This window comes from Nocardiopsis sp. iso_25 (genome assembly GCF_056173305.1).
The window spans coordinates 115,344-341,160 of the sequence record NZ_CM149667.1; the positions used below are offsets into that span (position 1 = coordinate 115,344).

The following is a 225,817-nucleotide window of genomic DNA, read 5'->3' on the forward strand; positions in this document are numbered from 1 at the left end:
GAGGCGCTGGCCGACGCCTCCCTGACGCTGCGCACCAAGTACGGCCAGGAACTCGCCTCGGCCAGGGTGAGCCGGGCTCTCGTCCTGCTCCTGGCCTACACCGGCATGCGGTGGAGCGAGGCCGCCGCGCTGCGCGTGGGGCGGGTGGACCTGGACCGGCGGCGGGTCCGGGTCGTCGTGACCTTCGCCGAGGTGGACGGCAGGCTCGTCGAACAGCCTCCGAAGAACGGCAGGTTCCGGACCGTGCCCGTTCCCCGGTCCCTCGTCCCCGAACTGCGGTCCTTCGTGGAGGGCCGTCCGGTTGACGCGCTGGTCTTCACCACCAGGCGGGGCGCCCCGCTGCGCATCCGGAACTGGCGCAACCGTGAGTTCGCCCTGGCGGTGAGGGCGGCCGGACTCGACGGGATGGGGCTGACCCCCCACAAGCTCCGGCACACCGCCGCGTCCCTCGCCATCGCGGCCGGTGCGGACGTCAAGGTCGTGCAGGCCATGCTCGGCCACAAGACGGCGACGATGACCCTGGACCGGTACGGGCACCTGTTCCCCGACCGTCTGGACGAGGTGGCCGACGCGATGGACGCCGCCCGTCTGCGGGTCCTCGCCGCCTGACCGGTGAACGGCGAAGGCCGGTGGCTACCCGGGCCGTGTGCGATGAATGTGCTACGGGCCCGGACCACCGGCCTTCGCCGTGTTCCGTGGAAGGCTCCCACCTGGGGAAACTCCCCGATTCTGCGGAGGGTGTGGGATTTGAACCCACGAAGTCCCGTCAAGGACTTGGTGCTTTTCAAGAGCACTGCACTCGGCCGCTATGCGAACCCTCCCCGCGGAGAGCGAATCTCCGCCACGTCATGGTAGCCCACACCCCTCCGCCCGCGCGGCCCGCCCGGGGACACGTTCGCGTCCACCGGTCCCCGGGGGGTGGCGCACATAGGTTACTCGAAAGTAACATGAGCGCCATGGCACACATGAACCCCGAGACGGCGGATGCGGTCAAGGTCGGCTTCCTGGCCGCGGTCCCCTTCGTCCGGACCCTCGGCCTGACCTTCACCGAGCTGGACCACGGGCGCGCCGTCATGCGCCTGCCCGACAACGCCGACCACCACAACCACGTCGGCGGCCCCCACGCGGGCGCCATGTTCACCCTGGCCGAGTCCGCCTCCGGCGCCATCATCATCGGCACCTTCGGCGACCAGCTCGACCGCGCCGTACCCCTGCCGACCACCTCCACGATCGACTTCCTGAAGATCGCGATGGGCGACCTGACCGCCGAGGCCGTCCTGGGCCGCCCGCGCGAGGAGATCATCGCCGAGCTGGACGAGGGCAGGCGCCCCGAGTTCCCCATCAACGTCGAGCTGCGCACCGAGGACGGCACCGTCACCGGTCGCATGAGCATCACCTGGACCCTGCGCCCCAACCGCAAGTAGCGCCACTGGAGCCACAACCGTCACGTTCCCGGCCGGGCCCGCTCGCGCTCAGCGCCCGGCCGGAACCCGCGCCGGTGTCGGCCCCGTCCGATTCCCGGGCCCCGCCCTCCGCGAGCCGTGCCCGGTCAGCGCCTCGCAGCTCCTTCTCCCAGGTCGGAACCCGCGCACGGTTCCCTTCAAGGGGAGGCGGGCTGTCGGTGCCACTGGGTACGTTGTCGGCAACGACAGCGCTACGAGGAGGCCTCACCGTGAAACTTCGAGTGGACCGCGACGCGTTCGCCGAGGCGGTCGCCTGGACGGCCCGGGCCCTCCCCACACGGCCCGCCGTCCCGGTGCTCTCGGGTATCCGCATGGAGCTCTCCCCGGACGGCGCCTCCCTGCACCTGTCGGGGTTCGACTACGAGGTCTCCACCCGCGCCTCGGTGGACGTCCTCTCCGAGGAGTCCGGCGCCGCCCTCGTCCCCGGCCGCCTCCTGGCCGAGATCGTGCGCAACCTGCCCTCCGGTTCGGTGCACATCGACAGCGACGGCCCCAAGCTGCGCATCGTCGGCGGCGCCGCGCGCTTCACCCTCATCACCATGCCGCTGGAGGACTACCCCACCCTGCCCGGCATGCCCGGACGCATCGGCTCCGTCGCCGCGGACGCCTTCGCGGCGGCCGTGCGCCAGGTGGCCCCGGCGGCCAGCCGCGACGACACCCTGCCCATGCTCACCGGCGCCTACCTCGACTTCAGCGGCGACACCCTGAGCCTGGTCGCCACCGACCGCTACCGCATCGCCGTGCGCGAACTGTGGTGGAGCCCCGAGGACCAGGGCCTGGACGCGGCCGCCCTGGTGCCCGCGCGCACGCTGAGCGACACCGTGCGCGGTCTGCTCACCAAGTCCAACGTGGACATCGCCCTGTCCACGGCCAGCGGCGGCGAGGGCGTCAGCCTCTCCCCGGGCGAGGGCATGATCGGCTTCGAGAACGGCGAGCGCCGCACCACCACCCGGCTGATCGACAGCGATTTCGTCAAGTACGCCGCCTGGTTCCCCAAGGAGTTCTCCGCGCGCGCCGAGGTGGCCGTGACGCCCCTGGCGGAGGCGGTCAAGCGCGTGGCGCTGGTCGCCGACCGCAACACCCCGCTGCGGCTGGCCTTCTCCGAGGGTGAGGTCGTGCTGGAGGCGGGGTCGGGAGAGGACGCCCAGGCCGTGGAGGCGATCGAGGTCGGCTACGAGGGCGAGCCCCTGCGGCTGGCCTTCCGTCCCGACTACCTCATGGACGGGCTGGCGGGCGTGGAGACCGACACCGCCCACCTCAACTTCACCGAGCCGACCAAACCCGCCGTGTTCACCGACGTGCCGGTCAAGGAGGGGGAGAGCCCCACCTTCCGCTACCTGGTTCAGCCTTTGCGGGTGTCCTGATAAGAGGTTATGGACCCATTCTCAACCGGGCCGCCACCTTATCCACAGAGTTATCCACAGGAGGCCGTTCTTCCTGTGGATAACCCCGGGTAATCGCCCCCAGGAGCACCCGAACCGCCCCGATTGAACTCTCGCATTTCCCCTCTGACATGCGAGAACAACAATCGGGGCGGTTCTGTGCACAGCCTGTGGACAACTTCGCGGAGAGAGGCCTACTCGCTCTCGTTCAGCGCGGACGAACCACCGCTCCCCACCGGCGTGTCCAGCCCCAGTTCGGCCTGGCGCCCCCGCCGGTAGCCCGCCCGGTACCCCGCGGCGCTGTGCGTGCGCTCGGGCCGGTGCTTGCGCAGCTGCGGGAACTGCTTCTGGAACTCCTCGCTCACCCGGTGCACGTCGTTGAGCAGCACCAGTTCCGCGCCGCGGGAGGCGTCCACACTCTCCCCCGGCCCGCCCGATCCGCCCGGCGAGGCCATCTCCTGCAACCGCGCGCGGAACTCGCGGATGCGCTCGGCCACCGCCTGCCCGTAGGCGCGCACGAACGACCGGTAGTAGCGCTTGCGCTCGGTCTCCAGCTCCGAGCGCGTGTAATTGCGCAGCTCCCGGATATCGGCCACGTGCGACGAGCTCATGAACTTCGCGGAGGCCTCCATCTGCATGGAGATCGACGGCAGCAGCATCCGCAGCGCGTCCAGCGCGCTCACCGTGCCCACGAGGATCATGACGCGCTCGGTGTTCTCGGAGTTGTTGCCCCGTACCGCGGACTGGCACCCGTAGGCGGCGGAGATGTCGGCCAGCGCGCGCACCCGTGCCTTGCCGTGGCCCCCCACCCCCGAGACGGTGTAGTCCATGCGGCTGATCGCGTCCGGCGCCTCGCCCCTCTCTACGCGGGCCTCGGCCTCCGCGATCGCGTGGCGGGTCATCAGCTCGGCGGCCTTGGCGGTGAACGCCTGGCTCTCGGCATCAGTAACCGCGGGGTCCTCCGCCATGCGGAGGAGCCCGCGGACCCGCTCGACCATCTTCTGACGAGCAGATTCAGTCATCGGCGCCCGGTTGTCTCCCCTAGGTGAGTATCTGCCTTCCACCATCGGCGGAAGATACCGAGCCTAGGCGTTCTTGTTGCCGACCACCATCGCGATGAGACCAACGGTGATCCAGATCGCCGCCGCGACGAACAGTCCGCCGAACAGACCGCCGATGATCGAGCCGGTGAAGATGCTGACCAGGGCGTACCCCGCGCCGCCGATCCCGGCGGGCACGGCCGCGTACCGGAACGGGTAGGTGGCGGCGTAGCGCTTGCCCCGGCGGTCGGCCTTGCTGCTCATCACGCCGCCCACGCCGCCGATCAGCGAGAAGAAGATCACCGCCGCGGTCAGACCGGAGGCGATCGCGCCCAGGCCCGAGCCCAGGTTGAGGAGGAAGAAGAGGGCACCGCCGGCGGCGCCCCCCAGCACCGAGGTGGTCCAGGGCCAGATCATCGTCGCCGAGGCGACGGGAGTGAATGCGTTACCGCGCTCCAGCGTCATGTCCACTGCTCCAGTCGAATAGCGTGACGACCGCTCTGCGCCGGGCCGTCCCCTTCAGCATGCGGGGCCGGAGTCCGGAGCGCATCAGGGATCCGCCCCTGACATTCCCCCGAGACCGCCCTCCGGCGCCCCGCCCGGATTCCGGTCCGGCCCGGAGGAGCGGGTGCGCGGAAGGCCCCTGCGCAGGGTCCAACGCTCAACCGGTCGCGGAAGTGCCCGGACCGCGGCCGTTCTCCGGGAAGGCCGAGACCAGGTTCGCGTGCAGGCGCGGCCACGCGGCGCGGAACGGCGGCAGCAGCGGGAGCGAGTCGGCGGAGTCCACCGGCACCCAGCGCACCTCCTTGCTCTCGGAGTTGCCCGGCCGGAACGGCGCTAGCGTCGGCAGGCTCGCCATGAACGTGTCGTAGCGCCACACGGTCAGGTCCTCCTCGTGGACGCCGAGGAGGTCGTACCCGTCCAGGTCGCCCTCGACCTCCTCCTCGAACTCGCGCACGGCGGCCTCCAGGGGTGTCTCGTCCCGGTTGCGGGCGCCCCCGGGGATGCCCCAGGTGCCGCCCATGTGGGTCCAGCCCGCCCGGTGCTGGAGCAGTACGTGGCCCGCTCCGGCGGCGTCGGTGGCGTACAGCAGCAGCCCGGCCGCGCCGTAGATCCCCCACCTGCGGGTTCCGTCCGGCAGGTTCACCCAGCCGTTTCCGTCGCCCTCCAGCATCACGTCCTCCAACTTCGCGCCCTCCGGGACCGCCGGTGCCGTCCGATCGGCACGCTCCCTAGCAACCTATGGCCCGACACCGGGCTCGCGCAGCCCTCCTCCCGGTGTACGTGCCCGGTGCCACAGGGAGTTCCCGGCCGAGGGTGTGCGCACGCGGGACGTCGTGACCGTCCGGGCGTGTCGTGCTCCCCCGAAGGGCCGCCGGTCCGGGGGAGTTCGGTACGCGGACGGGGAGGAAGAACGCAAGAGGCACGAAAGGCTTCGCAAGGGAACACGCGTCGCGTCCGCGACGCGGGCTTCCCGGCGGACGGGAACAAACGCGGGCCTCCCGGGGCCGGGGATTTTCCGGATTTCGGCGATGAGGGGAACGTTCGGTTTGTTCCCGCCGTTCTCCGGAAAGCCGGAGACGAAGCGGGAGCGGCCCGACGGAGGGTGTCCTCCCTGGTCGAAGCGCACCCGCGGACGGCGGGCGCGTGGCGCGCGGCGGCCGTCGCACACCAGGTGAACGGACTCTGACCGTCCGCAACCGGCCAATCGCTGGCCCCGGCGGATCCCGGTGGCCGATGATGACGCGGTCCCCGAACCGCTGTCGCCGCACCGGTTTCAGTGCTGAAAGAAGACTGAAAGCGCAGTGGAAGAGGATCTCTCTAGTGTGGAACACGTTCGACGCGTTCGTACCCGCGAGAGGACGGCTCGCGGGTCCGACACAGTGCGACGTTCGTTGGACACATGCCACCCGTGGTGTGCTTTGAGGCGGAACCCGCCACGGGTGGCCAGTCCGCCGGAAGGCGGGGTCCCTTGATGCTTCGTAGACGTAGGGCTACCTTGCGGCTCTACGCGAGTGCCGTGAGAAGAGGAGTCCGAGTGCCGAAGATGCTGACCGTGGACGAGGAGTTCGAGGCGATCGTCGCCGACGTCGCTCCCGAGGCGAAGGCGGTCCCCTACCAGGAGCCGAGCCCGGTGAACCCCCTCCCTGCTGAAGGGAACCCTGAGAAGGCCGTGCCCGCGGAGGCCGCGCCTGCCGAGGAGAAGCCCGCTCAGGAGAAGTAACTCCTTTTCGGCGCAGTCCAACAGTGACTCCGAGTACCGGTGTGGAGGGGGGTACTCGGAGTCATTGGTATGCCCGTATTCCCTATTTCATGCTAATGGCCCTTGCTAGGGTTGCTGCTTGTGGAATTCGGTGTGCTCGGCCCCATCACGGTCTGGGCGGACGGCCGACCTGTTCAGGTCGGTGGTCCGCGCCAGCTCTGCGTGCTGGGGGCGCTGCTGGTCCATCTGGGTCGTGAGGTCACCATCGACCAGCTCATCGGCTACCTCTGGAGCGATGCCCCACCACGTACCGCTCGATCCGTGATCCAGGTGCAGATCTCCCATCTGCGCAGGACCTTTCCGGCCAGCATCTCCACGACCTCCGGTGGCTACACCCTCCAGGTCGACCCGGACTCCGTCGACCTGCACCGCTTCCGGAAGCTCCGCGACAGAGCCGCCACAGCTGAGCCCAAGGCGGCCGTCGAACTACTGGAACAGGCGCTGGAGTGCTGGCGCGGTACCCCTTTCTCCGGAGTCGGCTCGGAGTACCTGGACTACTCCGTCGTCGCCCCCCTGCGTGAGGAGCGTTGGTCCTGCGTTGTCGCCTGGGCCACTCGCGCCTTGGGACTGGGCAGGCACTCGGACGTGGTCACACGGCTGACGTCCCTGGCCAGTGAGGAACCCTTCGGGGAGCGCCTGCACCATCTGCTCATCACGGCCCTGTGGCGTGACAACGAACGGGCCAGGGCGCTCTCCGTCTATGAGGAGTTTCGCACCAGGCTTGCCGACGAACTGGGTGTCGATCCCGGACCGGAACTGGTCGCCCTGCACACCCGGATCCTTCAGGAGGACCTTCCCGAGGACGGGGCGGAGGATCAGTCCGAAGAGGAGACCGGAGAACGCTTCGTAGTACGCAACGACCTTCCCAGGGACCTGCCCGACTTCACCGGTCGCCATGAACCGTTGCGTCAGCTGGACGAGGCGGCCCGTGCCGGAGAGGACCGTGCCCAGGTCTGTGTCATCACGGGCAGCGGCGGTGAGGGGAAGACGACCACCGCGGTCCACTTCGGTTACGAGGCGGCCAAGCGCTACCCCGACGGGCTGCTGTTCATCGACCTGTACGGGTACACAACGGACCGGGAGCCGCTGGACGCCGCCTCCGCCCTCGGTGCCCTGCTCCGCGCGGTGGGCATCGAATCCGAGGCCGTCCCCGAGTCCCTCGACGAGCGTTCCGCGCTGTGGAGAGCCACGCTCATGGGACGCAGGGTCCTGGTGATCCTCGACAATGCGTTGAGCTATGCCCAGGTCAGCCCGCTTCTGCTGTCCTCCCCGGGGTCGATGACCCTCATCACGACCCGCAATGAACTCTCCGGCCTCAGCGGCGCCCGCTTCTTCTCCCTCGGGGTGTTCGACGAACATTCCTCCCTGGAACTACTCGGGCGTGTCCTGGGTGACGAACGCGTACAGCGAGAACTGGGGCCGGCGCGTGAGATCATCCGGATCTGCGGCGGGCTCCCCCTCGCCCTGCGCGTGGTGGCCGGCCGTATGCTCAGCCGACCCAAGTGGTCGTTCGGGCACGTCGCCCGCCGACTCGGCGAACAGAACCGGAAGTTCCACGAGCTCCAGGTCGAAGGCCAGAGCGTCGAAGCGGCCATCGACCTGTCCTTCCAGAGCCTCAACCGGAATCAGAGCCGTACGTTCCTCCTGCTGGGCCTGATGATCGGCAACACGATCGATCTCGGCGGCGCGGCCGCCCTCCTGGACATGTCCGTGGAGGACGCCGACGACATCCTCCAGGAGCTGGTCGGGGTGTGCCTGTTGGAGGAGCCCCAGGGGGACGTGTACCGCCTGCACGACCTGATCGGCGCCTTCTCACGGGACCGAGCGGCCACGGCGCTACCCGGCAAGGAGATCGACGCCGCCAGGCTCCGCCTGGCAGAGCAGTACATGGCGACCGCCCAGCGGGCCGCTGACCTCCTGGCCCCGCGCGCACACGACGATGTCGAGGTGAACCCCGTTTACCGCATCGAGTTGTCTGGACGGGAGGACGCGGAGAAGTGGTTCACCCTCCACCAGGAGAACCTGTCGGACACGATCGAGTACTTCGCCTCGCAGGACAACGGCGAGTACGCCTGGCGGATGGCCGACGCGGTGTGGCGCTTCTACGCCCTCCACGGCCAGATGGGTCTGTTGATCAGTTCTCATCAGCGAGTACTCCAGATCAGTGACAAGCAGGGAAACCGGCGTGGGCGCGCGGTGACCCTCATCGGGCTGGGTATCGCATACTGCCTCTCAGGACGCTTCGAGGAGTCCCTCGGGCTTCTCACCGAGGCCCGGGACCTGCTCACAGCCCTCGGTGACAGCAGAGGGATCATCCGAGCGCTGGCCAACCTGGGTGTGGTCTACGAGCGTGTCGGACACCTCGCCGACGCTGCTGAGGCATTCGAGGGAGTGCTCGACCATGCGATCCAGTTGGGGGACGCCCGTCTGGAGGCGTTGCAGTGGGGCAACCTCGCCCTTGTGAAGCAGGCACTCGGGGAATACGCGGAGGCGTTGCACTGTGCTGGGCAGGCCGCGGCGAAAGTCGTCGGTGAGGACCAGAACGAAGCCAGGATCCAGGCGAAGCGCGTCATGGGAGAGGCCCGTACCGGCCTGGGAGAGCTGGAGGCCGCCTTCTCGGATCTGAACGAGGCGCTGGGGCTGTCCGTGCACCTGCATCTGGTGGGCAACCAGATCTATGTGCACAACGCCCTGGGCATAGCCCACCGGGCAGCGGAGGCCTGGGACGAGGCCGTCGAGTCCCACACCGAGGCTCTCGCGCTCGCGGAGAGGTCGGGTCACCGCAGCGGCGACGCCGAGATCCGCGTCGACCTGGGGATGACCTACGCGGCCGCCGGACGCCACGGTGAGGCCCTGGACGAGCTGGAGAGGGCCCACGCCGTCGCGGTCGAGCGCAGCGAACGCTTCATGGTCGCCCGTGCCGCGCTCGCCCTCGGACGCCTGCCCGCACCGGTCATGGCCGCGGACCGGGCGCGGGGGTTCCTCAGCGAGGCCGAGGAGATCTTCACCGAGCTGGGGCTGGCCGAGGCGGAGCAGGCCAGGAAGGCCCTGGAGGACCACCCGCCCGCGTCGCTCGGCTGACGGTCGCGGTCAGTCCCGGCCGACGGCTCCCCTCGCGCCGCGGCGGGGACCGGCCCCTGCCCCCGGACCCGAACGGCGCCGCGGCGGTCCCAGCCAGCGCGGGCCCAGGGTTCCGCGCCGCATGGTCCACAGGCACAGCGTGGCTGGCAGGACGCGCACCGGCCGGGGGACGTACGGGTACACCGCGCGGGTCGTCCGCAGGATCCGGTCGAAGCGGCGCTGGCGCGCCCGCGACCACGGGATCGCGAACCGCTCGCGCAGCTCGGGCGGGAGCAGCCCGCCGGTGAGCAGGAGCTGGACCCGCATCAGCGGGCGCAGGGGCGCGCTCGCCGGGTGGAACAGCTGACCGGTGATGGCGCGGGCCTCCTCGCCCACCTCCAGCCGGGCCAGGGCGCCGTCCCAGTAGGCGGCGAACTCCTCGGGGGAGGCCGGCCACCTCTCCTCGGGCAGGCCCAGGGCGGTGGCGAACGCCGACGCCTCGCGCAGGTGCAGGGCGCGCTCCTCCTCGCCGAGTTCACCGAACACCATCGCGTGCAGCCGCGAGGCGGTCTGGAACAGGGTGGCGGCCACCCACAGCAGGAGGTCGTCGTCCAGGGCCCGGTACCCGGGGCCGTTCACCTTGCGGTGCAGTGCCCTCACGATGGCGTGCAGGCGCTTCCTCTCCTCCTCGGTGCCGTAGACCGTGCCGTACACGAAGTAGAGGGTGCCGAGCAGCCGGTTGAACGGCCGAGAGGAGAAGTCGCTGTGGTCGTGCACCCCGCGGGCGACGCTGGGGTGGGCGATCTGGAGCAGGACGGCGTACCCCGCGCCGCCGAGGACGCAGGCCTCCGCGCTGATCCGTCGCAGAGGTGATCGGTCGGACGGTCTGCCCATGCCTGGGATCGTACGGCACCCCGCCCGCGCGTGCGGGAGGGCCGCGCCCCCGCGGGCGCACCCGCGGTGACGGGGCGGTCCGGGCGTGTGCGGGGCCCGGGGACGGGAGAGAAAGGGGAGTAGTTGACCGGCTCGACGGCGGGCTTCCCGCCCGGGGCCCGAGGACGGTCGGGAGGGGACCCGTCCACGGGGGTGCCTCCGTGGGCCGGGACGCGGCTCACGGCCCCAGGGCGCGGAACACCTCCGGCCGGGTCAGCGCGTCGGTGTTGTCCGCGAACTGGTCGACCGCGCCCACCGGCGGCCGCGCGGCCAGTCCGGGGTCGGTGACCTGCGCCAGCAGGGCACGGGTGAACCGGGCCGCGTCCAGCACCGGCCAGGGGCGCCCGTGGAACGGTCGGGGCCGGATGTCCAGGGCGGCGGCGAGGCCGGTCCGGTTCTGCCGGTCGGCCACCAGGGAGGACGCCTCGGCGAGGGCCGCGGCGTCCGCGTCCAGCGCCCGCGCCAGGAGCGGGGTCAGCTCCGAGACCCCGGGCAGGCGGGCGAAGGCGCTTCCCAGCCACTTGGAGTAGGGCGGGTAGCGGCGCTCCAGCAGCAGCGCCAGGCGCATGAGGTCGCGGACCACCCGGGCCGCGACCACCCGCGCGCCCAGGCGGTCGCCCACCTCCGCGCAGCGGCCGACGAACGCCTCCTCCTGGGACACGCGCCGCCACTGGCAGGCCAGCACGTACCGCCACACGTCGTCCGGGTACCAGGACAGGCGCTCCCTGGCCCGTGTGACCGCGCCGACGCCGTCGTGGAAGACGGCTCCGCCCACCACCTCTGCCAGCCGCTGGGTGGGCGTGGCGAGCCAGTCGGCGGCCCCCACCCCCTCTCCCGGGTCGAAGCCGAGCCGGTCCCGCAGCCAGTCGCCGGATCCGCTGACCTCCACCAGGTGGCGGCCGTCGGGCGCGTCGGCGTCGGGCCGCCAGGTCTGGGGAGGGCCGTCGTTCGGGCCGAACCGGACCGGCCAGCCGCGCACCCGCTCGGGCAGGCCCCCGGCGAGCAGCGCCAGCACGCGGTCGCGCTCATCGGGTTCGTCCACGAAGACCTGGAGCCGCGGGCCCCACCCGTGGTCGGTGGAGCGCTCGGTGTCCAGTCCGAGGACCTCGGAACCGGCGCCGAGCAGCGCGGCGGCGTGCGCGACCGGCCGGGGCCCGCGGGCGAGCAGGGGTGCGACCGCGTCCGTGTACAGGGCCCGGGACAGTTCCAGGCCGGGGAGGAAGACCGGGGGCATGCCCGAGAGCCTAGGTCCGGCCTCCGTAGGCGGCCACGCGTTTTCCGGCGCGGGAGCCGGTCCTTCCCGGTCCTTCCCGCGCCGCAGTCGGGCCGTCGCGGGGACGCTGCCGGACGGCCAACGGATCGCCGTCGGACCACGCCGGAGCAGGGGTAAGGAGAATCTATCTCTCTGGTTAGTTCTGGTCCGGCAGGCGGTTCGGGTGCTCGGTGGACCACAACGTTTTACGACAGACCGGGGATCGCTACTGTAAGGTGTCTTTCCAGTTCGCGGCGCAAATGACGGAGGAAGTGCCGTCAGTACCAGTGCCGGAATGCGCCCGACCGGCCGAGTCGCCGGTTCGGTGGTACGCCGTCCCCGCGCGCAACAGGGGTATTGACGTGTAGTGACAGGGTCTTTACGGTCTACCGACAACAGGTGGAAGGAAATTCCGGGGACGCCCGGAATGGCCGGGACAACACTGTCCGGTGTCCTCGGGGGAAATATCCGAGCCCCCACGGACGCACTCCACTTCCTGGGCCGGAAACGGTCCGGGTCACCCCGCTACGAACCCCCCGCACCGCGCCGCGAGGCCGGACGGGATCGTGACCCGAAGAGAAGGGCCCCGTTCAATGAAGACCCTCAGCAGGATCCGCTCCGCCTCCGCCGTCGCCGCGGCCACCGCTCTGATCTTCACCCTCATGCCCGCCAGTGCGGCCAGCGCGCACGGCTACGTCTCGGCGCCCATGAGCCGCCAGGCGCAGTGCGCCGCGGGCATGGTCCAGTGCGGCGGCATCCAGTGGGAGCCGCAGAGCGTGGAGGGCCCCAAGGGCCTGATGAGCTGTTCCGGTGGCAACTCCCGGTTCTCCGAGCTCGACGACGACAACCACGGCTGGCACGTCACCCAGGTCGGCACCTCGCTGAACTTCACCTGGACCCTGACCGTCACGCACGCCACCGCCAACTGGGAGTACTTCATCGGCGGTCAGCGCATCGCCAACTTCGACGACGGCGGGGCGCGGCCCGACTCGACCGTCCAGCACAACGTGGACCTGTCCGGCTACAACGGCCGCCACACGATCCTGGCCCGCTGGAACGTCGCCGACACCGGCAACGCCTTCTACGCCTGCGTGGACGTGAACATCCGCTAGCGGCCCGACGCCTCCCCCGGCCCGGTTCCCCGCACCCGGGCCGGGGTCGCGTCGTTCCCGGCCCACAAGGCCCCCTGTCCGCCCCCGGACACGACGAAGGCCGGTCCCGTAGGACCGGCCTTCGTGCTGGTCGGGGTGGGCCCCGCCCCACCTCCGGAACGGGGCCCACCCGTAGTGCTCCGCCGTGTTCCGCGGCCGTAGGTTCGGGCGAGCCCGGATCACCGACGACCCGGCCGGAGACGAGGAGACCCGAGTGACCGCGTCCGACCCCTCTGCCCGACACCGTCCGCGCGGACCGCGGCGGTGGGCGATCACGGCACTGACCGCCGTCCTCGTCATCGTCACCGTCGGCGCGGCCGCCGTCGCTCCGCGCCCCTACGAGCTCGGCGCGGAGTCCGACGGGGACGCGGAGCTGGTCGAGCGCGTGCGCGGGGGGATCGCCGACACCACGGGGTACCACGGCCTGTCGGTCGCGCTCGTGGAGACGGACGGGGACGGGGGACTGCGCGTGCGCACGGCGGGGCTGGGCAGCACCGGGGCCGACCGGGAACCGGTGGGGGAGCACACCCGGTTCGGGTCCGCGTCGGTCGCCAAGGTGCTGCCCGGCATGCTGCTCGCCGACATGGTGGACCGCGGTGAACTCGTTCCGCACGCCCGGGTCGGTGATCTCCTGGAAGGCGTCGACTTCGCCGATCCAGTACTCGCCGACGTCACTGTGGAGGAGCTGGCGACACACACCGCGGGCCTCTCCAGGGAGGAGACCAGCCTGCTCCAGACGTTGTGGCAGTTCGCGGCCAAACGTCACCCGGACCCGCCCGGGTCGGTCGAGGAGTTCCTGCGGACCGTGGCGGAGGACGTGCGGGTCGATCCCGCACTGCGAGGCGGCAACCACTACTCCAACACCGGGATCGACCTGCTCGGGCACGCCCTGGCGGCGCACGCCGGGACCAGTTACGCCCAGCTCGTCCGGGAACGGATCCTCGACCCGTTGGGGATGGAGGACAGCGCGATCCGGACCACCGGTGACGGCGCCCCCTTTCAGGTGCACAACGCCGATCTCGGGCGTCCCCTCGTTCCGGAGGGCTCGGAGGCCTCCGGCCCGTCGGGAGGGCTGGTCACGACCGCGGGCGACCTCGGCCTGCTCCTGGCGTCGGTGATGGAGGGCACCGCCCCGGGGGCCGGGGCCGTGCGTCCCGTGGCGCCGGGGGACGTCGAGCGCCGCGAACAGGGCCTCGGCTGGTACGTGGAGACGCTGGGAGGGGTGCCGATCACCGGCCACGGCGGCAACGCCACGACCAACGGCCACACGGCGTGGATCGGTTACACCGGTGACCGGGGAGCCGTGGTCCTGTCCAACACGCACCGGTTCAGCGAGGACATCGGCATCCGCCTGCTCGGCGTCGACGAACCGAGCCCCGACAACGCGGCGGGCGAGAGGATCTACGCGACCGCGACGGTCCTGCTGGCTCTCACCCCCGGTCTCCTCGCCCTGGGGTTCGCCTCACGGCGGCGCCCCGGCCGCTGGTGGCGCCGTCCCACCGACCGCCTGGGACTGGTGTCCCACTGGATCGGCGGCGCCGCGGCGCTCACGTACGCGTTCCTCGCCGGATTCTGGCATCTGGTGACCCCGTGGGCGTGGGTCGCGGGTGTGCTCCTCCTGGCCGCCGCCGTCCCGGTGGGGGCGTACCGGTGGCCGCGGCTCCCGACCGCGAGGGGCGTCCGGCCGTGGGTCCGGTGGTCGCTGGCGGCTCCCGTCACCGCGGGGAGCGCGGTCCTCCTGGTCCTGCTGGCCTCGGTCTAGCGGAGGCCGGGGCGGCGGTCGGCCCGGCCGGCCCGGGCCGTGGGGACAGGGGGCCGAAGGCGCCCACCGCGTGGACCCGGGCTATCGCCTCTGACGCACCGGTGGCGCACGGAAGCCGACAAGCCGACGGTTCCGGCCGTGCGCTCTGAGGGGGAGGAGCGGCAGGGGGAAGCCCCGGACCCGCGAAAACGAAGAACGGGTGCCCACCTGTGTGGACACCCGTTCCTTTGTCGGGGTGGCGGGATTTGAACCCACGACCTCTTCGTCCCGAACGAAGCGCGCTGCCAAGCTGCGCTACACCCCGAAGCAACGTCCACAAGTCTAGCGGACTCCCGGGAGTGCTCGCGCACGGTTTTCGGCCGGAGCGCCGAGGAGGGTCAGGAGGAGGCCACGAGGTCCAGCAGGGAGGCCTCCGGGCGGCAGCAGAACCGCACCGGGGCGTACGGGGAGGTGCCCAGACCGCCGGACACGTGCAGCCACGCGTCCCCGTACTCGTGCAGCCCCCAGGCGCGCTTGCGGTCGATCCCGCAGTTGGTGACCAGGGTCCCGTAGAACGGCAGGCACAGCTGGCCGCCGTGCGTGTGCCCGGCCAGGAGCAGCTGGTAGCCGTCGGCCGCGAACCGGTCCAGGTTGGACGGCTCCGGCGAGTGCAGCACGCCCAGGCGCAGGGCCGCCGACGGGTCGGCCGGTCCGGCGACCTCCTCGTACCTGTCCAGCTTGATGTGCGAGTCGTGCACCCCGGCCAGGGCGACGTCGAGCCCGCCCGCCTTCAGCTCACCCCTGCGGTTGTTCAGGTCCAGCCACCCGGCCGCGGTCATGGCCCCGCCCAGGTCGCGCCAGGGCAGGTCCGGCGTCCGGCGCTTGTTGTAGTCGGTCTTGCTGGTCCGCCACAGGTAGCGGGCCGGGTTCTTCGGCTGCGGCGAGAACAGGTCGTTGGACCCGTACACGAACGCGCCCGGCCGGTCCAGCAGCGGCCCCAGGGCCTTCGTGAACGGCCCCACCGCGTCCGGGTGCGCCAGCGAGTCGCCCGTGTTGACCACGAGGTCCGGCTCGTAGGCCTCCAGCCCCCGGATCCACTCGATGAGCATCCTCCGGTCGGGTGTCAGGTGCGCGTCGGACAGGTGCAGGATCCGCAGCCGCGGGCTGCCGGGGGGCAGCAGGGGCAGCTCGTAGCGGCGCAGCCGGAACCAGTTGCGCTCGATGACCGAGGCGTAGACCAGTCCCGCCGCTCCGACGGCGCCCGTGATCGCGGCCGCGCGCCCCACCCGGCGCAGGATTCGTCTGTTGTCGGCGCCCATCGCCCTCCTTCGTCGTCACAGAGATCGTCGCAGATCCACGGAGCACGTGTGTGCGGATCCTCGCCGAGGGCCGCCGGACCGATGTGAGCTGCGCCCGCACGGCGTCCGCGCGCGCAAACCGTTGGTGGCCCCGTGACGCCCCGCCGTAGGATCGGCTCATGTCCGAACTCAAAGCCCGTCTCAAGAACGACCTGACCACCGCCATCAAGGCGCGTGACAAGGTGCGCACCGGCACCCTGCGCATGGTCCTGGCCGCCATCTCCACCGAGGAGGCCGCCGGCAGCACCTCGCGCTCCCTCGGCGACGACGAGATCACCCGTCTGCTCACCCGGGAGGCCAAGAAGCGCCGTGAGGCCGCCGAGGCGTTCGACAAGGGCGAACGGCCCGAGCAGGCCGCGGCCGAGCGGGCCGAGAGCGAGGTCATCTCCGACTACCTGCCCAAGCAGCTCACCGACGAGGAGCTGTCGTCTCTGGTGGCCGAGGCCGTCACCGAGACCGGCGCCGACAGCCCCCGCGCTATGGGCCAGGTCATGAAGGTCGTCAACCCCAAGATCGCCGGTCGGGCCGAGGGCGCCCGCGTGGCCGCCGAGGTCAAGCGCCAGCTGGCCGGATGACCTGACCCGGCCGGGCCCGGCCGGGTCAGGCCCGGGCGGACCGTACCCGGCCCGTTCCCGCGGGGTTCGGCCCGACCGTTTCCCACCCGGGAACGGCGGGGAACGCGAAGGGGCGGCGGTGCGTGCACCGCCGCCCCTCTCACGTGTCAGGCCTCAGCCGTCATCCCGGCCGGGGGAGTTCGACGCGGGCGCGACCGGGAACCAGTCCTCGTCCTCCTCAGGCCCGCTGGCGGTTCCGCCGCCGCTGCTGAGGAACACGTTGACGGTGGCCCCCTCCGGCAGCCGCGTCCCCGGGTCCGGGTTGACCGCGGCCACGGTCCCCTCGGGCTCGGGGGAGCGGACCCGGGTCGAGGACACGTTCACCGTGTAGCCCGCGGCCTCCAGGACGTTCACCGCCTCCGGCTCGGACTGGCCGATCACGTCCGGCACGCCGCCGTCGTCACTGGCCGGGCTGGCGTCCTCCTCCGAGCGCGGGGCCGACGTCGAGCCGAACTGCGACGGCGGCGACGGAAGCTGCTCGACGTCCAGGCCCTCGTGGGCGCCGCGCATGGTCTCCTGCCAGATCGGGCCGGGGATCGTCCCCCCGTACACCACCCCGTAGTACCGGTCGCCGATGGTGACGTTGCGCAGCGGGTACTGCTGCGGGCCGCGCGGGTCGCCGACGAAGACCGCGCCGGCCATCTGCGGGGTGAACCCGGCGAACCAGGCCGCGGCCGAGCCGTCGGTGGTACCGGTCTTGCCCGCCGCCGGACGGCCGATGCCCAGGGAGGCGGCGGTGCCGCCGTTGAAGGGCTGCTCCAGCAGGTAGCTGACCCCGTCGGCCACCTCCTCGTCGATCACCTGCTCGCACTCGGGCTCGATCTCGATCGTCTCGTGCGCGTGCTGGTCGATGATCTTGGTGATGGCCTGCGGCTCGCACAGGATCCCGCCCGAGGCGAAGACCGAGTAGGCGTTGGCCACCCGCAGGGGGGAGACCTCCTCGCTGCCCAGGGTGAAGCTGCTGTTGGCCAGCGTCCGCTCGTTCTCGGTGAACAGCGTGCCGTCCGCGCGCCGCAGCCCCAGGTCCTCGGCCATCTCCATCACGTCGCAGATGCCCGCCCGCGCCTGGAGCTGCGCGAAGTAGGTGTTGGACGAGGCCCTCGTCCCGGTCATCATGTTGTGCGTGGTGTTGGAGTTGGTGTCGCCGGCGTTGCTGGGCGACCAGGGGCTCAGGGTGCCGCCGTTGCAGCTGCGCTGCCCGGAGACGGTCACGGTGGTCGGTGAGTTGAACGAGGTGCCGAACGGCATACCCTCGGCCAGCGCCGCCGCCAGGGTGAAGGCCTTGAACGTGGAACCCGCCTGGAAGCCGCTGCTGCCGCCCCGGTCCGCGTCGGTGGCGAAGTTGATGGAGGTCTCGCCGAGCTTGCTCTCGTCGGGCCCGTAGTTGCGGCTCTGCACCATGCCCAGGATGTGGCCGGTGCCCGGCTGGATGACCACCTCGGCGGCCACCTTGCGGGACTCGTTCTCGCGCGGGACCCACTCGTCCACGGCCTCCTGCGCCGACACCTGGGTCTGCGGGTCGAGCGTGGTGTGGATCTGGAGTCCGGCGGTGCGCAGCCAGCGCGCCCGCTCGGTCTCGTTCTGGCCGAAGCGCTCGTCCTTCTCGATCTCCTGGACGACGTAGTCGCAGAAGAACGGCTGGTCGCTGGGCACGCAGCCGTTGGGCGGGGTGGAGATCTCCACCTCCATCGGGACCTGCTTGGCCTCCTCGGCCTCCGCCTCGGTGATGGCGCCGGTGGCCACCATGCGGTCGAGCACGACGTTGCGGCGGTCGGTGGTCTGCTCGGGGAAGAAACGGGGGTTGTAGAGGTAGGGGTAGCGGACCAGGCCCGCGATGGTGGCGGCCTGGTGCAGCTCCAGGTCGCTGGCGGGCACCTGGAAGAAGTGCTGCGCGGCGGACTCGACCCCGTAGGCGCCGTCGCTGAAGTAGGCGATGTTGAGGTAGCCCTCGAGGATCTCGTCCTTGGTCATCCGCTGTTCCAGGGCGACGGCGTAGCGCAGCTCCCGGATCTTGCGGGCGATCGTCGTCTCGGAGGCCTCCTCCAGCTCCTCCTGGGTGGTGGCCGCCTCGATCTGGACGTTCTTGACGTACTGCTGGGTGATCGAGGACGCGCCCTGGGTGTCGCCGTTGAGCGTGCGGATCGCGGCGCGCAGCGTGCCCGACACGTCCATGCCGCCGTGCTCGTAGAAGTGGGAGTCCTCGATGGCGAGGATCGCGTCGATCATGACCGGCGAGATGTCCTCGATCTCGACGAGCTCGCGGTTCTGGTCGAAGATCTCCGCGATGACGCCGCCCTCGCTGTCATAGATCGTCGATCTCTGAGGAGGCGGCGGAGTCTCCAGATTGCTGGGCATCTCCAGGAAGCCGCTGGCCACGTTGCGCGCCGTGATGCCCAGCCCGCCGACGGCGGGGAGCGCGAGCGCGGCGACGAGGAGCCCAGCGACGACGCCGACGCCGACCAGTTGGCTGATTCTTTGAAGCAATGTCCCCTGACCCACCCCATCAGACTAGGTGACCACGTACGTGCGAAGTGGTCCGATGTGGAACGGATAGTGCGCGAACGCGCGGAAATGACCCGCGTACCGCGGGCTGTGCCCCCATGACATCTTTTCATGCCTATCGCCGGCCGGGCACTGACCGGTTCGGCGGCGCGGCACGCCCACCCCGTCCGGTGCGCAGAGCCACCGGGCCCCCACGCAATGGCCCGAGCGGGCCATATTGGTGAGACGTGAAGGGGGTCCATCGGGTTCTGTTGGCGCGGCGAACGAATCCGTAACTTCTAGGCAACAGGGGTGGGCGTCGACCACCGCACCCCACGCGGCAGCGGGAGCCCACGGTCCCTCCGGCCGGGGCACACGCGTGCCCCGGGTCCGGATCCGCTGGCGCGGGGACCGGGTGCGCACAGGGGAGTAGAGGCATGTGGACCGACCAGTGGACGACCAGGGCGCTGTGCCGGCGGGTGGACCCCGACGCGCTGTTCGTCCAGGGCGCGGCGCAGCACCGCGCCAAACTCATCTGCCAGGAGTGCCCGGTACGCACCGACTGCCTGACCGACGCCCTCGACAACCGGGTCGAGTTCGGCGTCTGGGGCGGCATGACCGAACGCGAGCGCCGTGCCCTGCTGCGCAAGCACCCCGGCGTCACCAGCTGGGGCCCGCTCCTGGAGGAGGCCCGCAGGGAGGGTGACGTCGACCTCGCCAGCTACGCCGCCGAGCACGCCGAGGGCACCTCGGCGGCCTGAGTTCCGGCAACGCCCTACCGGCCCCGGCCCGCCAGCTCCTCGCCGACGTCGCGCAGCCCCGCCAGGTCGTGCACGTCCTCCGGCATGGCGGCCACCTCGGCCACGCGCACACCGCCGTGCTCCGCCAGCAGGGCGTCCCTCAGCCGTACCTCGCGCCTGCGCGTGCGCACCCTCTCCGCGTGCAGCCGCAGGGCCGCCGAGGCCGGTGTCCGCGTGCCCGAACGCTCCAGCGCCTCCGCCGCTGCGACCGCCTCGTGCGCATCCAGGGTTCCGCCCGCCCCCTCCGGCAGCGGATGCGTCCGGTTGACCACTAGTCCGGCCAACGGCATGGCGTCGGTGGCCAGCCGCTCCACGAAGTAGGCCGCCTCGCGCATCGCGTCCGTGTCCGGCACGGCCACCACCACGAAGGCCGTCCCCGGCGCCTGGAGCAACCGGTAGGTGCGCTCGGCGCGCTTCTGGAAACCGCCGAACACCGTGTCGAACGCGGCGACGAAGGACCGCAGGTCGTCGAGGAGCTGGGCGCCCACGACCTTGCTGACCGCCGAGGTCACCAGGTTGAACCCGGCGCCGATCAGCCGGAAGGCCCCCGTGCTGGCAGGGGCGCTCAGGAAACGGATCAGGCGTCCGTCCAGGAAGCGGCCGAGCCTCTTGGGCGCGTCCAGGAAGTCCAGCGCGGACCGGCTGGGCGGGGTGTCCACCACGATCAGGTCCCAGTCCCCCGACTGGCGCAGCTGGCCCAGCTTCTCCATGGCCATGTACTCCTGCGTGCCCGAGAAGCTCGTGGAGAGGGTCTGGTAGAAGGGGTTGGCCAGGATCTGCCGGGCGCGCTCGGGGTCCGCGTGCTCCCTGACGACCTCGTCGAAGGTCCGCTTCATGTCGAGCATCATGGCGTGCAGGCTGCCGCCCGACCCCTCCGGCAGCGGGACCGGCCGCGGCGTGTCGTCCAGCGACTCCAGCCCCAGGGACTGGGCCAGCCGCCGCGCCGGGTCCACGGTGATCACCACGGCCCGCCGCCCGCGCTCGGCGGCGCGCAGCCCCAGCGCCGCGGCCGTCGTGGTCTTGCCGACCCCGCCCGCGCCGCAGCACACGATGATCCGCGTGCCGGGGTCGTCCACGAGGGCGTCCACGTCCAGGCGCCCGGCCTCCACCGCCGCGCTCACAGCCGCACCCCCTGCTCGACCAGCCGCCGCGCCAGGGAGTCCAGCGCGGCGCGGTCCACACCGCCCTCCAGCAGCGGCAGCTCCAGCAGCGGGCGGTCCAGATCCTCCAGGTCCGAACGCATCCGGCGCTCCAGCCGCACGCGCAGGGCGTGGGCGCGCAGTTCCGCGGCCAGCGACGCCGCGAGTTCCCGCGCGTCCTCCAGACGCGCCTCCTTCAGCCCGGCGGCCAGCGCGTCCAGGTCGGTCTCCCCCTCCGCCGCGGCGGCCAGGTCGGCCTCGTCCAGCAGCGGCCGCCGCACCATGTTCACCAGCACCGCGCCGACGTTGAGCCCCAGCCCGCCGACCTCGGCGATCCCGTCCCGGGTCTCCTGGACGGGCATCTCCTCCAGCAGGGACACGAAGTGCACCCGGGTCTGCCCCGAGCGGATGACCTCCATGACCCGGTCGGCGTGGTTGCGGATCGGCCCCACGCGGGCCAGCCCCGCCACCTCGGAGTTCACGTTGAGGAACTGGGCGATCCGTCCGGTGGGCGGTGCGTCCATCACCACCGCGTCGTAGTGGAAGGGGGCCGTCGGCGCGCTCTCGGCGGACCTGCGGCGGCCGCCCCGGCGGCGCCGCACCGCCTCGGTGGCCTTGCCGGTGAGCAGGACGTCGCGCAGCCCGGGGGCGATGGTGGTGGCGAAGTCCACGGCGCCCAGCCGGTTCAGCGCCTGGCCCGCCCGGCGCATCCCGTAGAACATCTCCAGGTACTCCAGCAGCGCCGCCTCGGCGTCGGCCGCCAGCACGCTCACGCTGCCGCCGCCGGGCGCGGCCATCATCTCCCGCTCCTCGTAGGGCAGCGGCGGGCTGCCGAGGAGGGTGGCGACGCCCTGGCGGCCCTCCACCTCGACCAGGAGCACCCTCGCGCCGCCGGAGGCCAGCGCCAGCGCCAGCGCGGCGGCGGCCGTGGTCTTGCCGGTCCCGCCCTTGCCGGTGACGATGTGCAGTCGTGCTCCCGCGCAGGCCTCCCCCGGAGGCTTCGGTCCGTGCTCGCTCTCGCTCACTCCAGGCAGTCTATGCGGGCGTTCCAAGCGGGGCCGGGAGCGGTGCCGCGGTGGGCACGCGGGGGCACGCGGATGAGTAAGGTGGCGGCGTTGACGTGCGGCGCCCCGCTGTGGGGCGGTCCGCCGGTGAGAGAGCAAGGGTGAGGGACGCATGAGCAAGTGGGAGTACCAGACGGTGGCGCTGCTGTCGCACGCCACCAAGCAGATCCTGGACAACTGGGGCGCCGACGGCTGGGAGCTCGTCTCCGTCGTGCCCGCTCCGCTGCCGGAGGGCACCGACCCCCGCAACCAGCAGTACGTCGCGTACATGAAGCGGGAGCTGTGATGGCCACCCCCGAGGAGCGGATCGCCGAGCTGGGCCTGACCCTGCCCGAGGTGGCCGCGCCGGTCGCGTCGTACACGCCCGCGGTGCGCAGCGGCGACCACGTCTACGTGTCCGGCCAGCTGCCGTTCGTGGACGGGAAGCTCCCCGCCACGGGCAAGGTCGGCGCCGAGGTCACCCCGGAGACGGCCAAGGAGCTGGCCGCGCGGTGCGCGCTGAACGCGGTGGCCGCGGTGCGCGCCGAGATCGGCGAGCTGTCCGGCGTGGTCCGCGTGGTCAAGGTGGGCGGCTTCGTGGCCAGCACCCCCGACTTCACGGGACAGCCCGGTGTGGTGAACGGGGCCAGCGACCTGCTGGCCGAGGTCTTCGGCGAGGCCGGTGTGCACGCGCGCGCCGCCGTGGGCGTGGCCGCCCTGCCGTTGGACGCACCGGTCGAGGTTGAGATGATCGTCGAGGTCCGCTGAGCGGGTCGCCCTCTTCCGGGGCGGCGGCCCCCGTCTCGCGGCGCTCTGTCCCCGAGGAGGAGGGTACGCCGATGCGCGACGTCCCGGCAGGCGACGGCACCGGGCGAGGGGACGCGGCGCCGGACGGCTCCGCGCCCGGCGGCGCCGTCGCTCCCCGCCCGGCCGCCACGGTCATGCTCCTGCGCCCCCGCGGCGGCGTCCGGGACGGGGGCGCGGACGGCCCCGTGGAGGTCCTGCTCATGCGCAGGGTCCGCTCCATGGGGTTCGCCCCGGGCGCCTACGTCTTCCCCGGCGGCGGGGTGGACGCGCGCGACGCCGACGGCGACCTTCCCTGGACCGGCCCCGGCCCCGAGGAGTGGGCGCGCACGCTGGGCACCGACGTGCGCACGGCCCGGGCGCTGGTGTGCGCCGCGGTCCGCGAGACCTTCGAGGAGACCGGCGTCCTGCTGGCCGGCGAACCCGGGCGCGCGGGCGAGGACGCCGTCACGCTCGACACCGCCTCCGAGGATTGGGAGCGGGACCGGCTGGGGCTGATCGACCGCTCCCGCTCCTTCACCGAGGTCCTGACCCGGCGCGGCCTCGTGCTCCGCTCGGAGTGGCTGCGCGCGTGGTCGCGCTGGATCACCCCGAGGGCCGAGCCGCGCCGCTACGACACCTGGTTCTTCACGGCCGAGCTCCCCCCGGGGCAGGCCTCGCGCGACGTCGGCGGCGAGGCCGACCTCACCCGGTGGACCGACCCCGCCGCCGTCCACGGCGAGTGGGAGGCGGGCCGGATGCCGATGCTGCCGCCCACGGTCGTGAACTGCGCCGAACTCGCGGACTGCCGGACCCTCCGGGGAGTACGGGAGGCCCGACGGGATATCGTCCCCATTGAGCCGGTTGTCCGGGAGGTCGGCGGCCAGTTGCGCGTCGTGGCGCCGAACGGGGTGGACTACCCCCTCCCGAGGCCCGACGCGACCCCCTGAGGGGCCGCCGGGCGGCGGGGCCGCGCGTGCCGGACTCACCGGCCGCTCCCCGGTCCGGTTCGGCGAGCGAAGCGAGGTGCGATGAGGATCGACGGTTCCGGGACACTGCGCGCCAGCTGCGTGCTGTGCCCCAATCCCGGCCCGATGACGCTGGAGGGCACCAACACCTGGATCCTGCGGGAGCCGGGCGCGCGCGGGGTCGTGGTGGTCGACCCCGGCCCCCACGACGAACGCCACCTTGAGCGCGTGGCGCGGACCGTGCAGGAGCAGGGCGCCCAGGTGCTGATGGCCGTGGTGACCCACCGCCACCCCGACCACGGGGAGGGCGCCCGGTACTTCTCGGAGCTGACCGGAGCCCCCGTGCACGCGGTCGACCCGGGGACCAGGGTCGGCGGACGCGGCCTGTCCGACGGAGAGGTCCTGGAGGCCGACGGCCTGCGGGTGCGGGTGATCGCCACCCCCGGTCACACCGAGGACTCCGTCTGCCTCATGGTGGAGGCCGACAACACCATCCTGACCGGCGACACGGTCCTGGGCCACGGCACCACGGTGATCGACGGCGACGACGGGCTGGGCCCCTACATGGAGTCGCTGTACCGGCTGCGCTCCCTGGTGCGCGAGCACGACGTGCGCACCCTGCTGCCCGGCCACGGCCCGATCATCACGGCCCCGTCGGCGGTGCTGGACTCCTACGTCGACCACCGCGAGTCGCGCCTCGGACAGGTCTTGGACGCGGTGCGCGCGGGGGCGACCGGGGTCGAGCAGATCGTCGACCGCGTCTACCCCGACGTCACCGAGCAGATCCGGTTCGCGGCCGCCTCGTCGGTGCGCGCCCAGCTGCGCTACCTCTCGGCGCGCGGCGAACTGCCCGAGGGCGTCGAGGCCTAGACGGCGAGCGCTCCCCCGAGCCTGGGGCCGGGGCGCTACGGCCCCCGTACTCCGGGGCGCCGGGCGCGGACGGATCCGGACACGGCTGTGGCCGCCCACCCCGCGGGGGAGCGGCCACACAGCGTTCAGGCCCGGGGAACCCCGGCACGGGGCGCGAACGTCGGCGCCCCCGGGAGTTCCCGCCCGAGGAACAAGACCTAGCGGGCGCGGCGGCGCATCCGCTCGACGTCGAGCAGGACGACGGCCTTGGCCTCGATCCGCAGCCAGCCGCGCAGGGCGAACTCGGCGAGGGCCTTGTTGACCGTCTCACGGGAGGCGCCGACCAGCTGGGCGAGCTCCTCCTGGGTGAGGTCGTGGTGGACGTGCAGTCCGTCCTCGCCCTCCTTGCCGAACTTGTCGGCCAGCTCCAGCAGCGCCTTGGCGACGCGGCCGGGCACGTCGGTGAAGACGAGGTCGGCCATCACGTCGTTGGTCCGGCGCAGGCGGGCGGCCAGCGCCTTGAGCAGCTGGAGCGACACCTGCGGGCGGCTGGACAGGAACGGGCGCAGGTCGTCGTGGCCCAGCCCCGCGAGCACCGAGTCGGTGACCGCGACGGCGCTCGCGGTGCGCGGGCGCGGGTCGAACAGCGACAGCTCGCCGAACATCTCGCTGGGGCCGAGCACCCCGAGCAGGTTCTCGCGGCCGTCCACGGCCGTGCGGGTCAGCTTCACCTTCCCGCTGAGGATGACGTACAGGCGGTCGCCCTCGTCACCCTCGCTGAACAGGGTCTGGCCGCGGCCGAGACGCACCTCGTTCACCGAGGAGCGGAGTGCGGCCGTGTCCTCCTCGTCCAGCGCCTCGAACAGAGGGGCCTTCCGCAGCACCTCGTTGATCTCGTCCACCACACGTCCTCCTAAAACCTGACCGCCAACAGTGTGACGTATATCGCACCCGGGTGTGAAACCAGGTCGTGATCCCGGCTTGTCCGCCGAGAGACAACTGCCCACAACAGCCGACGTCAGCCCCTGCGATCCTAGCCGTCATCAGTTCTGTACCAGGGCTGTCCGCGCCGCGCCACCGGACATTGGTTACATAGCTCCGTTCGTCGGCGGCGGCGCGGCCCCGCTTCCGGCCGCCGCGCGGACACGGAGACCGGGCCGGGGACCGCCCCGTTACCGGGACGCCTACCCTGTGATGATGCCCCGTGACACACCAGACGCGACCGAGCCGACGACCACGCCCACCGGTGAGAGCCGGCTCGCGCTGGTCCGCCGCGCCCGCAGGATGTACCGGGAGCTCATCGAGCTGTACCCGGACGCCCACTGCGAACTGAACTTCACGACCCCCCTGGAACTGCTGGTCGCGACGATCCTGTCCGCCCAGTGCACGGACAAGCGGGTCAACCAGGTCACCCCCGCCCTTTTCGCCCGTTACCCCGACGCGGAGGGCTACGCCTCGGCGCGGCGGGAGGAGTTGGAGGAGATGATCCGCTCGACCGGCTTCTTCCGGGCCAAGGCCAACAGCCTCATAGGACTCGGGCAGGAACTGTGTGAACGGCACGGTGGAGAGGTTCCGAGGAAACTCTCCGACCTGGTCAAACTACCCGGTGTAGGGCGAAAGACCGCAAACGTACTGCTCGGTAACGCCTTCGATGTGCCCGGTATCACCGTTGACACCCATTTCGGGCGGCTCGTCCGTCGTTTCGGGTGGACCGACGAGGAGGACCCGGTCAAGGTCGAGCACGAGATCGGCGCGCTCTTCCCGCGCCGGGACTGGACGATGCTCTCCCACCGCGTCATCTGGCACGGCCGCCGCGTCTGCCACTCCCGCAAGCCCGCGTGCGGGGCCTGCGGCCTGGCCCGCCTGTGCCCCTCCTTCGGCGAGGGGCCCACGGACACCGCCACCGCGACCAAGCTGCTGCGGATGCGCTCCTTCTCCTGAGCCCCCCGAGGCCGCCGGGGTGCGCGGGGCGCCGACCCGGTGCCGGGCGACCCCTCCGGGCGCCCGGTCGCGCGCCGGACGCCCGGGGCGGCCGGGCGGGCATCGGGAGCAGGCGCCGGGGGTTTGTACCCTGAGCACGTGAGTGTGCGCACATCGGCCCCGTCGCGGGCATCCCGGTCCGCGGCGCCCCGCATGACGGCGGTACCCCCGCCCGCCGGCGCCGGGGGAGGTCCGACGACGTGATGACTCCCCGGAAACGACGCGCTCCCTCGCGCGGCGCTCCTCCGGGCCCGGTCCCCGCGGCCCCGCGAGGAGCCCGGCGCACGGCCCCTCCGACCCACCGACGGCGCGACGACTCCCGGAACAGGTTCCCCGCATGAACTCGATCCCGCTCTGGCTGGCCGCGCTCGCGGACGCCGCCGAGACGATGACCGTGCCGCCGCCCATGCGGCCGCCCGCCGAGGGAGGGCGCGAGTCCGCCGTCCTCATCCTCTTCGGAGAGGGCCCCAGGGGCCCCGACCTCCTCCTCATCCAGCGCAGCGAGGGCCTGCGCCGCCACGCCGGACAGCCCGCCTTCCCCGGCGGCCGGATCGAGCCCTCCGACGCCTCCCCGGAGGCCGCGGCGCTGCGCGAGGCCGCCGAGGAGACCGGGCTCCTCCCCGAGGGGGTCGACGTCGTCGGCCGCCTCCCCGAGCTGTACCTGAGCTTCAGCGACTTCCGGGTGGCGCCCGTCCTGGGCTGGTGGCGCGAGCCCAGCGAGGTGCGGCCGACCGACCTGGGCGAGGTCGCCGCGGTCTCCCGCGTACCCGTCGCCGACCTCGCCGATCCGGCCAACCGGGTCAAGGTGCGCTACGGGGCCGGGCCGCGCTGGGGGCCCGGCTTCCGGGTGGAGGGAATGCTCGTGTGGGGCTTCACCGGCGCGGTGATCGACAGCCTGCTCGCCCTGGGCGGTTGGGAACTTCCCTGGCGCGACGAGGGTCTCACCGATGTGTTCGAAGCAACCCCGCAGGGCCTGCGGCCGGTCGGTTAGCGCTCACTCTTGGAGGGCAATGTGCTCGACGTGATCCTGCTCGTCCTGCTGCTGCTGTTCGCGGTGACGGGGTACCGACAGGGTTTCATCGTCGGTGTCTTCAGCTTCGCGGGCTTCGTCGGCGGGGGCGTCCTCGCCGCCCTGACGGCCCCGCAGCCCATCCAGGCGTGGGTGGAGGACCCCGGCAGGCAGGCGCTGCTGGCGATCGCCGTGGTGTTCCTGTCCGCGGCGCTCGGCCAGTTCCTGCTCTCCTACCTGGGCACCTTCGTCCGCAACAAGGTGACGTGGGACTCGGCGCGGGTCCTGGACGCCATCGGCGGCGCCCTGATCAGCGGCCTGTCGGTGCTGCTCGTGGCCTGGTTCATCGGCAGCACGGTCGCCAACTCGGCGCTGCCCTTCGTCGCGGGACAGGTCAGGGACTCGCGCATCCTCCACTCGGTGGACACGCTGATGCCCGAGGCCGCCCACAGCGGGTTCTCCACGTTCCGCCGGATCGTGGACCAGAGCGCCTTCCCGCAGGTGTTCAGCGGCCTGGGCACCGGTGAGCTCGCCGAGGTGGCGCCGCCGGACCCGGACGTGCTCACCACACCGGAGCTGATCGAGTCGAGCCGCAGCGTGGTGAAGGTGCTGGGCACCGCGCCCTCCTGCCAGCGCCGCGTGGAGGGCACCGGCTTCGCCTACGCGGAGGACCGGATCATGACCAACGCGCACGTGGTCGCCGGGGTCACCGACGACCTGCGGGTGGTCACCCGGGAGGGCTACCAGCTCGACGCCACGCTGGTGCTCTTCGACGCCCAGCAGGACTTGGCGGTGCTGCACGTGCCGGGCCTGGACCTGGAGCCGCTGGAGTTCGACCACGAGGCCCCGCAGGGCGGTGACGCGGTCGTGGCGGGCTTCCCGCGCAACAGCGGCTTCACGGCCGTCCCGGCGCGCGTCCGCGCCCGCCAGACGGCGCAGGGGCCGGACTTCTACCACTCCCAGCAGGTGAGCCGGGAGATCTACCAGGTGCGCGCCGTGGTGCGCCCGGGCAACTCCGGCGGCCCGCTGCTGTCGCCGGACGGCACCGTGTACGGGGTGGTCTTCGCCGCCGCCACGAACGAGCCCGAGACGGGCTACGTGCTCACCGCCGACGAGGTCGCGGAGAACGCCCGGAGCGGCCTGGAGAACAACGAGCAGGTCTCCTCCCAGGCCTGCGACTGACCGCGCGGCTCCGCCGTCCACAGGCCGGGTCCGGGGCTTCCGGGGGCGTGCGGGAGGCGGTTGACTGGATGTACAGGGGGCCCGGAGGCACGGTCGGCACCGTGCTGCCCGCCTTCGCTCCGGGCCCCGCGCCCCACGGCCGCTCCAGGCCCCACGGCCGCCCAGGGGCCCGCGGGCGCGTCGGCGCAGGCCTCGCGGTCACCAAGGACCCACCGTGCGTCGGTCGGCCCCGTGACGCACCGAGGGCGCCTCCCCGCGGGGAGGCGCCCTCGTGAGCGTTCGGGTACCGGCCCGGCCGACCCTAGTTGGAACTCGGGTCGGGCGAGTGCTCCGTGGCCAGCGGCCAGCTCATCCGCACCACGGTCCCCCGGTCGCTGGGGTCGATCTTCACCTCGTCGGCCAGGCCCGTGATGACCGCCAGGCCCAGCCCCGGGGAGAACCCGGAGATCCCGCCGGGAGGCGTGTCCTCACCGTCCAGGAAGAGCCCGTCGAGCAGGGACGGGTTGGCGGGCTCCTCCGTGTCCTTGGCGGGGGCACGGTCGGAGACGACGACCTCGAAACGTTGCGTCGCGCTCCCGTTGGCGCGCAGGATGCTGCTCGTGGCGTCGGTGCGGGACTCCGACGCCGGATCAGGCCCGCTGCCGTCGATCAGCTGGAGCAGGATCGGCTGTGTGGGGCAGTGCAGCTTGTGCGCCGCCACCGCCCGGGAACACGCCTCACCGACCGCCAGCCTGATCTCGTCGATCGCTGAGGCGGCGATACCCGCCCGCCGCGCCACGGTGGCGGCCATGAGCCGCGCCGTGCGCACGTGAGCGGGGAGCGCGCTGATCGTGAGCGTGATGGTTGCCATCGCTCGCTCGGGGCTACTTCGCGGAACGCTTGTCGATGGCTTCCTGCACCGAGTCGTGGATACCGAAGACCTTGGTCAGACCGGTGATCCGGAAGATCTTCAGGATGCGCTCCTGGGTGCAGACCAGGTCGAGGGTCCCGTCGTGGGCCCGGACGCGCTTGAGCCCGCCCACGAGCACACCGAGGCCCGTCGAGTCCAGGAACTCCACCTTCTCCATGTTGACCACGAGGTGGAAGTTGCCCTTGTTGACCAGGTCGATCAGCAGCTCGCGGAGCCGGGGCGCGGTATAGACATCGATCTCACCCTCAACGACGACGATCTCGGTGTCGCCCTCGGTGTAATGATCAAGCTTCAAGTCCACTAGTCCTCCAGCGCCGAACCGCGAAAAACGCGAATGATCTCTGCCGGGCGTTACCCCACCAGCACGCATTCAACCACGCGTGTCGAGTGCGTCTTCCTGTGATGCACAGAAAAACCGTGACACCGCGCCACTGTTCCCCCGGATGTCACACTGAAACCAATGTCCCAGTGCTCCACCCTTGGGTAGGAGGCGCCTGCGGGCCTCGAACGCGTACCAGTGAGGAGGGGTCTCGGATGAGCCGACCGGAGCCCGTGCTTCCCGGTGTGTGGCGTGACGATACCCGGTACCCACAGGTGACCCACATCGAGCACGTGGCCCGCAACGACGGGGTGAGCGGGGACTGGCCGGTGTGGACCGCGCCCCACCTGGTCGAACGGCTCGCCGACAGGGGGATCACGGGACCGTGGTCCCACCAGGCCGAAGCCGCCGACCTCGCACGTTCGGGCCGTGATGTGATCATAGCCACGGGCACCGCCTCGGGAAAGTCACTGGCCTTCCTCCTACCCGCTGTGGACGCGGTTGACGCGGGCGGAACCGTGCTCTACCTCTCCCCGACCAAGGCGCTCGCCCAGGATCAGCTGCGGTGGATAACGGACCTCTCCCTGCCGGGGATGCGGACAGCCGTCTATGACGGCGACACCTCGTCGGAGGAGCGCTCCTGGGTGCGCGAGCACGGCAACTACGTGCTCACCAACCCGGACATGCTGCACCACGGCATCCTGCCCCGGCACGGGGCGTGGGCGCGCTTCCTACGTCGGCTGCGCTACGTGGTGATCGACGAGGCGCACCGATACCGGGGGGTTTTCGGTTCGCACGTCGCGCAGATCCTGCGTCGGCTGCGCCGCGTGTGCGCCCGCTACCGGTCGCGTCCGGTGTTCGTGCTCGCCTCGGCCACCTCCGGCAGCCCCGCCGAGAGCGCCACCCGGCTGACCGGTGTGCCCGTCACGGCGGTCAGCCGGGACGGTTCCCCGCGTCCGGGGATGTCCGTGGCGCTGGTGGAGCCGGAGCTGACCGACCTGACCGGCGAGCACGGGGCGCCGATCCGCAGGACGGCGCCCTCGCAGGCCGCCGAGATGCTCGCCGACCTGGTACGCGACGGTGTGCGCACCCTGGTGTTCGTCCGCTCCCGGCAGGGCGCGGAGGTGGTCGCGCTGACCACCCAGCGCCTGCTGTCCGAGCGCGGCGACCACGCCCTGGCCGGGAGGGTGGCCGCCTACAGGGGCGGATACCTGGCCTCGGAGCGCCGTGAGCTGGAGGAGGCCCTGCGCTCGGGGGAGATCCTCGGCCTGGCCAGCACCAACGCCCTGGAACTGGGGGTGGACATCAGCGGCCTGGACGCGGTGCTCATCGCCGGGTGGCCGGGGACCCTCGCGTCGCTGTGGCAGCAGGCGGGCCGCGCCGGGCGGCGCGGGGAGGACGCGCTCGCGGTGTTCATCGCCCGCGACGACCCTTTGGACACCTACCTGGCGCACCACCCTGAGGCCATTTTCGGCCGGTCCGTAGAAGCGACCGTCCTCGATCCGGAAAACCCGCACATCCTGGGGCCGCACCTGTGCGCGGCCGCCCAGGAACTGCCGATCACCAAGGACGACTTCGACCTCTTCGGGGCGACGACCGAGGAGCGGCTCGCCGAACTCGTCGAGCGCCGCCTGCTGCGGAGGCGTCCACGGGGCTGGTTCTGGACGAGCAATGAACGTGCCAGTGACCTGGCCGATATCCGCGGGTCGGGCGGGCCGCCCGTGCAGATCGTCGACACCGGCAGCGGCCAGCTGCTCGGCGAGGTGGACGAGCCCGCCGCCCACGGCACCGTCCACCCCGGCGCGGTCTACCTGCACCAGGGGGACACGTACCTGGTCGACGACCTCGACCTCGACGAGGGAGTCGCCCTGGTCCACCCTGCGGAGCCGCCCTACAGCACGTGGGCGCGCGACACCACCGACATCACGGTCCGTTCGGTGCTGCGCCAGGAGGAGTGGCCGGGCGGGGCCACCGTGTACTTCGGTGAGGTGCAGGTGGTGCGCCAGGTGGTCGGGTTCCTGCGCAGGGACGTGCGCACCGGTTCGGTCCTGGGGGAGCAGTCGCTGGACCTGCCCGAGCGCACCCTCGACACCCGCGCGGTGTGGTGGACGCTGCCCGCCGAGGGAGAGGAGCGGCTGCGCCGGGAGGACGTGGGGCTGCTGGGCGCCGCCCACGCCGCCGAGCACGCCGCGATCGGACTGCTGCCGCTGCTGGCGACCTGCGACCGCTGGGACATCGGCGGGGTGTCCACCTCGATGCACGCTGACACCGGTCGGCTGACGGTGTTCGTCTACGACGGGTACGAGGGCGGCGCGGGCTTCGCCGAACGGGGGTACGCGGCGGCGCGCGAGTGGCTGTCCGCGACCCGCGCGGCCATCGCCGACTGCGAGTGCGACCAGGGCTGCCCGTCGTGCATCCAGTCGCCCAAGTGCGGTAACGGCAACGAGCCGTTGAGCAAGGCCGGTGCGCTGCGCCTGCTCGACGAGGTGCTCGCGGGCGGCGGGGGCTGAGGGAGAGATCCGGTGCCGTCCACAGCCTGTGGACGGAACGCGGAGGCGCGGAGGAAGTTATCCACAGGCTGGGGAGGGGACTTTCGCGTCGGCTCCGGCCCGCCGAACCTGGAGGAAGAGGGCCGGACCAGTCGGCCCCCGCCAGGAAGGCCGCCATGTCCGCTCCCGTACCAGCTCCTGCTCCCACGCTCGCTGCCGCGCGCACGTCCGCTCCCGTACCCTCGCCCGCCACAGCGCCGCCCCCGTCGGACGCCGGGATGACGACCTCCGAATACGCCTTCTGCACCATCGCGGCGGTCGCCTTCGCCGGGGTCCTCTACGCCGTGCTCACCAGCGGTGCGGTCGAGGACGTCCTCACCGATCTCGTGGTCAATGCGCTCGGCTCGGGTTTTTGACCGGGGCTCGGCCACCGCGGAGGCGGCGATGGTGCTGCCCTCCCTGCTGCTCGTCCTGGCCGTGGCCCTCGGTGCGGTCCAGGCCGCGTCGGCCCAGCTCTCCTGTGCCGACGCGGCGCGCGTGGGCGCCCGGGCGCTGGCCCGCGGCGAACCCCACGACCGGGCCCGCTCCCTGGCGTTGACCGCGGCTCCCGACGGGGCGGACGTGCACCTGTCCGAGGGCGGGGGCATGGCCCGCGTCACCGTACGGGCCCGGCTCCTGTTCGGCCCGGGGATCTCCCTGCCGGTGGATGGCAGCGCCGCCGTCCCCCTCGAACCCGGGAGCTGATCCCGGTGCGCTCCGACTCCGGTTCCGCCACCGTCTGGTGGGTCGCCCTGGGGGCGCTGCTCTGGTTCGTCACCCTCGCCGTCCTCACGACCTCCGCGGCGCGGCTCGACCGCGACCGCGCCACCACCGCGGCCGATCTGGCCGCGCTCGCCGCCGCCGCCGAGGCCGTCCACGGAACAGAACGGGCCTGCGCGCGGGCCCGCGACACCGCCGAGGCCAACCGCGCCTCCCTCGAATCCTGCGTTCTCACCGGCTCCACCGTCGAGGTGGTGGTCGCGCTCCCCTCGTCTTTCATCGAACGGCCCGTCCGGGCTCGCTCCCTGGCCGGACCGGCCGCCGTCTCCTCCGAGGAAGTGGAATGAGTCCTGCCCCCGTCTCCGTGCTGATGTGCGCTCTCCTGCTGGGTGCCCCCGCCCAGCCCGGGGGCGCACCGCCCTGCCCCGCCTCGCCCGTGCCGCAGAGCACAGATCCCGTCGCTGCCGACCGCTCCGGTGTTTCCATCGCTCCCGAGAACTCCGCGCACGCCCATGGTTCCGCCGGTCTCGTCCACGCCGTCGGACCCCGAGAAAGCGCGGGCACCACCGGTGCGGAGGATCCGGTCCACTCCATCGGGCCCACCGATGCCGCGCGCTCCGGCGACGCCCTTAGCTCCGACGCACCCGTCGGCTCCGGAACCCCCGCGGACTCCGGCCGAACGGCTCCTCCCGCCGACCCTGAGCGGTGCGCCGAACCGTCGCCGGCCCCCGCCTCCCCGGAACCCTCCCGCCCCGCGCGGGAGAGTCCACGCGACGCGACGGACGCGCCCTCGCCCGTCAGCGAAACGGTGGTGTACCGCACGGCCGCGGCGCCGACCACGACCGGTACGGCGTTGCGGATCGTCGGCAACGTCTCGACCGGAATCCTGGCGGTGCTGTGCGTCGTGGTGTTGGTGCTGCGCCTGTCCGTCGGCTGGCCCCGCTTCCCCGTCCCCTATGAGGGCCAGCGGCGGCGCGGCTCCGGGGACGGGCAACCCTGACCGCCACCGCGCCACCGTGACACCGTGCACACGACCTGGCCCGGGGCCTCAACCGCCCAGGGTCCGGGAGAGCAGCTCGGCGGCCATCGGCACGATGCCGATCAGCACGAACGCGGGCAGGAAGCACAGACCCAGGGGCGCCACCACCAGCACACCCAGCCGCTCCACCCGGGCTGTCCCCCGGGCCCGCAGGGTCCGGCGCAGGTCGACCGCGTGCCGGTCCAGGAGGTCGGCCACCGGTGCCCCGGTGTCGGCTGCCCGGGCCAGGTCGCGCCCCACCGGGACGAGGGGCTCGGGCAGCACCGGGCGCCGCCACGCCTCGGCGGGGGCGGCGCCCAGACGCAGCTGCTCGGCCACCGCTGCCAGTTCCTCCCCCAGCCCTCCCCGCGTCGCCCGGGACACCGCAGTGAGGCAGGCGGGCACCGTCGCCCCGGCGCGGATCCCCGAGGCGAGCAGACCGATCACCACGGGCAGGTCGGCGGTCACCGGCAGCCGTCGCGAACGGGAGCCGGCGCTCCCACGGGCGCGTACCCACAGGGCGGCGCACACCCCGGCCACGACGACGCCCCCGGCCGCGCCGAACAGGGCCACCGCGACGGTCAGCGCGAACGCCCCCGCCAGCGTCGGCCCCAGCAGCCGGACCGGCAGCCCCGGCCCGGCCGGAGCACGGGAGGGCGGACGCAGTTCGCGCGCCGTTCCCCCGGCCAGCAGTACCCACACACATGCGGCTCCCAGGGCCGCGGCGGCCGTCAGGAACATCCGTCCTCCCTCTTCCTTCTCTCTCGTGCTCCACAGCGGCCGGAGCGATGCCGACCGTGTCCAGCCGTTTCTCTCCCCCGGGCCCGGCTCGACGGCCGGTGCCCCAGGCCCTGGTCCCGAACCCCGGACCAGTCCCCGGACCGAGGCGCCCGAAGGGGCCTCCGGGCAGTTCCTCGACCAAGCCCTCGGGTCTGCCGTCCGGGCGTCCGACCCAGGTCTTCGGACCGGAGCCGTCGGCAGGCGCCCGGACCAGACCTCCGGCCGAGGCACCCGGACGGGCCTCCGGTCAGGTCCCCGTGCCGCGGTCCGCCGCCCGAGTCCCGCCGCCCGAGTCCCCCGGCCCGGATCCGGTCAGGGAAAGGCGGTCGCCGAGCGCACCATGCGCAGCGTCCACCAGGCCCCGAGAACGTCCAGGGCCACCCCGCCCACCAGGCAGGCCAACCCCAGCGGCGTGGTGAACAGGAACACCAGCGGCGATCCGCCCAACCCCGAGGCCATCAGCAGTCCGACGGCGGGCAGGGCGGCCAGCACGATCGCGGTGGTGCGCGGACCGGTGGTGCGCGCGGCGGCCTCCGTGCGCTGCTCCTCCTGCTCGGTGAGGTTCGCGGCCAGCGCGTCCACCACCTCGGCCAGACCCGCTCCGGTGTCCGCGGCCACCTCCCAGCACACCGCCAGGTAGGCCAGGGCCCACAGGTCCGGTTCGCGCTCCGCCTCGCGGCGCAACGACTCCGCGTCGGTCAGGGCGCCCACCAGCGGACCCGCCTCGGCTGCGGAGATCCGCAGGGCCTCCTCCGGCGGTTGCCCGGCGCGCAGTTCGGCGGCCAGCACCCGGCACAGCACCACCACCGCGGCGCGGCGCCGCGGGCCCTCACCGGTACGGGCCGCCAGCGCCCGCCAGTCCACGGACCACGACACCGGGCGCCGGGGCCTGGGGAGGAGGAAAGCCAACCGGCTGCGCCGCGTACCGGGGACCAGGCACAGCAGCACCAGGCCCCCCGAACAGGCCACCACCGCGGTCACCACCGGCGCCACCCCCCGCCCAGGCGGGCGGCCACCTCGCCCACCCCCGCGTGCTCCCGGCGGCTGCCGTCGGGGCCGAAGGACACCGCCGGCACCGCGTCCACCAGCCCGTCCGAACCGCGTCTGAGCACCCGCAGTTCGGCCAGGCGCCGCCCGCCGGAGTCCCGGACCAGGTGCACGACCATGACCCGGGTGGCGGCCAGCTGGCTGTGCACGGCGGCCCGGTCCAGCCCGGCCGCGCACCCCAGCGCCTCCACCCGCGCGGGCACGTCGCCCGCGCCGTTGGCGTGCAGGGTCCCCGAACCACCTTCGTGCCCGGTGTTCAGAGCGCCCAGCAGGGACACGATCTCCGGCCCGCGCGCCTCGCCGACCACCAGCCGGTCCGGGCGCATCCGCAGAGCCTGCCGCACCAGGACCTCCAGCGACACCTCGCCGCTGCCCTCGATGTTGGGCGGTCTGGTCTGGAGCCGGACCACGTGCGGATGCTCGGGCCGCAGCTCGGGGGAGTCCTCGGCCAGGACGATCCGCTCCCCCGGGTCCACCAGGGAGAGCAGGCACGACAGCAGGGTGGTCTTGCCAGTGCCGGTGCCCCCGCTGACCAGGAACGGCACCCGCGAGGCCACCAGGGACCGCAGCAGCTCGGCCCCGCACGGGGTGACCGTTCCCCGTTCGGTCAACCGCTCCAGGGTGAACACCCGCCGGGGCGGCAGCCGCAGCGACACGCACGCCCCGGCGGGCGCCACCGGCGGCAGCACCGCGTGCAGCCGCGCACCGTTGGGAAGCCGGGCGTCCACGTAGGGCACGGCCGCGTCCAACCGTCTCCCCGCCTGCGCCGCCAGCCGCTGGGCCAGTCGGCGCACCGCGTCCGCCGACTCGAAGCGCACCCCGGCGCGGCGCAGGCCCCCGCCGTCGTCTACCCAGACCTCGTCGGGGCCGTTGACGAGGATGTCGGTGACTCCGGATGTCATGAGCTCCTCCAGCGGCCCCGCCCCGGACAGGTCGGCGGCCAGACGGCGGGTCATGGACAGCACCTCGGTGTCGCCCAGCAGACCTCCCTCGGCGCGCAGCGCCGCCGCGACGCTCGACGGGCTCACCGGCACACCGGACGCCACCAGGCGGTTGCGCACGGCCTCCACCAGGGGGCTCACCGGAGCTTCTCCGCGGCGGGCAGGCCCGCCACGACACGGTCGGCGAACCGGGCCAGGGGCGAGCGGGGATGGCGGGCGGGCACGTCCCCCGCGGCGAGCGACCGGGCCAGCCCCGGCTCGGACGGCAGGTCCGCGCCCAGGTCCACCTTCAGGGTCCTGGACACCACGTCCGCGCTCAGTTCGCCCCGGGCACCGCGCACCACCAGACGCACGGCCCGCGTCTCCTCACGCAGCCGGGCGACCGTCCTGGTCGCCGCCACCACCGAGGGCACGTCCGCCGGGACGACCACGAGCACCAGGTCGGACCGGTTCAGGAACACGGTGGTGGCCGGGTCGAAGGAGCGCGGCAGGTCGGCCACCACCAGGTCGGTTCCGTCCCTGGCCGAGGACAGCACCGCGCGCACGGCACCCACCGGAAGGGGGCCGGTCGGCTCCCTTCCGCGCGTCCAGGTCAGCACCGACACCCGTGAGGTCCCCGGCAGTCCGGCGCGCAGGTCGCGCCAGCGCACCCGTCCGCGCCTGCGCAGCAGGTCTCCCCAGCCGGTCCACCGCTCGGGACCGGGGGAGGGGCTCCGGTCGCACCCGAGGTAGACGTCGGAGCCGCATCCGAACGGGTCGGCGTCCAGCAGGGCGGTGGAGCGTCCGGCGCGCTCACCGGCCAGGGCGATGGCCACCGCGAGCAGACTGGCCCCGGCACCGCCCCGGCCGCCGACCACCGACACCGTGGGCGCCGGAGCCCGGCCGGGGGAGGACGCCCTCGCGAGCAGGTCGACCAGCAGTGCCTCGTCCCGGGGCAGCAGGAGCACGCGTGCTTCCCGCGCCCCCCGAGGGGGACCCTCCCCGGCGGCGTCCGGGGCCGGACCCTCCACGGGAACGCCCGGCCGGTCCCCGGCCACGCGCGTGCCCGGGACCGGGTGCTCCGCGGCGAGGCCCGGCCGATACGCCTCCGCGGGAGTGCCCGGCGAGGAGCGCTCCGCGGGAGTGCCCGGCCGGTACGCCGCCTCCGGACCGCCCGGAGGGGAGCCCTCGGCGGGGGCGCCCGGCGGGTACCGCTCCGGAGGAACGCGCGGCCGGGGCACCGCGGCGACCGGTGACGCGTCCCCCGACGGGTTCCCGTCGGCGGCGGCCTCCCGGGGGTCCCGTGTCACGACCACGTGGCGGCCCGGCGGAGGGTCGGCGGACCGCAGGAGCGCGCGCAGGTCGGCGCCGACCACGACGAGCGGGGCGCGCGGCCACAGGCTCAGTGCCCGGTCGAGCGTGTGGGCGACGGCGACCTCGGTGGAGGCGGCGGTGGCCAGCCTGAGGAGGTCGTCGAGGAGGAGGGGGTCGGCGGTCGCGAGCAGGGGCCGGTGCTGGACGTCCATGGGACCTCCCGGGTCGAGGGCTTTCCTCGACCTTCGCCGACCGGGCACGGCGGCGAAAGCCCCGATTCGAAGCTGTGGACAACGTCGGCGGGGCGGGTCCGTGCGGGGAGGCCGGGCGTCGCACAGGCGGGCGATCAGGTTCGTCGGAGAGCCGGACCAGCCGGTGCCGGGTCCGTTCGCGGTCCGGTTCACCTGACGGGCGGGATGCGTATACGGGGGCGGATACGCACCCCTGCCCGACAGGCGGGACGAGCGGACGCGGGGACTCGCCTCCACAGGGGGAGAAGGCCGCCACGCGGGGTCCGGTCCCGGGGGGTAGGACCGGGTCCGCTCTCTGGTGAGGGTCTGCGGAGAGACGTGCTCTCGCGACCACCGGAAGGCACACGGACGTCATTCGGCGAAGAGGGATACCACCGGAACGCGAAATGGGGCGCGTACGGCGGAGGCGTGAAGCGGCCGACCCTCTTGGGAACGACGGGACAGACGTTACCACGCAGAGTTCCGTATCGGTTCTGGAATCAAGGGCAAAAATTCGGGTCAACCGCCTTTTCGGCGTCGGAACATCGGCGTAGAAAGAAAGCAGTCGGTGGCTGAGAACCACCCCGACACGACAACCGGGAACCCACGCGCCACTTGGCCCCGTGAGGCCCGTCTAGATCGGACAGGACGATGTCCTGCCTGGTCAGACTAGGGAAATGTACGCCTGCTAACCCGGCGGAACGTGTCGGAGGCGGCGCCCCGGAAGACAGGACGGGGCGCCGTTCGTCGTGTGTGCGCGCAAGGGCCGTGCGACCCCCGTTCCCTTGCGGAACCGGCAAGCGTGATCGAACCGATACTTTTCCTGAACCTACCGGTCGGTAAATAAACGATTAGTGTTCAACCTTTCGGACACGCACAGTTGTCGGCCGTCAAAAGTTGTTGCCCTTTCCCGGCTTCTCCGTGCGCCCCGCGTACCGCCGAGGCGTCCGGCCCGCCCGCGTGCCCCGCACACCCGCCCGCTCCCGGGCGTCCGGCCCGGGAGCGGGGAAACGGGGGCCGGAGTCCCGCGCTCAGCCGCGCTTGAGGGCCTCACAAGTGGCCAGTGAGTCCTGCGCCCCCGCGCGGACCGCGCGGCAGCAGTACGCCACCCACCCGGCGACGCCCTCCGGAGTGCCGCCCATGTACCCGCGCAGCGCCGGCCCGTACTCGTCCCGCAGCGTCCGGTGCCCGAGCTCCGAGGGCACCAGCGACTTGGGGTCCAGGCCCCGCTCCACCAGCGTCAACCGCTCGGCCGCGCGCGCCACCAGGCCGTCGCCCCACCCGAACGGCCGGACCGCCATCAGCTCCCCGTGCACCAGGGCCGACATCACCAGCGCGGGGACCGACGTGCGCACGCCCAGCAGCGAGTACAGCCCCTCCAGCCGGGCCATCGCCGTCTCCGGAGCCGGGGCCGGCCCCAGCCCCAGGGGGTCCTCGACGCGTTCCCCGGCCGTGCGGGGGCGCCCCAGCGCGTCCGCGGACACCGCGTCCGCCGCGGCCAGCGTGTGCAGCCGGGCCAAGGCCTGGCGCGGCGCCCTCGGCCAGGTGTCCACCAGGCTCCCCAGCTCTCCGGACACCCGAAGCGCGCCCTTGACGCGCGTGTCGTACACGTGCCCCTCGCGGATCTCCTCCATCGAGACCTCGGCGCCCTCCAGCGCCGCCGATGCGACCGCGCCGCGCAGCGCGGACTCCATGGACACGTCGCTGCTGCGGCGGCGCAGCACGCGGTGCCCCAACAGGCGGTCGACCAGGGTCCGTGTCTCGGCGACCGCGTCGGCCACACCGGGCAGTTCGGCGATCCGGGCCAGCGGGTCGGACGCGGGGGAAGAAGTCGGTTCGCTCACGGAGAACAACACTACGCGCCGGTAACACGGGAGGCCCACACCGGCGGGCCGGGTCGGCGGCCGCGCCGGCGGCAACGCGCGAACCTGCCCCTGCGACCGCTCGTCGCGGCGGGGCGACCGTTCGCCGCCCGTTCGTCGCGCGCCCGGCCTTCCCCGCCGCTGGACGCCACCCCGGCTGTTCACGGGGTGTCGCACCACATGATTAATTGGGTGTGAACCAGCCTACGTAAGGAGAATCACAGTGGCCGACAGCACTCCCGCGAGCCAGGAGACACTGTCCAACCTTCTCCACGAGACGCGCAGCTTCCCTCCCCCGGAGGCGCTCGCCGCCGACGCCAACGTCAAGGCCGACGCCTACGCCAGGGCCGAAGAGGACCGTCTCGGCTTCTGGGAGGAGCAGGCCCGCAGGCTCCAGTGGGAACAGCCCTGGGACACCGCCCTGGAGTGGAACCCGCCCTTCGCCAAGTGGTTCGTCGGGGGGAAGATCAACGCCTCCGTCAACTGCGTGGACCGCCACGTGGCCAACGGCCTCGGCGACCGGGTCGCCTACCACTGGGAGGGCGAGCCCGGCGACACCCGCACCATCACCTACGCCGAGCTCAAGGACCTGGTCTCCCAGGCGGCCAACGCCATGACCGGACTCGGCGTGCGCAAGGGCGACCGCGTCGCCATCTACATGCCGATGATCCCCGAGACCGTCGTGGCCATGCTCGCCTGCGCCCGGCTCGGCGCCGTCCACATGGTCGTGTTCGGCGGCTTCTCCGTGGACGCCCTGGGCCAGCGCCTCGACGACAGCCAGGCCAAGCTCGTGGTCACCGCCGACGGCGGCTACCGCCGCGGCAAGGCCAGCGCCCTCAAGCCCGCCGTGGACGCCGCCGTCGCCGACCGCCCAGCGGTCGAGAACGTCCTCGTCGTCCGCCGCACCGGCCAGGACGTCGAGTGGACCGACCGCGACGTGTGGTGGCACGACGCCGTGGAGTCCCAGAGCACCGAGCACACGCCCGAGGCGCACGACGCCGAGGACCCGCTGTACATCATGTACACCAGCGGCACCACGGCCAAGCCCAAGGGCATCCTGCACACCACCGGCGGGTACCTCACCCAGGTCGCCTACACCCACTGGGCGGTCTTCGACCTCAAGCCCGAGACCGACGTCTACTGGTGCGCCGCCGACATCGGCTGGGTCACCGGCCACTCCTACATCGTCTACGGCCCGCTCGCCAACGCGGCCACCACCGTCCTGTACGAGGGCACCCCGGACACCCCGCACAAGGGCCGCTTCTGGGAGATCATCGAGAAGTACAAGGTCACCATCGCCTACATGGCCCCCACGGCGATCCGCACCTTCATGAAGTGGGGGGACGACATCCCCGCCAAGTTCGACCTGTCCAGCCTGCGCGTCATCGGCTCGGTGGGCGAGCCCATCAACCCCGAGGCCTACGTCTGGTACCGCAAGAACATCGGCGGCGACCGCACCCCGGTCGTGGACACCTGGTGGCAGACCGAGACCGGTGCCGTCATGGTCAGCCCCCTGCCGGGCGTGACCTCCGGCAAGCCCGGCGCGGCCATGGGGGCCATCCCCGGCATCGTCGCCGACGTCGTGGACGAGCAGGGCGAGTCCGTCCCCGACGGTGAGGGCGGCTTCATCGTCATCCGCGAGCCGTGGCCGTCCATGCTCCGCGGGATCTGGGGCGACCCCCAGCGCTACAAGGACACCTACTGGTCGCGCTTCGAGGGCCTGTACTTCCCCGGTGACGGCGCCAAGAAGGACGCGGACGGCGACCTGTGGCTGCTGGGCCGCGTGGACGACGTCATGCTCGTCTCCGGCCACAACATCTCCACCACCGAGGTCGAGTCGGCGCTGGTCTCCCACCCGCGCGTGGCGGAGGCCGCGGTCGTCGGAGCCACCGACAAGGTCACCGGCCAGGCCATCGTCGGCTTCGTGATCCTGCGCGGCGGCGAGGAGGAGGTCCCCGAGGACCTGGTCCAGGAGCTGCGCAACCACGTCGGCACCTCGCTCGGCCCGATCGCCAAGCCCGCCCGCCTCCTGGCGGTGCCCGAGCTGCCCAAGACCCGCTCGGGCAAGATCATGCGGCGCCTGCTGCGCGACATCGCCGAGAACCGGGCCGTCGGCGACACCTCCACGCTCACCGACTCCTCGATCATGGAGGTCATCGCCAAGCAACTGCCCTCCGCCAAGCGGGAGGACTGAGCCGAGGGCCCCGCGCGGGCCCCTCGTCCAGCGGTGAACGGCGCCCCGGACCGGGGCGCCGTTCGCTGTCCCCCCCTTCTCCCCCGCGCCCTCCGGTCCGCGGACCCGTGGCCGCCGCGCCCGCCGCCCGTGCGACCGAAGGCGGCGGCGCCGTTGTGCGTGCCGTGAGAGACGTCCGAGACGGGGTATGTGCGAGGATGCGGAGGATCATCCGTGCGTTCGGACCGAGAGAAGGGAACCTCCACGATGGCGGAGAAGCCGGGTACCGGTGAACCTGGCGCCACCAGGGACACCGACCGTTCGATCAGCGAACTGGTCTCAGACGCCACGGGCAACATCTCCCGTCTGGTCAGCCTGGAGATCAAGCTGGCCAAGCTGGAGGCCAAGGCCGACGCGGCCAAGATCGGCAAGGGCGTCGCCGGTTTCGCCGTGGTCGGGGTCCTCGCCCACATCTTCGTCATCCTCCTCTCGGTGACCGGGGCCTTCGTCCTGTACGAGGTCGCCGGGCTCCCCGGCTGGGCCAGCTTCGGCATCGTCACCCTCGTCTACCTGCTGCTCGCCGCGGCCGTCGGGCTGTACGCGATCGCCACCCTGCGCAAGCGGGAGGGCCTCCAGCGCACCGCGCTGACCACCTCGCGCTTCGCGGGCATCCTGCGCGGCGACATCCGCCCGCCCTCGAACGCCGTCGAGACCGCCGAGGCGTCCGCTCCCGCGACCCGGTAGGCCCGCGCGTTGTTGGACGACTCGGCCGCCTACGTCGACGGCCCCTGGACCCACAGGACCGTCAGCGCGGCGGGGGCCCGGTTCCACGTCGCCGAGGCCGGTGACGGGCCTCTGGTGCTCCTCCTCCACGGCTTCCCCCAGTTCTGGTGGGCCTGGCGCGCCCAACTGACCGCGCTCGCCGACGCCGGTTACCGCGCGGTCGCCGCGGACCTGCGCGGCTACGGCGCCAGCGACAAGACCCCGCGCGGCTACGACCTCGTCACCCTCGCCCAGGACGCCGCCGGACTGGTCCGCGCCCTCGGCTCGCGGGACGCGGCCGTGGTCGGGCACGGCCTGGGCGGCCTCGTCGCCTGGACGATGACCGCCTACCACCCCGGCACCGTGCGCGCCCTGGCCGCGGTGTCGTCGCCGCACCCGCTGCGCGCGGCCCGCGTCCTGGCCTCCGGCGGTCCCGGCGTCAGCCACATGCTCCGGGCGCAACTGCCGATCCTCCCCGAGCACCGGCTCCTGAGCGACGGGTGCGAACGCGTGGGCGACCTGCTCCGGGCGTGGTCGGGCCCCGGCTGGCCCGACACCGAGGCCGAGGAGCACTACCGCCGCGCCTTCGCCATCCCCAAGGTCTCCCACTGCTCCCTGGAGAGCCACCGCTGGATCTTCCGGTCGCGCTGGCGCACGGACGGACTCCGCTACAACGCGCGGATGCGCCGTGCTCCCGTACGCGTCCCCGTCCTCCAGCTCCACGGGTCCCTGGACCCGGTGTGCCCGCCCGGACCGGCACGCGCCTCACGGGGCCTGGTGGCGGGGGCCTACCGTTGGAGGCAGGTCCACGGCGCGGGACACTTCCCGCACGAGGAACGGCCGGAGGAGGTCTCCCGCGCGCTCGTCGAGTGGCTCGCGGAGGTCTCGGCGGGAAGGCGGACGGAGTCCTCGCAGGCGAGGGGGAACGGCGGTGGGGAACTGATGGCGACGGAGACCGCGGACGGGCACCGGGAGTCCGGGGGCCGCGGAGGCGGGCGGGACCGCAACGAGACCGGCCAGGCGCAGAACCAGCGCCCCCGGGACCGGTACGGGCGCCCGATGCCGCACGGGAGCAGGGGCGAGGTGGAGCGGGTACCCGACGACGCCGAGTTCTCCGCGGAGGAAGGCCTGGAGGAGGCCCAGCGGCTGCTCGACGGCGGATACGCTTTCACCGCCCACGAAGTCCTCGAAGCAGTGTGGAAGTCCGCGCCCGAACCCGAGCGGGAGCTGTGGCGCGGCCTCGCCCAGACGGCGGTGGGGGTCACCCACGCGCAGCGCGGCAACATGATCGGCGCGGCACGACTGCTGAGGCGGGGCGCGGACCGCGTGGAGCCGTTCGGACCGGAAGCCCCCCACGGGGTTGACGTGTCGGGGGTGGCGGCGTTCGCCCGCGCCCTGGCCGACGACCTCGACGCCGGGCGCGCCCGTTCGGGTGACGGGATCGACCCTTCGGGGATGCGTCTGCTCGGCGGGTAGCCGCCGAACAACCCGTCCTCCGGCCGGCGCGGCCGGAGGACGGGCGGGCGCAGGCGCACCCGCCCGCGACTTCCGCCGCGGACCGGCGGCGGGCCCCTCGGAGGGCCCCGTGGCACCAGCGCCTCCTGTGAACAGTGAGGTCCGTGTGGCCTGCGGGGCCCATTCCCTTTTTGTGGGCTTATGCGCGCTTTAGCGTTAACATCGCATTACAGCATTATGAGATGTTATATAAGCTGCATATCACCGAAAAAGACATTTATCCTTTTCCTGAGATCACCGGAAGATCACATCTTCGGATTTTCTTGAGGAATGGCGGGCTCGGCTCTCACCTTTCTTTGTCGCCGTGCGTAGACTCCCCGGATCACCGCCCGTGAACACGCGGCACGGGCGGTACGCACCACAACCAAAGGTGGCACCGCTTCGACCCCGCCAAGCGTGCCGTCGAGCCAGCTCAGGCTCCTTCCGGACGGCGGTACGTCCACGACCGAGAGGACCGGCGCCCACAGGGCGAGCCGTTCCGCGCGTTCTCCCGTGGACGGGGCCGAAAAGGTCGTGCCCGTCTCAAGGAGGACGGATTGTCTGGGCTCAACCTCGCCGCTGAAGGCGGCATGGCCCTATCACTGGCAGGCACCGACTTCACCCTCGTCATCATCGTCATGGTGGTGGCCCTTCTGGCACTCGCCGTCGCGGGCGTGCTGGTACGTGAGGTCCTCGCCGCAGGGCAGGGCACAGAGCGAATGCGCGGCATCGCGCTCGCGGTGCAGGAAGGAGCGGCGGCCTACCTCAAACGGCAGTTCCGCACCCTCGCGGTCTTCGTCGTCCTCATCCCGCTCCTGCTGCTCCTGCTCCCCGCCGACTCGTGGGCCATCGCGATCGGCCGGTCGGTCTTCTTCGCCCTCGGCGCCCTGCTGTCGGCGGCGACCGGCTTCATCGGCATGTGGCTCGCCGTGCGCGGCAACGTCCGGGTCGCCGCGGCCGCCCGCGGAGGTGACGACGCCTCCAACCGCACCGCCATGCGCATCGCCTTCCGCACCGGCGGCGTGGCGGGCATGATCACCGTCGGCCTCGGCCTGTTCGGGGCGGCCGTCGTCGTCCTCCTCTACCGGGGCGACGCCCCCATCGTCCTGGAGGGCTTCGGCTTCGGCGCGGCGCTCCTCGCCATGTTCATGCGCGTGGGCGGCGGCATCTTCACCAAGGCCGCCGACGTCGGCGCCGACCTCGTCGGCAAGGTCGAGCAGGGCATCCCCGAGGACGACCCCCGCAACGCGGCCACCATCGCCGACAACGTCGGCGACAACGTGGGCGACTGCGCCGGCATGGCCGCGGACCTGTTCGAGTCCTACGCGGTCGTGCTCGTCGCCTCGCTGATCCTCGGCCGCGTCGCCTTCGGCACCGAGGGACTCGTCTTCCCGCTCCTCGTCCCCATGATCGGCGTGCTCACCGCCATCGTCGGCATCTTCCTGGTCGCCCCCCGCGCCAGGGACAAGACGGCGATGTCGGCGATCAACCGCGGGTTCTTCATCTCCGCGGCGATCTCCGCCGTGCTCGTCGTCGGCACCGCCTTCTGGTACCTGCCCTCCAGCTTCGACCAGCTCTCCGGAGTCAGCCCGCAGGTCCTGGCCGAGATCGAGGAGGCCGGGACCAACCCGGACCCGAGGATCCTCGCGGTCGCGGCGGTCCTCATCGGCCTCGTGCTCGCCGCCGCCATCCAACTGCTCACCGGCTACTTCACCGAGACCGACCGGCGCCCCGTCCGCGAGATCGGCGACAGCTCCGAGACCGGCGCGGCGACCGTCATCCTCTCCGGCATCTCCGTCGGCCTGGAGTCGGCCGTCTACTCCGCCCTCCTCATCGCCGGAGCCGTCTACGCCGCCTTCCTGCTCGGAGGCGGCTCCATCACCCTGAGCCTGTTCGCCGTCGCCCTCGCCGGAACCGGCCTGCTCACCACCGTCGGCATCATCGTGGCGATGGACACCTTCGGTCCCGTCTCCGACAACGCCCAGGGCATCGCGGAGATGTCCGGCGACGTGGAGGGCCCGGGCGCGGAGATCCTCACCGGGCTCGACGCCGTCGGCAACACCACCAAGGCCATCACCAAGGGCATCGCGATCGCGACCGCGGTCCTGGCCGCGACCGCGCTCTTCGGCGCCTTCCGCACCTCCGTGCAGGCGCAGCTCGGCGACGCCGACGAGGCCTTCTCGCTCTCACTGGACCAGCCCGACGTGCTCGTCGGCGTCATCATCGGCGCCAGCGTGGTGTTCTTCTTCTCCGGACTCGCCATCATGGCGGTCGGCCGGGCGGCGGGCCGCGTGGTCATGGAGGTGCGCGACCAGTTCCGCACCCGCCCGGGGATCATGGACGGCACGGAGAAGCCCGAGTACGCGCGCGTGGTCGACATCTGCACCAAGGACTCGCTGCGGGAGCTGGTCACCCCGGGCCTGCTGGCCGTCCTCGCGCCGATCGCGGTCGGCTTCGCCCTCGGCTACGCCCCGCTGGGCGCGTTCCTGGGCGGCGCCATCGCCGCGGGTGTGCTCATGGCCGTCTTCCTCTCCAACTCGGGCGGCGCCTGGGACAACGCCAAGAAGCTCGTCGAGGACGGCCACCACGGCGGCAAGGGCTCGGAGGCCCACGCCGCCACGGTCATCGGCGACACGGTCGGCGACCCCTTCAAGGACACCGCGGGCCCCGCCATCAACCCCCTGCTCAAGGTGATGAACCTCGTCGCCCTGATCGTGGCGCCCAGCGTGGTGATCTACGCCGACAACATCGTCCTGCGGGCGGGGATCGCGGTGGCGGCCGTCGCCGTGCTCGTCGGCGCGATCCTGTGGTCCAAGCGCCGCGGGGGAGGCACCGAGACCGACCTCGCCGAGACCGGCGGCCGGTCCGCGCCCAAGGGCGCCCCGGAGACCGGCGGAGGAGCCGCGCCGGAGGGCGGGATCTCCGCGGCCGGGGACGGCGGTGTCGGAGAGGACACCGCCGACGGCGCCGACGACCGCAAGGAGGAGGCCCGCGCCGGAGAGGGGAAGTAGGAGGAAGCACCGACCTCCGCGGCCGCCCGGGTATCCCCCGGGCGGCCGCGCCCGTGTTCGGGCGGGGCCTAACCTGGGAACACAGCCGAGCGAGCGAAGGGGTGGTTCCCGGTGTCCGGGATGAAGGGACTGTTCGTCATCGTGGGTGTCATGGTGGCGTTCATCGCGGCCCTCTCCGTCGTCGCGACGGCGGTGTCCCCGTGAGCGGCGTGCGGCGGCTGCTGCTGATGCGGCACGCCCAGGCCGAGAACGGCTTCGAGGACTTCGAACGCGGTCTCACCGACCGGGGCCGGAGCCAGGCCGAGGCGGTCGGCCGTCTGCTCGCCGAGCGGGGGTACGTGCCCGACCACGTCATCTGCTCCGCGGCCAGGCGGACACGGCAGACGCTGGACGGTGTGCTCGGGGCCATGGAACCGGGGGTCCGCCCGGAGGTGGACTACTCCGAGGCGGCGTACTCGGCGGGGGTGGACACGCTCCTGGAGCTGGTGAACCAGGTGGATCCCGACGCGGGGACGGTCCTGGTCGTCGCACACAACCCGACGGTGGCCCAGCTGGCCGGTGCCTTCCTGGGGAGCCCGGCCGCCTACCCGCCGGCCACGGTCGCGGCCGTCGAGCTGGAGGTGGAGTGGCTCTACGCGGCCCCGGGAACCGGTTCCGGCACACTGCTGAACTAGTGTGACCCAGGACACGCAGGCTTCGAGTTGCCAGACCCCCGGGCCGCGGGTAATGTACTCCGAGTCGCCTCCGAACGGCCCAAAGCCGAGAGGGGTTGCGACACCCTTCCGAGCGAAACGAACGCGATTCCGCGGGCGTGCCGGATACCCCTTCTTCCTCCGAATCACCGTTCCGAGCACTGCTTCGGTGCGGGTAAGCTCGGAGGCGCTTCCAAGGAAACACGGAAGCGAAACAGGAAACGGGCTTTACCCCGATCAGAAACACCACAAACCGCCGATTTGGCGGGGCGCGGAACACCTGATAAAGTAAAGACACAACAAAGCGGAAACGCACAACGCCTTCGGCGGAAAAGCTCACAGCAGCTTGTACGCGAAGAGCGGTTGTTTCTTGAGAACTCAACAGCGCGTGTTTGATTTTCTTTAAGCCATGTTTGTTTTGGCCCCGTCACACAGAACCATTCCGGTTCGTGTGCGGAGGTTCCTTTGATTAGCCGGGGTAACCCGGTTGGTCAGGATTACTTCTAGGTTTACCCGCCCAGGCCTCACGGCCGGGTCGGGTTGAGTGACCTTTATGGAGAGTTTGATCCTGGCTCAGGACGAACGCTGGCGGCGTGCTTAACACATGCAAGTCGAGCGGTAAGGCCCTTCGGGGTACACGAGCGGCGAACGGGTGAGTAACACGTGAGCAACCTGCCCCTGACTCCGGGATAAGCGGTGGAAACGCCGTCTAATACCGGATACGACCCGCCACCTCATGGTGGAGGGTGGAAAGTTTTTCGGTCAGGGATGGGCTCGCGGCCTATCAGCTTGTTGGTGGGGTAACGGCCTACCAAGGCGATTACGGGTAGCCGGCCTGAGAGGGCGACCGGCCACACTGGGACTGAGACACGGCCCAGACTCCTGCGGGAGGCAGCAGTGGGGAATATTGCGCAATGGGCGAAAGCCTGACGCAGCGACGCCGCGTGGGGGATGACGGCCTTCGGGTTGTAAACCTCTTTTACCACCAACGCAGGCTCGAAGTTCTCTTCGGGTTGACGGTAGGTGGGGAATAAGGACCGGCTAACTACGTGCCAGCAGCCGCGGTAATACGTAGGGTCCGAGCGTTGTCCGGAATTATTGGGCGTAAAGAGCTCGTAGGCGGCGTGTCGCGTCTGCTGTGAAAGACCGGGGCTTAACTCCGGTTCTGCAGTGGATACGGGCATGCTAGAGGTAGGTAGGGGAGACTGGAATTCCTGGTGTAGCGGTGAAATGCGCAGATATCAGGAGGAACACCGGTGGCGAAGGCGGGTCTCTGGGCCTTACCTGACGCTGAGGAGCGAAAGCATGGGGAGCGAACAGGATTAGATACCCTGGTAGTCCATGCCGTAAACGTTGGGCGCTAGGTGTGGGGACTTTCCACGGTTTCCGCGCCGTAGCTAACGCATTAAGCGCCCCGCCTGGGGAGTACGGCCGCAAGGCTAAAACTCAAAGGAATTGACGGGGGCCCGCACAAGCGGCGGAGCATGTTGCTTAATTCGACGCAACGCGAAGAACCTTACCAAGGTTTGACATCACCCGTGGACTCGCAGAGATGTGAGGTCATTTAGTTGGCGGGTGACAGGTGGTGCATGGCTGTCGTCAGCTCGTGTCGTGAGATGTTGGGTTAAGTCCCGCAACGAGCGCAACCCTTGTTCCATGTTGCCAGCACGTAATGGTGGGGACTCATGGGAGACTGCCGGGGTCAACTCGGAGGAAGGTGGGGATGACGTCAAGTCATCATGCCCCTTATGTCTTGGGCTGCAAACATGCTACAATGGCCGGTACAATGGGCGTGCGATACCGTAAGGTGGAGCGAATCCCTAAAAGCCGGTCTCAGTTCGGATTGGGGTCTGCAACTCGACCCCATGAAGGTGGAGTCGCTAGTAATCGCGGATCAGCAACGCCGCGGTGAATACGTTCCCGGGCCTTGTACACACCGCCCGTCACGTCATGAAAGTCGGCAACACCCGAAACTTGCGGCCTAACCCCTTGTGGGAGGGAGTGAGTGAAGGTGGGGCTGGCGATTGGGACGAAGTCGTAACAAGGTAGCCGTACCGGAAGGTGCGGCTGGATCACCTCCTTTCTAAGGAGTCTTTACAGGTCGGCATTACTTCTACAGCCGGCCGGACTCGAAAGTGGACCCGGCAGCATGACACATCTTCGGGTGTGGGCTGTTCGGGAGTGGCTGAAGATGAATCGAACTTGACCTCGGGCGACTAGAAGCGTCCGGGGGCGCGCTGTTGGGTGTCTGAGGAAACAACCTCCGGCTGGTGGCCTTTGGGCCTGGTCGGGTGTTGGTTCCCGCGGACCGCCTCTGAGAACTCTCGGTTCCTTGCCGTTGTGGCTGGGGATGTGAGTGGTGTTGGGGTATGCGGTTGGTGTTTTGATTTGTGAATAGTGTGCGCGAGCATCTTATTATCTGTAGTGGCCAAGTGATAGTGGCACACGGTGGATGCCTTGGCACCAGGCGCCGATGAAGGACGTGGGAGGCCGCGATAGGCCACGGGGAGCTGTCAACCGAGCTGTGATCCGTGGGTGTCCGAATGGGGAAACCTAGCCCGAGTTGTGTCGGGTTGCCGCCATCTGAATGTATAGGGTGGTTGGTGGTGACGCGGGGAAGTGAAACATCTCAGTACCCGTAGGAAGAGTAAACAACAGTGATTCTCCTAGTAGTGGTGAGCGAACGGGGAAGAGGCTAAACCGTAGGCGTGTGATAGACGGCAGTCGTTGCGTTTGCGGGGTTGTGGGATGCGTCTGTCTGGGTCTGCCGACCTGGAGCGCTGAGTGGTTCTTGTAGCTGAAGCCGTTGGGAAGCGGTACCGGAGTGGGTGAGAGTCCCGTAGGTGTAGGAAGAACCTAGGTGTTGGATGTATTCCCGAGTAGCGCGGAGCCCGTGAAAGTCCGTGTGAATCTGGCAGGACCACCTGCTAAGCCAAAATACGTCCTGGTGACCGATAGTGCACTAGTACCGTGAGGGAAAGGTGAAAAGTGCCCCGGTGAGGGGTCGTGAAATAGTACCTGAAACCGTGTGCTGTCAAGCCGTCAGAGCTGAACTTCGTGTTTGGTGATGGCGTGCCTTTTGAAGAATGAGCCTGCGAGTCATGGTGTGTGGCGAGGTTAACCCGGGTGGGGTAGCCGTAGGGAAACCGAGTCTGAATAGGGCGATTTGAGTCGCATGCTGTGGACCCGAAGCGGAGTGATCTACCCATGTCCAGGGTGAAGCGGGGGTAAGACCTCGTGGAGGCCCGAACCCACCAGGGTTGAAAACCTGGGGGATGAGGTGTGGGTAGGGGTGAAAGGCCAATCAAACTCCGTGATAGCTGGTTCTCCCCGAAATGCATTTAGGTGCAGCGTCGCGTGTTTCTTGCTGGAGGTAGAGCTACTGTTTGGCTGATGGGCCCGACAAGGTTACTGACGTCAGACAAACTCCGAATGCCGGTTAAGTGAAGCGTGGCAGTGAGACTGCGGGGGATAAGCTTCGTAGTCGAGAGGGAAACAGCCCAGATCATCAGCTAAGGCCCCTAAGCGTGTGCTAAGTGGGAAAGGTTGTGGAGTTGCTGAGACAACCAGGAGGTTGGCTTAGAAGCAGCCATCCTTTAAAGAGTGCGTAATAGCTCACTGGTCAAGTGGTTCTGCGCCGATAATGTAGCGGGGCTAAAGCACACCGCCGAAGCTGTGAAGCTCAAGACTAGTTTCTTGGGTTGGTAGGGGAGCGTCGTGCGTCCGGTGAAGCTGCCGAGTGATCGTGTGGTGGAGGGCGTGCGAGTGAGAATGCAGGCATGAGTAGCGAAAGCAACGTGAGAAACGTTGCCGCCGATTGACTAAGGGTTCCTGGGGCAGGTTAATCCGCCCAGGGTGAGTCTGGACCTAAGGCGAGGCCGACAGGCGTAGTCGATGGATAACGGGTTGATATTCCCGTACCCGTGCACGAGCGTCCAGTACTGAATCAGGTGATGCTAACCACGCTGGTGGTCTTGGGTCCCTTCGGGGAGCTTTGACTTACTGGTCTGGGAACCGAGCTTGTAGTAGGTAAGTGATGGGGTGACGCAGGAGGGTAGCTCTACCCGGCGGTGGTTGTCCGGGGGTAAGCGTGTAGGCTGAGAGGTTGGCAAATCCGCCTCTCATGTGAGCTGAGACGTGATGCCGAGCCGTTTTTGGTGAAGTGAGTGATCCCATGCTGTCGAGAAAAGCCTCTAGCGAGTTCGTGTGTGGCCAGTACCCTAAACCGACGCAGGTGGTCAGGTAGAGAATACCGAGGCGTTCGGGTGAACCATGGTTAAGGAACTCGGCAAATTGTCCCCGTAACTTTGGGAGAAGGGGAGCCCTGTCTGGTGACGGATCTTGCATCCTGAGCTGGGTGGGGTCGCAGATAGCGGGGGGAAGCGACTGTTTATTAAAAACACAGGTCCGTGCGAAGTCGTAAGACGCTGTATACGGACTGACGCCTGCCCGGTGCTGGAACGTTAAGAGGACTGGTTAGTGGGGGTTCGCCCTTGCGAAGCTGGGAATCTAAGCGCCAGTAAACGGCGGTGGTAACTATAACCATCCTAAGGTAGCGAAATTCCTTGTCGGGTAAGTTCCGACCTGCACGAATGGCGTAACGACTTCCCCACTGTCTCAACCATGGGCCCGGTGAAATTGCACTACGAGTAAAGATGCTCGTTTCGCGCAGCAGGACGGAAAGACCCCGGGACCTTCACTATAGCTTGACATTGGTGTTTGGGATGGTTTGTGTAGGATAGGTGGGAGCCGGTGAAGCTGTCACGCTAGTGGCGGTGGAGGCGTTGGTGAAATACCACTCTGACTGTTTCGGGCATCTAACTTTGGACCGTGATCCGGTTCGGGGACAGTGTCTGGTGGGTAGTTTAACTGGGGCGGTTGCCTCCCAAAGAGTAACGGAGGCGCCCAAAGGTTCCCTCAGCCTGGTTGGTAATCAGGTGTTGAGTGTAAGTGCACAAGGGAGCTTGACTGTGAGACGGACGTGTCGAGCAGGAGCGAAAGCTGGGACTAGTGATCCGGCACCGGCGTGTGGAAGCGGTGTCGCTCAACGGCTAAAAGGTACCCCGGGGATAACAGGCTGATCTTCCCCAAGAGTCCATATCGACGGGATGGTTTGGCACCTCGATGTCGGCTCGTCGCATCCTGGGGCTGGAGTTGGTCCCAAGGGTTGGGCTGTTCGCCCATTAAAGCGGCACGCGAGCTGGGTTTAGAACGTCGTGAGACAGTTCGGTCCCTATCCGCTGTGCGCGTTGGAGACTTGAGAAGGGCTGTCCCTAGTACGAGAGGACCGGGACGGACGAACCTCTGGTGTGCCAGTTGTCCTGCCAAGGGCATGGCTGGTTGGCTACGTTCGGGAGGGATAACCGCTGAAAGCATCTAAGCGGGAAGCTTGCTTCGAGATGAGGTCTCCTGCCTCCTTGAGGGGGTAAGGCTCCCTATAGACGATGGGGTTGATAGGCCGGGTGTGGAAGCCTTGTGAGGGGTGGAGCTGACCGGTACTAATAGGCCGAGGGCTTGTCCGCTGCAGATAATTGGATGTTCGCGCACACTTTTCACGGAGTTTACTGCTCACTGTGATTCCCTGCCCTGTGGGGGTGGGTGGAGTTGGGTGGGTGGTGTGTGGTTTCCGTGGTGGTTATTGCTGGAGGGTCACACCCGGTCTCTTTCCGAACCCGGTCGTTAAGTCTCTTTGCGCTGATGGTACTGCCCTGTGGTGGGGTGGGAGAGTAGGTCGCTGCCACGGTTTTTCTTGAAGGAGGGGTGGGGTTGCCTGTTAGGGGCGGCCTCACCTCTCTTTTTTTGTGTGGGGGTGGGTTGCCTGTTAGGGCGGGTCCGCCCCTTTTTTTTGTGTGGGGGTTTGTGCGTTTGTGAACGTTGGGGTGGGTGTGCGGGGGTGTGGGTGCCTGGGTGGGCCCCCCTGTTTCCAGTCAACCGGATGCGGGCGTGTCGGCGCCAGGGCCTGTTGCGTGCTGTGGACAAAGGCCCCGCTCCCACTCGGGAACGGGGCCTGGTGGTTCCAGGGAGCCGGGCGGGGACGTCAGTCGTGCGGCACCGCACTCGACACCGGCTCGATCTGCCCCCGCATGTCCGCGGCCTCGATCTCCTCCCGGGTGATCCCGAGGATGAAAGCGATCGTGTCCAGGTAGGGCACGTTCACCGAGGTGTCGGCCTGCTGTCGCACGACCGGCTTGGCGTTGAACGCCACGCCCAGCCCCGCCGCCTGCAGCATGTCCAGGTCGTTCGCGCCGTCGCCCACGGCCACGGTCTGCTCCAGGGGCACACCGGCCTCCGCGGCGAACCGCTCCAGGGTGGTCGCCTTGCCCTTGCGGTCGATGATCGGCCCGACCAGTTCGCCGGTGAGCTTGCCGTCGACGACCTCCAGGGTGTTCGCGGCGGCGTAGTCCAACCCGAGGCGCTCCACGAGCACGTCCGTGAACTGCGTGAAGCCACCGCTGACGATCCCGCACTCGTAACCCAGGCGCTTCAGGGTGCGCACCAGCGTCCTGGCGCCCGGAGTCAGCTGGATCTCCTCGCACACCTTGGGAATGGCGGAGGCGTCCAGGCCCTTCAGCAGCATCACCCGGCGGCGCAGCGACTCCTCGAAGTCCAGCTCGCCGCGCATGGCCTCCTCGGTGACCCGGGCGACCTCGTCCGCGCATCCGGCGTGCGCGGCCAGCAGCTCGATGACCTCGCCCTGGATCAGCGTGGAGTCCACGTCCATGACGATGAGGTGCTTGGCCCGCCTGTGCAGGCCGCTGGGCTGCACGGCCACGTCCACCCCCTGGGTGGACCCCTCCATGGCGAGCTCGGCGCGCAGCTGGTCGACGTCCCCGCCGGAGATCTCCATCTCCACGGACGTCACCGGGAAGCTGGACAGCCGCTCGATGCGGTCGATGTTCGCGCCCGCGCGCGCGACGCACGACGTGAGGGCGCCCAGGGCGCCGGGACGCAGCGGATCGGCCAGGACGGTCACGTGCAGCCGGTCGTGGACGACCGCCTTCACACGGCCGTTGTCCCTCCCGCCGCCCTTGCCGTAGCCGACCTCCATATCGAGGTCGATGGCGGTCTTGTCGAGCGCGTTGCGGACCTCCTCGAAGACCCGCGAGGGACTCACACCGGGAGCCACCCGCTCGTCAACCTCCAGGACCGCGCCCAGCACGAGGCGGCCCGCCAGGACCACCTGTTCCAGGTCGGCGATGGTCACCGGAAAGACGGAGAGGGTGCTCAGAAGACGAGCACTGATGCCCGGACGGTCGTGGCCGGTCACCGTCACCAACAGCGTGGATTTCTCATTCATGGCGGTGTCCACGGTACTCGGCCGTATCGGAGGGGCGTCGCGCAGGGCTGACCCTTTTCCCAGCTAGTTCACTATGTGGACAGCTGGAGGCGCGACGTACGTCACCTGTCCTTCCGACTCTTCTTCTTTCGCTTGGGGCCCTTGGCCTTGACGTCCACCCCGCCCAGCATGCAGGTTCCCGTCAGACGGACGACCGGGGCGTTCGGGTCGGTGAGCTGGTCCGTTCCGTGTAGATCGGCGCCGCCCAGGATCCCGGACGTGTTGTTGATCACCCTGACCCCGTGGGGCACGACGATGTCCACCCCGCCCATGATCACCGCGACCTGGATGGTCACCTCGTGCTGGCTGAGCACCGCCTCGCGCAGGTCCAGTTCCACCCCGCCGCACAGCACGGACACGTTCGTGCGCGGCTCGACCAGCCAGCGGCCCTTGCGCTCGCAGCCGCCGAACACCGCGACCAAATTCTCCGAACCCTTGCTCTGCCCGGCAAGATCGCGCGCCTCGCTGCCCAGGATCTCCATACCGCTGGGCGCGTCGGAACGCCGTTCCATCGACGCGTAGTCGTACCCGTGGCCGGGCACGGGCAGGTCCTCCACGATGGGGCCGAGCTCGCCCATGGTCTTGGCCCGGTAGAGGGTCTCCAGCCGCTCCTCGTGCTCGACCGGGGTCAGGCGGCCCTCGGCCAGGGCCTCGCGCAGCCGCTCGGCAACCTTGTCCCGGTCCGCGTCGGAGGCTCGGATGTGCTCGGGCTGCATGATGACGGGTCTCCTCGTTCCTTCCGTGGGGCCGGGGGTCCGGCCTGCCACACGTCCAGTATCGGCATTCTCCGCCTCCACGGGATCAGGTAACGCCCCTGGCCCGACCCCGAGAATTCCGCTCCCCGTCCCAGGGTGTTCCCATCCCCCTCCAGAGTGGCCCGCGAGCCCACGCGGAACAACCCCCGCCCGCCCCCTCCAACGCCTCCGCGCCCGGCCGAATCCGGGGCCGGCGGCCCGCCTGCCGGGACCGGGCGCGCGGCCCCGGGGTGGTGCGCGCCGCAGGGCCGCGGTGGCGGGGGCCGTAGGACGGTTCCGGGGCCCGCACCATGGAGGGCGCCCCGCCGTCCTCCCTAGCGTGGCCGCATGACTCCGGACCCATGCGCCCGCGCCCGCCCCCGCCCAGATCCACACCCGGTACAGGCTCCATGCCCGGGGCCACGCGGCGGACACCGCCTCCTCCGCGTCCTCGGCCTCCTGGGGGCCGCCGCGCTGCTGCTCCCGCACGCGGCCCACGCCTCCGCCGAACCCTCCCGGACCCCGGCCCCCGCCGCGGTCGACGCCCTCGTGGAGGAGTACCGGGAGGCCACCGGTCTTCCCGGCGCGGCGGTGGTCCTGACCCACGGCACGGAGGTCGTCCACGCGGAGGGGTACGGCACCACCCCCGGCGGGGAGCCCGTCACCGAGCGCACGCCCATGGCCGTGGCCTCGGTGAGCAAGTCCTTCACCGCGCTGGCGGTCCTCCAGCTGGCCGAGGCTGGAGAGCTCGGCCTGGCCGACCCGGTGCGGGAGCACCTGCCCGGGTTCACGATGGCCGACCCCCGCGCGGCACGGATCACCGTCCGCCAGCTGCTCGACCAGACCTCCGGCATGTCCGACTCCGAGTTCGCCTCCTACAGCCGGGGCCGGAGCACCCTCACCCTGCGCCAGTCCGTCGAGGACCTGCGAGACGCGGGCCTGGCCGCCGAACCCGGCACGCGCTGGGAGTACCACAACCCCAACTTCCAGGTCGCCGCCCGCCTGGTCGAGGTGGTCAGCGGGCGGTCCTTCGCCGACCACCTGGACGAGCGGGTCCTCTCGCCGCTGGGGATGGACGACACCACCACCGTCGACACCGACCTCGACCTCCCGCCCGGCGCGCGCGGCCACATCAGCGTGCTCGGCCTCCCGGTCCCGGCGGACGAACCCCCCGGGTTCGGCAACGGCTCGGGCGGAGTCCTCAGCACCGCCGCGGACATGGGCGCGTGGCTCGTCGCGCACAACAACGGCGGCCGCGGCCCCGGCGGCGACCGGGTCCTGTCCGAGGAGGGGATCGAGGCCCTGCACACCCCCTCGCCGATCTCCGGAGGCTCCTACGCCCTGGGGTGGTCGACGGGCGAGACCGGTTCGGGGGCGCCTGTGGTCGAGCACAGCGGCAACCTGATGACCGCCACCGCGCACCAGGCGCTGCTGCCCGACAGCGGCCACGGTGTGGCGGTCATGGCCAACAGCGGGTCGGCGGGCAGCGGAGCCTCCGGCCTGGCCGCCGCGCTCGTGGAGCTGATCGACTCCGGGCGGGCGCCCGCGCCGCCGACGGGCACGGTGGTGCTGGCCGCGGACGCCGTCCTGCTCGTCCTGGGCGCCGCCGCCGTGCCGCTGGCCTGGCGCGGCGTCCGGCGCGCGGGCGACTGGGCCCGTGCGCGCGAGGGCCGCCCGTGGTGGGCCCCGGCGGCGCGCCTGCTGCCCTACGCCGCGCCGCCGCTGCTGCTGGCGTTCCTGCACGAGGTGGTCGGGGGGCTCTACCGGGGCAGGGACGTGGCGTGGTTCCAGGTGCCCTACCTCTTCACGTCCTTCTGGGTGGCCCTTGTCATACTCGCCCCGGCCTGCGCGGCGGTCGCCTCGGTCCGCGTCGTCCGTCTGGTGTCGGTGCGCCGCGCCGCCGGAGGGGGCGCGGAGCGCGCGTCGGGCTGAGCGGCCGCTCAGCGCCCCGGCACACCCCGGTCGGACGGGTCGATCGCGCCGTGCGCGGCCACCAGGGCCCTGCGCACCGCCGCGTCGAGCCTGCGCAGCCCCTCGGAGCGGGCCGTGGCCTGGTGGGCGGTCAGTCCCCGCCCCGAGGACGGCTCGGCCAGCTCCACCACCCCGGCCAGCCGTGCCGCCTGCTCCGCCACCCGGTGCGCCCGGGCCGGGTACCCGCGCGCCAGCGAGGGCGCGCCGCCGCCCAGTTCGCCCAGCCGGCGGTGCACGTCCGGTGCGAACGGGGCGACGTCGTCCACGCCCTCCATGGCCCGGGCGGCCTCGATGAGGGCGAGCTTCAGCGCCTGTTCCGCCTCGGCCAGGCCGGGTACCTGCGGCAGTGCGTCGTTCGCCGGATACGGTGTCCACGAAACGCCCACATAGGATGAACCACGCCGGTCGGCGGAGGGCACCAGGCCCACCTGCCGGTCGGCGAGCCGCACCAGCACCCCCTCCCGCGCCTCGACGGCGGCCTGGTTGAGTTCCTTGGGGCCCACGAGCCCGAGGGGATCGCCCCAGGTGGGCAGGGCCAACCGGAAGGCGGACAGCCCCAGGCCGCGCAGCCGTGTCAGTGCGGTTCGCAGCGGTACGCCGCTGTCGAAGGGCAGGTCCACTGCCGGTACTGTCCCGATCAGGTTGGGACCACCGCGCCGCTCGACGGCGTCGACGGCCTCGTCGAGGCCGACGTGTCCGGCCAGCCAGGCGTTGCCCCAGGCGACGAGTGGTGCGGACGAGAGATGCATTGCTTCAGGGTAGGGCGGCCCGTGCACCGGCGTGGGACGTGACGTGAGGGAGGACGATGGACGGGCGTGTTCTGGGCCTGAGCGGGGTCACGGTGCGGAGGGGCGACGCCCATCTGCTGGACGGGGTGGACTGGACGGTCCTGGAGGGCGAGCGCTGGGTGGTCCTGGGCCCCAACGGCGCGGGCAAGACCACGCTGCTCAACGTGGCCTACAGCCAGACGCACCCGACCGCGGGCGAGGTGGAGATCCTCGGCGAGCGGCTGGGCCGGGTGGACGTGTTCGAGCTGCGTCCGCTGATCGGTTACGCGGGCGCCTCGGTGGCGTCGCGGATCGAGGAGGGCACCGAGGTCCTCGACATCGTGCTGAGCGCCGCCTACGGCTACGTGGGCCGCTTCCGCGAGGAGTACGGGAACCCGGACTACGGCCGCGCCCGCGCCCTGCTGGGCCACTGGGGCGTCGCCGACCTGGCCGACCGCCGCTTCCACACCCTCTCCGAGGGCGAGCGCAAGCGCGTGCTCATCGCCCGCGCGCTGATGTCGGACCCGGAGCTGCTGCTCCTGGACGAGCCCGCCGCCGGGCTGGACCTGGGCGGGCGGGAGGACCTGGTGCGCCGCCTGGGGAGCCTGGCCCGCAACGAGGCCGCGCCCGCGCTGGTGGTGGTGTCCCACCACGTGGAGGAGATCCCCGCCGGGACCACGCACGCCCTGCTGCTGCGCGGGGGCTCGGTGGTGCGTTCCGGGCCGATCGACGAGGTCCTGACCGCGGACCACCTGTCGGAGACCTTCGGGCTCGCGTTGAAGGTGGAGAGGGACGGCGACCGCTGGAGCGCCCGGGCCGTCTGAGGGAGCGCCCGTCCGGGGCGGCGGCACGGGTGCGCCGGAGCCCGTCCGGGCGGACGCCCCGTGCCGGGTTCCGGGCGTGCGCAGACCCGGTCGTCCGGCACGTGTTCCGTCCGTGCGCATGAGCCCCCGACGACAGACTTTCCCGTTATTGGATTGCGTTAACTGAGCAAATGTATTGACCATAAACAGTGTTTCTGTCCGGATGTGGTCGCCCCGGCGCATATGGGGTAGCGTCAGCGGACGGTGAGCGGATCGCTCCATTTCGGCGCGCTTTATGATCTTCGGGTGGGCGGGGCCGCCGGGCGCGGTCCGTGCCCGCCTGTCACCCCCGTCTGGAGATCCGGAGCTGCCCAGATGCCGATACCGAATGACGCCCTCCGTCCGGAAACCGGGGCGGCCCCATGACCATGATCATCATCGTGGCGCTTTTCGTCGCGGTTCTGCTGCTCGTCTTCTGGCGGAGCGTGCGTATCGTTCCGCACTCGATGGAGGACGTCGTCGAGCGTTTCGGTAAGTTCCACCGGACGTTGAGCTCGGGTTTCAACATCGTCGTCCCCGGTGTGGACCACGTGCGCGAGCGCATCGACCGCCGCGTCCAGGTCGTGAGCTTCCCGCCGCAGTCGGCCATCACCGAGGACAACCTCGCGGTCGAGGTCGACTCGGCGGTCTACATCAGGGTCGTGGACGCCTACCGGGCCACCTACGAGGTGGCCAACTTCATCCAGGCCGTCGAGCAGCTGACCCTGGCCACGCTGCGCAACGTCATCGGCGGCATGAACCTGGAGGGGACGCTCACCTCCCGCGACGCGATCAACCGCGAGCTGAAGGCCGTGCTGGACGAGGCCACCAGCGACTGGGGCATCGAGATCAGCCGCATCGAGCTCAAGGGCATCGAGCCGCCGTCCTCCGTGCAGGAGGCGATGGAGATGCAGATGCGCGCCGACCGGGAGAAGCGCGCCCAGTTGCTCAGCGCCGAGGGCGAGAAGCAGTCCGCGGTCCTGCGCGCCGAGGGCGAGCGCTCGGCCGCGGTGCTGCGGGCCAGGGGTGCGGCCGAGGCGCAGGCGCTCACCTCCAAGGCCGACGCCGAGGCCCAGACCACCCGGGCCCGCGGTGAGGCCGACGCCATCCACATGGTGTTCAAGGCCCTGCACACCAGCCGGGTCGACCCGGACGTGCTGGCCTACCACTACCTCCAGAAGCTCCCGGAGATCGCCCGGGGCGACGCCAACAAGGTGTGGGTCGTCCCGGCCGAGATGGGCCAGGCCCTCAAGGGGGTCGGCGCCGCGTTCGACCGGCTGCGCGACGACGTGGTCAGGGCCCCCTGACCCGGCTTCGCCGTCCGGCCGGCCGGACGCGCGTCCCGTGCGGCGGGGCCCGCCCCGCGCAGCGGTCGCCCGGCGCCGGACCGGCCGTCTGAGGGCCGGACCGCGAGGGCCCGAGCCCGGTCCAGTACCGGGCTCGGGCCCTCCGCGCATCCCGGCATGATCATCCGATGACCCGCTCTCGTAGTCTGTTGTCGCCCTCGACCGTCGGGGGCGGACAGGGAGAGCTGGGCGGATGGAACTCTGGGAGGCCGCGGTCATCCTCCTCGCCGGTGTGGCCGCCGGCGGGATCAACGCCATCGCGGGGTCGGGGACGCTGTTCACCTTCCCCGTACTCCTGGCGCTCGGCTACCCGCCGATCACCGCCACCGTCTCCAACAGCATCGGCCTGGCCCCCGGGACGCTCAGCGGCACCATCGCCTACCGCCGGGAGCTGGCGGGCCAGCGCGCCCGCATCCTGCGGCTGGGCAGCATGTCCTTCCTCGGCGCGGTGACCGGCGCCCTGCTGCTGATCTACCTGCCCCCGGGCGTGTTCGAGGCCGTGGTGCCGTTCATGATCGGCCTCGCCTGCGTGCTGATCGTCCTCCAACCGCGGATCACCCGGTGGGTCCGCTCGCGCAGGCCCGCGCACAGGGACGGCGGCCCGCTGCTGCCGCTGGGCGCCTACGGGACCGGAGCCTACGGCGGCTACTTCGCCGCCGCCCAGGGGATCATCCTCATGAGCATCCTGGGCACCGCCCTGGACGAGGAGATCCAGCGGCTCAACGCCCTGAAGAACATGCTCGCCACCATCGTCAACACCACGGCCTCGGTGTTCTACATCATCCTGGCCGAGCCCGCCTGGCCGGTGGTCGGCCTCATCGCCTGCGGGACCATCATCGGCGGATACCTGGGCGGGAGGTTCGGGCGCAAGCTCAGCCCGGCCGCCCTGCGGGTGTGCCTGGTGCTGGTGGGGCTGTCCGCCGCGGTCCAGATCCTCATGGGCCGGGTCTGACCCCGCCCCGCCCGACCCCCGCGCGGACTCGCGGCGACCGCCGCGGTGTCCCGCGAGGGGGTCCCGTGCCGGTCCCCACCGGGGGTCAGGTCCGGAAGTACCCGCGGCGGTCGGCGTCGTCCACCAGGGCGGTCGCGTAGGCGCCCAGCGCCTCCGACCCCTCCTGGATCAGCTTGACCTTCTCCATCACCTGCGCCCGGGTGATCCCGAAGCGCACCCACGTGCCGCCCTCGTTGTGCCAGTTGGCGAGCATGGGCGAGAGCCGGTCGACCGCGCGGGCGAACCGCGCCTCGGCGGTGGCGCGCGCCTCGAACTCCTCCCACAGCTCGCGGGCACGCTCGGCCTGGTCCTCGGGCAGGAGGGGGAAGATGCGGTCGGCCGCGGCGCGTTCGCGCTCGGCCTGGGTCCGGGAGTTGACGGTGTCGAAGAGGAAGGTGTCCCCGGCGTCGATCTCGACGATGTCGTGGAGGACCAGCATCTCGACGACGCGGTCGATGTCGGTGCCCTCGGGCGCGTACTCGGCGAAGGTGCGGGCTGACAGGGCCAGGTGCCAGGAGTGCTCGGCCGAGTTCTCCCGCCGGGAGCCGTCCACCAGGAGGGACTGCCGCAGGATGCGCTTGAGTTTGTCGACTTCCAGAAGGAAGCGGAGCTGCGCGTTCAACCGCTCGTTGTCGACCCCGCTGGCAAAGACCGGTGCCGGTTCCGTCACGTGGTTCGCCCTCCTGAAGGATGAGTCGAAACGGTCAGGTGGGCCGCTCGGTGCGGCCGCCACTGGATGATCCCATGGAACGCGCACCAGCTGTCGCGCCGGCGTCCGTTGAGGGGACGCGGGAGGAGACGCCGGGGTGCACCCGGTGAACGTGGGGTTTCGCACCGGGCCGGGGAGCGGACGGAGCGCCCGGCGGGGCCCGCCGGAGCCCCTACTCCGCCGTCCGGACCTGGTCGGAAGAGCTCAGGTGCTGGTGGAACCACTCGGTCAGCGCCCGGTCGGTGAGGACTCCGGCCGGGGTGAGCGGGCCGGGGCTCAGGCCCGGTTCCGGACCGATGGCGTGGGCCAGGTCGGGGACCACGATGTGACGGAGCGCATGCTCGGGCGCATGGGCCGCCACGGCGTCGTGCAGCGACCGGCCGTGCTCGGGGGGCACGACCTCGTCCCGGCCCCCGCTGACGACGAGCAGGGGGACCCGGTCGCGGGAGACCTCCTCGGCGCGGCTGCCGAAGTCCAGCCAGTGGCGGGTGCTCAGGGCCTGCTCGGTCCACTCGTAGGCCGTGCCGGTGCGCCGCTCCCGCGCGGCGATGACCAGGGCGGGGTCCACGACCGGGTTGACGGCGGCGGCGGCACCGACGGGCAGGCGCCCCTCGGCCAGGGTGAGCAGGACGGCCGCGGCCCCGGCGCCCACGCCGACCAGCCCGACGGGTGCGTCGGTGACGGGGAAGGCGGCGCGCAGTTCGGCGGTGACGCGGTGGAGCTCGGCGGCGGCCTCCTCCACCACCGGGCCGAACAGCTCGACGAGGTAGTCGCGCTCGCCGCGCCGGTTGATCTCGGCGACGCCGCCCTCGGGGAGCCGGGCCCCGAACAGGGGCAGGCCCAGGTAGACCCGCCAGGCCGGGAGCGGGGCCATGGGCACGGTTCCGGCCAGGGCGGCCTCGGCCCGGGGCGGCTCGAAGGCGTGCAGGCCCAGCACGAGCGGGGCCGGGACGTCACCGCTGGCGGGCGGCAGGGCCAGGAAGGGCACTCCGGCGGCCGTTCCGGTGACGGGTCGGGAGAGGGTGCCGGCGTCGGCTACCACGGATGGTCGCCTCCGTTGCGTCGGGAGAAGTGGGACAGGTAACTGCTGACCAGGTGCTTGGCCTCGCGGACGAGCGCGGGGTCGCCCTCGGGGTCGTCGCGGAAGGCGAGCTTGAGCACCGCGTCCGCGGCCTCGACGGCGACGTCGATGGCCCGGTCGAGCTCCTCATTGTCGGGGATGCCTGTGACAGAGACGATGATCCTGCGCAGGCGGATGGAGATGACGCGGTTGTTGTCGGCGCCTCCGTTGAGGAGGCGCGGGTCGACGATGTCACCGAAGTGCAGGCTGCGAAAGCCCGGCACGTGGCGGTGCATGTCGATGTACTCGTCGACCACCGCGTCCACGGCCAGGGTCCAGTGGCTGAAGGAGGCGTCGGCGAGGCGCTCGGTGACGCGCGTGCCGAACTGGTCGAGGAAGCGCAGCCCGAGGGCCTGGGTGATGGCCTTCTTGTCCGGGAAGAACTGGTAGACGGAGCCGATGGCGACCCCGGCGCGCTCGGCGATCCTGGTCGTGGAGAGGTTGTCGTAGCCGACCTCGTCGAGGAGTTCGGCGCAGCAGTCGAGCATGCGCTGGACCCTGAGCATGCTGCGCTGCTGGGCGGGCAGCCTCCGCAGCGGCGCCTGCGCGAAGGCGAGTTCGTCGTGGGCGACGCTGGCTCGTCCACGGCTCTCGCGTGACGCGTGGTCACCCCCCGTACTGCCTGGGGAGCGTCGTGACCGCGGGGGTGTTGAGCTTCGGGAGTTTGTCGTCACAGCTCCTATGATGCCTTTCCGGAATCACCTGGTTCCGGGGAAATTCCAGTTTCGTTCCCCCGCCCCTCCCGGAGCGCGGCCAGCGGTCCGGAGCGAGGGGGACCCCGGCCGGGGCCTCCCGGGCGCTGCGCGCGCACAGCGCGCCCCGAGTTTGGATAGCGCTTTCCTGATCGGCTCTGGCATGGTTGGATCAGGGCCGACGCAGCGTACACACCCTCCTGGAGGCTGAGAGCCATGACCACCGCCCCGGATACCACGCCGGAGGAACTCGACGCCGTCATGGAACGGGCCGCCGCCGCGGCGCCGCTCCTGGCCGCCCTCACCCCGGGCGAGCGCGCCGGATTGCTGCGCGCCGTCGCCGACGCCCTGGACGGCGCCGCCGACGAGCTCGTGCCGATCGCGATGGAGGAGGCGCACTACCCCGAGGCGCGCTGCCGTGGGGAGCTGGGCCGCACCACCTTCCAGCTGCGCCTGTTCGCGCAGACCCTGGAGGAGGGCTCCTACCTGGAGGCCGCCGTGGACCCGGCCGACCCCGACTGGGGCACCCCGCGCCCGGACGTGCGCCGCCTGCTGGTCCCGCTGGGCCCGGTGGTGGTGTTCGGGGCGAGCAACTTCCCGTTCGCGTTCGCCACGGCCGGAGGGGACAGCGCCTCCGCTCTGGCCGCCGGATGCCCCGTGGTCGTCAAGGCCCACCCCGGGCACCTCCGGCTCGCCCGGCGCACCGCCGAGATCGTGGTCGCGGCGCTCGACGGAGCCGGGGCGCCCGAGGGCTGCTTCGCCCTGGTGGAGGGGGTGGAGGCGGGCAGGCGCGCGGTCACCCACCCGCTCACCCGGGCCGTGGGCTTCACCGGGTCCATCCCCGGCGGTCGGGCCCTGTTCGACCTCGCGGTCTCGCGTCCGGACCCGATCCCCTTCTACGGGGAGCTGGGCAGTGTGAACCCGGTGTTCGTCACCCGCGCGGCCGCCTCCGCGCGCGGCGACGAGATCCTGGGCGGGTACGCGGACTCGGCCACCATGGGCTCGGGCCAGTTCTGCACCAAGCCCGGCGTGCTGTTCGTGCCGGAGGAGACCAAGCTCGACGCCCTCGTCGCCGACTTCGGCGGGCGCGCGGCCGCCCCGCTGCTCAACGAGCGGGTCTCCGAGGGCTTCGTGCGCGGGCTGGACGCCCTGAGCGCCCACCCGGCCACCGAGGTGCTGGTCCAGGGTGTGCGCACCGGCGACGACTGGACCCCGTCCCTGCTGCGCACCGACCTGGACTCCCTGCTGGAGAACGCCGAGACCCTCCTGGAGGAGTGCTTCGGCCCGGCGACGCTCGTGGTCACCTACCCCGACGAGCGGCGGCTGCTGGAGGCGGCCGGGGTGTTCGGCGGCCAGCTCACCGTGACCGTGCACGGCGAGGAGGACGACGAGATCGCGCCCGCGCTGCTGGCGCTGGGCGCGTCCCTGGCCGGACGGGTGCTCTGGAACAGCTGGCCGACCGGGGTGGCGGTCACCCACGCCATGACCCACGGCGGCCCCTACCCGGCCACCACCGCGCCGCTGCACACGTCGGTGGGCACCACCGCGGTCCGGCGCTTCCTGCGCCCGGTCACCTACCAGTCGGTGCCGCAGTCGCTGCTCCCCCGGGAGCTGCGTGACGACAACCCGCTGGGCGTGCCGCGCCGCGTGAACGGCGCAGCGCCCTCCGCCTGACCGGTCCGCCGGGCGCGTCGGCCGATGCGCCCGGCGGGTGCCGTGCCCACGGGGCGCGTCGTCGCGTGGGCCGACCGCGGACGTGCCGGACGCGGCTTCGGGGGTCGGTGTGTGACGGGGGCCGGTCTCCGGGGCCGCCACAGGGAACGGGACACCGCGCCGAGGGACGTGCCGGGCCCGCCCCCTTAGGAGCAGCGCGTCGCGCGCGGAGTCGCCGGCGACGCGGTGATCGGGTCCCAGGAGTGCCATCCTTCGGCGGCGTGGTGGTCGTAGGCGTCACGGACCGCCTCGGCGCAACGCCTGTCCCGAGCCGCCATGGTCGGATGCAGGAACACGAACAGCACGTTGCACAGGAGGGCGAAGAGGAGGAACACGGTGTTCACCGAGACGCCCTCCGTCGTCAGCCACCACACCAGGAATCCGGCCTACACGCACGACACCGCCGCCCAGATGGCGGACGTGCGGCGGGGGAACCGGATCGCGTACTCCCTCAGCTTTCGTTCGGCCATGATCCGGGCCAGCCAGTTGGTCCCGGGGTCGGGACACAGCACCCCCTCCTCCACCAGCTTCTCGGCCATCGCCAGCCGGTACGGATCGGCGTTGGTCGGCAGGGGGGCGTGACCGGAAGAGCGGCGCACTCCCCGGGCGGCCAGTTCACCGACGAGCGCGGTCGCCCCGACGACCAGGGCCAGTCCGACACCTGAGTAGGTCAGGAACTGCGCACGGGAGTCGGTGAGTTCGCTGGCCGGGATCAGGAGGATCAGCCAGAGCAGGAGGAGGACGCTTCCGAAGACGGGGTAGGCGAAGAGGCGCGGCCTGTTCTGCGAGCGGATCAGGTTGCGCGCACGGAACACGGCGGTGCCCGACGGCGGACGCGGAAACCTCGGCGGGGGCTGGGGGATCACCTTCACACCGTATCCGGGCCCGCTTCTGACGGACAGCTGTGAACTTGACCTGCGAGGGCTTGGGGCTACCCCTCGGCACGCGTAACTTGTCGCCATGCACACCCACTCCACGCCTCCCGACGTCGAGGCGCTCGTCCGCGACCTGCCCAAGGTGGAACTCCACGTCCACCTCGAAGGGTCGATGCCCGCCGACACCCTGTTCGACCTCGCCCGCAGGCACGGCGTCACCGACGTTCCCGACACCCTGGAGGCACTCCGGGACTGGTACGTCTTCACCGACTTCCCGCACTTCGTCGAGGTCTACCTCGCCTCGGTCGCGACCCTGCGCGAGGAGCAGGACTTCGCACTCCTGGCCTCGGCGGTCGCCGAACGCTTGGCCGCGCAGAACGTGCGCTACGCCGAGATGCACGTCAGCCTCTACACCCACCTGATGCGCGGGGTGCCCGCCCGCGTGGTCTTCGACGGCATCGAGGAGGCCCGCCGCGCGGCCGAGAGCCGGCACGGCATCCAGCTGCGGTGGATCCCCGACTTCCCCGCCGACTTCGGCCTGGAGAGCGCGGAGGCCACCGTGGAGGCGGTCCTGCGCGACGCGCCGCCCAGCGTCGTCGGCTTCGGCGTCGGCGGCGTGGAGACCCCGCTGGAGCAGTACGCCGGGGTGTTCGGCAGGGCCCGGGCCGCCGGGCTGGCCAGCCTGCCGCACGCCGGTGAGCACGGCGGCCCCGAGCGGGTGCGCGAGGCCCTGGACGCGCTCGGCGCCGAGCGGATCGGCCACGGCATCGACTCCATGCGCGACGAGGCGCTGGTCGGTCGCCTGGTGGAGGGGCGCATCCCGGTGGACGTCAGCCCCACCTCCAACGTGTGCACCCGAGCCGTGGCCGAGCTGGGCGACCACCCGCTGCCCCGCATGCTGGAGGCCGGTCTGCTGCTCACCCTCAACACCGACGACCCGACCATGTTCGGCACCGACCTGAACAACGAGTACCGTGCCGCGCACGCGCTGGGGCTGGACGCCGCCGACCTGGTCGGGCTCGCGGCGAACGGCGTGCACGCCTCCTACCTGGGCGCGGCCCGCCGCCACGCGCTGCTGGCGGAGATCGGCGAGGTCGCCGCCCGCCACGGCGTCGACCCGGCGAAGGTCGCGGCGCTGCGCTAGCGTCCCGGCCGGAACGGTCGCCGGTGGGACGGCCTGGTGCGTGAACGGCCGCCGCGGTCCTAGGCGGGCGGGTCGGCCAGCGGCAGCCCGCACTGGGCGCGCATGTCCACCCAGGTCCGCGCGGCCTGTGCGGCGGCCTCGCCCTCGTAGGGGACGGGGACGCCGCCCCGGATCCGCGCCGGGGCCCAGTCCGACCCGATCACGCTGCCCTGGTCGAAGGTGAGGGTGAGCACACCCGTCTCGGCGGTGGGGCCCTCGAAGTTGTAGAAGACGAAGTTGCCCAGGCCGTAGTGCACGTACGAGTCGCCCAGGAACCCGCCCGGGGACAGCACGTGCGCGTGGCCGCCGACGACGGCGGACGCGCCCGCGTCGACCAGTTCCCGGGCCAGGTCGGGGGCGTGCGGGAGCGGGCAGTGCGAGCCCTCCAGGCCCCAGTGCATGAAGACCACCACGTTGTCGTGTTCCGCGGCGGCCTCCGAGACGGCGGTGAGCAGCCGCTGCTTCGTCTCGCCCTTGGCGGAGGCCAGGCCGGGCTTGCCCTCGCCCGCCGTCCACTCCGCCATGAGGTGGTCGTCCATGACGTCGGTGGCGCCGAACAGGGCGACGCTCTGGCCGTTGACCTCGGCGACGTGGGGCGTGTACGCCTCCGCGGCGTCGCGCCCGGCGCCGACCAGCGCCACGGGCGAGGCCTCGCCGTTCGCGAGGGTGTCGGCCAGTCCGTCCACGCCGTAGTCCATGCCGTGGTTGTTGGCGACGGTGGCCACGTCCACCCCGGCGGCGTCCAGGGCCTCCAGGGCGGTGGCGGGCGCGCGGAACACGTACGCCTTGTCCGGGGCCGGGGTGCCGCCCTCGGTGACCGCGGTCTCCAGGTTGACCATGGCCAGGTCGGCGGCCGAGAGCTGCTGCGCGATCGGCGCGAGCGCGGTCCGCGGGTCGTCCAGGGCCGGTTCGAGCAGGCCCTCGAACATCACGTCACCGCCGAAGGCGACGGTGAAGGGTTCCGGGGCCCCGGGCTCCGTGCCGGGCGACGGCGGGGCCGCGCCCTCGGGCGGGTCCGGCGCCGCGTCGCCCAAGGAACAGGCGCTGGGGAGGAGGGCGAGGGCCAGTGCCGCGGCGCCGACCGCGGTGCGCGCGCGGGGGCGCGGGGATACGGGTTGCATGCATGCTCCAGTGAGGCGGGGGAAACGGGGCATATCCTGATAATTGGGACGCACGTCACACGCTTCCGGTTGGCCTTCGTGGCTGGAGGGATCCGGGTTCCTCGTTCCGTCACCGGCGATGACCACGGGTGTTCGCTCCCCTACCACGGGGCGCGGTCATCGAGTCCGGGTGCCGACGGCGTCGACGGCCGGTCGAGTTCAGGGTAGGTGCGCGTGACCAGCGCTTTCGCTGTGTTTGTCCAGTTCAGGGCTCTGCCGGACCCTGGAGCCCCTGCGGCTGAGGGGGTTCGCGCGCCCTGGTGACGAACGGCACGCACGTCTTCCGGCGGTCGCGGTCCGGGGGCGCGCGTCCTCGGCGGGCTCGTCCCCGGTTGGCGCGGTTCCGGCGGTCGCGCCCTCCGGGCGGTACGGCGCCCCGGCCGGATTCCGTGGGCTTTCCCCTCTTCTCCGGATTTCGCCCACAAAGGAATTATCCGTGCACGGGAGAGGAAATCTGGCATAGGTTTTCGGGCGCCCGGGGTCGGCTGGGATACGAATCTTCGAAGTTGCTTAGTAGGTTCAGAAATGGGGTTTACCGGGAAAATTTTATTTTCCTCGGACAACCCAGAGTGGGTGTTTATAAGCACAGGGTAGTCAAAAGGGTGCGCTGTGAGCTGTGCTTATCACTCCATGTGGCTAATGCATTGCTGGCTGTACTTATACTGGGGAAGTGTATTTTCCGAAAACGCCTGCGAGCCTTCGACGGCTTGCTAACGTTTCGGTCCGTCGGCGGTTCCGCGAGCTTTCGAACCGCGACTTCACACACGCGGGTCACCCCGCCGTCACGCAGCCTTCCCTGCTGGCGGACCCGCCCGCCGTGGACAGCCGGACCCGCGAGACGACACGGGCACCGGTCCTGTCGCGGACCAGCGCCGCAACGGCGCGATCCCCAAGCCGTATCCGTGAAAGGTCACCTCCGCACATGCGCAACACACTCCGTTACTCCTTCGCCACCGTCATGACCGCCGGACTGGTCGTGGCACCCGTCGCGGCGGCCTTCGCCGATACCACCACCAGCGGCTCCGGCGGCATCGGTAGCGGGAACCAGATCGTCGTGCCCGTGGACATCGAGGCCGAGCTGTGCGGCAACTCGATCGCGATCCTCGGTATCTCCAGCGCCACGTGCACCCAGGTCTCGGAGGTCCTCTACGAGGCCAGCGGCCAGGGCGGGGCCGCCACGGACGGCTCCGGCGGTGTGGCCAGCGGCAACCAGATCATCGTTCCCGTGGACGCCGCCATCGACGCCTGCGGCAACTCGGTCGCGGTCGGCGGCATCAGCCAGGCCGAGTGCGTCGAGGTGGTCGAGGTCCTGGAGGAGGAGAGCGCCGACGCGCCCACCACCAGGACCGACGGCTCCGGCGGTGTGGCCAGCGGCAACCAGATCATCGTTCCCGTGGACGCCGCCATCGACATCTGCGGCAACTCGGTGGCCATCCTGGGCGGCTCCAGCGCCAAGTGCACCACCATCATCAACATCATCCAGGCCTCCCCCGAGAACGAGGGCACCCCCGACACCGCCACCAGCGGCGCGGGCGGGATCGGCAGCGGCAACCAGGTCGTGGTCCCGGTGGACGCGGCCGTCGACATCTGCGGCAACGCCGTGTCCGTGCTCGGCCTGGCCGAGGGCTCCTGCATGGAGATCATCTCCGAGGAGGAGAAGCCGGAGGAGCCCGGCGAGGAGAAGCCCGAGGAGCCCGGCCAGCCCGAGGAGGAGAAGCCGGAGGAGGAGAAGCCCGAGGAGCCGGGCGAGGAGAACCCCGAGGTGCCCCGCGAGGAGGACAAGGGCGAGGACGACTCCAGCACCGGCGAGGAGCCGGCCGGGCCCCAGGCCGACGAGCAGCTCCCCGTGACCGGTGGCGCCCTGGCCGGTCTGGTCGCCGCGGGCGTCGCCGCGGTCGGCGCGGGCGGCGCCGGGCTGTACTTCGCCCGCAAGCGCAAGGCCGCCGCCGTGACCGGCGACGACGAGTAGCACGGTCGGGGGACCCGGGTTCCCCGACCACACGCGGGGCCGCCGGTGACCGGCGGCCCCGTCCGGGTGCGGGCCGTCGCACGGGTACGGCGTCCGGTCCCGGCCGTGGCGGCGGGCCGGGTCGGGCGGGCCGGGACCGCGCGGTACGTGGAGGCGAGGGGCGGTGCGAGGCGGCCGGAGGAGTCTCATAACCTCGAAGACGTGCTCAAAGTCCTGTTCTCGCAACGAATGCTGGCCTTCCACGCGCTGGTGCTGGTGCTGGTGCCCAGCTTCGTCTGGCTGGGCTTCTGGCAGCTGGACCGGGCCGGGCAGCGCGGCGCGGCGGTCGACCTCCAGCAGTCCAACCTCGCCGCCGACCCCGTGCCGGTGGCCGAGCTGACCCGGGTCGGCGAGGACGTCGACCCCGACGACCGCTGGCGCACCGTCGAGGCCACCGGAACCTGGGACACCGAGCACGAGATCCTGCTGCGCAACCGCGACGGCTCCGGGGGCGTGGGCTTCCACGTGCTGACCCCGCTGGTCACCGAGGAGGGGAGCGCGGTCCTGGTCAACCGCGGATGGGTCGAGCGCGGCGAGACCGCTCTCGACCAGCCGGAGGTGCCGCCCGCGCAGGAGGGCCCCGTGGAGGTGGCCGGGCGCCTGCACTACTCCGAGACCGAGGAGAACACCGGGCTGCGCAACCGCGACGACCTGCCCGAGGGGCAGCTGATGATGGTCGACGTGGACCGGATCGCCGCGGACCTGCCCTACCCCGTCTACGGCGGCTACGTCGACCTGACCCGGCAGGACCCGATGCCGGAGGCGGCGCCCGAACCGGTCGTCCTGCACGAGGAGGACGCGGGGATGAGCGCGTCCTACGCCGTGCAGTGGTGGGTGTTCGCCGTCGTCGCCGTCGGCGGATGGGTTTTCCTCGTCCGCCGCGAGATCCGGGACGCTCGCGAGGCCGAGGCGGGTGAGTCCGGTGCGTCCGCGGAGGTCGCAGGGGCTGGGGAGACCGGTGCGACCGCCGAGCCTGCCGAGTCCGCCGAGGCCGTGGGGTCCAGCCGGAGTTCCGAGGGGCCCGCCGAGTCCGGGGAGGACTCCGGCGCGACCGCGGGCAGGGGCGGGTCCGGGACCGCCTGACACGGGGGCGCGTCCGTTGCGCCGGCCGGTCGCTGTCCGCGGGGTCCGGCCACGGGGCGCCCGGCAGTTCGGCCCCCGTGCACGCGCCGCGGCCCCGTGCACGCGCGCCTTTCTGGGAGGCTTGCCCCATGAACGATGACGGCTATCCGGATCCCGGGCGCGTGGCGCGCCGCGCCGTGGACGCCGAGGAGAGCGCCCGCGCCGGACGCCGGTGGTGGGACGGCGCGGCCGACGCCTACCAGGCCGAGCACGGCGGCTTCCTCGGCGACGCCGGGTTCGTGTGGTGTCCGGAGGGCCTGACCGAGGCCGAGGCGCGCCTGCTCGGCGACCCGGAGGACCTCCTGCGGGCCCGGGTGCTGGAGGTGGGCTGCGGCGCGGGCCAGTGCGGGCGGTGGCTGCGTGCCCGGGGAGTGCGCGAGGTGGTCGGGTTCGACCTGTCCTTCCGCCAGCTCCAGCATTCGCGCAGGATCGACGAGGGGACCGGGCACGCGCTCGCGGCCGTGCAGGCCGACGCCCAGCGGCTGCCGTTCGCCGACGCCTCCTTCGACGTCGTGTTCTCCTCGTTCGGGGCCTTCCCGTTCGTGCCCTCGGCCGACGACGCCCTGGCCGAGGCCGCGCGGGTGCTCGGGCCCGGAGGGCGGCTGGTGTTCTCCGTGACCCATCCGGTCCGGTGGAGCTTCCCGGACGACCCCGGGGAGGACGGGTTCACCGTGAACCAGTCCTACTTCGACCGCCGCGCCTACGTGGAGGAGGACGACGGCGGGACCGCGGTCTACGTGGAGCACCACCACACGGTGGGCGACTGGGTGCGCGGGATCGCCCGCGCGGGCCTGGTGCTGCGGGACGTGGTCGAACCGGAGTGGCCCGAGGGGCTGGACCGGGTCTGGGGCGGCTGGGGGCCGGTGCGCGGCCGGATGATCCCCGGCACCGCGATCTTCTCGGCGGACCGGCCCTGAGCCCGGGAGAGAACGGGGGTGGCGGAGCCCCTGCACTTCGCCGCCCCGGCCCTAGTAGTACTTCGTTAACTTGTGTCGGGTGGGTGCTGCTGTGCGAGTGGTCGGTGACAGGTGTGGCACACGCCGGTCCAGCACAGCAGCACCCGTTGGAGCTCCTCCAACACCTGGTACAGACTCAGACCGACGTCCGACTTTTTGGGTCCAGCCTCCGCAGGGTCAGGAACGCTTGGGCCGCGCTGACCAGCGTGACGTGGTGGTGCCAGCCCCGCCAGGTCCGTCCCTCGTAGTGATCCAACCCCAGACCGTGCTTGAGCTCGCGGTAGTCGTGCTCGATCCGCCACCGGATCTTGGCCAACCGCACCAGATGCCGTAGCGCGGTCTTCGTATCCAGGCTGGTCAACCAGTAATCGGTCGGCGCCTGCTCATACGGGGGCCACTGGGCGATCAGCGTCTGAGCGGGCAGCACCCCGTCCCAACCACCCCGGCCTCCTGCCCGGGCCAGAGCCGCCTCGCGGGCGGACTTACCCGCCAAACGCACGTCCATGACCAGGAACCGGCCCCGCATCGCCCCACGTGAGCCCTGCCGCCAGGTGCACCGGCGCAAGGCCCCACGCCCCCGCTCCAGCGCCAACTCCTTCAGCGTCCGGGCCGGGGTCCGATAGCGCGGCAGACGCGGACCCGGACCAGGCCGCTCGGGTGCCTGGGGCACCACCCCACCGGGGTGGGCGTTGAGATCACCGCGTACCGCGACCACGTAGTCCAAACCGCGCTCGGCCAGACCCTGCCGGAAGCCGTGGATCTGCCCGTACCCCGCATCGGCCACCACCACCTGGTCCTCAAGCCCCCAGGAGCGGGCCTGATCCACCATGTCCAGGGCCAGCCGCCACTTCTCCCGGTGGCCCACCTGCTCGGGCACACCCGTTTTGGCGCGGCGCTCATCGGCGGGGTTGGCCCACTCCTTGGGCAGGTAGAGCCGCCAGTTCAGCGGCACCGACGCGGTGTCGGTGACCGCGTGCAAGCTGACCGCGCTCTGGCACACCGCCTGCTTGCCCAGGGCGCCGCACCACTGGTGGGCCGCTCCCACCGACTCGGTGCCCGCTTTGGGGATACCGGAGTCATCGATCACCCACGCATCCGGATCGATGGCCCGGCTGGCCTTGGTGGCCACGCGGCGTTGGACGGGGACGTGGTCCCAGGGGGACTGGCCCACGAACTGCTGCAGCGCTTGCATGTTGCCGTCGGGCAGGCGCTCGGCCATGGGTTGGATGGACTTGCGTCGCCCGTCCAGCATTAATCCGCGCAGGTAGCAGCTGCCCCAGGCCCGGGAGTCCTTACGGGGGATGGAGGCGAGGACCTCGGCGCAGAACGCGTCGAGGTCCTCACGGAGTTCTTCTACAGCGGTCAGGTCCACGGGTCCATGATGGCGGAACCAGACCGCGAAATCATAGACTTAACGAAGTACTACTAGACGGGTTCGCCGAGGTACTCCGCGGGCACGGCGGGCACCAGCCGCACTCCGTTGCCGGTGACCCGGAAGACGTGGCCGTCGCCGGGGCGCTGGCCGCGGCCACCCTGCTCGGGTTGTGGTGGGCGCTCCGGCGGAGGAGGGAAAGCGGGGAGAGCCGAACGCGCCGGTCCCGGAGCGGGGGTCCGGCCGCCCCTGAGCGGTTCCCCGAACCCGGGGCGAACGGGCCCGCGGAAGGGGTTCGCGGGCCCGTCGGCGGGTATTCCGGGCCCGGAACACCCCTCCGACGACGACCAGGAGCCCCCGCGTGACCGACGTCGGTGTCCGGACCGCCCTCCCCTCCGACCACCCGCGCATCCTGGCGGTCTGCGACGACTGGTGGGGGCGCCCCGTGGCGCACATCCTCCCCCGGCTCTTCCTCGACCACTTCCACACCACCAGCCTCATCGCCGAGGCGGAGGGGGAGTTGGCGGGCTTCCTGATCGGCTTCCCCTCGCCGTCCGTGCCCGAGGAGGCGTACGTGCACTTCGCCGGGGTGGCCCCGGGGCACCGCAGGACAGGGCTCGCGAACGGGCTGTACCGGCGCTTCACGGACGGGGCGAGGGAGCGCGGGTGCACGGTCGTGCGCGCGGTCACCTCCCCCGCCAACGAGCGCTCGATCGCCTTCCACCGCGCCCACGGCTTCACCGTCACAGGGCCGCACGCCGACTACGAGGGGCCGGGCGTGGACCGGATGGTCTTCACCCTGCGCCTCGGGGAGTGACGGGCGACGCGCGGACACGGGGCCCGGGCACCGGTGGGAGGGCCGCGCCGCGGCCCCGGCGCGCGGCCCCGCGCCGCGTATGATCCGGCTACCGGACGCGGAGGAGGCACGGTGCGGCTCAAACTCGACCTGCACGACATCTTCAACAAGGGACGGGACATCGACCGGGCCCTCAACGACATCATGGACGAGGCCGAGCGCACGGGCGCCAAGAGCATCGAGATCATCCCCGGCAAGGGTTCCGGTCAGCTCAAGAAGCGGGTGCTGCGCTTCCTCGACCGCAAGGACGTCAAGGCCCGCTACCACCGGGTCGAGAAGGACTCCAAGAACTTCGGGCGCCTGTTCGTGCACTTCAGGCACTGAGCGCGTCCCTGCCGCGGTCGGCAGCGGGCCGGTGCGGGCGGGGCCGCCGGGCCCGGCAACGGCGAGTTGTGTGAGTTTTTGCCCCTCCGATCCCCGAAACCTCCCTCACCAGGGAAGGAACCGAAGGGTGGTGTGCCGTCACGGAGAGGGACAGCGATGATCAGTACGGATTTCACTCCCGGGTCGCCCTGCTGGGTCGAGGTGTCCTCACCCGACGTGGAGGCCTCGACAGCGTTCTACGGGCACGTGTTCGGCTGGAGCTCCGAGACGCACATCCGGCAGCTGGAGGGCTACAAGTTCCTGTGCGGTGAGGGGCTTCCCGCGGCCGGTGTCAGCCCGGTCATGGGGGAGAGCGACCGCCCCTCCTGGACCGTGTACTTCGCCGACTCCGACATCGAGGACACCATCGCACGCGTGGAGCGGCTGGGCGGCACCCTCCTGGTGGAGCCGTTCGACATCTTCGACCTGGGCCGTCAGGCGCTGTTCCGCGACCCCCAGGGCGCCTCCTTCGGCGTCTGGCGGGGGGATATGTACCTCGGCCTGGTGGGACGGGTCAACAGCCTCTGCTGGGTGGAGCTGCGGACCACCGACGCGCGCGGCGCGGCCGAGTTCTACACCGGGGTCTTCAAGTGGGACCTCAGCCCGTTCGACCCGTCCCTCGGCGGGGAGGAGGTCGGCGGGTACACGGTCCTGCGCCCCGCGGGAACCGGTGACGAGCGCACCCACGGGGGCATCCTGCAGGCGGGCCCCGGGCACGGGGGCCGGTTCGGCGGGGAGGAGGACTGGCACCCGGTGTTCGCGGTGGCCGACTGCGACGCCGTCGCGCGCAGGGTCGTGGCCGCGGGCGGACGCGTGCACGCGGAGCCGGAGAGCATCCCGGGTGTGGGGCGCCGCATGGTCTGCTCCGACCCCTTCCAGGCCGGGTTCGTCCTGCTCAACTGGCCGCCCGGGTGATCCGGACGCCGCCCGGCCGGAGCCCGCGCCCTGAGTGACTGTTGGGTATGCGGGTGATTACACGGCCTGGTCGGCAGAGCGGTTGCTCCACCGCTCGCTCTGACCGGCCAGCCGTGTGGCCATCAACCGGATCATCGCGAGCTTGACCATGGCCTCCGAACCCGTGGTCAAACGTTCGTAATCGCGCGCCAAACGGCGGTTGCGCACCAACCAGGCGAACGTGCGCTCCACCACCCACCGGCGCGGCAACACCTGAAACCCCCTGGCGTCATCGCTGCGCCGAACGATCTCCACCACCAACCGGAACGTCTCATACGCCCAGGTGAGCAGGCCGCTGTCGACCTTGTTCGCGTACCCCGCGTCAGCCCACACCAGCCCCACCGTCGGGAACCGGGCCGCCAAGGTCTCCAAGACCCGGCGCCCACCGGGGCGGTCCTGGACCGAGGCCGAGGTCACCGCGACCACCAGCACCAACCCCAACGTGTCCACGACCAGGTGGCGTTTGCGGCCCTTGGTGCGCTTGCCCGCGTCGTAGCCGCGGTCGGTACCGCCCTCCCCGGTCAGGATCGACTGGGAGTCCAACACCGCCGCCGAGGGGTCCCGGTCGCGGCCCGCCTCCTCGCGGACCCGGGCGCGCAGGGCGTCGTGGATCCGATCGATGGTGCCGTCGGCCCTCCAGGTGCGGTACCACCGGTAGGCGGCGTCCCAGGGGATCAGGTCGTGGGGGATCATCCGCCACTGGCAACCCGAGCGCAGCACGAACAGGATCGCGTTCCAGACCAGCCGGTCGTCGTATTTGCGGGGTGCTCCGCCTTTGGCTTGGTCGCGGACGGGCATGAGGGGCTCGATCACCTCCCAGACGGGGTCGGAGAGGTTGGAGGGGTAGCATGGGCGGGCGTCCCCGCCGGACTTGCATCTGCACACACAGCGCAATTCTGGCGGGGATGTTCTGTTCTCCCGTCAGCGACCCGGGCCGGTCACCTCACGCAACCACCCGCATACCCAACAGTCACTGAGGGGGCGCGGGCCCCGGCCGCACCCGGCGGCTACTGCCGCGACACCGCGGACGCGCCCCCGCGCAGCACGAACTTCTGGATCTTGCCGGTGGCCGTCTTGGGGAGCTGCTCCACGCACTCCACCCGCGTGGGCGCCTTGAAGTGCGCCAGGTTGTCGCGGGCGAAGGCGATCAGCTCCTCCTCCGTGGCCGCGGTGCCCTCGCGCAGCACCACGGACGCCTTCGGCGTCTCGCCCCAGCGCTCGTGCGGCACGCCCACGACGGCTGCCTCCATCACGGCCGGGTGCCGCAGCAGGACTCCCTCCACCTCGACGGAGGAGATGTTCTCCCCGCCGGAGATGATGACGTCCTTGATCCGGTCCTGGATCTCCACGTACCCGTCCGGGTGGGTGACCGCCGCGTCGCCGGTGTGGAACCAGCCGTCGCCCATGGCCTTCCGGGTGGCCTCCGGGTCGTTGTAGTAGCCCTTCATCACCACGTTCCCGCGCACGGTGATCTCCCCGACCGTCGTACCGTCCCAGGGCACCTCGACGCCGTCGGCGTCCACCACCCGCAGCTCGCCGGAGGTGATCAGCTCGACCCCCTGGCGTGCCTTGACAGCGGCGCGGTCGCGCGAAGACAGGCCGCCGTGCTCGGCTCGCGGCTCGCACACGGTGATGAACGGCGTGGTCTCGGTCAGCCCGTAGACATGGGTGACGGTCCATCCGAAACCGTCCTCCAGGCGCTCGATGGTGTCGGCGGCGGGGGAGGCCCCGGCCGTCACCACGTGCACGCCGGCCGGGACCCCGCCGCGTACCTCCTCGGGGGCGTTCGACAGCATGATCAGCACGGTGGGGGCCGCGCACAGCCAGGTGACCCCCTCGGAGCGGATCAGCTCGTACACGGTGGCCGGGTCCATCGCGGGCAGGCACACGTGGGTGGCGGCCGCGGCGGTCACCGTCCACGTGTAGGTCCAGCCGTTGGCGTGGAACATCGGCAGCGTCCACAGGTACCGGTCGTCGATGCCGATCCGCAGGTGCAGCAGGGTGCCCACCGAGTTCATGTACGCGTTGCGGTGGGTGATCATCACGCCCTTGGGCCGGGCCGTGGTGCCGCTCGTGTAATTGACGGTCAGCAAGTCGGTCTCGTCGATCTCGGGGCGGACGTAGTCCGCCGCGGCCTGCGCGACGAGGGTCTCGTAGTCCTCCCAACCCGGGCGCGCCCCCTCCAGGGCGACGAACCGCTCCACGCCCGGCATCTGGTCGCGGACGCCGTCCACGGCGTCGAGCTGGTCGGCGTGCACGCACAGGACCCGCGCCCCGGAGTGGTTGACGATGTAGACGAAGTCGTCCGCCGACAGCCGGAAGTTGACCGGCACCAGCACCGCGCCGAGCTGCGGCACGGCGTAGAAGGATTCCAGCTGGGCGTGGGTGTTGGGGGAGATGTAGGCGACGCGGTCGCCCTTGGACACCCCCATGCCCTGGAGGGCGGAGGACCAGCGGTCGCAGCGGTCGAAGAACTCCTCGTAGGTGAGCCGGAGGCCACGGTCCACCACCGCCTCGCGCCGGGGGTGCAGTCTTCGGGTGCGGCGGGCGAACTCCAGGGGAGTCAGGGCGAGTTCCATGGTGCCGGGTGCCTTTCCGCGTCGGTGATGGTGGGCGGTGGTCGGGGCGGAGGCCGAAGGCGGTCGCCCCACGACCACCATCACCGGACGGTCGTCGGCTGTCCAGCGTCGGGCGTCGGAAGTCGGCTGCCCTCAGAGTCCGAACAGCCGGGCGGCGTTGCCGTACAGCACTCCCCGAAGCCAGTCATCACCCAGACCGAGCCAGGCGAGGGCCTCGATCTGTTCGAGATAGGGGTACGGGATGTTCGGGAAGTCCGTGCCGAAAAGGACCCGGTCCGCGACACCCTTCAGGCGGGGCACCTCCCCGTCGGGGAAGGGCGCCCAGTCCTTGGAGAACTCGGTGAACACCATCGTGGTGTCCAGGTGGACGCGCTCGTGGTGCTCGGCCAGGTCCAGGAACGCGCGGTAGTCGGGAGCCCCGGCGTGGGCGATGACCGCGGTGAGCCCGGGGTGGGCGCGCAGGGTCTCGGCGAAGGGTTCGGGGCCGGTGAAGGGGCCCGCCTCCGGGCTCGAACCGCAGTGGATCACCACGGGCGTGCCCGCGTCCGCGATCAGCCCCCACACGTCGGCCAGCAGCGGGTCGCGCGGGTCGTAGCGGCCGACCTGGAGGTGTGCCTTGAACACGCGGGTACCCGCCTCCAACGCCGCGGCCACGTAGTCGCGGGCCTCCGGCTCGGGGTAGAAGGTGGCGCTGCGCAGGCAGTCGGGGTTGCGGTCGGCGAAGCCGCCCGCCCAGTCGTTGAGCCAGGCGGCCATGCCGGGCCGGTGCGGGTAGGAGAGGGCGGTGAAGTGCCGCACCCCGAAGCCCCGGAGCAGGGACAGGCGTTCGTCCTCGTCGAAGCGGTAGTTGATCGGCCACAGGCCGCCGAGGGCGTCGAAGTGGGCCCACACCTTGCGCAGCACGTTGTCGGGCATGAAGTGGGTGTGGACGTCGATGAGTCCCGGGAGTCCCAGGCCCTGCCAGACCGCGCGTACGGCGGCGGATTCGGGCCCGTGTTCGTGCGCGGTATCCGTCGTGCGGGAGGACCCGGGATCGGTTCCGGCGGCGGTGTCGGAACGGGTTTCGGTGCCGGTGTCCGTTGCGGCGGACCCGGAGAAGGACGAGGCTCGTGTCACGCCGGAAACGATACGGGTAAGCGCTGGTCAGAGTCATGAAGACGCTCAGAAAGCCAGGAGGATTACTCCGGTCACGACGATGACGGAGGCGGCGATCCGCACCGGGCCGAACCGTTCCCCGAACAGCAGCGCGCCCAGTACCGCGGCGAAGACGATGCTCGTCTCGCGCAGCGCGGCGATGCCCGCGACCGCGCCGGTCAGTTGCGCCCACAGCACGAGCCCGTAGGCGACCGCGCTGACCACGCCGCCCAGGACTCCGAACTTCCAGACCGGCTTGAGCTGGCGAGGGAGCGCGCCGCGGCGGGTGAACACCGCCACCACGAAGAACACCGGTCCCTGAAGGATCATCAGCCACGTGATGTAACCCAGCGGGTCCTGGGTGAGGCGGACCCCGTGGGCGTCGACCACGGTGTAGACGGCGATGCTGACGCCGGTGGCGAAGGCCGCCAGCAGCGCCGGAAGCTGTGCGCGGGAGGGGCGGCCGCCCGCGAACACCAGCGTCGTCAGCCCGGCGGAGACGACCAGGACCCCGGCCAGGTCGGACGGGGGCATCGACTCACCGAGCAGGAGGATGCCGGTCAGGGCGACCACCCACGGCGCCGTGCCGCGCGCCATCGGGTACACCTGGCCGAACTCGCCGGTCCGGTAGGAGAGCATCAGCAGGCTCATGTACAGCAGGTGGGTGGCGAGGGATGCGAGCAGGACCGGCCAGGCCTCGCGCGGGGGCGGCCCCACGACCGGGAGCAGGGGCAGGGCGGCGAGCATTCCGCCGAGGCCGATCAGGGCGAACCCGAGCAGGCGGTCGGTGATGGAGTGGGCGATCGCGTTCCAGCCCGCGTGCAGCAGCGCCGCGAGCAGGACCACGGCCACGACCCACGGCGTCACGGGGTGGAGGCGGGGGACGAGGAGGAAACGGGGGACGGGGCGGAAACGGGGGACAGGGAGGAGGCCCGGCGGCGCTGGGGCGGAGGGAACTGGCCCGGGGGAGGCGTCCGGTGGAGCGAGCACGGAGGAGGCAGGGGCGGGGAAGGCTTCTGGTGGGGCGCGGGCGGAGGGAACGGGCCCGGTGAAGGTTTCTGGCGGAGCGCGGGCCGAGGGAACGGGACTGGAGAGGGTGCCGGGGGCGGAAGGGGCATCCGGCAAGGCTAGGCGGTCGTCCACAGGCCGGGGAGCGCGGGGCGGCGCCGGGACCGTGGCGGGCATACCTGTCATGGGGGGACGTGTTCCACGGCGCGGAGGCTGGGGGCCCCATCAACAGCATGCTCCTCCCGGGAGCCGTCCACCACCCCGCTGCCGCGCCTGTGGACAACTCTCCCTCCTGCTTCCTGTCCGCTGTCACGCCTGCGGACAACACCCGCCTGAGCCCGCGCGCTCCGGTCCTGTGGCGCGGCTGGGGCCGCCTCGGCGGCCGGTGCCGCTGCCGCCGGAATGTCGCAGGCGCGTGTGAGTATCGGGGCCTGCCCAGTCGAGGAGGCCCCCATGTCGTTCCAGGCTTATCTGGATGCCGTCGAGGACAAGACCGGTCTGACTCCGCGCACGCTGGTCGACCGCGCCAAGGAGAAGGGCTACGACGACCCTTCGGTCAAGGCGGGCACCATCGTCCAGTGGCTGACCGAGGACTACGGCCTGGGCCGCGGCCACGCGATGGCCCTGGTCCACGTCATCAAGAAGGGCCCGCGGATCAGCGCCAAGCACGTGGGCACCACCGGTTCCCACCGGGACTCCTCCACCGAGCTCTGGCTCGACGGCAAGGCGACCAGACCGCAGACGGTCTGAGGCCGCGCCCCTACCCGGCGGGGATTCGGTCGTTATCCGCCGGCCCCCGCCCGGTGTCCGCCGGCCCCCGCCCGGTGTCCGCCGGCCCCCGCGCGCCCGGACGCCGCCCAGACCCCGTCCAGCCGCGCGAACCCCGGGACCGCCCTGGCCGAAAGCCCTCCCGTGGCCGGATTCGGCCACCTCCTCCGTGTGCACCGCGACGGCCTTCCGAGCCGGAGCGGTCGTCAGGTGGGTGCGGCTCTCGGCCCATCTTCCTCACCGCGGCCTGGGCCGCCCCGGTGTGCGCGCTGGGGCTGCTGTTCGCGCCCAACGTGATGTTCCTCGGGGTGCTGGTGGGCTGCGTGTTCGCCATCGTGCCCTGCGTGAACGCCGTGTTCTACGGCTACGCCGCCGCGTCGGTCAGCGACCGCTACCAGGGTCGTGTCCCGGGCGCCGTCACGTTCATGGCGCTGGTGTCGCAGCCGGTGGGCATCCTCGGCATCGGGGTGGTCTTCGACCGCGCCGGGCCCGCCTGGGTCTTCCCGACGATGACGCTGGTCTCGGCGCTCGCCGCCCTGTTCAGCCTCTCCCCGGCCATGCGCGACCTGCCCCGGCCCGAGGAGGTGGCCGTGGCCTGACCGCGGCCCCGCCCCCCGAGGGGGCCGAGCGGTCGGGCCACGGCCGGTCAGGTGCCGCACCGCCGCCCGGGTGACGGGAGGCGGTCCGGTTAGGGGACCGGTCATCGGCCGTCCGATGACCGGCGTGAAACCGGTCGCCGCCCGGCCGGGGCCGGACGGCGACCGGTCCTCAGCCCTCGAAGGGCATCGCCATCAGCGGATCGGAGGTGGGCTGCTCGGAGCCGCCCTCGGGCTCGACGGTGACGGCCACGCCCCCGGTCGCCTCGTCCTGCGGCGCGGCCAGCACCGGGAGCACGAAGCCCGACTCGTCCACGGAGAGCACCCCGGCCGAGTAGACGCTGCCGTCGTCACGCGTCAGCCAGAGCTGGTAGTCCTCGTCCTCCAGCCGCTCCAGGCCGTGGGCGCTGAACACGATCCGTCCGCTGCTCTCGGAGTGCACCACGGTCACGGACACGCCCTCCATGGGCTCGGCCGTGGTGTAGTCGGCGTTCGGGTCGGAGAGCACCGCCGCGATCTGCCGCTCGTTCTCCCGCAGGTCCTGCACCTGGCGCACCTGGTCGATGACGACAGCGCCCAGCGCGACCATGACGGCCAGGCAGGCGGCCAGCACCAGCCCCAGGCCCCAGGACCAGCGGCCCCGGCGCGGCACCGGCAGGCGCTCGGGAGCGGGCGCGAGCTGGCGGGTGCGCGCCACCTCCTCCAGTACGCGCTCGCGCAGTTCGGCGGGCGGCGTGCCGGCGGCCGCGGTGCCCAGGAGCGTGACGGTCTCGGTGAAGCCGCGCGTCTCCTGCACACAGGAGTCGCATTCGGCCAGATGGTCCTCGAACCGCACGCTCTCACTCGGAGACAGGGCGCCCAGGGCGTAGGCTCCCGAGAGGATGTGCGGGTCCTGGCCCAGTGTCCTCCTCACCACTCCACCCCCAAGCAGTCCCGTAGCCGGATCAGACCGTCGCGCATCCGCGTCTTCACGGTGCCCAACGGCGTCGAAAGCAGGCGGGCCACCTCACGATAGGTGTATCCGCCGTAGTAGGCCAGACGCACGGACTGGCCCTGGAGTTCGGTCAGCGTGTCCAGACAGCGGCGCACCCGCTCGCGTTCCAGACGGTTCGTGGCCTCCTCGGCCACCTCGTCGTAGGGGCGCTGCGTGTTCGCCGCCGCCACCCTGGCCTCCCGGTCTGTGGCGGCCTGCTCGGAGCGCACCCGGTCCACCGCCCGGCGGTGCGCGAGCGTCATCACCCACGCCTGGGGGCTGCCGCGCCGCTCGTCGTAACGGCAGGCGGTGCGCCACACCTCCACCATCACCTCCTGGGCGACCTCCTCGGACTGGGCGGGGTCGCGAAGCACACGACGCACCAGCCCGTACACCGACGGGATGACCAGGTCGTACACCTCGCCGAACGCGCTCTCATCACCCCGGGCCACCTGGCGGAGCAGTTCCGTGAGCCGCTGGGCAGGCGGAACCGGCGGCTCCGCCTCCGACCCGCGGGGGCCCCGGGGTATCGCGGCGTGCTCGTCCATCCGCTCCTCTTCCTGGTGGTCCTGCGTCGCTCGCCCCATCCGTGCGCTGGACGGGCCCGGGTGTGCCCCGAAGGATCCCGGCCCTTCCAGAATCGCACGTCAGCCGTACCGTTCGGCTGTTCTCGCGCGGTGCGCCCGTCGGGGCTCCGTGGAGTCCACGGAGCCCCGTGTGCCCTCGGGGGCGCTGGCGGGCCCGGACGGCCCGGCCTCAACGCTCGGACCGCCCGGGGGTCGCACCGTGCCGGAGTTACTCGGCGGGCATCAGCACGCCGTCGACGATGTACACCGTGGCGTTGGCGGTCTGCACGTTGCCGCAGATGACGGACGCCTCGCCGTTCACCGTGAACTCCTCGCCGGAGCCCTCGGTGGTGACCTCGCCGCCCTGGAGCGAGGTGAACGTGCCGTTCTCCAGGTCGGCCGGGGTCTGGCGGCCCTCGACCACGTGGTAGGTCAGCACCTCGGTGAGCTGCTCCTGGTCGGCCAGCAGCGCGTCGAGGTCCTCCTGCGGGATCGCCTCGAACGCCGGGTTGGCCGGGGCGAAGACCGTGATGTCCTCGGCCGAGTTGAGCGTGTCCACCAGGTCCGCCTCGGTCACGGCCGTCACCAGCGTGGACAGCACCGGGTTGTTGGACGCGGCGGTGGCGACCGGGTCGTCCGCCATGCCCTCGAAGCTGCCCTCGCCGTCGGCGGGCACCTCGGCGCAGCCGGAACCGAAGTTCTCGCCCGCCATCTCGGTGGTGCCCTCCTCGCCGCCCATGCCGCTGTTCTCGGACTCGGTCGCGGTGGGGGTCTCCTCGGCGGCCTCCTCCTCGCCGCCCATGCCGCCGCCGCAGGCGGTCAGACCGAAGGCGAGCGCGGCAGCGGCGGCCGTGATGGTGAGGCTGCTCTTGCGGATCATTGTTTTCTCCTTCAACTTGGTTAACTTCTGTTTGCTCACGTCACCGACTTGCGCCGGTGTTGGTCGAGGGGTGCGTCTATTCGGCGGTGAACCGGATGCTGTGCCAGCCGGTTGCGCCGTCGGGCACGGGATCCACCCGTTCGGCGGGCTGGGTGGCCCCGGTGGCGTCGGTGGCCCGGACCTCCACGGAGTGCTGGCCGGGTTCGACGGTGGTCTCGGCCACCCACTGGACCCAGGTGTCGATGCCGGGGACCGCGGCGAGTTCGGCCCGCTGCCACTCGCCTCCGTCCACCCGCACCTCCACGGCGTCGACCCCGCGGTGCTGTGCCCAGGCCACTCCGGCCAGGACGACCTCTCCGGCGTCCACCCGGCTCAGGGGTGCGGGCACGTCCACGCGGGACATGGTCTTGATGGGAGCGCGCACCGCCCAGCCGCGCTGCGCCCAGTAGGCCTGCTCGTCGGCGAAGCGGGTCAGCTTGATGTCGGTGACCCACTTGGTGGCGCTGACGAACCCGTAGAGGCCGGGGACGACCATGCGCGCCGGGTAGCCGTGCGCGTGGGGGAGGGGCTCCCCGTTCATGCCCACGGCCAGGAGCGCGTCGCGCCCGTCCATGACGACCTCGGTCGGCGTGCCGCAGGTCCAGCCGTCGTCGGAGGTGCTGAGGATCTGGTCGGCGCCGGACTGCACGCCCGCGCGCCGCAGGAGGTCGGTCAAGGGGAAGCCCAGCCAGCGGCTGTTTCCCGCGAGGTCGCCGCCGACCTGGTTCGACACGCAGGTCATGGTGATGTCGGCCTCGACGAGCTCCTCGGCGAGCAGTTCGTCCATGTCGATCTCGAAGGGGCGGTCCACCATCCCGTGCACCCTCAGCGTCCATCGGGTGGAGTCCAGCCGGGGAACGGTGAGGGCGGTGTCGATCCGGTAGAACTCCCTGTTGGGCGTGGTGAAGGGTGTCAGCCCCGGAACGCCCAGTTCGGTCGCGGCGGGCAGCGGCGGCAGCGGGTTCGCCGCCGGGGGAAGGGCGAGGGCGGAGCGTGAGCCCGCACCGCCGCCTAGGGTCGGCAGCAGGCGCCCGAGGACACCGGCGGTGCCGGACACGGCCAGGACGCCCGCCGCGGTCAGCACGAAACCGCGTCTGCCCGGGCCCCGGTCCGGTCCGGCCGCGGGAGGGGCAGGAGCCTCCTCCGCGTCCGCCGGTGTCCTCGAACCGCCCATCCCTTGTGGTCCGGAGTCCGCTTCGGGCCGGAGCGTCCCGCGCGCGCTGCGCACCAGGAGCGCCAGGGCGAGAGCCCCCGCCACCGCCCCGACGAGCACGGGCACCGGGGCGCCCGGGTCGTCGGAGCGGTGCGGAAGCACGGCGGCCAGCCCGACCGCGGTGAACACCGCCAACCCCGTGTACCCGACGACGGGCCGCCGGAGCGACGCCGTGCCGAGTACGGCCCCGACACCCAGAAGAACGGCGATGATCCCGGCCACGAGCACGACCTTGTCGGCTCTGCCCAGCAGATCGATCGCCGCCTCCACCAGGGAGGGCGGTGTGATGTCGACGACCGTGTCGCCGACGGCGATCACCGGAGACACGGTGCGGAGCAGTCCTGCGGCCAGCTCGGCGGTGCCCAGTGAGGCGCCGACCGTGAGCAGCCCCACGACTGATCCGACGACGACCCGTCGCCTGTCGCGTGGCGGGGTGTTCCCGCGTGTCTCGGTGGTCACGTCGGTCATTCGGGGCCGAGGCGGGGGCGGATGGGTGTTTCCGCGGAATTTTTTTCGGTCCGCGCGAAGAAGTCCTTGACCTGCGGTGACGCGGTGCCGCCGGCGGGTGCAGGGGCGCTCCTCGCGCGTCCGCCGCCCGTCCGCCGCCCGTCCACCGCCGGCCCCGGACTCCTCCGGGACCCGCGCCCGCCGTCCGTCCGGGACCCGTCCGGGGGTCCCGCGCCGACGGGACCGCCCCGCACCGGGCACCGGCCGCCAAGCGGACGTAACCCGCCAACAGCGGGCAGGGCGGTCGGTTCCGCCCCACGCGTACAGGAGGATGTTGCCCGTACGTCTCCTCAACGATCGGAGTTCCCCCACATGGCGAGGAAGTCGCCCCTACCCCTGGTCGCGCTGGCGGTCTCGGGCAGCCTCCTGCTCAGCGGCTGTACGGTCACCGAGGGGGTGTCCGACTGGTGGTCCGAGACCTTCGGAAGCGCGTCGGGCCCGCCCGAGGTCAGGGAGGAGTTCCCCTACGTCCGCGAGGGCCGCATCTTCCAGGACACCGGCCGGGACAACGAGATGCGCTTCGCCGTCACCGGTCTGGAGCGCACCGACGACTACACCGTCATGTACTACGAGGTCACCTACCTCGACGAGTTCACCGGACCCAACCGGAACATGAGCATGGCCCACACCCTGGTCGATCCGCTCACCGGCCGCGTCTACCGGCAGTTCCTGGACGAGGAGGGTCTCAAGTACGGCTCCGAGAGCCCCAACCAGGACGGCCTCTACCCGGTCCACGACGGGGTCACCAACGAGTACGTGCGCTACTTCCCGCGCCTGCCCGACGAGGTCCGGCAGGTCACGTTCGTCGGCAGCGGGCTCGGGGCCATGACCGGCATCCCGGTCGTGGACGTGGAGGAGGAGCGGGCCGCCCCGCAGGACCCCAACGGGGCCGACCACCTCACCCCGGACGACCCGCCGCCGAGCGGGGAGAACCTCACCTTCGCCAACCGCCGCCCGGACGAGGACGCCGTGGCCGACGAGGGCTGGGTGCAGAGCTTCGTGGACTCCGAGATCGCCTCCACCACCCGCGACGGCGACCGGGAGATCATCTCCCTGCACTCCGACGTCATGTTCGAGTTCGACCGCTCGGACCTGACCCCCGAGGCCGAGGACGTGGTGCGCCGCGCGGCCACCAGCCTGGCCCGCAACGTCGACCCCGACGAGCCCGTCATCACGGTCATCGGCCACACCGACAGCATCGGCGACGACTCCTACAACGACAACCTGTCGGTGCAGAGGGCCGAGAGCGTGCGCGACCTGCTCGCCGAGGAGTTGGGCACCGACTACACCCTGGAGGTGGAGGGCCGCGGCGAGCAGGAGCCGATCGCCCGCGAGGGCGGCCCCGACGACGACGAGGCGCGGGCGCGCAACCGGCGCGTGGAGTTCTCCTACGTCTTCAACACCACCGTGGAGGCCACGGAGGAAGAGGAGTACGACGACGACGCCCTGGGCGCGGCCCAGCGCAACGTCACCTGGCCCGCGCCCTACGACGACGACCCGGGGTCGGTGGTGGCCGAGGGCGAGCTGGACGGGGTGCGCCTGGAGGTCTACCCGCTGCGCCGCGACGGCGCGTACGTGATCGGCACCGTGGCTCTGACCAACACCACCGACGAGCCGACCATGCCCGACATGGGCGGGCAGGAGGCCGTCCAGGCGGGCGGCCCCGAGCAGTTCAACAAGGGCACGCTCGGCGGCTTCCAACTGCTGGAGCCGGAGAGCGGCCTGGTGCGCTACGTGGCCCAGATGGACTTCGGCGAGGGGCGCTACAGCAGCTTCGCCGAAGAGGTCCACATGCTCCAGCCCGACAACACCTACAGCCTGGTCGCGGTCTTCCCCGCGCCGCCGGTGGACGTGGAGGAGCTGACCCTGCGGGCGGGCCCGTTCGGTGAGTTCGAGGAGATCCCCGTGGAGCACTAGAGGGACGGGCGGGACCGCCGCCGGTGCCCGGCGTGGGTTCTGACCCCCGTCCCGGCCGGTGCCGGTCTCCCGGGCCCGCCGCGGGCACGACGGGGCCTCGGCGAGGAGCGCGGGGCGGTGAAGCCTCCGCCGCGACGGAACACCGGGACCGCCCGCACACGTGAGGGGGCCGCCGATCGGCGGCCCCCTTCGCCGTACCCGGACACGGCGGGGAGGGGCGGTGGTGCTCCGAACCCCTCCAGCCACTTCCGGCACACGAAAAAAGCCTTTCCCTGTTCTTGTCCCAGAGCACTGGAAAGCACCGGATTCCGCCGGGGGGCGGTGAATTCCCCCAGGTGGGAGAATCGTTCACCCGCTGTTCTCCTTTGTGGATGCTCCGCCCCCGGTGGAAAGTGACGTTCCGTCCGGGTGTTCGCGAAGAAAAGGAACGCCGCCCGATACCTTTCTCCTGGCGGCCAGCCCCCCGCCCGAGGCCCCGTGTCCAGCCACCACCGCGCGAACGACAGCGGTGGTCGCGAAGGGTCCCGCGACACCAGGCAGGAATGACGACGATGGTAAGGATCCATTTCACCGGCACCGACCTAGCGAACACCGTGGTCGCCCCCGAGCCCGACCCCATGTGGGAGATACTGCTCAGCCTCCACGCCCTCCAGAACCGGGACGGCCGCCGGGTGTTCGACCCCTGGCGCCGTTCCCTCCGCCAGGCCACGCCCTCCTCGCTGCGCCAGGTGCTGCCCTTCGGGCCCGCGCGGGGGTACTCGCCCGACTTCCTCACCCCCGCGGTGCCCCTGTGCGACGTGGAGGAGGGCATCGAGGCCCTCGCCCGCACCCCTCGCGCCCGCCTGCGCGGCGACCTGGAGATCCTGGGGAGCAGCCGCAGACTGCCCGGATGGAGCGACGACCTCGCGCGGGGCCGGACCAGCGCCCTGCACAGGCTGACGGAGGCCCTGCGGGACTACCACGGCCGCGCCCTGGCCCCCCACTGGGACTCCGTCCGACGCCACGTGCACACCGATCGCGCCCTGCGCGCCCGTGCCCTGCTCCAGGGCGGCGTGGAGGCACTGCTGGCCGGTCTGAGCCCCGCCCTGGCCTGGCAGTCCCCGGTCCTGGAGTTGCGGAGTCTGATGATCGACCGTGACCTGTACCTGGACGGCCGCGGCCTGCGCCTCATCCCGTCCTTCTTCTGCTGGAGGGTGCCCATCCTCCTCCGGGACTCCGCGCTGTCCCCCGTGCTCGTCTACCCGATCGACCACGACTCGGTGGACGGCGGCTGGTTCTCGGGGAGGGGTGAGGGCAGCGCGGACGGGTCCCTCCGCGAACTCCTCGGGCGGACCCGCGCCGACATCCTGCGCACCGTGGCCGACCACGGGCGCTCCACCACGCAGGTCGCCCGGGACGTCGGCGTCTCCGCCGCCACCGCGAGCCAGCACCTCAGCGTGCTGCGGGGGAACGGACTGCTCACCACCCACCGTCTCGGCCCGTCCGTGCACCACACCGCCACACCGCTGGGGCGCACCCTGTGCGGGGGCTGAGGAGTGTCGGAACCGGCACACGGGAGTTCGGTCCGGACCGGAGCCGTCCGGGAACTGGGCCTTTTGTCCACGGCCGAAAAGCGTTGTCGCGCTCCCCGGGCGCGAATAACCTGCGTTCGGGTGGAACGGGAGTGATTTTCCTTCTTCCAGTCCAGAGGTCTGTGCCATCTGTTGTTTTCTGTTCCGGGCCTCGGGTTTTCCCGTTCTTTCCAGTCTGGGGTCGTCCTTTCTTCCTCCGTGTGGACGGCGGGGGAATAAGGGGAGGCCCGATTCACGGGTGCCCGGCACCGGTGCTCGGAGAGTGCCGTGTCAACCGGGTGACGTCCAGAAGCGGGAACGAGGAGTGGGAGAGAATGGGAATGCGAAAGAGTACGGGGCCGTGGTCGCTGTTCGTGGCCTGCCTGTCGATGCTGGGGCTGGTGCTGGCCGCCGGGCCCGCCAGCGCGGAGGAGAACGCCCTGCGGGCGGAGTTCGCCACGCAGACCGCGGAGGCCGACCTGACTTCCGCTGAGGCGGAGCAGCTCCAGGACGAGGTGGACGCCTACCTCGACGACTTCGGCGGCACCCAGGTGTCGGCGAACAGGATCGAACTGGAGGGCGGCGAGATCGTGGTCGCCGCACCCGGTGAGAAGTACGCGCACGACCTCGGCGCTCCGGCGACCGCCTCCGCCGCCCTCGAATGCCCCCTCGGCTACTTCTGCATGTACACCGACCCGAACTACGTCGGCAACCAGTACAACCTGTACTACTGCGGCACCTACACGCTTACCGACTGGGTCGTCCAGGGCTCCTACCGGAACAACCAGTACACGGGCACCGTGGCCCTCCTCCGAGGCCAGAGCGGCAACACCGTGACCCGGTCCGTCGCACCGGAATCCGACCCCTCCTACGACTGGACCCCCATCTGGACGGTCGTCCCGTGCTGAGGCACACCGTGAGGTGATCCCGACACGTCCGGGAACACGCGAGGGGGCCGCCCACCGGCGGCCCCCTCGGTCGTTCGCGTCGCGGGTCAGCCCCGGATGCGCTCGGCGGCCAGCATGACCACCCGCTCCAGGTCCTCGCGCGGCACCTCCTCGCCGTAGGCGATGGCGGTGACGTACAGCTCGTCGGGCAGCGCCAGGTACAGGTGGCGGCTGGAGCCGTCCACGGTGCCCACGTACTCCAGGTCGCCGCCCAGGGAGTCGGACTCCTCGGTGTGGTAGGTGTCCACGTCCACGTCGATGTCCACCTCCCAGTTCATCTGCTCCTGCTCCCCGGGCACCCGCACCACGTCCGGGTTGGTGCTCGGGTCGGCGTTCAGGGTGAACACCAGCGTGAACGAGGAGGCGCCGGGCCCGGTGCTCCCGTCGCTGAACGAGCACACGACCTGTTCGGCGCCGTCGACGCCCTCCACCTCACCGACCTCCTCGGTGAGCACCTGTCCCGGGGCCAGCTCGCCGACCACCTCCGCGGCACCGGCGGCCGCACACGACTCGGGCAGCCCGTACTCCGGCGCGGCCTGCTCCGGCTGCTCCTCCTCGGGACCGGGCGAGGCCCCGGCCTCCAGCTCGGGGACCTCCTCACCGTCCCCGAAGGGCAGGTCCACGCCGTCTCCGAAGGACAGGTCCATCTCGAACTCGTCGAGGTCGATCACGCCGAAGCCGACGAGGACGAACCCGCCGACGACGGCGACGGCGGCGGCCGTGCCCAGGCACGACAGGGGAGTGGACGGGATCAGGCGCATGGATGGCTTTCGGTCGGGGGAGCACCGGAGTTCGGGGTGGGGATCCGGCGGGGACACACGAAACTTAGCAAGTCCGCGGAGCGCCCGAGGCAGGGGTCGCCGCCCGCCTTCGGCGGAAGGTGCCCGCGCGGGTACGGCGCGGCCCCGCCACCCTCCCGGGGCGGCGGGGCCGGGGACGCCGGTGCGTCACATGTTGATCATGTGACCGGCCAGGCCGTGCACGGCCTCCTTGACCGCCTCGCTGAGCGTGGGGTGCGCGTGGATGTTGCGCGCGACCTCGTGCACGGTCAGGTCCCACTGCTGGGCCAGGGTCAGCTCGGGCAGCAGCTCGGTCACGTCCGGGCCGATCATGTGCGCGCCGAGGAACTCCCCGTACTTGCCGTCGGAGAGGATCTTGACGAAACCGCGCGTGTCCCCGAGGCCGTGCGCCTTGCCGTTGGCCATGAACGGGAACTTGGCGACCTGGACGTCGAAGCCCGCCTCCCGCGCCTCCTTCTCGCTGTAGCCGAAGCTGGCGATCTGCGGCTGGCAGTAGGTGGCGCGCGGGATGAACCGGTAGTCGATCTCCTGGGTCTCGGCGCCCGCGATGGTCTCCGCGGCGACGATGCCCATGGCCTCGGCGGTGTGGGCCAGCATCAGCTTGGCGGTGACGTCGCCGATCGCGTAGATGTGCGGGACGTTGGTGCGCCCCCGGGAGTCGATGCCGATCGCGCCCCGGTCGGTCAGCTCCACGCCGGTCTTCTCCAGACCGTAGCCCTCCACGTTGGGGGCGAAGCCGATGGCCTGGAGGAGCTTGTCGGCCTCCAGGGTCTGCTCCTTGCCGTCGCTGCTGACGGTGACGCGCACGCCCTCGCCGGTGTCCTCGACCGACTCCACGCGGGTGGAGGTCATCACCTTGACGCCCAGCTTCTTGTAGGCGCGGCCCAGCTCCTTGGAGACCTCCTCGTCCTCGGTGGGCACGAGGCGGTCGAGGAACTCCACGATCGTCACGTCCACGCCGTAGTTGGCCAGGACGTAGGCGAACTCGACGCCGATGGCGCCCGCACCGGCGATGACGATGCTCTCCGGCAGGGTGTCGGTGAGGATCTGCTCCTCGTAGGTGACGACCCGCTCGGACAGCTCGGTGCCGGGCAGCAGCCTGGTGGAGGAGCCCGCCGCGATCACCGCGTGGTCGAAGGTGACGGTCTCGGTGGCGCCGTCCTCGCCGCTGACCTCGACGGTGTGGTCGTCGGTGAAGGTGCCCCGGCCGTTCAGCTCGGTGATCTTGTTCTTCTTCATCAGGTAGTGGACGCCCTTGACCCGGCCGTCCGCCACCTCGCGGCTGCGGCTGTGCGCCTTGCCGAAGTCGAACTCGACCTTGCCGTCGACCTTGATGCCGAAGAAGTCGGCCTCGTTCTGGAACAGGTGGGCGAGTTCGGCGTTGCGCAGCAGCGCCTTGGAGGGGATGCAGCCCACGTTGAGGCAGACCCCGCCCCAGTACTTCTCCTCGATGACGGCGGTCTTCAGGCCGAGCTGGGCGGCGCGGATGGCGGCCACGTAGCCGCCGGGGCCCGCGCCGAGAACCACCAGATCGAAGTGTCGCTGTCCCATGACGGGATCTCCTTGAGTGTGTTTGTGACGCACCCAGCGCAGTCGGCTTGCCCGGGTTGTCGGATTGCCGAACGCCAGCCTAGTCGGGTGCCCCCGGCACGTGGGTGACCAGTCGCTTCCTTCACGGTACTTTCCGTGGAAGCGCCTGCTCACAGGGGGTCGCGCGCGTTCGGCCGAGGGAGATCGCGGTCCGCGGTGTCAGCCCCGGGGGTCCTGCGCCCTCTCGTCGCCCCGCGCCGCCCCGACCTCCTCGGCGGCCTTCGCCTCCGCGGCCGCCTTGGCCCGCTTCTGGGCGCGGTTCTGCTTGAACACGGGGACGAAGGCCATGACGACGACGATGCCCAGGGCGAACCATAGGGCGTACCTGTCGACCAGCAGGACGATGTCCACCCCGGTCTGGCCCGCCGCGTAGCCGACGGAGGCCACGGACGCGGTGAGGACCAGGGCCCCGAGGGCGTCCAGGAGGAGGAAGGGCACCAGGCGCATCCCGGTCCAGCCCGCGATGACGAGGACGAACACGGTGGGGATGCCCGGCAGGTAGCTGAGGACGATCGCGACCGGCATGATCCACGGGCTCATGTCCTGCGCCCGGTCGGCGAAGCGCTGCGCCCTGTCGCCCGGCGCGATGAGGTTGACGAAACCGCGGCCCCAGCGCCTGCCGACCCACCAGAACAGCCAGTCGATCTTCACCTTGCCGACGACGCCCGCGACCACGACCAGCCACAGGGGGATCTCCCCGATCCGCGCGAACGCCGCGGCCGCGCCGACCGCCGCGTTGCTGCCGGTGACGAACTCCAGCAGGACCGGGTGGTGGGCGATCAGGAAGGGCTTGAGCGGCGTCAGCGCCATGAAGAAGAGGGGGACGCCGACGAAGGCGGCCATCAGCGCCTTGTCCTGCCGCGTCGCCCTGCCCTCCCAGGGCTTGAGCGCGTGCAGGGCGGCCCGGGCCTCCTCCTTCTGCGCCTCCCTCTCGGCGGCCTTGCGCTCCTCCGCTGACAGGGGTGCGCCGTCCGCGCGCGGGGTGTCCTCACCGGCGTGCGCGGTCCCGGACACGGTCGCGGACTCGGAGCCGGTACTCGTTCCGGACTCCGACCCGGGGCCGGCACCCGTTCCGCTTCCGGACCGGGCGCCGGTGCCGGAGCGGTCGCTGTTCAACGTCGTCATACCCCCAAGCTTGGCCGACCGGGGAGGCCCGTCCCCAGACGCAGGAGTCACCGGGTCGGTGTGAGAGCCGCCGGTGCCGCGACATGACACCTGTCATACCGCGGTGCCGGTACGGGGTCCGGGGCGGCGGTCCCGGACACGCACCCCGCACCCGTGGCCGCCGCCCCGTCCGCGGCCGGGGAGTCCCTCCCCGGGGCCGCGGGCCGTGCTCAGTCGGACGAGCCGGGCGGCGCGGGCCACTTCCAGCCCGGAGCCCACGCCCAGCTGTCCGAGACGCCCGGCGGCATGGGCGGCAGCAGACGGGAGCCGGGGCGCCTGTCGTAGCCGTCGTCCCCGGAGTCCGCCGTGTTCTCCGCCTCCGCCGGACCCACCGCGTCCCGGGTCGGGGTCGCCCGGTCCTCCGGAGACTCCGGCCGCCCCCAGGCGCCCAGCGGGTCCTCCGGCGCGGCGGGGCTCCAGGACTGGTCCCGGTCCGCCCGCTCCTCGGGTTCCGCGTAGGGGCGGGAGTCCAGGGGCTCGGGGCTGCGCCAATCGCTGATCGGCTCCGCGGGCTCCGCGGCGCTCCAGGAGTTCTCCGAAGCGGCCAGGGGCCAGGGCTGGGCCCGGTCCGTGCCCTCGTCGGCCCCCGTGGGGGTCCGGAAGCCCAGCGGCTCGGGGCTGCGCCAATCGCTCATCGGCTCCGCGGGCTCCGCCGCGCCCCAGGAGTCGGGCCCCTCCACCGCTCCTCCGGACCGCCAGGGCTCCTGCGGACCCGAGAGCGGGTCCGAGAAGGCGTCCGAGAGCGGGTCCGCGAGCGGGTCCCCGGCCCGGGGGGCCTCCGGCGGCTCCGGAGGCGTGCGGGAGGGCAGCGGGTCGGCGGCCCACGGGTGGGGTTCGGGCGTTTCGGCCCCGGACGGCTCGCCCCGGTCCTGCGACGGGTCCCCCCACGGCTCCGGCGGGGACTGCGGTCGCTCGGCCGCGGCGCCGGTCCCCCCGGTGAGCAGGTCGTCATCGGCCTCCGGTTCCAGCGACCGGAACGAGGCCGACATCGGACCCGAGTCCACCTCGGCGAAGTGCGCGGCCACACCGAAGTGGCGGGGCGCCTGCGTCCGGTGGGTTCCGGTCTCGTCGTGCTCGATCGGCGGCGCCATCGGATGGCGTACCGAACCGGCCATGTGGATCCGCGTCCACCACGCGGCCGCGTCCTCGTGGCGCATCTCCTCCAGCACCTCCAGGGACCCCGGGATGTGCGGGTGCCTGCGCCCGGCCCGCCAGGAGTGGCTGAGCGACTGCGGTTCCAGCACCAGCACCCGCGTGCCGTCGACCAGCGGGATGTCCCCGGGGAGGGCCTCGTTGCCGACCCACGTGCCGTCGCCGCCGACCAGGTCCCATTCGCCGCGCACCACGTCCGCCAGCGGGTCCACCGGCGCGTCCAGGCACGCGGCGGTCCACCGGGGGTCGGGCCGGGTGCCGGGTACCAGCCGTCCCTCCTTGCCGATCAGCGCGTCCGCGAGCAGCGTGTGCAGCTGGAAGTTGTCGCCGATCCCGTCGAAGCGCACCTGGAAGCCCCGGCGCGAGGCCCGGTCCAGCACCAGGAGCGTGCTCGCCTCCGCCATCCGCAGCAGTTCGTTCACCTCGACGAACTCGCTGAGCTGTGTGGACAGCGCGTGCACGATCTGGGTCAGCCCCTCCAGGGCGCTGGAGTCGGCGCGCACGGCCGCCCGCACCCCGGGGTCGCCCAGCATGGCCTTGGCCGCCAGCCCGTAGCGCAGGGACGTCCACCAGCCCACGGTGGCCAGCGGGGCGTTCTCCCCGAGGACCTCCTCGACGCGCTGCTCGTCGGCCGCCGACACGTCGTTGGGCGCGGGCAGCTGCCCGCCGCCGGTCTTGTCCCACGCGTGCATGAAGGCCACCGCGGCCTGACCGTAACTTCCCAGCTGGCGCAGCACCTCCAGCCCCACCTGTCCCGCGGGCGCTCCGGCCTCCACGAGGGCGCCGGCCAGGACGGCGAGGTCGGCCGCGATCCCGGCGACGGGTTCACTGTCGCCCAGGACCGGGGCCAGCGCCTCCATGGCGATGGCGAGTTCTTCGACGGGCACCTGGGAGGACAGCCGGAACACGTCGTGCACGGCCGCCGGAAACGCGGGTGCCTGGCTGGCTGCGGTGTCGAGCACGCGTTGGAACGCGGCACGGAACTCATCGGTCACCTGTGAATCCTTCCATACCCACACGTACTGTCCGTGGTCCGGTCACATGCGTCGATGACGGACACCGGAAGAACCCCCGTCGGGAAGGACCCGTCCGCGTCCACGGGTACGTGCGGCGGTCAGGCGGGCGACGCGAACCGGACCTCGTGCGCGTCGCGCTCCGGCGCCAGGAAGGCCAGCAGCCGCAGCCCATCGGCCTCGGCCTCCTCCCGGTCGGCGGCCCCGATCGGCCGGAACGGCGTCACCTCCACGGCCGCCGTCCTCCTGGCCCGGACCACCTTCCAGGAGCCGCGCACCCGGCCGTCCACGAGCACCGTGGCGGGCGGCATCCCGTTGCGGGAGGCGAGCCGACCCAGATCCTCGGCGGAGAGCATCCGGCCGCGGTCGGCGTGGCCGCGCAGCACGTTGTCGAAGTCGTAGAGGAAGCGGACCGGCGCCGGGACGTCCGGTCCCGGGCGCGGGGCGTCGGGGAGGTCGAACAGCTCGGCGCCGTCCTCGCCGCGCAGGACCACGAGCCGTTCGCGCAGGCGGTCGACCACCGCGCGCAGCCGGGTCAGCCCCGACCAGGCCTGCACGTCCTTCACGGTGGCCGGTCCGAACGCGGCCAGGTAGCGCAGCACGAGCGCCTCCGGATCGGGATCGGCGTCCATGGCCAGACCGGTCCAGGTGTCGGCGGGGGCGAACGCGGGCGGCCCGGAGCAGCCCCACACCCCGCGCGGGGGGATCTGGACGACGGGCAGCAGGGAGCGCACCGCGTAGGACAGGTCGCCGCCGGGGACCCCGGGCCACCGCTCGGCCAGGCGTGCGCCCAGCTCGCCGGGGGTGAGCGGCTCCTTCACCAGCAGGGCGCGCCCGGCGTCCGCCACGGCGTCCAGGTCGATCCCGGCGGTGGCCTTCCCGTGGGCGCTGTGCGCCAGGCCGCCGGCGATGACGGGCTGGACCGTGGGCCGCAGCGCGCGGAAGTCCTCGGGGGTGACCAGGTGCAGGGTGCCGCGCATGAGGGTGGCGCGGACGAGTTCGCCGTCGGTGAGCTGGCGGCCGACGTCCTCGGGGGACGCTCCCTCGATCCGGTTCTGGAGCCCGACGTACCAGGTGTGCGTGGTCTGCGCCTGGAGGCCGACCAGGTGGGAGACGACCTCGGTCACCGGCCGGTCCACGCGCCGCAGGAGGAACTGGCGGGCGAGGGTGGCGCGATTGAGCTCACGCCGGGAGAGGACGGTGTCGGTGGCGGCCATCGCTCGGCTCCTCCAGGATTGCCGGTCGGTCGAGGCACACTACCGGCCGGGTCCGACAGGCGGGCGCCGCGCGCGGGGCGGCCCGGTGCGCCCCCGGAGGGCGGACGGGCGGCGAGCGGGGCGGCGGCCGTGTGGGGTACCCCACTCGACGGGCGGTCCGGGGGGCGACACTACAATCCGCAACGGACATAACGCCGTACACCGGAGGAGTGCCCATGTCGTGGTCCGAGCAGTCGCGTGTCCGGTTGGAGAACGAGCACGTGCTGCTCACTCCCCTCGTGGAGACGGACCGCGAGGGGTGGCGCGAACAGGCCGTGGACTCCGACATCTGGACGCACTTCGTGGCCCGTGTGGACGACGAGGCGAGCTTCGTCCGGTTCTTCTACTCCTACCTGGCCGCCAGCGACGGCGGGGAGCGCTCCACGTTCACCGTCACCGACAAGGCGAGCGGGCGCATCGCGGGCAGCATGAGCTACGGGCACATGTCCGAGCCCGACCTGCGGCTGGAGGTCGGCAGCTCCTGGCTGGGGCGCGACTTCCGGGGCCGGGGGGTCAACCACTGGTCCAAGTACCTGCTGCTGCGGCACGCCTTCGAGGAGATGGGCGCGGAGCGGGTCGAGTTCAAGACCGACGTGCTCAACGAGCGGGCCCGGCGCGGCCTGCGCTCCATCGGCGCCACGGAGGAGGGCGTCCTGCGCAGCTACAACGTCATGCCGGGCGGACGCCGCCGGGACGCCGTGTACTACTCGGTGCTGCGCAACGAGTGGCCGGGCGTGCGCGAGCGCCTGGAGGAGGGCCCGCGCTTCCGGTGAGGTCCGCGTCCGCGCCGGACGGGTCGCCCCGCCCGCGTCCGGACCGGCGGATGATTAGGCCGCCTGACAGAGGGAAGACACCACACTCAACACCGCCCCCCGGTGTCACGGGCGGCTCCCATCCCCTGGGAGCCGCCCGCTCTGTGGGCGCGGGCCGAACACGATTCCAGCCCGGGAGGGAACCGTTCCCGCCCCGCGGAAGTCGTAGATACGAAACATCCCTCGTCCCGCTCACGACCCCGACCGGGAAGGCTTCTCCCCCGTGAACCCCGACATCCCCGCACCCCCGATGCCCGGCCCGCTCAAGGCGGTCCGCGTCATCCTCATCATCAGGATCGTGCTCGCCGCCGTCATCTACTCCCTGGCCCTGATCGGCCTCGTCGCCATCGCCAACCTGCCCAGCGCGCAGGTCGAGGCGGAGATGGCCATGGGGGTGGGCGGCGTCGCGGCCATCCTGCTCCTCGGCCTGGCCCTCACGGCCTTCGAGGTCTACGTCGTGGTCGCCCTGGGCAAGGGCGGGAACAGGGCGCGCACGCTCGTGCTCGTCGTCGTGGCCCTGGGATTCGCCAGCGCGCTCCTCAACCTGCTCACCGACGCGTCCAACCCGGCCGTGGGCGTGGTCCTGATGGCGGTCATCCTGCTGCTCATCCGGACCGAGAGCGCCAAGGAGTGGTTCCGTGTGACCGACCCCGGCCACCAGCCCCTCCCGGGCGGCTACCCGGGCCAGGGCGGGTACCCGAACCAGCCGGGTTACGGCGGACACCTCGACGGCGGCGGACAGCCCGGTCACCCGGGCCAGCCGGGTTACGGCGGCCAGCCCGGCCAGGGCGGGTACCCGAACCAGCCCGGCCAGGGCGGGTACCCCGGTCAGCCGGGTCCCTCCGGTCACTGACCGGCTCCGCCGGACGCCGCGGGTCCGTCCCACGGCGAAGGGGCGCCCGCGGGCGCGCTCCCACGGCCCTCAGGGGCCCGGGAGCGCGCCGCGGACGCCCCGGCGGGTCCTTCTCAGAGGCGGTCGAGCAGCTGGGCGCAGCGGATCAGGCCCAGGTGCGAGTACGCCTGCGGGTGGTTGCCCAGCGCCCGCTCGGTGACCGGGTCGAACTCCTCCGGGATGAGCCCGGTCGGTCCGGCGCAGTCCACCAGGTGCTTGAACAGCTCGTCCGCCTCCGCGCGGCGGCCGGTCAGCAGGTACGCCTCGATCAGCCACGCGGTGCACAGGTGGAAGCCGCCCTCGCCGCCCGGCAGGCCGTCGTCGCGGTGGTACCGGTACACGGTCGGGCCGCTGCGCAGCTCCGCCTCCACGGCGGTCACGGTGGCCTGGAAGCGCTCGTCGGCCGGGTCGATCAGCCCGGACAGGCCGATGTGCAGGGACGCGGCGTCCAGGTCGGTGCCGTCGTAGGCGGTGGTGAAGGCCTGCGCCTCCTCGTTCCAGCCCTTGTCCAGCACCTCGGCGGCGATGCCGTCGCGCAGGTCCGGCCAGGACGGGTCCACCTCGCGGCCGTAGGCGCGGGCCAGGGCGACGGCGCGGTCCAGGGTCACCCAGCACATCACCTTGGAGTAGACGCGCTGGCGGGGCTCGTCGCGCTCCTCCCAGATGCCGTGGTCGGGCTCGTGCCAGCGGCGGGCGACCGCCTCGGCCATCGACCGCACCAGGTCCCAGTCGCGGTCGGCCAGGGTGCCGCGCACCGAGGACAGCTTCTCGATCAGCTCCACGACGGGGCCGAACACGTCCAGCTGCACCTGGTGGTCGGCCAGGTTGCCGATCCGCACCGGCCGCGAGCCGGCGTACCCGGACAGCGACTCGATGACCTCCTCCGGGCCCAGGTTGGTGCCCCGCAGCGAGTACAGCGGGCGCAGCGTCTCCGGGCCGGGCAGCGAGTCCACGACCCGGTGCACCCAGTCCAGGAACTCCTCGGCCTCGGCGGTCGAGCCCAGGGAGACCAGCGACTGCACGGTCAGCGCGCCGTCGCGCAGCCAGCAGTACCGGTAGTCCCAGTTGCGGACGCCGCCGATCTCCTCGGGCAGCGACGTGGTCGCGGCGGCCATCACGCCCCCGGAGGGGGTGCACAGGCCGCGCAGGGTGAGCGCGGAGCGCGCCGCCAGCTGCTGGGCGGTGTCGGGCAGGGTGAGGCCGTCGAGCCAGCGCGACCAGTGCTCGCCGGAGGTCCGCTGGCGCTCGGACTCGGGCAGCGTGCCGCGCACGAGGGAGTCGGTGCCGCAGCGCAGTTCCAGCACCACGGGCTGCTCCGAGCGCGGGTGGACGACCGCGCGGGCGATGTCGGAGACGCCGTCGTGGTCGATCTCCCACTCCACGCCGGGCGAGTACAGGGCCATCGGGAAGTCGGCGCCCTCGACGAGCAGGCCGTCCTCCCGGGGCTTGATGCGCACCGGCGCGCGGCCGAAGTCGGGCCGGGGGGCGAACTCCACCGTGGCCGGGGTGACGCCGCTGATCACCCGGATCAGGTCGGTGCGCCCCTGCGGGGTGCCGTGGGCGAGGTAGTCGGTGACGTCCATGCGCGACCAGCGGGTGCGCACGGTCATGGTGCCGGGCAGGTAGCGCTGGCCCAGCGGACGGCCGCCGTGCGCGGGGGCGACGGCGAACACGCCCGCCTGTCGGCCGCCCAGGACCTCGGCGAACACGGCGTTCGAGTCGGGCTCGGGGTGGCAGAACCACAGCAGGCGCGCGTCCGGGCCGACGAGGGCCACGGAGCCCTGGTTGGAGAGCATCGACATGCGCTCGATGGGCGTGGGGCGCTCGCCGAAGACCCAGAAGCGGCGCTCGGCGGCCAGCGCGGACAGCAGGGCCGCGGCGGTCGGGGTGTCGGCCACGCGGTGGGAGGCCACGGTGGGCCCCTCGCCGACCCGCACGCCCGCGTCGGCGCCGGTCAGCCGCGTGAAGACGGGCTCCTCGCCCTCGCCGCCGCCGATGTAGAGGATGGCGGTGGCCTCGACCTGGTCGCGCAGCAGCTCCAGGGCGGCGGCCTTGTCCGAGGGCGAGTCGGCGGTGCGGTGGTCGGGGTCGACGGTCACGTCGGTGTCGAACTCGGTGCCGTGGGCGCCCACGAGGCGCACCTCGGCGGGCAGGCGCGAGAGCGCGGCCAGGTCGCGCAGGGGGCGGCCGGAGATGACCGCGCACACGGTGCCGGGCAGGTCGGCCAGGTCGCGCAGCGCGCGCAGGGCCTCGGGCAGCGGGCGCCGGTCGGCCGGGTCGATGGTGGAGAGGGCGCCGTCGTAGTCGCAGGCGACCAGGAGCCGCGAGGTTCTGGCGAGGGCGGAGACGCGTTGCCGGACGTCCACGGGCATGAGCGCGGGAGCGGTGTCCTCCGGGATGCCCGGAACCGCTTCGACCGCTTGGGTGACCGTCACGCTGCCTCCTCCGTTGGTCCGCGTTGACCTGGGGAATCGGATGATCTGTAGGACTCCGCGCGCATGCTTCGGGTTCACTCTGATATGGGTGTGCACAAAGGTGAGCCCAGGGCTTGTGGCGCGGGATGGGACTTCCGGGGACGTCAGAGGGATCCTCAGGAACTCTTCACGTGTGCGTGGGCGAGAGGTGGTGCCGAACGCAAAGATCCGGTCCGCAAGAAGTCAACGCGAGACTACCTGCGTCCCACCGGTACCTGCGACCTCAGATTCCAGTGATGCAGGTCACGAATCAATCGCAAAACAGGGCAAAGGTCGCGGATCCTGACTCGGACGAGTCCGTGATCACCCACCGTCGCGAAGGATCGGGACGGCTGGGGGAGCGCGTGCGCTCCGTCCGCGCGGGACGTGCGATGGGACACGTCGGCGCTCGGCGGCGGACCCCCGGCCACCGCCCGGCCCGGCGCTCCCCGTCCCGCCCGGGATCCGGGTCACCTCAGCCGGTAACCCACGCGGGGCACGGTCTGGATGGGGTTCGGGGCGCCCAGCTTGCGCCGCAGGGAGCGGATGGTCACGCGCACGATCGTGGTGAACGGGTCGATGTTCTCGTCCCACACCCTCTCCAGCAGCGACTCCGCCGACACCGGGGCGCCGTCGGCGCGCAGCAACTCCTCCAGCACCCCGAACTGCTTGGGCGACAGGTGCAGCGGCCTGCCGTCGCGGGAGGCCTCGTAGCGGGTGGAGTTGAGCCGCAGGCCCGACCGCTCCAGCACCGGCGGTTCGGCCCGGCCGGGCCGCCGGGCCAGGGCGCGGACCCGCGCGATCATCTCCTCGCGGTCGAGGGGCCTGATGAGGTAGTCGTCCGCGCCCAGCTCGAAACCGGCGAGCCGCTCCTTCGGACTGGTGGGAGAACTCACCATGAGCACCCGCACCTGGCCGTGCAGGGTGGTGGCCACGCGGCACACCTCGTTCCCGCTCAGCCCCGGCAGCGCCCGTTCGAGCAGCATGACCCCGTACTCGTTGACGGCGAGCTTGTACAGCGCCGTCTCCCCGTCCGGGGCGGTGTCCACGGCGAAACCGGCCTCGCGCAGCCATGAGGCGGTCGGCTGTGCGGGGTCCTCTCCGTGGTCCACGACCAAGACCCTCATACGCTCTTCCTTCTCCCTCCGCGCTCGGCGGGCGTCTTCCGGGGACGGGGCGGGGGCGGCGCTCACGTTCTGTTCACAGCGCTTCGTGTCTACTTCTTGGTCATGCCGTCGACCGACCCCGGGGAGCACTCGCTCCACGTCCCCGGACACCCGGCCTCACCCCTGGGTGAGGCCCTCGTTGATATAAGCGCGATCGCCCACAATGTACGGTTCATGGCAAAGCGGACCAATTCCGAAATTCTTGCCGTCGTCAAGGCGAACGGCTTCGGCCACGGGGCCGTGGAGGTGGCCCGCGCGTCCCTGGAGGCCGGAGCGACCTGGCTGGGCGTGACCTCCCTGGAGGAGGCGCTCGCCCTGCGCCGCGCCGGGCTGCGCGCCCCCGTGCTGTGCTGGCTGCACCGCGCGGACCAGGACTTCGCCTCCGCCGTCGCCGCCGACGTGGACCTGTCCGTCCCCTCGGTCGGACACCTGCGCGCCGTGGCCGACGCCGCCGTGCGCACGGGTCGTGTCGCGCACGTCCACCTCAAGGCCGACACCGGGCTGAGCCGCAACGGCGCGCCGCCGGAGGCCTGGCCCGGACTGGTCGGTCTGGCCCGCGCGCTGGAACTGGACGGCCTGGTCCGGGTGCGCGGCGTCTGGTCGCACCTGGCCTCCGCCGACCTGCCCGGTGCGGCGACCACCGCGCAGCAGGTCACCGCCTTCGAGGGGGCGCTCTCCCAGGCGCGCGCGGCCGGGCTCGAACCGTCGCTGCGGCACCTGGCCAACACGGCCGCGATCCTCAACGAACCCGCCACGCACTTCGACCTGGTCCGGGCCGGGGTCGGCCTCTACGGAGTGGAGCCCGTCGAGGGCAGGCGCTTCGGCCTGCGCCTGGCCATGACCCTGCGCGCCCGGGTGGCCATGGTCCGCCGGGTCCCCGCGGGGACGGGCGTCAGCTACCACCACGCCTACACCACCTCGCGCGAGAGCCTGCTCGCCCTCGTCCCGCTCGGCTACGCCGACGGCGTGCCCCGGGCGGCGGGGGACCGGGCCTACGTGTGGATCGCCGGACGGCGGTGCCCCGTGGCCGGACGCATCGCCATGGACCAGTTCGTGGTCGACGTCGGCGGCATGGACGTGCGCGAGGGCGACGAGGTGGTCGTGTTCGGCCCCGGCGACCGCGGCGAGCCCACCGTCGAGGAGTGGGCCGACTGGGCCGGGACCATCCCCCACGAGATTCTCACCGGCGTGGGCGCGCGCGTGCCCCGCCTCCACCAGGACCTGGCGCGGCCCGTGCCGCGCGTACCGAGCAAGGAGAGATCGAGTGCCTGAGGCAAGGACACGCGTCGCCGTCGTCTTCGGTGGACGCAACGGGGAGTACGACGTCTCGTGCGCGTCGGCGTTGTCGGTTCTCGCGCACCTGGACCGCGACCGGTACGAGGCCGTCCCGGTGCGGATCACGCGCGCCGGGGCGTGGGTGGTGGGCGCCGACACCGACGACCCCGCCGCGCTGGACGCCGAGCGCCTGCTGGCCCTGACCCCCGAGCCCGGCGGAGAGGGGGAGCGGCGCACGGGCGACGGCCTGGGCGAGGCGATCCTCGCGCTGGGCGAGGCGGACGTGGTCTTCCCCGTCATCCACGGCCCCTACGGCGAGGACGGCACGATCCAGGGGATGCTCGAACTCCTGGGAGTGCCGTACGTGGGCAACGGCGTGCTCGCCAGCGCCGCCGGCATGGACAAGGCGACCACCAAGACGCTGCTGCGCGCGGCCGGGCTGCCGGTCGCGCGGGACGTGGTGCTGCGCGGACCTGACGACGAGGTCTCGCCGCAGGAGCGCGCCGAGCTGGGACTGCCCGTGTTCGTCAAGCCCGCGCGCAGCGGCTCCAGCCTGGGGGTGACGCGGGTCGGCGACTGGTCGGAGCTGGAGGCCGCCGTCAAGACCGCGCGCGAGTTCGACACCAAGGTCCTGGTGGAGGAGGCGGTCGTCGGGCGCGAGGTCGACCTGGCCGTCCTGGAGCTGCCCGACGGCGCGCTCAAGGCCGGGCCGCCGCTGGAGATCCGGGTCGCGGACGCGGAGCGCTTCTTCGACTACGACACCAAGTACGGGGGCGACGCGGTCTTCGACATCCCCGCCGACCTGCCGGTCGGGCTCCGGACGCAGCTGAGCGACCTCGCCCTGGGCGTGTTCGAGGCGGTCGGCTGCTCCGGTCTGCTGCGCGTGGACTTCTTCCTGCGCGGGGGCACCGAACCCGTCGTCAACGAGGTCAACACCCTGCCCGGGTTCACCGCGCACTCGCAGTACCCCCAGATCTGGCGGGCGGCGGGCCTGGAGTACCCCGAGCTGCTGGACAGCCTCATCCGGACCGCGCTGGCCTGAGGGCCGCGCACGTCCCGGGGAACGCAGGGGCCCGCCACACGTGTGGCGGGCCCCTGTCCGTGGCTGCGGGGGAGCGGGCTCAGCCCTTCCCCGGCTTGCGCAGGTGGTGCACCCACGCGGGCGGGACGTTGGCGAACACCTTCTCGGAGCCGATGCCGTAGCGGTCGATCCACTCCTGGACCAGCCAGCTCGTGCGGGCCTGGCGCAGGTAGTCCTCGCGGCGGGCGATGACCGCCTTGACCTCCTTGGTGTACAGGTATCCGTAGAAGGACATGGTGCCGCCCGGTTCGAGCACCTCGAAGTAGTAGTCCAGGATCTCCCGGACGGCGTCGGCGGTGAAGTTCGCGAACGGCAGGCCCGACACGATCACGTCGTAGGACCGGTCGGTGCCCATGTCGTTGACGAGTTTGGCGTGCACGCGGGAGGCGTCGGCCACCCGCGACATGACCGGGTCGGTCTTGAGCAGTCCCTCCACGTGGGCGGCGAACTCGGGGTTGGCCTCCACCAGGTCCAGGGTGTCCCCCGGCTGCATCGATGCGGCGATCCCGCGGCTGATCGCGCCGGTCCCGGCTCCGGCCTCCAGGATGCGCAGCGGGCGGTCGGGTTCGGGTCGGCGCCGGACGTACTCGGCCATCGCACGCGCCAGCGCACCGCTGCTGGGGAGGATGGAACCGGTGGCGTGGAAGGTGCGCAGCGCCTGGCTGAAGAACAGTCGGGTGTCACGCAGGCGCTCGTCCAACCTCAGGGAGGAGAGGGGTCCGGCAGGGCTGTGGGTCTCGGACATACACGCACGCTAACGCCTCATCCCTTCCCGAAGGGAGTCGGCACGGCCGCGTTCTGGGAAAACCCAGGTGAGACCGTGTGTGTCCATGCCCACCGTGCGAAGGGGAACTCCGGAGCCCAGGGGAGCGCCGCGCGGGCCGGGACGCCGCCGGGCACCGCCGCGCGCGCACGCCGGTCCGGCGCCCGCCGGGTCCCTGTCCCCGCGACCGGCGACGGCCTACCCTGGGTGGATGAGCGAACCGGCCAGCACCTCCGAGACCCCCGACCACCCACGGACCGCGCTGGTCACCGGGGCCTCCACCGGGATCGGCGAGGAGTACGCCCGCAGGCTCGCCGAACGCGGCTACTCCCTCGTCCTCGTCGCCCGCCGGGGCGAACTCCTGGAGGCCCTCGCCGAGGAGATCGGCGGACGCTACGGGGTCGGCGTCCAGCCCCTGCCCGCCGACCTGGGCACCGACGAGGGCCTCTCGCTCGTCGTGCAACGCCTGTCCGCCGACGGCAGCGGCGACGAGGCCCCCGTGGACCTGCTCGTCAACAACGCCGGGCGGGGCGACGGCGGCCCCTTCGCTGAGCAGGAGCCCTCCGAGATCGACGCCATGATCGACCTCAACGTGCGCGCGGTCCTGCACCTGACCCGCGCCGTCCTGCCGGTCCAGATCGCCCGCCGCGGAAGCCTGCCGGGCCGGACCAGGCTCGGCGTCATCAACCTCTCCTCCGTCGCGGGCGAGATCACCGCCAACCCCGGCGGCTCTGTGTACGGGGCGGGCAAGAAGTTCGTGTCCCTGTGGAGCGAGAGCGTGGCCGCCGAGGTCGCCGAGCACGGCGTGCACGTCACCGCGGTCCTGCCGGGGTTCGTGCGCACCGACATGACCAGGGGCGTCCAGGAGAGCGGGATGCCCGCGTTCGCGTTCGTCCCCAAGGAGCAGGTCGTGCGCGAGTCCCTCACCGCCTGGGCGGCCGGGCGCTCCAGCGTCGTGGCCGGGGCCCAGTACAAGGCGGCCACGGGGCTGCTGCGCTTCATCCCCAAGCCGATCGTGCGCGCCGCCGCCCGCAGGGTGTGGTGAACCGGGGCGAGGCGGACCGGGCGCGACGGCCGCCCCGCGCCGGGACGGTCCCGGCGGTGTGGCGCGGTGTGGCGCACGCCGCCGCCCACATGATGAGACATCCCCGCGAGGGTGCGGCATCGGGGCGCCGGACCGCCTACGCTGGTAGCGCATCTGTCTGTCGAGGAAAGACACCATGAAGACCTTCGAAGAGCTGTTCGCCGAGCTGTCCGAGAAGGCGCGTTCCCGCCCCGAGGGCTCCGGGACCGTCGCCCAGCTCGACGCCGGCGTCCATGCCATCGGCAAGAAGGTCGTCGAGGAGGCGGCGGAGGTCTGGATGGCCGCCGAGTACGAGTCGGACGACCAGGCAGCCGAAGAGATCTCGCAGCTCCTCTACCACCTCCAGGTCCTGATGCTGGCCCGCGGCCTGCGTCTGGAGGACGTCTACAAGCATCTGTAGGCCGACGCGCCGCCCGCGCGCATCCGGCCACCGACGCCACGTCCCCGTACACGCAGCCACGAGAAAGCCGTGAACATGCCCGACATGCTGAGAATCGCCGTGCCCAACAAGGGCCAGCTCTCCGAACCCGCCGTGGAGATGCTCCGCGAGGCCGGGTACCGGCAGCGCAAGAGCAGCCGCGACCTGGTCATGATCGACCCCGACAACGACACCGAGTTCTTCTTCCTGCGCCCCAAGGACATCGCCGTCTACGTCGGCGAGGGCATCCTCCAGGCCGGGATCACCGGCCGCGACATGCTGCTGGACTCCGGCGCCGCCGTGGACGAGGTCCTGCCGCTGGGCTTCGGCGGCTCCACCTTCCGCTTCGCCGCGCCCGGCGGCGCCGGCATGAAGGTGTCCGACCTCAACGGCAAGCGCGTCGCCACGTCCTTCGACGGCCTCCTGCGCTCCTACCTGGACGCTCAGGGCGTCGACGCCCGCGTCATCCACCTGGACGGCGCGGTCGAGAGCTCCGTCCAGCTCGGCGTCGCCGATGCCGTCGCCGACGTGGTCTCCACCGGCACCACCCTGCGCCAGGCGGGCATGGAGACCTTCGGCGAGCCGATCCTGGTCTCCGAGGCGGTGGTCATCCGTCCGTCCGGGGCCCCCGAGAACCCCAAGTTCGACACGCTGCTGCGCCGTCTGCGCGGCGTCCTGGTCGCCCGCGACTACGTGATGATGGACTACGACGTGCACGCCGAGCGCCTGGAGGCGGCGGTCGCGCTCACCCCGGGCATGGAGGGGCCGACGGTCTCCCCGCTGCACCGGGAGGGCTGGGTCGCGGTCCGCTCGATGGTGCCGAGCAAGGACGCCCAGCGGATCATGGACGACCTGTGGCAGCTCGGCGCCCGCGCCATCCTGGTCACCGACATCTACGCCTGCCGCCTGTAGGCGGTGTCCTGAACACCGGACCGGCGGGGACGACATGACGCCGACCCCCGCCGGTCCCGCGCGTTCCGGCGGACGTCCGCGCGGTGGCGTCGCCCCCCAGTTCGACGCGGCCCGTCAGTCCGGCTCCGTCCCGGTGCGCCGTTGACGGCGCGCGCGGGCGAGGCCGTGTGCGGTGCGCAGCAGCTCCCGGGCCGCCTCCCCGGTCCGCGGCCCGGGGTTCACCACGGAGAGCCAGCCCAGACCGCCGTAGACGGGGTGCGCCACCACCGTGTCCGCCGCGCTCGGGTCCGCGCCCGGGTCGGCCGGTTCGCGCGGTTCACGGCCCGTCCAGTTGACGAAGGCCTCCCTGCCGGCGGCGATGTTCAGCCGGAAGACGCCGGGCCGGTCCAGGCGCGACGCCCGGTCGTCGGGGTAGTCCTTCGTCACGACGGTCGCGAAGGGCTGGGTCGCGGCGGGGACGGCGCCGTCGGGCGCGTAGTAGAAGAACGTGTCGCCCCAGCTGACCTCGGGGGAGCCGTCGCCCGGCCGCGGTCTGAGGGTCAGCACGCCCTCCAGGCTCCCGAGGAACGCGGTGATCTCTTCGATGTTCATGCGTTCAAGCGTTACATTCATGTGGTTGTGGAGACTTTTCCCCGAGGAGTGCGAGGTGGGGGAGTGGGAAGTCGCAACTCGACCGCCATGCGCACGGTCGACGTCGCCCGGCGCTCGGGGTACTCCGTCCAGCAGGTGCGCAACCTCGAACGCGACGGCGTGCTGCCCCCGGCGGCGCGCACTGCCTCGGGTTACCGGGTCTACGCCGAGGCGCACGTGTGCTCGGCCCTGGCCTACCGGGCCCTCGCCGCCGGGACCGGCCCGGCCGAGGCCGGGCGGATCGTGCGCGCCGCGCACGGGTACCCGGCCTCCGACCTGCTCGCCCTCCTGGACGCCGCGCACGCCCGGCTCCACACCGAGCGCCGGGAGCTGGGACTGGCCAGGGAGGCCGCGGAGGCGATCGCCGCGGAGCCGGTCGGGGACGTCCGCCCGGCGGACTCCATGGGCGTCTCCGAACTCGCCGCCGCGCTCGGTGTGCGGCCCTCGACGCTGCGGCACTGGGACGCCGAGGGGCTCGTCGTGCCCGGCCGCACCTCCCCCGGGGGAGCGCGGAGGTACTCGCCCGCCGACGCCAGGGACGCGCGGATCGTCCACCAGCTGCGCATGGCCGGGTACCGCGTCGCACCGCTGCGCAGCCTGATGCCGCAGCTGCGCCGCGCGCACCGGTGGGACGAGGTGACGGCCGCGCTGGCCGCCCGGGACGCGAGCATCGACGCCCGGTCGGCGGCCCTGGTCGAGGGCGCCGCCGCGCTCGGCGCCCTGCTGCGGTCGGCGCGGACACCGCACACGGTGCCCGCGGACGCCGGTCCCGCGGACGAGGGAGCCGCGGCCCGGGGACCTTCAGGCGCGGAACCCGGGCCGACGGCCCCTCACTCCGGAGCCTCCGCCAGCGGCCGCAATCCGACGGCGAACTCCACGCCCCCGTCGTACTCCGACTGACGCAGGGCGCCCACGTCGGCGAACATGCCCTCGACCTCGTGCCCGAACAGGTGGGTCAGCGCCAGGGTGAGGCCGCCCAGGCTCTCCCGGCCGGGCATCAGCAGCCGGACCTCGGAGCCCTGCGCGTACTCCACCAGCTCCACGCCCTCCGGCAGCGGGGACGGTGAGGGCCCGGCCTCCGCGACCGGCACGCACACCCGGTAGCCCGCTTCGCCCGCCCGCGGCTCCAGGCTCTTCCACCACCGCCCGTCGGCGCGCCACCCGCGCTCGTCGGCCAGAGCGCCGAGCCGCTCGGCCAGGGCGTGCGCCTCGGCGCGCTCCCGGTCCATGTCGAAGCCCCCGTCCGGGGAGAGCGCGGACACCCCCGTGAGGGCCGTGCGCGCCCGCCGGGGCCGGACCTCCACCTCCGGCTCCCACGCCAGGACCGCGAGGGCCTCCTCCAGTGCCCGGTCCTGGTCCTCCCGCTCGCGCCGGAGGTCCTCGGCGTGCCGGCGCAGCGCCTCCGGGGCCAGGCCGGGGTCGTCCACCACGCGCCGGACGGTGTCCAGACCCATGCCCGCGCGGCGCAGGGTGACGATCTGCCCGGCGCGCTCGATCTGGTCGACGGTGTACCAGCGGAACTGCGTGTCCTCGTCCACACGGGCCGGGACCAGCAGCCCGAGGGAGTGGTAGTGGCGCAGTGCCTTGTGTGAGAGGCCGGTGAGTTCACTGAAGGAACCGATGGGAAGCATGGTTCCACTGTGGCTCCTCCCCCAAGGGGAGGGGCAAGCGGGCGCTCCGGGTCCGGCGGCGCCCCGGCGCGGGCCGCCGCCGGTCAGTCCTCCCGGTCCCCGCGGCGGGCCTGGAGGGCGGCCCAGACGAGCGGGATCTGGAGCGGCACGCGGCCCCAGGCCACGAGGCGGCTGTCGGCCGGGCCCCGGAGCCTGCCCGTGCCCGAGTCGAGGGCCATCTGGACGTTGGCGGGCCACACGGCGAGCAGCAGGGCCGCGCTCGCCGGTCCGGCCCACGCCCTGCGCGTCAGCAGCCCCGCGCCGCAGACCAGCTCGGCCGCGCCGCTGCCGTAGACCCACGTGCGCGGCGCGGGCAGGGAGCGGGGCATGATCGCCTGGAAGGGCTTGGGCGCCGCGAAGTGCAGCACGCCCGAAGCCACGAACAGGCCGCCGAGGGCGTAGGGAGCGGCCCCGCGCACCCGGTCGAGCAGTCCGCCGCGTCCGCGCTTCACCTGCATGGAGTCCTCCTTCGGTGGGGTGGATGCCGACCCTACTCTTCGGTAACCCCCTGGTTCGCGACGACCCCCCCGGGCGGAGCGCCGTCCGTCCCCTCGACGGGAACGCGGACGCGTGCGCCGGGCGGGCACAATGTGGGGTATGGACCAGCCGACGACGTACACCGCCCCCGCCTTCCGTGAGCCAGAGGAGGAGACCGTCACGCTGGCGAGGGTGACCGGGGAGACCGGCGGCGACCTCGTGCTGCGCCGCGTGGGCGCGCACTACGAGATCTACTCCAACGGCGTCTTCCTCATGGACACCCGCGACGGCACCTCCGAGCGCGAGATGGTGCGCGCCGCCCTCACCGCCCTCCCCGCGGGCCGCTCGCGCTCCAGGGTGCTCATCGGCGGCCTGGGCGTGGGCTTCTCCGCCCGCGAGGCCCTGGAGCACCCCCGGGTGGCGGTGGTGGACGTGGTGGAACTCGAACCCCACGTCATCGCCTGGCACGACGGGGAACTGGGCGAGGCCGCCGAGTACGTGCACCGGGACCCGCGCTGCCGGGTGGTCAACGCCGACATCGTGGCCTGGCTGGAGGAGGCGTCCTCGGCCGCGGACCCCGTCCGCTACGACGTGGTCTGCCTGGACACCGACAACGGGCCCGACTGGACGGTGGTGGAGAACAACAACCGCCTCTACGAGGCGGCCGGACTGGAACAGCTCACCCGCCTGCTCGCCCCCGGCGGGGTCCTGGCCTTCTGGAGCGCCAACGCGGTGCCCGCCTTCGAGGAGTCGCTGCGGGACGGGTTCGCCTCGGTGGAGGTCATCGAGGTGCCGGTCGCCCGCGGCGTGCCCGACACCGTCTACCTGGCGCGCGAGCCGCGCTGAGGCGGGCGGCCGCGTTCGCGCCGGTGCCGCCCGAGGGCGGCACCGCGGGGCGGCCCCCGCCGGGGGGCTCAGCTCCTGGTGTCGGACATGTAGGCCGTGAACTCGTCCAGGGTGATCAGCCCGTCGCCGTCCTGGTCCATGGCCTCGATCGCACCCAGGGCCTGCTCCTCGGTGCAGCTGTCCCCGAGGCGGTGCATCAGGTCGGCGTACTCCTGCGCGGAGATGCGGCCGTCGCTGTCGGCGTCGACGAACGCGAAGGTCGTCGCGTACTCGTTGGTGTCGGGCATCTGCGTTCGTCTCCAGGGAGTCGCGGTGGCGGGTCCGGCGCAAGATTACCGGTGAGGGGGCGGTTCGGGAAGCCGACGGGATGCCGGCGCCCGCAGAGCCGGAGGGGCCGCGCACCGGAGGACTCTCCGGTGCGCGGCCCCTCGGGGTCGGGTCGCTAGCGGCTGCCCACGGAGGCCCGCGAGCCGATCCACCGCGCGATCACGGTGAACAGCAGCACCAGCAGGAACAGGCACAGGGCGGCGCCCCACGCGCGGTCGATACCGGCCTCGAAGGGCTGCATGGCGCCCCGGTACAGCTGCATCGGCACGGCGCCCTGCGGCTCGCCCTGGAAGGCGGTCACGACCAGGCCGGTGCCGAACGCGGTCAGCAGCAGCGGGGCGGTCTCGCCGATGCCGCGGGCGACGGCCAGCATCGAACCGGTGGTCAGACCGGGGGCGGCGGCGGGCAGCACCGTGTGCACGATGGTCTGCCACTTGCGCGCGCCCAGGCCGTAGCTGGCGTTGCGCATCTCGTTGGGCACGAGCCGCAGCATCTCCTCCGCGGACCGCGTCACGATCGGCAGCATCATCATGGCGATCGCCAGGGCGCCGGCGAAGGTGCCGAAGCCCATCTGGCCCCAGCCGATGACGATCAGGCCGTACACGAACAGACCGACGAAGATCGAGGGGATACCCGTCATCACGTCGGTGAAGAAGCGGATCGCGCCGGTCAGGCGGTTGGGACCGTACTCCACGACATAGACGGCCGTGGCGATGCCGAACGGGATCGACATCACGACCGCGAGGGCCATGATGTAGAGCGTGCCGAAGAACCCGGCGGCGTAACCGCCGCCCTCGCGCCGCGGCGGGGGCTCGGTGGCGGTGAAGAACTCCAGGTTGACGACGCCGATGCCGCGCCGGGTGACCTCGAAGATGATGAGGACCAGCGGGATCATCGCCAGGACCATCGCGGCGGTCAGTGCCACCGACGCCGAGCGGTCCTTGAACCTGCGAAAGCCCGAGCCGGGCGGGCGCTGGCTCAGGGGGGTGTGCCGGGCGTCCGGAGGAGTGGTGGTTGCTGTGCTCATACGGCGGAGTCTCCCGTGAACTGCCCCAGGCGCCAGACGATGACGCGGGCCAGGATGTTGACGATCATCGTGACCAGGAAGAGGGCGACGCCGATCGCCATCAGCGCCGTCCGGACCTCGGGCGACGCCTCACCGAAGGACGCGGCGATGTGCGAGGCCATGCTGCTTCCGGTGCCGAACAGGCTGCCGCTCCACCCCTGGGTGCCGCCGATCAGCATCAGCACGGCGATGGTCTCGCCGAGGGCGCGGCCCAGCCCCAGCATGGCCGCGGCCACGATCCCGGAGAAGCTGGCCGGCAGGATCACCTTGGTGATGACCTCCCACCGGGTGGAGCCCAGGGCGTAGGCGGCCATCTGCTGCTCGATCGGCTGGACGACGACGACCTCGCGGATGAGCGCCGTCATGATCGGCAGGATCATGATGGCCAGCACGATGCCCGCGGGCAGGTAGCCGACACCGCGCACCGGTCCCTCGAAGAGGAAGAACCAGCCGAACGTGCTCTCCAGCCAGACGAAGAAGGGCCGCATCACGTTCGGCAGGAACCAGTGCAGGCCCCAGAGGCCGAAGATGACACTGGGCACGGCGGCGAGCAGCTCGACCGTGTACGACAGCGGCTTGGCGAGGCGGCGCGGGGCCAGGTGGGTCAGGTAGACGGCGACCATGATCGCCAGCGGCAGCGCGATGACGATCGCGATGGCCGCCGTGACCAGGGTGCCGTAGATGAAGGGCCAGGCGCCGTAGACGCCGGTGATCTCCGTGCGCGAGCCGCCGCTCTGCCAGTCCTGCCCGAGGAGGAAGCCGAAGAAGCCCTCCTTGACGAAGACCGGCCAGGCCTCGCTGGTGGTCCGGATGACCATCAGCGCCAGGATGATCAGGACCAGGGTGCCGCAGGCCGCGACGGCCCACTTGAAGATCGGATCGCCCAGGCGCCCCTTGCCGGACTTCAGCGTCCCCCGCCGGGAGTCCTCGGGGGCCTGGGGGGCCTCACGGGCCTCGGTGGACATGTGCTTCTCCTCTGTGGCTTTCGTGGGGAGTGGAGAGCGTCCCGCCCCGGGGCGGGGGCGGAGGTTGGGAAGAAGGCGTGCGGGGCCGGGACGACTCTCCCGGCCCCGCGGGGCGTTCCTACTCGGTGGTGGCTTCGGCCTCGGGAGCGCTCTCCTCGGCGCTCTCCTCGGCTCCGGCCTCCTCCTCGGCACCGGCGTCGGCGCCGCCCTCAGCGCCGCCCTCGGCGGAGTTGGTCTTCTCCAGCTCGGCGACGACGCGGTCGGTCAGCTCCTGGCCCAGCGGCGCGTAGCCCAGCTCACCGGCCAGGTCGCGGGCGCCCTCGTCGGTCAGGGCCCAGGTCCAGAAGTCGATGATGGCGTCGGCGCTGGCCTGCTCGTAGCCGCAGGTGTAGGTGAAGATCCAGTTGGAACCGGCGATCGGGTAGCCCTCGCCGCCGATGTTGTCGATCGCGAACTGGAAGTTCTCCGGGATCTCGGCCTCCTCGGAGGCCGCGATGGTGGACTCCAGGGTCGGCTCGATCGGGTTGCCGTCCTCGTTCACGATGTGGGCGACGGACAGGCCCGCCTCCTGCGCGAAGGACTGGTTCACGTAGCCGATGCCGCCGGGGTTCTGGGTGATGCCCTGGGCGACGCCGTCGTTCTGCTGGCCGCCGACCAGGCCGTCGGCCCACTCGATCTCCTTGCCCTCGCCGTACTTCTCGGCCCAGGAGTCGACCTCGGTGCTCAGGTAGTGCGAGAACACGTAGGTGGTGCCGGAGCTGTCGGAGCGGTGGACGGGGATGATCTCGTCGCCGGGCAGCTCCATGTCCGGGTTGAGCTCGGCGATGGCCGGGTCGTCGAACGTGGTGATCTCGCGGTCGTAGATGGCCGCGATGGTCGCCGGGTCCAGGACCAGGCCGTCCAGCTCGGGGTTGTTGAAGGCGATGACGACCGCGCCGAAGACGACCGGGAACTGCACGGCCTCACAGCCGCGAGCCTCGGAGGCGGCCGCGAGGTCCTCCTCGTTCAGGGGCTCCTCGGAGGAGCCGAAGTCGACGGTCTGCTCCAGGAACTGCTCCACGCCGGCACCGGAGCCCACGCTCTGGTAGTTGACGCTGACGCCGGGCTGGACGTCGTTGGAGTAGGTGTAGATCCAGTCCTGGAACAGGGGGTCGGGGAAGCTGGCACCGGCACCGGTCAGGGAGGCGCTGAGGTCGCCCCCGCCGCCGCCGGAGCCGTCACCGGCGGTGTCGCCTCCGCTGCTGCACGCCGCCGCGAGCAGGGGGATGGCCGCCAGGACGGCGAGCTTGGAACGCCCGTTGCGCATGTCGTAGTTCTCCTCGTTGAATCACCGCTGTCGGGGCTGACGTGAAACGACAGTAAGTGCGCAGGAAGACGCTGTGTCATCGAAATGAAGGCGGGATGGTAGAAGAAGGGTGAATGCGAAGTGAATGGCGGTAACCATCTGATAACGGGTTCGTTTTTTCGGCTCAGCGCGGATTCTGTCATGTTCCGGGGACAGGCGGTGATGACCTGCGGGTATGGCCGTGGATGCCGGGGCGGAGCGGTGGTTCCCCGGTGGCGGAGGTGACACGTCGGATTGTTCGGCGGTTCATCTTCGCGTTCGTCTCGGACTGAGATGACGTGAAGATGAACAAGGGGTCTCGTCGGCATCACCGAAAGGACCCGGCGGAGGGGAATTCACGAACCCCGTCCCGCGCTTTCCCTCCGCTCAGGAACCGTTCGCCGTGTCCAGCCGGTAGCCGATCCCGCGGACCGTGTGGATGAACCTGGGCTGTGCCTCGGAGTCACCCAGCTTGTGCCGCAGGCGACGGATGTGCACGGCGATGGTGTTGTTCACCGGAGGCAGCGGCTTGTGCCAGACCTCGGTCCACAGCTCCTCGCGGCTGACCACCCTGCCGCTGTGCCTCAGCAGGAAGTCCATGATCCCGAACTCCCGCAGCGCCAGGTTGACCGGGTTGCCGTCCACGAAGAGCCGGTGCCCCAGCGCGTCCAGCTCCAGGGCGCCCGAACGCAGCGCGGCCGAGGAGACGGTGCCGTCCGGGCCGCCGCCGTCCGGTCCCGGGAGGGAGCCGCGCAGCAGCGCCGCCAGCTCCGGGATCCGGTAGGGGCGGTTGACGCACGCGGTGGCTCCGGCCGCCAGCGCGCGCATCGCCCGCTGGGAGTCGCCGGGGCCCACCCCGATGAGGATCGGGATGTCCGTCGCCCGCCGGGTCACCCGCACCAGCGTCTCCAGGTCCACCTCGGGCGGAGTGGCGCTGGTGACCAGGGTGTCCGGTCGCATCATCCCCACCCGCAACAGCGCCTCGGCGCCGTCCACGCACACCGTGATGTCCACGTCGTGCCCGCTCAGCGACAGCACCAGCTGGTGCGACTGCTCCGACTCGGGCTCCACCAGCAGGACCCGGAGCGGTCCCTCCGACCGTTCCGAGCGCTCGACCAGTTCGTCCTCGACCGGGGTGCCCGGGAACGGGACGGATGCGGACGTTGTGAGCGCGGGCATGGGAGGTCCACTTCGTCGAAGGAACAGTGGGGCGGATCCCCGGGAGGGTGCTCCGGCCTGACCGAAACGGCCCTCCGGTCGGCGGTCGCGACCGGAGGGCCCGCGGCCTTGGGAGAGCCGGAGGTCAGCGGTTTGGCCGAAGCGACCTCACCGATCAGCGGTCCCCGTCTGTGGGAGAGCCGGAGGTCAGCGGTTTGGCCGAAGCGACCTCACCGATCAGCGGTCCCCGTCTGTGGGAGAGCCGGAGGTCAGCGGTTTAGCCGAAGCGACCTCACCGATCAGCGGTCCCCGTCTGTGGGAGAGCCGGAGGTCAGCGGTTTGGCCGAAGCGACCTCACCGATCAGCGGTCCCCGTCTGTGGGAGAGCCGGAGGTCAGCGGTTTAGCCGAAGCGACCGCTGATGTAATCCTCAGTCCTCTGGTCGGACGGCTTGCTGAAGATCGTGGCGGTCTCGTCGAACTCCACCAGGCTGCCGTAGCGGTCGCCCGCGTCGTCCACACCGGCGGTGAAGAAGGCCGTGCGGTCGGACACGCGCGCCGCCTGCTGCATGTTGTGCGTGACGATGACGATGGTGTACTCGCTGGCCAGCTCGTACATCAGGTCCTCGATCTTGAGGGTCGCGATCGGGTCGAGCGCCGAGCAGGGCTCGTCCATCAGGATCACCTCGGGGTTGACCGCGATGGTGCGCGCGATGCACAGGCGCTGCTGCTGGCCGCCGGAGAGGGCGAAGGCGCTCTCCTTGAGCTTGTCCTTGACCTCGTCCCACAGGGCGGCCTTGGTCAGCGTCTCCTCGACAAGGTCGTCCATGTTGCCGCGGACGCCGTTGATCTTGGGGCCGTAGGCCACGTTGTCGTAGATCGACTTGGGGAACGGGTTGGGCTTCTGGAAGACCATGCCGATCCGGCGGCGCACCTCGATGGGGTCGACCTCCGAGGCGTACAGGTCCTCGCCGTGGTACGTGACCTTGCCCTCGATGCGGGCGCCGGGGATGAGGTCGTTCATGCGGTTCAGGGTCCGCAGCACGGTGCTCTTGCCGCAACCGGACGGCCCGATCATCGCGGTGATCTGACGGGGGCCCACCTTCAGGTCCACGTCGCGCACGGCCTTGTTGGAGCCGTAGTAGATGGAGAGCCCGGAGACGTCGAAGACGGGGTCGCCCAGGTCGGGAACCTCGCGGTTGTACCGGACGGTGTCGGGGGCGACGCCGCGACCGGTCTCGGTGCCGCGAGGGGAGGCGGTGTTGCTGACAGACATGAGGCCACTTCCGGATCGGACTGTGCGTGCGCGGGAGGTGCGCGGCCGGAGCCGCGGAGCGCGGTCGAACCCATGCAAATATGTCCGTATGAAGCAACGGTGAACGAACCCCGTGGCGAAGGTGAACGTGGGCGGTGAACTCGGAGGCGTAGCGATCGCGAGGCGTTGCCCTCCCGTCACCGAAGGAGGTGCGGACCGCCTCTGGAGTGCGGTTCCTCCTGTCCGGTGGGATCGGGCCCCGGGCGGGCCGAAACTCGCCGGGCGGGTGGACAGGTGACCGGCCGCAAACCTCTCGATGACTTTTCGGTCTTCCCAATCCCACCTTTTCGGTCCCACCGGGGCGGGGGACCGGCCTCCTGCCGGGACGCGGCGGCGCCCCGCCCGGACGCCGCCGCTCCCGTCCGGCCGGGCCCCGTCCGGACGCGCGAACGCCCCGGACGCCGCCCTCCGTGGGAGGGGGCGTCCGGGGCGCGCGGAACCGGTTCTCACCGCTCCGGGGAGTGCTTCCCCGGGAAGTACTACTCCGGGGAGCCGCCCTGCTCGGTGATCTTCTCCCGCACCTCGTCCATGTCCAGCTCCTTGGCCTGCGTGATGAGGCTCTCCAGGGCCTCGGAGGGCAGGGCCCCGGGCTCGTTGTAGATGACGGTGCGCTCGCGCACGATCATCAGGGTCGGGATGGACTGGATCTTGAACTCGAAGGCGAGCTCGCGCTGCGCCTCGGTGTCCACCTTGGCGTGGACGATGTCGGTGTGCTTCTCCGAGGAGGTCTCGAACACCGGGGCGAACTGTCGGCAGGGACCGCACCAGTCCGCCCAGAAGTCGATGAGGACGAAGTCGTTGTCCTTCAGCGTCTCCGCGAAGTTGTCCTTGGTGAGCTCGACCGTGGGCACGTGGTCTCCTGTATCTGTTCGTTGGTTGGTGTCGACCGTCGGCCAACCGCCATCTCTCAGTGCTACAGCGGTCGTGCCCGTTCGTTTGTTCCGCATGCCTGCCCCGGCCGGTGAACCACCCCTCAAACCGGTTGTTTTACGCCATAACACGCCTTACATACCTGTTTGGGAGGAAAGAGGGACGACGGCTAGTGTCGACTGGAGGGGCGCGGGCCCGCGGGGCGGGCCGGCCCGGTTCGGGGGCGAATCCGGGATCGTCCCTGTTGAAAGGGGGTGCGGGATGGGTTCCGAAGCCTCTCCGCGGGACGCGGAGGGTCCTTCCGTGGACTACCGGTTCACCCTCGCCAACGAGCGGACCTTCCTCGCCTGGGTGCGCACCGCACTGGCCCTGCTCGCCGGTGCCGTCGCCGTCCTGCACCTGCTCCCGCTGGGCTGGGCGGAGGGGCCGCGCACCGCGGTCGGCCTGCTGCTGGCGGTGCTGGCCGGGGTCATCACCGTCTACGCCCCGCTGCGCTGGTACCGCGTGCAGCGGCTCATGAGCCGTGGCGCGGCCCTGAAACTGAGCGCGCTCCCGCTCGTCACCGCCCTGGCGGTGGGGCTGGTGTGCGCCCTGGTCCTGCTGGGCCACCTGCTGTGAGCACTCCCGTCGAACGCGACCCCGGCATGCAACCGGAGCGCACCCTGATGTCCTGGCACCGCACGATCGCCCTGCTGGTCGTGGTGGGACTGCTGTTCCTGCGCGGCTCCCTGGCCCCCGGCGACGACACCTTCCCGCAGGCCCCGCCCGAGGTGCGCGTGGCCACCGCGGTCGGACTGCTGCTCCTGGCGGGGGTGCTGGCCGCGCACGTGTGGCTGCGGTGGCGGGCCGGCGGGCACGGCGCTCCCGCTCCGGGAACCGGGCGGCCATCGCCGTCCGTGGCGGGCCCGTGGGCGATGGCGCTCCTGTGCGCGGGCGTGCTCGCCCTGAGCTGCGTCCTGGTGGTGACGGTGCTGCTGGCGCTCTGAGGACCCGGCCCCCTCGTCCGCGCCGCCCGGAGGCGGACGCACCCGTCCATGCCCTCGGCGGGCCCGCGGTCCACCGGCGCCGGTCGCCCTCGTGCGGGCATGGGGGAGCACCGGGACCCGGCCGGGACGCGCGACCGTCCCGTCGGGGGAAGGGCCGGAGCCGTGGCCCTCCGTCGTCCTGTCTCGTGTCGGTCGGCCGAGGCGGAGAGGGCGCCCCGGACCGGTCCCCTCCGGTTCGGTTACGCCGGCTGCGGTACGGAGCCGACCGTGCGGCGGTGCTCCATGATCGAACGGATGATGTCGTTGAGGTCGCGCTCGGGGCGGTACCCGATCAGCCGCGCGGCCAGCGACGTGTCCGGGTAGCGGCGCTGCATGTCCTCGTAGCCCTCGCCGTAGGCCTCCTCGTAGTCGACGTAGGTGATCGCGCTCCTCGAACCGGCCAGCTCCACGACCCGGTCGGCCAGGCCCTTGATGGAGACCTCCTCGTGCCCGCCGAGGTTGACGGCCTGGTTGTAGGCCTCGGGGGTGTTCATCAGCCGCAGGAGCGCGGGCACCACGTCGAACACCGAGCCGAAGCAGCGGCGCTGCGTCCCCGTCCCGTACACGGTGATGGGCTCGTCCGCCATCGCCTGCTCCACGAAGCGCGGGACCACCATCCCGTACCGGCCCGTCTGGCGGGGCCCGACCACGTTGAAGAAGCGGGTGATGACGCACGGCACGCCCGACTCGACGCCGTGCACGTAGGCGACGAGCTCGTCCAGCCCCTTCGCCGCGGCGTAGGACCAGCGGCTCTTGGTCGCCGGACCGTAGACGCGGTCGTCGCCCTCCTTCAGCCCGGCGGCGTCGTTCTTGCCGTAGACCTCGCTGGTCGAGGCGACCATGTAGGGCACGCGGTGCGCCACGGCCGCCTCCACCACGTTCTCCGTCCCGTGCAGGTTGATCCGCAGGGAGCGCAGCGGGTTGTCGACGATGTTGTACACGCCCACGGCCGCCGCGAGGTGGAACACGGCGTCCGCCGGGGCGACCAGGGAGTCGACCAGCTCCCGGTCCAGGACGTCCCCCTCCACGAACCGGAACCCGGGCGAGCCCTGCGCCTGGGCCAGGTTCGCCGGGGACCCGGTCGACAGGTCGTCCAGGACGGTGACCTGATGGCCCCGGGCGATCAGGTGGTCGCACAGGTGCGAGCCGATGAAGCCGGCTCCTCCGGTGACTACAGCCTTCATGGTTTCCCCTCCACTCGGTGTTCTCTCTCGCCGCCCCCCGACGGGGAGCGGCGTGTGTGCGCGGTCGTCGCGGCCGCGCGCACGGTGGGGCGGCGCGCGGCGCCGCCGACCGCGGTCTCGGGAGCGCTCAGGCCAGGCAGCGCAGCACGTGGAAGCCCTCCCCGAGCGCCACGCCCGCCTGCATGCCCCGCAGGACGGCGAGGCTGCGCAGGGTGGGCTCGGAGCGCGTGTGCGGGTGCTGGTGAGACTGGGAGCCGTACAGCTGCATGCCGTGGAGCTTGTCGACCACCTGCACCTCGTCCAGCTCGACGATGAGGTTGGGCGGGCACAGCGGCTCCGAGCGCCAGTGGTCGGCGGCCTCCTCGTAGGCCAGGGCCAGGCGCGGGTGGTGGCGCAGCGCGGTGTTGGACGGGCGCAGGGCGGTGTGCACCGCCTCGGCCACGGCCCGGTGGTCCTGGTTGTAACTGGAGTGGTGCGGTCCGAGCACCACGGTCGGGCGGAGCCGCTCAATTGACAGCGGGCTCTCGCGCTCGATCAGCTGGGCGAGGTCCACCCGGGCGACGGAGTCGAGCCTCAGGTGGTACTGGTCGCCGGGCAGGGCCATGTGCCAGTCGTCCCAGCGGAAGTGGTCGGCGACCTTCTTGATCTCCGCGTAGCGCTCCTCCGCCGTGGAGAAGCCCTTGGGAGACATGTCGGCCGTGTCCCCGACGGTGAGGAACTGGACGAACACCTCGGCGCCGGCCGCCTTGGCCTTGCTCATGAGGCCGCCGCAGCCGAGCGTCTCGTCGTCGGGGTGGGGCGCGAACACCAGGATGCGTTCCTGGGACCAGTCCGTCGTCATACCGTTTCCCGTCCTTTGCCTAGAGAGCGATCGGGTTTTTCCCGGGGAGCGGCGCCGCGCCCGGTGGCGCGGCGTTGTGGTGGACCCGTGTCCGGGTCAGCTCTGGGTTCTCGCCTGCCTGAGCACGTGCAGTGCCTCCGGGCCGGTGTTGAGGAGAAGGTCGATCGCCGACAGACGGGGGACGAAGTCGGCCGGTGCGCGCCCGTGCTGCGGGTACACCGGGTGGCGGAAGTCCTGCCACCGGACGTCGATCCCGTAGCGGCGCAGGGTCTCGGGCTCCAGGTAGTCCCGGGCTCCGTCACCCGAGAGCATGGTGTGCGCGCCGGTCTTGGCGCAGATCTGGGCGAGGAGCTCGCTCTTGCGGCCGGGGAAGTCCCCGATCTCACTCGCCAGCAGCAGCGGCGTGTCGATGCCGAACCACCGCATCAGCATGCGCGTGGTCGCTACGCACAGGTCCGCGAGACCGTCCCACTCCTGTTCGTACAGGTGGGCGATTTCGTCGCGGTAATCCTTCCAGTGGGGCGCTTTGCGGTAGCAGTGTTCCGCGAGTGCCTTGTAGTGTCTTGACTTCCATTTCTGACTGTTGTCAACAACCTTGTCCCGTATGAGGTCGTTCCGGCTGCCCTGGGCGACCGGAACGGTCAGTAGGACGGGTTTTCCGCCGCCGCCGACGTAGTTGCGGTTCTGCCATCCGCGGCGCTCGAACTGGACGTTGTCGAGGATGATGAAACGGTCGGAACGGTCAATTTTATCCAAAAGTCCCAGCCACGGAAGGTAGTGAGGCTGGTGCAGTGCCACGGTGCGTGACGCACCGTCCTGGCTGCTCATGGCGGAGTAACCCCCCGGGCTGGTGGCCTGTGGGATTCGAGTGGAACCGGATGAGGATGAGGACGGAACGCCGATCACTCCGAGCATTCTCCTTAGCTCCGCTGGTCACTTTCCGCAGATTTTTCCAGGATCTGGACAATGTTGGACAAACCACAGACGAGCCGTAGCTACTGCTCACAAATATCCTCTTATGGTTACCATCTTCCGCAAGCCCGTGTATACGATTTGCGTGGCCTACATAGGACAGCGAACCCGGGTGAACCTCTCGGTGTCGTAGGGCGTCAAGCTAACACCGACTTTGCGGGTTAATGTCGGTCCGAAACCGAGAACTTCGGAGGGTCCTAGCGCTGTGCGTACCGCACGTTTCATAGGCGGCCTGCTGATCGGGCTCATCGCCCTCGCCCTGGCCGCGGCACTCTTTGTCTACTGGTTCGGCTACGCGACGGACGTGGCCGAGGCCTCCGGCCTCGGCGCCCTGGGTTACGTGTTCCTGTGGTTGGCCTTCGGCGCCAACCTGCTGCTGTGGACCGTCGTCGGACTCGTGCGCCTGGGCGAGGACTCGGTGCGCGCCGTGCTCCGGTCACCGCGCGCCGGACACCGCGGCGCCGTCGGGGGCGGGGCCCGCGAACGCGTCCTGGTGGGCGCGGGCGGTTCCGGCGGCACCGCACTCGCCGAGCGGGGCGGCGACGCCTCCGAGGGGGGCGCCCCGGCCGCCGTGGCGGCCCGGGCGGCGGATCCCGGGCGGGAGGTGTCCCTGGCCGTCATCATCCCGGCGCACAACGAGGAACCCGTCATCGGCGGCGCCATCGCCTCCGCGACGGGGCTGTTCGACCGCTGGGACGTCTACGTGGTCTCGGACTCGTCGAGGGACTCCACCGCCCAGATCGCGGCCAAGACCGGCGTGAACGTCCTCGAACTCCTCACCAACCGCGGCAAGGCCGGGGCCATCGAGGCGGTCATCGAGGAGTTCTCGCTGACCGACAACTACGACGGCGTCCTCATCCTGGACGCCGACACCGAGCTCGACCCCGGGTACGTGGAGGGCGCCCGGCGGCAGCTGGCCGACCCGTCGGTGGCGGCGGTCGCGGGCTTCGTCGTCTCGGAGTGGAAGCCGAAGGAGCGCGGCTTCGTCGGCCGGATGATCTCGGCCTACCGGGACCGCCTGTACTTCATGCTCCAGTACCTCATGCGCTTCGGGCAGACCTGGCGGCACGCCAACACGGCCTTCATCGTGCCGGGCTTCGCCAGCGTCTACCGCAGCGAGGCGCTCAGGGAGATCGAGGTCAACCCCAAGGGGCTGGTGATCGAGGATTTCAACATGACCTTCGAGGTGCACCACAAGCGCCTCGGCAGGATCTCGATGAACCCCGACACCAAGGCCTACAGCCAGGACCCGTTCACCTTCCGGGACTACTACAAGCAGGTCACCAGGTGGACGCTGGGCTTCTGGCAGACCGTCCGGCGCCACCGGGTGTGGCCGAGCCTGTTCTGGGCCTGCCTGGCGCTGTACATCCTGGAGGTCGTCCTGGTCTCCGCCGTGCTGTTGGTCACCACCGTGGTCGGCCTGTTCGTCCTGGCGGGGACGCTGGGCGGCGAGTTCTTCCTGAGCCTGCCGTTCGCCGGGGAGGCCTTCACGGCGGTGACGGCCTTCCTGCCGCTGCTGGCGATCGCCATCGGCCTGTTCATCCCGGACTACATGCTCACCTGCCTGATGGCGGCCATCCGGCGGCGGCCGTCCTACCTGGTCTACGGCCTGCTCTTCCTCCCGATCCGGCTCGTGGACGCCTACCTCGCGCTGCGGATGATCCCCAAGGCGTGGACCACCGAGTCCGACGGCCGGTGGAGCAGCCCGGACCGCGTCTCGGGCAGGTGACCCGACCTGCGGTGATGTGAGATCGTCCGGCCCCGGGTACCCCGGGCGTCCGGGGTACCGGACAGCGTTTAGGCTGATTTCCGCCCGCCCGCGGACCTGCCTTGCCGGAGCGGGGACGCAGTCGTCTGAGGGGGATCAGCCGTGGACAAGAGGCGCGTGTCGTTCGCGTTGTACCGGGTGCTCGCGTACGTGACCGGAGTCTTCCTGCTGGGCCTGACCTTCGTGGCCATGCCCGCCAAGTACCTGGTGGGAGAGACCGCCCGGTTCTCCCTGGTGGCCGCGCCGCAGGGCCTGGAGCACTGGTTCGGCCCCGAGTCGCCGCTCATGCTCTACATCGCGATGCCGCACGGCTACATCTACATGGCCTACGTCTTCGTGGTCCTGTGGGTCGCCCTGGACCGCCGCTGGAGCGCCTCCCGCACGCTGGGCGTGGCGCTCGCGGGCACCATCCCCGTGCTCGGCTTCGTGGTCGAGCACCGGATCGTTCGCTCGGAGCAGGCCAAGGACCGCGAGGCCGGACGGGCTCAGGAGCCCGCTACCGCGGGCTGATCCTCCCGGGAGCCCCCCTCGCGCAGCTCCCGGCGCATCAGCAGGACCCAGAAGACCACGGCGGAGACGCCGAACATCGCCCACTGCACGGTGTAGCTGAGGCTGCGCCAGTTGACGGTGAACCCGGTGGGCGGCTCGGGCGGCGGCGCCGGGACGAGCGAGGCTGTGGCCGGGTCCGTCTCGGGCAGGGTGACGTAGCCCTCGTAGAGCGGGTGGTCCCACTCGTTGACGAGCACGGACGTGGCGATGCGCTCGACCTGGCCCTCGGAGACGTCCACCGGCACGACCCCCTCCGAGCCCGCCGGAGGCAGCAGCCAGCCGGTGACCGTGACCTCGCCCCCCGGTACGGGCGGGATGTCCTGGCCCTCCTCGGCCCAGCCCCGGTTGACGGTGACGGCGGCGCCGTCGTCGTCGGTGACCAGGGGGACGATGACGTCGTAACCGCGCACGCCGTCCACGACGCGCGGCACCAGCAGCTGGGCGTCGGCGTCGTAGCTGCCGCTGGCCTCCACCGCGCTGTTGGCGAAGGAGTCCGGGTGCATGTACTGGCCCGGTTCGAGCAGGTCCGAGACGGGCACGGCACCGGCCAGGTCCGCGACCGGGTTGGTGATGACCTCGCGGTCGGGCTCGAAGGCGCGGACGAACTGCCAGGCGGTACCGGCGACGCAGACGACGCCGACCAGCACGGCGAGCAGGTGGATGCCGAGCCACCGTGGGCTGAGGAGCGGTGATCTCACCAGACCAGGCTAAGCGCGGTCCCCGAGCGCCCCGTCATGACCCCGGTTTGACGCTGCGCACACACGCTTGGCCCGCAGTCTGCCGAGGAATGACGATCACTTTAAGTAGTTCATCGTGACTCAGGGTTGTTCTTCGAGGGTGTGGTGGGTAGTGTCTCCATCAACGCGGAACGACCGGGTCGTTTCCGCGGCAGGCCTTCAAGGCCGCGACTCCAGGGGGGAGGAGTCGTCGGCCGCTTCCCAGCGCGAGGGTCGCTTCCGTACTTTGAGGGGGGATGCGGAAGCGACCCTCGCCACCTCGTAACCGGGGGCGTTCCCACAGGTCAGTGGGGGCGCCCCCGTCGTTTCCGGTGTCCGGGCGGTCTTTCGGAACGCGAATCTCAGCGGGGGCGTGCGCGGAAGTCGCTCCAGAGGTCTACGGCCTGTTCGAGATCCAGAGCCGCCACCTTCTCGGGAGCTATGCCGACGCTGTGGACGAGGCGTTCGGCCAGCCATTTCGGGACGGGTTCCCTCGGGGGAACCGGTTCGTGGGCCACGCAGCCCGCCGGTTTGCCGAGGCGCTCGATGACGGCCGCGAGTCGCCGGGCTACGGGGGGCGCGTTCGACGCCTCCCGAACCCGTAAGGAGGCTTCGGCGTAGACCTGGGCGTCCGCACGTTCGCCCACGGCCCAGACCTCGCAGATCTCCACGTCCTTCCCGTCGGTCACGCGGTACACGACACGCCAGGTGTTGCGTCCCACGACCAGCTTGCGGAACCCCGTGAGTTCACCGCCCAGGGGGTACCCGGCTTCCGGGTTCTCCTCCAGGAGGAGAACCTTCTTCAGGACCTTGGGCACCGCGTCCGGACCGAGTCGCCGCAGATCGTCGATGGCGGCGTCGGTGAAGGAGATCTCGGCCATCAGTCCTCGGGAAGTTCTTCGAGCGAGGCACGGCTGTGCCCGAAAGCGTTCAGGACGTCGTCCAGGGAGGTCCGCCGCCCGCTGTCGGTGAGATCCCGTGCCATGACCAGAGCGAGGTCTCTGAGGTCTGCTTCGGCCTGCTCCAGTTCTGTGAGCCGGGAGAACGCGACCACGGCCGCGACCGGCTCACGCCTCCGGGTCACGATGACCTCGGACCCCTGTTCCGCGTCGTGGACGATGCCGGCGACGCCGCGTCTCGCCGCGTCGGTGACGCTGATCTCCTGGGTGTGCTCGAGAATCGCCATTCCTCAACTGTACAGAAAAATATACAGAAGGGCGGCGGCGGGGAACCGAGCTCTCTGCTCCGTGAGTGTTCCCCGCCGCCGGTACCGCCCGGGAACCGGGTCAGGTGAGCGGCCTCGTCAGCCCATGCTCTTCTGGCCGTCCAGGGCCTCGCGCAGGATGTCGGCGTGCCCGCAGTGCTGCGCGGTCTCGCGGATGATGTGCAGCAGCACGTCGCGGGCGGACCAGGAGGCGCCCTCGGGGAACCACGGCGCGTCCGGGAGCCGGTGGCTGACCTCCAGGTCCGGCAGGCCGTTGACGAACGCCTCGGTCTCCCGCGCGGCCAGCGCGTAGTCGGCCAGGACGCCGTCGAGGGTCTCGCCCTCCAGCAACCGGAAGCTGTCGGTGTGCTCCTCCCAGGTGGCCGGGTCCTCGTAGTCCGTCTTCTGGTGGACCTCCCCGTCGCGGACGAACCCGATCCAGTTGCGCTCGGCCCGGGTCACGTGCTTGACCAGTCCGCCGAGGGTCAGTTCGCTCACCGTGGTGCGCCGCGCGGCCTGTTCGTCGTCCAGGCCCCGGACCGTGAGGCGCAGGAAGTCGCGCTGGTCCCCCAGGAACCGCAGGAGGCTCGCGCGCTCCACGTCCACCGTGCTCGTCGCCGTCGTGACCACCATGACCACCGCTTTCCCGCCCTGTCCGACTCGGTACACGAGGACTCTAGGAAGCATGGAGGTCAGTTACGGTCCTCCACTGGACGGAAAACGGGAGAAAGGGTGCGGCCCCGAACGGGACTCTGCCGATAGCCTGGCGTTCTGGCGACTCGGAGGTTCCATGACCTTGCTTCCGCTCCAGTACCGGCTCGACGGTCCCCGGCACGCGCCCGTCGTACTGCTCGTGCCGCCCTTCGGCACCACGATGTCGGTCTGGGAACCGCAGCTGCCCGAACTCACCCGCGACCACAGGGTCCTGCGGGTCGACCACCGGGGACACGGCTCCTCTCCGGCCCCGGAGGGCCCCTACACCGTCGAGGAACTCGCCCTGGACCTGCTCGGCGTCCTGGAGGCCCAGGGACTGACCCGGGTCCACGCGGTGGGCGCGGGGCTCGGCGGGGCGCTGCTGGTGTGGATCGCGGCCAACTCGCCGCGCACCCTGGAACGCCTCGTGCTGCTGGCCGCGGCGCCCCGCACCCCGCGGACGCACCGGTGGGACCTCCTGGCCTCCCGGGTGCGCTCGTCGGGCCTGGAGTCGGTGACCGCGGACGTGGTGCGGCCCTGGTTCACCCCGGACATGGGCGAGGAGCGGCCGTGGGTCGTGGCCCGGCTGACCGAGGAGTTCGGCGGGCTCGACCCGGAGGGCTTCGCCTCGGTGTGCGACGCCGTGGCCGGGATGGACCAGCGCCACCTGGTGGCCTCCGTGCGGGTGCCGACCCTGGTGGTGTCGGCCGCCCACGACCCGATGCTGCCGCCCGGCCACGGCCGCAGGCTGGCGGACGGGGTCCCCGACGCCCGGTTCGAGGTCGTCTCCGGCGCCGCGCACCTGCTCGGGGTCGAGCGCGCGGAACGGGTGAACGAGTTGGTGGTGGAGCACCTGTCCGGCTGAGAGGAGCCCGTCCGGTGATGCGGGATCAGACCTCCGCCACGGGGATCAGCGGGCTGTTGATCTCCAGCAGGTAGCCGTCGGGGTCGCGGAAGTGCGCCGCGCGGATGCCCCAGGCGGTCCAGTCACGCGGCTCCATCACCTGCCGGGCGCCGTCCGAGACCAGTCTGGCGGCCGTGGCGTCGACGTCGTCCACCTCGAAGATCACCGCGAACCGGTCCTGGTTCGGCAGCGCCGGGTCGGCGGTGTCGGTCTCCAGGGCCTCCGCCATCACCTCGCGCTGGTTGATCGCCAGCCGGGTCCCCGACTCGACGTCGAACTCCGCGTAGCGGCTGCCCTCGTCCCCGCGCAGCACGGGGAGCTTGAGCACCTCGGAGTAGAAGCGGAAGCAGGCCTCGTAGTCGTTGACGAGGAGCCTGATGTAGCTGCAGCGCATGTGGTCTCCTGCCGTTCGGCGTCGTTGTCAACACCATTGTCCCGTTCCGGGAGCCGCGTGGGGGTTGTCCACACCCGTTTTTCCTCTTCCCCGGCACCGTGTTCGAAACGCGTTCTCCGCGTCGCGGCTCGGCTTCCCGCTCGGGTGCGTTCCATCGCGTTCCGTGGTCCGCCTTCGACCCCGTCCTGTATCCCCTGTCGTTCATTATGTAGTACATGTACTATCAATAGCAGTAGGAGGATGACGGAACGGAGGATTGGTGTGATGAGTGCGGATGCCCGGTCGGGCGCCGAGACGGCCCGGGAGAGGGCGGTGCGGAGTGTCCGCTGAGAGCGGCGGGGCGACCGGCCGCCGCCCCAGGGCCGCGGCCGGAGGCGGCGAGGCCGTCTACAACCGGATCGCGATGTTGCGGGCGGAGCGCGGCGTCTCCCGCCGCCAACTGGCCGAGGCGCTGGGCGTGCACTACCAGACGGTCGGCTACCTGGAGCGGGGCGAGTACAGCCCCAGCCTCCACCTCGCGCTGCGCGTCGCACGCTACTTCGAGGTTCCGGTGGAGGTCGTCTTCTCCACCGAGCCCTTCCCCCGTATCGGTCAGTGACCCGAAGGAGACCCCCGTGTTCGTCAGCAAGCCCGGTTCGCGCCAGCAGGAGCGGCTGCGTGCCTACATCGAGAACCCGCGCCGTCGCCGTTTCTGGGCCGCGCGGTCCCGCCGCCGCCTGACGGTGGTCGCGTTCGCGCTCGTCACCGTGCTGGCCGCGGCGTCCTACGCCGTCGGCCTCATGGCTGAGGCGTCCGACTCCTATGTGTCGTTGACGCTCTACGGCCTGCTGCTGGGGGGTTCGGCCCTGCTCGCCACGCACGTCAACGTCGCCGTGCGCTGGGTGGGCGGTTACGAGGGGCTGGACGAGTTCCAGCGCGCCGAGATGGACCACGCCGCCCGTGTGGGACACAACGTGACCATGGTCCTCCTCTGTGTCCTGCTCGTGGTGGGCGCCATCTTCGGCAGTTGGGTCAGCAACCTGGAGTTGAGCGCGCGGCTCCTCATGGCCGTCCTCGTGCCGCTGGTGGTTCTCACGACCATGTGCCACGCGGCCTTCCCTGCCTGCTACCTGGCCTGGATCCGCCCCGACGAGGTGCTCGACGACGAGGACGACGAGGACGCGTGACGGCTCAGGGGACGCCCACGGACTTACTTCGTTTCCCATGTGCTCGGGGGCGGAGCCTGGTAACCAGGGTCTGTGGCAGGCATGCGTACGATCACCGAGACCGAGGCCGTGAACAGGTTCTGGGAGCTCCTCAATGCCGTTGAGAGCGGTGAACGGTTCACCGTCACCCGACGAGGGCTTCCCGTAGCGGAGATCGGGCCCGTTCGTCACCGGACGGACGACGATCCGATGACGCGTCCTGAGAGCGTGAAACCGCCCGACGGCGGGGAGGTCCGACGGCCGGGGTCTCAGAGGATGTCCGGGCCCGCCCAGCCGTAGGTGTCCCGTTCGCGGACCCGGGCCAGCTCGTCCTCGGACAGCACACGGGGCTCGCCGAACTGGCGGGCCCTCAGGTAAGCGCCGCTGAGCCAGTCGAGCAGCCGCAGGTTCTCCAGCGCGTGCCCCAGGTCGCGGCCCAGGGCGAGGCCGCCGTGGTCGGCGAGCAGCGCGGCGTCGCGGCCCTTGAGCGCCTTGACGGCGTGGTCGGCGATCTCTCCGGTGCCGTAGGTGGCGTACGGGGTGACAGCGACCGCCCCGCCCAGACCGGCGGCGCGGTGGTGGATGGCGGGCAGTTCGACCAGGACCGAGGACACCGCGACGGTGTCGGTCGTGAACGCGTTGACCACGGCGGTGACGTCGCGGTCGTGCTCGGCGGACAGGCGGTGCACGGCCATGTGCAGGGTGGCCTCGGCGGCGGGGTCGCGCCTTCCCTCCAGCACACGGTCGTCGAGCGACATCACCGGGCAGTCGGCGGGCTGGATCTGGTCGAGGCGGACGCCGTGGGGCGTGACGACCACCAGATCGCCGCTGCGGACGCTGACGGTCCCCGACTCGCCGGGCGCGGTGCCCGGGTCCGCGGCCAGGGCACGGGCGGTCAGGCAGACGTCACGGCGTTCCTGTTCGAGCAGCATGCCTTCCTCAAGGGGTGCGCGGTGGGCGCGGTCCGTGCCGCGGGGGCTCGGGAGTCCGGACGAACCCGCTTAGGTATGCCTCAACTAAGGGCACACCTCAATGTACGTCAAACTCTCGTCCCCGTCTTCCCCAGGCGCGGGTGTTCCGCCGCTCCCCCGACCGCCGCCCCGAGTAGTTGTTGGCCCGGGTGTGGCGCGGGCCGGACCACGGGCGTCCCCGCCGGGTCGGATCGTCCGCGCGGATCAGTCCGGTCTCCGGGGCGGACGTGGTGGAAGAGTCAGATGAGACGAGGCTGTTTGTGACTAACGATCCGGGGCAAACCGGACCCGTGAACGAGCTCTACGTAACCCTTCCGTCCGTACCGTACCTGGCGGAACCGGGGTCGGCGACGGCCACCAGCCTCTACATCGACGGCCGGTGGCGGGCGGCCGGGAACGGCCGGGTGCGGGAGATCCTGAACCCCGCCGACGCCTCCGTCCTGACCATCGTCAGCGAGGGCGGAAGGGCCGACTCCGAGGAGGCCATCGCCGCGGCACGCCGCGCCTTCGACGGCGGGGAGTGGCCCCGCACCCCCGCAGGGGAGCGCGGACGCGTCCTCGACCGCATCGCGGACCTGCTCCAGCGCGACCGCGAGGAGATCGCGGTCATGGAGTCCCTCGACACCGGCAAGACCATCGAGGAGGGCGGGATCGACGTCGACGACGTCACCGGCGTCTTCCGCTACTACGCCGGTCTCGCCGACAAGGACGCGGGCCGCCTGGTCTCCGCGCCCGAGGGCGTGCACAGCAAGGTGGTCTACGAGCCCGTCGGCGTCTGCGGCATGATCACGCCCTGGAACTACCCGCTGCTCCAGCTCGCCTGGAAGATGGCCCCGGCCCTGGCCGCGGGCAACACCATGGTGGTCAAGCCCAGCGAGATCACGCCGGTCACCACCGCCAAGCTGGTCGAGCTCACCACCGAGGCGGGGGTCCCGGCGGGCGTGGTCAACCTGGTCATGGGCAGCGGGCCCGACGCGGGCGCCCCGCTGTCCGAGCACCCCGACGTGGACCTGGTCTCCTTCACCGGCGGTCTGGCCACCGGCAGGCGGATCATGGCGGCGGCCTCCGAGACGGTCAAGAAGATCGCCCTGGAACTCGGCGGGAAGAACCCCAACATCATCTTCCCGGACGTGGACCTGGACACCGCCGTGGACTACGCGCTCAGCGCCGCGTTCTTCCACTCCGGGCAGGTCTGCTCGGCCGGGGCCCGCCTCATCGTGCACAACGACGTCCACGACGCCTTCACCACCGAACTCGCCCGCCGCGCCGAGGCCATCCGCATCGGCCGCGGCCAGGACGAGGGCGTGCGCTGCGGCCCGCTGGTGTCGGCCGAGCACCGTGCCAAGGTGGAGGCCGCGGTCGCGCGCGGAGTCGAGGAGGGCGCCCGGATCATCGCCGGGGGCAGGCGGCCCGACGACCCGGACCTCGCGCAGGGCTACTTCTACCGGCCCACCGTGTTCGTGGACTGCGACCGCGCCATGGACATCGTCCAGACCGAGGTGTTCGGCCCGGTCGTGACCGTGGAGCGCTTCGAGACCGAGCAGCAGGCCGTCGAGCTGGGCAACGACACCGACTACGGCCTCTCCGGCGGCGTGTGGACCGACGACACCGCCCGCGGGGAGCGCGTCGCCGCGGCCCTGCGCCACGGCACCGTCTGGATCAACGACTACGGCCCCTACTTCCCCGGCGCCGAGTGGGGCGGCTACGGCCGCAGCGGGATCGGCCGCGAACTCGGGCTCGCGGGCCTGGACGAGTACCGCGAGGCCAAGCACGTCTACCGCAACCTGTCCCCCGAACCGCAGCGCTGGTTCGGCTGACGGTGACGAGCGACGAGAGGAACCGGACCGTGGACCCGACCGAGAGCACCTATGACTACGTGATCGTGGGAGGCGGCACCGCGGGATCGGTGATCGCCAACCGGCTCACCGAGGACCCCGGCACCACCGTGTGCCTGGTCGAGGGCGGTCCCGACGACCGCGGCCTGGAGCACGTCCTGCGCCTGCGTGACTGGCTGAGCGTCCTGGACGGGGAACTCGACTACGGCTACACCACCGTCGAGCAGCCGCGCGGCAACTCCCACATCCTGCACTCGCGGGCCCGCGTGCTCGGCGGGTGCTCCTCGCACAACACGCTCATCAGCTTCCGGCCGTTCGCCGAGGACCTCGACGACTGGGTCGCGGCGGGCGCCGAGGGCTGGGACAACGCCACCGTGCAGTCCTACGCGGACCGGATCAAGTGCAACATCGTCCCGGTCGCCGAGAAGGACCGCAACACCATGGTCAAGGACTGGGTGGCCTCGGCGGCCGAGGCGGCCGGCGTCCCGGTGGTGGAGGACTTCAACGCCCTGACCTCGCACGGAGGCGGGTTCGAGTGCGGGGCGGGTTTCCTGTCCATCGCCTACGACCCCTACACCGGCCACCGCTCCTCGGCCTCCGTGGCCTACCTCCACCCGATCATGGACGTGCGCGACAACCTCACCGTCATGCTGGAGACCTGGGTGGACCGGCTGCTGTTCGACGGCGACCGCGCCACGGGGGTCAGCGCCACGGCCGCGGACGGCACGCGCACCACCGTCAGCGCCCGCCGCGAGGTGATCCTGTGCGCGGGAGCGGTCGACTCGCCCCGGCTGCTCATGCTCTCGGGGGTCGGCAACGCCGAGGAACTGCGCGAGGTGGGCGTCGAACCCCGCCACGACCTGCCCGGCGTCGGCGAGAACCTGCTCGACCACCCCGAGTCGATCATCATGTGGGAGACCAGCAGGCCGGTCCCGACGAACACGGTGATGCACTCCGACGCGGGCCTGTTCGTGCGGCGCGACGACTCCGATCCGCGCCCGGACCTGATGTTCCACATCTACCAGGTCCCCTTCGACGACAACACGAAGCGGCTGGGCTACGAGTCCCCGCCAGACGGATACGCGGTCTGCATGACGCCGAACATCCCCCGCGCGCGCTCGCGCGGCAAACTCCGCCTCACCACCGCCGACCCCCGTGAGAAGCCCGCGTTGGACTTCCGGTACTTCACCGACCCCGAGGGCTACGACGAGAGGACGATCGTGGACGGCCTCAGGATCGCCCGCGAGGTCGCCGCCACCGAGCCGTTCCGGTCCTGGATCACCCGGGAGGTCGCCCCCGGTCCCGGCGTCCGGAGCGACGAGGAGCTGTCCGAGTACGGCCGCCGCGCCGCCCACACCGTCTACCACCCGGCGGGCACCTGCCGGATGGGCGCCGCCGACGACGACGGCGCCGTGGTCGACCCGCGCCTGCGCGTGCGCGGGCTGCGCGGCCTGCGGGTGGCCGACGCGTCGGTGTTCCCCACGCTGCCGACGCCCAACCCCATGGTCATGGTCCTGGCCCTGGGCGAGCGCGCCGCCGACCTCATCCGCCAGGACGCCCTGGCCGGGGAGGACTGAGCCGACCGGGACGGCCGGGACGGGGGACTCCTGCCCCGGCCGCTTCCTCGGGATCCCGAAGGATGCCGAAAAAGTAGCACCGGCGGTGCTACTCGCCGCCTATCATGGGGACATGTCCGCTGAGAAGCTCTCCGTGTCCCTTGACTCCGAGACCGTCGCCCGCGCCCGGCGCGCGGCCGACCGGGACGGCGTTCCGCTGTCCAGATGGCTGGACAGAGCCGCGAGACGGACGGCGGACCTGGAGGAGGCCCGGATCGCCCTCGAAGAGCACTTCGCCGTGTTCGGTGAGCCCACAGCCGAGGCGGAGGCACAGGCGCGGTCGGTGATCGAGGCGACGGGCATCGGCCGTCCGGTCCCGGCGGACGACGACCGTGCCAACCAGGCGGCACTCGCCTACCTTGACCGTTACGGCGAAGTGGGTGACGAATGAGGGTGTTGCGTCCACGGGGACTCGTCCTCGACGCGGGTGCTCTGCGTGAGGCAGAGGCGAACCCCAGGGGAATGGTGTGGTCACTGTGCCGTGAGGAGAATCGGGCCGGGCGCCAGCCCCTGGTACCCGCGACGGTGCTGGCCCAGATCTGGCGGGGCGGCGCGCGCCAGGCCGGGCTCGCCCACGTGGTGAAGGGCTGCGAGATGGTCGGGGTCGATGATGCGATGGCCCGCCGGATCGGCAAGCTCCTGGGTATCTCCGGCACGAGCGACATCGTGGACGCCATGGTGGTCCTGGTCGCCATGGAGACGGGGGCGACGGTCCTCACCTCCGACCCGGTGGACATCGGCAAGATCGCCGAGGCCGTGAAGGCACGGATCCCCCTGGTTACCGTCTGAGCAGCCGGTGAGCCGCTGTGCACCGGGGGCGGGGGCCGCGTCCCCGCTCCCGGCGGTGTTCGCGGGAACCGGTACCGCCTGACCCCCGCGGCCTGGCCGTCAGGAAGAGGGGTGCTCGTGCCTGCGGCGCCTGGACACCCAGTACACGTTCACGCAGGCGGCGACGAAGCCCGCGCCGAGCAGGACGACCAGCCAGACCTGGTCGGTCCACACGTACGCGGCGATCGCGCCGACCAGCAGTACCAGGGCGCCGAACACGGCCAGCACCGCACGGAAACCCAGGGCGCTCGCCGGACGCTCGTGGCTGCCCAGGGGGCCCTTCAACCTGCCGCGTCGCATGATTTCCGCTCCCTTCCGTCGCTGTACGCTCCCGACCTCCGGGCGCCCCGCGCGTGCCGCGGGGGACCCGGTCCACCTGTTCCTTCCTGGTCCCCTACCCAGCCAGTGGCAACCACGCGGAAAACCTCCTCCGGGCACCGGTAGACCCCTCTACGCTGACGGGTATGGACAGTCGAACCCGTGATCAGCGGATCACCGCAGGCGGCCCCGAGGAGTTCGACGCCGGAGTCGCACGCCTACGTGACCAGGCACGAGCCTGGCGGCTGGTGGAGATGCGTCGGCACCGTGGACTGACCCAGACACAGGTGGCGCAGCGGATGGGGGTGTCGGTGGCGAGGGTCTCGCAGATCGAGTCCGGCGACCTCTCCACGAGGGACGCCCCGGACCGCTACGTCTCCGCGCTGGGCGGGACCCTGGTGATCGTCGCCGGCTTCGGTGACGAGCAGATGAGGGTCGGCTGAGACGACGCGGCGGGGGCGCCCTGGAGGACGCCCCCGCCGCGAACGGTCAGTGTCACACGCCGTCCATCAGGGCGGGCAGGGCCGCCTCGTAGGAGGCGCGCAGGTCGGTCAGCGCGATCTCCACGGCGCCGCCGGGGTGGGTGACCGACAGGGCCTCGCCGCCCACGACGCCGATCTGCTCCACCGGCACGCCGTGCTCGTTGGCCAGGGCCACGAACGCCTCCTCCTCGCCGGGCCGCACCGCGACGACCGCGCGGGCGCCGGACTCGCTGAACAGGGCGGTGAACACGTCCCCGTCCACGGTCACCCGCACGCCCCGGCCGCCGCGCATCGCCGACTCGGCAAGCGCGACCGCCAGGCCGCCGTCGGACAGGTCGTGCGCGGCCTCGGCCAGGCCCCGCTCGGCGGAGGCGGCCAGCACCTCGCCCAGGGCGGCCTCGGCGGCCAGGTCCACCCGCGGCGGCAGCCCGCCCAGGTGGGCGTGGACCGTGTCGGCCCAGGCCGAGCCGCCGAACTCCGGCCGGGTCTCGCCCAGCAGGAACACCCGGGCGCCGTCGGTCCCGAACGCCGTCCGCAGCCGGGTGCGCACGTCGTCGATCACGCCGAGCACGCCGATCACCGGGGTCGGGTTGATCGCCACGTCACCGGTCTGGTTGTAGAAGCTCACGTTTCCGCCGGTCACCGGGGTGCCCAGCTGCTGGCAGGCGTCGGCCAGACCGCGGGCGGACTCGGCGAACTGCCACATCACCCCGGGGTCCTCGGGCGAGCCGAAGTTGAGGCAGTTGGTCACCGCCAGCGGGCGCGCGCCCGTCGCGGCGACGTTGCGGTAGGCCTCGGCGTAGGCGAGCTGCGTGCCCGCGTACGGGTCCAGCCGGGTGAAGCGGCCGTTGCCGTCCGTGGACAGGGCCACGCCGCGGTGGGAGTCGTCGGAGACGCGGATCATCCCGGCGTCGTGCGGGGTGGAGACCACCGTGTCGCCGCGCACGTAGCTGTCGTACTGCTGGGTGACCCACGTCGGGTCGCCCACGCCCGGGGCGCCCAGCACGCGCAGCACCTGCTCGCGCAGCTCGGCGTCGCCGGAGGGCCGGGTCAGCTTCCCGGCGTCGTCGGCCTGGAGCGCGTCCTGCGAGGCCGGGCGAGCGTACGGGCGCTGGTAGACGGGGCCCTCGTCGGAGGCGGTCCGCGGCGGCATGTCCACCACGGTCTCGCCGTGCCAGGTCATCACCAGGCGGCCGCCGCGCTCGGCCTCCTCGGGGGTCACGTCGGTGACCTCGCCGATCTCGGTGGCCAGGATCTGCCACTTGTCGCAGATGGCCAGGAACTCGTCCAGCTTCGCGGGCTCCACGATCGCCATCATGCGCTCCTGCGACTCGCTCATGAGGATCTCCTCGGGAGTGAGCCGGTGGTCGCGCAGCGGAACCCGGTCCAGCTGGACGCGCATACCGCCGGTGCCGCCCGCCGCGAGCTCGGTGGTGGCGCAGGACACGCCCGCCGCCCCCAGGTCCTGGATGCCGACGACCAGGTCCTTCTCGAACAGCTCCAGGCTGCACTCGATGAGCAGCTTCTCCATGAACGGGTCGCCGACCTGCACGCTGGGCCGCTTGGCGTGCGACTCGTCGTCGAAGGTGGCGCTGGCCAGCACCGAGGCGCCGCCGATCCCGTCGGGTCCGGTGGTGGAGCCGAACAGCACCACCTTGTTGCCCGGGCCGGGCGCCTGCGCCAGCTTGATGTCCTCGTGCCGCATCACGCCGATGCACAGCGCGTTGACCAGCGGGTTGCCGATGTACCCGGCGCCGAAGCCGATCTCACCGCCGATGTTGGGCAGCCCCAGGCAGTTGCCGTAGAAGGAGATGCCCGACACCACGCCGGGCAGTACCCGCTTGGTGTCGTCGGCGTCGGCCGGGCCGAACCGCAGCGCGTCCATCACCGCGACGGGGCGGGCGCCCATGGTGAGGATGTCGCGCACGATGCCGCCCACGCCGGTGGCCGCGCCCTGGTGCGGCTCCACGTAGGAGGGGTGGTTGTGCGACTCGATCTTGAACGTGACCGCGCGGCCGTCGCCGACGTCCACCACGCCCGCGTTCTCGCCCATACCGACGAGCAGGGCGTCGTTCTCGGGCGCCTTCTCCCCGAACTGGCGCAGGTGCACCTTGGACGACTTGTAGGAGCAGTGCTCGCTCCACATGACCGAGTAGATGGCCAGCTCGGCGGAGGTGGGACGGCGGCCCAGGATCTCGCGTACCCGCTCGTACTCGTCCTTGGCCATGCCCAGTTCGGCGTACGGCTGGGGTGTGTCGGGGTTGTCGTGCGCCACGGCGACGGTGTCGAGACCAGGTGCTTCAGACATGCGTGGTTCCGTTCGGGGTGTGCGGGTGGAAGCCGGGCCGTGGCGTCCGACCAACGGCGCGGAAGGTCGGGTCAGGGCGTTTGGGGCCCGCTCGCGTCGCCGAGCATCAGCGTCGCCGGGGACTCGGACTCGTCGTGGGCGGAGGTGTCGGCCAGCATGTGTTCGCCGTCGCTGAGGAAGACCTGCTCCGCGGGCGCTCCTTGGGGCTCCTGCTCCTCCCAGCCCCGGCCGAGGAGGTGGGAGACCACCGTGTCGACGGTCTCGCGCGAGTCCTCGGTCAGCTCACCGTCCTCGGTCATGACCATGACCAGCCGGACGCACTCGGTGCCCTCGCAGTAGACGTCGGCCTCCGGGTCGGAGACGTACCTCAGACCGGAGGGCGCCTGGCCGAGCACGTCCACGTCCGGCGGCGTGTTCTGGGACGGGGCGCCGCCCCGGCCCCCGTCCTGCTGGCCCTGGGGAGGGGGCGGCGAGGCGACGGGCGCCGAGCCGATGGCGTTGAACAGGCCGATGCCCGCGGACACCACCAGTCCGGCCACGACCAGCCCCACGAGGACGAACATCGTCCTTCTGGAGCGCAGCAGCCCCATCATCGGCCAACCCTCCAGTTCGGGATGCGGCTCAGGCGTTCACCGGCGAACCGGCGGCCAGGTGGGCGAGGATCGAGGAGAAGAAGCCCAGGCCCTCGTCGGAGGGGCCGGTGAGCGGTTCGACGGCGTGCTCGGGGTGCGGCATGAGGCCGACGACGTTCCCGTGCTCGTTGGTGATCCCGGCGATGTCGCGGCGGGAGCCGTTGGGGTTGCCGCCGACGTAGCGGACCACGACGCGGCCGGTGGCCTCCAGCTCGTCCAGGGTGTGCTCGTCGGCGACGTAGCTGCCCTCACCGCTCTTGAGTACCACCAGGACCTCCTGGCCCTCGGTGTAGGCGCCGGTCCACGCGGTGCCGGTGTTCTCCACGCGCAGCACCTGGTCGCGGTTGACGAACCGCAGGGAGGAGTTGCGGGTCAGGGCTCCGGGCAGCAGGTGGCTCTCGCACAGGATCTGGAAGCCGTTGCAGATGCCCAGGACCGGCAGCGCGCCCGAACGGGCGGCCGGGACCAGCTCCGACATCAGGGGGGCGAACCGGGCGATGGCCCCGCAGCGCAGGTAGTCGCCGTAGGAGAAGCCGCCGGGCAGGACCACGGCGTCGACGCCCCTGAGGTCGGCGTCCGCGTGCCAGAGCGGGACGGGTTCGGCGCCCGCCAGCGCGACGGCGCGCGCGGCGTCCTTGTCGTCGAGGGAGCCGGGGAAGGTGACGACGCCCACACGGGCTGTCATGAGCACACTCCGAGAGATCGGGTCGAGTCCGTCCCCGCGTGCACGGGGAGAGTGCGGCGAGGGAGACGCCGCTGCCTGGCCCCGTCCCTGGGGACGGTGCGTCCGCACTCCGCAGCGTACCCGCTCACCTGTGGTCGGGTACGACGGCGGAGCCCTTCGGGGCCCTTTCCCTTGGAGAATGCTCTGAACTCCCGCGGTCACCCGCCGCGTTCCGGTGTGGCATTCCACAGGCGGAACCGGCGCTGCGGGCAGCGCCTTGTGTGATGCGTCACTGGGTGGCCCCCGCTCGCGGCGGGGCGGTGGACGCGCGCGCCGTCGGCGCGGTCCCGGTCCCGGCCGCGGGCCGCCGCGTCCCGGGGCCGGGGGACACGCGGCTCGGCCTGCTCACATCAGGGCGTAGCGCTGGGCCGGCACCTGCTCGGCGGCGCTGTCCGCCGGCGGTCCGTCACAAGCCGTGAGCCGCTTGCGCAGCAGGACCGTCGTCCTTGGTTCCCCCTCGAAGGCGACCTCGTCCATGAGGTAGCGCATCAACAGAATGCCCCTGCCTGATTCCGCTTCCAGACCGGGGAGGGGCGTGTGGTCGGTGGTGAACCGCTCCGCGAGCGCCACGGGATCGGGCGCTCTCCCGGTATGGGATATCCGCAGTTCACACCATCGCCCGCCCATCTCCGCCTCGACCCTGTAGTCACGGGCCGGTCCGCCGTGGTCGATCGCGTTGGCACAGGCCTCGGAGACGGCCAGGAGGATGTCGTCGACGCAGTCCCGGCACACTCCCGCGCGAACGAGGAGGGTGCCCAGGACATCGCGTGCGACGGCGACCGTGTACGCCTGCCTGGGGAGGGAGATCGAGAAATCGGCGTCCATTCGTACACCTCTCGTGCTCCGTTGTCGTGTTCATCCCGGCATGTTAAGAACCTTCCCCGAGGGCGGACGGAGTAAAACGAACGGCCGTGTCCCCGGCGGGGACACGGCCGTTCTCTCCGGCGCTTCGGGCACGTCGGACACCGTGCGGGCGGATTCCCGCGGATTTCTCCGCGGGTTTCCGGCGGCGGCGGATTCCGGGAGGGGCGCGGCGCGAGGAGTGCTCCGGATCACACGCTCGGAGGTCAGTCCTCCACGCGCACGCTGTACTCCTCGATGACGGTGTTGGCGAGGAGGGTCTCGGCCAGGCGGCGGACGTCGGCGAGCTTGGCCTCGTCCACCGCGCCCTCCACCTCGACCTCGAAGCGCTTGCCCTGGCGGACCTGCTCGATCCCCTCGAAGCCCAGCCGGGAGCAGGCCCCGGCGATGGCCTGGCCCTGGGGGTCCAGGATCTCGGGCTTGAGCATGACGTCAACAACGACGCGGGCCACAGGGTCCTCCACAAGGAAAAGGGGTGTGCCGCACGTGCCTGCGGCGGGCGGGCCGCCTCCCCGGACCGGCGGGGAGGGGAACGTCGCAAGCGTACGGCACGCGCAAACGGGTAGGCATCCTGACCAGGAGGCGCGCCGGGCCTTTACCTCACGTTGGACAGTGCCGGTGACTGTTTCGGGGATCCCGTGACTCGTATCACGCGGATTGATGTCATCATTGGAGGCCTTCGGCGGCGTCTTACAGAGTGGAAGTGACCGTCCGGTCGTCCTGAGGGGGAATCTTGACGACTATCGAAATGGACCAGGCCTCCACGACCGGTGAGACCCGCGACGGGGAGCAGACGCTGGACTTCGCCACCGCGGTGACACCGTTCGCCGACCAGCTCTACCCCACGGCCCTGCGGATGACCCGCAACCCCGCCGACGCGGAGGACCTCGTGCAGGAGACCTTCGCCAAGGCCTTCGCGAATTTCCACCAGTTCCGCGCGGGTACGAACCTGCGAGCCTGGCTTTACCGGATCCTGACCAACACCTTCATCAACAGCTACCGCAAGAAGCAGCGCGAACCGCGCCAGGAGACCACCGACGAGATCAAGGACTGGCAGCTCGCCGCCGCCGAGGCGCACACGTCCTCCGGCATGAGGTCGGCCGAGAACGAGGTCCTGGACCACCTGCCCGACTCCGACATCAAGCAGGCGCTCGCCCGTCTGCCCGAGGAGTTCCAGGAGGTCATCTACCTCGTCGACATCGAGGGCTACGCCTACAAGGAGGTGGCCGAGCGGATGGGGACGCCCCTGGGGACGGTGATGTCCCGGCTGCACCGCGCCCGCCGCCAGCTCCGCGAGATGCTCGCCGACTACGCCCGCGACCGCGGCATGAGGGTCCCCGCCTCCAGGGCGCACGCCGCCGCCGAGTAACCGGCCGCGAAGGGCCCGCCCCCCGAACCCGGAGAACGGGCGCGCCCCGGGTCCGACGCTCCCGCCCGTTACTCGAACCGGGCCCGTGTACAGGGCCCGCCTCCCCCTGACCGATCACGCGTTCTGTTCCGCCGGGGTCGGGGCCGACTCCACGGGGGTCGCCTCCGGTCCCGTCCTTCGCGTGCGCAGCCACACCACGGCCGTGACCGCGACGAGGAGGACGCAGGGCACGAGCATGACGGGCGACCCGGCGCCCATCGACCGGTCCATCCCCTCCATGACGTCGGTGTGGGTGATGGTGGTGATGAGGAAGGCGAGCGTGTTGTTGACCGCGTGGATGACCACGGCGATCTCCAGACCGCCCGTGCGCCACGTGATGAGGGCGAGGGTGACGCCCATCGTGAAGTAGTACAGGTTGAGCCACGGGTCGAAGGCCAGGTGCGCCACCATGAACAGCAGACTCGACACGACCACGCCGAGAACGAGGCCGGTGCGCGCGCTCCGGCCCCAGCTCGCGGCGACACGGAAGACGAGCCCGCGGAAACCGTACTCCTCACCGGCCGACTGCAACGGCGCCAGCAGCAGGGTGACGGCGAACATGGCGATGAGGTCGGCGAACAGCCAGGAGGTCTCGGGATAGGGCGTGAAGGCCGAGAACACGGCCAGGTAGACCGTCCAGACGGGCAGGATCACCAGGAGGGTCCGCCCGAACACGTCGGCCCGGAAGAGCGACCGCACCGAGTGCAGCGAGGCGCCCCTCACACCGTAGAGCCACCGCTGGATGAGCATGCTCCACGGCAGCAGCAGGGCGAGCCCGAGCAGTGCGGAGGCCTGGGTGGCGGGGGTGAACTCGTCCCCGCCCAGCATCACGCTGGAGCGGCCGAGCGCCAGGTCGACGAACGCGCCGAGGAGCCCGAAGGCGAAGGAGAAGAGCAGCATCCCGCCGCCGAAGAGGACGAGGGCGGCGATGCCGCGCCAGACGCGGCGCTTCTCATGGGCGAGGACGCGGTGGTAGGGCACACCCGGCGGGACCGCACGGGGGCCGCGCCGCCGCTTGGTCCCAGGTGACGGGTACTCGGGGCCCGTACCCGGGGCCGTGGGAGCCGTGAGGGTCGGCTGGGGGGAGGGGTGTTCGTCGTCGCGGTCCATGTCCCGAACCTAGTTCCGGCGGACGGCGCACAGTAGTACCGCCGATCATCCGGTTCCTCCGCGTTTCACAGCGATCGTCGCATGACGGATGTCATCCGGGTGTGCCCGGAGGGGCCGCGGACCGACGGCTCCCCGCCGGTGCCGGAGAGCCGGGCGCGCGGCCCCTCCGGGGCCGGGGCGGCCGGTCTCCGGCGTGTCGCGACCACGTCCTCGAAAAGTCGTTGGAAACCCTTGTAAGTGCTAGGAAGCCCTGGTAATCGCCCTGGTCGTCGATCGGGGATCATGGGGCCCGCAGCTGAAAAGGTGACGCTGAGGGCTTGCGCTCTCCATGGTGAGGTCTGTCACGATATGGAGAGGGCTGTCCAACTCCCGCCCACCACCCCGGGTGGGACGAGGACCGTGATTCGGCCGATCAGCGTTCACCCACGCGAATTCGGCCCCGAGAACCCGAGGGAGCAACGTGTCGGACACGACCGTGCACGAGGAACCGGAGCTGATCCAGCTCCTGACACCGGAAGGGGAGTTGACGGGGCACCCCGACTACCCCCTGGACATCAGCGCCGAGGAGATCCGCGCCCTGTACCGCGACCTGGTCCTGGTGCGCAGGTTCGACAGCGAGGCGGTCTCCCTCCAGCGCCAGGGCGAGCTGGGCCTGTGGGCCTCGCTGCTGGGCCAGGAGGCCGCGCAGATCGGCTCCGCGCGCGCACTGGGCGCGAAGGACATGGCGTTCCCCTCCTACCGCGAGCACGGCGTCGCGTGGTGCCGGGGCATCGAGCCCCGCGAGCTGCTCGGCATGTTCCGCGGTGTCACCAACGGGGGCTGGGACCCCCACGAGCACGGCTTCCACCTGTACACGATCGTCATCGGCAGCCAGGCCCTGCACGCCACCGGCTACGCCATGGGCGTCCAGCGCGACGGCGCCGTCGGCGAGGACGGCACCGCCGTCATCTCCTACTTCGGCGACGGGGCCACCAGCCAGGGCGACACCAACGAGGCGTTCAACTTCGCCTCGGTCAACAACGCCCCGGTGGTCTTCTTCTGCCAGAACAACCAGTGGGCGATCTCCGAGCCGCTGGAGCGCCAGGCCCGCGTGCCCATCTACCGGCGCGCCGCCGGGTTCGGCTTCCCCGGCCTGCGCGTGGACGGCAACGACGTCCTGGCCTGCCTGGCCGTGACCCGCGCCGCGCTGTCCAACGCCCGCGAGGGCAACGGCCCCACGCTCGTGGAGGCGTTCACCTACCGGATGGGCGCCCACACCACCAACGACGACCCCACCCGCTACCGCGCGTCGGCCGAGCTCGACGAGTGGAAGGCCAAGGACCCGATCCTGCGGGTCCGCCGCCACCTGGAGCGGGGCGGCCACGCCGACGAGGAGTTCTTCGCGTCCGTGGACGCCGAGGCGGACCGGCTGGGCGAGCAGGTGCGCACCGAGTGCCGCTCCCTGCCCGACCCCGAGCCCCTCGACATCTTCCACGAGGTCTACGCCGAGCCCAACGTCCACATCGACCAGCAGCGGTCCGAATTCGCCGACTACCTGGCCTCCTTCGAGGGCGCGGGCGCGGAAGGGGGCCGCTAGGCCATGGGAACCAACCTCACCATCGGCAAGGCCATCAACGCCGGCCTGCGCGCCGCCATGGAGCACGACCCCAAGGTCCTGGTCATGGGCGAGGACGTCGGCAGGCTCGGCGGCGTCTTCCGGGTCACCGACGGCCTGCACAAGGACTTCGGCGCCGACCGGGTCATCGACACCCCCCTCGCCGAGTCCGGCATCGTCGGCACCGCGATCGGCATGGCCATGCGCGGCTACCGCCCCGTGGTGGAGATCCAGTTCGACGGCTTCTTCTTCCCGGCCGCGAACCAGACCTTCACCCAGCTGGCCAAGATGCGGCGCCGCTCGGCGGGCACGCTCAGCATGCCCGTGGTCATGCGCATCCCCTACGGCGGCGGCATCGGCGCGGTCGAGCACCACAGCGAGTCCCCGGAGGCCTACTTCACCCACACCGCCGGGCTGCGCGTGGTGTCGGTGGCCAACCCCGAGGACGCCTACTGGATGATCCAGCAGGCGGTGCGCTCCGACGACCCGGTGATCTTCCTGGAGCCCAAGCGGCGCTACTACGAGAAGGCCGAGGTCGACACCGGGGCGTCCATCGCCGAGGCCGCCCCGATGGGCGCCGCGCGCGTGGTCCGTCCCGGCACGGACGTGACCCTCCTGGCGTACGGGCCCATGGTCAAGACGGCGCTCCAGGCCGCCGAGGCCGACACCGACCACTCCGTCGAGGTCGTCGACCTGCGTTCGCTGTCCCCCGTGGACTACCCGACCCTGTTCGCCTCGGTGAAGAGGACGGGGCGCCTGGTCGTCGCCCACGAGGCCCCCCTCTCCGGCGGCCCCGGCGCGGAGATCGCCGCCCGGGTCACCGAGGAGTGCTTCTACCACCTGGAGTCGCCGGTCATCCGCGTGGCCGCGTTCGACACCCCCTACCCGCAGTCCCGGCTGGAGGAGCACTACCTGCCGGACCTGGACCGGGTCCTGGACGGGGTCGACCGGGCGTTCGCGTACTAGGGATCGGGGAAACCGAAGGACATGGCGATTTCCAAGAACGCACCCGCCGTCGGCGGAGTGCAGTCGTTCAAGCTGCCCGACGTCGGGGAGGGCCTGGTCGAGGCCGAACTCCTCACCTGGTACGTCAAGCCGGGTGACGAGATCACGGTCAACCAGATGATCTGCGAGATCGAGACCGCCAAGGCGGTCGTCGAACTCCCCAGCCCGTTCGCGGGGACGGTGCGCGAGCTGCTGGCCGAGGAGGGCCAGACCGTGGAGGTCGGCGCGGTGATCATCACCGTGGACGACGGCTCCGGCGGTTCCGCCCCGGGGACCGCCCCATCGGCGGACTCCGAGGAGCGGGAGAAGCCGCTGGTCGGCTACGGCGAGAAGGCGGCCTCCACCCAGCGCCGCCCGCGCCGCCGCCCGGGCCCCTCGGCACCGGCGTCGCCGCCCGTGCCGCGCGTCAGCGGGCCCGCGCCCGCCGACACGCCCGCGGTGCGGGAGACGCAGGCGGCCCCTGCCACTGCCCCCGCCCCGGCGCCGGGCCGCCCGCTCGCCAAGCCGCCGGTGCGCAAGCTGGCCAAGGACCTCGGCGTGGACCTGGCGTCGGTCACCCCCACGGGCGAGAACGGCGTCGTCACCCGCGAGGACGTGCGGGCCGCGGTCGGCCGGGCTCCGGTGGGCCCGGAGGCCGCGGAGACGGCGGAGACCGTGGAGACGGCACCCGCGGCGGCCGTGGACCGCACCGCGCGCGAGCGGCGCGTGCCCGTCAAGGGGGTACGCAAGCACACGGCCGCGGCGATGGTCGACAGCGCGTTCACCGCTCCGCACGTCACCGAGTTCCTCCAGGTGGACGTCACCAGGACGATGAAGGCGGTCGCGCGCCTGCGCGAGAGGCCCGACTTCGCCGACGTGCGGGTGTCCCCGCTGCTGCTGGTCGCCAAAGCGCTGCTCATGGCGGTCCGGCGGCACCCGGAGGTCAACGCCTCCTGGGACGGGGAGAACCAGGAGATCGTGGTCAAGAACTACGTGAACCTGGGGATCGCGGCGGCCACCGAGCGCGGCCTGGTGGTGCCCAACATCAAGGACGCCGACGCCATGACCCTGCCGGAGCTGGCGGCGGGGCTGAAGCGGCTGACCGACACCGCCCGGGCGGGCAAGACCAGCCCGGCGGACATGTCCGGCGGAACCATCACCATCACCAACGTCGGCGTGTTCGGCGTGGACGCGGGCACCCCGATCCTCAACCCGGGTGAGGCGGCCATCCTCGCCTTCGGGCAGATCCGGGACATGCCCTGGGTGCACAAGGGCAAGCTCAAGGTCCGCAAGGTGACGACCCTGTCGCTGTCCTTCGACCACCGCCTGGTCGACGGGGAGCTGGGCTCCAAGGTGCTGCGCGACATCGGCACGGCGCTGGAGGACCCGGAGCTGACCGCCCTGGCCTGGGGGTAGGGGCTTTCGGGACAGCGGGAAGGGGGCCGGTGCGAGATCGTCGCACCGGTCTCCTTCCGTGAGGGGAGCCCGTCCCCGGAGGGCCCGGGAGGGTTACGGGGTGCCGTCCCCGCAGTCGACGTAGTCGGCGATGCTGGCCGTGTACTCCTCGTGGGAGTCGAGGGTCTCCCAGTGCTCGTCCATGTAGGCGTCGACGAACTCGTCGCCTTTCACGGCCTCCCCGCACCAGGTGACCTCGTTGAAACCGGTGGCGTTGGCCAAGGCAGAATCGAGTTCACCGAGGTGGAGGGCTTCGTCGGTGCGCCACGCGTCCTTGTCGAGTTCGACGACGTAGCCGTCTTCGGTCTCCTGGAGGATGCGTGTGTCGAACAGTACTTCCTGACTGCCGGTGCTGTTGTCGAGGACTTCCTCCTGGTCGTTCTCGATGAGCATGCGGTCGAGAGTACGCACCATGACCTCGCGCTCGACCCAGAACTGGGAGACGTAGCCCGGAGGCGGCCCTCTCCTTTCGGGTTCGGGCTCGGATGTGGAGCACGCGGCCAGAGCTGCGCACATGGCCAGGGTGGCTGCCAGGAAGGCGGGCGTACGGCCCTCGTGACGAGTCAACGGTTTCTCCGGATCGGATCGGGTTGGGTACGGATCGGTGTGGTGGTCCGCTGGTTCGTCATCCCTCAGGTTCCTCGTCCGGTTTGTCGAAACCTGAGACCTCACCGTTGAAGTAGTCCCTTGTCTCGCCATAGGCACCCGTGTACACGTCGACGAATTGACCGGCCCATGTTGCGCTGGTGCCGTCGTGCCTGACGGGCTCCCCGTGTTTGTCGATGTACTCGCCGTAGATATGCGTCGTGTCCATGATTCCGGAGAGGGCGTCGTCGACGCCGTCGCGGTCGTTGCTGTTGAGCTCGGACCAGTCGATGTCCGCCGCGACGCTGACCGTCACGTCCTGGCCGAAGACGAAGTCGTTGCTGATGTCGGAGGCGTCGAGCGCCTGGCCGTCGCGCTCGACGGTCACCACGCCGCTGTCGACCAGAGTCCTGAAATCGCCGCGTTGGGTGTCGTCTTGGAACGATTGGGGGGAGTGTTGTGCCAGGTAGTCGAGGGTTTCCATCCGGAAGTTCCGCACGATGCTTTCTTCGCTGGTGTAGACGGGGAACCGGGGAGAGACGTCGTACTCGCCGTCGACGATCGCGTTGACGATGCTGTCCTGGCCGAGTTCCAGCCCCATGGACACGGCCGTGCCGATGACCGGAATCCGCTCGGAGAAACTTCCCGCCTGCCCCACCACGAACTCGGTGATCTGCTTCTGGCGATCGACCTGTTCACCGAGATCGGCGGTGCGGTCCTCCGACTCCAGCCACAGTGCCCGCTCCAGCAGTCCCTGGAGCTGTCCGGCACCGCGTGCGGCGGCCGTCTCGTTCCCGGTCTCCAGGAAGGCGAACGACTCGATCTGCTGGTAGGCGTCCACTGAGTTGACCACGCGTCCGGCGGTCTCGTCGTTGCCCATGAGGAGTTGCATGTACATGGCCCGCTCGTCGGGGCCCATGTCCACGAAGCTCCGATCCGCTTCGAACTCCCCGATGCCCGAGTTCGGCACGTCATCGCTGTCGAGCACGTCGCTGTTGGCGAAGCTGTAGATGTGCGCGTCGAAGACGTCGGCGAGACTGTCGGCCAGCTCCCCGTTGAACTGGGTGAACGAGGCGTCGGAGTACTCGTTGTCCCCCTCGGTGACGTCCACTCCGGTGTTGACGAGGGCCTCGTGCATGTCCTTGTCGGTGATGGTCTCCATGAACCCGGCGAAACCGTCCCCGGCCCGCTGGCGCACGTCGGGGTCCTCGCTGTGGATGTCCTCGGCCAGCCAGTCGGTGAGCTGGCGCGCGGTGCGCCCGTCGTCGTGCCACTCGTGGGTGAGCGTGCCCTCCAGCGCCCGCGTGCGCAGGTCCTCGTCGCCGTGGTCGACGCCCTCCTCCCCGTTGAGGTGGTCGCCGGTGAGCATGTAGTAGTTGGCGTCGGTGTTGCGGCTGGCCACGTCGATGATGTGGGAGACCTGCTCGGAGTCGGGCAGCACCCCCTCGGGGTCGGGGTCGTCGCCCCAGGCGTCGAGGAACGCGCCGGTGGTCAGGTGCAGGTTGGTGGACAGTCCGTAGCCGCCCTGGAGGTCCTCGTCCGTGTGCTCCATGAAGGCGGAGAGCGCCTTCATGTCCATCCCCATGCTCACGGGCGTGCCGGGGAGCTTGTTCTCGGCGTCGGGGTTGATCCAGGAGCCCTCGACGGCGTAACGGAAGCTCTCGGGCAGGTTTTCGTACCCTCCGCCGAGCGCGGGGTCCGAGAGCGCGAGCAGCCCGTTGCCGAGGACGCCGAGGGCGTCCTCGCGCTCCTCGTCGCTCATGTCGGACTCGGCCATGAGCTCGGGGTAGACCATGATGCCCGCCCCGGCCCCGTCCCTGCGGTAGGGCTCCTCCAGCTGGGCGTAGAACTCCTCCAGGAACGCGATCTCCTCGGGGCTGAGCGGCGTGCCGTCCTGCTGGTTCTGCCGGGCGCCGGTCCCCACCATCGTGAGCACGAGCATCATCTCGTGGTAGCGGTCGTCCAGCGGCTTGTCACCGGACCAGTAGGCGGCGAGCTCGTCGGCGTACTGCTCGGCGTTCTCGGGAGTGAGCTCGCTGTCGTCGATGAGCGAGGAGTAGCGGGAGGGGTCGAGGTTGAGGAACGCCCAGTTGGCGTTGCCCGCGTCCATGAGCGTGCGGACGTTCTCCGGTGTCGGCCCCTGTTCGAGCATCGTCCGGATCTCCTCGGCGCTGTCCTGGAGGCCCTGCCAGTTGGTCTGCTCGCGGGAGATGAGGCCCTCCTGCACGGTGACGAGTTCGTCGTAGAGGGCCCGGCAGCGCGCTTCGTCCCCCGCGCCCCAGTCCGTCCACAGGAAGCCGTCGGCCTGCGGGTGGGACGCGGTGATGTGGTCGTCCTGGTACTTGGAGGGGACGGCGTTCTCCTTCTCCGTCCTGCTGCCCTCCCAGCTGGTGATCTGCGCTTCGCGCTCGTCGTGGAACGCCTTGACGGCGTCCGCCCACATCTCGGCGACCGAGGCGGCGTAGGTGACGGATACGGCGGCGTCCCGCCAGTTCTGGAGGTCCTCCTCCGACAGGTTGCGGACGTCCCAGGCGATGACGTCGGTGAACTCGCCCGCGGCGGAGTCGAAGCTCCCGTTGAGGTCGTCGGCCCGGCCGAGGACGCGCGCGTTGAGGATCTCCAAGTCCGCCGCGCAGTCGTAGACGGGCTTGGAGTCGTAGTAGAAGTCACGGGGGACGAAGATGACGGAGAAGGTTGCCACGGTCTTCCTCGGAGGGCTGCGGGCGGGGAGAAGGGGGGCGGTGCGGGTCGGCGGGGAAGCCGTCAGCCCTGGAAGTTGATGTCGCGGTGGGACTCCCAGGGGTGGTCGAAGTCCTCCGAGCTGTCCAGGTCGTTCTGCGCGATCTCCGCCGCGCCCGCCTGGACGTTGTCGGCCAGCGTCAGCCCGAGCGCCTGGACGTCGATGAGGGCCTGGGCGGTGTTCTCCTTGAACGTGCTGAACCCGGCCCTGACGTCGTCGTGGCCCGAGGCGCTCTCGGCGTCCTCCATGAGGAGGTCGAACGCGTCGGCGAGCCCGGCCATGGCGGCCGCGAGCGTCTCGGCGTACTCACCGCCCCGCATCCCCTCGATCGGGTTGCCGCCCGCTTCGTTGGTCATGTGGGGGTCTCCTCTCCTCGAACGCGGAACCCGCGGGGAGGAGCACGACGCCCTCCACGCACGGAAGGCCCGCCCGCGGCCGTGGAGGCCACTGGAGCGGGTCCGGATGACGGGTGGGACGCGCGGCCGGGGGCAGGAGTTCCGCCGTTCCCCTGAACTGTGGGGATGCTACCCGGAGAGGCGCCGCGTGTGTACCTTTCGCCTCGGTTCGTTAGCTCCTGTTCAGCTGAAGCCGGAGCCGGAGGCGGGTCCGGAGCCAGGACGGGGCTCCGGACCCGCGCCCGCTCAGGACACCGGCCACACGAAGCCGTACTGGGCCCCCGTGAGGATGACGGCCGTCGCGGCCAGGACGACCAGCGAGAGGTGGATCCGCCCGGCCGGACGCAGCCGCCCCCTGACCCAGGCGGTCACGGCCACGGCCGCGGTGGCCAGGGTGAGCGGGACGGCGACGGCGAGCGGCAGCGTGAGCGCGAGGGACTCACTGAAGATCCACTGCTGCAGCGTGTGGCTGTCGAACAGTCCGTACACGACGAGCCCGACGGCGACGAAGCAGCTCAGCGCGGTCAGCGAGGCCAGCACGCGGGCCAGGACGGTGAACCGGTCCGGTGCGCGGCGGAACTGCACGAACGCGGTGAACAGGACGAGCAGACCGGCGGCGGCGACCACACCGTGCGTGATCGGGCTGGTCAGCAGGGTGGTCCGCTCGTAGACCTGGGTGGCGTTGGTGTCCGTGGCCAGGGCGACGACCTCGCCGTCCTCCTCCAGGAAGGTCAGCCGGTCCGCGCCGTTCTCCGCGGCCATCCGTCCCCCGCCGACGGGCAGCCAGCGGTCGTCCGCCGCCATCGAACCGCTGACGGAGAGGGTGCCGTCCCCGGCGTCGCGCACGGTCATGTTGTCGAAGAGGGAGACGATCTGGCCGGGCCCGCTGGCGGAGCGGCGGCTGCTGACGTAGGTGCCCGTGTAGGCGCCGAGGTCGGCGCCGGTGTCGGCCTCCCCGGTCGGCGCGGCCTGCGGGTCGAACGTGTCCCAGAACTCCTGGGCCACCGTCATCCGCAGGTCCTCCAGGGGGCTTCCCGGGACGGAGTCGTCGCCGTTGACCGCGACGAACATCCCGGCGTCGATCCCGGGGATCAGGGTGTAGGCGGTGTGCATGCCCGTCAGGTCGCCTGCGTGGCCGATGACCGGGGAGTCCCCGCCCCGCCACTGGTAGGTGCCGTAGCCCACGGCTGGGGCCTCCGGGTGGGACTCGTGCTGGCTCGCCAGCATCTGCTCGGCCACCCCGGCGGGCAGTACGCGCTCGCCGTCGATCTCGCCGTCGCCCAGCAGGGCCAGCATGAACCGGGCCATGTCGTCGGTGGAGGCGAGGGAGGCGCCCGCGGGAGCCTGGGAGACGTGCAGGTCCCCGGCCGTGCTGCCGTCGGGCAGGTGGAACGTCGGGACCTCGTAGACCTCGCGGGCGTCGTAGATCTGGAGGAACGCGCTCCTGTCCATGCCCAGCGGCTCGAACAGGTTCTGGGCGACGTACTCCTCGAACGGCTGGCCGCTCACCTCCTGGACGACGTACCCGGCCAGACCGTTCCCGTGGTTGGAGTAGGCGGTGAACCGGCCGGGCTCGTAGAGCTCCTCGGGCTTGAGGGTGCTGTACACCTCCTCAAGGTCCAGGTGCCGTTCGGTGTCCCCGGCCGAGGGGAAGTCCAACACCTCCGCGAACCCCGCGGTGTGGGTGAGCAGGTGGTGCATCGTGACGCCGTCCATGGGCAACTGGGCGGCCTCGGGCAGGTAGGCGTTGACGTCCTCGTGCAGGTCGATCTCCCCCTCCTCGGCCAGGAGGAGGGCGGCGGCCGCGGTGAAGGACTTGGACACCGATCCGGTGGGAAGCGTGTGGACCGTGTGGTCCATGGGGGTCTGGGTGGCGAGGTCGGCGTACCCGTGGGAGGCGGAGGCGACCTGCTCGCCCCCGGCCACGACGGTCACGGCCACGCCGGGCGCCCCGTGCTCCTCCAGCAGTTCGGCGACGCGGGTGTCCACGAACTCCCGCGCGGTCTCGGGGTTGAGCGGCACGGCCTCGGCCTGGGCGGTCGGCGGGGCGGTGGGGGCGCCGGGCGCGGCGGCGGCCGAGGCCGCCCCGGGCGCCAGGACGGCGGCGATCATCAGGGGTGCGGCCAGCATCGGCAGGACGCGTGGAACTCGTGGCATCAGGGGCTCCCGGGGTGTTTTCGCTACCCCTCGAACCTAGGATTCGGCGCTGTTCGGAGCACTGGTGCGGACGGGCGTTCCGGTACTACAGCCAGCTGCACCACCGGGGGTCCCGGGCGCGGAGCGGAGGGGGAGCGGGCGGGTGCGGCCGGGGAGGACCCACCGGCTGGTCGCGGTGTTCGCCGTGCCGCCCGGCGGTCTCGGGAGCCCGGCGCGGGCTCCGCCCCGGCTCACCCCAGCAGGAAGGTGACGGTGAGCAGGGCGGGGATGGTGAGGAAGGTGGTCACGAGCACCACCTCGCGGACCATCACCTCGCCGGTGCGGTACTGGGTGGCGTAGTTGAAGACGTTCTGGGCCGTGGGCAGTGCCGCCAGCACGACCACGGAGAACAGGCTGGAGGCGTCCAGGTCGAAGACCAGGGCGCCCAGGGCCCACGCCACCAGCGGCTGGACCGCGGACTTGAGCGCCACGGCGAACAGCATCGGCACCCGTTCCGGGCCCCGGCCGGGGAACGGGCTGCCGTGCAGGGAGATCCCGAAGGCCAGCAGCATGGCGGGGACGGCCATGCCGCCGATCAGGTGGAAGGGCTCCATCAGGGGTTCGGGCGGCACCCAGCCCGAGGCGGAGATGGCCACGCCCGCCAGGGACGCGATCACCACGGGGTTGCGGACCGGCGTGCCCAGCGCCCGCCGGAAGACGGGGCCCACCCCCCGCACGTCGCCGTCGGCCAGGTCCAGGAGGGTGAGGCCGACCGGGGCCAGGACCAGGAGCTGCGTGAGCAGGATGGGCGCGACCAGGGACGCGTCGCCGAGCACGTAGACGGAGATGGGGATGCCCAGGTTGCCCGCGTTGACGTACGAGGACGCGAGCGCGCCGACCGTGGTGGGGCCGACGCCCTGGCGCCGGACGAGCCCGAACACGACGAAGGCCAACGCCACGACGGCCACGCTGATGACGCTGACCACGACGGGCCCGGACACCAGGACGGAGAGGTCGACGTCGGCCAGGATCGTGAACAGCAGCGCTGGGCTGGCCACGTAGAAGGCGAGCTTGCTGAGCATCTCCCTGGCCCCCGGGCCGAGGAGGGGGAGGCGCCCGAGCATGTAGCCGATGACGACGACGCTGGTGATGACACCGAAACCGATCAAGACCCCGGACAAGAGGCGCTCCCACTGCACACGCGCGACACAACCCGAAGACGCTATCCGAGGTCGGGTTCTGGCGATACGTCGCAGATCACACCGGTGCGGGTGCTGTGACGGTCTGCGGGCGTCCGCCAGTAGGTGCCGGACGTGGACTGGCCGGAACCGTTGCTGGTGTGACGCAAGGGTTCTGAACTGCGATGATCGTGTACTTATGGCGAGTCCGGGCCGTCGAACCCCGCTATAAGTACAGGATCACGGCGCAAGTGGTCGCACCACTGCGTGAGGCCTCACTCCGCGGGCGCCTCCGGATCGGGGGACGGCGAGGCCTCCTCTTCGGCGGCCTCCTCTTCGGCAGCCTCCTCCGCCTCCCGGGCGGCTTCCTCGGCGGCCTCCTCCTCGGCCAGGCGCTCGGCCTCCGCCCGGTCGGCGGCGCGGGTCGTGCAGACCTCCTCAGCGGCGGACGCGGAGCCGTCCACGGCGATCACCGTGAAGCAGTACTCCATGCCCGTGTAACCGGTGGCGACCTGCGCGGACACCACGCCGGGGCCGGTCCGGGCCAGGGTGGCGGCCTCGTGGCCGAAGGGGCCGCCCAGCACGAAGAAGGACGCGGTGCCGCCGCTGTTGTCGGTCCAGCTGATTTCGACGGCGTTGAGGCTGTCCGCCAGGAGGACGCCGGTCGGCGCGGAGACCTCGGGCGGCGCCGAGGGGTCGACGACCGGTTCGGCGGGCTCCTCGTCGGCCGCTGGTTCCGGTTCGGTCTCCTGCTCGGCGGCCGCGACCACCGGGGCCGGTGACTCCAGCGCGGCGAACACCCCGGAGACGCCGGTGACCATGAGGATGCCGCACACGGTCACGGCGATGTGGAGGTGGCGGCGCCACCGCGGCTGGTGCTGTTCGGTCTCGGCCACGGGACCCCAGGAGGGGGTGTCGTCCTCGACGCGCTCGGACTCGTCCACGGGCAGGGCGGAGGATTCGGCGGTGCCCGTCCAGCCCTCCAGGCGCGACCAGGCGCGCAGCGCGGAGATCTCCTCGCCGCGCAGCTTGGCCATCATGATCTCGGCGGTGCCGCCCGGGTCGACGGCCGGGAGCCTGCTCCCCTCCAGCCCGGTGGGCCGGGGCCTGAGTTCCCGTGACCGCGGCGGCTGTGGCTGTCGAGACTGTTGCGGCCCGGTCGCCGGGCGCTGGGCCGCCTCCCCGGGGAACGGCGGTGCGTGCGGCGGGACGTGCGGGGCGGCGGGCGCGTGCGAGGCCTGGGGGCCCGAGGGGCGGGACCACGCCGTGGCGGGCGGGCTCTGCGGACCCGACGGCGGCAGGGCCGGGGAGGGCGGGACGTCCGTGCCGGGCGGGGTCTGCGGCCCGGGAGGTGCCGGGGGAGGGGCCTGCGGGCCCGTCCAGGGGGTGTAGGCGTCCTGCTGGGGACCGGCGGCGTACGGCGGAGGCGGAAGCTGGGGCCCGCTCATCGGGGTCTGGGGACCCGACACGAGTGCCTGCGGTCCCGACATGGGGGCCTGCGGCGGCGCCATCGGGTACTGGGGTCCGGAGTGCGGAGTCCGCGCGTCCGCGGTCGGGGGCTGGAAGTCCTCCACGGGCGTCTGGGCGCCGGACATGGGGGCCTGCGGCCCGCTCATCGGGGCCTGCGGGTCGGGTGTGTGGGGGTGCTGCTCCCATACGGGAGCCTCGTGGCCCGGCATCGGCTGCTGCGGACCAGACGCCGCCGGGTCCGGCGCGTACGCCGGGCTCTGGGCGCCGGGCATGGGGGCCTGCGGCGGCGCCATCGGGTACTGGGGTCCGGAGTGCGGAGTCCGCGCGTCCGCGGCCGGGGGCTGGAAGCTCTCCATGGGCGTCTGGGCGCCCGACATGGGGATCTGCGGCCCGCTCATCGGCATCTGCGGCCCCGACATCGGCGCCTGCGCACCGCTCAGGGGCTCCTGGCCGCCGGTCGCGCCCATCGTCGCGGCGGGCCGGGACATGCGCGCCTGCTCGAAGGCCGAGGCGAACGCCGCCGGGGTCGCGAAGCGCTCCTCGGGCAGCTTGGCCAGCGCCCGGGTGAGCACACCCCGCAGCTTGCGGGAGATGTCGGAGCGGGGAACCGGCTTGGGGTCCTGCGTCAGGACGCGCTCGGCGTAGTCGCGGGGGTCGAACGGCGTTCCGTCCGTCGACGAGAACGGCGTGTGCCCCACCAGCATCGTCCAGACGGTGGACGCCAGCTGGTAGACGTCGGAGGCGGGCGTGCGCGGCTCGCCCCGCAGCGCCTCGGGCGCCGCGTGCAGGAACGACTCCGTCGCCGGGTCGGGCGGGGGCAGGGCCTCCCCGGACCGGTGGACGGAACCGAAACCGGTCAGCACCGGCGTCCGGCCCGCACGCAGGATGTTGCCGGGGCACACGTCCCCGTGCAGCAGCCCGCGCCCGTGCATCGAACCCAGCGCAGCCGCCACGCTCCGCGAGACGGCCGCCGCCTCCTGGATCGGAGCGGGTCCCCTCCGGGCGAGCATGTCGCCGAAGGAGCCGTCCGCGTAGAACGGCAGCACCACGAACAGGTCACCGTCGGCGGTGGTCCCCGCGTCCAGCAGGGGGACCACGCCGGGAACCCCGCTGAGCTCGCGCAGCTGGTTCAGCTCGGCGCGACCCAGGTGCTCGGGCAGGACCTTGAGCACGACGTCGGCACCGCTCGTGGAGCGCGTGGCCCGCACGATCCGGGCGCGGCGCCCCTGGCGGAGCAGGGCCGGGTTGCCGTAACCGGGCGCCCAGGCGGCGTGCTCGGAGCCGGACATGGGAGAGCGACCCCCTGGTGGTGTTCGTGGTGTGGAGGATCCCCGTCAGACGACGGGGAGGACGGCACCGGGTGCTACGGAGACGAGGGCGCCTCGGTGGCCGGGCTCTGGAACATCTGCTGGCGGGCGCCCCAACCGCGCTCCTCGTTGACCTCCTGCTGCCGGCCGAAGGCCCCGATGAGGGCGATGACACCGCAGATCAGCGCGACGAGGATGAGCCCGCCGATCACCGCGGGCCACACCTGCTGCCGCCGCCGCCAGTACCGGCTCGAACCGTACATGAGGGCCGACCGCAGCTGCCGGTGCCGCAGGGCGTCCGCCTGGAGGACGTACTTCTCCTCGTTGGGCGTGTAGTGGAACGCCTCGGGGAGCTGCGGATCCGGGTCCGCCGGGGCGGACGCGGGGGATGGGGACGACATCGCCGCTCAGCCTACTAGAACAGTCCGTCGAGGTAGCGGGTCAGCCTGCCGTAGTTGTCCGCGGTGTTGCCGGTCGCGGCGATCACCTTGGCGAAGGCGGCGTTGACCTCGGAGAACTGGGTGTCGAACTCCGTGGCCTTGGCCTGGAACTGGGCGCTGCCCGAGCCCTCCCACTGGCTGACGGTGCTCTCGGACTGCTCGTTGATCTGGCTCATGATGGCGGAGAAGCGGCCGAGGTGGGCCTGCTGGTCCTCGGCCAGGCCCTGGAGGCCCGCGACGTCGCCGTACACGTCGAACTGACTCATGGGAAACCTTTCTGGGGAGAGCGTGGGGGAGGGGGACGACTCAGGCGTTGACCGGGCGGGAGAGGCCGCCGAGGTCGCTTCCGGCCTGGGAGTAGTCGGAGCTGGAGTCGGAGTCGGTGATGTTGAACTGCCCCTGGCCCTCGTTCAGCTTGATGCCGTTCTGGCTGCACCAGGACATCAGCTCGTCGAAGCGCTCGGTGAGCTGCTCGCGGGCCTCGCGGAAACGGGCGAGGGCCTCGCCCTGGAGGGCGTCGGCGTCGTTGCTCATGTCCTGGATGAGCTGGTTCATCTGGGTGCGGATGCCCTCGGACTCCTGTCCGAGCTGCTCACCGCCGACCGCGAGGCTGTTGACGTTTTCAAGACCGGCGTGGGACATCTGTGCCTTTCCCGGGAGTTGGGGGTGGAAGGGGCCGCCTCTTCGTTCCGTATCGGGCCGCGTTCACATGGGGATTCGTGTGGCCACGATAAAGAGGGGAGATTACGGACGATAGTAAGGATCGCACCTTTCGGTCAACGGAGGTGCGCTTTTGTGACATCGGTCGTCGGGCGGCGATCGGCCTGATCGCAGGCAGTGCCCCGCACGCGGCGGCTGACCGCTTCCGGCCACGGGCCCGGCCCGGACCGGGGCCCGGGCGCCCTCACCCGCCGCCGCCCGCGCCGGGGCTCGCGCTCGGGTCCGCGGCCACGGGTTCCGTCACCCAGCGCACCGCCAGCGGCCAGCCGTCCATGGACGAGTCGTGGAAGCGGGGGAAGAGCTCCGCGGCCTCTCCCGGCTCGCCCTCGGCCAGGTCCACCCGGTGCCAGGACCCGCTGGTCTGGAGCAGGACCGCGTCCCGTTCGGGCGAGGGCGCGTACTGCACCACCGGCCCGTCGCCCTCCTCCAGCAGACGTGTGGCCGTGTGCCCCTGCTCCTCCACGGTCACCAGGTACGCGCCCGCCGGGGGCTCCCCGCCTCCGGCGGGGGCGTCGGGGCGCAGCAGCGCGGTGCCCCCGCCCCAGACCGGGGAGTTGCCGAAGGTCTGCCACTGGCCTCCGTCGACGTTGAGGGCCGCGTTGACGACGCTGTCCGCCGTCTCCCGAACCACGAGGATGCCGCCGTCCACGGCGTTGCTCTGCCGGGTCTGCACGCTGTTGCGGATGTGCAGCGACCCGTCCGGGGTCAGCGCCCAGTCGCTGGGCCGCTGGTTCTCGCCGATCAGGAGGCTGCCCTCCTGGTTGGGGGTGCCCGTCGGGGCCTCCAGGGGCACCGACAGCACCTGCGGGGGCACGCCGTCCTGCGGGGTGTCGGAGACGAACCACAGCCGGTCGCCGTTGATCACCGGACGGGACAGGACCTCCCCCTCCGAGGCGGGCACGGTCTCGACCTGCTGGTAGGAGACCTCCTCGGCGCCGGACTCCTGCGGATCGGTGAGCGCCGCCACCTGCACGGCGTTGGGCTCCTCGGTGACGTAGGCGAAGTACGTCCAGTCCGGGGAGAACTGCGCGTGCACGGCCAGGTCCCGGGCCATCGGGTCGACCGCGCCGTCGGGCAGCGCGATCCGCTGGAGCGGCTGCCCGGTCGCGGGGTCGTGGAAGACCAGGACCTGGTCGGTCTCCGGGTCGCCGCCCTCGAAGCCCCGGTGCAGCAGGGCCAGGCCGGACAGCCCCTCCTCGGCCAGCTCCTCCCCGGTCCCGGGTTCGCCGCCGGAGCCGCCGGACGTGCCGGTGCACGCGGTCAGGGCGAGCAGGCACACTGCCGAGGTCAGGGCGAGGGGGCGCCGCATGGAGCTGCCTTTCGGGGGGACGGGGTCGGTCGGGAGGCCGCGGGGGCACGGGGTGGGACTGTCCCGGGGACGCCGAGGTTCGCTCCGGGACGCGGTACCCATTATCCGGTCCGCGACGACACGACGCCCCGGCCGGGTGCGCCGCGCCGGGACGCGCACCGCCTGAAGGCCGGTGCCGCGAAGCTCCTACCAGGGCAGGGGCCTCACACCTGGGTGTCCGTACTGCCTGGAGGCCCGCGCCGCGCGCCGCGCCGCGGGCCCCGGGGTCACGCGGGCGGTTCGCTCCACCCCACCTGGACCAGGTCCGGGCGCTGGCCGCGGCGGGCCAGCTGGGCGCGGCCGACCGGCAGCTGCTTGGACGCCGTGCCGTTGGCCAGGCGCCCCTCCATCCGGTCCCCGGAGAAGAGCACGCCCGGCGTGGCCATGTCGCTGAGCGCCTGGAGCACCGGCTCGAACATCGCCCGCGCCGAACCGCCCGTGCGGCGGGCCGCGATGATGTGCAGCCCCAGGTCGGAGCCCTGCGCGATGAAGGGCACCAGCGGCGCGAGCGGGTTCGCCCTCGCCCCCAGCATGTCCATGTCGTCCACGACGATGAACAGGTCCAGGCCCTTCCACCAGCTGCGCTCACGCAGCTGCTTGGGGGTCACGTCCGGCCCCGGCAGGCGCTGCTTCAGCGAACCCGCGAGGTTCGCGGCGACCGCCTGGGTCTGCTCCGCGCTCGTGCAGTAGGCCAGCAGGTGGTCCTCCGGGACCAGCTCCAGGTGGCTGCGGCGGAAGTCCACCATGACCACGCCGATCTCCGTGGGCGGGCGCTGCACGATCTGCTTGACCAGCCCGCGCAGGAGGGCTGTCTTGCCGGTCTGCGGGTCGCCGTACACCACCAGGTGCGGGTCCCGGGCCAGGTTCGTGGTGGTCGGCGCCAGCGTGCTCTCGGCCAGGCCCAACACCAGTTCGGCGGCGCGGCCCTTGGGCGCCCGGCGGCCCTTGAGCAGGTCGGACAGTTCCACCTTGGAGGGCAGCGTCTTGACGCCCTGGACGGCCTTCTGCGGCCAGCGCTCCCCGATCCGCTTGACCAGGTCCCGGATCCCGTCGGTGACGTCCTCGTCGTCGGCCACCGCGTCCACCCGCGGCAGGGCCACGTGCGTGTGGTGCTCCTCGGCGGTCAGGCCGCGCCCCGGGGTGTCCTTGGGCAGCGCCTCGGCGATCTTGCGCCCGATCCCCGAGTCCATCGGGTCGCTCAGCCGCAGCTCGAACCGGCCGCCGAACAGCGCCTGCAACCGGGACCGGATCTGCGAGGAGGCGGCGCCGGTCAGGATCGTGTGCACGCCCAGGGACGGGCCGCGGGTCGCGATGTCCATCAGGACCTCGTCGGCCTCGTCGAAGGTGTCGCGCACCGAGGACCAGCCGTCGACCAGCAGGAACAGGTCGCCCACCACGTTCGCGGGCACCGTCCCGTCCGCGCGCGCCTGGCGCAGCGCGGCGGGGGAGTCGAGCCGGTACTTGCGGAACACGCGCTGGCGCCGGTCCAGCTGGGCGCGCACGTCCACCAGCACCCGCTGCACCTTCTCCGGGTCGGCCCGACCGGCCACGCCCGCCACGTGCGGCAGCTCCTCCATCGCCTGGAGGGCGCCGCCGCCGAAGTCGATCGCGTACACGCCCACGCGGCCCGGCGGGTACCGCCACGCCAGGCTCGCGACCACCGTGCGCAGCAGCGTCGACTTGCCGGACTGGGGGCCGCCCAGGACGATGACGTTGCCCTCGGCGCCGGTGAAGTCCATCTCGGCCGGAACGACGCGCTGTTCCCGGGGGATGTCGGTCAGGCCGATGACGGCGCGCATGTCCGACGGGCGCGGCTCGGTTCCGGGGCCCTCCAGGTCCTCGCCCTCGCCCAGGTCCTCCAGGACCCTGTCGAGGGTGAGCAGCCGCGGCAGCGGCTCCAGCCAGATCGGCCGGACCTTCTCAGCGCCCGAGGCCACCAGCCGGTCCACCGTGACCTGGAGCGTGGTGCGCTTGTCCTCCCTGCGCCCGGACTCCCCGCCCCGGCCGCGGATCGACTCCACCAGCGACTCCACCAGCGAGCCCGCCCCGGTCACCTTGTTCAGCCCGTTGAAGGAGAGCAGGGGCAGCACCGGTTCGTGCTCCTCCTTCTCCTCCCGGACCGGCGGCTCGTAGGGCTGCGACACCATCGCCGCCTTGAACCGCTCGAAGACCGACGTGTCCACCTTCAGGTAGCCCGAGCCCGGCTCGGGCGGCAGGTGGTAGGCGTCGCCCACGCCGATGGCCTCGCGGCTCTCCGCCTCGGAGAACGTGCGCAGGCCCACCCGGTAGGACAGGTGCGACTCCAGGCCCTTGAGCTTGCCCGACTCCAGGCGCTGGGTGGCCAGCAGCAGGTGCACGCCGATCGACCGGCCGATGCGCCCGATGGCCACGAACAGCTCGGCGAAGTCGGGGTGCGCCGTGAGCAGCTCCGAGAACTCGTCGATGATGATCAGCAGGTGCGGCAGCGGTTCCAGGCCGGGGTCGTTCTCCCGGGCCGCCTCGTAGGCGTGCAGGTTGGGCAGGTTGCCCGCGTCCTTGAGGATCTGCTGGCGGCGCACCAGCTCGCCGTAGGTCGCCTCGCGGAACCGCAGGACCAGCGAGTCGTCGTCGGCCAGGTTGGTGATCAGGCCGGTGCTGTGCGGCAGGCGGTCGGTGTCGGCGAAGGTCGCGCCGCCCTTGAAGTCCACCAGCAGCAGCGCGAGCGACTCAGGCGAGTGGTTGATGACCAGCGAGGCCACCATGGTCCGCAGCATCTCCGACTTGCCCGAGCCGGTCGCGCCGACCACCAGGCCGTGCGGGCCCATGCCGCCGAAGGCCGACTCCTTCAGGTCCAGCAGCACCGTGTTGCCGCTCGGCCCGACGCCGATCGGCACCCGCAGGTAGTCGCCGGTGCTGCGCCTGCGCCAGGTCTGCCGGGTGTCCAGTTGGGCGACGTCGGCCACGCCCAGGATCTCCGGGAGCCCCACGGTGGCGTGCATGGCGTCGTCGCTGTCGGTGACGGCGATGCCGTACGGGGCCAGGAGGCGGGCCAGGGAGGTCAGGTGCGCGACGTCGGACCGGTCCGCGCGGCCCCGGAGCGGGACGCGCGGTGCGTCCTCGGAGGCGTCGGCGTGCTCGGTGTCCTCGGTCAGCGTGCCGTCCGCGTCGATGCGCAGCCGCAGGTCCACGCCCTCCGGCTCCTCGCGCCGGTCCGCCACCAGGGCGATCACGTGGATGCCCAGGTCGGCCAGGGAGGTCACCGGCGGTTCGGCGTGCAGACCGGACAGGGTCGACTGGTACTCGCCGTCCAGGACGACGACCAGGCGCTGGGTGCCCGGGCCGGGCGGGGCGCCGCGGCGCCGCTGGAGGTCGACGGTGCGCCGCTCGATCTCGTCGGAGAGCAGTTCGGCGATCTGCACGGTGTTGACGGCGACGAAACGGGCGGGCATCGGCCCGTCCTTGGCCTCGTCGAAGGTGTTGTGCGGCAGCCACTTCAGCCACTCCCAGTGGGAGCGCAGCTTGTTGTCGCGCACCACGCCGATCCGCAGGTCGTGCGGGGAGTGGAAGGTGGCCATCTGCGCGACGAGCGAGCGGGCCAGCCCCCGCGCGGCCTCGCGGTCGCCCACGACCGACACCACGCCGTGCTCGCGCAGCGGCAGGACCAGCGGCATCTCGGGGACGTTCGCGTACAGCTCGATGAGCTGGTCGGCCGCGCCCTGGCACACGGGGTCGTAGACGATCAGCGGCGAGGAGGTGTCGACCTTGAGCCTGAGCCGCCGCGCCAGCGGGCGCGTCCCGGTGCCCGCCCGCAGGTCCAGGAAGTCCGGGTCGGCGGCCCGCCGCTCCCAGCGGCGCGTCCGCGACCGCGCCGGATCGACGAGCAGCTGCGGGTCGGGGTGGCGGAACGCGCTGTCGGCGCGCTGGACGGAGGCCACGTCCCGGACGATCTCGCGGAGCTGGTCGAGGTAGTCGACATAGCGTTCGCGCTGCTCGCGGATGCGCTTGCGCGGGCCGTTGTGCTGGGCCACGAACATGATGATGCCGACGACCACGCTGGCGATCATGATCATCACGCCGGCGACGGCCATCAGCGGACGGTGGCCCATGGTGATGGACATCAGCAGAGAGCCCGAACCGGTGATGATCGGCATGATGATCATCGCGCCGGAACTCGACGAGGGCGGGTTCTCCGGCATCTGGGGAGGGGTCGCGATGACGAGCGGAGTGTTCCCGGGGGCAGTCGGGACGCTGCGAGCTGGGCGGGGTACGGGTCTCGTCGCCACGGGGATCTCTTTCGGTCCGCCTACGGGGGCTGGTGTCTGGGTGGCTACGCTAGGAATGATCTCGCGATCCCCGCGAATCGCCTAATTCGCGTCCGTCTCCCCCCGAGGGTGACAACCGCCCACGACGAACGACAAAGGAATTCTTGGTGTGAGTGGATACTGCCGGGTCACGGTGACCGGACCGGAACGCTGGGCCGATCTGGCACTCCCCGGAACGGTTCCCGTGGCCACACTGATGCCCCGCATCCTGGAGGTCTGCGCACCCGAGGAGGAGGGCACCGAACCCGCCGCGTGGACGCTCACCACCGTGGAGGGCGACCCCGTCCACCCCGACCAGCCGCTGGAGAGCGCGGGCGTCTACGACGGCGACGTGCTGATGCTGGACCGCCGCACCGCGCCGGGCAGGCCCGCGCACGTGGACGACGTCCGCGGCGCGGTCGAGGACCGCGTCGACGCCACCGCGCACATCTGGAACCCCACGACCACGCTGTCCTTCGGCCTCCTCGTCGCGGCCATCGGCCCCCTGCTGCTGTTGGGGCTGATGATGCGGCTGAGCCCGTCCGCCTGGCACCTGGGGATCGCCTCGGCGGGAACCCTGTTCACGGTCGCGGTGATGCTGCTCGCCGCGCGCAGGCCGCTGCCCGCCGTCGCGCACGTGCTGTTCGCGACGGCCTGCGCGTGGGGCGCGGTCACGGCCGTGCTCGCCGCGAACCTGCTGACCGACGCCGGCTTCCTGGTGCAGGCGGCCTTCGCGCTGTCCGGAGCGCTGCTGGTGGCGGTGATCGGCTGGACGATGCACGAGACGGGTCTGGCCTACATCTGCGCGCTCGGCGTGGTCGCGGTGACGGCCGGAGTGCTCGTGGTGGTGGGCGTCTTCGTGGAGCCGGTGCAGGGGGCGCGGTCCATGGGGCTGGTCCTGGCGCTGTGCGTGGGCGCGCTGCCGCGCGTGGCGATGGTGATGGGCGGGCTGTCCGGACTCGACTACGAGGTGGGGCGCTCGGGACAGGTCACCACGGACCGGTTCGAGGACACCTTCGGCAACACCGACCGCATCCTGCTGGGCGTCGTGCTGGGCACGGCGGTGAGCGGCGGCGCGACGACCGTGCTGCTGGCCTACCTGGCCGCGGGCCTGCCCGACCTGCTGCTGTGCGCGCTGCTCTCGCTGCTGCTGGTGCTGCGCTCGCGGCTGTTCGACCGCATCCGGCACGTGCTTCCGCTGCGCCTGGCGGGGGTGCTGGGCCTGGGCGCGGCGGGTGTCGCGACGGTCGGCGAGTACGCGTTCCTGGCGCCGTGGCTGCCGCTGGTCGCGCTCGTGGCGGGAATCGCGCTGGGCGTGCTGAGCTGGGTGCGGCTGACCGACGTGCCGCGCGCCTCGCTGCGCCGCCTCCTCAACTGGACGGAGATCCTGGTGATCATCGCGATGTGCGCGGTGTTCGCCTGGGGGATGGGCCTGTTCGCGTTCGTGGAGCGGATGACCTCGTAGCCCTGACTGCGGGTCCTCCCCGGGAACGGGCGGGACGTACGGGGGTCCGCGTCCGGCGCGACGCGGTTCCCGAGGAGGACGGGAGCCCCGTGACGGCCCGGCGCCGTCCGGAGGCGGCTTCCGGCGCGGCCGGTCAGTCGGTGTGCTCGGTGCCGCAGGAGGCCCGCGCGGCCTCGTGGGTCTCCCTCGTCGCGGCCAGGGCGCGGCGGCGGCGCGCCTCGCGCAGCGACACGCCCACGATGCGGGTGGCCGCGGCGGCCGTCACCACGGCCAGCGGGATGACGAGGAGCGACGCGGGCTGCCGGATGGGGCGGTACCGCGCCCCCTCCCGGTCGATCAGCAGGAAGCCCGCGGGCCGCACCCGGACGAAGCCGCTGCCCCCGGCGCCGTCCCCGCCCGCGGCGAACAGGCGGCTGGAACCCCCGCCCATGATGGTCAGCGCGGTCACCCGCGCCACCGGGACGACCGTAGAACCCTCCGCGACCACCGCTTCGCCGAACGCCGACGAGGACCGCGCCGAAGCGCCGGTGTTCTCGATCAGCCTGGCCAGCGCGGACAGGGCGGGACTGGTGCGGCGGGCGCGGCGGCCCAGAGCGGTGTCCGGCATGGCGGCGGGTCCCTTCGTGGCGGTTGCGTACCCGCCCCATTGTGTAACGCGGCCGCGGTGCCCGGAACGTTCCTGGCCTGTTCCGGACACCGGGTCGCGGCCCGTGGAAGGCGGCGTTGTCCGGGACGCTGTGTGACGGAGTGTGAGGGGAGGGCGATATGGTGTCCGCCGTCCGCGTTACCCAGGAAGGAAACCCCCGGTGTCCCCTGCGCCCCACACGACGAAGACCGCGACCGCGCTGGTCCTGGCCCTCATGCTGACCGCCTGCGGCGGCGCGGAGCCGGAGCAGGCCGCGGACGCTCCCGACACCGCGGCGGCCGACGCCCAGGCCTCCCCGCCCGAGGGGACCCCCGAGGAGGCGGTCGAGCTGGTGGACCCGATGGAGCTGGCCCCCGACGACCTGTGCCAGGTGCTCTCCGAGGAGACCAGCACCGAGTTGCTCGGTCCGCCCGAGGACCGGGCCGGCAACCAGGAGTCCGACGCCGGTGTCCCCGACGCCGAGGACGTGGAGAATCTCGGCGGCCTCTCCATGACGTGCATCACCGTGGCCACGAGCATCGGTCCGCCGCCGCGCAGCCACAGTCTCACCTACCGCCTGGAGATCAACGAGGGCCTCTACAGGGAAGACACCTCGGCACCCGCGGAGGAGGACGCCGACCCCTCGATCGAGATCGGTGACTACGCGGTCGTGGAGGTCGACCCGGAGGGCACCGACGTCGACCTCCAGGTGGTCCAGGGCCAGGTCGGTGTGAGCGTCGACTACTCGGCGACGGAGGTCGTCGACTACGAGGGCGTTCCCTACGTCGACGAGGAGGAGATGGTCGCGCGCGCCCTCAGGGCGGCGGAGGAGATCCTCGCCTCCACCGGCGCTTAGCGGACTGACCGCGTGGGCTCTGAACTGCGATGATCTTGTACGCATAGCCGATGTCGACGCTCGAACCCCGCTATGAGTACAAGGTCACGGCGCGTAGCAAGGGCCGGTCCGGAGGTCACCGCAGCGGCGGCCCCACGCGTTGACGGCCTCCCCGTCCAGCCCTCCAGGGGGCCGGGTCCACCGCGCGCCCGCGGCCCGGCTCAGGGCGTGAGCACGTTGAGCAGGTTCAGTTCGGTGTCGTAGACGGCGACGTCGCCGGTCCCCGTGCGCAGGCCCGCCACCCGGGACCCGTCCTGGGACAGGGCCATCGGGAACACGCGGGGCAGGTCCGGGCCCAGCGCGACCTCGGTCGCCGAGGCGTACCGCCACGCCACCATGTCGCCTCGGCCGGTGGCGGGGTCCAGGCGGGCGGCGAACACGCGGCCGCTCGCGGCGCTGTAGGCGACGTCCACCAGGATTCCCTCGTCCGGGCCGGGGACGAACTCGCGGACGATCGCTCCGGTCCCGGGCACGACGAGGAGCACGGAGCCGGAGCGGATGAGCAGCACGGCCGAGCCGTCCGGGACGAGGTCGAACGAGGCCGCGCCCACACCGGCGCGCTCGCGGATCAGGCCCCGCAGCGAGAGGTCCTCGGCGTCCCATACGGCGATCCCGCCGCCCTCCTCGCCGCCCGCCACCACGCTGCCGTCGAGCGAGTACCTGATCGAGCCCAGCACGCCCGAGCCGGACAGCCGCGCCTCCAGCTCCCAGGTACGGGTGTCGTGCAGGTGCAGCAGCCGTCCGTCGGGGTCGCTGCGCACGCCCAGCGCGAGTGAGGAGCCGTCGGGGCTGAAGGCGATCGACCGCACGGCCCTCTCCTCACCGACTACCCGCTTCCTGCCGGTCTCCAGGTCGACGACGGAGGCGCCGTCGAGGGTTCCGTAGGCGAGCAGGCACCCGTCGGGGCTGAACGCCGCCGGGGTCGGCGGTACTGCGGAGGAGTCGTGGTCGATGCGGGCGATGGCGCGCGACTCCCGCCAGTCCCACAGGGTCACCGTGTCGATCTGGGAGACGGCCAGGACGGAGCCGTCGGGCGAGAAGGACAGCGCGAGCGGGACGTCCCCGGGGAAGGAGGTCATCGGGGTCCCGGTCGGCGCGAGGCCGTCGGAGAGGGCCGATCCGGTCGCGGAGCAGTCGGCGGCGCCCTCGGTCGCCTCGGGGTCCCACGAGGGGGCGGTGAAGGAGTACAGCCCCACGCTCACCAGGAGCACCACCACACCGGCCAGCGCCGCCGCGCGCAGGAGGGAGCGGCGGCGTCGTTCCCCGAGGTGTGAGGGTTCTTCGGGGTGGAGGGGGCGCATGGGTCCTCTGGGGGGTGTTACAGGGGTGAGCGAGGACGGCCCGTCGTCTCCGGGCCGGTGCGTGTGTGGTTGTCAGCAGCCACCGTAACCCCAGAAGACCGCTGGTGGGGAATGGTTCTGGAGGGTTCGGGCAGGTTATGTGCCCGTCTGTCAGTTTTTGGTGCCTTAGGTCTGAAGATCTCTCCGTCGGAGGAGGGGCCGGAAGAAGGCCGGAGGAGGGCCGGAGGCACGCGCGGCGGGCGAAAGGCCGACCGGGGCCCGTGGAACCCGGGCGCGGAAACGCCCGCGTACCAGGGGGTTTCGGCTTTACGCCGGACCGGGACGTGTCGAGTCCTTCTGCACGGGTAGGGCGAAGGAACAAGGAATCGTCCGCACGCGCGCCGGACAGGTGGCCGAGGGGCGTGTGCGGGGAAGAGGGTCGTCTCCACGGGGGACACGGGAGAACGGTGCCGCGCGGGGCGACGGGGTCCGCGCGCGGGGCCCGGGAACGCCGACAGGCGTGTCGGGCGCGTTCGGCGCCCCTGAGAGGGCCGTGCGCCGGACAGGGGAGCGCACGGACGGGTACGTGTGCGGAGCGGGCTCCGCGGGCGGCAGCCGAGGGCTCAGCGGCTCCGCTGACCGAGAGGTCTCAGAGTCGGCCGTGCGGCCTCAGGCCGCGACCGTGTGGTTGATGACGCTGCCGTGGCCGTAGACCGGCTCGGGCCCCTGCGCGAAGGGGTTGAGGAGCTCCGCGGCGCCGACGGGGTCGCTCGCGGGATGCGAGACCGGGCCGCCGTGGAACAGGTCGTTCCAGAAGAAGCGGCCGTCGCGACACCAGACGTTGACGTCCCGCTGGACCGAGACGACGGCCAGCTCGGAGCTGCCCGACCAGTAGAACTGGCGGGGGGTCACGGAGGCGAGCTCACCCAGGAGTGCCGTGATCGCGCGCTGGGCGCAGAAGGCGTGGCGGGGCTTGTGCTTGATTCGCCTGGCGAGGGCCGATTTCGCCCGGGAGGCCCGGGGGTTGTTCAGGCGCCAGTGACTCAAGGTCGTCTCCAGTGGTCTAGGTTGCCGCGGTGCCGTGTTCGCTTGTGCGGCCACGTCGCCGCGGTTCGAGGTGCTCCGCCTCAGGTGGCCTTGGCGGGTTCCCTCCACAAAGTTGGTGAGGCGTGAACGATGTCGTTACCTCGTAGTTATTCTTTGCGCTCCGGATGCTAGCAGCAACTGACCCCTCGTAGTCGAGGCTTCTAGAAGTGACCAATATCACATTTAACGAATGTGTCTCGACTTCACCAAACCAAGAACCAGCAGCTCAGGGCATGTATTCCGAACGCCTGGCCGTTTTTTGGGCGTCGCGGAAAGCCTGTCCGTTTGTGTGGGAGATGTCGCCAGTGTCACTCGTTGCGGCGACTCTTGGCGTGTTTGTCGTGACTCTGAGCGACTTCGTGCAGGTTGCGGGCCCTTGACCCGGTCAAACCCCGGCTTTGCCGTCCGCGCCCCTTCCCGACATGCCGGTGTTCCCGTCGGTTTTGCCCACGCTTTCACCCCGGTGTAAGGGCTGGTCCCGTATGTGGAGGACACTGGAACGGTCGTACGAAACGGAGAGAAGCCGCCCAGTGACACAGACCGAGACATCCGGTGACCGGACTACCGCACGGGAGGGCGTCGTGGCCTCCGAACCCGCTGGCGGCGCCAGGGCCTGGCTCGTGTGGGGCGTCGCCGTGGGCGGGTACTTCCTGGCGATGCTGCACCGCAACGGTCTGGGTGTGGCCGCCCTGGAGGCCCAGGCCCGCTTCGACGTCGGACCGGCTCTGCTGTCCCTCCTGCCGATGCTGCAACTCCTGGTGTACGTGGTCCTCCAGGTGCCCACGGGGCTGCTGGCCGACCGGCTCGGCCCCCGCTACACGCTCGTCATGGGCATGGCGGCGATGACGGTCGGCGCGTGCCTGTTCGCGCTCGCCCCCGGTATAGAGGTGGCGGTGGCCGGACGGTTCCTCATCGGCCTCGGCGACGCCCTGGTCTTCCTCAACGTCATCCGGCTGGCGGCCCTGTGGTTCCCGCGTTCGCGCTACGCCCTCGTCAGCGGGCTCACCGGCGTGGTCGGCGGAACGGGGCAGGTGGCCAGCGCCGCGCCGATGGCCTGGGCCCTGGAGGGCTTCGGCTGGGTGGCCGCCTTCCTGGCCACCACGGCCCTGACCGCGCTGATGGCCCTGCTGATGCTGGTGGTCGTGCGCGACCGCCCGGCCGGGGCGGCGGGCCGCTCCACGGTCGCCGACCCGATCTCGGTGTGGGCCGCGCTCAAGGAGGCGCTGCGCTCGCGCGGCCCGCAGATCGGTATGGCCCACCACGCGGCCGTCATGGCCCCGTTCACGATGATGATGGTGCTGTGGGGCTACCCGTTCCTCGTGGGCGGCCTGGGGCTGCCCGAGGACACCGCCGCCCTCACCCTCACCGCCCTGGCCGCGGGCGGGCTGTGGATGGCTCCGCTCGCGGGCGTCGTGATCGGGCGCAGACCCGGCGTGCGCCGGTGGCTGGGGCTCACCCTGAGCACGGTGCTGAGCCTGGGCTGGCTGCTGCTGGTGGCGTGGCCCGGCGGAACCCCGGTGGCAGTGGGGCTGACGGTGCTCGCGGTGAGCGCGATCGGGCAGACCCTGGCGCCGACGGTCTCCTTCGACTTCGCGCGCGACGGCATCCCCGCCAGCCGGACCGGCGTCGCCTCCGGCCTGGTGAACATGAGCGGGTTCACGACCGCCGTGGTGTGCACGGTGGCGGCGGGCGCGCTGCTCCAGGCGCTGCCGGAGGGCCCCGAGGCCTACCAGTTGGCGTTCGTCCCGATGGCCGTCGCCACGGTGTGCGCGACCGCGGCGCTGTACTACTTCGTCCTGCGCCGTCCCCGGGTCTGACTCTCGGGTCAGTACACCCAGGGCTCCGTCTCGCGCGCGTGCGTGTGCGCGCGTGGAGAAGAGGAGCGGCGTCCCCGGTTCACGGGGCCGAAAACTTTCGGGGGACGGGGGCGTTCGTACGCGTGGAGGCCGGTCCCAGGACCGGCCTCCGCCGTGTGTACGGCCCCGTACGTGCGCGGGGGCGAGGACGAACCGCCTTCCCGGCGGGCGCTGCGGGCCCCGCGCGCGTGCGCGCGGGGACAAGGAGAAAAAGGGCGTGCGCGCCTCTTGTGCCGTCCGGGGCCGCGTGGGATTTTCTCTGTCATGAGGTGGAGTCCCGAACGGTCCAGGGAGATGTTCGCGCGGAGCCGCGTCGCCAGGCTGGCCACGGTGGGCGAGCACGGGCAGCCCCATCTGGTGCCCGTGGTGTTCGCGGCCTACGGCGACACGATCGCGATCCCCGTGGACCACAAGCCCAAGACCACGTACCGGCTCAGGCGGCTGCTCGACATCGAGGGCAACCCCCGGGTGTCGCTGCTCGCGGACGAGTACTCCGACGACTGGGACCGGCTGTGGTGGGTCCGCGCGGACGGTGAGGCGCTGGTCCTGCACGACGGCCCGGCCTGGACGGAGGCCCGCGACAGGCTGGTCGAGCGCTATCCCCAGTACCGGGACACGCCGCCCGAGGAGGCGATCATCCTGGTGGAGGTCCGCCACTGGTCCGGGTGGTCGGTCGAGGAGGAACCCGACGCGGAGACCGGTGCGGAGCCCGGCACGTCGGAACATTGACAACACGCCGGGACACTCGGCACGCCGGAACGCTGACGGCGCGCCGCAACAGTGGCGGCGCGGGGCACTGGGGCGCGGTGCGCGTGCGTTCGGCGGCGGTCCCGCTTCCTGCGCCGCTGTCGGCCGCCGACGGTAGTGCCGGAGTGCCGGAAACGGGCCACCCCCTGAGCGGGGGAACCGCCGCGCACGGCCCGTGGGGTGGCGCCGGGGCGGGCCGGAGCCACCCGGCGGACCGCGGCGGCGGGTTCCGGGTGCCAGCGGAGTCAGCCCGCGCGCCAGGTGGCGTCCTGGAGCGCGCCCCCGGCCTGCGGGCCCATCAGGGAGAGCCCGCCGTCCACGAACAGCGAGGCGCCGGTGACGTAGGACGCCTCCGGCTTGGCGAGGAAGGCCACGGCCTCCGCCACCTCGTAGGCGTGGCCCGGCCGGGGCAGCGGGTACCCGGCGCGCGAGTCCAGCGCGGGCTCCTCCTCGTGCTGCCCGGTCATGGGCGTGGCGATCTCGCCCGGCGCCACCGCGTTCACGGTGATGCCGTACAGGCCCAGTTCCAGGGCCAGGACGCGGGTGAGCAGCTTCAGCCCGCCCTTGGCGGTGCAGTAGGCGCCCGCGGTCACCCGGGGGAACTCCTCGTGCACGCTGGTGATGTTGACGATGCGGCCGCCGCGACCGGCTTCGCGCATGTGCGCGGCCGCGATCTTCGAGCACAGGAAGGGCGCGTCCAGGTCCACGGACAGGACCTCGCGCCAGCGCTCGTAGCTGGTCTCCAGCAGGTGCTCCCCGGAGCCGGTGCCCGCGTTGTTGACCAGGACGCCGATGCCGCCGAGGTCCTCGATCAGCTCGGCGACGGCCTCCGAGCCCCGCACGGGGTCGGAGAGGTCGTGCTGGCGAACGGACACCCGGCGGCCGGTCTCGCGGATCTCGGCCTCCGTGCGGTGCACGCCCTCCGCGTCGTGGTGGAAGGTGACGCCGACGTCGAAGCCCTGTTGCGCGAGGCGGATCGCCGTCGCCCGGCCGATTCCGCTGTCCGCGCCCGTCACCACCGCCACGCGGTCGTAGTCGTCGAACTCCCCTGCTCCCTCGACGCGGTCGTCGCGTGCCATGCTCTACCCCCTTCCGTGCGCCTCCCGGCGGCGCACGCGCTCGGGTGAGCGGCTACCCAGCGCCACCCCCCGTACACGTGATGCCGGAGCCGCTGGCGCGGAGCGGAGGTGTCCAAAAGCGCGGGTCCCGTACAGGTGGGGCCCGTGGCGCGGGTGCCCCACCCGACCGCCCGCGAAAACCGGTTGACCTGCACCGGGAAGTCCGTAGAGTCGGCCCGTGACGACGAGGCAGGGCCTGCTCAGGGCCTATGACGAACAGATGCGGGGCGTACCCCGCACCCTCCCCGCCGGGGTCCTGGCGGAACGGGACGGCCCGGTGACGCGGCTGGTCGGCCAGCGCAGGGGACTCGTCTGCGCGCCGCCCGACACGGGCTTGCGCGGGGCCGAGCTGGACCGGCTGATCCTCCGCCAGCGCGACCGCTTCGCGGAGCGCGGGGAGTCCGTGGAGTGGAAGACCCACGGGCACGACCTTCCGGTGGACCTGCCCGACCGCCTCCGCGCGGCGGGGTTCTTGCCCGAGGAGCGCGAGACCGTCCTGGTCGGCCGGACCGAGGCGGTCGCCACCGCGTCCGCCCCGCCCGCCGGGGTCGTGCTGCGCAGGGTGGCCGAGACGGCGGACCTGCGCCGGATCGCCGACATGGAGTCCCGGGTGTGGGGCGAGGACTGGGGCTGGCTGGCCGACGAGCTGGCCGCCCGGGTCGCCGCCGACCCGGAGGGGACCGTCGTCATGACCGCCGAGGACGGGGCGGAGGTGGTGTCCGCCGCGTGGCTGGTGTTCCACGAGGGAACGGACTTCGCCGGGCTCTGGGGCGGTTCCACGCTGCCCGACTGGCGGGGCCGGGGAATCTACCGGGCGCTGGTGTCCGCCCGCGCCCGGATCGCCGCCGCACGAGGGGCCCGCCACCTCCAGGTGGACGCCTCCGACGACAGCGCGCCGATCCTGCGCCGCCTGGGCTTCGAGGAGGTGACCACGACGACCCCCTACGTGTGGTCCCCGCCGGAGGCGGGATGACCGGAGGGCGGGGCGGCCCGGTGGCCGGCCCCGCCCTCTCACTGGGTCCGACGTGGTTAGAAGGCGGACTCGGGGACGTCCATCAGGTTCACCGTCACGCCCTCGGCGACACGACCTCCAAGTGATATCCTTAGATATCACTTGGAGGTGGTCCCATGGCCGACGTGCTTATTCGAAACGTGCCGGAAGACGTCCTGGAAGTCATCGACGCGGACGCCAGGAGACAGGGGCTGTCGCGTAGCGAGTACCTGAGACGCTCACTGGAGCGGACAGCGCACGCCTCCGGCGGTGCGGTGACCGTGGACGATCTGGCGCGCTTCTCCGAGGCCTTCTCCGACCTCGCCGATCCTGAGGTCATGAAACGGGCGTGGGAATGATGTGGCTCATAGACAAATCCGCGTTCGTACGACTGGCGGCGAGCCCCGACGCACAGGAGTGGGCCACGCGGATCGAACGCGGCATGGTGCGTATATCCACGGTGACCTGTCTGGAGGTCGGGTTCTCCGCTAGAACCGGCGGCGAGTTGCGCAACTTCCTCGGACGGCCACCGCTCGCGGTGATGCCCGTCGAGTACGTCACGCCAGCGATGGAGGACCGAGCCGTCGAGGTCCAGGCGATGCTCGCGGACCGGGGGCAGCACAGAGCTCCGGGCATCCCCGACCTCCTCATCGCGGCGGTGGCCGAACTCGCCGGGCTCACCCTCCTCCACCTCGACAAGGACTTCGAGCTGATCGCGGAGATCACGGGGCAACCGGTGGAGCGGCTGAGAACGGTCTGACCCAGGTATCCGCCGGAGGGGTGACGGAAGGGCGGGGCGGCCCTGTGGCCGCCCCGCCCTCTCACCGGGTCCGACGTGGTTAGAAGGCGGACTCGGGGACGTCCATCAGGTCCACTGTCACGCCCTCGGCGATGCGGCGCTCGGCGGCGATGCGCGGCAGGAACTGCTCGGCGAAGAAGCGCGCGGCGGCGATCTTGCCGGTGTAGAAGTCCTTGTCCTCGTCGCTGGCGCCGTCGATGCTGTTGAGGGCCACCTCCGCCTGGCGCAGCAGCAGCCAGGACAGGACGACGTCACCGAAGGCCATGAGCAGGCGGGTGGAGTTCAGGCCCACCTTGTACAGCTCGCGCGCGTCCTCGGCGGAGCCCATGGCGTGGCCGACCATCAGCTCGACGATCTTCTCGACGTTCTCGGCCGCCTCCAGGAGCAGCGCGCGCTCCTGCTTGAGCTGGCCGTTGCCCGCGTCGCTCTGCGCGAAGGCCTTGATCTCCCCGGCCAGCTTGCCCAGCGCCTGGCCGCCGTTCTTCACGATCTTGCGGAAGAAGAAGTCCTGGGCCTGGATCGCGGTGGTGCCCTCGTAGAGGGTGTCGATCTTGGCGTCCCGGATGTACTGCTCGATCGGGTACTCCTGGAGGAACCCGGAGCCGCCCAGGGTCTGGAGGGACTCGGCGAGCAGCGCGTAGGAGCGCTCGGAGCCCACGCCCTTGACGATCGGCAGCAGGAGGTCGTTCATGGCCTCCAGCTCCGCGGCGTCCTGGCCCGTGCGGTGCGCGATCTGGATCGCGTCCTGCTGGGTGGCGGTGTAGATCACCAGGGCGCGCATGGCCTCCACGTAGGACTTCTGCGTCATGAGGCTGCGGCGCACGTCCGGGTGGTGGGTGATGGTCACCTTGGGGGAGTCCTTGCCCGCGGCCAGGTCGTTGCCCTGCACGCGCTCCTTGGCGTACTCCAGGGCGTTGAGGTAGCCGGTGGACAGGGTGGCGATCGCCTTCGTCCCGACCATCATGCGCGCGTACTCGATGACGAGGAACATCTGGCGGATGCCGTCGTGCTTGTCGCCCACGAGGTAGCCGATGGCGGGGTGCTTGTCGCCGAAGGTCAGCTCACAGGTGGTGGAGGCCTTGAGGCCCATCTTGTGCTCGACGTTGGTGACGTAGGCGCCGTTGCGCTCGCCGGGCGAGCCGTCCTCGTTGATGAGGTACTTGGGGACCAGGAAGAGCGAGAGGCCCTTGGTGCCGGGGCCGGCGCCCTCGGGGCGAGCCAGCACCAGGTGGAAGATGTTCTCGGTCATGTCCTGCTCGGCCGAGGTGATGAAGCGCTTCACGCCCTCGATGTGCCAGGTGCCGTCGCCCTGGTCGACGGCCTTGGTGCGGCCCGCGCCGACGTCCGAACCGGCGTCCGGCTCGGTGAGGACCATGGTGGCGCCCCAGCCGCGCTCGATGGCCAGCTCGGCGAACCGCTTCTGCTCCTCGTTGCCCTCCGAGTGGAGGATGCTCGCGAAGCCGGGACCGGCCGAGTACATGTGCACGGCGGGGTTGGAGCCGAGGACCAGTTCGGCGGCGGACCAGACCAGGGAGCGGGGGGCGCCCAGGCCGCCCAGCTCCTGGGGGAGGTCGAGGTTGTACCAGCCGGCGTCCATGTAGGCCTTGTAGGACTTCTTCAGGCTCTCGGGGACCGCGACGGTGTTCGTCTTCGGGTCGAAGACCGGGGGGTTGCGGTCCGCGTCCTCGAAGGACTCCGCGATGACGCCCGTGGCGAGGCGGTTGACCTCGTCCAGGATCGTGCGGGCGGTCTCCTCGTCCAGCTCCTCGAAGGGGGCCTGTCCCAGGACGTCCTGGCGCCTGAAGACCTCGAAGAGGTTGAACTCGATGTCGCGAAGGTTGCTCTTGTAATGCGTCATGGACAGCTCCGCTGTGTCCCTGGCCGCGGTGTCTGTACACGCGGATCTACCGACTAGTAACAAGTCAATGTTACTACCCAGTAGCGACCGGCGCCAGTGGGAGGGAGGGAGTTGTGTCCCAGGGGATACCAAAAGAAGGGGCGGGTTTTCGTGAGGCGCGCTGAACGGGCTGTTCGGGGGCTCGCACGGGGTGCGATTTGGCCGGATCGGGCCGCGCGGAGCCGGTCGCTCGGGTGGAACGCCGGGGTGGGACGCGGGGGTTGACCGCCCGAGGGGTGTTGCCCGATCGGAGCGGCGCGGGGCGGGCCGCGCGGGGCGGAGCTGTCGGGGTGCATGCGGGGCCTGTCGTGTGAACGCGGGCGGGTGCGGGTGCGGGTGCGGGTGCCGTGGAGGCGGGGGCAGGGAGCAGGGGCGGGGAGATGCTGGCCGGGCCTCCCCGCCCGTTCGGAATCCGGTCTCAGTCGATGAGGACGTAGGGGCGCGTGGCGGGCGGAGCGCCGCCCGGGGGGACGGCGAAGGTGGCCCACACGTGGGTGCCCAGGTCGGCCCAGGGTGTGAGGCGGAAGTGTCCCCAGGCTGTGGACAGGTTCTGCACGAGCAGCAGCCCGCGCTGGCCCTCGGCCCAGCTCCACTCGTCCTCCGTCCGCTCCTCCGGGACGGCAGGGGTTTCGCCGCCTCCGCCGCAGTCGCTCACCGAGAAGCGGAGTGTTCGCGCGTTGGGCATCGACAGCGCGCGGACGACCTCGCCGTCCCTCTCTCCTGAATCCGTGTACTTGACGGAGTTCGCGAACAGCTCGCTGGCGCACAGCCGCACGGTCTCGACGAGGTCGCCGTCGAAACCGGCCAGGTCGGCCGCGAGGTCGGCGCGGACCCGCGCGAGCTGGTCCAGTGTTCCCGGGTAGACGCGGTGCTCCCAGCGGACGAGGGGGAGCGGAACCTTGGGCGTGGTCAGGAAGATCATGCCGGGACCGCCTGTCGGTGGTGTTCCGCGCGGGGCTGAGGTGCCTGCTGTGCTCGCTGCGTCCGCTCGGCTCGTTGCTGCTGCTGGTCGAGCCAGACGCGGGCGAGCCGGGTGAACGCGCGCCAGTCCTCGGGGTCCTCGCAGGCGGGGGACGGAGGGCGGGGGGCGGGTACCGGGGCTGGACCGGGCTCGAAGGCCCGCGCGGGGATCGGGGCGGGGACCCGTGTCGGGGCTGGAACGGGAGCCTCGGTCGAGGCCGCTGCTGGGGCCCGGGCCGGGACCGGGACGGAGTCGGTCGCCAGGAGGTCGCCGGAGAACGGGGTATTCGTGCTGGGCCGCTGGCCGAGGCGGATGATGACCTCGTGCCGGACCCGCGCGGCTCCGGGTTCGCGGGTTCCCGCGCGAGCCTCTGCGCGGGCCTGTTCCCGGGCCGCGTAGTAGGGGCGGACCAGGGCGATGTCGTCGGCGGGGAAGCGTGCGCTCGGCGGGGCCAGGCGGGGTGCGGCGGCGGGAACGGGAGCGGCGGCGGGGACGGAGCCGGGAACAGGGCCGGGAGCGGCGGGGCGCTCGGGGTGCCTGGGTCGCTCGGGAGCCCGGTCGGTTCGTGCGGGAGGCGCGGTGGCCTCGACCGGAACGCGGACTTGGGCGGGAACCGGGACGTAGCGGCGGACCCGGGTGGAGCGGCGGCGACGGCCGCCGGTGGCGGAGTGGCGTCCGCACGGGGGCGCGAAGAGGGCCTTGACCATGCCGAGGGCACGGATCAGGGCCGCAGCGCTAAACTGGCGCATGCTGGCAATTTCCTTGTCTCAAAGGGTGGTTGTTGCTGGCCACGGCCCCGGACGGTGAGTAACCGTCGCGGGGTCATTGCGTGGATGGAGTTGTGTGTCCGGTGCCAGATTAAGGGCAGGGGAGGAGTGGATGCGAACTTTTCTGCGAACTACTCCAGGGTAATTTCGGGTTGACGGCATCGCCGCAGCTCAGGGTCCTGTAGGGGGGTTATTAGCTGGCTCCGCCGGGTTCACTTTGGTTGGTATCTAATGCCGCAACTGATGGCTTTTGTTGTGAATGTCCGGAATTATGTGGAGGCATAAAGAAGGAGCGGCACCACACGAGGAGTGCCGCTCCGTGGCTCCCGGTGGCTAGCCGAGGCTCTTGAGCGAGTCCACGAGCGCGGCCCACTCGGTGGCTGCGAACGACAGGTGTCCCAGCTCGCGGTTCTGCGTGTCTCGCACCGCCGTGGTGACGCCCTCGGTGACCTCGACACAGTTGGTGTCGGCGATGCTGTAGCTGCTCTTGTGCCATGAGGGTGCGGTTGGACAGAACTTCACCTGGTCCACATCGCCAGTGCTGTACGTGGATTCGTGCCGTGTTCCTTCAGGGGTCACTCGATTTCTCCTAGCACTTTCTTGATCAATGACTGTGTCTGATTGGGAGGTAGAGCCAGTCCCCGCAGATCACTCATCAAAGAGATGTACTGATCAACCATTCCGGTATCGGATATCACTCCTCCGATGGGTCCTGTCTCCAGGTAGAGGAGCGTTCCGGAATTCGGAACTTTCAGCAATATAACCCCGTTGTCCAAGCCCGGATGGTCCCAGGTTTCTGCGGGGATGACCAGAATCTCCATGCGGCTCTGGGCCGAGGCCTCCAGCAGGTATTCGAGCTGACCTCGCATCGTGTCAGGGCTTCCAATGCGTCGATGCAGCACGGTTTCATCCAAGACGACCGAGTAGAAGGGTGGGTTTTCGCGCTTCAGGAAATTTTGGCGCTCGCTCCTTTCTTCAACCTTCGCGTCTATGGCTTCTTGCTGTGCTGCCTTCTTGGGGGCCCTGATCGCAGCTCGCATGTAATCACGGGTTTGCAGAAGACCTGGGACGAGCAACGGGTGGTACTGCTGGATCTGCGTGGCCCGCTGCTCCACGAGTGGCAGTTCCTTGTACCAGTCAGGAGGCTTGTACCCCTCGTACTGGTCCTCCCACACGGAGACTAGCCGTTCCTCGCTGTTGAGCGCCTGACCGATTCGTTGTGCGGTGACCTTTTTGGCGGGCGTCTTGCCCAGTTCGATATCACTGACCGTCGCCTGGGATGCCGGGATCAGTCTTGCCAGTCTGGTCTGCGAAAACCCTGCCTGCTCGCGGATCCGACGTACCTCGGCACCGAACCTCTGAGCCTTCGGATCGACCTCGTTCGCCATGTATTGCTTTCTATCAGCCTGCTATCAGCCGCCAACGAGATTCACCGAGAAATTTCGGATATCCCAGAGGTCGGTAGCTGAAGAGGCCTTCTGGTGGGACTGTGACGACGGCCGAAGAAAAGTCCCGGCGGCTGTACTGACAACCCCGGGACCTGGTCCGGAACCCGTGCTTCTCACGACAACAGGTACGAACATGAACCAGGCTATCCCTCGTCAGTCCACCCCGGAAGGCGTTCCCGGCCGCCGAACGCTGACGCTCCAACCGCCCTGGCGGATGCGGTTCGAGGACTCCGACCGCTGCGGCATCGTCCTGGGCAGCGACCCCCGCCATGTCGGGATCGCCCGGGACTGGGCCTACCGCAACGCCCGCTCTCCGCGCCGTGCGGCCTTTCCGCTGGTGCTGGCCGTGAGCCTGCTGGTCACCAACGCGCAGCAGCACAGCCGGTCCGGCGACCCCGGCGGCACCGTCCGGGTCACGCTGCACCGCAAGCCCCACACCTACACCCTGACGGTCACCGACGACGGACCCCGGTCGGACCAGCCCATCCGCTTTCCGCGTCCGCGAAAGCCCACGGAACCGCTGGAGGCCACCGGCAACGGGCTGCTGATGCTGGACGAGCTGTCGGTGTCCTGGGACTGGACGGGCAACGCGGGCGAATCCCTGACGGTGCGCGCCCTCATCGATCGCGCCGGGCACCAGTGGACCGGGGCTCCCACCACCGAGGCCTGAGGAACGGCACTGCCTCGCGCCACGCCCACCCGCCGAACACGGAAAGCGCCTCATGCCCGACTACAGCTACCTCCTCGACGGCCGCCCCGACGTTTTCACCCCCGGCGAAGTCGCCCAACTGTTCAACATCCGCCCCCGCAGCCTCCACCGAGGCGACTGGGACCGCGTCCTCCGACCTTTCCGCACCCCGGGCGGAGCACGCCGCTACCCCAAGGAACACATCGCAGCCCTCCTGGTGCAGCCGGATGAATCCGTCTCCACCCCGTAGCGCCGCCACGAGCCGGTCCGCGCGTCCGCGACGGCCCGCCGTCCCGGCCGAGAACCCGTGCGAGGCGCGGACTCGGCGGCACGGCGAAAGCTCCCCGGTTCCGCGGACACCGTCCGAGTGGAACTGGTGGAACCCCGCGCTGACCTGGTGCGGGGTATCCGAAGCAAGGAAGGAACTCCCCATGTCCTCCACGAACCTCACGACACTGCTGGAGTCGCCCGACGGCGAGTCCCGTGCGCAGATCGCCCGCCTCGGTGACGCCTTCCCCCTGGACCCCTCGACGGCCGTCTTCGAAGCCAGCGACGAGCCTCCGACCGGGGTCCGGCCCTGGGGGCTACGGCGCGCAATCACCCCGAAGCCGCGCCCCGAGGTGGCCGCAGCGGTGGACCGCTACGTCTACGACCCCGTGACCCAGCGGGGTGTCGACCGCCTCACCGGAGCACCGGCCGTGGGCAAGCGCTCCAGCGGCACCAAGGAGACCACGGGCGAACCCGACAGCGCGCGGCCGAGCACCGAGGAAACCACCACCGACTGATGGCCTCCTCCGCAGCACGGAAGGCGGTGCTCGTCCTCACCCACACCGAGGACGCCACCGCCGACCCCGTGATCCACCACCTGTCCGAACGCGACGTGCCCGTCGTGCGCATGGACCCCGGCGACTTCCCCGCCTCGATGACGGTGGAGGCCGCCTTCGACGGGAACTGGCAAGGAGCGGTGCACGACGCCTTCCGCGGCGTGGACCTGGGATCGGTACGGGGCGTCTACTACCGGCGCCCCTCCCAGTTCACGTTGGCCGAGGGCATGTCCGGCCCCGACCAGCGCTGGGCCTACCGCGAGGCCCGCATGGGTTTCGGCGGTGTCCTCCTGGCGCTGGACTGCCTCTGGATCAACCAGCCGTCACGCATGAGCGCGGCCGAGTACAAGCCCGTCCAGCTCGCGGCGGCGGCCAGGGTCGGGCTGAGGGTGCCGCGCACGATCATCACGAACGTGCCCGGCCACGCCGCCGACTGGGCCGCCGGTATCCCGGGCCCCGTCGTGTACAAGCCGGTCGGCGGCGCGCTGCACGTCGAACAGGGCCGTACACGGATCGTCTACGCCAGCGCCGTCGCCGCCGTGGAGGAACTCCGCGACCCCGCCGTGGGCCTGACCGCCCACTGCTTCCAGGAATGGGTGGACAAGGCGTTCGAGGTCCGTCTGACCGTCGTGGGCCAGACGATGTTCGCCGTGGCCATCCACGCCCGTTCCCATGCCGCGCACATCGACTGGCGCAGCGACTACGACGCCCACCGGTACGAGGTCGTCGGCATCCCCGACGACGTCCGCTCCGGCCTGGAGCGCTACATGCGCGCCTTCGGACTCGTCTGCGGCGCCGCCGACTTCGTGGTCTCACCCGACGGCGGGTGGACCCTGCTGGAGGTCAACCCCAACGGCGAGTGGGGATGGCTCGCGGACCGCTGCGGTCTGCCCATCGGGCAGAGCATCGCCGAACTACTGGAGAAGGGACAGATGTGACCGGAGTTGTGCACGAACCCTCGTCCGCACTTGTGGACCGTCTGGTCGAGGAGGGCGCGCTGGTGCCCGGCGACCGCCTCACCGAGGCGTTCCGACGCGTGGACCGGGGCGTGTTCGTCCCGGCCTTCGCCCTGCACGAGGAAACCCCGCAGGGTGCGCGTTACAGGCTCCTGTCCGGTGAGGACCCCGACCAGCGTGAGGAATGGGCCCGCCACGTCTACGCCGACGAGACGCTGACCATCGAGATCGCCGGAGAACCGGTGACCGACGCCCTGCCCGGGGGACGCGGTACCGGCCGGTGGACCAGCTCCTCCACGATGCCCAGCCTCATGGCGCGGATGCTCCACCAACTCGACCTGGACGGCGGCCCCCGCGTTCTGGAGGTCGGAGTCGGTTCGGGGTACAACGCGGCGATCCTGTGCGAGGTGCTGGGTTCGGACCGGGTCACGAGCATCGACATCTCACCCCGTCTCGTCTCCGACGCCGCCCGACGCCTCTCCGCCATGGGATACACACCTGTCGTGGCCGAGTACGACGGGCACAAGGGCTTCCCCGACCGCGCTTCGTACGACCGGATCGTCAGCACCACGGCCTTCACCCACGTTCCGCCGGAGTGGATCACGCAGGTGGCCCCGGGCGGGAGCATCCTCGTCAACATCGCGGGAGGCACCGGAGGCGCCATGCTCGGACTCCGGGTGCGCGACGACCACACGGCTCAGGGGCGCTTCCTTCCGCAGTGGGCCGGGTTCATGCCCGCGCGGAGCAGCGTTCCCCGTCGGCGCGTCAGCGTGGACGACGCGGGGGAACGGAGCACGACCACGCTGAATCCGGCGCTCGTTCGCGGGGAACCGGCCATGGCGTTCCTCGCGCAACTGGCCACAACGGACGCCGACACCGTGGTCAGGACGGCCGTCACCGGAGCGGACTTCCTCTTCATGGAGGGCGCGGACGGGGCCTGGGCCGAGATCGACATGGACGCGGACGAGGGCCGCTACCCGGTGGTCCAGGGCGGTCCGCGCCGTCTGTGGACGCGGGTGGAGGAAGCGCACCGGTGGTGGCTCGCCAACGGTCAGCCGGACTGGAGCGCCTTCGGCGTCACCGTCACGCCGGGGGACCAGCACGTGTGGTTCGGTTCGGCGGAGAGCGACCAGCGCTGGCCGCTACCGCTCCCGTAGGCAACACCCTCCCTGTTCTGGAAGGGGCCCGACTCAGGGACATCAGTGACCTCCTCCTCTCCCGAGACAACGCCTGACCTCCACCAGGCGTGGCGTCACGCGGTCGCGGCCCTGGGCCTGGCCGTGTTGCCTCGTGCCGCACTGCACCACGGAGTGGGTGGCCGGACCCTCAGCGGACCGGTCGCCCACAACTACGGAGCCCCGGCACGGCTACGCTGAGTACTGGCGCGCTCGCAGCGCCCTGCCGGTCGCGCTCTCACAGGAAACACTGGAGACCCCCACATGAGCATCCCCTCCGAGTGGCACAAATCCACTTACAGCGCCAACGGGCATAACTGCGTGGAGGCGAGGGAGCACGTCGGCGGTGCGGACGTGCGTGACTCACAGAATCCGCACCTCGGGCACTTCACGTTCTCTCCCGCTGAGTGGACGAACCTCCTCCAGGACATCAAGGGCGGCTGAACCCCCGATCGCCCACAACGGCGGAGGAAAGCACGAGCGCGACGACAAATGACCGACCCCGAAGACCTCCTGTCCCGCCTCGTCGGGGAGGTCGCCCCCTCCCCGGCCTGGCGGGACACCTTCGAGCGGGTTCCCCGCCACCGCTTCATCCCCGACCGGATCTGGATCGAGGACGGAGACGAGCTGACAACCCTCGACAGGTCCGATGACCCGGACGGGTGGTTGCGTGCCTGCTACGCCGACCGGCCGGTCATCACCCAGATCGACGATGGAGACCCGACCGGGCGCGGACACAGTTCCTCGTCGGCGTCCATGCCGAGCATCGTGGCGCTGATGCTCGACGCCACCGACCTCGCAGCCGGTCAACGGGTGTTGGAGATCGGCACCGGAACCGGGTGGAACGCCGCGCTGCTCGCTGACAGAGTCGGCGCCGGAAACGTGACGTCGGTGGAGATCGACCCGGCCGTGGCCGCGCGGGCCGAGGAGAACCTGGAGGGCCACGGTGTCCGTGTGGTCGTCGGGGACGGTGAGAAGGGGTATCCGCCCGACGCCCCCTACGACCGGGTGCTGGCGACCGCAGCGGTCCAACGGGTTCCCTACGCGTGGGCGGAGCAGACGGTGCCCGGCGGGTGGATCGTGACCCCGTGGGGAACGAGCTTCCACAACGGCACGCTGCTCCGCCTCCGGGTCGGCGCGGACGGAACCGCGTCCGGGAGGTTCGGCGGGAACGTGGGCTTCATGTGGGTGCGCGGCCAGCGGACGCCGCACGGCACGCTGGAAGAGCGCGTCCGTCCCGAGCACGAGTACATGGAGACGACCACGGACCTGCACCCGTACGAGCCGGTCGGTGACTTCGACGCGAGCTTGGCGATCGGTCTGCGGGTTCCCGGCATGAAGGACCTGCTGGTCTTCGACGACGACGTGCCGGGCAACCCGGACTACACGGTGTACCTGATGGACCCCGGTTCGGGCTCGTGGGCCTCGTGGCGGATCCGGTCCGGCTCTCATGAGTTCGGGGTTCGCCAGCACGGCCCGCGCCGCCTCTTCGACGAGCTGGCCGGGGCCCACGCCTGGTGGCGGGAGGCGGGCCGCCCGGAACACTCCCGGTTCGGCGTGACCGTGACCAGCGGGGGCCAACGCGTGTGGTTGGACGACCCCGACAACGTCCTTCCCGCGGGGCAGAGCGCCGCCGGACGAACGGAGAACGGCCAGGCCTGACCGGAGTCGTATCCGAACCCTCGTCCGCGCTTGTGGACCTTCTGGTCGAGGAGGGCGCGCTGGTGCCCGGCGACCGCCTAACCGAGGCGTTCCGACGCGTGGACCGGTGCGTCTTCGTCCCGGCCTTCGCCCTGCACGGGGAAACCCCGTGGGGCGCGCGCTACAGGCTCCTGTCCGGCGGGGACCCCGACCAGCGTGAGGAGTGGGTCCGCCACGTCTACGCCGACGAGACGCTGACCATCGGGATCGCCGGAGAACCGGTGACCGACGCCCTGCCCGGGGGCGCGGGTGGAGGAAGCGCACCGGTGGTGGCTCGCCAACGGCCAGCCGGGCTGGAGCGCCTTCGGCGTCACCGTCACGCCCGGGGACCAGCACGTGCGGTTCGGTTCGGCGGAGAGCGACCAGCGCTGGCCGCTGCCGCTCCCGTAGGCAACGGCCCCCTCCGGTTGGGGGCCGGTGTGTGCACTGCCGCCGCGCGGAACGGCTGAGGTCACAGGGAAGGGGCGGCACTCCGTGGAGGAGTGCCGCCCCTTCGGGCCCTCTCAGCCGCTGTCCCGGTTCCCGGGGATCAGGGCTGGAACTCGGTGATCGTCTGGGCGATGCCGTCCTCGACCTCGACCCCGGCCAGGACGACGGTCCCGTCCTTCAGCTCGGCCTCGAACTCCTCCATGTCGCACTCCACGGTCCCGGTCATGTCGTCGTTGGGGACCTCGGGTGCGCAGGTGTACAGGCCGCCGAGGATCTCGGTGTCCTCGGTGACGTAGAACGCCTGGTCACCGACGAGGTACTCGTACGGAGCCAGGTGCACGACCTCGCCGGAGAGGGTTCCGGTGAACCCGTCGGCGCTGGCCTCCACACCCTGGTTCCCGGCTCCTTGCTGCTCGGCGGCCGCCGCCGGGCTGAAGCCGGTCGCACCGAGGGTGAGCAGGCCTGCGGAGAGAACGGCCAGCGCGCTCGTGCGGATGTCGCGATTCATCGTGTTCCTTTCCTATGGGGAGCGGTGTGTTAATTGACTCACCAGGGATTGGGGGATGAGTGCGTTATGTGTCGACTTTCCCCTAGTCGGGCTGCTCAAACACGTGTCGAGGATATCGGTGAAATCCTGGGGCGCTGCAGTGGCGTCGTTCCAGGGAGATCAGAGATTCCGCCATGAAATTTCAAGGGTTGATCGTGCAGGGTTGGTTTGTGTTGTCCGGGTGAGGGAAGGATGGCCCTTCGCCTGTTCGGTATCGCTGTCTGTGCAGGCTGGCTCGACCCCAGGTGTTCCGTGGCCGGGAGGCCTCGCAGCCGGTACCCATGATCAATGGCGGGAGCTAAATATCCCGTTAGCCGTCGCTGGTTCCCCCGATTTGTCCACGGCGGGGCGGCCGCCTCCTATCGGCGGACGCATGAGTCGTGTAAATCGACCCGTTCGCCTTGGATGCTTGTTCGGGCTCCGCGGTTCTCCTTTCCGGGAGAATGCGCGGATTCTCCCGGGCGGGCCCGGCGGGTCCGCGCCGCCCGAACACTCCTCGGGGAACCCCCGGCCTTCCGCCCGCGGTCGACCGCCCGCGCCGCGCCCGTTCGGCGTCCCGGCGCATCCGTCCCCGGCCCGTGCGCTCCCGGCGCGCTCGTATCCTCGGACCCGGACCCGTCACCCGAGGTGGAGAGCGACGACGCGATGCTGGAGATGCTGCCCGGACTCGTCCGGATCTACGAGGAGTGGGCGGACCGTTACCCCGACGTGCAGCCGCTGACCATCCAGTTCCCGCCGGACGGCAAGTCGGACAAAGGCCTCGACGGGGTGCTCGCCTACCCCCTGGACGGCCACTGGCTGCTGGTGTCCTTCGGCCTGACCGAGCTGGGGGAGAAGACCAGCGGGGAGCCCCGCGTCTCCGGGTCGGGCTTCGAGTTCACCTGCCGCCTCCCGCGCGAGGACGGCGACGAGGCCGTGCCCGCCTGGATTCTGCGCGTCATGCACGCCCTGGCCGACCGCTTCATCGCGGGCAGCGACCTGGACGTGGGCCACTGGATCGTCACCCCGTCCCCGCTCGGCGGCGAGCCCGCCAACGGCGACATGACCTCGCTGGTCATCGTCCCCGACACCGAGGTCCGCGCCATGGACACCCCCAACGGGATCGTCCTCTTCTTCCAGCTCGTCGGCCTGCTGGCCGAGGAGGGCGAGGCGATCCAGCAGGCGGGGACCGCCGCGCCGCTCGTCGCCCTCCTGCGCGACCGCGACCCGAGGATGGTCACCGACCCCTCGCGCGAACCCGTCCGCCTCTGAGCCCGAGGCCGACGGGCCGCCACCCGCAGCGGTTGGCGGCCCGCACGTTGTCATCCGGTCAGTGCCCGGAGCCCCGTTCCCGCCCGATCGCGGCGCCGATCTCGCCCACCCGGTCGGCCAGCAGGCCCATCGCGCCGATGGCCCTGGTCATCGGGTCGTCCTCGGCGCCGCCCAGCGCTCGGCCGCGCCGGAAGGCCTCCTTGACCTCCGTCCACCGGGCCTCCTGCTCGGGGGTCATGACCCCGCGCAGCTCCGCGAGCTTGAGCAGGTTGGCCTCCGCGCCCGAGGTCAGGGTCTGCGCCTCGCCCAGGTAGTGGTCGTCGATCACGGCCTCCACCTCGGCGTCGTTCATGACCGGCACGATCCGCTCCGCCAGCCGGTTCATGTTGCGGTACGAGCCCTGGAGCCGGAACGGCGGCTCGGTGCGCGCCTCCTCCGACTGCGCGGCGGAGGCGATGTAGGCCGCGTTGTTGGTCATCACCACCTCCTGCACCCGCAGCAGCTTGCGCAGCACCGACACGATCCGGTCCACCTCGACCGCCGAGTAGGGGTGGTCGAGCTGGTCCGCGCCCACCGAGTCGTCGCCCCGCGCCATCCGCACGAACCGGTACACGTCATCCCTGCTCCGCGTGGACAGCGGGGCCAGGGTCGGGTTCGAGGTGAGCGCGTTCTCGACGTAGCTCAGCGCGAACAGCTCCTCCCTGCCCGCCAGCACGTCGCCCAGGTTGTACACGTCGGCGCGGTTGGCCAGCATGTCCGGAATCCGGAACCGCTTGCCCTGCTCCGTGTACGGGTTGCCCGCCATGCACACCGCGAAGCGCTTGCCCCGCAGGTCGTAGGTCCGGGTCCGCCCGTTCCACACCCCCTCCATGCGCCGCTGGCCGTCGCACAGCGAGATGAACTTCTGGAGCAGCTCGGGGTTGGTGTGCTGGATGTCGTCCAGGTACAGCATCGTGTTGGCGCCCATCTCCAGCGCGAAGGAGATCTTCTCGACCTCCTGGCGTGAGGTGGCGTCCGGCGCCTCGTCCGGGTCCAGCGAGGTCACCGCGTGCCCCAGCGCTGGCCCGTTGACCTTGACGAACACCAGCCCCAGACGGCTGGCCACGTACTCCATGAGCGTGGTCTTGCCGTAGCCGGGCGGGGAGATGAGCAGCAGCAGGCCGCTCTGGTCGGTGCGCTTGTCGTCCCCGGCCGCGCCCAGCTGCTTGGCCAGGTTGTCGCCGATCAGCGGCAGGTACGCCTCGTCCAGGAGCCTGTTGCGGACGAACCCGCTCATCACCTTGGGCCGGTACTCCTCCAGCCGCAGCCGCTCGCGCTCGGCCGCCACCAGCTCGTTGCGGCGCCGCTGGAAGTCCCGGTAGGCGGGCACCTCCTCCAGCCGGAACCGGCGGGTGCGCGGCAGGAACTCGTCCAGCCGCAGCTCCAGGGAGCGTTCGCGCACGCGCGGGTGCGACCCCAACAGCCCGTCCACGTCCTCCGCGACGGCCGCCGACGACTCGTACCGCTCCACGGCGGCGCCGGTCATCTCGATCGCGGCGGCCTCGGGCAGGTCGCCCGGGTCCACCTCCTCCAGGGTGGTCGCGAACGCCTCCAACCAGGCCGCCACCAGCTGGTGGCGCGCGTTCAGGTCGCCGTCGAGCGCGCGCAGGTCCTCCTCGAAGGCCCTGCGCGTGCTCTCCCGCGCACTGCCCACCGCCCGGTGGAACCGGTCCAGCAGCAGACGGGCGCCCGCGCCGGTCACGAACCCCCGCTCCCCGGGCCCCTCCGCCGCGATCTCCTCGAACAGGTACTCGCCCACCAGGTCCAGGTCGGCCTCCTGGTGGAGCCCGGTGTCGGTGAGGAACCCGTCCACGGCCGCCGCCAGCTCCGCGCGCAGCGCGTCCACCGCGGCCGACCCGCGCACCCCGAACACCTCGCGGGCCCGCGCCAGCGAACCGGCCCGGGTCCGCCACGCCGACCGCCGCTCCTCGTCGGCGCCGAAGGCCCAGAACACCTGCGCCGCGGCACGCGTTCCGCCCGGGTACCGCAGCAGCCCGGCTCCCGCGCGCAGCCGCAGCAGCACCGACAGGATCCGCGCGGCGTCGTGGTCGTGCACGCCCCGCTCGTAGCCCTCGTCGTAGCGGGCCTCGGCGAAGCCGCGCACCAGGTCCGGCAGCGACGACCCGTCCTGCGCCCCCGCCCCCGTCTCGCCCGGTCGCTCGGGCGACGCCCCGCCCCGCGCACCGACCTCCGCCTCGGCCAGCCGCTCCGGCGTCAGCCCCTGCGCGCCCTCCTCGGCCGCGGCCAGGACCGACGCGGCCAGGTACTCGGCCCGGTACACCTGCGGACTCTCCGACACCAGCACCCGGTCCCACAGGTGCCGGGTCCGACCGAACCCCTCGTCGGTGACCGGCGCGCGGAAGTCGGTGCCGGTGATCGCCACCGACATCTCCCCGCCGTGCGGGGTGAGGGTGAGGTCGATCGGCTGGGTGTTCACGGCGAAGCGGTGTCGGCCCAGCCGGATCGTCTCGCCGCCCGCGCCGCCCTCGAACAGGTCGGCGCGGTCCCGCAGGGCCCGGCCCGCCTCCTGCCGGGCGGCCAGCACCTGCCCGTCCAGCTCCTCCGCGCGCACGGTCTCGCCGAGCGCGCGCAGCTCCTCGGAGGTGCGCCGCAGCCGCGCCACCATCGCGTCCGACGCGAAGTAGGTGTTGACGTCCTCCAGCGTGTCCAGAGTCGCGACCCGGCGCTGAACGCTCTCCAGCACGCGGGCGGCCGACGACGCCAGGCGGTCGGCCCGCCGCGCCCGCTCGTCCACCAGCCCCTGCTTGCGGGTGGAGAACGCCTCGTACACGTCCTCGCGCTTGTCCGCCAGCTCCCCGAGGAAGTCGTCGAACTCGGCGAACCGCGTCTCCAGGTTCTCCAGCTGGAGCATGATCCGCCCCAGCTGCTCGTCGCACCGGTCCGGGGTGTCGGCGGCGGCCAGCGCCCCCGTGATCGCCTGCCCGAGCAGGGCGAACTCGGCGGCGAACTCCGCCCGCCCCTCCAGGGCGAGCAGTTCGCCGCGCCGCGCCTCCAGCGTGGCGCGCGCCCGGTTGATCCCGGCCATCACCTCGCTGACCCGCTCCAGGATGCGCGTGCGCACCTGGGCGTCGCCGATGTCGAGCGAGCCGACCACCTCGGTGACCACCTGGAGGCCCTCGGTCTGCTCGGCGATGCGCTCGCCGACCGCCGTCGCCGCGCTGACCGCACCGATGCCCTCGGCGTCGGCGACCAGCCGCTCCACCTCGTCGTGGTACCCGGCGAAGGCGTCGTCGCGCTCCAGGAAGGCCACCGTGCGGCGGCCGGTGGCGTCGATCTCCTCGGCGAGTCCGCCGTCCAGCTCCTCCAGGCGGTCGGTGTCCACGTAGCGCATCTCGCGCAGCGTGGCCGCCCGGCCCTGGGCGCGGCGCAGCCCGGTCAGCCGCGCCACCCAGCCCTCCGCCGTGCGCGGGGCCTCCCCGCGGGCGGTGCGGATGAGCGAGGCCGCCTCCTCCTCGGCCCCGGCCAGCGTCTCGGCGGCCTGCCGGGTCAGGGTCTGGACGGTCTCGAACTCCTCCAGCACCCGCGCGGCGGTGTCGCGCACCTGCGACAGGGGCGCCGCCAGGTCGCCCAGCTCCTCCTCTCCCAGCCAGTGGAACCGGTCCGACACCCGGCGGCAGGCGGCCATGAGCGCCTCGAACACCTCGGTGGAGGGCCGCATGTCCTCGGCCATGCGCGCCACCGACAGGCACTCGGACACGCCCCGCACCAGCTCGGCGTTGCCGATCCGCTCCAGCGGCCCGGTCCCCACCGGCTGCGCCGCCGCGTACACGTCCGACGCGTACGGCGTCTGCCACACCTGCATCGGGTGCACCCGGGTGGGTTCGCCCGAGTTGTCGCGGAACACCGTCATGGTGCCGTCGTCGAACAGCGAGTACCCGTGGCAGACGATCGGGGTGGCGACCTCCTTGCGGATGGTGTTGTAGGGCAGCAGCAGGCTGCGGCCGTCCGCGCGGGAGTGGAAGACGTAGAGCACGTCCTCGCCGTTGGGCGAGCGCACGACGCGCTCGAACTCCAGGTCGGTGACGTCGGTGTCGAAGGTCCGCGCCACCCCGGTGGCCAGGTAGTAGCCGCCGGGGAAGATCAGCCCCTGGTCGTCGGGCAGGCGCTGGCAGGACTGGCCGATGCCGTCGAGGCGCTCGACCTCCTTGGTGCGCGTGTTGAAGACCAGGTGGCGCCACTCGGTCTCGTTGTAGGGCAGCACGCGCAGCAGGATGAGCGGGCCCACCCGCGCGTGGTGCACCGACGCGTCGGCCAGGCTCTGCAACGGCTCGTCCACGGGCTCGCTGTAGACGCCCTCGCCGACCTCGGTGTTGTTCTCCACCTTGATGGTGAGGTCGCCGCCGACCGTCTCCACGAACAGCTCGTCGAGGATCGAGATGTGCGGGTGGCGGCCCGCCACGTGGTCCTCGCGGGTGGCCTCCACCCACTCGAAGTCGTGCGCGGGCGGGAACACGTGGTCGCGCTCGCCGCGCGCGTCGAGGTAGGCGATCTCGCCCGTCGGCGTCACCGACCACCGCAGCACGCGCACGTCCTCGGTGCGCGGGCCGGTCTGGAACACGGCCAGCAGCCGCTCCTCGACCCGGCGCAGCTGGAGCAGGCGCGCGTCGCGGTAGTACCGGTAGAGCTGGCCGAAGTCCTGCTGGAACCGCTCGTCGTCGAGCAGCCCGGGGACGGCGCCCCCGTCGGCGTTGGCGAAGGCGAAGCCGTCGTCGGCGCGCTCGTAGCGGTGCAGCGAGAACACGTCGGGGACGTGGGTCTCCCGCTGCATGCCGATGAACACGTTGTAGCCGAACAGGATCACGGCGCCGTCGGCGCCGTCCGCGGCCGGACGCCCCACGCTCACGATGTCCCGGGGCACGCAGTTGTGCTCGGTGCGCACGCGCTCGGTGCCGAGCAGGGTCAGCTCGGTGCCGCCGAACACCTCCAGCCGTCGCGCGTTGAGCCGTTCGGTCCGCCGGGCCAGCTCGCCGGTCTGCTCGCGCAGCCGGGCGCGGAGCACCTCGTAGGTGCCCGCGTCCAGCGAACGCGCGTCCCCGGCGTCCGGCCCCTCGGTCTCCTGGGACAGGGCCTCTGTCACGAAGCTTCCCCTACTGCTTGGCGAGGGCGGAGGCGGGCAGCTGGTCCACGCCCAGGGAGCGGGCGGTGCCGAGCAGGCCGTCGAGCTTGTCGGCCTGCGGGCCGCCCGCGCCGATCAGCTTGAGCAGCAGCGCGGAGACGGTGAGGTTCTTGACGTCCTCGGTGGACACCGAGTCCATCACCCTGCGCATGTCCGCGGCGAAGTCACCCTCGCCGTTGAGCCAGTTGCCGCCCAGCGCCTGCACGGTCTTGGAGTTGCCGACGAAGCCGTCCACGGCCTTGCCCAGGCCGATGGAGCCCACCATGCGGTCGAAGAAGGCGCCGTCGCCGCCGACGATGTTGATGTCGGCGTTCTCCAGGCCGGTGGCCAGCACGGTGGCCTGGGCCTCGGCGACCTCGCGCTGCACGTTGATCCCGGCCAGGCGGATCTCCTTCTCGGCCTCCAGACGCAGGCGGTACTCCTCGTGCTCGCGGGTGACCTGGTCCAGGGCGGACATGGCCTCGGCCTTGTCGGTGAGACCGGCGGCCTCGGCGCGCAGCTTCTGCTCCACCGCCTCGGCCTCGACGCGGGCCTTCTCGCTGGCCACGGCGGCCTCGGCGAGGCCGACCTTCTCGATGGCCTCGGCGTCCTGGTGGCGGACCTGCACCTCGGCCAGACCGGCCGCGGCGGCCTCGGCCTGGATGCCCTCGGCGAGGCGGATCTTGGCGCGGGTGTCCAGTTCTGCGGCCTGCTGGCGGGCCTCGGCCAGGGTGAGCTCCTCGGCGGCCCTGTGCTTGGCGGCGGCCTCCGCGGCCTCGGCGGCCTTGATGTCCTTGACCAGGTTCTCCTGGGCCTCGGCCTCGGCCTGGATGATGACGGCCTGGCGGGTGCGCTCGGCCTCCTCGACTGCGCGCAGGCGCTTGATGGCCTCCTCCTGCTCGGCCACGGTGCGGTCCACGGCGATCCGCTCGCGGACGACGTCGGCGACCTCGCGCTTCTCGGCCTCGACCTCCTTGTCCTTGGCGATACGGCTCAGCTCGGTCTCGCGCTCGCGCCCGATGACCTCCAGCAGGCGGTCCTTCTCGATGCGCTCGCTCTCGATGGCGATGACGCGCTCGCGGTTCTTCTCGGCCACCGCGATCTCGCGCTGCTGGTTCTGGTGCTGCACGCCCAGCGCCTCGGAGGTGCGGATGTTGGCGGTCTCGGCCTTGAGGCGCTCCTCGGCCTGCACGCGGGCGGTCTCGGCCTCCTCGCGGGCGCGGATGATCTCGATCTCGCGCTTGGCCTTGGCGGCGGCCTCCTCGCGGCGCTTCTCCAGCTCGGCGAGGGTCTCGGCCGTCTCGGTGTTCTGCCGGTCGAGTTCCTTGCGGCGGTCGTTCTCGAACTCGTTGGTGCGCTTGTGCTCGATCGCGGTGCGCTCGGTGATCTTGGAGATGCCCTGCGCGTCGAGGATGTTGTTGGCGTCGTGCTGGTGCAGCGGGGTCTGCTCCAGCTCGTCGATGGCCACGTCCTCCAGGCTGTAGCCGTTGAGGTCGGTGCCGATCAGGGAGATGATCGCCTGGCGGAACTGCTCGCGGTGCGTGAACAGCTCCTCGAAGTCGAACTGCTTGCCGACGGTCTTGAGGCCCTCGGAGAACTTGGAGTTGAACAGCTCCTGGAGCGTGTCCTGGTGGCTGGCGCGCTCGGTGCCGATGGACTTGGCGACCTTCTTGACGTCCTCCGCGGTCTCGTTGACCCGGACGTAGAAGTACACCTTGATGTCCGCGCGGATGTTGTCCTTGCAGGTCAGGCCCTCGCGGCCGCGCCGGTCCACGGTCAGCGTCTTGAGCGAGATGTCCATGATCTCGGCCTTGTGCAGGACCGGCAGGACGATCGCGCCCGTGAAGGTGACGTGGACGTCGCGGACCTTGGAGATGATCAGCGCCTTGCCCTGCTCCACCTTGCGGAAGAGGCGGGTGACCATCAGGAGCAGGGCGATGAGGACGACGACGCCGACGGCAAGGGCGACGCCGACGGTCAGGAAGGCCGCGTCCGCGGCCTCCTGGCCGTTCGCGGTGGCACTCAGCAACACGTGGGGGTCTCTTTCTGCAAGGGGATGTGCGTAAGAGGGGGGAAAGCGCGTCGGGAGCGGGGGGTACGGCGGCGGGGATCCGGCCCCCGGTCGGGGGCGCTCGACAGATGTGACGCGGCGCGGTCGCGAACGGTTCCGCGTACCACCTTCTACTTGACGGCCGGGAAGCCGCGGATGGAGCGCAGGGGGCGGAGGGGGCGCCTGGACATGGGGTGGAGCGGAGCCCCAAGGAGACGCGTCTCAGCCCTGTCCGGGGTCCAGTGCGGCGTCGAAGTAGGTGACCAGGAAGACGTCCTGCTCGGCGCTGTGGTCGAAGATCAGGGCTGTGCTGCCCACGGGCAGGACCTCGCCGCCGGTGGTGCGCACCGGGATGGAGATCGCGGCGCCGCCCGCGGTGGTGATCTCGGCCTGGCCGAAGCCCTCGTTGGCCTCGCCGATGCGGATCACGCAGGTGCGTCCGACCAGCTCGTTCTTGGAACCGCTGCCACGGCTGGGCAGGAAGCGCTGCACCGACATGACCAGGCCGCTGGTGACCGCCCACGCGGCCACGAGCGCGATCAGCAGGACCACCAGGCCCAGGGCGATGAGCAGGGGGGTGGAGGTGGTGTGGAGGAGGCTGGTCATGATGCTTCCCATCATGCTCACGAACCAGGCGACGCAGACCAGGGAGCTCAGCGCCACGGTGACCGGAACCCTTCCCAGTCCCACGCGGCTCATCAGGGAGTTCAGACCCGCGGCCTCACCCGAGTCGTCCACGCTGTCGAGCGCGTCGGAGCCGGTGGCGCCGACCGAGACGAGCAGCCAGTAGACCGCGACGACGACCAGCAGCGGGGTGAACAGCACGGTCGGGAAACCGAAGGCGGTGTCCAGGAACATCCCCACCCGTCACCCTCCTCCGCGCCGAACCGTGCCGGAACTCTACCGAACCGCCCGCTCCGCGACGCGGGCGGGCGTCCCCTTGACCGTTTGCGGCCACCGGGACGCGTCGCGGACCGGGCGGAAGGACGCGTCACGAACCCGGCGAGCGGTGCGGCGGAGGCGCGGAGAGGATTCCCGAGAAAAAGATCCGGGGAGGTGTCGATCCGGTGCGGTGCCGTTCGACGTGTGGATGAGAGCGGGGGAACGGACCCCCACACCGCACGAGAGGCGAACACCATGCGCTACATGATGTCGATCATGTCGACCGCCGAGTCAGAGGCCGCCGACTACGAGCCCAGCCCGGAGGTCTTCGAGGAGATGGCCGCCTACAACGAGCAGATGGTCAAGGCCGGCGTCCTGCTCGCCGGGGACGGCCTGGCCCCCGCCTCCGAGGCGACCCGGGTCACCTTCAGCAACGGCGCCGCGACCGTCACCGACGGGCCCTTCGCCGAGGCCAAGGAGTTCGTCGCCGGGTACTGGGTCATCCAGGTGTCCTCGCACGAGGAGGCCGTGGAGTGGGCCAAGCGCTGCCCGCACCCGCCGGAGGGCGACGACACCGAGATGAGCCTGGTGCTGCGGCGGATCTTCGACACCGACGACTTCGGCGACGAGATGCCCGAGCACCTCAAGGAGCGCGAGCGCGAGCTGCGCGCCGAGGGGTACTCGCACGGCGGCTGACCCGCCCGTGCCGGTGCGGCCCGCGGTGCTCCGGCGCACCCGCGGGCCGCAGCCCGTTCCGGGCGTCGCGTACGGCCCGCACGGCGGCCGACGACGGCCGCCGCGCGGGCTTGCGGCGGGGTGCCCGTGGTGCTGAGATTGCCCCGTGAGCCACACCGACGCCACACGCGCGGTCGAGGCGGTCTGGCGTATCGAGTCGGCCCGCCTCGTCGCAGCGCTCACCCGCATGGTCGGCGACGTCGGCCTCGCCGAGGAGTTCGCCCAGGACGCGCTGGTCAGCGCACTGGAGAAGTGGCCCGGCGACGGGGTTCCCGACAACCCCGGCGCCTGGCTGACCACCGTCGCCAAGCGGCGCGTGCTCGACCGCTGGCGCCGCGACGAGCGCTTCCAGCGGCACATGGCCGACCTCGGCCGCGAGATCGCCGAGCACGACGGGCAGGCCGAGTTCGACGCCGTCCTGGAGGAGGACTTCGGCGACGACATCCTGCGGCTGATGTTCGTGTGCTGCCACCCGGTGCTGTCCACCGAGGCACGCGTCGCGCTCACCCTGCGCCTGCTCGGCGGGCTCACCACCGAGGAGATCGCCCGGGCCTTCCTGGTGCCCGAGTCCACCGTCGCCCAGCGCATTGTGCGCGCCAAGCGCACCCTGGCCAAGAGGAGGGTGCCCTTCGAGGTGCCCGTCGGCGAGGACCGCCAGGCCCGGGTGGCCTCCGTGCTGGAGGTCGTCTACCTGGTGTTCAACGAGGGCTACACCGCCACCTCGGGCACGGAGTGGACGCGCCCCACGCTGTGCGAGGAGGCCATGCGCCTGGGCCGCGTGCTCGCCCAGCTGTTGCCCGGGGAGCGCGAGGTGCACGGGCTGGTGGCGCTGATGGAGCTGCACGCCTCGCGGCTGCGCGCCCGCGTCGGACCCGGCGGGGAACCCGTCCCCCTGGCCGAGCAGAACCGCGCGCTCTGGGACCGCCTGCTCATCACACGCGGGATGGAGGCCCTGCTCAGGGCGCTGCCGCCGGACCGGAGCCGACCCGGCGGGCCCTACGTGCTCCAGGCGGCCATCGCGGCCGAGCACGCCAGGGCGGTCACCGCCGCCGACACCGACTGGACGGTCATCGCCGGACTGTACCTGGCCCTGGTCCGGGTCACCGGATCGCCGGTCGTGGAGCTGAACCGGGCGGTGGCGGTGTCGATGGCCTCGGGCCCGGAGCCCGCGCTGGAGATCGTGGACGCGCTGCGGGACCAGCCGGGGATGGGCGACTACCACCTGCTGCCCGCCGTGCGCGCGGACCTGCTCGTGCGGCTGGACCGCCGGGCCGAGGCCCGCGCCGAGTTCGAGCGCGCGGCCTCCCTCACCCGCAACGAGCGCGAGCGCTCGCTGCTCCTGGAGCGCGCCCGCGTCTGCGAGGACTGACCGCCCCGGACCGGGGGCTCAGAGGGTTCCCGCCGGAACGACCCACATCGTCGGTTGGCCGGTGATATCGGCGATCAGGTCGTAGTCCTTGTCGTAGTGGACCACCGTCGCGCCGTGCAGCTCGGCGGTCGCGGCTATGACGAGGTCCGGCAGCGCACGGCGGTGCTGGCCCTTGCGAGCCAGCTCGTGCTGGACCTCGATGGCTCGGCGCATCGCTCGGTTGTCGGTCTCCAGCCAGGGAAGCCGCTCGCAGCTCTCCCGCAGGCGTTCGTAGTCCCTCGTGTTGCGGGCCGAGTACAGCAGTTCCAGAGCGATCATCTCGCACATGGCGATCGCACCGTTGACGGCCACGAGGGAGCGGAGTGCCTCGCGTGCCTCCTGACAGCGCTTGACCATCTCGTAGGCGGACTTGTCCACGAGGTAGAGGTTCAACGCCAGGCCTCTCCCATGGTCTGCTCGTCCAGGTCCAGCTCCATCTCCCCGATGAGGTCCAGGAACTGGTGGGAGCGCCTGCGTGCGGCCACCTCGCGAAGGGCCCGGTTCACGGTCTCGACCTTCGTCGTGGTTCCGAGCTCCTCCGCTGCGACGGCCAACGCCTCCTCATCGATGTCAATGACGGTTCTGGACATCGGCTTCACCCTCTCAAGATATCTTTTACTGGCGTTCGATGATATCGAAACTCTCTTTCCTTTGGTATTGCCTCGAAGATTTCCCAGCACAGAAGAGGATCGGAACTCCCGCTCGCCGGGCCCGCACGCGGTTCTGCCCTGAGCAGGCGGCTCTGGCGGGTCGGGCCGCCGACCGGCAGACTCCCGGACATGAGACTTCTGGTTCTTGGCGGTACCGAGTTCGTGGGGCGGGCGGTCGTGGAGGACGCGCTCGCCAGGGGCTGGGACGTCACCGTCTTCCACCGCGGCAGGCACCCCGCGCCCACCGGTGCCGCCGCCCTGCACGGCGACCGCACCGAGGCGGGCGGGCTCGGCGCGCTGGCCGAAGGGCGCTGGGACGCCGTCGTCGACACCTGGTCGGGGGCCCCGTCCGCCGTGGCCGCCGCCGCGAAGCTGCTCGCCGACCGGGCCGGGCACTACTCCTACGTCTCCAGCCGCTCCGTCTACGCGTCCCCCGCCGCACCCGGACTGGACGAGGACGGGCCGGTCGTGGACGCCTCGCCCGAGGCCGGGAGCACCGACTACGCGCGGGACAAGCGGGGCGGCGAGCTGGCGGCGGAGGCGGCCTTCGCGGAGCGGGCCCTGTCGGTGCGGGCGGGCCTGATCCTCGGACCGTACGAGAACATCGGCCGCCTGCCCTGGTGGCTGGAGCGGATCGCCCGGGGCGGCCCGGTCCTGGCACCCGGACCCCGCGACCTGCCGTTGCAGTACGTGGACGCGCGCGACCTGGCCGCATGGACCCTCGACGCCGCCGAGGCGGGGCTGGGCGGCCCCCACAACCTGGTGAGCCCGCCGGGGCACACCACCACCGGGCGACTCCTGGAGGCGTGCGCGGCGGTCACGGGATCGGACGCCGAACTGCGCTGGACCGACCCCCGGGTCATCCTCGACGCGGGCGTCCAGCCGTGGACCGAGCTGCCCGTGTGGGTGCCGCCCGGCGAGCTGTACGACGCCCTGCACCGGGGGGACGTGTCCAGGGCGCTCGCGACGGGGCTGCGCTGCCGCCCGGTGACCGAGACCGTCGCCGACACCTGGACCTGGCTGAGGGGCTTGGAGGGCGGCGCGCCCCAGCGCCCGGACCGCCCCCGCGTCGGCCTGCACCCGGAGGTGGAGGCCCGCCTCCTCGCCGGAACCTGATCCGGCCGCGGACACGGCGAAGGGCCGCCTCCCCTGGAGACGGCCCTTCGTTTCCGTGTTCCGGTCGGCCTCGGATTTTGATGTAGCACAGCGAGACACGCCGAGCTACACTAGGGGTATGAAGACCATCACCCAGCGCGAGTTCCGTAACAACGCGGCCTCCGTCATGGACCAGGTGGAGGCGGGCGAGAGCTTCCACGTGACCCGCAACGGGGTCGAGGTGGCGCGGGTCAGTCCTGTCGTACGCCATCGGCGCCTCAGCGCGGAGGAGCTCGTGGAGCGTCACCGCAGACTCCCCCGAGTGGACTACACGCAGATGCGCGAGGAAGCCGACGAGTTCTTCGGTGGAGAGGACCGGATCGGGGACGACGAACGTGGCTGATCGGCCTGACCGAGGCGTCCTCGACACGTGCGTCTTCATCGATCTCGGCGAGATCAATCCGGTCGGACTTCCCAGGTTTCCCGACATCACCTCCATCACGATGGCTGAGCTCAACCAAGGCGTGGCTATGGCGAAGGATCCGGTGGCCCGGGCCCAACGTACGGAGAAGCTTCAGGCCGCGGTGGTGGATTTCTCTCCCCTGCCGTTCGATGGCGAGGCCGCGGCCCGCTACGGAACGCTGGTCGCCCTCACTCTCGCGGCGAACCGCGATCCGAAGCCGCGCCGTCTGGACCTGATGATCGCCGCCGTGGCTTCGCTGCACGGGCTGCCCCTGTACACCCGCAACGCCGACGACTTCGTCGGCCTCGACAGCGTCGTACGGGTCATTCCGGTCTGAGAGCCGACCGGCCGGCCGCGGACACGGCGAAGGGCCGCCTCCCCTGGAGACGGCCCTTCGCGCTGCTTCTCCGTGTACGACCCGGCGCCCGGCTCAGGCCACCGGCGCCTCCTCCGCGCCGTGCGAGGTCACCCGGAGCCTGTCCGCGCCCTCGTCCACGTCCACCACCACGGTGGCGCCCTCGGCCAGGTCGCCCGACAGCAGCTCGCGCGCCAGCGGGTCGCCGATCGAGGACTGCACCAGTCGGCGCAGCGGACGCGCGCCGTAGTTGGGGTCGTAGCCGGTCAGCGCCAGCCACTCGCGGGCGCCCGCCGACACCTCAAGCCCCAGCCGCCGGTCCGCAAGCCGCCTGGCCAGCTTGTCCACCTGCAGGTCCACGATCCGCGTCAGGTCCTCGGTGGACAGCGCGTCGAACATGATCACGTCGTCCAGCCGGTTGAGGAACTCCGGCTTGAACGTCGCGCGCACCACGTCGAGCACGCGGTCGCGGCGCACCGACTCCTCCAGCGACTGGTCCACCAGGAACTGCGACCCCAGGTTGGAGGTGAGGATCAGGATGGTGTTGCGGAAGTCCACCTGACGGCCCTGGCCGTCGGTCAGGCGGCCGTCGTCCAGCACCTGGAGCAGGGTGTCGAACACCTCCAGGTGCGCCTTCTCCACCTCGTCCAGCAGCACCACCGTGTACGGGCGGCGGCGCACGGCCTCGGTCAGCTGGCCGCCCTCCTCGTACCCCACGTAACCGGGGGGAGCGCCCACCAGCCGCGACACCGAGTGCTTCTCGGAGTACTCGCTCATGTCGATCCGCACGATCGCGCGCTCGTCGTCGAAGAGGAACTCCGCCAGCGCCTTGGCCAGCTCGGTCTTGCCCACGCCCGTGGGGCCCAGGAACAGGAACGACCCCGTCGGCCGGTCCGGGTCGGAGATGCCCGCCCGCGCCCGCCGCACCGCGTCCGACACCGCGGCCACGGCGTCCTTCTGCCCGATGAGGCGCCTGCCCAGCTCGTCCTCCATGCGCAGCAGCTTGGAGGTCTCGCCCTCCATCAGGCGCCCCACGGGGATGCCGGTCCACGCCGACACCACGTCGGCGACCTCGTCGGCGCCCACCTCCTCCTTGACCATGGTGGCGTCGCCCCGGCTGGCCGCCCTCTCCTCGTCCCGGCTGGCCTCCTCGACCTGCTTCTCCAACTGCGGGATGTCCCCGTACATCAGCCGGGAGGCCTCGCCGAAGTCGCCCTCGCGCTGGGCCAGCTCGGCCCGCGTGCGCAGGTCGTCGAGCTGCCCCTTGAGTTCACCGACCCGGTTGAGACCGGCCTTCTCCTGCTCCCAGCGGGCCACGAGCCCGTTGAGCTGCTCCTGCCGGTCGGCCAGGTCCGCGCGCAGCCGCTCCAGCCGCTGACGGCTGGCCGGGTCCGACTCCTTGTCGAGCGCCATCTCCTCCATCTTCAGGCGGTCGACGGTGCGCTGGAGCTCGTCGATCTCCACCGGGCTGGAGTCGATCTCCATGCGCAGCCTGGACGCCGCCTCGTCGATGAGGTCGATCGCCTTGTCCGGCAGGAACCGCGCGGTGATGTAGCGGTCGGACAGGGTCGCGGCGGCCACCAGGGCCGAGTCGGCGATCTGCACCTTGTGGTGCGCCTCGTAGCGGCCCTTGAGCCCGCGCAGGATCGCGATCGTGTCCGCGGCCGAGGGCTCGCCCACCATGACCTGCTGGAAGCGCCGCTCCAGGGCGGGGTCCTTCTCGATCTTCTCCCGGTACTCGTCCAGGGTGGTCGCGCCCACCATGCGCAGCTCGCCGCGCGCCAGCATGGGCTTGAGCATGTTGCCCGCGTCCATGGCGCCCTCGGCGGCGCCGGCGCCCACCATGGTGTGCAGCTCGTCGATGAACGTGATGACCTGGCCCTCGGACTCCTTGATCTCCGAGAGCACCGCCTTGAGCCGCTCCTCGAACTCGCCCCGGTACTTGGCGCCCGCCACCATCGCGGACAGGTCCAGGCTCACCAGCCGCTTGCCCACCAGGGACTGCGGCACGTCACCGGCCACGATCCGCTGGGCCAGGCCCTCCACGACCGCGGTCTTGCCCACGCCCGGCTCGCCGATGAGCACGGGGTTGTTCTTTGTGCGGCGGCTGAGCACCTGGATGACCCGCCGGATCTCGCCGTCGCGGCCGATCACCGGGTCCACCTTGCCCTCGCGTGCCCGCTCGGTCAGGTCCACCCCGTACTTCTCCAGGGCCTGGTAGGTGTCCTCCGGGTTCTCCGAGGTCACCTTGCCCGAGCCGCGCACCCGCTCGAACCCCTCCAGGAGCGCGTCGGGGGTGGCACCGGCCTCGGTGAGCAGCTTCGACGCCTCGCCGCCGTCCGCGGCCAGCCCCACCAGCAGGTGTTCGGTGGAGACGTACTCGTCCTCCATCTGCTGCGCGCGCTGGGCCGCGGTGTTGATGGAGACGATCAGCTGGCGCGAGGAGCTGGGCGAGCTGACCGTGGAACCGGCCGCCTTGGGCAGCGCGCCGACGGCCGCCTCGACCCTGTCCCGGAGCGCGTCCGGGTTGGCCCCGACCTCCTTGAGCAGCGGGCGGGTGATGCCCTCCGCCTGGTCCAGCAGGGCCGCCAGCAGGTGCACGGGTTCCGTCTGCGGACTGCCGTCCGTGGTGGCCCGGCGGATCGCCACCGACAGGGCCTCCTGGCTCTTCTTGGTGAGCTTGTAGTTCATGCGCGGTGACTCCTTTCACGTTTCGTGTCACGGGGGGGTGATGTCCGACGGCCGACCGCGCCCCCGTGTCGCCGTGGCGGAGTTCCGTCAGTCCTGCTCGTCGTCGGTGCGGCCCGGGGCGCCGCGGCCCCTGCCCCGCTCCTCGTCGTCGTTCCTGGGCTCGGCGGTGTTGAAGATCGTCACGCGGGTGCGGCGCACCAGTTCGCCGCGCACCCCCGTGCCGCCGTCGGCCGGGCGGCCCCGGCGGGCCACCGCCCGGCGGGCCGCCTCCAGCTCGTTGGCCAGGTGGAACACCTGCTCCCGCAGCTGCTCGACCTCGTGTTCCAGTTCCAGGATCCGCTTGATCCCGGCGAGGTTGATGCCCTCCTCCTGGGACAGCCGCTGCACCTGGCGCAGCGTCTGCACGTCGCGCATGGAGTAGCGGCGCCCCCGGCCGGACGCGCGGCCCGGCGAGACGATCCCCAGTCGGTCGTACTGGCGCAGGGTCTGCGGGTGCATCCCCGCGAGCTCCGCGGCGACCGAGATCACGTAGACCGGAGCGTCAGCGCCGAAGGAGTCGTTCACGTCGTTCACGCACCCTTCGCCCGCGTTTCGAGTCCGTCGCGCGGGTCGTAGTCGGAGGTCGCGGCGCGGAACTTCTCCAGAGCCTCGCGTGCGTCCCCGTTGAGAGTCCTCGGTACCGCCACCTCGATCGTGACGAGCATGTCGCCGGTGGTGCCGTCCTTGCGGTTCGCGCCCTTGCCGCGCACCCGCAGCTTGTGCCCGTTCTGCGTGCCCGGCGGGACCTTCACGGTCACCGGGAAGCCGTTGAGGGTGGGGATTCGCACGTCCGCGCCCAGCGCCGCCTCGGGGAAGGTCACCGGGACGGTGATCGTCACGTTGTCGCCGCTCCTGCCGAACACCGGGTGCTCCTTCACGTGGACGACGACGTAGAGGTCACCCGTCGGGCCGCCGTTCTCGCCCGGCGCGCCCTTGCCCTTGATCCTGATCCGCTGCCCGTCGGTCACGCCGCCGGGGATGCGGGTCTGGACGGTGCGGGTGCTCTTGCCGCGCCCGCTGCCGCTGCACGTGGGGCAGGGGTCGTCCACGACCAGGCCGCGGCCCTTGCACTCGCTGCACGGCTCGGACAGCGAGAAGCCGCCCAGGTTGGTGTTCTCGTGCCCGGTGCCGGAGCACTTGGGGCACATCCGCGGGGCGGTGCCCGACTTGGCGCCGGTGCCCTTACAGGTGGGACAGGCCGCCTCGCTGGCCAGCTGGAAGGAGCGCGTGGCCCCTTCGGCCGCCTCGCGGAAGGTCAGTGTCGTCTCGGTCTCGACGTCGGCGCCGCGTCTGCTGCGGGTGGTTCCCCCGCGCCCGCGGCCGCCGAACAGCCCGCCGAAGAGGTCGCTCAGCCGCTCGCCGCCGCCCGCGGTACCCGTCCCGCCGGTGCCCTGGCCGAACAGGTCGCCCATGTCGAACCCGCCGGGACCGGTTCCGCCGCCGGGGCGGTAGGAGCCGCCGAACAGCGACCGCGCGTTGTCGTACTCCTTGCGGCGCTTCTCGTCCGACAGGACGTTGTAGGCCTCGGAGATCTCCTTGAAGCGGTCGGCCGCGCCGGGGTCGTCGGCGTTCGCGTCCGGGTGGTTCTCCCTGGCCAGCTTGCGGTAGGACTGCTTGATCTCGTCCTTCGAGGCGGTCTTTGAGACTCCCAGGACCTTGTAGTAGTCCTTCTCCAGGTAGTCCTTGGTGCTCATCGACTGGTGCCTTCCCCCGCTGGTGCCGGTTGCGTCCGATGCTTCCATGTGACCCCGCACCGCGTCGGGCCGGGGTCCGGCTCCGGCCGCGGCCGCCGCTCACGCGGGGCCGCGGCCGGAGGATCAACGGGCGGACCCGTTACCTGTCGTCTTCCCCGCCGTCGGCGCCGTCCGCGGCCGGGGACTCCCCGCCGGGGCCGTCGCCCTCGGCGGCGGAGCCGGACGCGGCCTCCTCGCCGCCGTCGGCGGGATCGCCGACGACCACGCGGGCCGGGCGCAGGACCCGCTCACCGATGCGGTACCCGGGCTGGAACACCTCGATCACGGTCTGGACCGAGATGCCCGGCACGGGGACCAGGGTGAGCGCCTCGTGGATGTTGGGGTCGAACTCGTCGTCCTTCTCCGCGTACCGCTCCAGGCCCAGCTTGGTGACCACGGCCTCCAGGGCCTCGCCCACCGCCTTGAACCCGCCGTTGAGCTCGTCGTGCTCACGGGCCCGGCCGACGTCGTCCAGGATCGGCAGCAGTTCGCCGAGGACCTGGGCGGTGGCCATCTCACGGACGGCCACGCGGTCGCGGTCCACGCGCTTGCGGTAGTTGGCGTACTCCGCCTGCACCCGCTTGACGTCGTTGGTGAGCTCGACGACCCGCTCGTCCGCGTTGATCGCCTCCGACACCACCGACTCGGGGGTGTCGGGGACCTCGACGTCCTCCAGGTCGGCCTCGACGACCTCCTCCTCGGCGACCTCGGGGATCTCCTCGGTCGCGTCGCCCTCGGCCTCGGGGTTGCGGACCTGCCCGGTCTCCGGGTCGATCCGGCGGTTGTCCCGGATCACCGGCCCCTGGCGCTCCTCACCGTCGCCGGTGCCGTTGGTGTTCTCCGACGGTGCCATCTGAGACACGCCTCCTTCCTCGACTCGAACCGGGATCAGGACTGCTGGTTGCCCTGGGTGCCCTTGTTGTCCTCGTCGACGATCTCGGCGTCCACGACGTCGGCGTCGTCGGCGGAGCCCTGGGCACCCTGGGCGGCATCGCCCTCGGCGCCCTGCTGGCCCTGGCTGTAGATGGCGGAGCCGATCTTCTGGCTGGCCAGCGCGACCTTCTCGCTCGCGGTGCGGATGGCCTCCACGTCGGAGCCCTCCAGCGCGGTCTTCAGCTCGGCGACGGCGGCCTCGGTCTCGGAGCGCACGTCCGCCGGGACCTTGTCCTCGTTGTCCTTGATGACCTTCTCGGTCTGGTAGACGAGGGACTCGGCGTTGTTGCGGACCTCGGCCTCCTCGCGGCGCTTGCGGTCCTCCTCCGCGTACTGCTCGGCCTCGCGGACCATCTTGTCGATGTCGTCCTTGGACATCGCGGAGCCGCCGGAGATGGTGACGGACTGCTCCTTGCCGGTGCCCAGGTCCTTCGCGGTGACGCTGACGATGCCGTTGGCGTCGATGTCGAAGGCGACCTCGATCTGCGGGACGCCGCGCGGCGCCGGGGGCAGACCGGTCAGGTCGAAGACGCCCAGCTTCTTGTTGTACTGGGCGATGTCGCGCTCACCCTGGTACACCTGGATCTGCACGGACGGCTGGTTGTCGTCGGCCGTCGTGAAGATCTCGGAGCGCTTGGTCGGGATGGTCGTGTTGCGCTCGATGAGCTTGGTGAACACGCCGCCCTTGGTCTCGATGCCCAGCGACAGCGGGGTGACGTCCAGCAGCAGGACGTCCTTGACCTCGCCCTTGAGCACACCGGCCTGGAGCGAGGCGCCGATGGCCACGACCTCGTCCGGGTTGACGCCCTTGTTGGGGTCCTTGCCGGTCATCTCCTTGACCAGGTCCACGATGGCGGGCATACGGGTGGAGCCGCCGACCATGACCACGTGGTGGATCTGGTCCAGGCTGATCCCGGCGTCCTTGAGGACCTGCTGGAACGGGGTCTTGGTCCGCTCGACCAGGTCGGCGGTCAGGCGCTGGAACTCGGCGCGGGAGAGCTTCTCGTCCAGGTGCAGCGGGCCCTCGGCCGAGGCCGTGATGTAGGGCAGGTTGATCGCCGACTCGCTGGAGCTGGACAGCTCGATCTTGGTCTTCTCCGCGGCCTCGCGCAGGCGCTGGAGGGCCATCTTGTCCTTGGACAGGTCCACGCCGTTGGAGTTCTTGAAGCGCTCGACCAGCCAGTCGACGATGGCCTGGTCCCAGTCGTCGCCGCCCAGGTGGTTGTCGCCGTTGGTCGCCTTGACCTCCACGACGCCGTCGCCGACCTCCAGGAGGGAGACGTCGAAGGTGCCGCCACCGAGGTCGTAGACCAGGATGGTGGCCTCGTCCTCCTTCTCCAGGTGGTAGGCCAGCGCGGCCGAGGTCGGCTCGTTGATGATGCGCAGGACGTTGAGGCCCGCGATGGTGCCGGCCTCCTTGGTGGCCTGGCGCTGGGAGTCGCTGAAGTAGGCCGGGACGGTGATGACCGCGTCGGTCACGTCCTCGCCCAGGTAGGCCTCGGCGTCGCGCTTGAGCTTCTGGAGCACGAAGGCGCTGATCTGCTGGGGGTTGAAGGTCTTGTCGTCGATCTTCACCGTCCAGTCGGTGCCGATGTGGCGCTTGACCGAGCGGATGGTGCGGTCGACGTTGGTGACCGCCTGGCGTTTGGCGACCTCGCCGACGAGCACCTCACCGTTCTTGGCGAAGGCGACGACGGACGGGGTGGTACGGGCGCCCTCGGCGTTGGCGATGACCGTGGGCTCGCCGCCCTCCAGGACCGCGACACACGAGTTCGTCGTACCGAGGTCGATTCCGACCGCACGTGCCATGGTTGCTTCCTCCGTCAAAGTTGAGTCGTTCAGACGTAATTTTGCTTCGTCGGTTGAGGGCTGTCAAGTCAGTTGAGTTGACCCGACTCAAGTTGGTTCCTACGTCCTGACAACGGGCGGCCGGACCGGGATGTTCCCGACCTGGGCACTCCGATCGGGGATATGGGCGAACCCCGGGACAAGTCGGGGAGAACCTTGACCCGCAAGATCAGGGAGGGTCGGGGTTCCCCTGGGGTGGCTTCGGGGGCGCGGCCACGGGCGGCCCCGGAAGGAGCGGTCACCGGAGGGGCGCCTTCAGGTCAAGCGGAGGGAAAGGCCCGTGTCGCGGCGCCGGGCACCGGCGTCCGGCGGCCGACGATGGCCCTGCCGCCGACGCGCTGGTGCCGACGCGCCGGTGCCGCCGGGCGGCGACCGCCGTACCCCTGAAACGGAGACGCCCGTGACGCCCAAGGCCCTGCTCGCCTCCGCGCTCGCCGCCGCGGTGCTGCTGCCCGCGCTGGGCGCCGCCCCCGCGTCCGCCCAGGACGACCCGCGGCTGACCGGGGACACCACCGCACCCGCCGGAGAGGTCCGGACCCCCGCCGCGGAGGCTCCGCCGTCCAGCGGTGACGTCGCGGTGCCGCCGGGGGAGGCCGCCGTGCCCGCCGGGGGCGCTGACGCGACCGCCGGGGAGGGGGCCGGGGCCGAGGGCTCTGGGCCCGCCGGGGATGGAACCGGATCCGGGGAGGGCGCCGCCGGGACCAACGGGGACGGCCCCGCGTCCGGGGGAGACGCCGGGGACGCCTTCTCGTCCACGTACCGGCACAACACCTTCGAGCGCCCGGCCGCGGGCACCGCCTACACCCTCGACGAGTGGGAGGAGGACGGCTGGTACGCCTCCAGCGCCAGGGGCCTGGAGGAGCGCGCCGTCATCGACGACTCCGTGCCCGCCCACGGGGGCGGGCAGTCGCTGCGCGTGCTCTACCCCGAGGGGAAGATCGGCGCGCAGGAGTCCGGCGGGCTGGCGCCGTTCCAGCTCTCCCCGGCGCGCGAGTACTACCTGTCCTTCTGGGCGCGCCTGGGCGAGGACTTCAGCTGGGGGACCACCTCGTTCGGCGGGAAGCTGGGCTTCGGGCTGGCCGGGGGCGCGGGCTGCTCGGGCGGGGACGTGTGCACCGGTGAGAACGGCTACACCTCGCGCGTGGTCTGGCGCCGCGACGGCAAGGCGGAGCTGTACTACTACCACATGGACAAGGCGGGCGAGTTCGGCGACTCCGAGCCCCTCGTCGCGGACGGGTCCGTCGTCCACCTCCCCCGGGGCGAGTGGGTGCACATCGCCCAGCGGGTCCGCGTCAACACGGTCACCGACGGCCGGGCCGAGCCCGACGGGGAGATCGAGGTCTTCTACAACGGCGAGCCCGCCGCGCTGGTCACCGGCCTGCGCCTGGTGACCGACGACGACCTGGTGGACAAGGCCTACCTCTCGTCCTTCTTCGGCGGTTCCACCGAGGGCTTCGCCCCGGCCCACGACAGCTACGTCTGGTACGACGACCTGAAGGTCTCCACCTCGCGCGCCGACATCTGCGAGCTCGGCGGCTGCGCCTGACCCCCGACCGCCTCACCCGAACCGCTCCGCCGGGGTCCGTCCGGGACGGACCCCGCGCGTCGCGCCGCACGGACCCCGCTCGGGGAGTCGTCCACAGGCGAGGGGCGGGCGTTGCCGGGGGCCGTGTCCCTTCGCGAGACTGGAAGACGGGGGGTCCCAGGGCGTCCCGGGCTTCGCCGTGCCCGCGCGCCGCACCGCTCGCGAGGGCGGACCCGCACTCGACTCCCGGCACGGCCCCCGTGCCCGGCCCTCCGGCACGGCACCCGTGCCCGGATCCTCGGGCGCGGACCTCGGAGGCGGTGCCGGGGAGGGCGCCCGGGAACGGTCCCGGCGACGGTTCCGAGCACGACCCCGCCGGAGGACCCCCGGAGGTTGTCCACAGCCGCGGATCCGTGGTTGTTCCACTCCCGGCGATGCAGCAACCTGGTAATAGGGGAGAGACGGTGAAGTCACCGATACCCCCGTCGAGTCGTCCCGCGTCCGCCGTCCGCTACATATAGGACGTGCGGTGCGCCCGGGACCTGTTCGGGCACACCCGCGCGGTCCTGTCACACCGGTACCGGCGCCAGCGCCGGACGGCACCGGCGCGGGCGCGCCGACCGGGTTCCGCGACCCGGCGGCCCGCGGCGACGGCGGCGGGGCGTCCGTCCCACGAGCGGTCGGGCATCCGGTGGCGACCGCGGCATTACTCGCTAGTAACATATAGTTCGACCCCCGGTGTGTGGCGCACCGGACGACGAAGCAGGATGGGAGGCCACGGACGATGCTGTACCTGACACTGGGCATCATCACCTCGGTCTTCGCCGTGGTCGCGTTCACCATGTTCGCTCTGGGTATCCGCCAGATCGTGCGAACCGTGGGTGTGGGCCGCTCGGTGGAGCCGGAGCGCAAGGGGCCGTTCGGACAGCGGTTCACCATGGCGCTCATCGAGATCCTCGGGCACGGGCGGATGCTCAAGCGGCCCTGGATCGGTGTCGCCCACTGGTTCGTCATGGTCTCGTTCCCGCTGCTGGTCTTCACCGTGGTGGAGGCCCAGGGCGAGGTCTTCGACCCGCACTTCAAGCTGCCGATCATCTACGACTGGGCCCTCTACGGCCTGGCCATCGAGTTCATCGCCGCCGCCAGCCTCGTGGGCATCGTCGGACTGACCGTCTACCGCCTGCTCAACGGGCCCAGGCGCCTGGGCCGCCAGTCCCGGTTCACCAACTCCCGGCACTGGACCGCGTACTACGTCGAGGCCTACCTGTGGGGCCTGCTGATCTCGATCTTCGTGATCCGCGGTCTCAAGTCGGCCATGGGCGACTTCCCGTTCCCGGCCTGGGCGACGCCCATCTCCACCGGCCTCGGCGCGATCCTGCCCGGCGACCCCGCGATCGCCGAGCCCGCCATCGCGCTGGTCGCCGCGTTCAAGCTGATCATCAGCTACCTGTTCTTCGTGGTCATCGCCCGCGTGCTCACCATGGGCATCGGCTGGCACCGCTTCCTCGCGCCGGTCAACATCTACTTCAAGCGCAACGCCGACGGGTCCCCGTCCCTGGGCGCGGCCAAGCAGATGATGGACAAGTCCGGCACCAAGCCCCTCGACTTCGAGGAGGCCGACCCCGACGAGGACCCGTTCGGCGCGGGCAAGTTGGAGGACTTCACCTGGAAGGGCCTCCTGGACTTCACCACCTGCACCGAGTGCGGGCGCTGCCAGTCCCAGTGCCCCGCCTGGAACACCGGCAAGCCGCTCTCGCCCAAGAAGGTCATCCTCGACCTCCAGCAGCACACCTACGAGAAGGCCCCGTACCTGCTCCAGGGCATCACCGAGGAGACCCTCGCCGAGAAGCCCGACGAGAGCCACGCGGGCGTGGACGTCCTCGCCCTCCTCAACCGGCCGCTGGTCGGCACCGAGGAGGAGAACGGCGTCATCCACCCCGACGAGCTGTGGGCCTGCACCAACTGCGGCGCCTGCGTCGAGCAGTGCCCGGTGGACATCGAGCACATCGACCACATCCTCGACATGCGCCGCTACCAGGTGATGGTCGAGTCCAACTTCCCGTCCGAGGCCAACACGCTCCTCAAGAACCTGGAGAACAAGGCCAACCCGTGGGGCATGGCCGAGGACCGGCGCATGGACTGGATCGAGGAGCTGGCCTCCCGGGAGGAGAACCCGGTCGAGGTCAAGGTCGTCGAGGACAAGCTCCCCGAGGGCACCGAGTACCTGTTCTGGGTCGGCTGCGCCGGTGCCCTGGAGGACCGCGCCAAGAAGACCACCAAGGCCATCGCCGAACTGCTCGACATGGCGGGCGTCGAGTTCGCCGTGCTGGGCGGCATGGAGGCCTGCACCGGTGACCCCGCGCGCCGCCTGGGCATGGAGTACGTCTTCCAGATGCTCGCCCAGCAGAACGTGGAGACGCTGAACGAGGCCGGTGTCACCAAGATCGTGGCCAGCTGCCCGCACTGCTTCAACACGCTCGCCAACGAGTACCCGCAGCTCGGCGGCACCTACGAGGTCGTGCACCACAGCCAGCTGCTGGCCAAGCTCGTGGAGGAGGGCAGGCTCACGCCGGTCAACTCCGTGGAGGAGAACATCACCTACCACGACCCCTGCTTCCTGGGCCGTCACAACAAGGTGTACACGCCGCCGCGCGACATCATGGCGCAGGTGCCGGGGGTCAAGACTCAGGAGATGCACCGCCACAAGGAGCGGGGCTTCTGCTGCGGCGCCGGCGGCGCCCGCATGTGGATGGAGGAGCGGATCGGCAAGCGCATCAACACCGAGCGGGTGGACGAGGCGCTGACCACCAACCCCGACACCGTCTCCACCGCGTGCCCGTTCTGCCAGGTGATGCTCGGCGACGCGATCAACGAGAAGAAGTCGCAGGGCGAGGCGAAGGAGACGCTGGAGGTCGTGGACGTCTCCCAGCTGCTGCTGCGCTCGGTCCGCGGCGAGGCCCCCAAGGAGGAGGCCGAGACCGCCGACGCCCAGGGCTGACGCGAGGGCCCCGGCGAGGGCACCGGACCCGTGCGGGGGCCGGGGAACCGACCATGCGTCGGCGCCCCGGCCCCCGCGCCGTTCACCGGTGCTCCGGGGCGGGACGGCTCCGCACGCGGGGACGGGTACGGGGGCGTTCGCAGGGCGGAGCCGGGACCGCTCGCGGCCGGGGGCGGGGCCCTCCACCGGCCGGGAACCGCTCAGGGCGAGGCGGCGAGGTGTTCGCCGAGGAACCCGTCCAGACCGTGCCGGGTGACCTGGCTGGCCAACCCTCCCCAGTTGAGGTCGAACATGTGCTCCGCCCAGGGGATCTCCAGGTGCCGGTGCGGGACCCCGGCCGCGTCGAGCCGGGTGGCGAGGCGGCGGTTGTCCTCCGGGTCCACGAACAGGTCGTGGCCGGGCGTGATCAGCATCGTGGGCGGAACCTCCGGCGAGACGTACGTGATGGGCGAGCTCATCGCGTACTCCTCCGGCAGCTCCTCCACGGAGCCGCCCATCAGGCGCTCGCTCTCCTCCAGGAGGTCGCCGCCCATCGGGGAGTTGCGCTGCCGCCAGGGCACCCGGGGCGCCTCGGCGGTCCCGTCGGCCACCGAGTACCAGGCCACGACCGCGTCGACGCCGGTGTCGGGCACGTCGCAGCTCGGCGGGATCTCCCCGTCCGAGCTGTACCCGGCCAGGAGAGCGAGCAGGCCGCCCGCCGACTGGCCGGTGACGGCGACCCGGCTGGGGTCGGCCCCGTACTCCGCGGCGTGCTCGCGGGCCCAGCCGATCGCGCACTTGACGTCGGAGACCGGTACCGACCAGTCGCCGTCCGGGAAGTAGCGGTAGTCGACGTCGAACACCACGTGCCCGCTGTCGGCCAGCCACGTGTCCCAGCGGGGCAGGAGGCTCTGCGGCAGGTCGTCCGCACCCCCGTGGACGTTCACCACGATCGGCAGCGGGGCGTCCTCCTCCCGCTCCGCGGGCTCCCACACGTCCAGCTCCAGGTCCTGCGGGTCGGAGGCGTCCCCGACCGCCGACTCGCCGGTGCGCAGGTAGACGCGGGCCTCGGGTGCGCGGTCGGCGCTCGTGGCGAGTCCGGCGGCGTACTCTCCGAGGCCGAGCCGGACGCCCTCCGCACGGGCGGTGGACCAGATCGACGCGGGCGGGACGAGCGCGGCGACCAGCACCGCGCCGTTGGCCGCGGCGGCCGCCGCGGCGAGGCGCCGACGCCACACCGTTCCCGTGCCCCCCGCACCCGGGCGCCGCCCGGCCCCTTGCCGGGAGCGCGGACGCCCCGCCGCGAGCAGGGCCAGGAGCAGGCCGACCACGGCCAGGGCGGCGAACACCAGGCTGAACTCCAGTACCAGCAGTCCGTACTGCCACGCGTCCCAGGAGGGCGGCGGCAGCAGGACGAGCGCGGCTGCGCCCGCCCCGACAAGCGCGGCCGTGCCCGCGAGGGCGGTCGCCAGCCAGCGGACTGCCGCGGCGGCGCGATTCCGTCGGTCCATGGTCTCCCCTTCGACAACTATTCGATACGTCCGTATCGATACGAACGTATCAGAACGCGGGCTGTGTCAGAATGTGGCCGTGCCCAGGTACGTGGACAAGGACGGACGCCGCCGACAGGTGGCCGCCGCCCTGCACCGGATCGCCGCCCGCGAGGGCCTGGAGAGCGTCAGCATCCGCACCGTGGCGGCCGAGGCCGGGCTCTCCGTCGGAGCCGTCCAGCGCGACTTCGGGACCAAGGAGGCGCTTCTCCTCTTCGCCATGCACGAGGTCGTCGACGCGGTCTCCGCGCGGCTCGCCCGGGTGCGGATCGGCCCGGGTCTGCTCTCCTTCGCCGAGGGGCTGCGGCAGGTGCTCACCGACCTGCTGCCGACCGACGACGAGCGCCTGGCCGAGGCCCGCGTCTGGTCGGCGTTCTACGCCCGCGCGGCCGTGGACGCCGAGTTCGCGGAGGTGCTGGCCGGGTTCGACGTCCGGGCCCGCGCGGCTCTGCGCGCCGCCGTCGGCTGGGCGGACGAGCGGGGGGAGCTGGCTCCCGGCCAGGACCCGGACGCCCTGGTGGAACTCCTGCTGGTCCTCGTGGACGGGATCTGGCTCAGCGCCGTACGCCAGCCCCCGGGCGCCCCGCTGGACGCCCAGCGCGCCGCGGTGGAGGCGGCGGTCGCGGCGGTCACGCGCGGGTAGAGGTCCTGTGCTGCCCTCCGGCGTCACCCCGGTCACCGACCCGGCGGTCACGCACGGGTAGGCGTCCCGTACGGGGGCCGTCCGCGCCGTCGGCGCGGGCGCCAGTCGGGACGGCCCGCGGGGGCGGGGCCACCGGGCGGGGGTCCACCGGGAAGGTAGGGGCTCCTGCGGCCGCCTCCCGTGCGTGGTGCGGCCCTGTCGGCAGCGCCACCGCGACGGCCTCGTGGTCGCTTGCGGCCGTTTCCCCCTTCCCTCCGTGTGACCGCACCGCCCCCGCGGGCGCGGTGCGGGGGAGGGGCTTCCGGAGAAGAGAGGATTAGGTTAGCCTTACCTGACTGTCTTCTATTCGAGGTGGTCGCCCGTGAACGCCCCCGTTCCCCCTCCCGCCGATCGCGCCCGTTCCACCCTGGCCCGGGGCGGTCCGGTGACCGTGGCGGCGGCCTCGGACCGGCTCGGCGAGGCGGGGACCGTGCACCTGGAGGGCGCCCCCTGCCACGTGCACGCCGACGGCGCCGTGAGCCTCCTGCTGCCCGACGGCCACCCGCTCACGGACCCCCGTCCCCGGGGCCCTGTGGTGATGGCGGAGTTCACCGACCTGTCACCCGTTCTGATGCGCGACAGGGTGCGGGCGGTGCTGTGGGTGAGCGGCGCTGTGGAGGCCCTGGAGCACGCCCACGCCCGCGTCCGCGCAGCCCGGCTGCCCGAGGCCGCCACCGACGACCGGCTGCTGGAGATCGGGCACGGCCTGACGATGGTGGTCCTGCGCACCGCCCTGGTGGTCCAGTCCGACCATGACGGGGCCCACGTGCTCGGTCCGGCCGAACTGGCCGCCGCGCGCCCCGACCCGTTCTGCCTGTGGGAGGCGCCCTGGCTGCGCCACCTCGACGAGGACCACGCGGACCTGGTGGGCGACCTGCTGGCCGCAGCTCCGGGCGCCGCGCGCGGAGGCAGACCCCGGCCCCTGGGCGTGGACCGCCTCGGGCTGCGGCTGCGGGTGGAGACCGTGCGTGGGTACCACGACGTGCACCTGCCCTTCACCCGCCCGGCGCGCACCCCCGACGACGTCGCCGTCCAGGTGCACCGGCTGGCCGGGCACCCCGTCCCCCAGGGCTACGACCGGGGATGAGCGGTCGCCGGAGGGCGGGCGCGGCCGAGGGGGCCGGAGGAGCCGCCACGACCGCGGACGGGCGGCCGCCGCACCGGCCCGATGACATTTGTCAGTGCGCGCGCCGGTAGGTTCCCCCGTGCGGCCGGTGATAACGGCGTCTGTTCCGCGTGAGCCGTTCCGCGGGAACCTGGGGACATGACGACGACAGCGAGCACCGCGGCCGCCGACCCCGGCCGACAGGACGCCACCGGCCCGGCGGTGGTCGTCCGCGACCTGCACCAGCACTACGGCGACTTCGAGGCGGTCAAGGGGGTCTCCTTCGAGATCCACCCCGGCGAGCTGTTCGCCCTCCTCGGGACCAACGGCGCGGGCAAGACCACCACCATCGAGACGATGGAGGGCTTCCGCCGCCCCAGCTCCGGCAGTGTCCGGGTCTTCGGCCTCGACCCCTACGGCCAGCCCGCCGGAGTCCGGGAGCGCACCAACGCCGTCCTCCAGGGCAGCGGCCTGCTGGAGGACCTGAGCGTCGCCGAGACCCTTCACCTGGCCCGCGACCTCGCCGCCACGCCCAGGGACACGGACGAGACGCTGGAGCTGGTCGGCCTCGCCGACAAGCGCGGGGTCGCGGTCCGCCAGCTGTCCGGAGGCCAGAAGCGCCGCCTGGACCTGGCGCTGGCACTGCTGACCAGGCCCGAGGTCCTGTACCTGGACGAGCCCACCACCGGCATGGACGCCGAGGGCCGCATCGAGACCTGGCGCATCGTCAACGACCTCAAGCGGGAGGGCGTGGCGGTCCTGCTCACCACCCACTACCTGGAGGAGGCCGAGCGGCTCGCCGACCGGCTGGCGATCATGCACCGCGGCGAGGTCCGCGTGGAGGGGACGATCCAGGAGGTCCTCGCGGGCTGGGGCGACCGGGTGAGCTTCGTGCTGCCCCCGAACGTGCGAACCGCCGACCTGCCCCGCGTCGAGGGCGCGGACGTCTCCGTGGAGACGCGCGGCCAGGCGCTGTGGGCCACCTACACGGTCACGCGGGGGAACGTCGAGGAGCGGGCGCACCACACGGTGGCCGCGCTCATGTCCTGGGCCGTGGAGAACGGCACCGTCCTGCGCAGCCTCCAGGTGCGCAGCGCCTCCCTGGAGGACGTGTTCCTCCGGGTCGCCGACGGCGCCGCCGACCTGGTCTGACACGGGCCGCAGCGCTCCGTGCCCCCCCTGCCCCGCACAGTCCTTCGAGGAGACACCGCGATGACCGCGAACACCGCCGCCCCCGCCGCCGACGCCACCGGCGTCCGGCCCGGCGTCAGCTGGACCAAGCAGGCCGTCCGCCTGGCCCGGACAGAGTTCACCCTGTTCGCGCGGTACAAGACCGCCTGGATGTACCTGGCCCTGCCGCTCTTCTTCGCCTTCATGACCACGAGCCTCCCCAACGACGAGGTCGTCCCCGGCTTCGGGACGGGGCAGATGGCCATGGTCGCCACCATCGGGTCCATCGGGCTCATCCTGGGCGTCGGCCACCCCTCCAACGTGTTCACCGCGCGGAGGGAGTCCCTGGTCCTCAAGCGGCTGCGGGTCAGCGGGGTGCCCCAGCTGGCGGTCTTCGGCGGCGTCATCGGAGCCGTGGCGGTCCTCTCCCTGGCGATCACGGTGGTGGTGGCCGCCCTGGTCCTGGTCTTCTTCGGCAGCCTCCCCCGGGACCCGCTGATGCTCGCCGTCGCGGTCGTCCTCAGCTCCGTCATGTTCTCCCTGATGGGGCTGCTCATCACCCCGATCGTCCGCAACGCCGAGTCCGCCCAGATGATCTCGATGCTGCCCATGCTGGTCCTGCTGTTCGTGGGCGGCGGTCTCATCCCGCTGGAGTTCCTGCCGGAGACCGCTCGCGTGATCATCGGCTTCGTCCCGTCGGTCCCCGCCGGGGAGATGGCGCAGACCGCCTACTCCGGCTACGACGCCTTCCGGGGCTTCGGGGACGGGGAGGAGAAGGGCTACCTCGCCCTGTGGGTCGCGGCCCTGCCCTCCATCGGGATCATGCTCGCCTGGATCGCGGTGCTGGCTCTGCTGGTGCGCCGCTACTTCAGGTGGGACCCCCGCCAGCCGTAGGGCGGGCGCGGGGCGCCGGGGAGGCCGGGGACGGACGGCCTGCCCCGGCCTTTTCCCGCACGGGCCCGGAAGGGCCTGTGGACGACCGTTCGGCGGGGTCCGGACGGACTCTCCCGACACGCCCCCGCGCGAAGGTGGCACACTGTCGGCGACCCGTACGGACGACGGCGGTCTCCCGCGCAGAGCCGTTCTTCCGCTGTCCGGCGGAGTCCAGCACACCGAGGAGTCACGTTGAGCGACCACGGCACGGCCTCCGCCGAGTACGCGCCCTCCGCCGAGTACACGGCCTCCGACCGGGAGGGCGACCGCAGGGTCCGCTTCGCCCGGCGCATCGTCATCGTCTCGGTGGGCTTCACCTCGCTGCTCGTCGTGGGGATGCCCCTGGTGGACGTCATCACGGCCGCGGCCTCGGACTGGCCCCTGTGGCGCTCCCTGACCGGGGTGGTCGTCTCCGTGCCGATCGCCGTGCTGCTGATCGTGATGCTCCGGGCCAGGCTGGACGGCAGGCGGAATCCGGACCCGCGCGCCTACTGGACCTCGCTCGGCCTGATCGCCGTGGCCGTCCTGTGCCTCCAGGAGCCGATCAATACCGTGTTCTTCCTGGCCGCGTGGTGGGGGACCGGGGTCTTCCTCGCCCCGCGCAGGCGCAGCGCCTACGTCACCGCCGCCCTGCTGGCGCTGCCCTGGCTCGTGGTCCCGTTCTACGGGTTCGAGACGCAGTTCCAGCCGCTCCTCTACCTGCTGGTGTGGATGCTGATGGTCTTCAGCGGACTGATGTTCGCCGGGGGCTCGCTCTCCATGATCTGGCTGTGGGACATCAGCCGCGAGGCCGTCGCGGGACAGCGGGCGCGCGCCCAGCTGGCGGTGAGCGAGGAGCGGCTCCGCTTCGCCCGCGACATGCACGACCTGCTCGGGCACAGCCTCTCCGCGCTCGCGGTCAAGGCCCAGCTGGCCGGACGGCTCGTGGAGCGGGACCCCGGGCGGGCGGGCGCGGAGATGGCGGAGGTGCAGGTGCTCGCCAGACAGGCGCTCCAGCAGGTGAGGTCGGCGGTCAGCGGCTACCGGGAGGTCGACCTGGCGGACGAGACGGAGGCCGTCCGCGCGGTGCTCGACGCGGGGGGAACCAGGACGGTCGCCACCGGGCTGGAGGGGCTGGACCTGCCGCCGCGGACCGCCGCGCTCGCCGCCTGGGTGGTGCGCGAGGGCGGCACGAACGTCCTGCGGCACAGCGACGCCAACGAGTGCCAGATCAGCTTCACCCTCGCCCGCGACAGCGCCGTGGGCCCCCGGACGCTCGTGGTCGAGGTGTTCAACGACCGCTCCCGGGGCGGCGGCCAGGACGGGAGGGAGTCGGGCAACGGGCTCGCCGGTCTGTCCGAGCGGGTCGCCATGGGCGGCGGCACCCTCTCCGCGGCCCGCACCCCGGAGGGGGGCTTCCTGCTCCGCGCGGTCCTGCCGCTCTGACGTCCCGGTTCAGCGCGTGCCCACCGAGTCGAAGGCCGCGTCGATGTCCTCGCTGGCGCCGTCCCCGCCCGCGGTGTTGACCCCGAGCATGAACGCGCCCCGGCCGTCGTTCAGCTCCACGATCACGAAGCGGCCGTAGGTGTCCCCCGAGTCGCTGCCCATGGTCGCTCCGAAGGCGGGCAGCCCGTCCACGTCGGTCTGGCCGGAGGGCTCGGCCCACACGCCGCCCTCGGCGGCCAGGCCGGCCGCCAGGTCCACGGCCAGGCGCACCCCGGCCACCGCGATCGGCTCCACCGAACCGAGTTCCTCGGTGCCGGTGACGATGACCGCGTCCGGGTCCCCGGCCGGACCGAGGACCGCGTAGGAGGTGTACTCCGAGGGGACCTCCTCGCCGCCGAGCCTGTTCCACTCCCCACCGGGGAGTTCGTAGGCCAACCCGGCCGGGGAGTCCGCGCCGGTGTCCCCGCCGTCCGCCGGGTCCCGCGGGGCGTCCTCCGTCCCCCCGGTGCCGCTCTCTTCCTCCCCCGCGCCACCGCCGTCGGCCGCGTCTCCGCTCTCCCCGGCCGACTCCGGAGCCGAACCGGACAGCGGCCCGCCGTCGGAGAGGAACCAGCCGAGTCCGGCCGCGGTGGCCAGCAGGAAGGCGAAGGTCACGACGAGGGCGATGGTGAGGGTGACCCGACGGGCGTTGTCCGGCTCGCGGCCGTCGGTGCGGGGGCGGGGACCGACGCGGTGTCGGTCGCCGCGGTCCGGCCTTTCCGGTCCTGGTGGCATCAGGGGCTCCTGTGTGCTGCTGGGGGGTTCCCGGGGGCCGGGGCCCACAGAAGCACTACCCAGACCGGGGCGCGCGGAGACGGACCGCCGTGGCCGGATCGGGCCGCCCCCGGACAGCTTGGTCGGACGGCGTGGTCGGCCGGTGCGGCCGGGCTCCGCCGTTCCGGGCGGCCGGAGGGGACTCCGGGCCGTGGGCGGGGGAGGGGCGGGACGGCCTCAGACGTGCCAGGGGGCGAGGGGCAGCGGGGACCACAGGATGTGGGGCTCGGGCACGTCGCGGGGCGCGGGCAGCACCGTGGGCGGCAGCCGGTACTCGGCCGGGAGCGGATCGGTGGACCACGAGCGCCGCGTGCCGGGGGCCTCGTCGCGCGGCCGGACGACGTGGCCGGGCACGGGGCCCACCGCCGGGGGAGGCTGCTCGGGGGCCAGGTCGCGGACGTGTGCCGTCCCGTCGGCGGGGCCGGACCCGTCGCGGGGGAGGGGGCCGCCGGGACGGGCCGGTTCGGCGGGGGCCGCGGGCGCCCCGGACAGCCCGAGCACCCGGTCGATCTCCTCGGGGCTGAGCGGGCGGTCGGCGTCGGCCACCGCGATGAGCACCTCGGCGTACAGTTCGATCTCGTCCAGCGCGACGTGGTCGTGGAGGTGGTCGTGCAGGTCGAGGCTGTGGTTCACGTGAGCTCACCCCCTGGGACAACGGTGTCGCGGCAGGACGGGACACCCCGCGCCGGAGTGCCGTGGGTGCGGGTGCGACGGATCCGGACCCACGCGAGCGTGAGGAGTACCAGGCTACGCGCAGGGCGGACCGGTGCGCATGACCCGTGAGGACCAGGCGGCGGAGTCACCCGGGTTAGCCAGGAGGGGGCCCGGCCTGGGCGGACGCGGTGCTTTCGGACCACCGGGCCGGTGCCCCGGGTACGACTTTCGTCCCCGCCCGGCGTGACGTCAGGCCCAGGTGACCTCCTGGTGCTGGGCGGCGAGCGACGCGTAGTGGGCCGGAGTGTGCTGGAGCACCAGCCGGTCGTCGTCGTTGAGCTCACGCACCACCTTGCCCGGCACACCAGCCCACAGCGTGTCCGGCGGGACGGTCTTGCCCGGCGGCACCAGGGCGCCCGCCGCGACCAGTGCGCCCCGGCCGACGCGGGCGCCGCCCAGCACGATGGCGCCGATGCCGATGAGAGCGCCCTCCTCCACGACCGCGCCGTGCACCATCGCCTTGTGGCCCAGACTCACGTCGTCGTGCAGGACGACGGGCTCACCGGGGTCGGAGTGCAGGCCGCACTGGTCCTGGATGTTGACCCGCTCACCGACCACGATGTCCTCGGTGTCGGCGCGCAGCACCGACCCGTACCACACGCTGCTCCGGGCGCCCAGGCGCACGCGGCCGACCACCACCGCGCCGGGCGCGATCCACGCGCTCGGATGGACCTCCGGTCGTCCGAAGTCCGCTCCGCCCACGCGGGGCCCCGCGTGCCCGCCTTCCGTACGGCCGTTGTCCATCTCGTGGCCCTCCCTGCGTCTCGTACCGCCGTGTCCGTCTCCCCCGGGAGGGGGCGGATCAGCGGGAAGTTGACCGCTCTGCCCCCGTACGGGGATGATCGCGCATACCTTAGTAAGAACGTGACCGGGGTCCGCACGGCGATGTGCCGGTCGGGGATCTTGACGCGGCCGCGCCGCGCGTGTCTACCTTGGTCGCCTGGACGGTGTCCACGGCGTTACGCTCCGCTCCCGACCGGTGCCCCCAGGCGGCCGGGCCGGTATGCAGAAAAGAGCACTATCGGGCGTATGTCGCTGACGAGACCAATCCGGTGTCGTGGTGACAATGGGTACGGGTCAACTCGCACCTTCTGCGTCGTACAGTCACAACGGTGTAAGGACATGAAGGGCACATGAGCGATATGTTGCCGGGCGGCGGACTCCAGCAGGACAGGTTTCCGACGGTGCGCAAGGGCGGCTATGACAAGGCGCACGTCGACGACTACTTCGTGCGGACGGACAACCAGGTCAAGAGCCTCCGCGAGCGCCTCCAGCGGTTGGACGACGAGCTGGAGCAGTACAAGCGCGACCTCGCCATCGCCCGTGAGAAGGCGCAGGTCAAGCCGGAGCACGAGCAGATCAGCGAGCGCATGGCCGAGATCCTGCGCATCGCCGAGGAGGAGGCCCAGGAGCGCCGCTCCAGGGTCGAGTCCGAGGTGAAGGAGGCCGAGAAGAAGGCCCAGGAGGAGATCGCCAAGTACCGCAAGGACGCCGAGGAGCACGCCGAGCGGATCCTGTCCTCCGCGCGCTCGGAGGCCCACTCGATGGTCGACAGCGCCAAGAAGGAGTCCGACCAGCTCCGGGACCAGGCCAAGCAGGAGGGCGAGCGCCGCCTGAACGAGGCCGAGGCGCGCGCGAAGAAGATCCACGACACCGCGGACCGCAGGCTCGCCACCCTCACCGCCACGCACGCCGAGGCGCTGCGCCGCCTCAAGGACATGCACTCGACCCTGGCCGACCTGGTCGCGGCCGAGGACAAGGCGGGCGCGCTGGAGAGCGGGCTCTCCCGCGAGGAGATGGCGGCCGCTCCCGCCCCCGCCAAGCCGGTCCCGGCCAAGCCCGCCGCGGCGGCCAAGGCCCCGGCCCCCGAGCGTGCCGCGGAGCCCTCCCGGCCCCAGCCCCGTCCCGAGGCGGCCGCTCCCGCCCCGGCCAAGCCGGCCCCGGCCGCGCCCGGGGACAAGGACGAGGCCACCACCAAGCTGCCCCCCCTCCAGCAGCAGCCGGACGAGGCGACCGTGCGCATCAGGCCGGTGGCCAAGCCGGAGCAGGCCGGCCAGGACCCGGCGGGGGCCTCCTCCCCGAAGGACCAGGCCCAGTCCGCTCCCCGTCCCCCGCAGGGCGCCCGCTTCACCGGCCCCGCCCCCGAGGGCGACGAGAAGCCGCAGTCCGGCCAGCAGCAGGGCCAGGCGGGTCCGCAGCAGCCGCAGTCCGGCCAGGAGCAGGGCCAGAAGCAGCCGCAGTCTGGTCCGCAGCAGGGCCAGAAGGGCCAGGAGCAGGGCGGCGACCCGGGCATCACCGGTATCTACCGCCACCCGGAGTCCGGCCACAACCAGCCGCCCAAGGGCGAGGACGGCGTCCGGGTCATCCGCAAGCCCTGACCCGCGGCCGCGCGCGGACGGGAGCGCCCGGGGAGCCCTCCCCGGCCAGTCCCCGAGGCCCGCGGAGCGCCCCGGCGGCGCACCGGCCCGGAACGCGATCCGGGGGCGGGGACCATGTCCCCGCCCCCGGCGTTTTGTGGCCCGATGTAGGGTGACGTCCGCCTTGTCGCAGGCTGTCGGCTACGATGCCGACAGCCATGATTATCCGCGCGGCCATCCGGTCGGACCTCGGTGCGATTCTGCGTCTTCTCAGGGAACTCGGCGACACCACCCACGCGCAGAGCGCGCACGTTCGCATGTCCTCCGCCGCCGTACGCGCCTGGACGCGGATGGAGAACGACCCCGACCGCACGATCCTCGTCGCCGAGCAGCGCGGCCAGATCATCGGCACCCTGGACCTGCTGGTCGTGGCCAACCTGACCCACGACGCCCAGCCCTGGGCCGTGGTGGACAACCTCGTGGTCGACCCCCTGGCCCGGGGCCGGGGCATCGGCCGGGCGCTCATGGAGGACGCGCTCGACCGCGCCACGCGGGCCGGGTGCTACAAGGTGGAGCTGCTGGCGCACGAGAACGGCCAGGACGTCCACCGGTTCCACACCGCGCTGGGCTTCGACAGCTCCGCCGAGGGCTTCCGCCGCTACCTGTGACCCGCGGGCGTCAGCGCTTGGCCGCCGAGCCCCCGCTCAGCGGCACGCCCCGCATGAACACCACGGTGACCAGCCCGATCACGGCGATCGGGATCCCCGCCAGGAACACGCCCTGCATGGCGTGGTCGAAGGCGCCCACGACCACCTCGCGGACCGGCCCCGGCAGCGAGTGCACCAGTTCGGGGGAGCCCTGCGCGGCCTCGGCCGCCTCGGACAGTCCGACCGACAGCTCCCGCGCCCCCGAGTCGGTCCCGGCCGCGGCGTCCGCCGCCACCCGGGCCCGCGCGTCGGCCGACGCCTGGGCCAGCTCGCCGTTGAGCCGTCCCACCATCACCGCGCCGAACGCGGCCACGCCGGTGGCGCCGCCCAGGTTGCGGAAGAACACGACGGAGGCCGTGCCCGTGGCCATGTCGGCCAGGGGCAGGGCGCTCTGCGTCGCCAGCAGCAGGATCTGCATGCACAGGCCCAGCCCCAGGCCGACCATCACCTGGCCCGCGACCACCGTGGTCAGCCCGGTGTCCAGATAGGCCAGGCTGAGGGCGGCGAACCCGAACAGGCACAGGGCCATGCCCGTGACCGGGTAGGCCTTCCACCGGCCGCTGCCGCCCACCGCGTAGCCGGAGCCGATCGAGGTGAGCAGGAACGACGCCACCAGCGGCAGCGTCATCAGGCCCGAAACGGTCGGCGTCATGCCGTGCACC

203 protein-coding genes, 2 tRNA genes, 3 rRNA genes and 2 pseudogenes (2 of these 210 only partly in view) are annotated in these 225,817 nt (G+C 71.6%); 103 read left to right on the forward strand and 107 right to left on the reverse strand.

All coding sequences use genetic code 11. From position 1 onward, the window contains the following. Nucleotides 1–609, forward strand: the 3' portion of a protein-coding gene (locus AC0VX6_RS00510; protein WP_475467109.1) for a tyrosine-type recombinase/integrase. 591 nt of this gene lie to the left of the window's left edge; 609 of the gene's 1,200 nt are visible here — the last part of the coding sequence; its start codon lies off the left edge, out of view; it ends in the stop codon at nt 607–609. 123 nt (nt 610–732) lie between these two features. Here AC0VX6_RS00510 and AC0VX6_RS00515 read toward each other — a convergent pair. Then, nucleotides 733–821: transfer RNA gene (locus AC0VX6_RS00515), tRNA-Ser, on the reverse strand. Between the two features lie 144 nt (nt 822–965). Between AC0VX6_RS00515 and AC0VX6_RS00520 the strand changes: the two genes are divergently transcribed. Further along, nucleotides 966–1,424, forward strand: coding sequence for a hotdog fold domain-containing protein (locus tag AC0VX6_RS00520; protein WP_475469227.1), 459 nt, complete (start codon nt 966–968; stop codon nt 1,422–1,424). 260 nt (nt 1,425–1,684) lie between these two features. Beyond that, a complete protein-coding gene (dnaN, locus tag AC0VX6_RS00525) occupies nt 1,685–2,827 on the forward strand; it encodes a DNA polymerase III subunit beta (protein ID WP_274978009.1) in 1,143 nt (380 codons plus the stop codon). A gap of 212 nt (nt 2,828–3,039) precedes the next feature. Here dnaN and AC0VX6_RS00530 read toward each other — a convergent pair whose 3' ends face one another. The 3 genes from AC0VX6_RS00530 to AC0VX6_RS00540 all read right to left on the reverse strand — a co-directional run bounded on the left by AC0VX6_RS00530 (nt 3,040) and on the right by AC0VX6_RS00540 (nt 5,059). Further along, on the reverse strand, nt 3,040–3,843 hold the full coding sequence (locus AC0VX6_RS00530; RefSeq protein WP_274978010.1) for a DUF2786 domain-containing protein: 804 nt from the start codon (nt 3,841–3,843) through the stop codon (nt 3,040–3,042). An 87-nt stretch (nt 3,844–3,930) separates the two neighbouring features. Then, complete coding sequence (locus tag AC0VX6_RS00535; protein ID WP_248772971.1) at nt 3,931–4,350, reverse strand: hypothetical protein; 420 nt, start codon at nt 4,348–4,350, stop codon at nt 3,931–3,933. Between the two features lie 196 nt (nt 4,351–4,546). Further along, complete coding sequence (locus AC0VX6_RS00540; RefSeq protein WP_274975671.1) at nt 4,547–5,059, reverse strand: NUDIX hydrolase; 513 nt, start codon at nt 5,057–5,059, stop codon at nt 4,547–4,549. Between the two features lie 864 nt (nt 5,060–5,923). On the opposite strand from AC0VX6_RS00540, the gene AC0VX6_RS00545 reads away from it, so the two are divergent. Together AC0VX6_RS00545 and AC0VX6_RS00550 are read left to right on the forward strand one after the other, a co-directional pair. Continuing rightward, nucleotides 5,924–6,109: a hypothetical protein gene (locus AC0VX6_RS00545; RefSeq protein WP_274975672.1), complete on the forward strand. Its 186-nt coding sequence runs from the start codon at nt 5,924–5,926 to the stop codon at nt 6,107–6,109. Between the two features lie 132 nt (nt 6,110–6,241). After that, complete coding sequence (locus AC0VX6_RS00550) at nt 6,242–9,229, forward strand: AfsR/SARP family transcriptional regulator (protein WP_475467111.1); 2,988 nt, start codon at nt 6,242–6,244, stop codon at nt 9,227–9,229. 9 nt (nt 9,230–9,238) lie between these two features. On the opposite strand, the gene AC0VX6_RS00555 is transcribed toward AC0VX6_RS00550, so the two are convergent. Then, on the reverse strand, nt 9,239–10,102 hold the full coding sequence (locus AC0VX6_RS00555; RefSeq protein WP_274975673.1) for an oxygenase MpaB family protein: 864 nt from the start codon (nt 10,100–10,102) through the stop codon (nt 9,239–9,241). A 217-nt stretch (nt 10,103–10,319) separates the two neighbouring features. Continuing rightward, entirely contained in the window at nt 10,320–11,375 is a 1,056-nt protein-coding gene (locus AC0VX6_RS00560; RefSeq protein ID WP_475467113.1) for a DUF4037 domain-containing protein, read from the reverse strand. A gap of 611 nt (nt 11,376–11,986) precedes the next feature. Here AC0VX6_RS00560 and AC0VX6_RS00565 point away from each other — a divergent pair. Continuing rightward, nucleotides 11,987–12,505, forward strand: a complete 519-nt coding sequence (locus tag AC0VX6_RS00565; protein ID WP_212641976.1) for a lytic polysaccharide monooxygenase auxiliary activity family 9 protein — start codon at nt 11,987–11,989, stop codon at nt 12,503–12,505. Nucleotides 12,506–12,758: 253 nt separating this feature from the next. Beyond that, the gene (locus AC0VX6_RS00570) at nt 12,759–14,306 is read left to right on the forward strand and encodes a serine hydrolase domain-containing protein (protein ID WP_475467114.1); all 1,548 of its coding nucleotides are present in this window, start codon (nt 12,759–12,761) and stop codon (nt 14,304–14,306) included. A 230-nt stretch (nt 14,307–14,536) separates the two neighbouring features. On the opposite strand, the gene AC0VX6_RS00575 is transcribed toward AC0VX6_RS00570, so the two are convergent. Beyond that, a tRNA-Pro gene (locus AC0VX6_RS00575) sits at nt 14,537–14,610 on the reverse strand. Nucleotides 14,611–14,683: 73 nt separating this feature from the next. Continuing rightward, nucleotides 14,684–15,604: a metallophosphoesterase gene (locus AC0VX6_RS00580; RefSeq protein WP_274975676.1), complete on the reverse strand. Its 921-nt coding sequence runs from the start codon at nt 15,602–15,604 to the stop codon at nt 14,684–14,686. Nucleotides 15,605–15,762: 158 nt separating this feature from the next. Here AC0VX6_RS00580 and AC0VX6_RS00585 point away from each other — a divergent pair, with 158 nt between their 5' ends. Continuing rightward, nucleotides 15,763–16,218: a GatB/YqeY domain-containing protein gene (locus AC0VX6_RS00585; protein WP_274975677.1), complete on the forward strand. Its 456-nt coding sequence runs from the start codon at nt 15,763–15,765 to the stop codon at nt 16,216–16,218. A gap of 153 nt (nt 16,219–16,371) precedes the next feature. Here the strand turns inward: AC0VX6_RS00585 and AC0VX6_RS00590 are convergent, their stop codons facing one another. Continuing rightward, nucleotides 16,372–18,741 carry a penicillin-binding protein gene (locus tag AC0VX6_RS00590; protein ID WP_475469229.1) on the reverse strand — a complete coding sequence of 790 codons (2,370 nt, stop codon included), beginning with the start codon at nt 18,739–18,741 and terminating at the stop codon, nt 16,372–16,374. Nucleotides 18,742–19,175: 434 nt separating this feature from the next. On the opposite strand from AC0VX6_RS00590, the gene AC0VX6_RS00595 reads away from it, so the two are divergent. Continuing rightward, complete coding sequence (locus AC0VX6_RS00595; RefSeq protein ID WP_274975678.1) at nt 19,176–19,499, forward strand: WhiB family transcriptional regulator; 324 nt, start codon at nt 19,176–19,178, stop codon at nt 19,497–19,499. 14 nt (nt 19,500–19,513) lie between these two features. On the opposite strand, the gene bagB is transcribed toward AC0VX6_RS00595, so the two are convergent. Further along, nucleotides 19,514–20,659 (reverse strand): ATPase BagB, encoded by a 1,146-nt coding sequence (bagB, locus tag AC0VX6_RS00600; protein ID WP_475467115.1) that lies wholly within the window; start codon nt 20,657–20,659, stop codon nt 19,514–19,516. Then, nucleotides 20,656–21,702 (reverse strand): ATPase BagA, encoded by a 1,047-nt coding sequence (bagA, locus tag AC0VX6_RS00605; protein WP_274975680.1) that lies wholly within the window; start codon nt 21,700–21,702, stop codon nt 20,656–20,658. Before bagA ends, bagB begins: the two co-directional genes overlap by 4 nt. 151 nt (nt 21,703–21,853) lie before the next feature. On the opposite strand from bagA, the gene AC0VX6_RS00610 reads away from it, so the two are divergent. The 4 genes from AC0VX6_RS00610 to AC0VX6_RS00625 all read left to right on the forward strand — a co-directional run bounded on the left by AC0VX6_RS00610 (nt 21,854) and on the right by AC0VX6_RS00625 (nt 24,341). Beyond that, nucleotides 21,854–22,027 carry a DUF4177 domain-containing protein gene (locus AC0VX6_RS00610; RefSeq protein ID WP_013156298.1) on the forward strand — a complete coding sequence of 58 codons (174 nt, stop codon included), beginning with the start codon at nt 21,854–21,856 and terminating at the stop codon, nt 22,025–22,027. Then, nucleotides 22,027–22,488 (forward strand): RidA family protein, encoded by a 462-nt coding sequence (locus AC0VX6_RS00615; RefSeq protein ID WP_274975681.1) that lies wholly within the window; start codon nt 22,027–22,029, stop codon nt 22,486–22,488. Before AC0VX6_RS00610 ends, AC0VX6_RS00615 begins: the two co-directional genes overlap by 1 nt. A 71-nt stretch (nt 22,489–22,559) precedes the next feature. Then, entirely contained in the window at nt 22,560–23,453 is an 894-nt protein-coding gene (locus tag AC0VX6_RS00620; RefSeq protein WP_475467117.1) for an NUDIX hydrolase, read from the forward strand. An 81-nt stretch (nt 23,454–23,534) separates the two neighbouring features. After that, nucleotides 23,535–24,341 (forward strand): MBL fold metallo-hydrolase, encoded by an 807-nt coding sequence (locus AC0VX6_RS00625; protein WP_274975683.1) that lies wholly within the window; start codon nt 23,535–23,537, stop codon nt 24,339–24,341. A gap of 197 nt (nt 24,342–24,538) precedes the next feature. On the opposite strand, the gene AC0VX6_RS00630 is transcribed toward AC0VX6_RS00625, so the two are convergent. Then, the gene (locus tag AC0VX6_RS00630; protein WP_013156302.1) at nt 24,539–25,225 is read right to left on the reverse strand and encodes a Crp/Fnr family transcriptional regulator; all 687 of its coding nucleotides are present in this window, start codon (nt 25,223–25,225) and stop codon (nt 24,539–24,541) included. Nucleotides 25,226–25,514: 289 nt separating this feature from the next. On the opposite strand from AC0VX6_RS00630, the gene nth reads away from it, so the two are divergent. From nth to AC0VX6_RS00645, 3 genes are all read left to right on the forward strand, one after another. Next, nucleotides 25,515–26,261, forward strand: coding sequence for an endonuclease III (gene nth / locus AC0VX6_RS00635; RefSeq protein ID WP_013156303.1), 747 nt, complete (start codon nt 25,515–25,517; stop codon nt 26,259–26,261). Nucleotides 26,262–26,637: 376 nt separating this feature from the next. Continuing rightward, nucleotides 26,638–27,291, forward strand: a complete 654-nt coding sequence (locus AC0VX6_RS00640) for an NUDIX hydrolase (RefSeq protein WP_274975684.1) — start codon at nt 26,638–26,640, stop codon at nt 27,289–27,291. 21 nt (nt 27,292–27,312) lie between these two features. Then, on the forward strand, nt 27,313–28,491 hold the full coding sequence (locus AC0VX6_RS00645) for a MarP family serine protease (protein ID WP_274975685.1): 1,179 nt from the start codon (nt 27,313–27,315) through the stop codon (nt 28,489–28,491). Between the two features lie 301 nt (nt 28,492–28,792). On the opposite strand, the gene AC0VX6_RS00650 is transcribed toward AC0VX6_RS00645, so the two are convergent. Next, on the reverse strand, nt 28,793–29,341 hold the full coding sequence (locus tag AC0VX6_RS00650) for an ATP-binding protein (RefSeq protein WP_013156306.1): 549 nt from the start codon (nt 29,339–29,341) through the stop codon (nt 28,793–28,795). Nucleotides 29,342–29,354: 13 nt separating this feature from the next. Next, a complete protein-coding gene (locus AC0VX6_RS00655; protein WP_013156307.1) occupies nt 29,355–29,702 on the reverse strand; it encodes an STAS domain-containing protein in 348 nt (115 codons plus the stop codon). A gap of 233 nt (nt 29,703–29,935) precedes the next feature. On the opposite strand from AC0VX6_RS00655, the gene AC0VX6_RS00660 reads away from it, so the two are divergent. The 5 genes from AC0VX6_RS00660 to AC0VX6_RS00680 all read left to right on the forward strand — a co-directional run bounded on the left by AC0VX6_RS00660 (nt 29,936) and on the right by AC0VX6_RS00680 (nt 33,968). Further along, nucleotides 29,936–32,230, forward strand: a complete 2,295-nt coding sequence (locus AC0VX6_RS00660) for a DEAD/DEAH box helicase (protein ID WP_475467118.1) — start codon at nt 29,936–29,938, stop codon at nt 32,228–32,230. A gap of 257 nt (nt 32,231–32,487) precedes the next feature. Continuing rightward, on the forward strand, nt 32,488–32,625 hold the full coding sequence (locus tag AC0VX6_RS00665) for a DUF4244 domain-containing protein (protein WP_071623111.1): 138 nt from the start codon (nt 32,488–32,490) through the stop codon (nt 32,623–32,625). Further along, nucleotides 32,603–32,953, forward strand: a complete 351-nt coding sequence (locus AC0VX6_RS00670) for a TadE family type IV pilus minor pilin (RefSeq protein WP_302475383.1) — start codon at nt 32,603–32,605, stop codon at nt 32,951–32,953. Before AC0VX6_RS00665 ends, AC0VX6_RS00670 begins: the two co-directional genes overlap by 23 nt. Before the next feature lie 5 nt (nt 32,954–32,958). Beyond that, a complete protein-coding gene (locus AC0VX6_RS00675; RefSeq protein ID WP_475467119.1) occupies nt 32,959–33,315 on the forward strand; it encodes an Rv3654c family TadE-like protein in 357 nt (118 codons plus the stop codon). 464 nt (nt 33,316–33,779) lie between these two features. Further along, a complete protein-coding gene (locus AC0VX6_RS00680; protein WP_274975742.1) occupies nt 33,780–33,968 on the forward strand; it encodes a hypothetical protein in 189 nt (62 codons plus the stop codon). A gap of 48 nt (nt 33,969–34,016) precedes the next feature. Here the strand turns inward: AC0VX6_RS00680 and AC0VX6_RS00685 are convergent, their stop codons facing one another. From AC0VX6_RS00685 to AC0VX6_RS00705, 5 genes are all read right to left on the reverse strand, one after another. Further along, entirely contained in the window at nt 34,017–34,727 is a 711-nt protein-coding gene (locus tag AC0VX6_RS00685) for a type II secretion system F family protein (protein ID WP_274975743.1), read from the reverse strand. Nucleotides 34,728–35,078: 351 nt separating this feature from the next. Next, nucleotides 35,079–35,759 (reverse strand): type II secretion system F family protein, encoded by a 681-nt coding sequence (locus AC0VX6_RS00690; protein WP_475467120.1) that lies wholly within the window; start codon nt 35,757–35,759, stop codon nt 35,079–35,081. Continuing rightward, nucleotides 35,744–36,895, reverse strand: a complete 1,152-nt coding sequence (locus AC0VX6_RS00695; protein ID WP_475467122.1) for a TadA family conjugal transfer-associated ATPase — start codon at nt 36,893–36,895, stop codon at nt 35,744–35,746. Before AC0VX6_RS00695 ends, AC0VX6_RS00690 begins: the two co-directional genes overlap by 16 nt. After that, nucleotides 36,892–38,259, reverse strand: a complete 1,368-nt coding sequence (gene ssd, locus AC0VX6_RS00700; RefSeq protein WP_475467124.1) for a septum site-determining protein Ssd — start codon at nt 38,257–38,259, stop codon at nt 36,892–36,894. The genes AC0VX6_RS00695 and ssd overlap by 4 nt, the downstream gene beginning before the upstream one ends. Before the next feature lie 1,049 nt (nt 38,260–39,308). Further along, a complete protein-coding gene (locus tag AC0VX6_RS00705) occupies nt 39,309–40,121 on the reverse strand; it encodes a Fic family protein (protein ID WP_274975766.1) in 813 nt (270 codons plus the stop codon). Between the two features lie 241 nt (nt 40,122–40,362). Between AC0VX6_RS00705 and acs the strand changes: the two genes are divergently transcribed. The 9 genes and pseudogenes from acs (at nt 40,363) to rrf (ending at nt 54,014) form a co-directional block, all read left to right on the forward strand. Further along, a complete protein-coding gene (gene acs / locus AC0VX6_RS00710; RefSeq protein ID WP_475467126.1) occupies nt 40,363–42,333 on the forward strand; it encodes an acetate--CoA ligase in 1,971 nt (656 codons plus the stop codon). A 246-nt stretch (nt 42,334–42,579) separates the two neighbouring features. Continuing rightward, nucleotides 42,580–43,056, forward strand: a complete 477-nt coding sequence (locus AC0VX6_RS00715) for a phage holin family protein (RefSeq protein WP_047867802.1) — start codon at nt 42,580–42,582, stop codon at nt 43,054–43,056. 114 nt (nt 43,057–43,170) lie between these two features. Further along, nucleotides 43,171–43,920: pseudogene (locus AC0VX6_RS00720) on the forward strand (alpha/beta fold hydrolase); the annotation flags it as partial. Between the two features lie 96 nt (nt 43,921–44,016). After that, nucleotides 44,017–44,550 (forward strand): DUF309 domain-containing protein, encoded by a 534-nt coding sequence (locus tag AC0VX6_RS00725; RefSeq protein WP_274978013.1) that lies wholly within the window; start codon nt 44,017–44,019, stop codon nt 44,548–44,550. 608 nt (nt 44,551–45,158) lie between these two features. Further along, nucleotides 45,159–47,579: a sodium-translocating pyrophosphatase gene (locus tag AC0VX6_RS00730; RefSeq protein ID WP_475469230.1), complete on the forward strand. Its 2,421-nt coding sequence runs from the start codon at nt 45,159–45,161 to the stop codon at nt 47,577–47,579. 200 nt (nt 47,580–47,779) lie between these two features. Next, nucleotides 47,780–48,253 carry a SixA phosphatase family protein gene (locus AC0VX6_RS00735; RefSeq protein ID WP_274975768.1) on the forward strand — a complete coding sequence of 158 codons (474 nt, stop codon included), beginning with the start codon at nt 47,780–47,782 and terminating at the stop codon, nt 48,251–48,253. Between the two features lie 568 nt (nt 48,254–48,821). Next, nucleotides 48,822–50,354: ribosomal RNA gene (locus AC0VX6_RS00740) — 16S ribosomal RNA — on the forward strand. Nucleotides 50,355–50,696: 342 nt separating this feature from the next. Beyond that, nucleotides 50,697–53,794: ribosomal RNA gene (locus AC0VX6_RS00745) — 23S ribosomal RNA — on the forward strand. A gap of 104 nt (nt 53,795–53,898) precedes the next feature. Further along, nucleotides 53,899–54,014, forward strand: a 5S ribosomal RNA gene (gene rrf, locus AC0VX6_RS00750). Together the 16S, 23S and 5S rRNA genes form the textbook arrangement of a ribosomal RNA operon. Before the next feature lie 294 nt (nt 54,015–54,308). Here the strand turns inward: rrf and serB are convergent. After that, nucleotides 54,309–55,568 carry a phosphoserine phosphatase SerB gene (serB, locus tag AC0VX6_RS00755; RefSeq protein WP_475467127.1) on the reverse strand — a complete coding sequence of 420 codons (1,260 nt, stop codon included), beginning with the start codon at nt 55,566–55,568 and terminating at the stop codon, nt 54,309–54,311. A gap of 101 nt (nt 55,569–55,669) precedes the next feature. Next, entirely contained in the window at nt 55,670–56,323 is a 654-nt protein-coding gene (locus tag AC0VX6_RS00760) for a DUF1707 SHOCT-like domain-containing protein (RefSeq protein ID WP_248772997.1), read from the reverse strand. Between the two features lie 366 nt (nt 56,324–56,689). On the opposite strand from AC0VX6_RS00760, the gene AC0VX6_RS00765 reads away from it, so the two are divergent. Further along, a complete protein-coding gene (locus AC0VX6_RS00765) occupies nt 56,690–58,273 on the forward strand; it encodes a serine hydrolase domain-containing protein (RefSeq protein ID WP_475467129.1) in 1,584 nt (527 codons plus the stop codon). An 8-nt stretch (nt 58,274–58,281) separates the two neighbouring features. Here AC0VX6_RS00765 and AC0VX6_RS00770 read toward each other — a convergent pair whose 3' ends face one another. Further along, complete coding sequence (locus AC0VX6_RS00770; protein ID WP_274975771.1) at nt 58,282–59,061, reverse strand: hypothetical protein; 780 nt, start codon at nt 59,059–59,061, stop codon at nt 58,282–58,284. 56 nt (nt 59,062–59,117) lie between these two features. Here AC0VX6_RS00770 and AC0VX6_RS00775 point away from each other — a divergent pair, with 56 nt between their 5' ends. The 3 genes from AC0VX6_RS00775 (at nt 59,118) to AC0VX6_RS00785 (ending at nt 62,219) form a co-directional block, all read left to right on the forward strand. After that, entirely contained in the window at nt 59,118–59,903 is a 786-nt protein-coding gene (locus AC0VX6_RS00775) for an ABC transporter ATP-binding protein (RefSeq protein WP_212641937.1), read from the forward strand. 401 nt (nt 59,904–60,304) lie between these two features. Next, nucleotides 60,305–61,228 carry an SPFH domain-containing protein gene (locus AC0VX6_RS00780; protein WP_274975772.1) on the forward strand — a complete coding sequence of 308 codons (924 nt, stop codon included), beginning with the start codon at nt 60,305–60,307 and terminating at the stop codon, nt 61,226–61,228. A 232-nt stretch (nt 61,229–61,460) separates the two neighbouring features. Further along, on the forward strand, nt 61,461–62,219 hold the full coding sequence (locus AC0VX6_RS00785) for a sulfite exporter TauE/SafE family protein (protein WP_274975773.1): 759 nt from the start codon (nt 61,461–61,463) through the stop codon (nt 62,217–62,219). Nucleotides 62,220–62,304: 85 nt separating this feature from the next. Here the strand turns inward: AC0VX6_RS00785 and AC0VX6_RS00790 are convergent, their stop codons facing one another. The 3 genes from AC0VX6_RS00790 to AC0VX6_RS00800 all read right to left on the reverse strand — a co-directional run bounded on the left by AC0VX6_RS00790 (nt 62,305) and on the right by AC0VX6_RS00800 (nt 64,593). Next, nucleotides 62,305–62,928: an HD domain-containing protein gene (locus AC0VX6_RS00790; RefSeq protein WP_017563491.1), complete on the reverse strand. Its 624-nt coding sequence runs from the start codon at nt 62,926–62,928 to the stop codon at nt 62,305–62,307. A 211-nt stretch (nt 62,929–63,139) separates the two neighbouring features. Then, nucleotides 63,140–64,009, reverse strand: a complete 870-nt coding sequence (locus AC0VX6_RS00795) for an alpha/beta hydrolase family protein (RefSeq protein WP_475467130.1) — start codon at nt 64,007–64,009, stop codon at nt 63,140–63,142. Continuing rightward, nucleotides 64,003–64,593 carry a TetR/AcrR family transcriptional regulator gene (locus tag AC0VX6_RS00800; RefSeq protein ID WP_047870402.1) on the reverse strand — a complete coding sequence of 197 codons (591 nt, stop codon included), beginning with the start codon at nt 64,591–64,593 and terminating at the stop codon, nt 64,003–64,005. Before AC0VX6_RS00800 ends, AC0VX6_RS00795 begins: the two co-directional genes overlap by 7 nt. A 402-nt stretch (nt 64,594–64,995) precedes the next feature. On the opposite strand from AC0VX6_RS00800, the gene AC0VX6_RS00805 reads away from it, so the two are divergent. After that, the gene (locus AC0VX6_RS00805) at nt 64,996–66,453 is read left to right on the forward strand and encodes an aldehyde dehydrogenase (NADP(+)) (protein ID WP_274975775.1); all 1,458 of its coding nucleotides are present in this window, start codon (nt 64,996–64,998) and stop codon (nt 66,451–66,453) included. 185 nt (nt 66,454–66,638) lie between these two features. Here AC0VX6_RS00805 and AC0VX6_RS00810 read toward each other — a convergent pair whose 3' ends face one another. Continuing rightward, the gene (locus AC0VX6_RS00810; RefSeq protein ID WP_475467133.1) at nt 66,639–66,836 is read right to left on the reverse strand and encodes a hypothetical protein; all 198 of its coding nucleotides are present in this window, start codon (nt 66,834–66,836) and stop codon (nt 66,639–66,641) included. 42 nt (nt 66,837–66,878) lie between these two features. After that, complete coding sequence (locus AC0VX6_RS00815; RefSeq protein WP_475467134.1) at nt 66,879–67,358, reverse strand: hypothetical protein; 480 nt, start codon at nt 67,356–67,358, stop codon at nt 66,879–66,881. A gap of 94 nt (nt 67,359–67,452) precedes the next feature. Between AC0VX6_RS00815 and add the strand changes: the two genes are divergently transcribed. Continuing rightward, on the forward strand, nt 67,453–68,511 hold the full coding sequence (add, locus tag AC0VX6_RS00820; RefSeq protein WP_475467135.1) for an adenosine deaminase: 1,059 nt from the start codon (nt 67,453–67,455) through the stop codon (nt 68,509–68,511). Nucleotides 68,512–68,570: 59 nt separating this feature from the next. Here add and AC0VX6_RS00825 read toward each other — a convergent pair whose 3' ends face one another. Continuing rightward, entirely contained in the window at nt 68,571–69,671 is a 1,101-nt protein-coding gene (locus tag AC0VX6_RS00825) for a CapA family protein (RefSeq protein WP_274975778.1), read from the reverse strand. 961 nt (nt 69,672–70,632) lie between these two features. Here AC0VX6_RS00825 and AC0VX6_RS00830 point away from each other — a divergent pair. The 3 genes from AC0VX6_RS00830 to AC0VX6_RS00840 all read left to right on the forward strand — a co-directional run bounded on the left by AC0VX6_RS00830 (nt 70,633) and on the right by AC0VX6_RS00840 (nt 73,757). Further along, nucleotides 70,633–71,679 (forward strand): chaplin family protein, encoded by a 1,047-nt coding sequence (locus AC0VX6_RS00830; RefSeq protein WP_475467137.1) that lies wholly within the window; start codon nt 70,633–70,635, stop codon nt 71,677–71,679. Between the two features lie 201 nt (nt 71,680–71,880). After that, on the forward strand, nt 71,881–72,801 hold the full coding sequence (locus tag AC0VX6_RS00835) for an SURF1 family cytochrome oxidase biogenesis protein (protein ID WP_274975780.1): 921 nt from the start codon (nt 71,881–71,883) through the stop codon (nt 72,799–72,801). Nucleotides 72,802–72,929: 128 nt separating this feature from the next. Then, the gene (locus tag AC0VX6_RS00840; protein ID WP_274975781.1) at nt 72,930–73,757 is read left to right on the forward strand and encodes a class I SAM-dependent methyltransferase; all 828 of its coding nucleotides are present in this window, start codon (nt 72,930–72,932) and stop codon (nt 73,755–73,757) included. A gap of 175 nt (nt 73,758–73,932) precedes the next feature. Here the strand turns inward: AC0VX6_RS00840 and AC0VX6_RS00845 are convergent, their stop codons facing one another. Next, nucleotides 73,933–75,168, reverse strand: a complete 1,236-nt coding sequence (locus AC0VX6_RS00845; protein WP_475464928.1) for an IS701 family transposase — start codon at nt 75,166–75,168, stop codon at nt 73,933–73,935. A gap of 361 nt (nt 75,169–75,529) precedes the next feature. Here AC0VX6_RS00845 and AC0VX6_RS00850 point away from each other — a divergent pair, with 361 nt between their 5' ends. The 3 genes from AC0VX6_RS00850 to AC0VX6_RS00860 all read left to right on the forward strand — a co-directional run bounded on the left by AC0VX6_RS00850 (nt 75,530) and on the right by AC0VX6_RS00860 (nt 77,302). Beyond that, nucleotides 75,530–75,985, forward strand: coding sequence for a GNAT family N-acetyltransferase (locus AC0VX6_RS00850; protein WP_274975782.1), 456 nt, complete (start codon nt 75,530–75,532; stop codon nt 75,983–75,985). Nucleotides 75,986–76,096: 111 nt separating this feature from the next. Further along, nucleotides 76,097–76,348 carry a Smr/MutS family protein gene (locus tag AC0VX6_RS00855; protein ID WP_013156341.1) on the forward strand — a complete coding sequence of 84 codons (252 nt, stop codon included), beginning with the start codon at nt 76,097–76,099 and terminating at the stop codon, nt 76,346–76,348. 156 nt (nt 76,349–76,504) lie between these two features. Then, nucleotides 76,505–77,302, forward strand: a complete 798-nt coding sequence (locus tag AC0VX6_RS00860; RefSeq protein ID WP_274975783.1) for a VOC family protein — start codon at nt 76,505–76,507, stop codon at nt 77,300–77,302. A 57-nt stretch (nt 77,303–77,359) separates the two neighbouring features. On the opposite strand, the gene AC0VX6_RS00865 is transcribed toward AC0VX6_RS00860, so the two are convergent. From AC0VX6_RS00865 to AC0VX6_RS00880, 4 genes are all read right to left on the reverse strand, one after another. Then, on the reverse strand, nt 77,360–78,226 hold the full coding sequence (locus AC0VX6_RS00865) for an IS5 family transposase (protein WP_475467140.1): 867 nt from the start codon (nt 78,224–78,226) through the stop codon (nt 77,360–77,362). A 122-nt stretch (nt 78,227–78,348) separates the two neighbouring features. Beyond that, nucleotides 78,349–79,920, reverse strand: coding sequence for a long-chain-fatty-acid--CoA ligase (locus tag AC0VX6_RS00870; protein ID WP_274975784.1), 1,572 nt, complete (start codon nt 79,918–79,920; stop codon nt 78,349–78,351). 132 nt (nt 79,921–80,052) lie between these two features. Beyond that, entirely contained in the window at nt 80,053–81,036 is a 984-nt protein-coding gene (locus AC0VX6_RS00875) for an amidohydrolase family protein (RefSeq protein WP_274975785.1), read from the reverse strand. Between the two features lie 45 nt (nt 81,037–81,081). Beyond that, on the reverse strand, nt 81,082–81,921 hold the full coding sequence (locus AC0VX6_RS00880) for an EamA family transporter (protein WP_274975786.1): 840 nt from the start codon (nt 81,919–81,921) through the stop codon (nt 81,082–81,084). A 594-nt stretch (nt 81,922–82,515) separates the two neighbouring features. On the opposite strand from AC0VX6_RS00880, the gene AC0VX6_RS00885 reads away from it, so the two are divergent. Both AC0VX6_RS00885 and AC0VX6_RS00890 read left to right on the forward strand, forming a co-directional pair. Beyond that, nucleotides 82,516–82,812, forward strand: a complete 297-nt coding sequence (locus AC0VX6_RS00885) for a DUF4287 domain-containing protein (protein WP_475467142.1) — start codon at nt 82,516–82,518, stop codon at nt 82,810–82,812. Between the two features lie 202 nt (nt 82,813–83,014). Then, nucleotides 83,015–83,429, forward strand: a pseudogene (locus tag AC0VX6_RS00890) (MFS transporter); the annotation flags it as partial. A gap of 169 nt (nt 83,430–83,598) precedes the next feature. Here AC0VX6_RS00890 and AC0VX6_RS00895 read toward each other — a convergent pair. The 4 genes from AC0VX6_RS00895 to AC0VX6_RS00910 form a co-directional block, all read right to left on the reverse strand. Then, complete coding sequence (locus AC0VX6_RS00895) at nt 83,599–84,339, reverse strand: anti-sigma factor (RefSeq protein ID WP_274975788.1); 741 nt, start codon at nt 84,337–84,339, stop codon at nt 83,599–83,601. Continuing rightward, complete coding sequence (locus AC0VX6_RS00900) at nt 84,336–84,947, reverse strand: sigma-70 family RNA polymerase sigma factor (protein ID WP_248773016.1); 612 nt, start codon at nt 84,945–84,947, stop codon at nt 84,336–84,338. Before AC0VX6_RS00900 ends, AC0VX6_RS00895 begins: the two co-directional genes overlap by 4 nt. A gap of 247 nt (nt 84,948–85,194) precedes the next feature. Beyond that, nucleotides 85,195–85,845, reverse strand: coding sequence for a fasciclin domain-containing protein (locus AC0VX6_RS00905; protein WP_274975789.1), 651 nt, complete (start codon nt 85,843–85,845; stop codon nt 85,195–85,197). Nucleotides 85,846–85,921: 76 nt separating this feature from the next. Then, on the reverse strand, nt 85,922–87,565 hold the full coding sequence (locus AC0VX6_RS00910) for a molybdopterin-dependent oxidoreductase (protein WP_475467144.1): 1,644 nt from the start codon (nt 87,563–87,565) through the stop codon (nt 85,922–85,924). Between the two features lie 351 nt (nt 87,566–87,916). On the opposite strand from AC0VX6_RS00910, the gene AC0VX6_RS00915 reads away from it, so the two are divergent. From AC0VX6_RS00915 to AC0VX6_RS00925, 3 genes are all read left to right on the forward strand, one after another. Next, the gene (locus tag AC0VX6_RS00915; RefSeq protein ID WP_475467146.1) at nt 87,917–89,521 is read left to right on the forward strand and encodes an OmpA family protein; all 1,605 of its coding nucleotides are present in this window, start codon (nt 87,917–87,919) and stop codon (nt 89,519–89,521) included. A 551-nt stretch (nt 89,522–90,072) separates the two neighbouring features. Next, a complete protein-coding gene (locus AC0VX6_RS00920; RefSeq protein ID WP_475467147.1) occupies nt 90,073–91,053 on the forward strand; it encodes a winged helix-turn-helix domain-containing protein in 981 nt (326 codons plus the stop codon). Between the two features lie 359 nt (nt 91,054–91,412). After that, nucleotides 91,413–91,979 carry a peptidase inhibitor family I36 protein gene (locus AC0VX6_RS00925; protein ID WP_475467149.1) on the forward strand — a complete coding sequence of 189 codons (567 nt, stop codon included), beginning with the start codon at nt 91,413–91,415 and terminating at the stop codon, nt 91,977–91,979. 86 nt (nt 91,980–92,065) lie between these two features. Here the strand turns inward: AC0VX6_RS00925 and AC0VX6_RS00930 are convergent, their stop codons facing one another. From AC0VX6_RS00930 to AC0VX6_RS00950, 5 genes are all read right to left on the reverse strand, one after another. After that, complete coding sequence (locus AC0VX6_RS00930) at nt 92,066–92,779, reverse strand: hypothetical protein (RefSeq protein ID WP_475467150.1); 714 nt, start codon at nt 92,777–92,779, stop codon at nt 92,066–92,068. Between the two features lie 186 nt (nt 92,780–92,965). Beyond that, complete coding sequence (gene lpdA / locus AC0VX6_RS00935; RefSeq protein ID WP_274975795.1) at nt 92,966–94,369, reverse strand: dihydrolipoyl dehydrogenase; 1,404 nt, start codon at nt 94,367–94,369, stop codon at nt 92,966–92,968. Between the two features lie 198 nt (nt 94,370–94,567). After that, complete coding sequence (locus AC0VX6_RS00940; RefSeq protein WP_475467152.1) at nt 94,568–95,533, reverse strand: DedA family protein; 966 nt, start codon at nt 95,531–95,533, stop codon at nt 94,568–94,570. 209 nt (nt 95,534–95,742) lie between these two features. After that, nucleotides 95,743–97,719 (reverse strand): hypothetical protein, encoded by a 1,977-nt coding sequence (locus tag AC0VX6_RS00945; protein ID WP_475467154.1) that lies wholly within the window; start codon nt 97,717–97,719, stop codon nt 95,743–95,745. Nucleotides 97,720–97,838: 119 nt separating this feature from the next. Next, entirely contained in the window at nt 97,839–98,954 is a 1,116-nt protein-coding gene (locus tag AC0VX6_RS00950; RefSeq protein ID WP_475467155.1) for a winged helix DNA-binding domain-containing protein, read from the reverse strand. Between the two features lie 215 nt (nt 98,955–99,169). On the opposite strand from AC0VX6_RS00950, the gene AC0VX6_RS00955 reads away from it, so the two are divergent. Next, nucleotides 99,170–99,766, forward strand: a complete 597-nt coding sequence (locus tag AC0VX6_RS00955; RefSeq protein WP_274975799.1) for a GNAT family N-acetyltransferase — start codon at nt 99,170–99,172, stop codon at nt 99,764–99,766. Nucleotides 99,767–100,028: 262 nt separating this feature from the next. After that, entirely contained in the window at nt 100,029–100,658 is a 630-nt protein-coding gene (locus AC0VX6_RS00960; protein WP_475467157.1) for a hypothetical protein, read from the forward strand. Nucleotides 100,659–100,771: 113 nt separating this feature from the next. Here the strand turns inward: AC0VX6_RS00960 and AC0VX6_RS00965 are convergent, their stop codons facing one another. Next, entirely contained in the window at nt 100,772–103,132 is a 2,361-nt protein-coding gene (locus tag AC0VX6_RS00965; RefSeq protein ID WP_274975801.1) for a trehalase-like domain-containing protein, read from the reverse strand. A gap of 488 nt (nt 103,133–103,620) precedes the next feature. After that, nucleotides 103,621–104,277 (reverse strand): response regulator transcription factor, encoded by a 657-nt coding sequence (locus tag AC0VX6_RS00970; RefSeq protein ID WP_274975802.1) that lies wholly within the window; start codon nt 104,275–104,277, stop codon nt 103,621–103,623. Between the two features lie 102 nt (nt 104,278–104,379). Between AC0VX6_RS00970 and alr the strand changes: the two genes are divergently transcribed. Both alr and AC0VX6_RS00980 read left to right on the forward strand, forming a co-directional pair. Then, nucleotides 104,380–105,588 (forward strand): alanine racemase, encoded by a 1,209-nt coding sequence (gene alr / locus AC0VX6_RS00975; RefSeq protein ID WP_274975803.1) that lies wholly within the window; start codon nt 104,380–104,382, stop codon nt 105,586–105,588. After that, nucleotides 105,581–106,633: a D-alanine--D-alanine ligase family protein gene (locus AC0VX6_RS00980; protein WP_274975804.1), complete on the forward strand. Its 1,053-nt coding sequence runs from the start codon at nt 105,581–105,583 to the stop codon at nt 106,631–106,633. Before alr ends, AC0VX6_RS00980 begins: the two co-directional genes overlap by 8 nt. A gap of 79 nt (nt 106,634–106,712) precedes the next feature. Here AC0VX6_RS00980 and AC0VX6_RS00985 read toward each other — a convergent pair whose 3' ends face one another. Further along, nucleotides 106,713–107,417, reverse strand: coding sequence for a class I SAM-dependent methyltransferase (locus tag AC0VX6_RS00985; protein WP_274975805.1), 705 nt, complete (start codon nt 107,415–107,417; stop codon nt 106,713–106,715). A gap of 229 nt (nt 107,418–107,646) precedes the next feature. Here AC0VX6_RS00985 and AC0VX6_RS00990 point away from each other — a divergent pair, with 229 nt between their 5' ends. From AC0VX6_RS00990 to hisG, 3 genes are all read left to right on the forward strand, one after another. Then, complete coding sequence (locus tag AC0VX6_RS00990) at nt 107,647–108,480, forward strand: SDR family NAD(P)-dependent oxidoreductase (RefSeq protein WP_274975806.1); 834 nt, start codon at nt 107,647–107,649, stop codon at nt 108,478–108,480. Between the two features lie 175 nt (nt 108,481–108,655). Beyond that, nucleotides 108,656–108,919: a phosphoribosyl-ATP diphosphatase gene (locus tag AC0VX6_RS00995; protein WP_013156366.1), complete on the forward strand. Its 264-nt coding sequence runs from the start codon at nt 108,656–108,658 to the stop codon at nt 108,917–108,919. Nucleotides 108,920–108,994: 75 nt separating this feature from the next. After that, complete coding sequence (gene hisG / locus AC0VX6_RS01000) at nt 108,995–109,849, forward strand: ATP phosphoribosyltransferase (protein ID WP_274975807.1); 855 nt, start codon at nt 108,995–108,997, stop codon at nt 109,847–109,849. 114 nt (nt 109,850–109,963) lie between these two features. On the opposite strand, the gene AC0VX6_RS01005 is transcribed toward hisG, so the two are convergent. Then, nucleotides 109,964–110,440, reverse strand: coding sequence for a DUF6194 family protein (locus tag AC0VX6_RS01005; RefSeq protein ID WP_475467161.1), 477 nt, complete (start codon nt 110,438–110,440; stop codon nt 109,964–109,966). A 63-nt stretch (nt 110,441–110,503) separates the two neighbouring features. Here AC0VX6_RS01005 and AC0VX6_RS01010 point away from each other — a divergent pair, with 63 nt between their 5' ends. Further along, nucleotides 110,504–111,379 carry a MerR family transcriptional regulator gene (locus AC0VX6_RS01010; RefSeq protein WP_475467162.1) on the forward strand — a complete coding sequence of 292 codons (876 nt, stop codon included), beginning with the start codon at nt 110,504–110,506 and terminating at the stop codon, nt 111,377–111,379. Here AC0VX6_RS01010 and AC0VX6_RS01015 read toward each other — a convergent pair. Next, a complete protein-coding gene (locus tag AC0VX6_RS01015) occupies nt 111,310–112,110 on the reverse strand; it encodes a MerR family transcriptional regulator (protein ID WP_274975810.1) in 801 nt (266 codons plus the stop codon). The genes AC0VX6_RS01010 and AC0VX6_RS01015 overlap by 70 nt on opposite strands. An 83-nt stretch (nt 112,111–112,193) precedes the next feature. After that, nucleotides 112,194–112,607, reverse strand: coding sequence for a DoxX family protein (locus AC0VX6_RS01020; RefSeq protein WP_274975811.1), 414 nt, complete (start codon nt 112,605–112,607; stop codon nt 112,194–112,196). Between the two features lie 139 nt (nt 112,608–112,746). On the opposite strand from AC0VX6_RS01020, the gene AC0VX6_RS01025 reads away from it, so the two are divergent. After that, nucleotides 112,747–113,472 (forward strand): spermine/spermidine synthase domain-containing protein, encoded by a 726-nt coding sequence (locus AC0VX6_RS01025; protein ID WP_475467164.1) that lies wholly within the window; start codon nt 112,747–112,749, stop codon nt 113,470–113,472. 68 nt (nt 113,473–113,540) lie between these two features. Here the strand turns inward: AC0VX6_RS01025 and AC0VX6_RS01030 are convergent, their stop codons facing one another. From AC0VX6_RS01030 to trxA, 7 genes are all read right to left on the reverse strand, one after another. Beyond that, nucleotides 113,541–113,759, reverse strand: a complete 219-nt coding sequence (locus tag AC0VX6_RS01030) for an EF-hand domain-containing protein (protein ID WP_274975813.1) — start codon at nt 113,757–113,759, stop codon at nt 113,541–113,543. Between the two features lie 155 nt (nt 113,760–113,914). Beyond that, on the reverse strand, nt 113,915–114,826 hold the full coding sequence (gene pstA, locus AC0VX6_RS01035; RefSeq protein WP_130396041.1) for a phosphate ABC transporter permease PstA: 912 nt from the start codon (nt 114,824–114,826) through the stop codon (nt 113,915–113,917). Continuing rightward, nucleotides 114,823–115,830: a phosphate ABC transporter permease subunit PstC gene (gene pstC / locus AC0VX6_RS01040; protein WP_274975814.1), complete on the reverse strand. Its 1,008-nt coding sequence runs from the start codon at nt 115,828–115,830 to the stop codon at nt 114,823–114,825. Before pstC ends, pstA begins: the two co-directional genes overlap by 4 nt. A gap of 118 nt (nt 115,831–115,948) precedes the next feature. Beyond that, nucleotides 115,949–117,136: a phosphate ABC transporter substrate-binding protein PstS gene (gene pstS, locus AC0VX6_RS01045; RefSeq protein ID WP_274975815.1), complete on the reverse strand. Its 1,188-nt coding sequence runs from the start codon at nt 117,134–117,136 to the stop codon at nt 115,949–115,951. Between the two features lie 405 nt (nt 117,137–117,541). After that, the gene (locus AC0VX6_RS01050) at nt 117,542–118,333 is read right to left on the reverse strand and encodes a response regulator transcription factor (protein WP_274975816.1); all 792 of its coding nucleotides are present in this window, start codon (nt 118,331–118,333) and stop codon (nt 117,542–117,544) included. A 380-nt stretch (nt 118,334–118,713) separates the two neighbouring features. Continuing rightward, nucleotides 118,714–119,586 carry a phosphate ABC transporter ATP-binding protein PstB gene (pstB, locus tag AC0VX6_RS01055; protein ID WP_013156377.1) on the reverse strand — a complete coding sequence of 291 codons (873 nt, stop codon included), beginning with the start codon at nt 119,584–119,586 and terminating at the stop codon, nt 118,714–118,716. Nucleotides 119,587–120,104: 518 nt separating this feature from the next. Then, complete coding sequence (gene trxA, locus AC0VX6_RS01060; protein ID WP_475467166.1) at nt 120,105–120,476, reverse strand: thioredoxin; 372 nt, start codon at nt 120,474–120,476, stop codon at nt 120,105–120,107. 280 nt (nt 120,477–120,756) lie between these two features. Here trxA and AC0VX6_RS01065 point away from each other — a divergent pair, with 280 nt between their 5' ends. Beyond that, nucleotides 120,757–121,113 carry a YidH family protein gene (locus tag AC0VX6_RS01065; protein WP_212641893.1) on the forward strand — a complete coding sequence of 119 codons (357 nt, stop codon included), beginning with the start codon at nt 120,757–120,759 and terminating at the stop codon, nt 121,111–121,113. Then, entirely contained in the window at nt 121,110–121,481 is a 372-nt protein-coding gene (locus tag AC0VX6_RS01070; RefSeq protein ID WP_274975817.1) for a DUF202 domain-containing protein, read from the forward strand. Before AC0VX6_RS01065 ends, AC0VX6_RS01070 begins: the two co-directional genes overlap by 4 nt. 239 nt (nt 121,482–121,720) lie before the next feature. On the opposite strand, the gene AC0VX6_RS01075 is transcribed toward AC0VX6_RS01070, so the two are convergent. The 3 genes from AC0VX6_RS01075 to AC0VX6_RS01085 form a co-directional block, all read right to left on the reverse strand. Next, a complete protein-coding gene (locus AC0VX6_RS01075; RefSeq protein ID WP_475467168.1) occupies nt 121,721–122,704 on the reverse strand; it encodes an NAD-dependent epimerase/dehydratase family protein in 984 nt (327 codons plus the stop codon). Nucleotides 122,705–122,831: 127 nt separating this feature from the next. Further along, on the reverse strand, nt 122,832–123,545 hold the full coding sequence (locus AC0VX6_RS01080; protein ID WP_248773048.1) for a PIG-L deacetylase family protein: 714 nt from the start codon (nt 123,543–123,545) through the stop codon (nt 122,832–122,834). Nucleotides 123,546–123,641: 96 nt separating this feature from the next. Next, nucleotides 123,642–124,373: a WbqC family protein gene (locus AC0VX6_RS01085; RefSeq protein WP_475467170.1), complete on the reverse strand. Its 732-nt coding sequence runs from the start codon at nt 124,371–124,373 to the stop codon at nt 123,642–123,644. A gap of 349 nt (nt 124,374–124,722) precedes the next feature. Between AC0VX6_RS01085 and AC0VX6_RS01090 the strand changes: the two genes are divergently transcribed. Together AC0VX6_RS01090 and AC0VX6_RS01095 are read left to right on the forward strand one after the other, a co-directional pair. Beyond that, nucleotides 124,723–126,246 (forward strand): glycosyltransferase family 2 protein, encoded by a 1,524-nt coding sequence (locus AC0VX6_RS01090; protein WP_475467171.1) that lies wholly within the window; start codon nt 124,723–124,725, stop codon nt 126,244–126,246. Between the two features lie 141 nt (nt 126,247–126,387). Beyond that, on the forward strand, nt 126,388–126,795 hold the full coding sequence (locus tag AC0VX6_RS01095; protein ID WP_248773050.1) for a DUF3817 domain-containing protein: 408 nt from the start codon (nt 126,388–126,390) through the stop codon (nt 126,793–126,795). Here the strand turns inward: AC0VX6_RS01095 and AC0VX6_RS01100 are convergent. The 4 genes from AC0VX6_RS01100 to AC0VX6_RS01115 all read right to left on the reverse strand — a co-directional run bounded on the left by AC0VX6_RS01100 (nt 126,771) and on the right by AC0VX6_RS01115 (nt 129,387). Further along, the gene (locus tag AC0VX6_RS01100; RefSeq protein ID WP_475467172.1) at nt 126,771–127,532 is read right to left on the reverse strand and encodes an SURF1 family protein; all 762 of its coding nucleotides are present in this window, start codon (nt 127,530–127,532) and stop codon (nt 126,771–126,773) included. The two genes, AC0VX6_RS01095 and AC0VX6_RS01100, sit on opposite strands and share 25 nt — an antisense overlap. Nucleotides 127,533–127,912: 380 nt before the next feature. After that, nucleotides 127,913–128,431 carry a type II toxin-antitoxin system RelE family toxin gene (locus tag AC0VX6_RS01105; RefSeq protein WP_475467174.1) on the reverse strand — a complete coding sequence of 173 codons (519 nt, stop codon included), beginning with the start codon at nt 128,429–128,431 and terminating at the stop codon, nt 127,913–127,915. Continuing rightward, nucleotides 128,431–128,736 carry a type II toxin-antitoxin system Phd/YefM family antitoxin gene (locus AC0VX6_RS01110; RefSeq protein WP_019610812.1) on the reverse strand — a complete coding sequence of 102 codons (306 nt, stop codon included), beginning with the start codon at nt 128,734–128,736 and terminating at the stop codon, nt 128,431–128,433. The genes AC0VX6_RS01105 and AC0VX6_RS01110 overlap by 1 nt, the downstream gene beginning before the upstream one ends. Nucleotides 128,737–128,853: 117 nt before the next feature. Further along, nucleotides 128,854–129,387: a DinB family protein gene (locus tag AC0VX6_RS01115; protein WP_475467175.1), complete on the reverse strand. Its 534-nt coding sequence runs from the start codon at nt 129,385–129,387 to the stop codon at nt 128,854–128,856. Between the two features lie 157 nt (nt 129,388–129,544). Between AC0VX6_RS01115 and AC0VX6_RS01120 the strand changes: the two genes are divergently transcribed. Further along, nucleotides 129,545–130,312 (forward strand): alpha/beta fold hydrolase, encoded by a 768-nt coding sequence (locus tag AC0VX6_RS01120; RefSeq protein WP_475467176.1) that lies wholly within the window; start codon nt 129,545–129,547, stop codon nt 130,310–130,312. Between the two features lie 25 nt (nt 130,313–130,337). Here the strand turns inward: AC0VX6_RS01120 and AC0VX6_RS01125 are convergent, their stop codons facing one another. Next, the gene (locus tag AC0VX6_RS01125; RefSeq protein WP_248773055.1) at nt 130,338–130,745 is read right to left on the reverse strand and encodes a VOC family protein; all 408 of its coding nucleotides are present in this window, start codon (nt 130,743–130,745) and stop codon (nt 130,338–130,340) included. Between the two features lie 319 nt (nt 130,746–131,064). Here AC0VX6_RS01125 and AC0VX6_RS01130 point away from each other — a divergent pair, with 319 nt between their 5' ends. From AC0VX6_RS01130 to AC0VX6_RS01140, 3 genes are all read left to right on the forward strand, one after another. After that, nucleotides 131,065–131,343, forward strand: coding sequence for a helix-turn-helix transcriptional regulator (locus AC0VX6_RS01130; protein ID WP_130396056.1), 279 nt, complete (start codon nt 131,065–131,067; stop codon nt 131,341–131,343). Between the two features lie 16 nt (nt 131,344–131,359). Continuing rightward, entirely contained in the window at nt 131,360–131,911 is a 552-nt protein-coding gene (locus AC0VX6_RS01135) for a hypothetical protein (RefSeq protein WP_274975825.1), read from the forward strand. A gap of 81 nt (nt 131,912–131,992) precedes the next feature. Continuing rightward, complete coding sequence (locus AC0VX6_RS01140) at nt 131,993–132,229, forward strand: type II toxin-antitoxin system Phd/YefM family antitoxin (protein WP_274975826.1); 237 nt, start codon at nt 131,993–131,995, stop codon at nt 132,227–132,229. Here AC0VX6_RS01140 and AC0VX6_RS01145 read toward each other — a convergent pair. Then, the gene (locus tag AC0VX6_RS01145) at nt 132,199–132,861 is read right to left on the reverse strand and encodes a class II aldolase/adducin family protein (protein ID WP_475467177.1); all 663 of its coding nucleotides are present in this window, start codon (nt 132,859–132,861) and stop codon (nt 132,199–132,201) included. The genes AC0VX6_RS01140 and AC0VX6_RS01145 overlap by 31 nt on opposite strands. A gap of 329 nt (nt 132,862–133,190) precedes the next feature. On the opposite strand from AC0VX6_RS01145, the gene AC0VX6_RS01150 reads away from it, so the two are divergent. The 4 genes from AC0VX6_RS01150 (at nt 133,191) to AC0VX6_RS01165 (ending at nt 137,140) form a co-directional block, all read left to right on the forward strand. After that, on the forward strand, nt 133,191–134,717 hold the full coding sequence (locus AC0VX6_RS01150) for an aldehyde dehydrogenase family protein (protein ID WP_475467178.1): 1,527 nt from the start codon (nt 133,191–133,193) through the stop codon (nt 134,715–134,717). 29 nt (nt 134,718–134,746) lie between these two features. Continuing rightward, nucleotides 134,747–136,312 (forward strand): GMC family oxidoreductase, encoded by a 1,566-nt coding sequence (locus tag AC0VX6_RS01155; protein WP_475467179.1) that lies wholly within the window; start codon nt 134,747–134,749, stop codon nt 136,310–136,312. A gap of 112 nt (nt 136,313–136,424) precedes the next feature. Then, a complete protein-coding gene (locus tag AC0VX6_RS01160; RefSeq protein WP_274975830.1) occupies nt 136,425–136,742 on the forward strand; it encodes a hypothetical protein in 318 nt (105 codons plus the stop codon). A 71-nt stretch (nt 136,743–136,813) separates the two neighbouring features. Then, the gene (locus tag AC0VX6_RS01165; RefSeq protein ID WP_274975831.1) at nt 136,814–137,140 is read left to right on the forward strand and encodes a PIN domain-containing protein; all 327 of its coding nucleotides are present in this window, start codon (nt 136,814–136,816) and stop codon (nt 137,138–137,140) included. Between the two features lie 99 nt (nt 137,141–137,239). On the opposite strand, the gene AC0VX6_RS01170 is transcribed toward AC0VX6_RS01165, so the two are convergent. Next, nucleotides 137,240–137,479 carry a hypothetical protein gene (locus tag AC0VX6_RS01170; protein ID WP_274975832.1) on the reverse strand — a complete coding sequence of 80 codons (240 nt, stop codon included), beginning with the start codon at nt 137,477–137,479 and terminating at the stop codon, nt 137,240–137,242. 164 nt (nt 137,480–137,643) lie between these two features. Between AC0VX6_RS01170 and AC0VX6_RS01175 the strand changes: the two genes are divergently transcribed. Beyond that, a complete protein-coding gene (locus AC0VX6_RS01175) occupies nt 137,644–137,940 on the forward strand; it encodes a helix-turn-helix domain-containing protein (RefSeq protein WP_274975833.1) in 297 nt (98 codons plus the stop codon). Nucleotides 137,941–137,992: 52 nt separating this feature from the next. Here AC0VX6_RS01175 and purL read toward each other — a convergent pair whose 3' ends face one another. From purL to purS, 5 genes are all read right to left on the reverse strand, one after another. Next, a complete protein-coding gene (gene purL, locus AC0VX6_RS01180; RefSeq protein WP_475467180.1) occupies nt 137,993–140,287 on the reverse strand; it encodes a phosphoribosylformylglycinamidine synthase subunit PurL in 2,295 nt (764 codons plus the stop codon). Nucleotides 140,288–140,358: 71 nt separating this feature from the next. Next, nucleotides 140,359–140,880 (reverse strand): hypothetical protein, encoded by a 522-nt coding sequence (locus AC0VX6_RS01185; protein WP_475467181.1) that lies wholly within the window; start codon nt 140,878–140,880, stop codon nt 140,359–140,361. Between the two features lie 28 nt (nt 140,881–140,908). Further along, the gene (gene purQ, locus AC0VX6_RS01190; protein WP_274975836.1) at nt 140,909–141,604 is read right to left on the reverse strand and encodes a phosphoribosylformylglycinamidine synthase subunit PurQ; all 696 of its coding nucleotides are present in this window, start codon (nt 141,602–141,604) and stop codon (nt 140,909–140,911) included. 384 nt (nt 141,605–141,988) lie between these two features. Continuing rightward, the gene (locus tag AC0VX6_RS01195; RefSeq protein ID WP_475467182.1) at nt 141,989–142,468 is read right to left on the reverse strand and encodes an ATP-binding protein; all 480 of its coding nucleotides are present in this window, start codon (nt 142,466–142,468) and stop codon (nt 141,989–141,991) included. Between the two features lie 242 nt (nt 142,469–142,710). After that, nucleotides 142,711–142,956: a phosphoribosylformylglycinamidine synthase subunit PurS gene (gene purS, locus AC0VX6_RS01200; protein WP_013156400.1), complete on the reverse strand. Its 246-nt coding sequence runs from the start codon at nt 142,954–142,956 to the stop codon at nt 142,711–142,713. Between the two features lie 281 nt (nt 142,957–143,237). On the opposite strand from purS, the gene AC0VX6_RS01205 reads away from it, so the two are divergent. After that, complete coding sequence (locus tag AC0VX6_RS01205) at nt 143,238–143,873, forward strand: sigma-70 family RNA polymerase sigma factor (protein WP_248773069.1); 636 nt, start codon at nt 143,238–143,240, stop codon at nt 143,871–143,873. A gap of 114 nt (nt 143,874–143,987) precedes the next feature. On the opposite strand, the gene AC0VX6_RS01210 is transcribed toward AC0VX6_RS01205, so the two are convergent. Continuing rightward, nucleotides 143,988–145,022: a CPBP family intramembrane glutamic endopeptidase gene (locus AC0VX6_RS01210; RefSeq protein ID WP_274975838.1), complete on the reverse strand. Its 1,035-nt coding sequence runs from the start codon at nt 145,020–145,022 to the stop codon at nt 143,988–143,990. Nucleotides 145,023–145,482: 460 nt separating this feature from the next. Between AC0VX6_RS01210 and pdhA the strand changes: the two genes are divergently transcribed. From pdhA to AC0VX6_RS01225, 3 genes are read left to right on the forward strand one after another with little or no spacing between them, the layout of a single operon-like run. Next, a complete protein-coding gene (gene pdhA / locus AC0VX6_RS01215) occupies nt 145,483–146,598 on the forward strand; it encodes a pyruvate dehydrogenase (acetyl-transferring) E1 component subunit alpha (RefSeq protein WP_274975839.1) in 1,116 nt (371 codons plus the stop codon). Nucleotides 146,599–146,601: 3 nt separating this feature from the next. After that, a complete protein-coding gene (locus tag AC0VX6_RS01220) occupies nt 146,602–147,582 on the forward strand; it encodes an alpha-ketoacid dehydrogenase subunit beta (RefSeq protein WP_019610797.1) in 981 nt (326 codons plus the stop codon). Nucleotides 147,583–147,603: 21 nt separating this feature from the next. Continuing rightward, a complete protein-coding gene (locus AC0VX6_RS01225; RefSeq protein WP_475467183.1) occupies nt 147,604–149,016 on the forward strand; it encodes a dihydrolipoamide acetyltransferase family protein in 1,413 nt (470 codons plus the stop codon). Between the two features lie 93 nt (nt 149,017–149,109). Here AC0VX6_RS01225 and AC0VX6_RS01230 read toward each other — a convergent pair whose 3' ends face one another. The 11 genes from AC0VX6_RS01230 to eccCa form a co-directional block, all read right to left on the reverse strand. Further along, nucleotides 149,110–149,622 (reverse strand): hypothetical protein, encoded by a 513-nt coding sequence (locus tag AC0VX6_RS01230; protein ID WP_475467184.1) that lies wholly within the window; start codon nt 149,620–149,622, stop codon nt 149,110–149,112. Nucleotides 149,623–149,680: 58 nt separating this feature from the next. Beyond that, nucleotides 149,681–152,341, reverse strand: a complete 2,661-nt coding sequence (locus AC0VX6_RS01235) for a TPR repeat domain-containing protein (RefSeq protein ID WP_274975842.1) — start codon at nt 152,339–152,341, stop codon at nt 149,681–149,683. Between the two features lie 62 nt (nt 152,342–152,403). After that, the gene (locus AC0VX6_RS01240) at nt 152,404–152,736 is read right to left on the reverse strand and encodes a hypothetical protein (protein WP_274975843.1); all 333 of its coding nucleotides are present in this window, start codon (nt 152,734–152,736) and stop codon (nt 152,404–152,406) included. A 285-nt stretch (nt 152,737–153,021) separates the two neighbouring features. Then, the gene (locus AC0VX6_RS01245; RefSeq protein ID WP_475467185.1) at nt 153,022–154,932 is read right to left on the reverse strand and encodes a serine hydrolase domain-containing protein; all 1,911 of its coding nucleotides are present in this window, start codon (nt 154,930–154,932) and stop codon (nt 153,022–153,024) included. Nucleotides 154,933–155,162: 230 nt separating this feature from the next. Continuing rightward, nucleotides 155,163–156,092 carry an AEC family transporter gene (locus AC0VX6_RS01250; RefSeq protein ID WP_274975845.1) on the reverse strand — a complete coding sequence of 310 codons (930 nt, stop codon included), beginning with the start codon at nt 156,090–156,092 and terminating at the stop codon, nt 155,163–155,165. Between the two features lie 272 nt (nt 156,093–156,364). After that, a complete protein-coding gene (locus AC0VX6_RS01255) occupies nt 156,365–158,848 on the reverse strand; it encodes a serine/threonine protein kinase (protein ID WP_475467187.1) in 2,484 nt (827 codons plus the stop codon). Nucleotides 158,849–158,922: 74 nt separating this feature from the next. Beyond that, the gene (locus AC0VX6_RS01260) at nt 158,923–159,267 is read right to left on the reverse strand and encodes a hypothetical protein (protein ID WP_061079668.1); all 345 of its coding nucleotides are present in this window, start codon (nt 159,265–159,267) and stop codon (nt 158,923–158,925) included. A 14-nt stretch (nt 159,268–159,281) separates the two neighbouring features. After that, nucleotides 159,282–159,572, reverse strand: coding sequence for a WXG100 family type VII secretion target (locus tag AC0VX6_RS01265; protein ID WP_212641868.1), 291 nt, complete (start codon nt 159,570–159,572; stop codon nt 159,282–159,284). A 40-nt stretch (nt 159,573–159,612) separates the two neighbouring features. Further along, nucleotides 159,613–159,948 (reverse strand): hypothetical protein, encoded by a 336-nt coding sequence (locus AC0VX6_RS01270; RefSeq protein ID WP_013156414.1) that lies wholly within the window; start codon nt 159,946–159,948, stop codon nt 159,613–159,615. A 262-nt stretch (nt 159,949–160,210) separates the two neighbouring features. Then, the gene (locus AC0VX6_RS01275) at nt 160,211–161,335 is read right to left on the reverse strand and encodes a hypothetical protein (RefSeq protein WP_475467188.1); all 1,125 of its coding nucleotides are present in this window, start codon (nt 161,333–161,335) and stop codon (nt 160,211–160,213) included. A 266-nt stretch (nt 161,336–161,601) separates the two neighbouring features. After that, the gene (eccCa, locus tag AC0VX6_RS01280; protein ID WP_475469232.1) at nt 161,602–165,567 is read right to left on the reverse strand and encodes a type VII secretion protein EccCa; all 3,966 of its coding nucleotides are present in this window, start codon (nt 165,565–165,567) and stop codon (nt 161,602–161,604) included. 217 nt (nt 165,568–165,784) lie between these two features. Here eccCa and eccD point away from each other — a divergent pair, with 217 nt between their 5' ends. Next, nucleotides 165,785–167,119 (forward strand): type VII secretion integral membrane protein EccD, encoded by a 1,335-nt coding sequence (gene eccD, locus AC0VX6_RS01285; RefSeq protein WP_475467190.1) that lies wholly within the window; start codon nt 165,785–165,787, stop codon nt 167,117–167,119. Nucleotides 167,120–167,252: 133 nt separating this feature from the next. On the opposite strand, the gene AC0VX6_RS01290 is transcribed toward eccD, so the two are convergent. Then, nucleotides 167,253–167,726: a GerW family sporulation protein gene (locus AC0VX6_RS01290; protein ID WP_274975849.1), complete on the reverse strand. Its 474-nt coding sequence runs from the start codon at nt 167,724–167,726 to the stop codon at nt 167,253–167,255. Between the two features lie 199 nt (nt 167,727–167,925). On the opposite strand from AC0VX6_RS01290, the gene AC0VX6_RS01295 reads away from it, so the two are divergent. Next, nucleotides 167,926–168,600 (forward strand): hypothetical protein, encoded by a 675-nt coding sequence (locus AC0VX6_RS01295; RefSeq protein ID WP_274975850.1) that lies wholly within the window; start codon nt 167,926–167,928, stop codon nt 168,598–168,600. Nucleotides 168,601–168,800: 200 nt separating this feature from the next. Here AC0VX6_RS01295 and AC0VX6_RS01300 read toward each other — a convergent pair whose 3' ends face one another. Then, on the reverse strand, nt 168,801–169,940 hold the full coding sequence (locus tag AC0VX6_RS01300) for a WD40 repeat domain-containing protein (protein WP_475467191.1): 1,140 nt from the start codon (nt 169,938–169,940) through the stop codon (nt 168,801–168,803). A 648-nt stretch (nt 169,941–170,588) separates the two neighbouring features. Further along, on the reverse strand, nt 170,589–170,966 hold the full coding sequence (locus tag AC0VX6_RS01305; protein WP_019609224.1) for a hypothetical protein: 378 nt from the start codon (nt 170,964–170,966) through the stop codon (nt 170,589–170,591). 569 nt (nt 170,967–171,535) lie between these two features. On the opposite strand from AC0VX6_RS01305, the gene AC0VX6_RS01310 reads away from it, so the two are divergent. Together AC0VX6_RS01310 and AC0VX6_RS01315 are read left to right on the forward strand one after the other, a co-directional pair. Continuing rightward, complete coding sequence (locus tag AC0VX6_RS01310) at nt 171,536–172,822, forward strand: MFS transporter (RefSeq protein ID WP_274975852.1); 1,287 nt, start codon at nt 171,536–171,538, stop codon at nt 172,820–172,822. Nucleotides 172,823–173,125: 303 nt separating this feature from the next. Beyond that, nucleotides 173,126–173,590 (forward strand): TIGR03668 family PPOX class F420-dependent oxidoreductase, encoded by a 465-nt coding sequence (locus AC0VX6_RS01315; protein WP_475467192.1) that lies wholly within the window; start codon nt 173,126–173,128, stop codon nt 173,588–173,590. Between the two features lie 263 nt (nt 173,591–173,853). Here the strand turns inward: AC0VX6_RS01315 and AC0VX6_RS01320 are convergent, their stop codons facing one another. Continuing rightward, on the reverse strand, nt 173,854–174,687 hold the full coding sequence (locus AC0VX6_RS01320; RefSeq protein ID WP_475467193.1) for an SDR family oxidoreductase: 834 nt from the start codon (nt 174,685–174,687) through the stop codon (nt 173,854–173,856). Between the two features lie 217 nt (nt 174,688–174,904). Between AC0VX6_RS01320 and AC0VX6_RS01325 the strand changes: the two genes are divergently transcribed. The 3 genes from AC0VX6_RS01325 to AC0VX6_RS01335 all read left to right on the forward strand — a co-directional run bounded on the left by AC0VX6_RS01325 (nt 174,905) and on the right by AC0VX6_RS01335 (nt 176,477). Then, nucleotides 174,905–175,699: a GNAT family N-acetyltransferase gene (locus AC0VX6_RS01325; protein ID WP_475467194.1), complete on the forward strand. Its 795-nt coding sequence runs from the start codon at nt 174,905–174,907 to the stop codon at nt 175,697–175,699. A gap of 155 nt (nt 175,700–175,854) precedes the next feature. Further along, complete coding sequence (gene vapB, locus AC0VX6_RS01330) at nt 175,855–176,076, forward strand: type II toxin-antitoxin system VapB family antitoxin (RefSeq protein ID WP_017563380.1); 222 nt, start codon at nt 175,855–175,857, stop codon at nt 176,074–176,076. Next, nucleotides 176,073–176,477 (forward strand): PIN domain-containing protein, encoded by a 405-nt coding sequence (locus AC0VX6_RS01335; RefSeq protein ID WP_475469233.1) that lies wholly within the window; start codon nt 176,073–176,075, stop codon nt 176,475–176,477. The genes vapB and AC0VX6_RS01335 overlap by 4 nt, the downstream gene beginning before the upstream one ends. A 79-nt stretch (nt 176,478–176,556) precedes the next feature. Here AC0VX6_RS01335 and AC0VX6_RS01340 read toward each other — a convergent pair whose 3' ends face one another. From AC0VX6_RS01340 to AC0VX6_RS01360, 5 genes are all read right to left on the reverse strand, one after another. Beyond that, nucleotides 176,557–178,374 carry an acyl-CoA dehydrogenase gene (locus AC0VX6_RS01340; RefSeq protein WP_274975856.1) on the reverse strand — a complete coding sequence of 606 codons (1,818 nt, stop codon included), beginning with the start codon at nt 178,372–178,374 and terminating at the stop codon, nt 176,557–176,559. A 457-nt stretch (nt 178,375–178,831) separates the two neighbouring features. Beyond that, complete coding sequence (locus tag AC0VX6_RS01345) at nt 178,832–179,335, reverse strand: ATP-binding protein (protein WP_475467195.1); 504 nt, start codon at nt 179,333–179,335, stop codon at nt 178,832–178,834. Further along, nucleotides 179,332–180,123, reverse strand: coding sequence for a hypothetical protein (locus AC0VX6_RS01350; protein WP_475467197.1), 792 nt, complete (start codon nt 180,121–180,123; stop codon nt 179,332–179,334). Before AC0VX6_RS01350 ends, AC0VX6_RS01345 begins: the two co-directional genes overlap by 4 nt. Before the next feature lie 351 nt (nt 180,124–180,474). Then, nucleotides 180,475–180,663 carry a DUF397 domain-containing protein gene (locus AC0VX6_RS01355; RefSeq protein WP_368045811.1) on the reverse strand — a complete coding sequence of 63 codons (189 nt, stop codon included), beginning with the start codon at nt 180,661–180,663 and terminating at the stop codon, nt 180,475–180,477. Nucleotides 180,664–180,716: 53 nt separating this feature from the next. Then, nucleotides 180,717–181,529, reverse strand: a complete 813-nt coding sequence (locus tag AC0VX6_RS01360; protein ID WP_475467199.1) for a helix-turn-helix domain-containing protein — start codon at nt 181,527–181,529, stop codon at nt 180,717–180,719. A 193-nt stretch (nt 181,530–181,722) separates the two neighbouring features. On the opposite strand from AC0VX6_RS01360, the gene AC0VX6_RS01365 reads away from it, so the two are divergent. The 8 genes from AC0VX6_RS01365 to AC0VX6_RS01400 all read left to right on the forward strand — a co-directional run bounded on the left by AC0VX6_RS01365 (nt 181,723) and on the right by AC0VX6_RS01400 (nt 187,323). Further along, nucleotides 181,723–182,259 (forward strand): ATP-binding protein, encoded by a 537-nt coding sequence (locus tag AC0VX6_RS01365; RefSeq protein ID WP_274975860.1) that lies wholly within the window; start codon nt 181,723–181,725, stop codon nt 182,257–182,259. A gap of 52 nt (nt 182,260–182,311) precedes the next feature. Further along, nucleotides 182,312–182,527, forward strand: a complete 216-nt coding sequence (locus AC0VX6_RS01370) for a hypothetical protein (protein ID WP_475467200.1) — start codon at nt 182,312–182,314, stop codon at nt 182,525–182,527. A 181-nt stretch (nt 182,528–182,708) separates the two neighbouring features. Next, entirely contained in the window at nt 182,709–183,062 is a 354-nt protein-coding gene (tgmA, locus tag AC0VX6_RS01375; protein ID WP_475467202.1) for a putative ATP-grasp-modified RiPP, read from the forward strand. Then, nucleotides 183,062–184,039: an ATP-grasp ribosomal peptide maturase gene (gene tgmB / locus AC0VX6_RS01380; protein ID WP_475467203.1), complete on the forward strand. Its 978-nt coding sequence runs from the start codon at nt 183,062–183,064 to the stop codon at nt 184,037–184,039. Before tgmA ends, tgmB begins: the two co-directional genes overlap by 1 nt. Continuing rightward, a complete protein-coding gene (tgmC, locus tag AC0VX6_RS01385) occupies nt 184,036–185,214 on the forward strand; it encodes an ATP-grasp peptide maturase system methyltransferase (protein WP_475467204.1) in 1,179 nt (392 codons plus the stop codon). Before tgmB ends, tgmC begins: the two co-directional genes overlap by 4 nt. A gap of 282 nt (nt 185,215–185,496) precedes the next feature. Further along, nucleotides 185,497–185,676 (forward strand): DUF397 domain-containing protein, encoded by a 180-nt coding sequence (locus tag AC0VX6_RS01390; RefSeq protein WP_475467206.1) that lies wholly within the window; start codon nt 185,497–185,499, stop codon nt 185,674–185,676. A 48-nt stretch (nt 185,677–185,724) separates the two neighbouring features. Further along, a complete protein-coding gene (locus tag AC0VX6_RS01395; protein WP_475467208.1) occupies nt 185,725–186,894 on the forward strand; it encodes a methyltransferase domain-containing protein in 1,170 nt (389 codons plus the stop codon). Nucleotides 186,895–187,182: 288 nt separating this feature from the next. Beyond that, on the forward strand, nt 187,183–187,323 hold the full coding sequence (locus tag AC0VX6_RS01400) for a hypothetical protein (RefSeq protein ID WP_212641853.1): 141 nt from the start codon (nt 187,183–187,185) through the stop codon (nt 187,321–187,323). A 139-nt stretch (nt 187,324–187,462) separates the two neighbouring features. Here the strand turns inward: AC0VX6_RS01400 and AC0VX6_RS01405 are convergent, their stop codons facing one another. Continuing rightward, complete coding sequence (locus AC0VX6_RS01405; RefSeq protein ID WP_212641852.1) at nt 187,463–187,870, reverse strand: hypothetical protein; 408 nt, start codon at nt 187,868–187,870, stop codon at nt 187,463–187,465. A gap of 684 nt (nt 187,871–188,554) precedes the next feature. On the opposite strand from AC0VX6_RS01405, the gene AC0VX6_RS01410 reads away from it, so the two are divergent. Beyond that, nucleotides 188,555–189,160: a suppressor of fused domain protein gene (locus AC0VX6_RS01410; RefSeq protein ID WP_475469235.1), complete on the forward strand. Its 606-nt coding sequence runs from the start codon at nt 188,555–188,557 to the stop codon at nt 189,158–189,160. A 58-nt stretch (nt 189,161–189,218) separates the two neighbouring features. On the opposite strand, the gene AC0VX6_RS01415 is transcribed toward AC0VX6_RS01410, so the two are convergent. The 3 genes from AC0VX6_RS01415 to AC0VX6_RS01425 all read right to left on the reverse strand — a co-directional run bounded on the left by AC0VX6_RS01415 (nt 189,219) and on the right by AC0VX6_RS01425 (nt 197,229). After that, entirely contained in the window at nt 189,219–194,297 is a 5,079-nt protein-coding gene (locus tag AC0VX6_RS01415; protein WP_475467210.1) for a DNA repair ATPase, read from the reverse strand. A 10-nt stretch (nt 194,298–194,307) separates the two neighbouring features. Beyond that, nucleotides 194,308–196,347 (reverse strand): flotillin family protein, encoded by a 2,040-nt coding sequence (locus AC0VX6_RS01420; protein ID WP_274975867.1) that lies wholly within the window; start codon nt 196,345–196,347, stop codon nt 194,308–194,310. Nucleotides 196,348–196,587: 240 nt separating this feature from the next. Further along, nucleotides 196,588–197,229 carry an OB-fold-containig protein gene (locus AC0VX6_RS01425; protein ID WP_274975868.1) on the reverse strand — a complete coding sequence of 214 codons (642 nt, stop codon included), beginning with the start codon at nt 197,227–197,229 and terminating at the stop codon, nt 196,588–196,590. A 273-nt stretch (nt 197,230–197,502) separates the two neighbouring features. Between AC0VX6_RS01425 and AC0VX6_RS01430 the strand changes: the two genes are divergently transcribed. Then, a complete protein-coding gene (locus AC0VX6_RS01430) occupies nt 197,503–197,943 on the forward strand; it encodes a YciI family protein (protein ID WP_274975869.1) in 441 nt (146 codons plus the stop codon). A gap of 145 nt (nt 197,944–198,088) precedes the next feature. Further along, nucleotides 198,089–199,351, forward strand: coding sequence for an RNA polymerase sigma factor (locus AC0VX6_RS01435; protein WP_475467212.1), 1,263 nt, complete (start codon nt 198,089–198,091; stop codon nt 199,349–199,351). Between the two features lie 18 nt (nt 199,352–199,369). Here AC0VX6_RS01435 and AC0VX6_RS01440 read toward each other — a convergent pair whose 3' ends face one another. Both AC0VX6_RS01440 and AC0VX6_RS01445 read right to left on the reverse strand, forming a co-directional pair. Further along, a complete protein-coding gene (locus AC0VX6_RS01440) occupies nt 199,370–199,783 on the reverse strand; it encodes a PIN domain-containing protein (RefSeq protein WP_475467213.1) in 414 nt (137 codons plus the stop codon). Beyond that, nucleotides 199,780–199,980, reverse strand: coding sequence for a type II toxin-antitoxin system VapB family antitoxin (locus AC0VX6_RS01445; protein ID WP_475467214.1), 201 nt, complete (start codon nt 199,978–199,980; stop codon nt 199,780–199,782). Before AC0VX6_RS01445 ends, AC0VX6_RS01440 begins: the two co-directional genes overlap by 4 nt. A gap of 189 nt (nt 199,981–200,169) precedes the next feature. On the opposite strand from AC0VX6_RS01445, the gene AC0VX6_RS01450 reads away from it, so the two are divergent. The 3 genes from AC0VX6_RS01450 to AC0VX6_RS01460 all read left to right on the forward strand — a co-directional run bounded on the left by AC0VX6_RS01450 (nt 200,170) and on the right by AC0VX6_RS01460 (nt 201,935). After that, on the forward strand, nt 200,170–201,156 hold the full coding sequence (locus AC0VX6_RS01450) for an NAD-dependent epimerase/dehydratase family protein (RefSeq protein WP_475467215.1): 987 nt from the start codon (nt 200,170–200,172) through the stop codon (nt 201,154–201,156). A 118-nt stretch (nt 201,157–201,274) separates the two neighbouring features. Next, complete coding sequence (locus AC0VX6_RS01455; RefSeq protein ID WP_248773129.1) at nt 201,275–201,538, forward strand: type II toxin-antitoxin system Phd/YefM family antitoxin; 264 nt, start codon at nt 201,275–201,277, stop codon at nt 201,536–201,538. Then, nucleotides 201,531–201,935: a type II toxin-antitoxin system VapC family toxin gene (locus AC0VX6_RS01460; protein WP_475467217.1), complete on the forward strand. Its 405-nt coding sequence runs from the start codon at nt 201,531–201,533 to the stop codon at nt 201,933–201,935. The genes AC0VX6_RS01455 and AC0VX6_RS01460 overlap by 8 nt, the downstream gene beginning before the upstream one ends. Nucleotides 201,936–202,028: 93 nt before the next feature. On the opposite strand, the gene clpB is transcribed toward AC0VX6_RS01460, so the two are convergent. From clpB to dnaK, 5 genes are all read right to left on the reverse strand, one after another. Beyond that, nucleotides 202,029–204,644 (reverse strand): ATP-dependent chaperone ClpB, encoded by a 2,616-nt coding sequence (clpB, locus tag AC0VX6_RS01465; RefSeq protein ID WP_274975875.1) that lies wholly within the window; start codon nt 204,642–204,644, stop codon nt 202,029–202,031. 87 nt (nt 204,645–204,731) lie between these two features. Further along, a complete protein-coding gene (locus AC0VX6_RS01470) occupies nt 204,732–205,217 on the reverse strand; it encodes a heat shock protein transcriptional repressor HspR (protein WP_248773132.1) in 486 nt (161 codons plus the stop codon). Next, complete coding sequence (gene dnaJ / locus AC0VX6_RS01475) at nt 205,214–206,377, reverse strand: molecular chaperone DnaJ (protein WP_274975876.1); 1,164 nt, start codon at nt 206,375–206,377, stop codon at nt 205,214–205,216. Before dnaJ ends, AC0VX6_RS01470 begins: the two co-directional genes overlap by 4 nt. 139 nt (nt 206,378–206,516) lie before the next feature. Beyond that, complete coding sequence (grpE, locus tag AC0VX6_RS01480; RefSeq protein ID WP_212641842.1) at nt 206,517–207,269, reverse strand: nucleotide exchange factor GrpE; 753 nt, start codon at nt 207,267–207,269, stop codon at nt 206,517–206,519. Between the two features lie 35 nt (nt 207,270–207,304). Continuing rightward, nucleotides 207,305–209,158 carry a molecular chaperone DnaK gene (gene dnaK / locus AC0VX6_RS01485; protein WP_212641841.1) on the reverse strand — a complete coding sequence of 618 codons (1,854 nt, stop codon included), beginning with the start codon at nt 209,156–209,158 and terminating at the stop codon, nt 207,305–207,307. A 439-nt stretch (nt 209,159–209,597) separates the two neighbouring features. On the opposite strand from dnaK, the gene AC0VX6_RS01490 reads away from it, so the two are divergent. Together AC0VX6_RS01490 and AC0VX6_RS01495 are read left to right on the forward strand one after the other, a co-directional pair. After that, nucleotides 209,598–210,743, forward strand: a complete 1,146-nt coding sequence (locus tag AC0VX6_RS01490) for a polysaccharide lyase (protein ID WP_475467219.1) — start codon at nt 209,598–209,600, stop codon at nt 210,741–210,743. Between the two features lie 763 nt (nt 210,744–211,506). After that, nucleotides 211,507–213,720 carry a (Fe-S)-binding protein gene (locus tag AC0VX6_RS01495; RefSeq protein WP_274975878.1) on the forward strand — a complete coding sequence of 738 codons (2,214 nt, stop codon included), beginning with the start codon at nt 211,507–211,509 and terminating at the stop codon, nt 213,718–213,720. A 200-nt stretch (nt 213,721–213,920) separates the two neighbouring features. Here the strand turns inward: AC0VX6_RS01495 and AC0VX6_RS01500 are convergent, their stop codons facing one another. Further along, nucleotides 213,921–215,210 (reverse strand): alpha/beta hydrolase fold domain-containing protein, encoded by a 1,290-nt coding sequence (locus AC0VX6_RS01500; RefSeq protein ID WP_475467221.1) that lies wholly within the window; start codon nt 215,208–215,210, stop codon nt 213,921–213,923. A 73-nt stretch (nt 215,211–215,283) separates the two neighbouring features. Between AC0VX6_RS01500 and AC0VX6_RS01505 the strand changes: the two genes are divergently transcribed. The 5 genes from AC0VX6_RS01505 (at nt 215,284) to AC0VX6_RS01525 (ending at nt 220,564) form a co-directional block, all read left to right on the forward strand. Continuing rightward, complete coding sequence (locus tag AC0VX6_RS01505; RefSeq protein ID WP_274975880.1) at nt 215,284–215,892, forward strand: TetR/AcrR family transcriptional regulator; 609 nt, start codon at nt 215,284–215,286, stop codon at nt 215,890–215,892. Between the two features lie 361 nt (nt 215,893–216,253). Further along, nucleotides 216,254–217,018, forward strand: coding sequence for a DUF2470 domain-containing protein (locus AC0VX6_RS01510; RefSeq protein ID WP_475467223.1), 765 nt, complete (start codon nt 216,254–216,256; stop codon nt 217,016–217,018). Nucleotides 217,019–217,195: 177 nt separating this feature from the next. Next, nucleotides 217,196–218,188, forward strand: a complete 993-nt coding sequence (locus AC0VX6_RS01515) for an ABC transporter ATP-binding protein (protein ID WP_274975882.1) — start codon at nt 217,196–217,198, stop codon at nt 218,186–218,188. A gap of 60 nt (nt 218,189–218,248) precedes the next feature. After that, nucleotides 218,249–219,100 (forward strand): ABC transporter permease, encoded by an 852-nt coding sequence (locus AC0VX6_RS01520; protein ID WP_274975883.1) that lies wholly within the window; start codon nt 218,249–218,251, stop codon nt 219,098–219,100. A 231-nt stretch (nt 219,101–219,331) separates the two neighbouring features. Beyond that, on the forward strand, nt 219,332–220,564 hold the full coding sequence (locus AC0VX6_RS01525) for a sensor histidine kinase (RefSeq protein WP_274975884.1): 1,233 nt from the start codon (nt 219,332–219,334) through the stop codon (nt 220,562–220,564). 9 nt (nt 220,565–220,573) lie between these two features. Here AC0VX6_RS01525 and AC0VX6_RS01530 read toward each other — a convergent pair whose 3' ends face one another. From AC0VX6_RS01530 to AC0VX6_RS01540, 3 genes are all read right to left on the reverse strand, one after another. Continuing rightward, entirely contained in the window at nt 220,574–221,338 is a 765-nt protein-coding gene (locus AC0VX6_RS01530; RefSeq protein ID WP_475467225.1) for a hypothetical protein, read from the reverse strand. 216 nt (nt 221,339–221,554) lie between these two features. Beyond that, on the reverse strand, nt 221,555–222,010 hold the full coding sequence (locus AC0VX6_RS01535; protein WP_475467227.1) for a hypothetical protein: 456 nt from the start codon (nt 222,008–222,010) through the stop codon (nt 221,555–221,557). 270 nt (nt 222,011–222,280) lie between these two features. After that, entirely contained in the window at nt 222,281–222,835 is a 555-nt protein-coding gene (locus AC0VX6_RS01540; protein WP_475467229.1) for a gamma carbonic anhydrase family protein, read from the reverse strand. 398 nt (nt 222,836–223,233) lie between these two features. Between AC0VX6_RS01540 and AC0VX6_RS01545 the strand changes: the two genes are divergently transcribed. Both AC0VX6_RS01545 and AC0VX6_RS01550 read left to right on the forward strand, forming a co-directional pair. Next, the gene (locus AC0VX6_RS01545) at nt 223,234–224,469 is read left to right on the forward strand and encodes an ATP synthase F0 subunit B (protein ID WP_274978018.1); all 1,236 of its coding nucleotides are present in this window, start codon (nt 223,234–223,236) and stop codon (nt 224,467–224,469) included. Between the two features lie 197 nt (nt 224,470–224,666). Further along, a complete protein-coding gene (locus tag AC0VX6_RS01550; protein ID WP_019609259.1) occupies nt 224,667–225,116 on the forward strand; it encodes a GNAT family N-acetyltransferase in 450 nt (149 codons plus the stop codon). Nucleotides 225,117–225,126: 10 nt separating this feature from the next. Here the strand turns inward: AC0VX6_RS01550 and AC0VX6_RS01555 are convergent, their stop codons facing one another. Continuing rightward, nucleotides 225,127–225,817, reverse strand: partial view of an MDR family MFS transporter gene (locus tag AC0VX6_RS01555; RefSeq protein ID WP_475469236.1) — the 3' portion only. It continues 1,076 nt past the right edge of the window; 691 of the gene's 1,767 nt are visible here — the last part of the coding sequence; its start codon lies beyond the right edge, outside the window; the stop codon is at nt 225,127–225,129.

Excerpts from the sequence above, each read along its gene's own strand:
- AC0VX6_RS00520 (WP_475469227.1), top strand. The coding sequence starts at position 966 with ATGAACCCCGAGACGGCGGATGCGGTCAAGGTCGGCTTCCTGGCCGCG.
- AC0VX6_RS00530 (WP_274978010.1), bottom strand. The coding sequence starts at position 3,843 with ATGGTCGAGCGGGTCCGCGGGCTCCTCCGCATGGCGGAGGACCCCGCG.
- AC0VX6_RS00535 (WP_248772971.1), bottom strand. The coding sequence starts at position 4,350 with ATGACGCTGGAGCGCGGTAACGCATTCACTCCCGTCGCCTCGGCGACG.
- AC0VX6_RS00540 (WP_274975671.1), bottom strand. The coding sequence starts at position 5,059 with ATGCTGGAGGGCGACGGAAACGGCTGGGTGAACCTGCCGGACGGAACC.
- AC0VX6_RS00555 (WP_274975673.1), bottom strand. The coding sequence starts at position 10,102 with ATGGGCAGACCGTCCGACCGATCACCTCTGCGACGGATCAGCGCGGAG.
- AC0VX6_RS00560 (WP_475467113.1), bottom strand. The coding sequence starts at position 11,375 with ATGCCCCCGGTCTTCCTCCCCGGCCTGGAACTGTCCCGGGCCCTGTAC.
- AC0VX6_RS00565 (WP_212641976.1), top strand. The coding sequence starts at position 11,987 with ATGAAGACCCTCAGCAGGATCCGCTCCGCCTCCGCCGTCGCCGCGGCC.
- AC0VX6_RS00580 (WP_274975676.1), bottom strand. The coding sequence starts at position 15,604 with ATGGGCGCCGACAACAGACGAATCCTGCGCCGGGTGGGGCGCGCGGCC.
- AC0VX6_RS00585 (WP_274975677.1), top strand. The coding sequence starts at position 15,763 with ATGTCCGAACTCAAAGCCCGTCTCAAGAACGACCTGACCACCGCCATC.
- AC0VX6_RS00595 (WP_274975678.1), top strand. The coding sequence starts at position 19,176 with ATGTGGACCGACCAGTGGACGACCAGGGCGCTGTGCCGGCGGGTGGAC.
- AC0VX6_RS00610 (WP_013156298.1), top strand. The coding sequence starts at position 21,854 with ATGAGCAAGTGGGAGTACCAGACGGTGGCGCTGCTGTCGCACGCCACC.
- AC0VX6_RS00615 (WP_274975681.1), top strand. The coding sequence starts at position 22,027 with ATGGCCACCCCCGAGGAGCGGATCGCCGAGCTGGGCCTGACCCTGCCC.
- AC0VX6_RS00620 (WP_475467117.1), top strand. The coding sequence starts at position 22,560 with ATGCGCGACGTCCCGGCAGGCGACGGCACCGGGCGAGGGGACGCGGCG.
- AC0VX6_RS00625 (WP_274975683.1), top strand. The coding sequence starts at position 23,535 with ATGAGGATCGACGGTTCCGGGACACTGCGCGCCAGCTGCGTGCTGTGC.
- nth (WP_013156303.1), top strand. The coding sequence starts at position 25,515 with ATGATGCCCCGTGACACACCAGACGCGACCGAGCCGACGACCACGCCC.
- AC0VX6_RS00640 (WP_274975684.1), top strand. The coding sequence starts at position 26,638 with ATGAACTCGATCCCGCTCTGGCTGGCCGCGCTCGCGGACGCCGCCGAG.
- AC0VX6_RS00650 (WP_013156306.1), bottom strand. The coding sequence starts at position 29,341 with ATGGCAACCATCACGCTCACGATCAGCGCGCTCCCCGCTCACGTGCGC.
- AC0VX6_RS00660 (WP_475467118.1), top strand. The coding sequence starts at position 29,936 with ATGAGCCGACCGGAGCCCGTGCTTCCCGGTGTGTGGCGTGACGATACC.
- AC0VX6_RS00665 (WP_071623111.1), top strand. The coding sequence starts at position 32,488 with ATGACGACCTCCGAATACGCCTTCTGCACCATCGCGGCGGTCGCCTTC.
- AC0VX6_RS00670 (WP_302475383.1), top strand. The coding sequence starts at position 32,603 with ATGCGCTCGGCTCGGGTTTTTGACCGGGGCTCGGCCACCGCGGAGGCG.
- AC0VX6_RS00685 (WP_274975743.1), bottom strand. The coding sequence starts at position 34,727 with ATGTTCCTGACGGCCGCCGCGGCCCTGGGAGCCGCATGTGTGTGGGTA.
- ssd (WP_475467124.1), bottom strand. The coding sequence starts at position 38,259 with ATGGACGTCCAGCACCGGCCCCTGCTCGCGACCGCCGACCCCCTCCTC.
- AC0VX6_RS00715 (WP_047867802.1), top strand. The coding sequence starts at position 42,580 with ATGGCGGAGAAGCCGGGTACCGGTGAACCTGGCGCCACCAGGGACACC.
- AC0VX6_RS00725 (WP_274978013.1), top strand. The coding sequence starts at position 44,017 with ATGGCGACGGAGACCGCGGACGGGCACCGGGAGTCCGGGGGCCGCGGA.
- AC0VX6_RS00730 (WP_475469230.1), top strand. The coding sequence starts at position 45,159 with ATGGCCCTATCACTGGCAGGCACCGACTTCACCCTCGTCATCATCGTC.
- serB (WP_475467127.1), bottom strand. The coding sequence starts at position 55,568 with ATGAATGAGAAATCCACGCTGTTGGTGACGGTGACCGGCCACGACCGT.
- AC0VX6_RS00760 (WP_248772997.1), bottom strand. The coding sequence starts at position 56,323 with ATGCAGCCCGAGCACATCCGAGCCTCCGACGCGGACCGGGACAAGGTT.
- AC0VX6_RS00765 (WP_475467129.1), top strand. The coding sequence starts at position 56,690 with ATGACTCCGGACCCATGCGCCCGCGCCCGCCCCCGCCCAGATCCACAC.
- AC0VX6_RS00770 (WP_274975771.1), bottom strand. The coding sequence starts at position 59,061 with ATGCATCTCTCGTCCGCACCACTCGTCGCCTGGGGCAACGCCTGGCTG.
- AC0VX6_RS00775 (WP_212641937.1), top strand. The coding sequence starts at position 59,118 with ATGGACGGGCGTGTTCTGGGCCTGAGCGGGGTCACGGTGCGGAGGGGC.
- AC0VX6_RS00780 (WP_274975772.1), top strand. The coding sequence starts at position 60,305 with ATGACCATGATCATCATCGTGGCGCTTTTCGTCGCGGTTCTGCTGCTC.
- AC0VX6_RS00785 (WP_274975773.1), top strand. The coding sequence starts at position 61,461 with ATGGAACTCTGGGAGGCCGCGGTCATCCTCCTCGCCGGTGTGGCCGCC.
- AC0VX6_RS00800 (WP_047870402.1), bottom strand. The coding sequence starts at position 64,593 with ATGCTCAGGGTCCAGCGCATGCTCGACTGCTGCGCCGAACTCCTCGAC.
- AC0VX6_RS00805 (WP_274975775.1), top strand. The coding sequence starts at position 64,996 with ATGACCACCGCCCCGGATACCACGCCGGAGGAACTCGACGCCGTCATG.
- add (WP_475467135.1), top strand. The coding sequence starts at position 67,453 with ATGCACACCCACTCCACGCCTCCCGACGTCGAGGCGCTCGTCCGCGAC.
- AC0VX6_RS00825 (WP_274975778.1), bottom strand. The coding sequence starts at position 69,671 with ATGCAACCCGTATCCCCGCGCCCCCGCGCGCGCACCGCGGTCGGCGCC.
- AC0VX6_RS00830 (WP_475467137.1), top strand. The coding sequence starts at position 70,633 with ATGCGCAACACACTCCGTTACTCCTTCGCCACCGTCATGACCGCCGGA.
- AC0VX6_RS00840 (WP_274975781.1), top strand. The coding sequence starts at position 72,930 with ATGAACGATGACGGCTATCCGGATCCCGGGCGCGTGGCGCGCCGCGCC.
- AC0VX6_RS00860 (WP_274975783.1), top strand. The coding sequence starts at position 76,505 with ATGATCAGTACGGATTTCACTCCCGGGTCGCCCTGCTGGGTCGAGGTG.
- AC0VX6_RS00870 (WP_274975784.1), bottom strand. The coding sequence starts at position 79,920 with ATGGAACTCGCCCTGACTCCCCTGGAGTTCGCCCGCCGCACCCGAAGA.
- AC0VX6_RS00885 (WP_475467142.1), top strand. The coding sequence starts at position 82,516 with ATGTCGTTCCAGGCTTATCTGGATGCCGTCGAGGACAAGACCGGTCTG.
- AC0VX6_RS00900 (WP_248773016.1), bottom strand. The coding sequence starts at position 84,947 with ATGGACGAGCACGCCGCGATACCCCGGGGCCCCCGCGGGTCGGAGGCG.
- AC0VX6_RS00905 (WP_274975789.1), bottom strand. The coding sequence starts at position 85,845 with ATGATCCGCAAGAGCAGCCTCACCATCACGGCCGCCGCTGCCGCGCTC.
- AC0VX6_RS00910 (WP_475467144.1), bottom strand. The coding sequence starts at position 87,565 with ATGACCGACGTGACCACCGAGACACGCGGGAACACCCCGCCACGCGAC.
- AC0VX6_RS00915 (WP_475467146.1), top strand. The coding sequence starts at position 87,917 with ATGGCGAGGAAGTCGCCCCTACCCCTGGTCGCGCTGGCGGTCTCGGGC.
- AC0VX6_RS00920 (WP_475467147.1), top strand. The coding sequence starts at position 90,073 with ATGGTAAGGATCCATTTCACCGGCACCGACCTAGCGAACACCGTGGTC.
- AC0VX6_RS00925 (WP_475467149.1), top strand. The coding sequence starts at position 91,413 with ATGCGAAAGAGTACGGGGCCGTGGTCGCTGTTCGTGGCCTGCCTGTCG.
- AC0VX6_RS00930 (WP_475467150.1), bottom strand. The coding sequence starts at position 92,779 with ATGCGCCTGATCCCGTCCACTCCCCTGTCGTGCCTGGGCACGGCCGCC.
- lpdA (WP_274975795.1), bottom strand. The coding sequence starts at position 94,369 with ATGGGACAGCGACACTTCGATCTGGTGGTTCTCGGCGCGGGCCCCGGC.
- AC0VX6_RS00940 (WP_475467152.1), bottom strand. The coding sequence starts at position 95,533 with ATGACGACGTTGAACAGCGACCGCTCCGGCACCGGCGCCCGGTCCGGA.
- AC0VX6_RS00950 (WP_475467155.1), bottom strand. The coding sequence starts at position 98,954 with ATGGCCGCCACCGACACCGTCCTCTCCCGGCGTGAGCTCAATCGCGCC.
- AC0VX6_RS00955 (WP_274975799.1), top strand. The coding sequence starts at position 99,170 with ATGTCGTGGTCCGAGCAGTCGCGTGTCCGGTTGGAGAACGAGCACGTG.
- AC0VX6_RS00970 (WP_274975802.1), bottom strand. The coding sequence starts at position 104,277 with ATGAGGGTCTTGGTCGTGGACCACGGAGAGGACCCCGCACAGCCGACC.
- alr (WP_274975803.1), top strand. The coding sequence starts at position 104,380 with ATGCCGTCGACCGACCCCGGGGAGCACTCGCTCCACGTCCCCGGACAC.
- AC0VX6_RS00985 (WP_274975805.1), bottom strand. The coding sequence starts at position 107,417 with ATGTCCGAGACCCACAGCCCTGCCGGACCCCTCTCCTCCCTGAGGTTG.
- AC0VX6_RS00990 (WP_274975806.1), top strand. The coding sequence starts at position 107,647 with ATGAGCGAACCGGCCAGCACCTCCGAGACCCCCGACCACCCACGGACC.
- AC0VX6_RS00995 (WP_013156366.1), top strand. The coding sequence starts at position 108,656 with ATGAAGACCTTCGAAGAGCTGTTCGCCGAGCTGTCCGAGAAGGCGCGT.
- hisG (WP_274975807.1), top strand. The coding sequence starts at position 108,995 with ATGCCCGACATGCTGAGAATCGCCGTGCCCAACAAGGGCCAGCTCTCC.
- AC0VX6_RS01005 (WP_475467161.1), bottom strand. The coding sequence starts at position 110,440 with ATGAACATCGAAGAGATCACCGCGTTCCTCGGGAGCCTGGAGGGCGTG.
- AC0VX6_RS01015 (WP_274975810.1), bottom strand. The coding sequence starts at position 112,110 with ATGCTTCCCATCGGTTCCTTCAGTGAACTCACCGGCCTCTCACACAAG.
- AC0VX6_RS01020 (WP_274975811.1), bottom strand. The coding sequence starts at position 112,607 with ATGCAGGTGAAGCGCGGACGCGGCGGACTGCTCGACCGGGTGCGCGGG.
- AC0VX6_RS01025 (WP_475467164.1), top strand. The coding sequence starts at position 112,747 with ATGGACCAGCCGACGACGTACACCGCCCCCGCCTTCCGTGAGCCAGAG.
- AC0VX6_RS01030 (WP_274975813.1), bottom strand. The coding sequence starts at position 113,759 with ATGCCCGACACCAACGAGTACGCGACGACCTTCGCGTTCGTCGACGCC.
- pstA (WP_130396041.1), bottom strand. The coding sequence starts at position 114,826 with ATGAGCACAGCAACCACCACTCCTCCGGACGCCCGGCACACCCCCCTG.
- pstC (WP_274975814.1), bottom strand. The coding sequence starts at position 115,830 with ATGTCCACCGAGGCCCGTGAGGCCCCCCAGGCCCCCGAGGACTCCCGG.
- pstS (WP_274975815.1), bottom strand. The coding sequence starts at position 117,136 with ATGCGCAACGGGCGTTCCAAGCTCGCCGTCCTGGCGGCCATCCCCCTG.
- AC0VX6_RS01050 (WP_274975816.1), bottom strand. The coding sequence starts at position 118,333 with ATGCCCGCGCTCACAACGTCCGCATCCGTCCCGTTCCCGGGCACCCCG.
- pstB (WP_013156377.1), bottom strand. The coding sequence starts at position 119,586 with ATGTCTGTCAGCAACACCGCCTCCCCTCGCGGCACCGAGACCGGTCGC.
- AC0VX6_RS01065 (WP_212641893.1), top strand. The coding sequence starts at position 120,757 with ATGGGTTCCGAAGCCTCTCCGCGGGACGCGGAGGGTCCTTCCGTGGAC.
- AC0VX6_RS01075 (WP_475467168.1), bottom strand. The coding sequence starts at position 122,704 with ATGAAGGCTGTAGTCACCGGAGGAGCCGGCTTCATCGGCTCGCACCTG.
- AC0VX6_RS01080 (WP_248773048.1), bottom strand. The coding sequence starts at position 123,545 with ATGACGACGGACTGGTCCCAGGAACGCATCCTGGTGTTCGCGCCCCAC.
- AC0VX6_RS01085 (WP_475467170.1), bottom strand. The coding sequence starts at position 124,373 with ATGAGCAGCCAGGACGGTGCGTCACGCACCGTGGCACTGCACCAGCCT.
- AC0VX6_RS01105 (WP_475467174.1), bottom strand. The coding sequence starts at position 128,431 with ATGGCCGAGATCTCCTTCACCGACGCCGCCATCGACGATCTGCGGCGA.
- AC0VX6_RS01110 (WP_019610812.1), bottom strand. The coding sequence starts at position 128,736 with ATGGCGATTCTCGAGCACACCCAGGAGATCAGCGTCACCGACGCGGCG.
- AC0VX6_RS01115 (WP_475467175.1), bottom strand. The coding sequence starts at position 129,387 with ATGGTGGTCACGACGGCGACGAGCACGGTGGACGTGGAGCGCGCGAGC.
- AC0VX6_RS01120 (WP_475467176.1), top strand. The coding sequence starts at position 129,545 with ATGACCTTGCTTCCGCTCCAGTACCGGCTCGACGGTCCCCGGCACGCG.
- AC0VX6_RS01125 (WP_248773055.1), bottom strand. The coding sequence starts at position 130,745 with ATGCGCTGCAGCTACATCAGGCTCCTCGTCAACGACTACGAGGCCTGC.
- AC0VX6_RS01140 (WP_274975826.1), top strand. The coding sequence starts at position 131,993 with ATGCGTACGATCACCGAGACCGAGGCCGTGAACAGGTTCTGGGAGCTC.
- AC0VX6_RS01145 (WP_475467177.1), bottom strand. The coding sequence starts at position 132,861 with ATGCTGCTCGAACAGGAACGCCGTGACGTCTGCCTGACCGCCCGTGCC.
- AC0VX6_RS01160 (WP_274975830.1), top strand. The coding sequence starts at position 136,425 with ATGTCCGCTGAGAAGCTCTCCGTGTCCCTTGACTCCGAGACCGTCGCC.
- AC0VX6_RS01165 (WP_274975831.1), top strand. The coding sequence starts at position 136,814 with ATGGTGTGGTCACTGTGCCGTGAGGAGAATCGGGCCGGGCGCCAGCCC.
- AC0VX6_RS01170 (WP_274975832.1), bottom strand. The coding sequence starts at position 137,479 with ATGCGACGCGGCAGGTTGAAGGGCCCCCTGGGCAGCCACGAGCGTCCG.
- AC0VX6_RS01175 (WP_274975833.1), top strand. The coding sequence starts at position 137,644 with ATGGACAGTCGAACCCGTGATCAGCGGATCACCGCAGGCGGCCCCGAG.
- purL (WP_475467180.1), bottom strand. The coding sequence starts at position 140,287 with ATGTCTGAAGCACCTGGTCTCGACACCGTCGCCGTGGCGCACGACAAC.
- AC0VX6_RS01185 (WP_475467181.1), bottom strand. The coding sequence starts at position 140,880 with ATGATGGGGCTGCTGCGCTCCAGAAGGACGATGTTCGTCCTCGTGGGG.
- purQ (WP_274975836.1), bottom strand. The coding sequence starts at position 141,604 with ATGACAGCCCGTGTGGGCGTCGTCACCTTCCCCGGCTCCCTCGACGAC.
- AC0VX6_RS01195 (WP_475467182.1), bottom strand. The coding sequence starts at position 142,468 with ATGGACGCCGATTTCTCGATCTCCCTCCCCAGGCAGGCGTACACGGTC.
- AC0VX6_RS01210 (WP_274975838.1), bottom strand. The coding sequence starts at position 145,022 with ATGGACCGCGACGACGAACACCCCTCCCCCCAGCCGACCCTCACGGCT.
- AC0VX6_RS01220 (WP_019610797.1), top strand. The coding sequence starts at position 146,602 with ATGGGAACCAACCTCACCATCGGCAAGGCCATCAACGCCGGCCTGCGC.
- AC0VX6_RS01225 (WP_475467183.1), top strand. The coding sequence starts at position 147,604 with ATGGCGATTTCCAAGAACGCACCCGCCGTCGGCGGAGTGCAGTCGTTC.
- AC0VX6_RS01240 (WP_274975843.1), bottom strand. The coding sequence starts at position 152,736 with ATGACCAACGAAGCGGGCGGCAACCCGATCGAGGGGATGCGGGGCGGT.
- AC0VX6_RS01245 (WP_475467185.1), bottom strand. The coding sequence starts at position 154,932 with ATGCCACGAGTTCCACGCGTCCTGCCGATGCTGGCCGCACCCCTGATG.
- AC0VX6_RS01255 (WP_475467187.1), bottom strand. The coding sequence starts at position 158,848 with ATGTCCGGCTCCGAGCACGCCGCCTGGGCGCCCGGTTACGGCAACCCG.
- AC0VX6_RS01260 (WP_061079668.1), bottom strand. The coding sequence starts at position 159,267 with ATGTCGTCCCCATCCCCCGCGTCCGCCCCGGCGGACCCGGATCCGCAG.
- AC0VX6_RS01265 (WP_212641868.1), bottom strand. The coding sequence starts at position 159,572 with ATGAGTCAGTTCGACGTGTACGGCGACGTCGCGGGCCTCCAGGGCCTG.
- AC0VX6_RS01270 (WP_013156414.1), bottom strand. The coding sequence starts at position 159,948 with ATGTCCCACGCCGGTCTTGAAAACGTCAACAGCCTCGCGGTCGGCGGT.
- AC0VX6_RS01275 (WP_475467188.1), bottom strand. The coding sequence starts at position 161,335 with ATGCGGCGCCCCCTCGCCCTGACCTCGGCAGTGTGCCTGCTCGCCCTG.
- AC0VX6_RS01290 (WP_274975849.1), bottom strand. The coding sequence starts at position 167,726 with ATGCCGGACACCGCTCTGGGCCGCCGCGCCCGCCGCACCAGTCCCGCC.
- AC0VX6_RS01300 (WP_475467191.1), bottom strand. The coding sequence starts at position 169,940 with ATGCGCCCCCTCCACCCCGAAGAACCCTCACACCTCGGGGAACGACGC.
- AC0VX6_RS01315 (WP_475467192.1), top strand. The coding sequence starts at position 173,126 with ATGAGGTGGAGTCCCGAACGGTCCAGGGAGATGTTCGCGCGGAGCCGC.
- AC0VX6_RS01320 (WP_475467193.1), bottom strand. The coding sequence starts at position 174,687 with ATGGCACGCGACGACCGCGTCGAGGGAGCAGGGGAGTTCGACGACTAC.
- vapB (WP_017563380.1), top strand. The coding sequence starts at position 175,855 with ATGGCCGACGTGCTTATTCGAAACGTGCCGGAAGACGTCCTGGAAGTC.
- AC0VX6_RS01335 (WP_475469233.1), top strand. The coding sequence starts at position 176,073 with ATGATGTGGCTCATAGACAAATCCGCGTTCGTACGACTGGCGGCGAGC.
- AC0VX6_RS01340 (WP_274975856.1), bottom strand. The coding sequence starts at position 178,374 with ATGACGCATTACAAGAGCAACCTTCGCGACATCGAGTTCAACCTCTTC.
- AC0VX6_RS01345 (WP_475467195.1), bottom strand. The coding sequence starts at position 179,335 with ATGATCTTCCTGACCACGCCCAAGGTTCCGCTCCCCCTCGTCCGCTGG.
- AC0VX6_RS01350 (WP_475467197.1), bottom strand. The coding sequence starts at position 180,123 with ATGCGCCAGTTTAGCGCTGCGGCCCTGATCCGTGCCCTCGGCATGGTC.
- AC0VX6_RS01360 (WP_475467199.1), bottom strand. The coding sequence starts at position 181,529 with ATGGCGAACGAGGTCGATCCGAAGGCTCAGAGGTTCGGTGCCGAGGTA.
- AC0VX6_RS01365 (WP_274975860.1), top strand. The coding sequence starts at position 181,723 with ATGAACCAGGCTATCCCTCGTCAGTCCACCCCGGAAGGCGTTCCCGGC.
- AC0VX6_RS01370 (WP_475467200.1), top strand. The coding sequence starts at position 182,312 with ATGCCCGACTACAGCTACCTCCTCGACGGCCGCCCCGACGTTTTCACC.
- tgmA (WP_475467202.1), top strand. The coding sequence starts at position 182,709 with ATGTCCTCCACGAACCTCACGACACTGCTGGAGTCGCCCGACGGCGAG.
- tgmB (WP_475467203.1), top strand. The coding sequence starts at position 183,062 with ATGGCCTCCTCCGCAGCACGGAAGGCGGTGCTCGTCCTCACCCACACC.
- AC0VX6_RS01390 (WP_475467206.1), top strand. The coding sequence starts at position 185,497 with ATGAGCATCCCCTCCGAGTGGCACAAATCCACTTACAGCGCCAACGGG.
- AC0VX6_RS01395 (WP_475467208.1), top strand. The coding sequence starts at position 185,725 with ATGACCGACCCCGAAGACCTCCTGTCCCGCCTCGTCGGGGAGGTCGCC.
- AC0VX6_RS01405 (WP_212641852.1), bottom strand. The coding sequence starts at position 187,870 with ATGAATCGCGACATCCGCACGAGCGCGCTGGCCGTTCTCTCCGCAGGC.
- AC0VX6_RS01410 (WP_475469235.1), top strand. The coding sequence starts at position 188,555 with ATGCTGGAGATGCTGCCCGGACTCGTCCGGATCTACGAGGAGTGGGCG.
- AC0VX6_RS01430 (WP_274975869.1), top strand. The coding sequence starts at position 197,503 with ATGCGCTACATGATGTCGATCATGTCGACCGCCGAGTCAGAGGCCGCC.
- AC0VX6_RS01445 (WP_475467214.1), bottom strand. The coding sequence starts at position 199,980 with ATGTCCAGAACCGTCATTGACATCGATGAGGAGGCGTTGGCCGTCGCA.
- AC0VX6_RS01450 (WP_475467215.1), top strand. The coding sequence starts at position 200,170 with ATGAGACTTCTGGTTCTTGGCGGTACCGAGTTCGTGGGGCGGGCGGTC.
- AC0VX6_RS01455 (WP_248773129.1), top strand. The coding sequence starts at position 201,275 with ATGAAGACCATCACCCAGCGCGAGTTCCGTAACAACGCGGCCTCCGTC.
- clpB (WP_274975875.1), bottom strand. The coding sequence starts at position 204,644 with ATGAACTACAAGCTCACCAAGAAGAGCCAGGAGGCCCTGTCGGTGGCG.
- dnaJ (WP_274975876.1), bottom strand. The coding sequence starts at position 206,377 with ATGAGCACCAAGGACTACCTGGAGAAGGACTACTACAAGGTCCTGGGA.
- grpE (WP_212641842.1), bottom strand. The coding sequence starts at position 207,269 with ATGGCACCGTCGGAGAACACCAACGGCACCGGCGACGGTGAGGAGCGC.
- dnaK (WP_212641841.1), bottom strand. The coding sequence starts at position 209,158 with ATGGCACGTGCGGTCGGAATCGACCTCGGTACGACGAACTCGTGTGTC.
- AC0VX6_RS01495 (WP_274975878.1), top strand. The coding sequence starts at position 211,507 with ATGCTGTACCTGACACTGGGCATCATCACCTCGGTCTTCGCCGTGGTC.
- AC0VX6_RS01500 (WP_475467221.1), bottom strand. The coding sequence starts at position 215,210 with ATGGACCGACGGAATCGCGCCGCCGCGGCAGTCCGCTGGCTGGCGACC.
- AC0VX6_RS01515 (WP_274975882.1), top strand. The coding sequence starts at position 217,196 with ATGACGACGACAGCGAGCACCGCGGCCGCCGACCCCGGCCGACAGGAC.
- AC0VX6_RS01520 (WP_274975883.1), top strand. The coding sequence starts at position 218,249 with ATGACCGCGAACACCGCCGCCCCCGCCGCCGACGCCACCGGCGTCCGG.
- AC0VX6_RS01530 (WP_475467225.1), bottom strand. The coding sequence starts at position 221,338 with ATGCCACCAGGACCGGAAAGGCCGGACCGCGGCGACCGACACCGCGTC.
- AC0VX6_RS01540 (WP_475467229.1), bottom strand. The coding sequence starts at position 222,835 with ATGGACAACGGCCGTACGGAAGGCGGGCACGCGGGGCCCCGCGTGGGC.
- AC0VX6_RS01545 (WP_274978018.1), top strand. The coding sequence starts at position 223,234 with ATGTTGCCGGGCGGCGGACTCCAGCAGGACAGGTTTCCGACGGTGCGC.
- AC0VX6_RS01550 (WP_019609259.1), top strand. The coding sequence starts at position 224,667 with ATGATTATCCGCGCGGCCATCCGGTCGGACCTCGGTGCGATTCTGCGT.